The following is a 227,370-nucleotide window of genomic DNA, read 5'->3' as shown; positions in this document are numbered from 1 at the left end:
TCAGCGCGCGGCCCATGTAATCCATCCACACCGGCAGCGCAAGACCGCCGCCCGTTTCCTTGTCGCCGAGGCTGCGCGGATTGTCATAGCCGATCCACGCGATCGCCACGAGCGTGCGCTGATAACCGGCGAACCACGCATCGCGCGAATCGTTCGTCGTGCCCGTCTTGCCGGCCAGATCGCCGCGCTTCAGTTGATTCGTCTTCGCGCCCGTGCCGTGCTGCGCGACGCTCTGCAACAGGCTGTTCATCACGAAAGCGTTGCGCGGCGTGATCGCGAGCGGCGCGCTTTGCTGCGCGACGAGCGGCTGCGGATGCGACACGACGCGCCCGTACGGATCGGTGATATCGGCGATCAGATACGGATTCACACGATATCCACCGTTCGCGAACACCGCGTAACCGGCTGCCATTTGCAGCGGTGTGACGAGGCCGGCGCCGAGCGCCATCGGCAGATAAGCGGGATGACGGTCCGCATCGAAGCCGAAGCGCGTGATGTACTGCTGCGCGTACTTCGTGCCGATATGACTCAGGATGCGGATCGACACCATGTTCTTCGAGCGCTGCAACGCGGAGCGCATGGTCATCGGGCCGTCGAAGCCGCCGCCGTAGTTCTTCGGCTCCCACGCCTGGCCGCCCGTCTCGGCGGCGCTGAAGAAAAGCGGTCCGTCGTTGATGATCGTCGCGGGCGAGAGACCCTTTTCGAGCGATGCCGAATAGATGAACGGCTTGAAGCTCGATCCCGGCTGGCGCCATGCCTGCGTGACGTGATTGAACTTGTTCTTGTTGAAGTCGAAGCCGCCGACGAGCGCACGGATCGCGCCGTCCTGCGGCACCATCGACACGAGCGCGCCTTCGACTTGCGGCAATTGCGTGATGATCCAGTCGCCGTCGTCGTCCTTCATGAGACGCACGATCGCGCCCGGACGAATGCGCGAGTTCGGCTGCGCGCGCGACGAGAGCGCGAACTGCACGAAACGCAGATCGTTGCCGCTGATGGTTGCCGTGTTGCCGTCGATGAAGCTCGCCTTCACTTCCTTCGGACTCGCCGACGTCACGACCGCCGCGACGATCTCGCCGTTGTCGGGATGCTCGGCGAGCGCATCGTCGATGGCCTGCTCGCGGTCATCCGCGTTCGCCGGCAGATCGATGTAACCTTCCGGCCCGCGATAGCCGTGCCGGTGCTCGTAATCCATCAGGCCCTTGCGCACCGCGCGATACGCGGCGTCCTGGTCGGCGGAATCGATCGTCGTCACGACATTCAGGCCGCGCGTGTACGCTTCTTCGCGGTATTGCGCGTACAGCATCTGACGCACCATTTCCGCGACGTACTCGGCGTGCACACTGAATTCGCGGCCCTGTCCCTTCACGACGAGCGGCTGCTGCACGGCCTGCTCGTACTCAGCCTGCGTGATGAAGTTCAGCTCCCGCATGCGTTGCAGGATGTACTCCTGCCGCACCTTCGCGCGCTTCGGATTGACGACCGGGTTGTACGCCGAGGGCGCTTTCGGCAGACCCGCGAGCATCGCCGCCTCGGCGAGCGAGACGTCCTTCAGATCCTTGCCGAAATAGACCCGCGCCGCGCTCGCGAAACCATACGCGCGCTGCCCGAGATAGATCTGATTCATATAGACCTCCAGAATCTGATCCTTCGTCAACGCGCGCTCGATCTTGTACGCGAGCAGCATTTCATAAATCTTGCGCGTGTAGGTCTTCTCGCTCGACAGGAAGAAATTGCGCGCGACCTGCATCGTGATCGTGCTCGCGCCTTGCGACGCGTGGCCGTTGGTCAGGGCGACCGAGCCCGCGCGCAGAATGCCGGTGAGATCGACGCCGCCGTGATCGTAAAAGCGCGCGTCTTCGATGGCGAGCACGGCTTTTTTCAGATGATCGGGCACGTCCTGAATGCGCACGACACTGCGGCGCTCTTCGCCGAATTCGCCGATCAGAAGGTGATCGGCCGTGTAGATGCGCAGCGGCACCTTCGGCTTGTAATCGGTGAGCGCTTCGAGCGACGGCAGGTTCGGCATCGCAACGACGAGCGCGTAGCCGAGCACCAGACCCGCGCAGACGACGAGCGCGAAAACGCTGACGAAAAATCCGAGCATGAGCCTCCCCCACCATGGGCGTTTGGCTTTTTTCGGCTTCTCGGGCGGCGTGGACGGCGGGTTGGACGGGGAAGAGGATTGCATAGCACCACCAAAAACAGTCACGCGATTATAGCTGCCCGGGTTTCGGACTTTTCTTGACGCACACGGCGCACGCTGCCGCCGTGTGCGCCTGCACACGCGTCTGCCGTTGTCTTCAAGATACGCGCGATCCTGCGCGGAAGCATCCCTCCGACGCGAGCGTTGGCCATTCGGCCGAGTGTTCGCCGCGATCGGCGCTCGCGACAATTCTTCCGACATCAAGCGCCCGAACGGTTCGGTGCGCGATCGAATGGAAGGAGCGGTCATGAGCAAGGAAAACATGCTGCGCGGCACGATGCTGACGGTCACGCGGCGCTACGCGGCGGGCATCGACGTGAGCGAGGACGCGGTGCGCCTCGCCATCGTGAGCAGGCGGTTGAGGGCGAATGCGGCGGTGTGTGTCGAGCATCTGGAGTCGGTGGCGCTGCCGTCGGGTGCGGTGGTCGGCGGCGATTTCGTCGATCGCGCGCCTATCGTCGCGGCGTTGCGCGAGGCGTTCGGGCGGCTGCCGGAAAGCGGCGCTTGGCGTGCGCTGCGTTGCGCGATGGGCTTGCCGTCGTCGGCGACGCTTACGACGCAAGTTCCGCTCGCCCGACTCATCGACACCCACGAGCAGCTCGCAGCCCCGATCGGCGGCGATCCGCGCGGCTTGCTCGAGCCGGCCGTACTCGCCGAAGCCGAGCGCGCGGCGGGCATCGAACGCGGCGCGCTGGCGGTCGACTGGTCCGTGCAGACGCGGGAAGACGGCGACGCGCTGGTCGCGATAGCGGCGACGGCGCGGCGACACGTCGAGGCGCGAGTCGAGACCGCGGCGGAGGCGGGCATCGCGCTATCGGCCATCGACAGCGAGCCGGCCGCCGCATTGCGCGCGATGCGCCATGCAGGTTCCGTCGAACTGGACGCCGACGCGCGCTATCTCGTCTGCTGGCTGGAAAGCGGCGGCTTGCACGGCTGGCTCGTCGGCTCGCGCGGCGTCGAAAACGAAGTCCGGTATCCCGCGCCCGAGCATCGGAGCATTTCGGACGCGTTGCACGAACTCGCTGGCGAACACGCGCCGCTCGATTGCATCTACGTCGGCGGGCAGATCGAGTTGATGGCGCACGCGGGCCTTCCGCTTCCCGTGCTCGGCAAGACTTTCGGCTGCGCGGCATTGCCGTTCGAAGCCGCGCCTTATTGCAACGGGGTGGCCGAGATTCAGACGGTGCACAAGCATTCGCCGCGTTTCGCGGTTGCGGTAGGCCTGGCGTTGCGCGAGGTGATGCAATGAACGCTGCCATGCTCGACGGATTCAATCTGTTGCCTTATCGCGCGCGAAAGCGACGCGAGCTACGGCGGCAGCGGCTCGCGCTGATCGGCGCGGTGACGCTCGCGGGCTGCGCGGCCGTTGGCGCCGTCGCTGGCCGCGACTTGTTCGAGCGCGCGCGACTGGATGAACGGCGTGTCGCGCTGGAGACGTCGCTGCGTGCTTCGAGCGCGCAGATCGACGAACACGCACGGCTCGTGCGCGCAGAAAGCGAACGGCGGCGCGCGCGTGAGGCCGCGCAGCCGTTGGCGTTGCCGCGCGAGCGTTTCCTCGCGCTGCTCGAAGCGCTCGCCGACTCGCCTCTTCAACGCGGCGTCGCGCTTCAACGCGTGTCGCAGCGAACGAATGAGGTCGAGCTGGCGGCGCTCGCACCCGATTCGCAGGCAGCGTCGCAATGGCTCAAGCGGCTGGAGCGCCTGCGCGGCGTGCAGGCGGTGGAAGTGATCGAAATGAAACGGCGCGCGAACGGAATTCCGTCGACGCAGCCTGCCAGGCGCGCTGCATCGACGGCCTCCGACGAGCACGCCGCGCGATTCGAGTTCGTCGCGCTGGTGCGCTATGCGCCGGATCATTCGCGCGATGAAACGGCGTCGCGTCAGGCACGTCCGGTTTTGGCGGCAACGCAGGGGGAACGCCCATGAGCACGATTCCGATGGACATCGCCATGAAGACGCGCTCGCGCGGCGCGCTCTCCATCCTGCAACCGCTCGACGACTGGTCGAGGCGACGGACCGCGTGTGTCGCGCTCGCGTTGAGTGTCGTCGTGTTTGCGTTCGGCCTGCGCGCGTGGCGCATGTCGGACGCGAGCCGGCTCGATGAAAGCCGCGTCGCGTTGGCCGCGGCACAAGCGAAGGCGCAGGACGCGGCGCGCATTGCCGACGAACTGTCCGGCTTGCGAGCGCGCGCGTCGTCGGGGCGCCTCGATCCGGAGCACTGGAGCGCCGCCGACGCGTTGCGCGCGGTCGCGGATCTGGCCGCCCAGAGCGGCGTGCGCGTCGCGGACATCGAGCCTGTCGCCGTCAAAGGCGGGGCGCCGAAGCAGCGAGAGCCGTTTCCTGAGCGCGCGCTCAAGCTGCGCGCGGACGGCAGCTTCGCGGAGCTACGGCGCTTTCTCGATGCGCTCGCCGGCCTGCCGCGACTCGTCGTTCCCGAGAACGTGCAGATCAAGCGGCAGGCGAACGCGCTCGCCATCGAAGCGACATTGCGCATCTTCGAAACGTTGCCGGCGGTCGCGCCCGCCGCAGTGTCGCGCGCCAACGCGTTCGTCATCGATCCGTTCGGCAGCGCGGACGCCGCCGCGCAGGGAAGCGACATGCTGCTGGTGGGCACGTTCGTCGCACGGCGTCGCGCGATGGCGCTTTTGCAAAGCGGCCGCGACGTCGACAGCTTCGCGCCGGGGCAGAAAATCGGCGACGAACGGCTCGGGCGCGTCGTGCCGCGCGCAATCGAACTCGCCCGAGAAGACGGCATGTCGCGCAAGCTGACTTTCGCGGAGGATCGCACGTGAGCCGGTTCGCGAAGCTTTCAGGCAGATTCATCGGAATGGCGGCTGCGCTGTCGATGTCTGCGCACACGGCGTTTGCCGCCGATAGCGCCGATGCGATCGTCCCGCCGCTTCCGCCGCTGCCCGCATCGTTCGACGCGCAGGCTGTCGACCCGCCTATCGTCGCGACGTCCGACGCGCAGCCCGCGAAGCCCGCGGCGGAGCAGGCGGAAACGGAGAAGACAGAAACGGCAGAGGCGCTGGAAGGCCCGCCCGTGCCTTTGCCGAAACTCGAGCGTCTGAGCGACGCATCGCAGAGCGACGACGACGGCAAGCCGATCACGCTCGATCTGAAAAACGCCGACTTGAGCGCCGCGCTGCACGCATTCGCGCGCTTCACCGGCCTGAACATCGTCGCGAGCGAAAAGGTGCGCGGACAAGTGTCGATGAATCTCGTCGCCGTGCCGTGGCGGCGCGCGTTCGACACGTTCCTCGAAGTCCACGGACTCGCGATGGAGCGGCACGGCAATGTCATTTGGGTCGCGCCGCTCGCGGAACTGGCGGCGCGCGAGAAGCTGCGGTTCGAGGCCCACGCGCGCGCCGCGGACCTCGAACCGCTCGCGAGCCGTACGTTCGTGCTGCGCTATTCGCGCGCGGAAGAGCTGCGCAAGATGCTGTCCGGCTCGGGCAGCCAGCGCGTGCTGTCGAAGCGCGGTTCCGCCATCTCCGATGCCCGCACGAATCTGCTCTTCATCACCGATCTCGACGCTCGCGTGCGGCAGATCGCCGAACTCGTCGCGCTGATCGACAAGCCGACGCCGCAGGTGATGATCGAGGCGAAGATCGTCGAGGGCGAGGCGGGACTGTCGCGCAATCTCGGCGTCAAGCTGGGCATCGCGGCGCAGAACGATCCGGCGACCGGGTTCGCGGGCGGCGCGGACGGTGTGGTATACGATTTGTCGGCGGGGCCGATCAACGGTTTCGACGCGGCGACGGCCGGGCTCACGTTGTTCGTCGCGCAGGCCACCCGGCTGCTCAACGTGCAACTGAGCGCGCTGGAGGCGCAAGGGCGCGGACAAATCGTTTCGCGGCCGCGCGTCGTGACGGCGGACCGCGTGAAGTCGATCGTCGAGCAGGGCATGGAAGTGCCGTATCAGGCGAAGGTTGGCAATGGCATGTCGGGCGTGCAGTTTCGGCGCGCAACGCTCAAACTGGAGGTTGAGCCGCAGATCACGCCGCATGGCCACGTCATTCTCGATCTCGACATCACGAAAGACAGTGTCGGCGAGCAGACGGCGAACGGGCCGGCAATCCATACCAAGCATATCCAGACGCGCGTGGAAGTGGAAAACGGCGGCACCGTGGCGATCGGCGGCATTTATTCCGATGACGAACACGAAGACACGACCGGCGTGCCGGGACTGTCGAAATTGCCGCTGATCGGCTGGCTGTTTCGCAACGACGCGCGGCGCAGCTCGAAGAGCGAGCTCGTCATTTTGATTATGCCGCATGTGATCGCGTCGAGCGGCTAGGCCCGTCACGAGGGCCGCGAAACTCGACAAAGCGGGCGGTTTGCCCTTAAGCTGCCGCACGAACAAATTGCATCGAACTGGAAGGAAACCGAGTTGCAGGAAGGGCACGCGAACGCGAACATTTTTTTCGTCGGACTCATGGGGGCGGGTAAAACCACCGTGGGACGTGCGGTTGCGCGCCGTCTGCAGCGCTCCTTCATCGATTCGGATCATGAGATCGAGGCGCGCACGGGCGCCCGCATCCCGGTGATCTGGGAACTCGAGGGCGAAGCGGGTTTCCGCCAGCGCGAGGCGAACGTCATCGACGAGCTGTCGCAGCGCGATGGCATCGTGCTCGCGACGGGCGGCGGCGCGGTGCTGCGCCCCGACAATCGCGAACATCTGAAGAATCGCGGCATCGTCATCTATCTGCGCGCCAATCCGCACGATCTCTGGCAGCGTACACGGCGCGACAAGAATCGCCCGCTGCTGCAGACCGAAGATCCGCGCGGCAAGCTCGAAGCGCTCTTTCAGGCGCGCGATCCGCTGTACCACGAATGCGCGCATTTCGTCGTGGAAACCGGACGGCCGACCGTGAACGCGCTCGTCAATATGGTCCTGATGCAACTGGAGGTCGCCGGCGTCGTCAAACCGGCCTGAAGATCACATGTCCGCCATGATTACCGTCAACGTCGAACTGGGCGAGCGCGCCTATCCCATTCATATCGGTGCAGGGCTGATCGGCCGCACCGAGCTCTTTGCTCCGCACATCAAGGGCGCGTCCGTGGCGATCGTCACGAACTCGACCGTCGATCCGCTCTACGGCGAGCAGTTGCGCGCGGCTCTCGCGCCGCTCGGCAAGAAAGTCACGACCGTCGTGCTTCCGGACGGCGAAGCGCACAAGAACTGGGAAACGCTCAACACGATCTTCGACGCGCTCTTGACCGAGCGCGCCGACCGCAAGACGACGCTGATCGCGCTCGGCGGCGGCGTCGTCGGCGACATGACGGGCTTCGCGGCCGCATCGTACATGCGCGGCGTGCCGTTCATCCAGGTGCCGACCACGCTGCTCTCGCAAGTGGATTCGTCGGTGGGCGGCAAGACGGGCATCAATCATCCGCTCGGCAAGAACATGATCGGCGCGTTCTATCAGCCGCAAGCGGTAATCGCGGACATCGGCGCGCTGCACACCTTGCCGGAGCGCGAGCTGGCGGCGGGCATCGCGGAAGTCATCAAGACGGCCGCCATCGCGGACGCCGAATTCTTCGACTGGATCGAAAGCAATATCGACGCGCTGAATCGCCGCGACGACGACGCCCTCGCGCACGCGGTGAAGCGTTCGTGCGAGATCAAGGCGTCGGTGGTGGCATCCGACGAGCGCGAGGGCGGGCAGCGCGCGATTCTCAATTTCGGCCATACGTTCGGTCATGCGATCGAAGCCGGTCTCGGCTACGGCGAATGGCTGCACGGCGAGGCGGTCGGTTGCGGCATGGTGATGGCGGCGGATTTGTCCGTGCGCCTCGGCAGGCTCGACGAAGCCGCGCGCCAGCGTCTCGTGCGCGTGATCGAAGCGGCGAAGCTGCCGGTCACGGCGCCGAAGCTCGGCGACGACCGCTACGTCGATCTGATGAAGGTCGACAAAAAGGCCGAAGCCGGTGAAATCAAATTCATTTTGCTGACCCGCTTCGGCGCGACCGAGATCACGAGCGCGCCAGATCAGGCCGTGCGCGCGACGCTCGCAGCCAGCGTCTGATCCGCGCGAGCGGCGGCCAGAACCATGACGATGCGGAGCAGCCGGTGAGCGAAGAAGAGCATCAAGTTTTGCCGGGCGCGCCGTCGACGCTCGCGCTCGAAGCGCATCTCGCGGCGTACGCCGCGCACGCGTCGCAATCGCGCGGACGGCGTTTCGCCGAAGCGCCCCCGGCGGCGCGCACCGAGTTCCAGCGAGATCGCGACCGCATCGTGCATTCGACCGCGTTTCGGCGGCTCGAATACAAGACCCAGGTCTTCGTCAATCACGAAGGCGACCTGTTTCGCACGCGCCTCACGCACAGCCTCGAAGTCGCGCAGATCGCGCGTTCCGTCGCGCGCAATCTGCGGCTGAACGAGGATCTCGTCGAAGCCATTTCGCTCGCGCACGATCTCGGCCACACGCCGTTCGGTCACGCCGGACAGGACGCGCTGCACGACTGCATGCGCGATCACGGCGGCTTCGAGCACAACCTGCAAAGCCTCGCGGTGGTCGATCAGCTCGAAGAGCACTACGGCGCGTTCAACGGCCTGAACCTGTGCTTCGAGACGCGCGAAGGCATTCTCAAGCATTGCTCGCGCGAGAACGCGCGCAAGCTCGGCGATCTCGGCGAGCGCTTTCTCACGGGCAAGCAGCCTTCCCTCGAAGCGCAGATCGCCAATGTCGCCGATGAAATCGCGTACAACAATCACGATGTCGACGACGGCCTGCGCTCCGGCCTCATCACGCTCGAGCAGCTTTCCGAAGTGAGCCTCTGGCACACGCATTTCGACGCGGCGCGCGCGGAGTATCCGGACATCGAAGGGCGCAGGCTCATTCACGAAACCATCCGCCGCATCATCAATACGCTGATCGTCGATCTGATCGAGGCGACGAGCCGCAATCTCCAACGCGTCGCGCCGCAATCGCTCGACGACGTGCGCAACGCGCCCACGCTCGTCGCGCACAGCGATGAAGTCGCGGCACAGGCGGCGCAACTCAAGCGTTTCCTGTTCAAGAACCTGTACCGGCACTATCGCGTGATGCGTATGGCCAACAAGGCGAAGCGCGTCGTGACGGGCCTTTTCGAAGCCTTCTCCGACGATCCGCGTCTCTTGCCGCCCGCGTATCAGGCGCGCGGACCGGTGACGGAGGAATCAGCGAACGACGCGGCTTCGTCGAGCCACGACAGTTCGCAGGCGCGGCTCATCGCGCATTACATCGCCGGAATGACGGACCGTTACGCATTGAAGGAATATCAACGACTGTTTGTCATCGATAACAATTAACTTATAACGTTTCATACGGAGACTCATCGATGGTCCGCAAGCCCCTGTTTCGCCTGGTCACGACCGCTGCCGCCTTGACGTTCGGCGTCAGCACCGCCGCGCACGCCGCGACGGAAATCCAGTTCTGGCACGCGATGGAAGCCGCGCTCGGCGAGCGCGTGAACGACATCGCCAACGATTTCAACAAGTCTCAGAGCGATTACAAGATCGTCCCGGTGTTCAAGGGCACGTATGACCAGGCGCTCGCAGCGGGCATCGCGGCGTATCGCAGCGGCAATGCGCCCGCGATCCTGCAAGTCTACGAAGTCGGCACCGCGACGATGATGCAGGCGAAAAAGGCCGTCATCCCGGTCTCCGACGTGTTCAAGCAGGCTGGCGTGCCGCTCGACGAAAAGGCGTTCGTGCCGACCATCGCCGGTTACTACAGCGACGCGAAGACCGGCCATCTCATCTCGATGCCGTTCAACAGCTCGACGCCCGTTCTCTACTACAACAAGGACGCGTTCAAGAAGGCCGGCCTCGATCCGAACCAGCCGCCGAAAACCTGGGCCGATGTCGAAGCCGACGCGAAGAAGCTGAAGGCCGCGGGCTATTCGTGCGGATATTCGTCGGGCTGGCAGAGCTGGATTCAGCTTGAGAACTACAGCGCGTGGCACGCCGCGCCGTTCGCGACGAAGAACAACGGCTTCGACGGCCTCGATGCGAAGCTCGAATTCAACAAGCCGCTGCAGGTCGCGCACATCCAGTTCCTGCAAAACATGGCGAAGGAAGGCACGTTCACGTATGTCGGCCGCAAGGACGAGCCGGTGTCGAAGTTCTATAGCGGCGATTGCGGGATCATCACGAATTCGTCGGGTTCGCGCGCGACCATCGCGAAATTCGCGAAGTTCGATTACGGCGTCGGCATGATGCCGTACGACGCGAATGTGAAGGGCGCGCCGCAGAACGCGATCATCGGCGGCGCGAGTCTGTGGGTTCTGGCGGGCAAGGATCCGGCCGTCTATAAGGGCGTCGCCAAGTTCCTCGCGTATCTCGCGACGCCGGAAGTGGCGGCGAAGTGGCATCAGGACACGGGCTATCTGCCGGTCACGCAGGCCGCGTACGAGCTCACGCAAAAGCAGGGCTTCTACGACAAGAATCCCGGCGCGGACATCGCGATCAAGCAGATGCTGAACAAGCCGCCGCTCGCGTACACGAAGGGCCTGCGCCTCGGCAACATGCCTCAGATCCGCACGATCGTCGACGAAGAGCTCGAGCAAGTTTGGGCCGAGAAGAAGACGCCGCAACAGGCGCTGGACGCGTCGGTGCAACGCGGCGACGAACTGCTGCGCCGCTTCGAGAAGGCGGGCAATTAAGGTCACGCGCCCGCGTGTAGAAGCGCGGGCGCTTCCGGGAAATCAAAGCATGGAAAAGCGCTCTCGTTTCGATACGAGCGTCTTGCCGTATCTGCTCGTCGCGCCACAACTCGCGATCACCGCGCTGTTCTTTCTCTGGCCCGCGGGCGAAGCCCTCTGGCAGGCCACGCAAAGCCAGGATGCGTTCGGCACGTCGAGCGAGTTCGTCGGCCTGCAGAACTTCAAACAACTGTTCGCCGATCCGCTCTACCTGTCGTCGTTCAACACGACGATGATCTTCTGCGCGCTCGTCACCGTGTCGGGCCTCGTGATCTCGCTTCTGCTCGCCGCGTGCGCCGATCGCGTGACGCGCGGCGCGAAGGCGTATCAGACGCTGCTCATCTGGCCGTATGCGGTCGCGCCCGCGATCGCCGCCGTGCTGTGGTCGTTCCTGTTCAATCCGAGCATCGGGCTCGTGACGTATGCGCTGGCGAAGCAGGGCGTCATCTGGAATCACGCGTTGAACGGCACGCAGGCCATGTTCCTCGTCGTGCTCGCGTCGGTGTGGAAGCAGGTCAGCTACAACTTCCTGTTCTTCTATGCGGGTCTTCAGGCGATCCCGAAATCGCTGATCGAAGCCGCCGCCATCGACGGGGCCGGTCCCGTGCGCCGCTTCTTCGGCATCGCGCTGCCGCTCCTGTCGCCGACGTCGTTCTTTCTGCTCGTCGTGAATCTCGTCTACGCGTTCTTCGATACGTTCCCCGTCATCGACGCCGCGACCGGCGGCGGTCCCGCGCAATCGACCAAGACGCTCATCTACAAGATCTTCGCGGAAGGCTTCCAGGGACTCGACATCGGCAGTTCGGGCGCGCAGTCGGTCGTGCTGATGGTGATCGTCGTCGTGCTCACCGTGGTCCAGTTCCGCTTCGTCGAACGCAGGGTGCAATACTCATGATCGAAAACCGTCGCGGCTTCGATATCTTCTGTCACGCGGTGCTGTTGCTCGGCGTCGCGCTGATCGTGTTTCCTGTGTACGTCGCGTTCTGCGCGGCCACGATGAATTCGAAGGAAGTGTTCAGCGTGCCGCTCTCGCTCGTGCCGAGCACGCATCTGTTCGAGAACATCGCGTATATCTGGGCGCACGGCAGCGGCAACGCGGCCGCTCCCTTCGGACGCATGCTGGCGAACAGTCTCGTGATGGCGCTGGTCATCTCCATCGGCAAGATCGCGGTGTCGATCGTGTCCGCCTATGCAATCGTCTTCTTCCGCTTTCCGCTGAAGAACCTCGCGTTCTGGCTCATCTTCATCACGCTGATGCTTCCCGTCGAAGTGCGTATCTTCCCGACGGTGCAAGTCGTTTCGTCGATGCATCTGTCGAACACGTATGCGGGATTGACGCTGCCGCTGATCGCCTCCGCAACGGCGACGTTCCTCTTCCGGCAGTTCTTCATGACGCTGCCCGACGAACTGATGGAAGCGGCGCGCATCGACGGCGCGGGGCCGCTGCGTTTCTTCTGGGACGTTGTGCTGCCGCTTTCGAAGACCAACATCGCGGCGCTTTTCGTCATCACGTTCATCTACGGCTGGAATCAATATCTCTGGCCGATTCTCATCACCAACGAAGTGTCGCTGCAGACGGCGGTGGTCGGCATCAAGAGCATGATCGCGTCCGGCGACACAGCGACCGAATGGCACTACGTGATGACCGCGACGCTGCTCGCGATGCTGCCGCCGCTCGCGGTCGTCCTGACGATGCAGCGCTGGTTCGTGCGCGGACTCGTCGATTCCGAGAAATAAAACATGGCTGCATTGAATCTAAAAAGCGTCAAGAAAACATACGACGGCTCGAACTATGTACTGCACGGCATCGACGCCTCGATCGAGGACGGCGAATTCGTCGTGATGGTCGGGCCGTCGGGCTGCGGGAAGTCGACTTTGCTTCGCATGGTCGCGGGGCTCGAAAGCGTGTCCGAAGGCGCGATCGAAATCGGCGGCAAGGTCGTGAACAAGCTGGAGCCGAAGGATCGCGACATCGCGATGGTTTTTCAGAACTACGCACTTTATCCGCACATGAGCGTCGCGCAGAATATGGCGTACGCGCTGAAGATCGGCGGCGCGGACAAGAAGACCATCGAGTCGCGCGTCGCTAATGCCGCGCGTATCCTCGAACTCGAACATCTGCTCGAACGCAAGCCGCGCGAATTGTCGGGTGGTCAGCGGCAGCGCGTTGCAATGGGCCGCGCGATTGTCCGCGAGCCGGCGGTGTTCTTGTTCGACGAACCGTTGTCGAATCTCGACGCCAAGCTGCGCGTGCAGATGCGCCTCGAAATTCAGCGGCTGCACGCGCGTCTCGCGACCACGAGCCTTTACGTTACGCACGATCAGATCGAAGCCATGACGCTCGCGCAGCGCGTCATCGTGATGAACAAGGGTCACGCGGAACAGATCGGCGCGCCGACCGAAGTGTACGAACGCCCGGCAACCGTATTCGTGGCGAGCTTCATCGGATCGCCGGCGATGAATCTGCTCGAAGGACGTCTGTCCGAAGACGGATCGACTTTCGAGATCGCGGGCGGCGGTCCGAAGCTGCCGGTCGCGGGCGCGAATGGCGTGACGAGCGCGATGCACGGGCGCGAGTGGATCGTGGGCATTCGTCCCGAGCACATGACGCCCGGCAACGAGAACGCGCCAAGCGCCACGCTCGATGTGGATTCGGCTGAACTGCTTGGCGCGGACAATCTCGCGCACGGCAAGTGGGGCAAGCACGACGTCGCAGCGCGCTTGCCGCACGAGCATCGCCCGCAGCGTGGGGAGCGGTTGAGCGTATCGTTGCCCGCGCGGCATCTGCATTTTTTCGATCCGGCAACGCGACTGCGCGCGAACTAAAGGAGGCGATGCGATGAGAACCTGGCCTTATCCCGCGATCGTCGCGCATCGCGGCGGCGGCAAACTCGCGCCGGAGAACACGCTCGAAGCAATCGACGTGGGCGCGCGCTTCGGCCACAAGATGATCGAGTTCGACGCGAAGCTTTCTGCTGACGACATCGTCTTCCTGCTGCACGACGACGCGGTCGATCGAACGTCGAACGGACGCGGCGCGGCAAAAGCGATGACCTACGCGCAGTTGCGCGCGCTCGATGCAGGCACCTGGTTCGGCGCCGAATTCGCAAACGCGCGTATGCCGACGCTCGCCCAAGTGCACGAGCGATGCGTGAAGCATGGGCTTGCGGTGAACATCGAGATCAAGCCGAGTCAGGGGCGCGACGTGGAAACAGGCGTGCTCGTCGCGCGTGAGGCGGCGCACTTGTGGGCAGACGCTGAAATCGCGCCGCTGATGTCGTCGTTCTCATATGCGGCGCTGGAAGCCGCACGCGACGTCGCGCCGAATCTTCCGCGAGGGATGCTTTACGAGCGCGTTCCCGTGAACTGGCGCGCGCAAACTTCAGCGTTATCGTGTGTGTCGCTGCACGCGAACCATCGCACGCTCGATGAAGCGCTCGTCGCGCAGATCAAGGATGCCGGCTTGCGCATTCTTGCCTACACGGTGAACGATCCGGCGCGCGCGCGGTTGCTCGCGCAATGGGGCGTCGATGCGATCTGCACGGATCGCATCGACATTATTGGCGCGGATTTTCTGGAGGCGTCGTAGGGTTGAAATGTCAGCGAACGCGAGCGAGCAGCACGCCCGCAACCAGCGCCAGCCCGCCAACCAATGCAATGGTTTGCCAGGGCTTTTCGTGAAGGAAGGCGTCGGCGTCTTCGAACGCTGCGCCCGCGCGCTCGCGAAGCGCCGCGTGCGTATCGTTCAGACGTGCGCGCGCGCTGACGAGCCGGTCGCTGATCTGCGCGCGTAGCGCAGCCGCATCGGCCGACGTGCCTTCGGCCAGGGTGTTTTCGAGTTCGCTGAGAAGGGTGCGCAGTTCGGAGCCGATATCCTCGGCTGCTTCGCGGCCATGCCGTGCCATGCGTCGTGCGCGGCGGCTCGTCGTGGTCCAGGAATCTCCGATGGCGTCTCGCGTATTAGGCAGTGCGTTCATAGATCGCTCCGTCGATGGATGAGTCGTGGATAGCCCGCGCGAGGTGGCGGGGAAACTCATCATGCAGCAAATTCGATGCCGATGCTTCGACGTTGCGCAAAGCTTCGGTAAGCGCGACCGCGAAACACATTCCGCGCGCGATCGCGCGTAAGAACTGCAAGCAAACCGTTTTTACGAAGGTCACATTTACAAGGGCGATGCAAAAAGTAACGCCGGCATATGTGAATCATGCCGGCGTTATCTCTCTTTTTATGGCGCTTATATCGTCGTTACATGCTTGTGAGCAGTCTCACTTCAGAATCGATAGCCCACTCGCAAATATGTGACGATCGGGTTCAGCGTGATTTTCGCCTGCGATTGAACGTTGAGCGTGCCGACAGGCGTTTGAGCCTGCGTGTTCAACTTCGCGGTGGCCTTCAACGGAATGAACGAAACGGAAAATCCGGCGAACCAGTGCTCCGTGAAATTGTAGGTTGCGCCGACATTAAACACGGGCGCCCACGAACTATCCGTGTCGACGGTGGTCGGACCATGCAGGACCGAGCCTTCGAATTGCTGATTCGTGATCTGCGCGTCGGTAAACCAGGTGCGCGTCACGCCAAGACCCACGAACGGACGGAACTTCGCCGTGGGAGCATTGAAGAAGTATTTGAATAGCAGCGTCGGGCTCCACTGCTTCGCGCTGCCGAGCTTTCCGTACTGGGACAAGGTGCCCTTGCCTTCGAGATCGAACGTGGGCGGCACGCCCATTTCGAGTTCGGCGGCAATGTGGTCGGTCGCGAAGTAGCCCAACGTGAAGCCGGCGGTGTCGGCGCTCGAAATGCCTGCGCCTGTGCCGGGAACGTCGATATTGACCGGAGATCCGCCTACACTTGTTTCTTTGAGCGGACCGCTACTGTCTTGCGGGGCGAAGTGAAACCAGCCTGCTGTTGCATAGAAGGATCCAGCAGATTGCGCATGTGCCGCGGTGGACACACACGCTAATGCCGCGATCCCCGTGATGACTTGTTTTATTTTCAATTTGTGCTCCTCCGAAAAAGCACGCTCATTATGAACACAAGATTTCACATTAACCATAGCGGTGCCGTAGAGCATTCTCCCTAGGGCAAAGAGCGGCTTTGGGGTCTGGTTGCACGGCAATTGCATGTGTTCTCTCCACGCTGCCGCAACGGCTCCAAAAGGTCCCCGAACGGGGTAACACAAACGCGACCAACGGAAAATCCAGAATGGCACGGCTTGCACGACTCTACGTTCCCGAACAGCCGCAGCATGTCATCCTGCGTGGTCTCGACCAGCAACCCGCCTTCGTCGACGACCAGGACTACGAGCTCTTCATCGACTGCTTGAGGACTGCTTCACGTGATCATCACCTCTCTATTCACGCCTATGCGCTGATGCCGCAGGCGGTACATCTGCTCGTCACGCCGCGCGACGAATCCAGTCTGCCCAAAGCGATGCAAGCGGTGGGACGTCGTTACGTGGCGCACTTCAATCGCCGATACATGCGACGCGGCACGCTCTGGGAAGGCCGCTATCGCGCGACGGTCATCGAGGGCGAACGATACTTTCTGCTCGCCACGCGCGTCGTAGAAATGGCGCCCGTGCGCGCGCAACTGGTCGCGGCGCCGCAGGACTACAAATGGTCCAGCTTCCGTCATCACATCGGGCTCACGCTCGATAGCCTCATCACCGACCATCCGCTGTTCTGGTCGCTCGGCAATACGCCGTTCGAACGCCAGCACGCCTACAAGGAACTGTGCGAGCAACCGCCCGATGAGCGCGAGGCCAACCGTCTCCTGCAAGCGACACTTAAAGGCTGGGTGCTCGGCAGCGATGCCTATCGGGAATGGGCGTCGCATGCTGCCAACCGCCGGGTGTCGCCGCTGCCGCGCGGACGTCCGCGAAAGATTCGCGAAACTCCACAGACTCAATAACGGCCTTCACGGGCGTTCCTGAAGCAAAAAACGAAACGGCGTCTCGAATTTTCCGAGTCTCGCCGTTTCTTTTTGACTGTCAGTGATGCGGCCCCAATATGTTGGGGCACATTTGCACCATATCGATAATCGGTGTCAGATCATCAAGTTTTATTTGCCATCGCTTTGATTCGTCGCGTATATTTCGATTTCCGGCAATTGCCGCGGTGCAGCGTGCCGCGCACGACCGTGCTTCGTGACACATCAAGTTGAAAGAAACCGTCGCAAGCGACAAGAAAATGGTTCAACGGCCGAGTCGATTCGGCCCCTCACAGTAGAGACGGTGTCCCCATGAACGATCATCAGCAGCCGGCAGCCGGTTCGCTTCCCGCCGCGCAGGGCATGTACGACCCTGCGAACGAACACGACGCGTGCGGCGTCGGTTTCGTCGCCCATATCAAGGGAAAAAAGAGCCACGAGATCATTCAGCAGGGTCTCAAGATTCTTGAGAATCTCGATCACCGCGGCGCGGTCGGCGCCGATCCGCTTATGGGCGACGGCGCCGGCATCCTCATTCAGGTGCCGGACGGCTTCTATCGCGAAGAAATGGCCAAGCAAGGCGTGACCTTGCCGCCTGCTGGCGAATACGGCGTCGGCATGATCTTCCTGCCGAAGGAGCACGCATCGCGTCTCGCGTGCGAGCAGGAACTGGAGCGCACGGTCAAGGCCGAGGGCCAAGTCGTGCTCGGCTGGCGCGACGTGCCGGTCGATTCCACCATGCCGATTTCGCCGACCGTGAAGGCGAGCGAGCCGCTGATCCGCCAGATCTTCATCGGGCGCGGCAAGGACATCGTCGTGACGGACGCGCTCGAGCGCAAGCTGTACATCATCCGCAAGACGGCGAGCCATCGCATCCAGGCGTTGAAGCTCAAGCACGGCAAGGAATACTTCGTGCCGTCGATGTCGTCGCGCACGGTCGTCTACAAGGGTCTGCTGCTGGCCGGCCAGGTCGGCGTGTATTACCGCGATCTGCAGGACGAGCGCGTCGTGTCGGCGCTCGCGCTCGTGCACCAGCGCTTCTCAACGAACACGTTCCCCGCGTGGGAACTCGCGCACCCGTATCGCATGATCGCGCACAACGGTGAAATCAACACCGTGAAGGGCAACGTCAACTGGCTGAACGCGCGCACCGGCGCGATCGCGTCGTACGTGCTCGGCGACGATCTGCCGAAGCTCTGGCCGCTGATCTATCCGGGCCAGTCCGACACGGCTTCGTTCGACAACTGTCTCGAACTGCTCGTGATGGCCGGCTACCCGCTCGTCCACGCAATGATGATGATGATCCCGGAAGCGTGGGAACAGCACACGCTGATGGACGACAACCGCCGCGCGTTCTACGAATACCACGCCGCGATGATGGAACCGTGGGACGGCCCCGCCGCCATCGCGTTCACGGACGGCCGCCAGATCGGCGCGACGTTGGACCGTAACGGCCTGCGTCCGGCGCGCTATCTCGTCACCGACGACGATCTCGTGATCCTCGCGTCGGAATCCGGCGTGCTGCCTATTCCCGAGTCGAAGATCGTCAAGAAGTGGCGTCTGCAGCCGGGCAAGATGTTCCTGATCGACATGGAGCAGGGCCGCATCATCGAGGACAAGGAGCTGAAGGACAACCTGTCCAACGCGAAGCCGTACAAGAGCTGGATCGACGCGGTTCGCATCAAGCTCGACGAGATCGAGCCGAAGGCGGAAGACGTCGAAACGCAGCGCCGCGAAGCCGCCGCACTGCTGGACCGTCAGCAGGCGTTCGGCTACACGCAGGAAGACCTCAAGTTCCTGATGGCGCCGATGGCGCAATCGGGCGAAGAGGCCGTCGGCTCGATGGGCAACGACTCGCCGCTCGCGGTCATGTCCAACAAGAACAAGACGCTCTACAACTACTTCAAGCAGCTGTTCGCGCAGGTGACGAACCCGCCGATCGACCCGATCCGCGAAAACCTCGTCATGTCGCTCAACTCGTTCATCGGCCCGAAACCGAACCTGCTCGACACGACGAACATCAACCCGACGATGCGCCTCGAAGTGTCGCAGCCCGTGCTCGACTTCAAGGACATCGCGAAGATCCGCGCGATCGACAAGTACACCGGCGGCAAATTCAGCTCGTATGAGCTGAACATCTGCTATCCGGCGGCGTGGGGCAAGGAAGGCATCGAGGCGCGTATCGCGTCGCTGTGCGCGGAAGCCGTGGATGCCGTGCGCTCCGGCTACAACATCCTGATCGTGTCCGACCGCAAGATGGACCGCGACAACGTCGCGATCCCGGCGCTGCTCGCCACGTCCGCGATCCACTCGCATCTCGTCGCGCACGGTCTGCGCACGAGCACGGGTCTCGTCGTGGAAACGGGCTCGGCGCGCGAAACGCATCACTTCGCGCTGCTCGCGGGCTACGGCGCGGAAGCCGTTCACCCGTACCTCGCGCTGGAAACGCTCGCCAACATGGCCGAAGGCCTGAAGGGCGATCTGTCGGCGGACAAGGTCATCTACAACTTCACGAAGGCGGTCGGCAAGGGCCTGTTGAAGGTCATGTCGAAGATGGGCATTTCGACGTACATGTCCTACACCGGCGCGCAGATTTTCGAAGGCGTCGGCCTGTCGTCGGAACTCGTCGAGAAGTATTTCAAGGGCACGGCGACGAAGGTCGGCGGCATCGGCATCTTCGAAGTGGCGGAAGAAGCGATTCATCTGCATCGCGAAGCGTTCGGCGACAACCCGGTCCTCGCGAACATGCTCGACGCGGGCGGTGAATATGCGTATCGCGTGCGCGGCGAAGAGCACATGTGGACGCCGGATGCGATCGCCAAGCTGCAGCACTCGGCGCGCAGCAACTCGTATCAGACGTACAAGGAATACGCCCACATCATCAACGACCAGACGAAGCGTCACATGACGTTCCGCGGTCTGTTCGAGTTCAAGGTGTCGCCGTCGAAGGCGATTCCGCTCGATGAAGTCGAATCGGCGAAGGAAATCGTCAAGCGCTTTGCGACGGGCGCGATGTCGCTCGGCTCGATCAGCACGGAAGCGCACGCCACGCTCGCCGTCGCGATGAACCGCATCGGCGGCAAGTCGAACACGGGCGAAGGCGGCGAGGACGAAACGCGTTATCGCAACGAGCTGCGCGGCATTCCGATCAAGAACGGCGACACGCTGCAATCGATCATCGGCAAGGAAGTCGTCACCGACATCCCGCTGAAGGAAGGCGATTCGCTGCGCTCGAAGATCAAGCAGGTCGCGTCGGGACGTTTCGGCGTGACGGCGGAGTATCTGTCGTCGGCGGACCAGATCCAGATCAAGATGGCGCAGGGCGCGAAGCCGGGCGAAGGCGGTCAGCTGCCGGGCCACAAGGTGTCCGAATACATCGGCAAGCTGCGTTATTCGGTGCCGGGCGTCGGCCTCATTTCGCCGCCGCCGCACCACGACATCTATTCGATCGAAGACCTCGCGCAACTCATTCACGATTTGAAGAACGTGAATTCGTCGTCGAGCATTTCGGTGAAGCTGGTGTCGGAAGTCGGTGTCGGCACGGTGGCCGCGGGCGTTGCGAAGGCGAAGGCGGATCACGTCGTGATCGCGGGCCATGACGGTGGCACGGGCGCATCGCCGCTGTCGTCGCTCAAGCACGCTGGCACGCCGTGGGAACTCGGCCTCGCCGAAACGCAGCAGACGCTGGTGCTGAACCGTCTGCGCGGGCGCATTCGCGTGCAGGCCGACGGTCAGATGAAAACCGGCCGCGACGTCGTGATCGGCGCGCTGCTCGGCGCGGACGAATTCGGCTTCGCGACGGCGCCGCTCGTCGTCGAAGGCTGCATCATGATGCGCAAGTGCCATCTGAACACGTGCCCGGTCGGCGTCGCGACGCAGGACCCGGTGCTGCGCGCGAAGTTCTCGGGCCAGCCGGAACACGTCGTCAACTTCTTCTTCTTCGTTGCGGAAGAAGTGCGCGAAATCATGGCGCAGTTCGGTATCCGCAAGTTCGATGACCTGATCGGCCGCGTCGATCTGCTCGACATGAAGAAGGGCATCGAGCACTGGAAGGCTAAGGGCCTCGACTTCTCGCGCATCTTCTATCAGGTGCCGGTGGGCGAAGACGTCGCGCGCAAGCACGTCGACGTGCAGGATCACGGTCTCGACAAGGCGCTCGATCACGTGCTGATCGAGAAGTCGAAGGCGGCGATCGAGAAGGGCGAGCATGTGTCGTTCATCCAGCCGGTGCGCAACGTGAATCGCACGGTCGGCGCGATGCTGTCCGGCCTCATCGCGAAGACGCACGGTCACGACGGCCTGCCCGACGACTCGATTCACATCCAGTTGAAGGGCACGGCGGGCCAGAGCTTTGGCGCGTTCCTCGCGAAGGGCGTGACGCTGGATCTCGTCGGCGACGGCAACGACTACGTCGGCAAGGGCCTGTCGGGCGGGCGCATCATCATTCGCCCGACCAACGACTTCCGCGGCAAGTCCGAGGAAAACATCATCTGCGGCAACACGGTGATGTACGGCGCGATCGAAGGCGAATCGTATTTCCGCGGCGTCGCGGGCGAGCGCTTCTGCGTGCGCAACTCGGGTGCGACGGCGGTCGTCGAAGGCACGGGCGATCACGGCTGCGAATACATGACGGGCGGCACGGTGGTCGTGCTCGGCGAGACGGGCCGCAACTTCGCGGCGGGCATGTCGGGCGGCATCGCGTTCGTGTACGACCCGGAAGGCGCGTTCGCTGGCAAGTGCAACAAGTCGATGGTCGCGCTCGATCCGGTGCTGCAGCAGGCCGAACAGGAGCGCACGGTGGATCGCACGCTGTGGCACGCCGGCAAGACCGACGAAGCGCTGCTCAAGGGGCTGATCGAGCGTCACTTCCAGTTCACCGGCTCGCCGCGCGCGAAGTCGCTGCTGGAAAACTGGGATTCGGCTCGCCGTCAGTTCGTCAAGGTGTTCCCGACCGAGTACCGTCGCGCGCTCACCGAAATGGGCGCGAAGAAGGGCAAGGAAGCGGTCGCGGCTTAAGCCTCGTTCAATCAGACAGACGCGCGCTCCGGGAGCGCGCGATCCTCACCAAATACAGAGAAAGAAATGGGCAAGGCAACCGGTTTTCTCGAGTTCGAACGCCGCCACGAGGCGTACGAAGCTCCGCTTACCCGCGTCAAGCATTACAAGGAATTCGTCGCCGCGCTGACCGATGAAGACGCGAAGGTTCAAGGCGCGCGCTGCATGGACTGCGGCATTCCGTTCTGCAACAACGGCTGCCCGGTCAACAACATCATTCCGGACTTCAACGATCTCGTGTTCCAGCAGGACTGGAAGAGCGCGATCAACGTGCTGCATTCGACCAACAACTTCCCGGAATTCACGGGCCGCATCTGCCCGGCGCCGTGCGAAGCGGCGTGCACATTGGGCATCAACGACGATCCGGTCGGCATCAAGTCGATCGAGCACGCGATCATCGACAAGGCTTTCGCCGAAGGCTGGGTCGTGCCGCAACCGCCGAAGCACAAGACGGGCAAGAAGGTCGCCGTCGTCGGTTCGGGGCCCGCGGGTCTCGCGGCCGCGCAGCAACTCGGACGCGCGGGCCATGAAGTCGTCGTGTTCGAGAAGAACGATCGCATCGGCGGTCTGCTGCGTTACGGCATCCCCGATTTCAAGCTGGAGAAGTGGCTGATCGATCGCCGCATGCGTCAGATGGAGGCGGAAGGCGTGTCGTTCCGCACGAACGTGTTCATCGGCAAGGATGCGCTGCCGGAATACATCGCGAATACGGCGAAGGAAACCATCACGCCCGACGAGCTAAAGGAACAGTTCGACGCGGTCGTGATCGCGGGCGGCTCGGAAACGCCGCGCGATCTGCCGGTGCCGGGGCGCGAGCTCGAAGGCATCTACTACGCGATGGAATTCCTGCCGCAGCAGAACAAGGTCAACGCGGGCGACAAGCTGCCGGATCAACTGCTCGCGAAGGGCAAGCATGTCGTCGTGATCGGCGGCGGCGATACGGGTTCGGATTGCGTGGGCACGTCGAATCGTCATGGCGCGAAGAGCGTGACGCAGTTCGAACTGCTCGCGCAGCCGCCCGAGGAAGAGAACAAGCCGCTCGTGTGGCCGTACTGGCCGATCAAGCTGCGTACGTCGTCGTCGCATGAAGAAGGTTGCGAGCGCGACTGGTCGGTTGCGACGAAGCGCTTCGAAGGCAAGAACGGCAAGGTCGAGAAGCTGATCGCCGTGCGCGTCGAGTGGAAGGGCGGCAAGATGCAGGAAGTGCCGGGTTCCGAGTTCGAGATGAAGGCCGATCTCGTGCTGCTCGCGATGGGCTTCACGCAGCCGGTGTCGCCGGTGCTGGATGCGTTCGGCGTCGAGAAGGATGCGCGCGGCAACGTGCGCGCCGCGACCGAAGGCGACAAGGCGTATTACACGTCGGTCGATAAAGTCTTCACCGCCGGCGATATGCGTCGCGGGCAGTCGCTGGTCGTCTGGGCGATTCGCGAAGGACGTCAGTGCGCACGATCGGTGGATGCGTATCTGATGGGATCGAGCGAGTTGCCGCGGTAAGCGTCGCTCGACGCTTCATGCAAAAAGGCCACGCGATTGCGTGGCCTTTTGCTTTTGAGCGCGGACGGGTCAAACCTCCGCCATCGCCCTCTCGATCTCGATCTTGTAATCATGGAACATCGCGACCGACTCGCGATGCGCCACGCTCACAATCGCCGCCTTCGGAAGCCGCTCGACCAGCATGTTGTAGATATGCAGCTCGTTCTCGGCGTCGAGCGCGCTCGTGGCTTCGTCGAGGAACACGAAGTCCGGCTTGTGCAACAGCACGCGCGCGGCAGCAAGCCGTTGCTGCTCGCCCGGCGACAGACTCCGCGCCCAATGCGCGCTTTCCTCCAGCCGATCCGCATACGCCTCGAGATTGCACAGACGCAGCGCGTCGCGCGACTCTTCATCACTGAACGTTCCGCCCGCCGACGGATACGAAAGCGCCGCGCGCAACGTGCCGATCGGCAGATAACTCATCTGCGGGACGAACATCATCTTCGCGTCGACGGGCGCGTCGATCGTGCCGTCGCCGAACGGCCAAAGACCCGCGAGCGCGCGCATCAACGTGCTCTTGCCCGAGCCCGATGGACCGACGACCAGCCAGCGCGAACCCGGCTCGATCGACACGTTCGCCACGCGCGAAAGCGGCGTGCCGTTGGGCAGCGCGAGCATGAGCCCATTCGTCGTGAGCGACGGCGTGCTCGTGTAGTGCAGGTTGATGCCGCCGCGCTCCGTCGCCGGCGACGTTTCTTCGCGGATATGCGTCGAGCGCATCACGCGCTTGAATTCGCGCAGACGATTCACGGTCGCGCGCCATTCGACCAACGTCGAATAACTGTTGATGAACCACGAAAACGAATCGCTGACCGTGCCGAACGCCGATGAAATCTGCATCAGCACGCCGAACGAAAACGCGCCCGCGAAGTAGCGCGGCGCGGCGACCATGATCGGGAAAATGATCGCGATCTGCCCGTAGAACGACAGCACGAAGGTCATGCGCTTCGTGTACTTCATGATCATCCACCAGTTGTCGCGAATGCGCTGGAAGATGGTCTTTGCGTTCGCCGTTTCGGTCGCGATGCCGTCATAAAACGCAATCTGTTCGGCGTTCTCGCGCACGCGGATCAGGCCGAAACGGAAATCGGCCTCGACCTTCTGCTGCTGATAGTTGATCGACACGAGCGGATGCCCGACCTTCTGGATGATCAGCGAGCCGAGAATCGCGTAGAGCGCGGCGGCCCAGACCATGTAGCCCGGAATCGTGATCGGCGTGCCGCCGAGCGAGAAGGTCAGCGCGCCCGCGATGGTCCAGAGAATCGTGATGAAAGTGACGAGCGTGACGAGCGTCGAAAGCAGATCGAGCGAGAGCGAAAGCGTGGTGGTGGCGAAGGATTGCAGGTCGTCGGAAATACGCTGGTCGGGGTTGTCGGCGAGGCGGTCGCGCTCGATGCGGTAGAACGCCTTGTCACCGAGCCATTGTTCCAGAAAGCGGTTGGTGAGCCATTGACGCCAGCGAAACGCGAGCATCTGCCGCAGATATCGACCGTACACCGCGAGCAGGATGTACGCGAACGCGAGGCCCGTGAAGATCAGCAGCAGATGCGGAAAGTCCTTGACGTTCTTGTTCTGCAGCGCGTTGTAGAAGTCGGCGTTCCAGCTGTTGAGCCGGACGTTGATCCACACAACGGTCATGTTGATCGCGATGATCGCGACGAGAAGGCCCCACGCGAAGCCGCGCTCCTCCGACACCCAGTAGGGCTTGATGAGGCTCCACGCCGAGACTTCGTCGGCCTTCTGCTGCGTGCTTTCGGTATGGGTGTTGGTCATGAGCTTCCTGCTGATGCGCCTCGTGGCGCCCGATTGTTACGTCCGCGGCCGGGCCGCGCGCGGCGTTTTCCGGCTCCGCAGATTGTTCCGGGGTTCGCTTAACGCTCACTTAATTTCGGGCGATCGTCCTGCGAACCATGTTCGCGGCATTGTGCCAGAGTGCCGCCGCGCACGATAAAAGGCGGGGAATCCCGGTTTGCAGCGCCTTCGCCTTTCATGTTTTAATGACCCTCGACGAAACAGGGGTGCTTCGCGTGCATCGGCGGCCGGAACGGTCGGCAGCGCGGCGAGGCTGAGAGAGACCCTTTGCACCCGATCCGGGTAATACCGGCGAGGGAAGTTTCCGGAGACCGCGCGAGCCTCGCGCCATTCCTCCAGTCTCTTCCAGTCCTTTCTTCGCGCCCGGCGCGCTTCATGCGCTGCCGAGCCGGTCTCTCCCGCTGATTTCGTCCTCGTGATGTGGCGCCGCGCCAGCACGATCGGGATCGCGTCTTTCGTCTCCATCGTGCAGCGCAGCGTTACGCGTATGGAGACATCGAATTGATGAACAGAATCGATCAGGGCGCCGCGCGCCGGCCGGATTTCGCCGTCGTCGGCGGCGGGCTCGTCGGACGGCTCGTCGCCTGGCAACTCGCGGGCGCGGGTCACGACGTCGCGCTTTACGAACGCGGCGACGCCGCCGGCACGCAGTCGGCCGCGTGGGTCGCCGCCGCCATGCTCGCGCCGCTCGCGGAAGCGGCGAGCGCGGAGCCGCTCGTCGTCGGGCTGGGGGCGGCATCGCTCGAACGCTGGCCTGAACTCATCGCGCAATTGCCCGAGCCGGTTTTCTTTCAGCGCAACGGCACGCTCGTCGTCTGGCACGGCGCGGATCGCGCCGAAGCGCCGCTCTTCGAACGCCGTCTCAAGGCCAATTCGCCCGCCGATCTGGTCGACGGCGGCTTCGTCAAGCTCGCGGGCGCGCAAGTCGCGCAAGCCGAACCGGCGCTCGGAACGCGCTTCGCGCAGGGCTGGCTGCTGCCGAACGAAGGCCAACTGGACAACCGTCAGGCGCTTGGCGCACTCGCCGCCGGACTTGCCGCGCGCGGCGTGCGTACGCACTGGAACACCGCCGTCGATGCGATGCCCGACGCGCGCTGGATCATCGATTGCCGCGGCCTCGGCGGGAAGCCCGCGTGGCCCGCGCTGCGCGGCATTCGCGGCGAAGTCGCGCGCGTGCACGCGCCGGGCATCGGGCTGACGCGGCCGGTGCGGCTCTTGCATCCGCGCTATCCGCTCTACATCGCGCCGAAGGAGAACGATCTCTACGTGATCGGCGCGACGGAAGTCGAGGGCGAAGACATGTCGCCCGTGAGCGTACGTTCGGCGCTCGAGCTGCTGAGCGCCGCGTTCGCGGTGCATCCGGGTTTCGGCGAGGCGCGCATCCTCGAACTGAACTCGCATTGCCGGCCGACCTTGCCGGATCACCGGCCGGCGATCGTCTGGGACGGGGCGCGGACCTTGCGCGTGAACGGCTTGTACCGGCACGGCTTCATGATCGCGCCCGAAGTCGCGGATGCCGCGTGCCGTCTCGCCGACGCGCTCGCTTCCGGCGATATCGCCGATGCCGAGGCCTTCTCCGATTTCCGCAGCGCCGCGCGCTGGCCCGAACTGCTGCACGGCGAGTTCGCGGTTGCGCCAGCGCTCTAGTCATCAGGAAACAACCATGAACATCCACATCAATCAGCGCGTCTTCGATTTGCCCGACGCCACCACCGTCACCGACGCGCTCGCCGCGTTCGGCGCGAAACCGCCGTTCGCGGTCGCGCTGAACGGCCAGTTCGTCGCGCGCGGCGAACACGCCACGAAAACGCTCGTCGCCGGCGACAAGCTCGACGTCGTGTCGCCCGTCGCGGGCGGCTGAACTCCGAACCGAAGGATCGAACCATGACCATTTCCACCGCCGACGTCCTCACGCTCTACGGCGAGACGTTTCCGAGCCGCGTGCTGCTCGGCACGTCGCGTTATCCGTCGCTGCAATCGCTTTCCGACTCCATCGACGCCGCTCGGCCGGGCATGGTCACGGTCGCGCTGCGCCGTCAGTCGGAGACCGGGGAAGCCGGCTTCTTCGATGTGCTCAAGCGCCACGGCGTCGCGCTTTTGCCGAACACGGCGGGCTGCCAGAGCGTCGACGAGGTGCTCACGACCGCGCACATGGCGCGCGAGGTGTTCGAGACGCCGTGGATCAAACTGGAATTGATCGGCGACGACTACACGCTGCAGCCCGATCCGATCGGCCTCGTCGAAGCGGCGGCCAAGCTGATCCGCGATGGCTTCAAGGTGCTGCCTTACTGCACGGAAGATCTCGTCATCGGCCGGCGTTTGCTCGATGCCGGCTGCGAAGCGCTGATGCCGTGGGGCGCGCCCATCGGCACGGGCAAGGGCGTGACGAATCCATACGGGCTGCGCACCTTGCGCGAGCGTCTGCCGGATGTGCCGCTGATCGTCGATGCCGGTCTCGGCGTGCCGTCGCATGCGTGTCAGGTGATGGAATGGGGCTTCGATGGCGTGCTGCTCAACACGGCCGTCTCGCAGGCAACCTTCCCGCCGCAGATGGCGCGCGCGTTCGCGCTCGGCGTCGAAGCGGGGCGCACCGCGTTCCTCGCGGGCCCCATGGCCGAGCGCGACAGCGCGCAGGCGAGCACGCCGGTCGTCGGCATGCCGTTCTGGCATCAGGACGGAGGCGCGGCATGAGCTTGTTGAATCGTGAAGTGTTCTGGCCGCCGGCGGACGAGCTGACTGAAGTCGCCGAGCGGATTCGCGCGCGTCTCGGCGAATGGCCGGCGGCGGAAACGCGCTGGCGCATCTGCCTGACCGCGCCGGAATCGCCGCAGGCGAGCGACATCATCGTGTTCAACGAGCCGCACGATGTGGCCGCGAACGGCGCCGCGGCAATCCTTGAAGCGCATGGCGATCGCGTCACGCTGCGTCGTGGCGACGAGCGTTTCGCGCTCGAAGGCGAATGGTCGGATGATTGGCTGTCCGCGCTCGCCGCTTTCCTCGACTGCAACTTCGAGCCGCACGACGCGCTGACGCTCGCGCTCGCCTGGCGCGCGGGCGATGAGAACAAGGACGACGCGTGGCCCGTCGAATTCGCGACGTTTCCGCGCGTCGCCGATCTGCCCGCCGCGCCCGAAGGCGGATTCCCGGCGTGCCCCGATCGGCTCGGCCTGTATCCGGTGCTGCCGAGCGCCGACTGGGTCGAGCGCGTGCTCGGTCTCGGCGTCCGCACGACGCAACTGCGCCGCAAAACCGCCGACGCCGCCGACTTGCAGCGCGAAATCTCGCGCTCGGTCGAGGCGGGACGTCGGCATGACGCACAGGTTTTCATCAACGATCATTGGCGCGAGGCGATTGCGGCGGGCGCGTACGGCGTGCACCTCGGACAGGAAGACGTGCAGACGGCCGACCTGAGCGCCATCGCGAAAGCCGGCGTGCGGCTCGGTCTGTCGACGCACGGCTATTACGAGATGTTGCGCGCGCTGCACTTCAAGCCGAGCTACCTTGCGCTCGGCGCCGTCTTCCCGACCACGACGAAAGTCATGCCGACCAAGCCGCAAGGGTTGGCGCGCCTGTCGCGCTACGTGCAACTGCTGTCGGGCCGGGTGCCGCTTGTCGCCATTGGTGGAATCGACGCCAAGGCGATGCCGGGCGTGCTGGAAACCGGCGTGCGCAGCGCGGCGGTCGTGCGCGCGGTCACCGAGGCACCGGACACAGCCGCGGCGGTTTTGTCACTGCAAAAAATGTTCGCAGGTCAACGGTGAAAAGTCCCAAAAGCAAGGGGATACACGCCTAGGCAAAGCACCGATTGCGCGCAGGCCCTATAATTCGGCCTCTTGCGCCAACGGAATCTCTTACCCAGTGCCTGCTTTCTCCGAGACTCTGCTAGAGCTACGCGACGTCGACTTCGGCTACGGCGACCGGCTCGTCCTGTCGAACCTGAACATGCGATTCACGCGTGGGCAGGTGGTCGCGGTCATGGGCGGCTCAGGCTGCGGCAAAACCACGACCTTGCGTCTGGTCGGCGGTCTCGTGAAGGCGAGTCGCGGCAAAGTCATGTTCGACGGACAGGACGTCGGCGCCCAGACGCGCGACGGTCTGTACGCGCTGCGCCGGAAGATGGGCATGCTGTTCCAGTTCGGCGCGTTGTTCACCGACCAGACGGTGTTCGAGAACGTCGCGTTCCCGCTGCGCGAACACACGGACCTTCCAGAAGCGCTGATCCGCGATCTCGTGCTGATGAAGCTGAACGCGGTCGGCCTGCGCGGCGCGCGCGATCTCGCGCCGTCGGAGATTTCGGGCGGCATGGCGCGCCGCGTGGCGCTCGCCCGCGCAATCGCGCTCGATCCCCAGTTGATGATGTACGACGAGCCGTTCGCCGGCCTCGATCCCATTTCGCTCGGCATCACGGCGCAGCTCATCCGCACGATCAACGACGCGCTCGGCGCAACGTCCATTCTCGTTACGCACGACGTACCGGAATCCTTCGCGATCGCGGACTACGTGTATTTCATCGCGAACGGCGGCATTCACGCCGAAGGCACGCCGGCGCAACTGCGCGCATCGCAGGATCCGACCGTGCGCCAGTTCATCGACGGCACGCCCGACGGCCCATTCAAGTTCCACTATGCGAGCACGCCGCTCGCCGCAGATTTCGGCATCGGAGGGCAGGCATGATCAGCGCGCTCGGACGCTGGGTGCTCGACGGTTTCGGCACCGCAGGCTACGCAACGCGCATGTTCCTGCGCCTCGTGGTCGAATTTTTTCCGCTGTTGCGCCGCCCGCGCCTCGTCACGAAACAGATCCACTTCGTCGGCAATTATTCGCTCGTCATCATCGCGGTGTCGGGTTTGTTCGTCGGCTTCGTGCTCGGCTTGCAGGGCTATTACACGCTGAGCCGCTACGGTTCGGAACAGGCGCTCGGGCTTCTGGTGGCGCTTTCGCTCGTGCGCGAGCTCGGGCCGGTCGTCACGGCGCTACTGTTCGCGGGGCGCGCGGGCACGTCGCTGACCGCCGAAATCGGCTTGATGAAAGCCGGCGAGCAACTCACCGCAATGGAAATGATGGCGGTCGATCCGCTCAAGGTGGTCGTCGCGCCGCGCATGTGGGCGGGCATCGTCGCCATGCCGGTGCTGGCGGCCATTTTCAGCGCGGTCGGCATCATCGGCGGCTATGTCGTCGGCGTGATGCTGATCGGCGTCGATCCGGGCGCGTTCTGGTCGCAGATGCAAGGCGGCGTGGACGTGTGGCGCGATGTCGGGAACGGCGTCATCAAGAGCATCGTGTTCGGCTTCGCGGTGACGTTCATCGCGTTGTTCCAGGGCTACGAAGCACGGCCAACGCCCGAAGGCGTGTCGCGCGCGACGACGAAAACCGTCGTATATGCGTCGCTCGCCGTGCTCGGGCTCGATTTCCTGCTCACCGCACTGATGTTCAGCTAATGAACCAAGCGCAGGCGCCGCACGAGGCGCAGGCGTTGTGAAGGGCACAGACCGTCACGCGCCATCTGCGAAAAGATTCTCTTTGGGAAGACGATGAAAAAGACTGCTCTCGACTTTTGGGTCGGCCTCTTCGTGGTGCTCGGTTTCGTGGCGCTGCTCTTTCTCGCGCTGAAGGCGGGCAACATGAGCTCCCTGTCGTTCCAGCAAACCTACGCGGTGAAACTGAAGTTCGACAACATCGGCGGACTGAAGGCGCGCGCGCCCGTGAAGAGCGCGGGCGTGACGGTCGGGCGCGTCGGCAGCATCGGCTTCGATGCGAACACGTATCAGGCCGTGGTCACGATCGATATCGACAAGCAGTATCAGTTTCCGAAGGATTCGTCCGCGAAGATCCTGACTTCCGGCTTGCTCGGCGAGCAATACATCGGCCTCGAGCCGGGCGGCGACGATCAGATGCTCAAGAACGGCGACACCATCACGATGACGCAATCGGCCGTGGTGCTCGAAAACCTGATCGGCCAGTTCCTCTACAACAAGGCGGCGGATTCGGGCGCCTCGAAATCGTCGGGGGCGCCGGCTGTGCCCGAGCCCGCACCCGCGCCGGCTTTCCCGGGCGCGGCGAGCGCGATGGGCGCATCGGGTGCGGCGGGCGCGATGGGCGCATCGGGTGCGGCGGGCGCGGCAGGTGCGAGCGCCGCATCGGGCGCCGCTCAATAAGGAGAAGAACATGCAGGCGATTGGGATGCGGCGCGCAATCATGGTGGCGGGCGTCGTTGCGCTCACCGGTTGCGCGACGGTGACGACGCCGACCAAAGGGGACCCATTCGAGAGCTATAACCGGACGATGTTCACGATCAACGACACTGTTGATCAGTACGCGGTGAAGCCGGTGGCGAAGGGTTACGTGTGGCTCGTACCGGAGCCGGTGCGCAACAGCGTGACCAACTTCTTCTCGAATATCGGCGACGTGTACATCGCCGCGAACAATCTGGCGCAACTGAAAATTGCGGACGGCGTGTCGGACATCATGCGCGTCGCGATCAACACGCTGTTCGGCGTCGGCGGCCTGTTCGACGTCGCGACCATCGCGCGGCTGCCGAAGCATTCCGGCGATTTCGGGCTGACGCTCGGCCACTATGGCGTGCCGTCCGGTCCGTACGTGGTGCTGCCGCTGCTCGGGCCGAGCACGGTGCGAGATTCCGCCGGACTCGTGGTCGACTATTTCGGCAATCCGCTCACCTACGTGAGCCCGGATTCGGTGAGCTGGGCGCTCTATGGCGTGAACCTCGTCAACGTGCGCGCGAATCTTCTGGGGGCGACCGACGTGCTCGCCGATGCCGCGCTCGACAAGTATTCGTTCGTCCGAAACGCATACTTGCAGCGTCGTCAGTATCTGATTTCGGGCGGCGACGGCAGCATGCCGGACTACGGCGAAGCGCCGCTGCCGAATTACGGCGATGAAGGCACGGAAGGCGCATCGGCGACGGCGGCGCCTGCCGCGGCCGCATCGGCGGCTTCGGGTACGGCGGCGGCACCCGCACCGGCGAGCGGTAGCGCCAACACCGTGCCGGGCAACCAGTATGTTCCGCCGCGCGCGCCGCCGGGTTTCCCTTCATTCCGCTTGCGTTGAGCGGCCTGTCGCTAACGCGCGGTAACATATCTAACGATATTTCTTACGCTTTGGATGCCGCGTCGCCTGAACTCGAATCGGGCGGCGCGCTCAAACCGGAGCATCTACTTTTGCAGGGTCCGTGATGAAAAAATTCTTGCTTCTCCCCATCTTCGCGATGTTCGTCGCGTTTTGTGGCACAGCGTCGGCGCAAAGCGTCGATACGAGCTCGCCCGACACGATGATCAAGACGGTCACGCAACAAGTCCTCGACGAAATCAAGTCGGACTCGAAGATCCGCTCGGGCGACATCAACAAGATCACCGAGCTCGTCAATCAAAAGATCCTGCCGTACACGGATTTCACGCGCACGACGCGTCTCGTGATGGGCCGCAACTGGAATTCGGCGACGCCCGAACAGCAGAAGCAGATCGTCGAGCAGTTCAAGATGCTCCTGATCCGCACGTATTCCGGCGCGCTCGCGCAAGTGCGCGACCAGACGGTTCAATACAAGCCGTTCCGCGCCAATCCGGACGACACCGACGTCGTTGTCCGCTCGGTCGTGATGAACAACGGCTCGCCGGTCGAGCTCGACTATCGCCTGTACAAGACGGCGCAAGGCTGGCGCGTGTACGACATCAACGTGCTCGGCGCGTGGCTGATCCAGGCGTATCAGCAGCAATTCAACGAGCAGATCTCGCGCAATGGCGTGAGCGGCTTGCTGCAGTTCCTGACGCAGCGTAACGAGCAACTCGCGAGCGGCAAGGCATCGTGAGCACGCCAGCCACAGGCGGCCGTTTTCAGACGGCCGCGACGCTGACCCACGAGAGCGCGAAGGCCGCGCTCGAAGCGGGTCTGTCGCGCATCGCTGCGGGCGCGACCGAAGTCGATTGCGCGCCGCTCACGCAGTTCGATTCTTCCGCGCTCGCCGTGCTGCTCGCATGGCAGCGCGCAGCCACCGCGCGCGGCGCCGCGCTCGGCGTCGTCAATCTTCCTTCCGGGCTCGTCAGTCTTGCGCGAGCCTATGGCGTCGATACGCTCCTCTCGTTCCGACATTGATCCTGTTCTGACTCCGCGCAGAAGCGGCGGCGCTGCGTCGCCGCAATCAGGATCGCTCCGAAGTCGGCTCCAACGGCTTTGCCCTATAATCAAACGTTTTTTTCGCAGCCGCTCCCGGCCCTTTTTGTCTGAGGAAGGGAACGTCAGGCGAAAGTCCGCACAATCGAGGCGCGGCCGCACGAGGCGCGCGCACTGTCCATGTCAGCCATAGAAATCCGAAACGTCAGGAAGCGCTACAAGGATCTCCAGGCGCTCAAAGGCGTGAGCCTCACGGTGGAAGAGGGCGAGTTCTTCGGCTTGCTCGGCCCCAACGGTGCGGGCAAAACCACGTTGATCAGCATTCTGGCCGGTCTGGCGCGCGCCGATAGCGGCACGATCTCCGTGCGTGGTCACGATGTCGTCAGCGACTTCCGGGCCGCGCGCCGTGCGCTCGGCGTCGTGCCGCAGGAACTGGTGTTCGATCCGTTCTTCACCGTGCGCGAGTCGTTGCGCATCCAGTCGGGCTATTTCGGCTTGCGCAACAACGACGACTGGATCGACGAGGTCATGGCCAATCTCGATCTCACCGAGAAAGCCGACGTCAACACGCGCGCCCTCTCCGGCGGGATGAAGCGCCGCGTGCTCGTGGCGCAGGCGCTCGTGCATCGGCCGCCGGTGATCGTGCTCGACGAGCCCACCGCCGGCGTCGATGTCGAACTGCGTCAGACACTCTGGAAATTCATCTCGCGCCTGAATCGCGAGGGCCACACGATCGTCCTGACGACGCACTATCTCGAAGAAGCCGAGTCGCTGTGTCATCGGCTCGCGATGCTTCGTCGCGGCGAAGTCGTCGCCCTCGAACGCACGAGCACGCTGCTGCAGCGCTTTTCAGGCATGCAACTGTATCTGCGTCTGTCGAACGGCGCGTTGCCGGCGGACTTGCGCGCGCTCGAAGTCGATCCGCACGCGGTGATGGGCGCGCAACATCTGCTGCGTCTCGCGAGCTATGACGACGTCGAGCCGATTCTCGCGAAATGCCGCGCGGCCGGCTGCACGTTCGATGAAATCGAAGTGCGCAAGGCCGATCTGGAAGACGTGTTCGTGCAGGTGATGAACGAGCCCGAAGTGGTCGAGGGACTTTCATGAGCGGCTTCCAGACGTTGTTCTACAAGGAGCTGCTGCGCTTCTGGAAGGTTTCGTTTCAGACGGTCCTCGCGCCGATCGTGACGGCGCTTCTGTACCTGACGATCTTCGGTCATGCGCTTTCCGGCCGCGTCGAGGTGTATCCCGGCGTCGGTTATACGAGTTTTCTCGTGCCCGGCCTCGTGATGATGAGCGTGCTGCAGAACGCGTTCGCGAACAGTTCGTCGTCGCTGATCCAGTCGAAGATCACCGGCAATCTGGTGTTCGTGCTGCTGCCGCCGATCGCGCATTGGGAGATGTTCTTTGCGTATGTGCTGGCGTCGGTCGTGCGCGGCCTGTGCGTCGGCTTCGGCGTGTTCGTCGTGACGATATGGTTCATCCCGATGTCGTTTTCCGCGCCGCTCTACATCATTGCGTTCGCGATCCTCGGTTCGGGCATTCTCGGCACGCTGGGTCTGATCGCGGGCATCTGGGCCGACAAGTTCGACCAGCTGGCCGCTTTCCAGAACTTCCTCATCATGCCGCTCACGTTTCTTTCAGGCGTGTTCTACTCGACACATACGCTGCCGCCCGTGTGGCGCGCGGTGTCGCATCTGAACCCGTTCTTCTACATGATCGACGGCTTTCGCTATGGCTTCTTCGGCCTGTCCGACGTGAATCCGTTGATGAGCCTCGGCATCGTCGGCGGATTTTTGGCCGTGCTGGCGTTGATCGCCGTGCGACTGCTCGCGAGCGGCTACAAGCTGCGTCACTAATTCTCAAGGAGACTTCCACCATGTTGCCGACTCCGGAGCAGGTGAAGGATTACATCGCCAAAGGCCTCGCTTGCCAGCATTTGGAAGTGGAGGGCGACGGCCAGCATTTTTTCGCGACCATCGTGAGCGACGCGTTCGTCGGCAAGCGGCTGATCGCGCGTCATCAACTGGTTTATGCGGCGCTCGGCGAGCGCATGAAACAGGAGATTCATGCACTCAGCATGAAGACCCTGACCCCCGACGAGTGGAAATCGGCCTGAGTCCACCCGGCGAAGCCAAATCAGGTCATACGACTCAACACACGTAACACCGGCATCACCGGAAAGACAAAGGCAGTAAAGAGTGCGATTCATTCAAGACAACGGCGGCGCTGAAAAGGGCACCGCAGGCAGCTCGGTCGAAGGACAAGCCATGGATAAACTGGTCATCACGGGAGGCGCGAAGCTCTCCGGCGAAATCACCGTTTCGGGTGCGAAGAACGCGGCGCTGCCGATTCTTTGCGCAAGCCTTCTCACCGCCGACGACGTCCATCTGTCGAACGTGCCGAATCTTCAGGACGTTCGCACGATGGTCAAGCTGTTGCGCCAGATGGGCGTGCAGTCCGAAGTGTCCGGCGACGGGCGCGTGAACCTCAACGCGTCGAAGGTCGACAAGCTCGTCGCGCCGTACGAAATGGTCAAGACGATGCGCGCGTCGATTCTCGTGCTCGGTCCGCTCGTCGCGCGCTTCGGCGAAGCGAAGGTGTCGCTGCCCGGCGGCTGCGCGATCGGCGCGCGTCCGGTCGATCAGCACATCAAGGGCCTGCAGGCGATGGGCGCCGAGATCAACATCGAGCACGGCTTCATCGAAGCGCGCGCGAAGCGTCTGAAGGGCGCGCGCATCATCACCGACATGATCACCGTCACCGGCACCGAGAACCTGCTGATGGCGGCGGTGCTGGCCGACGGCGAGACGGTCATCGAGAACGCCGCGCGCGAACCCGAAGTGAGCGACCTCGCGCATCTGCTCGTGAAGATGGGCGCGAAGATCGACGGCATCGGCACCGACCGTCTCGTGATTCAGGGCGTCGACAAGCTGCACGGCGCGAAGCACGACGTCGTGCCGGACCGCATTGAAGCGGGCACGTTCCTGTGCGCGGTCGCGGCCGCGGGCGGCGACGTCACGCTGCGTCGCGTGAGCTCGCATCTGCTCGACGCCGTGACGGCGAAGCTGCGCGAAGCCGGCGTGACGATCGAGGAAGGCGACGACTGGATGCGCGTGCGTATGGGCAAGCGCGCCGAAGCGGTGAATATCCGCACGTCCGAATACCCGGCGTTCCCGACCGACATGCAGGCGCAGTTCATGGCGCTCAACACGATCGCGAAGGGCACGTCGCAAGTCGTCGAGACGATCTTCGAGAACCGCTTCATGCACGTTCAGGAGCTGAATCGTCTGGGCGCGAGCATCACCATCGACGGCAACACGGCGCTCATCGCCGGCGTCGAGAAGCTGTCCGGCGCGAAGGTCATGGCGACCGATCTGCGCGCGTCGGCGAGTCTCGTGATCGCGGCGATGTGCGCGGACGGCGAAACGCTGATCGACCGCATCTACCATCTGGATCGCGGCTACGACCGCATGGAATCGAAGCTGACGGCGGTCGGCGCGAACGTGCGCCGCATCAAGGGCAGCGGGAGCGAGCAATGAGTTCGCTGCCGCAGACGTCGTCGTCGGTGCAGCCGAGCGCGCCCCTCACGCTCGCGTTGTCGAAAGGGCGTATCTTCGAGGAGACGCTGCCGCTGCTCGCCGCCGCCGGCGTGCAGGTGGCCGAAGATCCGGAAAGCTCACGCAAACTGATCCTTCCGACGACGAATCCGAATCTGCGCGTGATCATCGTGCGCGCGACCGATGTGCCGACTTACGTCGAGTACGGCGCGGCCGATTTCGGCGTCGCGGGTAAGGACGTGCTGATCGAGCACGGCGGCAGCGGTCTGTATCAGCCGGTCGATCTCGATATCGCGCGCTGCCGTATGTCGGTGGCCGTGAAGAACGGGTTCGACTATGCGAGCGCGGTGCGCCAGGGCGCGCGTCTGAAGGTCGCGACGAAGTACACGGAGACCGCGCGTCAGCATTTCGCGGCGAAGGGCGTGCACGTCGATCTGATCAAGCTGTACGGATCGATGGAACTCGCGCCGCTCGTCGGCCTGGCCGATGCGATCGTCGATCTGGTCAGCTCGGGCGGCACGCTGCGGGCGAACAATCTCGTCGAAGTCGAAGAGATCATGCAGATTTCCTCGCGCCTCGTCGTGAATCAGGCGGCGCTGAAGCTGAAGCGCGCGGCGCTCAAGCCGTTCCTCGACGCGTTCGAGCGCGCGACGGTCAGCAAGGGAAATTAGGCGGGCCGCACGACGCGGCGCGCCAACAGCAAAACGGAAAACCAGCATGTCTATCAAGATTCGCAAACTCGATTCCAGCGCCGACGGTTTCCAGAAGGCGCTGCGTGCGGTCCTCGCGTTCGAAGCGAGCGAGGATGAGGCGATCGAGCGCTCGGTCGCGCAGATTCTCGCGGACGTGAAGGCGCGCGGCGACGAAGCCGTGCTCGAATACACCAACAAGTTCGATCGTCTGAAGGCGAACAGCGTCGCGGCGCTCGAACTACCGCTCTCGGAGATGGAAGCCGCGCTCGAAGGGCTCGAACCGAAGCGCCGCGCGGCGCTCGAAGCGGCGGCGGCGCGCGTGCGCGGCTATCACGAGAAGCAGCGCATCGAATGCGGCAGCCATAGCTGGCACTACACCGAAGCCGACGGCACCGTGCTCGGCCAGAAGGTCACGCCGCTCGATCGCGCGGGCATCTATGTGCCGGGCGGCAAGGCGGCGTATCCGTCGTCCGTGCTGATGAACGCGATTCCGGCGCGCGTGGCGGGCGTGAAGGAAATCGTGATGGTCGTGCCGACGCCCGATGGCGTGAAGAATCCGCTGGTGCTCGCGGCGGCGCTGCTCGGCGGCGTGGATCGCGTGTTCACGATCGGCGGCGCGCAAGCGGTGGCCGCGCTCGCGTACGGCACGCAAAGCGTGCCTGCCGTCGACAAGATTTGCGGTCCGGGTAACGCGTATGTCGCGTCGGCGAAGCGGCGCGTGTTCGGCACGGTCGGCATCGACATGATCGCGGGGCCGTCCGAAATTCTCGTGATCTGCGACGCCACCACCGATCCGCGTTGGGTCGCGATGGACCTCTTCTCGCAGGCCGAGCACGACGAACTCGCGCAATCCATTCTGCTGTGCCCGGACGATGACTTCATCCAGCGCGTGGAAGACGCGATCGTCGAGCTGCTGCCGGCGATGCCGCGTCGCGACGTCATCCAGCGCTCGCTCGAAGATCGCGGCGCGCTCATCAAGGTGAAGGACATGGCCGAGGCGTGCGCGATCGCCAACGATATCGCGCCGGAGCATCTTGAGATTTCCGCGCTCGATCCGCATCAGTGGGCCGCGCAAATTCACAACGCAGGCGCGATGTTCCTCGGCCGCTACACGAGCGAAAGCCTCGGCGATTACTGCGCGGGCCCGAACCACGTATTGCCGACGTCGCGCACCGCGCGCTTCTCGTCGCCGCTCGGCGTCTACGACTTCATGAAGCGTTCGAGCGTGATCGAAGTGAGCGCGGACGGCGCGCAGACGCTCGGCGAAATCGCGGCGGAACTGGCGTACGGCGAAGGCCTGCAGGCGCACGCGAAGAGCGCCGAATACCGGATGAAAAAAGTCGGCTGAAGCGAAAACCGGCCCGAATGAACGAGGCGGCCTGAGAGCCGCCACCCGAACCGGCGAGAGAGACGCCGGGAAAACATGACGACATCACAAGACATCATCCGACCCGACGTCCTCGCGATGACGAGCTATCCCGTGCCCGATGCCACGGGCCTCATCAAGCTCGACGCGATGGAAAATCCCTACACGCTGCCCGCCGACCTCGCCAAAGCATTGGGCGAGCATCTCGCGGGCGTCGCGCTGAACCGTTATCCCGCGCCGCGTCCGGCGGAATTGCTCGCCAAGATCAAGCGCACGATGAACGTGCCCGACGCCTGCGACGTGCTGCTCGGCAACGGTTCGGACGAGCTCATCAGCATGATGTCGGTCGCGTGCTCGAAGCCGGGCGCGAAGGTCGTCGCGCCGGTGCCGGGCTTCGTGATGTACGAAATGTCGGCGAAATTCGCGCATCTCGAGTTCATCGGTGTGCCGCTGAAGGCCGACTTCACGCTCGACGCCGACGCGCTCGTCGCCGCCATCGATGAGCACGCGCCGGCGCTCGTCTATCTGGCGTATCCGAACAACCCGACCGGCACGCTCTACGACGACGCCGACATCGAACGCGTGATCGCCGCGTCGAAGATGAGTCTCGTCGTGATCGACGAGGCGTATCAGCCGTTCGCCGAAAAAAGCTGGATGCCGCGCGCGGCGGAGTTCGACAACGTCGTCGTGATGCGGACTGTCTCGAAGCTCGGGCTCGCGGGCATCCGTCTCGGCTACATGGCCGGCCGGCCCTCGTGGATCACGCAGTTCGACAAAGTGCGCCCGCCGTACAACATCAACGTGCTGACGCAGGCCACGGCCGATTTCCTGCTCGATCACCTCGACGTGCTCGACGCTCAAGCGGCCGAACTGCGCGCGCAACGCACGAAACTCGCACGCGAAGTGGCGGCGCTGCCCGGCATGACGGTATTCCCGAGCGCGGGCAATTTCCTGCTCGTGCGCGTTCCGGACGCCGCCGTTGCTTTCGAAACCCTTCTGACTTCGCGGGTTTTGGTAAAAAACGTGGGTAAAATGCACCCATTGCTGGCTAACTGCGTGCGTTTGACGGTCGGCTCTGCCGAAGAAAACGCGCAAATGGTCGCCGCGCTCAAGAAGCTCCCCACTCTCGATTAAGTCTCAAGGAATCACCATGCGTATTGCGGAAGTCGTTCGCAACACCAGCGAAACGCAGATCCGTGTGAAGCTCGATCTGGACGGCACCGGCAAGCAGAAGCTCGCCACCGGCGTCCCGTTCCTCGATCACATGCTCGACCAGATTGCCCGTCACGGGCTCATCGATCTCGACATCGAAGCGCATGGCGACCTCCATATCGACGATCACCATACGGTAGAAGACACCGGCATCACGCTCGGAATGGCCATCGCGAAGGCCATCGGCGACCGCAAGGGCATTCGCCGTTACGGGCATTCGTACGTACCGCTCGACGAAGCGCTGTCGCGCGTCGTCGTCGATTTTTCGGGGCGTCCGGGGCTCGAGTTCCATGTGCCGTTCACGCGCGCGCGCATCGGCACGTTCGACGTCGATCTGACCATCGAATTCTTCCGCGGATTCGTGAATCACGCCGGCGTGACGCTGCATATCGACAACCTGCGCGGCATCAACGCGCATCATCAGGTCGAAACCGTGTTCAAGGCGTTCGGCCGCGCGCTGCGCATGGCGTGCGAAGTCGACGAGCGCGCGGCGGGGCAGATTCCGTCGACCAAAGGCAGTCTCTAAGCCGACTGACCGGTTCGGCGCGTTGCTGCGCCGGAAAAAAGATGGATTTGTTCAAGTCGTTTATCTCATTGCTCGCGCTGATCAACCCGATCGGCGCGATACCGTTTTTTCTCAGCCTGACCTCGCAGCAATCCGATCTCGAAAGACGCAACACGATTCGCGTCGCTTCGATTTCAGTCTTCTGCGTGATCGCGGTGACGGCGCTGCTCGGCCAGCAGATCATCGCGTTCTTCGGGATTTCGGTCGGGTCGTTCGAAGTGGGCGGCGGCATCATCATGCTGCTCATGGCGATCAGCATGTTGAACGCGCAGGTCGGCAATGCGCGTTCGACGCCGGAAGAACGCATGGAAGCCGAGGAGCGCAATAGCATCGCGGTCGTGCCGCTCGCGATTCCGCTGCTCACCGGTCCCGGCTCGATCAGCACGGTGATCGTCTATGCTGCGAATGCGCAACACTGGTACGACCGCTTCGGGCTCGTCGTGCTGGGCGCGATCATCGCGGGGCTGTGCTTCGGCGCGCTGAATCTCGCCGAGCCCATCGCGCGCGTCGTTGGGCGCACGGGAATCAACATCGGCACGCGTCTCATGGGTTTGATGTTGTCCGCATTGGCGGTGGAGTTCATCGTCGACGGGTTGAAGGCCTTGATGCCATCTTTGAAATGAATACTTCGATTGCGATTGTTGATTACGGAATGGGCAACCTGCGCTCGGTCTACCAGGCGCTGAAGAAGGCTGCACCCGAAGCGAACGTGGCGATCGTCGATCAGCCGCAAGGCATTCACGCGGCGGATCGCGTCGTGCTGCCGGGCCAGGGCGCGATGCGCGACTGCATGGGGCATCTCGCCGAATCCGGTTTGCAGGCTGCGGTGATGCAGGCGGCGCGCGAAAAGCCGATGCTCGGCGTGTGCGTCGGCGAGCAGATGCTTTTCGACTGGAGCGAGGAAGGCGACACGAAGGGCCTCGGTCTTCTGCCCGGCAAGGTCGTGCGCTTCCAGCTCGACGGTCTGCTGCAGGACGACGGCTCGCGCTTCAAGGTGCCGCAAATGGGCTGGAATCGCGTGCGTCAGACACAGGCGCATCCGGTCTGGGACGGCGTCGCGGACGGCGCGTTCTTCTACTTCGTCCACAGCTACTACGTGGTGCCGGACAATCCGGCTCACACATCCGGCGAAACCGTGTACGGCAGCGCGTTCACGTCGGCGGTGGCGCGCGACAATATCTTCGCGACCCAATTCCACCCCGAAAAGAGCGCGGACGCAGGATTGCGTCTCTATCGCAATTTCGTGCACTGGAACCCGTGAAATACCGTGCCCGCTAGCGTTTTCGCCTATTACTACGGGCGCATGACCGTTGCAAGACTTGTACTACACTAGCGAGACGGCCCGCGGCACAGGCACGAAAGACCGCACGCGCGCCGTTTTGATCAACTTCACCCAGAAAATACGCGATACCTATGCTGCTCATTCCGGCCATCGATCTTAAGGACGGTCAGTGCGTGCGCCTCAAGCAGGGCGATATGGACCAGGCGACCATTTTTTCAGAGGATCCGGCGGCCATGGCCCGACATTGGGTCGATCGCGGCGCACGGCGATTGCATCTGGTCGATCTGAACGGCGCGTTCGCCGGCAAGCCCAGAAACGGCGACGCGATCCGCGCGATCCTCGATGAAGTCGGCAGCGAGATTCCCGTGCAGTTGGGCGGCGGCATCCGCGATCTGGAAACCATCGAGCGCTATCTGGACGACGGCCTGTCGTACATCATCATCGGCACGGCGGCGGTGAAGAATCCGGGCTTCCTGCAGGACGCGTGCAGCGCGTTCGGGGGACACATCATCGTCGGGCTGGACGCGAAGGACGGCAAGGTCGCGACGGACGGCTGGAGCAAGCTCACCGGTCACGAGGTCGTCGATCTCGGCCGCAAGTTCGAAGACTACGGCTGCGAATCTATCATCTACACGGACATCGGCCGTGACGGCATGCTTCAGGGCCTCAACCTCGAAGCAACCGTGCGTCTCGCGCGGGCGGTGAAGATTCCAGTGATCGCGAGCGGCGGGCTGTCGAGCATCGCGGACATCGAATCGCTCTGCGAAGTCGAGGACGAGGGCATCGAAGGCGTGATCTGCGGCCGCGCGATCTACTCCGGCGATCTCGATTTCAAGGCCGCCCAGACCCGCGCCGACGCGCTGCGCGAGGCCGACGGCGCCTGATACGCCCGAGCGCGAGCACATCTGAGCAGCACTCCGGGCGGCCGCGGCGCCGCCCTTACTCCGTAAGTGGCAAGAACATGGCTCTCGCAAAACGCATCATTCCCTGTCTCGACGTGACCGCCGGCCGCGTCGTGAAGGGCGTCAATTTCGTCGAACTGCGCGACGCGGGCGATCCCGTCGAAATCGCGCGGCGTTACGACGATCAGGGCGCCGACGAACTCACGTTCCTCGATATCACCGCGACTTCCGATCAACGCGATCTCATTCTGCCGATCATCGAATCGGTGGCGTCGCAGGTGTTCATTCCGCTGACGGTCGGCGGCGGCGTGCGCGCGGTCGAAGACGTGCGGCGTCTGCTCAACGCGGGCGCGGACAAGATCAGCATGAATTCGTCGGCGGTCGCGAATCCGCAACTCGTGCGCGACGCGTCGGACAAGCACGGCTCGCAGTGCATCGTCGTCGCGATCGATGCGAAACGCGTGTCGGCCGAAGGCGAAACGCCGCGCTGGGAAGTCTTCACGCACGGCGGCCGCAAGGCGACGGGCATCGACGCGATCGAATGGGCGCGCAAGATGGCCGAATTCGGCGCGGGCGAAATCCTGCTCACCAGCATGGATCGTGACGGCACCAAAGCCGGCTTCGATCTCGCGTTGACGCGCGCCGTGTCGGACGCGGTGCCGGTGCCGGTGATCGCGTCGGGCGGCGTCGGATCGTTGCAGCATCTGGCGGATGGCATCGTCGAAGGTCACGCGGACGCGGTGCTTGCCGCGAGCATCTTCCACTACGGCGAGCACACCGTCGGCGAAGCGAAGCGCTTCATGGCCGATCACGGCATTTCGGTGAGGACTTGAAACCGTGAGCGATCAGATGATCTGGCTCGACAAAGTCAAGTGGGACGCGAACGGCCTCGTGCCGGTGATCGCGCAGGAAGCATCGACCAACGACGTGCTCATGTTCGCGTGGATGAATCGCGAGGCGCTCGCAAAGACCATCGAACTGAAGCGCGCGGTGTATTTCTCGCGCTCGCGGCAGCGCCTGTGGTTCAAGGGAGAAGAGTCGGGCCACGTTCAGCACGTTCACGACGTGCGCCTCGATTGCGACGAAGACGTCGTGCTGCTCAAGGTCGAGCAGGTTTCGGGCATCGCGTGCCACACCGGCCGCCATTCCTGTTTTTTCCAGAAATTCGAAGGCACGGCGGAGAACGGCGAGTGGGTCGCCGTCGAGCCGGTCCTGAAAGACCCAGAAAGCATCTACAAATGACGCAAGCCAATACGCTGGACACGCTGCTGCGCCTCGCCTCGGTCATCGACAGTCGCAAGGGCGGCGATCCGGAACAATCTTACGTTTCCCGACTCTTTCACAAGGGCGACGATGCGGTCCTGAAGAAGATCGGCGAGGAAGCGACGGAAGTCGTGCTTGCCGCGAAGGACGCCCGTCATGGCGGCGCGCCGAAGGCGCTCGTCGGCGAAGTCGCCGATCTGTGGTTTCATTGTCTCGTCATGCTGTCCCATTTCGATCTGAGCCCCGCCGACGTGGTCGCGGAACTGGAACGTCGCGAAGGTCTGTCGGGAATCGAGGAAAAGGCGCTGCGCAAGTCGCGCGAGCGTGAGCAGAACGGCGGCTGACGAGCGTCTGGCATCAGCGAAGGAGGGCACGAATGAACCGGCAATATGAACCCTATCCGCCGCCCGTCGTTCAGAACGCGAACGATCCCGAACGCCTGCGCAACATGCGCACGTTCACGCATGTTCTGTACGGCTTGTACGCCGTCTATTGGCTGACCGGCGGTCTCACGGGACTGGTCGCGATCATCCTCAACTACATCAAGCGCGGCGATGCGGCGGGCACGCCGTACGAAGATCACTTCACCTGGCAGATCCGCACCTTCTGGTGGGCGGTGCTGGGCCACGTGATCGGTTTCGCGACGATCTGGATCGGCATCGGCTTTCTGATTCTCGGTGCGGTCAGCATCTGGACGCTTTATCGCATCATCAAAGGCTGGCTGTTTCTCTACGAGAACAAGCCGATCGAACCGCGCGCGTGGTTTTGATCACATCCGTCAACGAAATCCGGCAACTCAATGAGTCAAGACAACTGCATTTTCTGCAAGATCGCTTCCGGGCAACTGCCGAGCACGAAGGTCTATGAGGACGATGAGTTCGTCGCCTTCAACGACATCAATCCTGCCGCGCCGGTGCACGTGCTGGTCATTCCGCGCAAACATATTGAAACACTTTCCCACTGCACAGAAAGTGACAGTCCGCTACTTGGTAGAATGGTGAGTCTCGTCGGACGGTTGGCGAAAGATCTGGGTGTCTCCTACACGGGAGGCGACACCGGCTTTCGAACGGTAATCAATACCGGTCCGGGCGGCGGGCAAGAGGTGTATCACATCCACGCGCATTTGCTGGCCGGCGAGCGCCCGTGGCGCCGAATGGGGTAATGCTGCAATCTTTGTTTGCATTCTCCTTTCCAATGAAATATTGGGCGAGCAAAATCGATAGTTGAGCCGAGGCGACGTGCCTCGGCCGGGGCCGCCAGGCCGATCTTCCGTCATCGGTACCCAAATCGGGGCGGAATCACGGAGAGTTTTCATTCATGGGTTCGTTAAGCATTTGGCATTGGTTGATCGTTCTGCTGATCGTAGCGCTCGTGTTCGGCACGAAGAAGCTGCGCAATATCGGCGGCGATCTGGGCGGCGCGGTGAAGGGCTTCAAGGAAGGCATGCGCGAGGGCGACACGCCGGCGAATTCGGCCGATCAGCGCGAACTGCCGCGTAACGGCGCCGTGGACGTCGAGGCGAAAGACAAGTCGCGCTCGGGCGACTATCGCTGATCCGTCTGCCGACGGTAACTCTCCACTTTTCGTTCAATGCTCGATCTCGGTCTGACCAAAATGGCGGTCATCGGCGTCGTGGCGCTGGTGGTCCTCGGGCCGGAGCGCCTGCCCGGCGTCGCACGTACGGCGGGGGCGCTCTTCGGGCGCGCGCAGCGCTATATCAACGACGTCAAATCGGAAGTCGCGCGCGAGATGGAACTCGATGAGCTGAAGAAAATGCGGACCGAGTTCGAAAACGCGGCGTCGAATGTCGAATCGACGATTCACGACACGCTGAAGCGCCACGAATCCGAGCTGAACGATGCCTGGAAAGACGGCACGTCGGTCGCGCCGAGCATCGCTGGCGGCGCTGATTCAGCGGACAGCGCCGCGTCGGACAAGCCCTGGGCCGCTACGTCTTCATCGACGTCGACCCGGCGCAAGAACTGGCGCGTGAAGCAGGCGGCGATTCCCAACTGGTACAAGCGCACGACCTCGCGTCGCACGCGGGTTCAATCGGGCGCGGCGCGCGTCGCTCGCCACACGCCCGCCACCCTGCGCCGGCAGACGAAGTTCTTCTGAGCGTGCCGCGATTCCTTCATCGATGATTTCTACCGAGGGCCGGCGTGAGCGACCCGCAACACACTAAAGAAGAGCCCGTCGAAGAGACGTTCATTTCGCATCTGGTCGAATTGCGCGACCGCATCATCCGCGCGGGCGCATCGGTCATCGTCGTGTTCATCGCGCTTGTGTATTGGGCGCCGGACATCTTCAAGCTGCTGGCGCGTCCGCTGATGCAGAACCTGCCCGCGGACGGCAAGATGATCGTCACGGACGTCACCGGCTCGTTCTTCGTGCCGATGAAAGTCACGATGCTCGTCGCCTTCGTGATCGCGCTGCCCTTCGTGCTGTATCAGGTCTGGGCGTTCGTCGCGCCGGGTTTGTATCAGCATGAAAAGAAGCTCGTCGGGCCGCTCGTTTTCAGCAGCTATACGCTTTTTCTGTGCGGCATGGCGTTCGCGTACTTCGTCGTGTTCCCGACCATCTTCCGCGTGATGGCGCACTACAACGCGCCGCTCGGCGCGGAGATGACCACGGATATCGACAATTACCTGAGCTTCGTGCTGACGATGTTCATCGCGTTCGGCGTGACGTTCGAGGTGCCGATCGTCGTCGTGCTGCTTGCGCGCATGGGCGTCGTCTCGATTCAGAAGCTCAAGCAGATTCGTCCTTACGTGATCGTCGGCGCGTTCATCATTTCCGCGGTCGTCACGCCGCCCGACGTTTTCTCGCAACTCATTCTCGCGATTCCCCTCGTCATTCTTTATGAAGCGGGGATCATCGCGGCGCGGCTCGTCGTCGGCAAGGAACAGGTCAAGAACGAGGAGCCGGCGGCGGAGTAAAGTGCGGCGTATTGTCGCGCCAGAGCGAGTGTTCGAGATAAGAAAAAGGCAGCTTCGAGCGATCGAAGCTGCCTTTTCGTTTTACGGACGTCGCGTTTTACTCGTCGCCCTGATCGCCTTGATCGTCATCCGGCATTTGCGGTGCGCGCGGCGGCGCGGGGCGCTTGCCGATCATCACGTTGAGATCCAGTTCCTTGTTCTTGCGCATCAGATGGACCTTCACCGACGTGCCCGGCTTGATCTGCGCGACGACGTTGAGTAGGCGCGTCGTGTCGGTGATCGTGTCGTCGTTGATCGACACGAGGATATCGCCCGGCTTGATGCCCGCCTTGTCCGCCGGGCCGCCCTGCAGCACGCCCGCGACAATCGCGCCGGACTTCTGATCCAGCCCGAACGATTCGGCGATCTCCGGCGTCACGTCCTGCGGTTCGACGCCGATCCAGCCGCGCGTCACGCTGCCCGTCGTGATGATGCTTTCCAGCACGCTGCGCGCGGTCGACACGGGAATCGCGAAGCCGATGCCGAGCGAGCCGCCGCTGCGCGAATAGATCGCCGTGTTGATGCCCAGCAGGTTGCCGTTCACGTCGACCAGCGCACCGCCCGAATTGCCGGGGTTGATGGCGGCGTCGGTCTGGATGAAGTTCTCGAACGTGTTGATGCCGAGGTGATTGCGCCCGAGCGCGCTGACGATGCCCATCGTGACCGTCTGGCCGACGCCGAACGGATTGCCGATCGCGAGCACGACATCGCCGACGCGCGTCTGATCCATTCGCCCGAGCGTGATGGTCGGCAGGTTGGTCATGTTGATCTTCAGCACGGCGAGGTCGGTTTCCGGATCGACGCCGATCACTTTCGCGCTGGACGTGCGACCATCGGCGAGCGCGACTTCGATTTGATCCGCCCCGTCGACGACATGCTGGTTCGTTAGAATGTAACCTTCCGAGCTGACGATGACACCGGAGCCGAGATTCGACGCGGGCGGCTCGTCGCTCTTGCGCTTGTTCTTGTCGCCGAAGAAGTAGCGGAACAGCGGGTCTTTCGCGCGCGGGTCGGGCGGCAGATTGCCGTCCTTGCTGGAGAACACGTTCACGACGGCCGGCATCGCCTTTTGCGCGCCTTCCGAAAAGGACGACTGAACGGGGCGCGAGCCGATGCTCGGCGCCACTTCCTGCAACGCGACGATCGGCTCGGCAAGCTGCTTGCCGAATTGACCCTGACGTTGAAGCCACTGCGGCTTCAAGGTCGCGATGATGAACATCAGGGCCAAAAGCACGGTGACCGCTTGGGCAAAAAATAGCCAGAAGCGTCTAAGCATTTGAAGGGATAGAGGAATTCATGGATCGGATCGAACTCGAATTGTATCTGAACAATCTGCTGGAAATCGGCCGCTTCAAGGACTATTGCCCGAACGGTCTGCAGGTTGAAGGGGCGCGCCGCGTGCAGAAGATCGCAACCGGCGTGACCGCCTCGCAAGCCTTTCTCGAAGCCGCGCTGGAGTGGGGCGCGGACACGGTGCTCGTGCATCACGGCTACTTCTGGCGCAATGAGGCGCCGCAGATCACCGGGCGCAAGCATCGAAGATTGCGCACGCTGATTGCCAACGACATCAATCTCTTCGCCTATCATCTTCCGCTCGACTCGCATCCGGAACTCGGCAACAACGCGCAGATCGGCGCACGCCTCGGACTGATCGCGGACGCGCGCTTCGCGAATCAGGATCTCGGCTGGATCGCGACGCTCGGCATGCCGCTCCCGCTCGAGCACTTCAGCGCGATGGTCGAGAACGCGCTCGGCAGGAAGCCGCTCGTGTTCGGCGACACAGACAAGGAATTGCGCCGCGTGGCGTGGTGCACGGGCGGCGCACAAGGTTACTTCGAAGAGGCCATCGCGGCGGGCGCGGACGTGTATCTGAGCGGCGAAGTCTCGGAGCAAACCATGCATATCGCGGCGGAATCGGGCGTGGCGTACATCGCGGCCGGGCATCACGCGACGGAGCGCTATGGCGTGCAGGCCGTGGGCGCGCATCTGTCCGAGCAATTCGATATCGAGCATCTTTTTATCGATATCGATAATCCGGTTTAATGACCGATTAAGCTGTGGGCGCGATTATCTGCGCTTGCGGTTGCCTTAAATGAACGCTTCACGATGTTGCGCGAAAAACGTGGGGAAAACCCTGAAGCATCAATCACTTCGAGTGATTTTTGCTAGTCAGCCCTTGTAAATGCCAACTCCATTCGCGCACACTAACGGCGGAACAACTGATGTGACGGTATAAATCCAACTCAGAAGTGGGGCGTGTGATGCGAGACAAGGATGAAAAACGCGTCGACGGCGGCCGCCGTACCTGGCTGATTGCGACGACCGCAGCAGGTGGTTTCGGAGCAGTGGCAACCGTAGTTCCCTTTGTAGGTTCGTTTGCTCCATCGGAGAAGGCCAAGGCGGCGGGCGCGCCTGTCGAGGTCGATATCAGCGGACTGAAGCCGGGCGACATGATGACCGTCGCCTGGCGCGGCAAGCCGGTGTGGATCGTGAATCGCACCGACGAAATGCTGGCCGACGTCAAGAAGGCCGACAACGAAGTAGCCGACCCGAAGTCGAAGATGGAATTCTCGATGCCGTTGCCGGAGTACTGCAACAACGAGTATCGTTCGCGCGCGGATCACAAGAACATTTTCGTGGCGGTTGCCGTGTGCACGCATCTGGGCTGCACGCCGACGCCGCGTTTCACCGAGGGTCCCCAACCCAATCTCCCCGATAACTGGCCGGGCGGCTTCCTTTGCCCGTGCCACGGCTCGACCTATGACATGGCCGGCCGCGTCTTCAAGAACAAGCCCGCGCCGCAGAACCTGGACATTCCACCGTTCATGTTCACTTCCGCGACGCAACTCGTGATCGGCAAGGACGAAAAGGGAGAGGCGTAAATGGCGACCGCAGACAAGGAAGTAGAGACAACGGGCCTGACCGGTTGGATCGATCGCCGGTTTCCGCTGACCTCGACCTGGAAGAAACACGTATCCGAGTATTACGCGCCGAAGAACTTCAACTTCTGGTACTTCTTCGGCTCGCTCGCGTTGCTGGTGCTGGTGAATCAGATCGTCACCGGTATTTTCCTCACGATGAACTACAAGCCCGATGCGACGCTCGCGTTCGCCTCGGTCGAGTACATCATGCGCGAGGTGCCGTGGGGCTGGCTCATTCGCTACATGCATTCGACGGGCGCGTCGATGTTCTTCGTCGTCGTGTATCTGCACATGTTCCGCGGGCTGATGTACGGGTCGTATCGCAAGCCGCGCGAACTCGTGTGGATCTTCGGTTGCGCGATCTTCCTGTGCCTCATGGCCGAAGCGTTCTTCGGCTATCTGCTGCCGTGGGGGCAGATGTCGTTCTGGGGCGCGCAGGTGATCGTCAACCTGTTCTCGGCGATTCCGTTCATCGGTCCGGATCTGTCGCTGTGGATTCGCGGCGATTACGTCGTCTCCGATGTCACGCTGAACCGCTTCTTCGCGTTCCATGTCATCGCGATTCCGCTCGTGCTGATCGGACTCGTGGTCGCGCACCTCGTCGCGCTGCACGAAGTCGGCTCGAACAATCCGGACGGCGTCGAGATCAAGGCGAAGAAGGACGCGAACGGCATTCCGCTCGACGGCATTCCGTTTCATCCGTACTACTCGGTGCACGACTTCATGGGCGTGTGCGTGTTCCTGCTGATCTTCGCGGCGATCATCTTTTTCGCGCCGGAAATGGGCGGCTATTTCCTCGAAGCCAACAACTTCGTGCCGGCCAATCCGTTGCAGACGCCGCCGGAAATCGCGCCGGTGTGGTACTTCACCGCGTTCTACGCGATGCTTCGCGCGACGACCGATCCGTTCAAGATCGTGCTGATGATCGTGATCGCGCTGCTCGGCGTGCTCGCGCTCGTCAAGGCGCGCGGGAAATGGAAGCTCGGCCTGCCGGTGCTCGCTGTGCTCGTGCTGATTTTCATGGCGCTGACGGAGTCGAAGTTCTGGGGCGTCGTCGTGATGGGCACGGCGGTCGTGTCGCTGTTCTTCCTGCCCTGGCTGGACCGCAGTCCGGTGAAGTCGATTCGCTATCGGCCGCTCTTTCACAAGGTCTTCTACGCGATATTCGTGTTCGCGTTCCTGATGCTCGGCTTCCTGGGCACGCGACCGCCATCGCCGGCCGCGACGCTGATCGCGCAGATCTGCGCGCTGATCTACTTCGCGTTCTTCCTCGGCATGCCTTTCTGGACGCCGCGCGGCAAATTCAAGACGCCGCCTGAGCGAGTGCACTACAAACCTCACTGAGCGCACGTCCGGAGACGAATACGATGAAAAAATGGCTCTCTACAATAGCGATGATCGGTGCGGCGATGCTCTCGTTCTGCGCACCGCCGGCGTTCGCGCAGGAAGAAGCGGTGCTCGATCGGGCGCCCGACAGTTCCGACAATCTCGCGTCCTTGCAGCACGGCGCACAAGTTTTTGTAAACTACTGCCTGAATTGCCACAGCGCGACGTTGATGCGGTACAACCGGCTGACCGATATCGGCATCAGCGAGAAGCAGATTCGAGAGAATCTGCTCTTTACGACGGACAAGGTCGGCAACACGATGTCGATCGCGATGCGCCCGGAAGATGCGAAAGCGTGGTTCGGTGCGTCGCCGCCGGATCTGTCCGTCGAAGCGCGGGCGCGCGGCAGGGACTGGCTCTACACGTACCTGCGGAGTTTCTATCACGATCCGACGCGGCCGACCGGCTGGAATAATCGCGTCTACGAAAACGTCGGCATGCCGCACGTGCTTTGGACGCTCCAAGGCGTCCGGGACGCGAAATTCGAGACCGATACGGACGAAAAGACGGGCGAAAAGGTACGAAGATTCGTCGGTTACACTCAGGTTACACCTGGTGCCATGTCGTCCGTGGATTATGATTCAACTGTGGCCGATCTCGTTTCGTACATGTCGTGGATGGCGGAACCCGCGCAGCAGACGCGCAAGCGGCTCGGCGTCTGGGTTTTGCTGTTCCTGGCGTTCTTGAGCTTCCTCGCGTGGCGCCTGAACGCGGCATACTGGAAAGATATCAAATAGCGCGCCTTCGAAGGCGTGGGTCGGCGCGACGGCGTTTTCCGCGAGGAAACGCCGCGGCCGGCCCTTCGAGTTTACTGAAGGAACTTTAAAAACATGATGGTTCTGTATTCCGGCACTACTTGCCCCTTCTCCCAGCGCTGCCGGCTGGTGTTGTTCGAAAAGGGCATGGATTTCGAGATTCGCGACGTTGACCTGTTCAACAAGCCGGAAGACATCGCGGTGATGAACCCTTACGGACAGGTCCCGATCCTCGTCGAGCGCGACCTGATCCTGTACGAGTCGAATATCATTAACGAATATATCGACGAGCGTTTCCCGCATCCGCAACTCATGCCGGCCGATCCGGTGCAGCGCGCCCGCGCACGCCTGTTCCTGCTGAACTTCGAAAAGGAACTGTTCGTTCACGTCGGCACGCTGGAAAACGAAAAGGGCAAGGCCGCCGAGAAGAATCACGAGAAGGCGCGCAGCGCGATCCGCGATCGCCTCACGCAGCTCGCCCCGATCTTCCTGAAGAACAAGTACATGCTGGGAGAGGAGTTCTCGATGCTCGACGTCGCGATTGCGCCGCTGCTGTGGCGTCTGGATCACTACGGCATCGAACTGTCGAAGAACGCAGCACCGTTGATGAAGTACGCCGAGCGGATTTTCAGCCGTCCGGCCTATATTGAAGCGCTGACGCCTTCCGAAAAGGTGATGCGTCGATAGTTTGAGTGCGTTGGGACGCGGCGGCGCGCGTTGCGCGGCCGCATTCCGACAGAGGAAAGTTGATGCAAGAGATTTCCACCAAGCCGTATTTGTTGCGCGCACTGTACGAATGGTGCACGGACAATGGTTTTACGCCTCACATCGCCGTTCGGGTCGATGCGGCTACGCGCGTGCCGCGCCAGTTCGTCCGCAACGACGAGATCGTGTTGAACATCAGTTTCGAGGCGACGAGCCAGTTGCAGATGGGCAACGAGTGGATCGAGTTCAGCGCGCGTTTCTCCGGCAAGTCACACAAGATCGAAGTGCAGGTCGCGAACGTGCTCGCTATCTACGCACGCGAGAACGGACAGGGGATGGCGTTCCCGGTCGAGCAGTCGCATTCCGGCTCGGATTTGACGAGCGCTCCCGTGGGCGCGCGATCGGCCGAGCGCGATACGCGGCAGATCGAGGAACCCGCAGACACCGCGCCGAAAGAGGATGCGCAAACTGCAGCGGATGACGATTCGAAATCGCCTGCGAGGTCTCACCTCAAAGTCGTTAAATGAAGTAGAATTCCGTGCTTCGCCGGCTTAGCTCATCTGGTAGAGCAGTTGATTTGTAATCATCAGGTGGCGGGTTCGAGTCCTGCAGCCGGCACCAAGACTTATGTCGACGGGTCGTGCGATGTCCGCACGACCCGTTTGCTTTGAGTCGGTAAGACGAGTAGGTCGAATCGATAAGAAACGTTTCAAAAACTTGTTGACACGAACCGAAACGTTCTTCATAATCTCGTTTCTCTGCTGCTGATGCAGCGACGCAAGACGGAAGTTGAAGTAAGACTTGTCTTGCGATGTGCTCTTTAAAAACTAACAGCCGATAAGTGTGGGCGCTTGATGGCGAGTGCGGCTGGTTCTCCGGAATCGGTAATAGCAAAAGTATCAAGAGTCTCACACGAAGTATCAGAGGAAGGTTTTTCCATCTTTGGATGGAATAAATCATCGTCAGTACGTTGAGTGAGCGACCTATTCGGAAGAATAGAAAACAGTAACAGGTATTGAACTGAAGAGTTTGATCCTGGCTCAGATTGAACGCTGGCGGCATGCCTTACACATGCAAGTCGAACGGCAGCACGGGGGCAACCCTGGTGGCGAGTGGCGAACGGGTGAGTAATACATCGGAACGTGTCCTGTAGTGGGGGATAGCCCGGCGAAAGCCGGATTAATACCGCATACGACCTAAGGGAGAAAGCGGGGGATCTTCGGACCTCGCGCTATAGGGGCGGCCGATGGCAGATTAGCTAGTTGGTGGGGTAAAGGCCTACCAAGGCGACGATCTGTAGCTGGTCTGAGAGGACGACCAGCCACACTGGGACTGAGACACGGCCCAGACTCCTACGGGAGGCAGCAGTGGGGAATTTTGGACAATGGGGGCAACCCTGATCCAGCAATGCCGCGTGTGTGAAGAAGGCCTTCGGGTTGTAAAGCACTTTTGTCCGGAAAGAAAACTTCGTCCCTAATATGGATGGAGGATGACGGTACCGGAAGAATAAGCACCGGCTAACTACGTGCCAGCAGCCGCGGTAATACGTAGGGTGCGAGCGTTAATCGGAATTACTGGGCGTAAAGCGTGCGCAGGCGGTCTGTTAAGACCGATGTGAAATCCCCGGGCTTAACCTGGGAACTGCATTGGTGACTGGCAGGCTTTGAGTGTGGCAGAGGGAGGTAGAATTCCACGTGTAGCAGTGAAATGCGTAGAGATGTGGAGGAATACCGATGGCGAAGGCAGCCTCCTGGGCCAACACTGACGCTCATGCACGAAAGCGTGGGGAGCAAACAGGATTAGATACCCTGGTAGTCCACGCCCTAAACGATGTCAACTAGTTGTTGGGGATTCATTTCCTTAGTAACGTAGCTAACGCGTGAAGTTGACCGCCTGGGGAGTACGGTCGCAAGATTAAAACTCAAAGGAATTGACGGGGACCCGCACAAGCGGTGGATGATGTGGATTAATTCGATGCAACGCGAAAAACCTTACCTACCCTTGACATGGTCGGAACCCTGCTGAAAGGTGGGGGTGCTCGAAAGAGAACCGGCGCACAGGTGCTGCATGGCTGTCGTCAGCTCGTGTCGTGAGATGTTGGGTTAAGTCCCGCAACGAGCGCAACCCTTGTCCTTAGTTGCTACGCAAGAGCACTCTAAGGAGACTGCCGGTGACAAACCGGAGGAAGGTGGGGATGACGTCAAGTCCTCATGGCCCTTATGGGTAGGGCTTCACACGTCATACAATGGTCGGAACAGAGGGTTGCCAAGCCGCGAGGTGGAGCCAATCCCAGAAAACCGATCGTAGTCCGGATCGCAGTCTGCAACTCGACTGCGTGAAGCTGGAATCGCTAGTAATCGCGGATCAGCATGCCGCGGTGAATACGTTCCCGGGTCTTGTACACACCGCCCGTCACACCATGGGAGTGGGTTTCACCAGAAGTAGGTAGCCTAACCGCAAGGAGGGCGCTTACCACGGTGGGATTCATGACTGGGGTGAAGTCGTAACAAGGTAGCCGTATCGGAAGGTGCGGCTGGATCACCTCCTTTCTCGAGCTTCGCACACGAAGTTAAGCGCTCACGCTTATCGGCTGTTGTTTGAAGACAGGCTTTGGGTCTGTAGCTCAGTCGGTTAGAGCACCGTCTTGATAAGGCGGGGGTCGTTGGTTCGAATCCAACCAGACCCACCACGGTCAAGATGAGTCAGGCAGTCAGTGAGGCTGCAGACGCAAGACGCGGGGGATTAGCTCAGCTGGGAGAGCACCTGCTTTGCAAGCAGGGGGTCGTCGGTTCGATCCCGTCATCCTCCACCAAGTCCTCAATGCGCAGTGTTTCGTGAAGCACTTTGCATTGGCGATTGAAAGCCAGTTGATGTCGCAGGCGAGTGAAGTGAGCTTGTCGGCTAAACGTTCTTTAACAATCTGGAAGAAGTAGTAAAGAGACTATCTAAAAGCACTTAGAGATGGGTGCGAGTCGGGTAGTCAGGGTAGTGATTGTATCAAGTATGAAAAGTGATCTTGACGATGACTTGGAATACGGCACAACGCGAATACTCAGCCTATGGCGAGAGTGGCTCGAGAGAGACACACTTGTTATAGGGTCAAGCGAACAAGTGCATGTGGTGGATGCCTTGGCGATCACAGGCGATGAAGGACGCGGTAGCCTGCGAAAAGTTGTGGGGAGCTGGCAAACGAGCTTTGATCCACAAATGTCCGAATGGGGAAACCCACTCCTAATGGAGTACCCACAACTGAATACATAGGTTGTGTGGAGCGAACGCGGTGAACTGAAACATCTAAGTAACCGCAGGAAAAGAAATCAACCGAGATTCCCAAAGTAGTGGCGAGCGAAATGGGATCAGCCTGTACTCTTTATCTTTGTTGTTAGTCGAACGCTCTGGAAAGTGCGGCCATAGCAGGTGATAGCCCTGTAGACGAAAACAGCGAGGAAGAACTAGGGGTACGACAAGTAGGGCGGGACACGTGAAATCCTGTCTGAAGATGGGGGGACCATCCTCCAAGGCTAAATACTCGTGATCGACCGATAGTGAACCAGTACCGTGAGGGAAAGGCGAAAAGAACCCCGGGAGGGGAGTGAAATAGATCCTGAAACCGCATGCATACAAACAGTCGGAGCCTGGAAACGGGTGACGGCGTACCTTTTGTATAATGGGTCAGCGACTTACGTTCAGTAGCGAGCTTAACTGATTAAGGCAGGCGTAGCGAAAGCGAGTCCGAACAGGGCGATCAGTTGCTGGGCGTAGACCCGAAACCAAGTGATCTATCCATGGCCAGGTTGAAGGTGCGGTAACACGTACTGGAGGACCGAACCCACTAACGTTGAAAAGTTAGGGGATGAGCTGTGGATAGGGGTGAAAGGCTAAACAAACTTGGAAATAGCTGGTTCTCTCCGAAAACTATTTAGGTAGTGCCTCGTGTATCACCTTCGGGGGTAGAGCACTGTCATGGTTGTGGGGTCCATTGCGGATTACTACGCCATAGCAAACTCCGAATACCGAAGAGTGCAATCACGGGAGACAGACATCGGGTGCTAACGTCCGGTGTCAAGAGGGAAACAACCCAGACCGCCAGCTAAGGTCCCAAAGATTGGCTAAGTGGGAAACGAAGTGGGAAGGCTAAAACAGTCAGGAGGTTGGCTTAGAAGCAGCCACCCTTTAAAGAAAGCGTAATAGCTCACTGATCGAGTCGTCCTGCGCGGAAGATGTAACGGGGCTCAAGCCAGTCACCGAAGCTGCGGATGCGTACGCAAGTACGTGTGGTAGGAGAGCGTTCCGTAAGCCTGCGAAGGTGCGTTGAAAAGCGTGCTGGAGGTATCGGAAGTGCGAATGCTGACATGAGTAGCGATAAAGGGGGTGAAAAGCCCCCTCGCCGTAAGCCCAAGGTTTCCTACGCAACGTTCATCGGCGTAGGGTGAGTCGGCCCCTAAGGCGAGGCAGAAATGCGTAGCTGATGGGAAGCAGGTCAATATTCCTGCACCATTGTTAGATGCGATGGGGGGACGGATCGCGGAAGGTTGTCCGGGTGTTGGACGTCCCGGTCGCTGCGTTGGAGAAGGCACTTAGGCAAATCCGGGTGCGTAATTCAAGGGCGTGGCGCGAGCTTCTTCGGAAGCGAAGCAATTGGAAGTGGTTCCAAGAAAAGCCTCTAAGCTTCAGTCTAACGATGACCGTACCGCAAACCGACACAGGTGGGCGAGATGAGTATTCTAAGGCGCTTGAGAGAACTCGGGAGAAGGAACTCGGCAAATTGGTACCGTAACTTCGGGATAAGGTACGCCCTTGTAGCTTGACTGGCCTGCGCCAGGAGGGTGAAAGGGTTGCAATAAACTGGTGGCTGCGACTGTTTAATAAAAACACAGCACTCTGCAAACACGAAAGTGGACGTATAGGGTGTGACGCCTGCCCGGTGCCGGAAGATTAAATGATGGGGTGCAAGCTCTTGATTGAAGTCCCGGTAAACGGCGGCCGTAACTATAACGGTCCTAAGGTAGCGAAATTCCTTGTCGGGTAAGTTCCGACCTGCACGAATGGCGTAACGATGGCCACACTGTCTCCTCCCGAGACTCAGCGAAGTTGAAGTGTTTGTGATGATGCAATCTCCCCGCGGCTAGACGGAAAGACCCCATGAACCTTTACTGTAGCTTTGCATTGGACTTTGAACCGATCTGTGTAGGATAGGTGGGAGGCTATGAAACCGGAACGCCAGTTTCGGTGGAGCCGTCCTTGAAATACCACCCTGGTTTGTTTGAGGTTCTAACCTTGGCCCGTGATCCGGGTCGGGGACAGTGCATGGTAGGCAGTTTGACTGGGGCGGTCTCCTCCCAAAGCGTAACGGAGGAGTACGAAGGTACGCTAGGTACGGTCGGAAATCGTGCTGATAGTGCAATGGCATAAGCGTGCTTAACTGCGAGACCGACAAGTCGAGCAGGTGCGAAAGCAGGTCATAGTGATCCGGTGGTTCTGTATGGAAGGGCCATCGCTCAACGGATAAAAGGTACTCTGGGGATAACAGGCTGATACCGCCCAAGAGTTCATATCGACGGCGGTGTTTGGCACCTCGATGTCGGCTCATCTCATCCTGGGGCTGTAGCCGGTCCCAAGGGTATGGCTGTTCGCCATTTAAAGAGGTACGTGAGCTGGGTTTAAAACGTCGTGAGACAGTTTGGTCCCTATCTGCCGTGGGCGTTGGATATTTGAAGGGGGCTGCTCCTAGTACGAGAGGACCGGAGTGGACGAACCTCTGGTGTACCGGTTGTGACGCCAGTCGCATCGCCGGGTAGCTATGTTCGGAAGAGATAACCGCTGAAAGCATCTAAGCGGGAAACTCGCCTTAAGATGAGATATCCCCGGGGCTTCGAGCCCCTTGAAGGGTCGTTCCAGACCAGGACGTTGATAGGTCAGGTGTGTAAGTGCAGTAATGCATTGAGCTAACTGATACTAATTGCCCGTAAGGCTTGATCCTATAACCAGTGTGTTTCACGTACTGACCTGGCGCCACAGCGCTTGGTCAATACCACCCCTGGTTGAGTATCGTTGTGCGACACTCACTCCCCAAACACTTCTACTTCTTCCCAGATTGGTTGTCGCGCCCACCCAGGCGAGACAACAACAAGTCATGCCTGATGACCATAGCGAGTCGGTCCCACCCCTTCCCATCCCGAACAGGACCGTGAAACGACTCCACGCCGATGATAGTGCGGATACCCGTGTGAAAGTAGGTAATCGTCAGGCTCCTCATGCTACAAACAAAAACCCCACCCCAAAAGGTGGGGTTTTTGCGTTTGAAGCGCGGTATCTGCAAATCCGCGAAGTGCGCGTTGCGCAAGCGCTAGAATCTCTCTACAGCTTTTCAAAAAGTACGGCAGCGCCGTCGATTTCCCCATGCTACGTCTAAGCGAACTCAAGCTCTCGCTCGATCATCCCGAATCGGCTATCGAAACTGCGGTTCTCGCGCGTCTCGCGGAAATCGGCGTTGGCGCGAACGAACTCGTGAGCTTTCACGTATTTCGCCGCGCACACGATGCCCGCAAGCGCGCCGATATCAAGCTCACCTACATCATCGATGTCGAGGTGCGAGACGAAGCGTCGGTGTTGAAGCGACTGGAAGCGCATCCGCATCCGCACTGCGGCGTGACGCCCGACATGGCGTATCGTTTCGTCGCAAAAGCGCCGGCGCAATCGACGATGCTGCGTCCCGTCGTCATCGGCATGGGACCGTGCGGGCTTTTCGCCGGCTTGATCCTCGCGCAGATGGGCTTTCGGCCGATCATTCTCGAACGCGGCAAAGCGGTGCGCGAGCGGACGAAAGACACGTGGGGCCTCTGGCGTCGCAACGAGCTCAATCCGGAATCGAACGTGCAGTTCGGCGAAGGCGGCGCAGGCACGTTCTCGGACGGCAAGCTCTACAGCCAGATCAAAGATCCCAAACATTACGGCCGCAAGGTGCTCGACGAGTTCGTCAAAGCTGGCGCGCCGGAAGACATTCTGTATTTGAGCCGGCCGCACATCGGTACCTTCCGGCTGGTGAGCATGGTCGAGAAGATGCGCGCGCAAATCCATCAGCTTGGCGGGGAAGTGCGATTTCAGCACCGGGTTGAAGACATCGACATCGATAACGGCAAGGTGCGCGGGCTCAAACTTTCGACGGGCGAAACGCTGCGCTGCGATCACGTCGTGCTCGCCGTCGGTCACAGCGCACGCGATACGTTCGAGATGCTGCACGAACGCGGCGTCTACATGGAGGCCAAGCCGTTCTCGCTCGGCTTCCGGATCGAGCATCCGCAAGGCGTGATCGACAGAAGCCGCTTCGGCAAATTCGCCGGCCACGAAAAGCTCGGCGCCGCCGACTACAAAGTGGTCCATCACTGCAGCAATGGACGCGCGGTCTATAGCTTCTGCATGTGCCCGGGCGGCACGGTCGTCGCGGCGACGTCCGAGCCGGGCCGCGTCGTGACGAACGGCATGAGCCAGTATTCGCGCGCCGAGCGTAACGCGAACGCGGGCATCGTCGTCGGCATTACGCCGGATGACTACCCGGGCGGCCCGCTGGCCGGCATCGCGTTTCAGCGCAAGTGGGAAGAGCGCGCGTTCGAACTCGGCGGCGGCGACTACTCCGCGCCGGGGCAACTCGTCGGCGATTTCATCGCGGGGCGCGCATCCACTTCGCTCGGTTCCGTGGCGCCGTCCTACAAGCCGGGCGTAAAGCCGACCGATCTGAGCACCGCGCTGCCCGATTACGTGATCGAAGCGATTCGCGAAGCGTTGCCCGAGCTCGACAAGAAGATCAAGGGATTCGCGATGCACGACGCAGTGTTGACCGGTGTCGAGACGCGCACGTCGTCGCCGATCCGCGTGCGTCGCAAGGACGACTATCAGAGCGTCAATGTGGAGGGGCTTTATCCGGCGGGAGAGGGCGCGGGCTACGCTGGGGGCATCTATTCGGCTGCGATCGACGGCATCGAAGTGGCGGAAGCCGTCGCGTTGCAGATGATGGCGCAACACGCCGAGACGGTCTGATCGTCCGCGCTCCCAACGAGGTCGCGAACATGCCATCCGATGCGCTTCTCATCACCAATCGAGCGGTTGCTGTCGTCTTGCCGAAGCAGCCGTTCGTCGATTGGATCAATCGCGCCGATCCGGCACCAGATCCGCAGCGTCCCGTTCTTTTCGACGAGGCGCGCGACGACCCAAACACGTTCCTGATTCCATGCGGAGGCGACGATGTTATCGAGTCCGCCGAAAAATGGATCAACCGAAACTGGCAGACGATCTTCGACCAGATGCTCGACGACCGGTACACGGACGACGCATTGTGGCCGCAGAAGCGATCGCTCAAACTCTTTCGCGAATGGCGCGAAGTGCGGCTTCACGGCACGGTGTTCGACTGCTCGGACGAGCCAATCCAAATCGACCTCGGACCGGCCTGATCGAAGAAAAACGCGCCGGAACACGGCGCGTTTTTTCACCAAAATAGAAGCCTCAAGTCACCACACCCACCTGCCAAGGCACGAACTCACTCTGCCCATACCCGTGGAGTTCGCTCTTCGACGCCACGCCTGACGCACAGTCGAGCATCATCTGGAAGATTTCGTCGCCGAGTTGTTCGATGGTCGCGGAGCCGTCGATCACGCCGCCGCAATTGATATCCATGTCCTCTTCCTGGCGTTCCCACAGCGCGGTGTTCGTCGCCAGTTTGAGCGACGGCGACGGCGCGCATCCATAAGCCGAACCGCGTCCCGTCGTGAAGCAGATCAGATTTGCGCCCGATGCAACCTGGCCCGTCGCCGACATCGGATCGTAGCCGGGCGAATCCATGAACACGAAGCCTTTCGCGTCGATGCGCTGAGCGTACTCGTACACTTCGACGAGATTCGTTGTCCCGCCTTTCGCGACCGCGCCGAGCGATTTTTCGAGGATCGTCGTCAATCCGCCGACCTTGTTGCCTGCCGACGGATTGTTGTCCATCGCCGCGCCATTGCGCGCGCAGTATTCTTCCCACCACTTGATACGCGTGAGCAGTTTCTCTCCGACCTCGCGGCTCACCGCGCGGCGCGTCAGCAGATGCTCCGCGCCATACACTTCCGGCGTTTCGGAAAGAATCGCCGTGCCGCCATGCGCGACGAGCTTGTCGACCGCCGCGCCCAACGCGGGATTCGCCGAAATGCCCGAATAGCCATCCGACCCGCCGCACTGCAAACCGACGATCAGGTGCGACGCCGGCAGCGGCTCGCGCTGCACGCGATTGGCATCGGCGAGCATTTCCTTCACCAGCGCGATGCCGCGTTCGATCGTCTTGCGCGTGCCGCCGCTATCCTGAATCGTGAAGCTCTTCAGATGCGAACCGTCCTTCAGCCCGCTCGATTCGAGCACACCGGAAATCTGATTGGTCTCGCATCCCAGACCCACGAACAGCACCGAATGAAAATTCGGATGCACCGCGTAACCCGCAAGCGTGCGCCGCAAGATGCCGAGCCCTTCGCCCTGCATGTCGATGCCGCATCCGAGACCGTGCGTCAGCGCGATCACGCCGTCGACGTTCGGGTAATCCGCGAGCGCTTCCGGATGCACGTCGCGCCGGAAATGATCGGCGATCGCGCGGGCGACCGTCGCCGAGCAGTTCACGCTCGTCAGCACGCCGACGAAATTGCGCGTGGCGACGCGGCCGTCCTCGCGGCGGATGCCCATGAAAGTCGCGGGCTTGTCGACGAACGGCGTCGGATGCAGATCGACGCCGAACGCGTGCTCGCGCGCGAAATCGGCCATCGACAGATTGTGCGTGTGGACGTGCTGCCCGCGCGCGATCGCTTCCTTCGCCACGCCGATGATCTGGTTGTAGCGCTTCACGGGCGCGCCCGCCGCGATATCGCGCGTCGCGATCTTGTGGCCCGGCGGAATCAGCCCGGCGACGACGAGATCCTCCGACGCGATCCGCGCGCCGGAGAGCAACTGACGCGTCGCGATCACGACGTCGTCATTGGGATGCAGCCGGATGACCGCATGGTCGGTGGATGTGGTGGACATGGTTTTGTTCTCAGACTCAGACCGTGGAAGGTGCGCGACCGTCGTCGCGCCGGGCTTGCTCTTCTTCGGCGCGATTGAGCGGTTCGATCTTGCCGACAATGAAAAGATAGCTGAACGCGCCGAGGAAGCAGAAGCCGCCCGCGACGCACAGCGGAATCACGAACGAGCCCTTGGTGATCGCGAGCATCACGCCGGTGAACGTGGTGATGACGATGCCTGCCAGATTCGACGCGAAATTCTGGATGCCGCCGATCGACGCGACGTGATCCGGCGTCGGCGCGACGTCGCTCGGGAGCGACCAGATCGATGCAGCGGCGAACGCGAGACTCGCGTAAGCGATGCCGAAGAACGCGAGCATCAGATAAATGTTTTCGACGAACGCGCACAGCGTGATGACGGACGACATCAGCATGCCACCGACCATGCAGGTCTTGCGTGCGGCGGTCAGGCTCCAGCCGCGCTTGAAGAGCGAATCGGAGATGAAGCCGCCGAGCCAGCCGCCGGGAATCGACATCAGCGCGGGAATCGTGCCGAGCGTGCCGAGCGATTTCAGCGAGAAGCCGTGCGCCTGCACGAGATAGCTCGGGAACCAGGTGATGAAGAAGTAGATCACGAAGTTCAGGCAGAAGAAGCCGAGCATCATGCCCCACAGCGTGCGGTACTTGAACAGCGACGCCCACGACACCTTGTTCTTCGGCGCAACCGGCACCGGCGCGACATCGGTTTCGCCGGTGAGATCGCCCTTCGACTTGTTACGGTAGATCAGGAACCAGCCGAGAATCCACACGAAGCCGATCACGCCGGTAATGACGAACGACGCTTCCCAGCCGAACGAGCTGATGATGAACGCGACGACCGGAATGGACAGTGCCGAACCCACGCGCGAGCCCGAATCGAAGATGCTGGTCGCGAATGCGCGCTGCGATTTTGTGAACCATTGCGACACGAGCTTCGCGCACGACGGATACGCGCCCGCTTCGCCGACGCCCAGCATCAGGCGGCAGCCGAACATGCCGACGACGCTCGTCGCAACCGCGGTCAACGCCGTGAACACCGACCACCAGCCCACCGCGAGCGGCAGTGCGATGCGTGCGCCGACGCGATCGACGAACCAGCCGAACGGCATCTGCATGAGCGCGTAGCTCCAGAAGAAGCCGCTCAGGATGAAGCCCATTTCGGCCGGGCCGATATTGAGCGCTTTTTCGATTTGCGGCGCGGCGACCGCAAGGTTTGCACGATCGATGTAATTGATCGCGATTGCCAAAAAGGCCAGAAATATCACTACCCAACGCATTTTGCGCATCGTTTGTCTCCTCAATGGGGCGGCACTTCAATGTGTTCCAGCTCGATCCGCGATGCCGGCGCGGTGAGCCGTGATTGAAAATCGGTCGGGCCGGTCGTCAGGCGGTTTCGAGTGCGTCGCGAAGACGCGTTTGTTCGATGTCGAGCTTCAGTTCGCGCGCCAGATCGATGACGGGCTGAAAGCGTCGAACTTTCTTCTCGTCGTGATTGCGCGCGATGTCAGCGAGCCGATGGACGAGAAACGGGTTCTCGAAGCGGTCGCGCACGCTCGCGAGGTAGTCGGCCGCAACGTCGCCCTTGCCGAGCGCCGCGAATACGGGAAGCACTTCGTCGCGCCACGTCGCTTCAAGCGGCTCGCGATAGGCCGGATCGCGCATCGCGTCGAGTACGGTCATGTCCGGCGAGCCGTCGCGCGTGCGCCAGATCTGCGCGAGCATCGTGTGGCCGAGATTCAGCATCAGAAGCTTGAGGCGTTCGTAGTGCGCGAGATCGTCGGTGACGACGATGTCCTCGTGCTCGCACGGCAATACCATGCCGTCCTGACGCTCGATCGCCCACAGCGCGTACGGCTCCGCGATCGCGCCGACAGGTTGTATCGGCTCCGACACGATGCGGTCCACGAGCGAATTCACCCACACGCAGTCGTTCGTCAGATAAGCGATGAACGCGTCGTCGACGTTCCAGCCGCGCGCCACGCCGATCACCAGATCGCGCAGCGTATCGCCGTTGCGCGAAACGAGTTCGCAGGGCAGAAGCGTGATCGGCGCGCCGCCGGCGCGATGCCGCGCGTGCAGCAGCACCGCGAGCTTTGCCGCGAAGCCGCGCGGCGTGCGCTGGCCGTCGAGCAGATCGGCGGTGTCTTCATCGAAAAGCGCGTACCCTGCGTCGGCGGTGTTCGAGACGATCACTTTCACGTCGCGCTTCACGCGCTCGATCAGCAAGGGCCAGTCTTCGTTCGCGTGCAGCGCTTCGGTGATGGCATCGCATTCGACCGTCATATCGATGGTTTCATCGCGCTGACGGCCACGGATGCGCACCGGATAACGCCCGGCCGAGCGCAAGGCCTCGACACGCGCGCGGCTGTCGGCGCTCGACGTCGTCTGGACGACGGTAATCTTGCCGAGCGCTTTCGCCGGATCGCGGCGCGCTGCAACGGTCACGAAAAAATCGACGTGTGCCTGCAAAAAGCGGCTGGTGCCGAATTGGAGAATCGGATTGCTCATCGTCGCGCGCGCTAGGGAGGAATTTCGTCTGGGAACGGTTCCAGATCGCCGTAAAAAAATTGGCCCACCTGGCCTTACCAGATTGCATACTAGTGTCTTGAAATAGAATTGGTCAAGCCACTTGTAAGCAGTCTGCGGACGGCAAACGCCCGCCCCACGGCGCGTCAACCCTTCCACTGATTACAATCCACGTTTTCCCCGAGACGAAAAGCAGGAGCCAGCTCGTGAGCGTCAAACCAGCCGAAACGCGTCGCCTCTATCTACAGATCGCCGACAAGCTGCGCGGGCTGATCGAACAGCAGGATTTCGCGCCGAACGGCCGCTTGCCGTCCGAGCGCGAACTGGCGCAGACGCTCGGCGTGTCGCGGCCATCGGTGCGCGAGGCGCTTGTCGCGCTGGAACTGGAAGGGCGCGTCGAAATTCGCATGGGCTCGGGCGTGTACATCGTCGCGGCGCCGTCGGCGAAGCCGGCGACGAGCGAAGCGGAACTGGGCGAAAGCCCGATCGAGATCATGAACGCGCGTGGCGTAATCGAGGGCGCGATCACGGCGAGCGTCGCGCCGTTCGCGAAACCGAAAGAGATCAAGGCGTTGCGCGCCGTGTACGAGACGATGGCGCGCGAAGTCGCGAACGGCCAGGTGCCGATGGCGGCCGATCGCGCGTTTCACATCGCGATCGCGCAGATGACCGGCAACGACGTGCTCGTGCGAACGGTCGGCAGTCTGTATGACGAGCGGCATAGTCCGCTGTCATCGACACTGCGTGGGCACTTCGAAGGAGAGGAAACGTGGGCGGCCGCGCTTGGCGAGCATCGCGAGATTCTGGAAGCACTGGAAGCGCGCGACGCCATACAGGCGCAAGCCGCGATGCAGCGGCACATGCGTCAGTCCGCGGCGCGCCTCATGACCAAACGCAAAAGCTGACGCCGGCGCGCGCTCGGAACGCGCACCGGTTTCAGACGCGCGATCGCGTCAGCCCGGATAGGCTTCATCGACCTTCAGACCCGCCAGCTTGAAGATCACGCGCAACGTTTGCGGCGCAATCTCGCGGCGTGACGCGAGCGTCGTCAGGACGAAATCCATCACCTTGGCGTACTTCAGCATGGTCAGGCACGTTTCGATATCGGTGGAGCCGTCGCGCATCGATTCGGCGAGGCGCAACATCTCCACGGAAATCTCTCGTGCCATTTCGAGTTCGAGTTGCTGCTTTTCGCTCCACGCGGGCATCGCGGTCAGTGCCGCGAGCATCTCCTGAAATTGTTTCTCTGCTTTCTTGTCCGGGATCGCATCCATCGCCGTCCTCTCATGTTCATGGCGCCGGCGAGTCGCATTCGCCGCGCTGTGCGTTAGGTGTTACGTAACAAGGTGGGCGCGGGTGACGACGTTCGACGTGTCGAGGCACGGCTTGTTACTGGCTTGTTGCTCCTGCTTGCTGCATCGGTACGCAGCCGCGAGGCCACGCTGTGTCGTCTTTTCCAATGGCCTCATTGTCCGACGATGCACAATCCGTTCCATGCGTTTGCTGCCACGCATTGGCCGATCAGCCGTGGCTGGAACAAGAGCGTCTTCGCGCTTTTGGGTAAACTTCCCCTTTTGAGACGGCAGAACCAGCGGTTAGCGCACATTCGGCGCGAACTGCTCCGCTTTTTTTATTCAACACACCTTCAAGATGACCAGGAAGTCCTCCGCGTCGGCTCCGGGCACACCCGACCCATCCACCAAACACGAGATTCGTCCAGGCCAGTCGATCGAACTGCTGAAGGAACTCCATATCCTCACGCGCGACGGCAAGATGAACCAGGACAGCCGCCGCAAACTGAAGCAGGTCTATCACCTCTATCAGTTCATCGAACCGCTTCTCGCCGAAGTTCACGAGCGCCAAGGGGCCGTATCACTTGTCGATCACGGTGCAGGAAAATCCTATCTTGGGTTTATTCTCTACGATCTCTTCTTCAAGACTCTGCGCGATCGGTCACACATCTTTGGAATCGAGACGCGCGAAGAGCTCGTAAAAAAATCGGAAGAATTGGCTGGCCGACTCGGGTTTACGGGGATGTCATTTTTGAATCTGTCGGTGGCCGAATCAATTGATTCAGATCGTCTACCTGATTCGATCGATATCGTCACCGCGCTTCACGCGTGCAACACCGCCACCGACGACGCCATCCAGTTCGCTCTGCAAAAGAAAGCGAAATACATCGTCGTGGTGCCGTGCTGTCAGGCGGAAGTGGCTTCGGTGCTGCGCAAGAACAAGGGCCACTCGCTTTCGAAGAACGTGCTGACGGAAATGTGGCGGCATCCGCTGCACACGCGCGAATTCGGGAGCCAGATCACGAACGTGCTGCGCTGCCTGCAGCTCGAATCGCACGGTTATCAGGTGAGCGTAACGGAACTCGTCGGCTGGGAACATTCGATGAAGAACGAGCTCATCGTTGCGCAATTCAAGGACCTGCCGCGCGGCCGGCCTGCGCAAAGGCTGTCTGACGTGCTGGAAACGCTCGGGCTGGACGAGTTGCGCGAGCGCTTTTTCGCGCCCGCGCACTGATCAGGACTTCTCTTTCATCCACGCTGCGAAGCCGTCGTGCCCGAGACGGCGCAGCGTTTCGATATTGCGTTCGTAGATGTCGGCCGCATCGGGAAATGCAGCCACCGCGCGATCGATGCTCGCTTCGCGGATCAGATGGAACGTCGGGTACGGCGCGCGATTCGTGTAGTTGTCGATATCGTCGGGCCCGGTGCCTTCGAACCGATAGTCCGGATGAAAACTCGCGATCTGCAATTCGCCCGCGAGTCCCAATTGATCGACGAGGCGCTCGGCGAAGAAGAGCGCGTCGTTATAGTCGGCGAAATCGGCGAACGCGTGCGGCGTGATGAAAAGCGTCGTGTCGATTACTTCCGCGTCGGTGTCGCGCAAGAGGCGAAGTTCATCGGTCAGTTCCACGACGAGGTCGTCCACGCCGCGCGCCTCGCTCACCACATAGCGAATCTGCTCTTTGACATGCACGCTCTTCGCGAACGGGCACAGGTTGAGTCCGATCACCGCGCGGGTGAGCCAGTGTCGGGTCGCCGCGATCACGTCGTCGCGGTTGCTGCTGTCATTCATGAATCTTCCTGTTTGCGATGCCCGGCGCAGGCCGCCGCGATCAGCGTGCGCGCGATGCGCGGCGCGGCGAGCAGCGGGCCCGAACCGGGGCCGTAGGTCTGGCTCGTCGCGTAGATGCCGTCGACGAGCAACGCGAGCGATTCCGCCAGCTCGACGGGATTATCCGCTCCGGCGGCCGCCGAAATTTCGACGAGACGGGTCATCAGGTAACTTTTGTTGCGTTCGACCGATTGGCGCGCGGGATGCGCCGGATCGCCGAATTCGCACGCGATGTTCACGAACGGGCAGCCGCGGTAATCGGGCGACGACGCGCGCTTCACCAGATCTTCGAGCGCCTGGACGAGCTGTTTCGCCGGCTCGCCGGGATGTTTCGCGACGCTCGCCTCGAAGCGCCGCCGGAATCTTTCATCCATGCGCTCCAGATACGCGACGACGAGTTCGTCTTTCGACGCGAATTGCCGATACAGGCTCATTTTATTGACGCCCGCCCGCTCGACGACGGCATCGACGCCGATCGCGCGGATGCCGTCGCGATAGAAAAGCTCCTGCGCCGCGTCGAGCAATTGCTCCTGCGCGGTCGCCGCGTCCGTGCGCGCGTTACGACGGGCGGCGGTTTTCGGCTGATCGGACGTTACTCGGGTCAAGATCGGATCCTCGATGATTTCTGCTGCATGCTTGACATGTTACCGATCGGTAACTAAGCTCGCAACTCTGATGTGACAGAACGGTAACGAAGGTTCTTGCTTGAGATAAAAATCAACCTGACGGAGCAGCGATGAATTGGGTAGCGAGACGGCTGAACGGCCGTATGCATTACGGCTGGGTCGCGGTGGGCGTCGTGTTCCTGGTGTTGCTCGCGGCGGCTGGCACGCGCGCAACGCCGAGCGTCATGATGTTGCCGCTCGAAAAGCAGTTCGGCTGGTCGCGCGGCACGATTTCGCTGGCGATCTCGATCAATCTCGCGCTCTACGGTCTCGCGGGCCCGTTCGCCGCGGCCGCGATGCAGCGTTTCGGCGTGCGCCCGACCGTGCTGGCCGCAATTGCGACGCTTGCCGCCGGCGTCGGCATTTCGTCGATGATGACCGAGCCGTGGCAAATGGTGCTCGTCTGGGGCGTGATGGTCGGCAGCGCGACGGGCGTGGCCGCGCTCACGCTGTCCGCGACGATCGTGAATCGCTGGTTCACGACGCATCGCGGTCTCGCGATGGGCATTCTCACCGCGAGTTCCGCGACCGGCCAGCTCGTGTTCCTGCCGTTCCTCGCTTCGATCTCCGAGCATTACGGCTGGCGTCCGGTGGTGTTCGTCGTCGCGGCGGCGGCGGCGATCGTGTTGCCGCTCGTCGCGTGGCTGCTGCCCGAGCGCCCGGCCGATCTCTCGCTGCGTCCGGTCGGCGAGACCGCCGACTTGCCGCCCGGCGCGCTCCCGCCGCCGAAAAATCCGATCAAGGTCGCGTTCGGCACGCTCGCGATGGCCAGCAAGACGCGCGATTTCTGGCTGCTGTTCTTCAGCTTCTTCGTCTGCGGCGCGAGCACGAACGGTTACGTCGGCACGCATCTGATCGCGATGTGCTCCGACTACGGCATGACGCAAGTGCAGGGCGCGACGCTGCTCGCCGCGATGGGCATTTTCGATCTCTTCGGCACGACGCTCTCCGGCTGGCTTTCCGACCGTTTCAACTCGCGCGTGCTGCTGTTCTGGTACTACGGCCTTCGCGGACTGTCGCTGATCTATCTGCCGTATGCGTTCGGCATCGATTTCTTCGGCCTGCCGCTCTTCGCCGTGTTCTACGGGCTCGACTGGATCGCCACCGTGCCGCCGACCGTGCGCCTCGCCACCGATGTCTACGGCAAGGAATCGGCGCCGATCGTGTTCGGCTGGGTCGTCGCGGGCCATCAGCTCGGCGCGGCGTTCGCGGCGCTCGGCGGCGGCATGCTGCGTTCGAGCCTCGGCAGCTATACCGTCGCCACGATGATCTCCGGCGGCCTGTGCCTCGTCGCCGCCGTGACGGTGCTGCGCATCAATCGCGCGGGCCGGACGATGGGCGTCGCCGCGACCTGACGATCTGCACGCGCGCGCGAGCTTGTTTATCCTTGTCGCGTTGAACGGCGCGCATCTTTGCCGATGCGCGCCGTTTGTCTTTCATCACGCCAACGAGGATCAACATGAGCACGAAACCCGCTCCGACCGATGTCGACATCCACGAACTGATCGCCGGCCGCTGGAGCCCGCGCGCCTTTTCCAATGCGCCGATCGACCGCACGACGTTGCATCGCCTGCTCGAAGCGGCGCGTTGGGCGCCGTCGTCGAACAATTTGCAGCCGTGGCGTTTCATCGCGTTCGATCGTCATCGCGACGAAGCCGCGTTCAAGCGCGCGTTCGATACGCTCGCGCCGTCGAATCAAAAATGGAACGTGAACGTGCCGCTGCTTGTCTGCGTGACGGCCTCGACGCTCACGCCGAAAGGCGACGCGAACCGCACCGCGACTTATGACACCGGCGCGGCCGCGATGGCGCTGGTGCTCCAGGCGCACGCGCTCGGACTCGCGACGCATCAGATGGGCGGCTTCGACCGCGACGCCTTCCGTCAGGCGTTCTCGGTTCCCGCCGATGTCGAGATCATCGCGATGATCGCGATCGGGCATCACGGCGACGCGAGCGAGCTCGACGACGCGCTGCGCGAGCGCGAAGCGGCGCCGCGCGCACGCAAGACGCTGGCTGAAACGGCCTTCGAAGGCGCGTGGGACAAGGCGTTCAAGTAAGCGCGGTCAGTGCTCGTCCGCCGCCGACAGCGGACGAGCGACATCTTCGAGCGATTTGCGCTCCGCCGCGACGCCCCAGATTCCGGCGACGACCGCCGCCGCGATCATCAGCAGCGAGCCGATCAGATAGCCGACGAACACAGGGCCGCGCTCGTGCGTGTCGATCAACTGGCCGAAAAGCGTCGGCCCGATAATGCCGCCGAGCGCCGTGCCGAACGCGTAGAACACGGCGATGGCGAGCGCGCGAATTTCCAGCGGGAACGTCTCGCTCACGGTCAGATACGCGGAACTTGCCGCCGCCGACGCGAAGAAGAAAATCACCATCCACGCGATGGTTTGCGTCGTCACGGTGAGCATGCCGTGCATGAACATCCAGCCGCTCACCGTCAGCAGCACGCCCGAGATCGCATACGTCGACGCGATCATGCGACGCCGTCCGAGCACGTCGAAAAGTCTGCCGAGCAGCACCGGACCGAGAAAATTCCCGGCGGCGAACGGCAGCACGTACCAGCCGATGTGATCGCCCGGCACATGATAGAAATCGGTCAGCACGAGCGCGTAGGTGAAGAAAATCGCGTTGTAGAAGAACGCCTGCGCGGTCATCAGCACCAATCCGACGAGCGAGCGGCTGCGATGCGCCTTGAACAGCGTGTGGACGACTTCGCGGATCGGCGTGCCATCACGCGCGTGCAGACGCAGCGGCTTGACGGGCGTGTCGGGAATCTCGATGCCGTGCTGCCGGAAATGCGCCTCGATTTCCTCGACGACGTGCCTCGCCTCGTCCGCGCGATTGTGCGTGATGAGCCAGCGCGGGCTTTCCGGCACCCACATGCGCATGAAGAGAATCGTGAGCCCGAGCGCCGCGCCGATCAGAAAGCACGCCCGCCAGCCCCAATCGGGCGGAAGCAGCGCGGGATCGAGCAGCACGATCGAGCCCGCCGCGCCGATGCCCGCGCCGACCCAGAACGTGCCGTTGATCGCGAGATCGGTCCAGCCGCGCAGGCGGGCGGGCGTGAATTCCTGAATCGTCGAATTGATTGCCGTGTATTCGCCGCCGATGCCCGCGCCCGTCAGAAAACGGAACAGTACGAACGTCGCGAGATTCCACGAGAACGCGGTCGCGGCGGTCGCGGCCACGTACAGAAAGAGCGTGATGAAGAACAGCTTGCGCCGGCCGAGCCGGTCCGTGAGCCAGCCGAACCCGAGCGCGCCGAGCACCGCGCCCGCGATATACGCGCTGCCCGCGATACCGACATCGGCATTCGAAAACTGCAGCGCCGGGCTCGATTTCAGCGCGCTCGCGACCGCGCCGGCGAGCGTCACTTCGAGGCCGTCGAGCAGCCAGGTGATGCCGAGCGCAAGGACGATCAGCGTGTGAAAGCGTCCCCACGGCAGGCGATCGAGCCGCCCGGGCAGATCGGTTTCGATGATGGCCGGGCGATCGCTGGCTGTATCGCTCAAACGGGTCTCCCGTGGCGTGGCGGTTTCGTTCATGCGTCCGGAGCGTGCTCTCGAAATCAAACAAATTGCCGCGAGGCGAGCAAGTTATATTCCGCTTTTGTCGAATAAACTCAATGGTTTAAAAATATCCGAAATGCGGTTGATGCGCCCGCGCGAACGTGTTAAAAACGCCGTCCATGTTTGAATGCGGCGTCTTTCAGGACGCCGCCGATGCCCATGACTTATTGCGCGATCGATTTCGGCACATCGAATTCAGCGGTGGCTTTGCCCGACGGATTGTCGATCCGGCTGGCGCCCGTCGAAGGCGAAGCGACGACGCTGCCCACCGCGGTTTTCTTCAACACCGACGAGAATAACCAGTCCTACGGCCGCGCGGCGCTCGAAGCGTACATCGACGGCTTCGACGGCCGCCTGATGCGCTCGATGAAGAGCATTCTCGGTTCGCCGCTCGCGGACAACAGCACCGACCTGGGCGACGGCTCGGCGATCAAATACACCGATGTCATCACGCTCTTTCTGCAGCATTTGAAGCAGAAGGCGCAGGCGCTCGCCGCCGAACCGCTCACGCGCGCGGTGCTCGGCCGCCCCGTATTTTTCGTCGACGACGATCCGCGCGCCGACCATCTCGCGCAAAAGCAGCTCGAAGCGTGCGCGCACGCGGTCGGCTTGCGCGAGATCCATTTCCAGTACGAGCCGATCGCGGCGGCCTTCGACTATGAGGCCGGGCTGACGCAGGAAGGCCTCGTCCTGGTCGCCGATATCGGCGGCGGCACGTCGGACTTTTCGCTCGTGCGCGTCGGTCCGGAGCGCGCGCGGCATCTCGAGCGCAAGGGCGATGTGCTCGCGCACCACGGCGTGCACGTCGCCGGCACGGATTTCGACCGGCGCGTGGAACTCGCGACGGTGCTGCGCGAACTCGGCTATCAATCGCTCGATCCGAAAGGGCGCGAAGTGCCGAGCCCCGTGTATTTCGATCTCGCGACCTGGCATCTGATCAACACGGTCTATACGCCGAAGCGCGTGAGCGAATTGCAACTGATGCGCCATCTCTACACCGACGTGCGGCATCACGATCGGCTGATGCGCGTCGTGTATCGCCGGCTCGGGCACGCGCTGACCGCGCACGCCGAGGAAGCGAAGATCGACGTCGCCGCGGGCGGCACGACCGAAATCGACATGGAAGAGGTGGAAGAAGCACTGCGCGTCGGGTTCGACGAGACGCAGCTCATCGCGGCCGGCGCGGACGAAACGCGGCGGATCGTCGAGGCGGCGCACGAGACGCTCAAGCGGGCGGGCGTCGCGCCGGCGGACGTGGGCGCGGTCTATTTCACAGGTGGCACGACGGGCCTGCGATTCCTGTCGGACGCGCTTTCGGCGGCGTTTCCCGGCGCGAAACCGGTATTCGGCGATCGTCTCGCCAGCGTGGCGAAAGGACTCGGAATCTACGCGCAACGCATCTTCGCCTGATGCGGATCACGCAGCCGCGCAGAAAACAAAAAACCCCGCCGAAGCGGGGTTTTTCATACGAATTCTAGCGGGTCTTAGACCGGCTTGATGTTCGCGGCTTGCTTGCCCTTCGGGCCGGTCTTCACTTCGTAGGAAACCTTTTGGTTTTCCTGAAGCGTCTTGAAGCCTTCGATGCGGATTTCCGAGAAGTGCGCGAACAGATCTTCGCCGCCGCCATCCGGAGTGATGAAGCCAAAGCCCTTTGCGTCATTGAACCACTTGACGGTACCGGTTTCCATGTTACTTGTTCCAAAAAAATGATGAATAAGGCCGAAGCCCAGGGGTGCGGAAAATCAAGGAAGGGGCAATGGGACCAACCGGAGTACCGTGATGGCGAACTCGAAAGAACCAATTCACTCGCCACTTGAAATCCTGCAAGAAGCTTTATACGGCGAAACGATTTCGCGGTCAATTAATATCCGACAACTCTGAAGGGATTTTTTTGAGATGCGTAAGCAAATTTTACAGCGCTTGCGCATCCGGTCTCGACTGGCTCAAGGAATCCCCGCTTTGGGGCGAACTTCTCTCCAATATGCACTGCATTCGAAAGGTGCAACCGTTAAACTACGCGCCTTCTTGACGGTTGCACCGATATCGCCGGCTGCCAGACATGGTCGTTGCTAGATCGGGCAACGGCGGCTCCGCGAGCCGTTCTTTCCGGCAGTGCGAGATATTTGGAGGAAAAGTGACAGAGAAGTCGATTAAGCGAAACATCGGTCCGTTGGCGCTGATGCTGACGGGCCTCGGATCCATCATCGGGTCGGGGTGGCTGTTCGGTGCGTGGAAGGCGTCGCAGATCGCCGGACCCGCCGCGGTTTGCGCGTGGATCATCGGTGCGGTGGTCATTCTGGCGATTGCGCTGACCTACGCCGAACTGGGCGCAACCTTTCCCGAATCCGGCGGCATGGTGCGCTACGCGCGCTATTCGCACGGCGCGCTGGTCGGATTCATCAGCGCTTGGGCGAACTGGATCGCGATCGTGTCCGTCATTCCGATCGAAGCGGAAGCGTCCATCCAGTACATGAGCACCTGGCCGTACGAATGGGCGCACGAGCTGTTCGTCGGACATACGCTCACGACTACTGGCCTGCTGTTGTCGGCCGTGCTGGTCGTCATTTACTTCCTGCTGAATTACTGGGGCGTCAAGCTGTTCGCGCGCGCGAACTCGATCATCACGATCTTCAAGTTCCTGGTGCCGGGTTTGACGATCGGCGGCCTCGTCTTCTCGGGCTTCCATTCGGAGAACTTCGGCACGGCGTCGAATTTCGCGCCGTTCGGATGGTCCGCGGTTCTCACCGCCGTGGCGACGAGCGGGATCGTGTTCAGCTTCAACGGCTTTCAGAGCCCGGTGAACCTCGCGGGCGAGGCGCGCCATCCGGCGAAAAGCATCCCGTTCGCCGTGGTCGGTTCGATCCTGATCGCGCTCGTGATCTACGTGCTGCTTCAGATCGCGTACATCGGCGCGGTGAATCCGGCGGATGTGGCGAAGGGCTGGCAGCACTTCAACTTTGCATCGCCGTTCGCGGAACTGGCGATCGCGCTCAACCTGAATTGGCTCGCCATCCTCTTGTATGTCGATGCGTTCGTCAGTCCGAGCGGCACCGGCACGACCTATATGGCCACGACCACGCGCATGATCTACGCGATGGAGCGCAACAACACGATGCCGAAGATGTTCGGCAACGTGCATCCGTTTTACGGCGTACCGCGTCAGGCGATGTGGTTCAACCTGTTCGTGTCGTTCGTGTTCCTGTTCTTCTTCCGCGGCTGGGGCACGCTCGCGGCGGTGATCTCGGTGGCGACGGTCATCTCGTATCTCACCGGCCCGGTCAGCCTGATGGCGTTGCGCCGCGCGGCGCCGGATCTGGATCGCCCGGTCAATATTCCGCTGATGGGCCTGGTCGCGCCGTTCGCATTCGTGTGCGCGTCGCTCGTGCTGTTCTGGGCGAAGTGGCCGCTGACCGGCGAGATCATTCTGCTGATGGTCGTCGCGTTGCCGGTGTACTTCTATTTTCAGAGCAAGGTCGGTTTCGCAGGCTGGGGCCGCGATCTGAAGGCTGCTTGGTGGCTCGTGGCCTATCTGCCGTCGATGGCGGTCATGTCGCTGATCGGCAGCAAGGACTTCGGCGGAAACGGATTGCTGCCGTACGGCTGGGACATGGCGGCGGTCGCCGTGCTCGCGCTGATCTTCTATTACTGGGGCGTGCACACGGGTTATCGCACGACCTATCTCGAAGAACGCGAAAGCACCGACGACATTCTTCACGAAGTCGGCGCGTAAGCGTTTCGCCTTCGCCGAACAAAGCCCGCCTGAGCGATCAGGCGGGCTTTTTTTCGATCAGTCGTCGGTGAAGACGTAGTTGGTCATCGCGAGCGCACGCTGGAATGTGCCGAGCGACTGGATGCCGAGCCGATAATCGTCCGCCGCCGCGCCGAGCGCGCTGAACACCGGCAGCAGATGCTCGTCGGTCGGATGCATCAGCGCGGCGTGCGGCGCGCGTGCGCGATAGTCGAGCAGGGCGTCGATGTCGCGTTCGGCCATGCGGCGCTCGAACCAGTCGGTGAATTCGGCCACGCGCGGATCGGCGTCTTCAGGGCGAGCGCTGAAATCGGCCATGCGCAGATTGTGCGTGATCTGCCCGGAACCGACGATCATCACGCCGTCATCGCGCAACTCGCGCAGCGCCCGGCCGATGCGGAAATGGTGCGCGGCATCGAGATGCGGCTGAATCGATAGCTGCGTGACCGGCACCTCGGCGTCGGGGAACATCAGCAGCATCGGCACCCATGCGCCGTGATCGAGCCCGTGATTCGTCGTCGCGGCAGGAATGCCTTGCGCGCCGAGCAGCGCGGCGGCGCGCTTCGCCAGATCGGGCGCGCCGGGCGCCGGATAGCGCAGTTCGTAGAGCGCGCGCGGGAAGCCGTAGAAGTCGTGGATGGTTTCCGGGCGCTCGGCTGTGCTAGCGACCGGCTGCGCCGTGCCCCAATGCGCGGACAGCATCAAAATGGCGCGGGGGCGCGGCAGCGTCTGACCGAGCGATGCGAATTCGGCGGACGGCATCGACGGGTCGATCGGCAGCGTCGGCGCGCCGTGGGAAATGAAAACGGTGGGAAGTCGGCTCATGGCGGCAAATTCCTAAGCGGTATGCCGTGAATGTAGTACCGCTAGCTTCGTTTATAAACGGTCCGATGGGCAATGAATTGTGTCGCCGGCGTTGTCAATCCGACGCTTCGCCGCGCAGCCCGCGCCACGCGGGTGCAACCGGTTGGGCAAAGCCGAACAGATCGATGACGCGCGCGACGGTGTGATCGACCATTTCGTCGATGCTCGCGGGCTTCTGATAGAACGCCGGCAACGGCGGAAAGATCACACCGCCCATCTCGGTGACGGCCGTCATATTCCGCAGATGCGCGAGGTTGAACGGCGTTTCGCGCACAAGCAGCACCAAACGGCGACGTTCTTTGAGCATGACATCGGCGGCGCGAGTGATGAGATTGTCCGAAAGACCGTGCGCGATGCTCGCGAGCGTTCGCATCGAACAGGGCGCGACGACCATGCCGTCGGTTGCGAACGAACCCGACGCAATGGTCGCGCCGACATCGCGCACGCTGTGGACGACATCGGCGAGCGCGTGGACCGCGGCTTTATCGAGTTCGAGTTCGTGCTGGATATTGAGCCAGCCGGCGCTGGAGACGAGCAGATGCGTCTCGACGCCGGACAGGCGGCGCAGCGTCTCGAGCAGACGCACGCCGTAGATGGCGCCCGTTGCGCCGGTGATCGCGACGATGAGCCGTCGTTTTGCGGCAGCGGGCGCGCTCACTTGCTAAAGACTTAAGCGGCGGCGAAAAGCTGTTGCAGTTCGCCCGATTGATACATCTCCATCATGATGTCCGAGCCGCCGATGAACTCGCCCTTCACGTAGAGCTGCGGAATGGTCGGCCAGTTGGAGAATTCCTTGATGCCCTGGCGGATTTCGTCGTCTTCGAGGACGTTCACGGTCTTGATCTGATCGACGCCGCATGCCTTGAGCACTTGGATTGCGCGGCCGGAGAAGCCGCACATCGGGAATTGCGCCGTGCCCTTCATGAAAAGGACGACCGCGTTCTGATCGACGATTTGTTTGATGCGTTCTTGCGTATCCATGGCGTTCCTGCGCTTGAGATTTCGGTGAGAGTTCTCGAAATGATAGCGGATTTCGATTACACGAGCCGGGCCGTCAGGCCGCGAACCGGCCGCCCGAGCAACGTTCGATGCCCGCGAGATCGCGCATCGAGTGCACGTCGCTGAAACCGCGTGCGGTGAGCAGCGCGCGCACCGATTCCGCCTGGTCGTAGCCGTGCTCGATCCACAGCGCGCCGTCGTGCGCGAGAAGACGCGGCGCGTTATCGACGATCGTGCGGATCGCGGACAAACCGTCGGCGTCGTCGGTGAGCGCGCCGCGCGGCTCGAAGCGCAGATCGCCTTGTTCGAGATGCGGATCGCCGCTGGCGATATACGGCGGATTGCTGACGATCGCCTCGAACCGCAACGACGGATCGATGTTCGCGGTCCAATCGCTTTCGACGAAGGTCACGTTACCGCTCTTCAGCAGGCGCGAAGCGTTGCCGCGCGCGACATCGAGCGCGGCGCGCGACCGGTCGACGGCCCACACGCGCGCATCGGGCCGCGCGTGGGCGATCGAAATCGCGATCGCGCCGGTTCCCGTGCCGAGATCGAGCACGCGCGGGTTCGACGCATCGGCGATGGCTTCGAGCGTGAGTTCCACGAGCAACTCGGTTTCCGGCCGCGGGATCAGCACGTCGGGCGTCACGTCGAATTCGAGGCCGAAGAATTCGCGCTTGCCGATCAACTGCGCGATCGGCTCGCCGTTCGAGCGCCGCGCCGCGAGCGCCTCGAAACGCGCGACCGCGTCTTGCGGTAGCGTCTCGCGATCGCGCGTGATGAGTTCCGTGCGCCGCCAGCCGAGTACGTGCATCAAGAGAATGCGCGCTTCGAGCGGCGGCAGCGCGCACGCGCGCAATAACGCGGCGGCGTCGCTCACTCCGTTTCCCCGAGCGCCGCGAGCTGCTCGGCCTGATGCTCGGACACGAGCGCGCCGATCAGTTCGTCGAGATCGCCGTCCATGATGTACTCGAGCTTGTAGAGCGTGAGGTTGATGCGGTGATCCGTCATGCGCCCTTGCGGGAAGTTGTACGTGCGAATGCGTTCCGAACGGTCGCCCGAGCCGATCAGACTCTTGCGCGTCGCCGCTTCCTTCGCGTGCTGCTCGTGATACTGCTTGTCCTTGATGCGCGCGGCCAGCACCTTCAGCGCGCGATCCTTGTTCTTGTGCTGCGAGCGGTCATCCTGACATTCGACGACGATGCCCGTCGGCAAGTGCGTGACGCGCACCGCCGAATCCGTCTTGTTGATGTGCTGCCCGCCCGCGCCTGACGCGCGGAACGTATCGATGCGCAAATCGGCCGGATTGATGACGACTTCGCTGATCTCATCGGCTTCCGGCATCACCGCGACCGTGCACGCGGACGTATGAATGCGGCCTTGCGTTTCCGTCGCCGGAACCCGCTGCACGCGATGCCCGCCCGATTCGAACTTGAGCCGCGAATACGCGCCCTGTCCGGCGAGCCGCACGATCACTTCCTTATAGCCGCCGAGATCCGAGACGCTTTCTGACATCGTCTCGGCCGTCCAGCGATTGCGTTCCGCATAACGCAGATACATGCGCAGCAGATCGCCCGCGAACAGCGCGGATTCGTCGCCGCCCGTGCCCGCGCGAATTTCGATGAAGATGTTGCGATCGTCGTTCGGATCTTTCGGCAGAAGCATCGTCTGCAGTTCGCCTTCGATCTTCGTCATGCGCTCGCGCGCCTCGCCGATTTCCTCTTCGGCGAAATCGCGCATCGACGGATCGGAAAGCAGTTCCTGCGCGGTCGCTTCGTCGGTCAAAGCCTGTCGCCACAGAGCGTATTGCTCGACGATCGGACTGATTTCCGCGTGCTCGCGCGTGAGTTTCCGGTACTGATCCATGTCGGAAGTCACGTCTTCGCGGCTCAGCAGTTCGTTGAGATCGACCAGCCGCTTTGCAAGCTGGTCGAGCTTGCCTTGCATGCTCGTTTTCATCGGACGGAGATGACGCGGTGAGCGTCAGGAAGAACTGCGATCGGAAAGCCGCCGCGTAAATCGCGGACAGCCTTTGAGAATAGCAAAGAGAAGGCCGCTAACGTTCCGACGAATCGGACGACGAGCCGTGACGGTAGAAGCCGCTCATCAGGTCGATGAGCTGGTTGCGCTCCTCGCTGCTTGCTCGGTTGAGCGCGTGCGTCGGACCGTGAATCAGCTTGTTCGTGAGCGATTGCGAGAGCGCTTCGAGCACGGCGGCGGGGTCGTCGCCGCGCGCGAGCATCTTGCGCGCGCGTTCGAGTTCGGCGCGGCGCAGCGCGTCCGCCTGCGTGTGCATGTGGCGGATGACCGGCACGATGCTGCGCGCATCGAGCCATTGCATGAAATTCGCGACGCGCGTCTCGATGATCGATTCGGCCTGCGCGACCGCCGCCTGACGCGACGCGTTGCCCTCGCGCACGATCGCACCGAGATCGTCGACGGTGTAGAGGAACACGTCGTGCAAATTGCCGACTTCCGGCTCGATATCGCGCGGCACGGCGAGATCGACCATGAAGATCGGGCGATGCCGGCGCGCGCGCACTGCACGCTCGACCGCGCCGAGACCGATGATCGGCAGCGTCGACGCCGTGCACGACACGATGATGTCGAACTCGTGCATGCGCGACGGCAATTCGGAAAGCGGAATCGCGCGGCCGTTGAAGCGGCCGGCGAGCTTCTCGCCGCGCTCCGCCGTGCGGTTGGCGACGACCAGCTCACGCGGATTCTGCGCCGCGAAATGGGTGGCGCAGAGCTCGATCATTTCGCCCGCGCCGATGAACAGCACGCGCTGGCTGGAAATATTCTCGAAGATGCGCTGCGCGAGGCGCACGGCGGCGGCGGCCATCGAGACGGATTGCGCGCCGATTTCGGTCGTCGTGCGAACTTCCTTCGCGACTGCGAACGTGCGCTGGAACAACTGATTGAGATACGTGCCGAGCGCGCCGGCTTCGGACGCGGTGCGCACCGCGTCCTTCATTTGTCCGACGATTTGCGTCTCTCCGAGCACCATCGAGTCCAGCCCCGAAGCGACGCGGAACGCGTGACGCACCGCTTCCGACTGCGGCAGCGCATACACATGCGGCGCGAGCTCGGGAACGGGGATGTTGTGGTACTTCGAGAGCCACTGGATCGCAGCTTCGCGGGCGGCGGAGTCGTCGGTGGCGCAGTAGAGTTCTGTGCGATTGCAGGTCGAGAGAATCGCCGCTTCGGGCGACGCCTTCGCGAGCGGGCCAAGCCAAATGTCCTTCAGCGCGCCCAGCGCGGGCTTCAGCTGTTCGAGCGGAAACGCCACGCGTTCGCGCAGAGCGACAGGCGCAGTGTGGTGGTTGATTCCGATCGTGAGGAGCTGCATTTTTTTGGGCTGATGCTTTGGGCCTAAGCCGATGGCCTTTCAGATAGCCCGATATTATAGCCTTTTGCGTATTTCTTCATTTATAGGTGGCATTTGGGGCGCGACCGCGCCCGAAGTGCCGAAAACGCCCGCGCAGCCGGGCGTCGAGCGGTTTGCCGGAACGAGCGTGTGACAGAAAGCCGCGCCGGTCAGCGGAAATACTTCGCAAGCTCGAGCGCTCGCGCCTCCAGTTCCTCGATCGGCATTTCATCGGTTCGGCGCGCCATTTGCCGGTTTCGCGCGCTATGTTCTTCCTCGCACATCGCGGCGCGTGACGCGGAGTCATGATTCAGATGAAACAGCGAGGAATCCGGTCCGGCAAGTGCATGCCAACGCAGACCGAGCCGCGCGCCGCGGATGAACAGGTCGTCGTCCTCGCCGCCCCAGCCCGTGAACTGCGGATCCACGCCGCCGATACGGATGAATTCCGGGCGTTTAAAAAGGTTGATTGCGCCCGGCGTGTTGGCGTAGAGCACATTGATATCGTCCGGTAAATCGCCTTCCATGAACGGAGCGAATTCGTCGAAGTTTCCCGATTCGATAAACGTTTGGCGTCGATCGCCTGAAACATTCAGCACGCGCGAGAAGGGGCAAAGCACGTCGCTGGCATCGCCGTCCATTAATGCGTCGACGGCCGATTTCATCATGCGTGGATTGGCGATCATATCGGCATCGTGCATGCAGATAATCGGGCTTTTTGCCATTAACGCACCGAGATTGACGAGCCTCGCTTTCGGAAACGGGCCGGTATCGTGCACGAATACGTGCCGGATGCGCGAATCGCCGATCTCGGTCCAACTGAACGTGGGCGCGGCGTCCGCTTCGATCAGCCAGATGTGAAAGTCCGAATAGGTGCGGACAAGGTGGCGCAGAACGCCACGCAGGTTATCGCGCCTTTCCTGACCGGAGCCGCGATACGTGACGATCATTTCGAGACCACGCAGGGAAAGTGGATTGGCTTCAGTCATAGGAAAATGCCGCCTTTTGAAAACGTCAATTCGTCGCGTGAAAATCAGTAACGCGATTAACGAAGTGGCGATAAATGTGAGGTTCGCTTTATAAATGGCAAGAATATATATAAAGCGCAAAGATGAAAGGATTTTATCATTCGACCGAGCGGCGGAGTTTCGGAAAACTCGCATAATCTTCTCAAAAAAAGAAGCGCGCTGTTGGTTCCCTTGGATGCGATTTCGGTACGCGCATTCCGAGCCTTGCGCTCCCCATATCCGGCCCCTAAACTCAAGCGCTACGTCGCGCCGAGGATTGCCCTAAATCATGTACATCCACCGATCTGCTCCGCTTTGCAACGAATCGACACCGATGGAGCATCGCCGCTGATGGGCTGGATCGGACTGATTTTTCTCGGTGCGGTGATCGGCGCGGCGGGCTGGTGGCTGCATCCGCTGCGCCGTGCGGGACGCGTCGCGCGCGGTCCGGCGGGCTACGTCTGGACGGCCATCGCCGCTGGCATACTGGCGACGGTTGTTGCGCGCATGCTCGGCAATATCGTCGATGTATATCACGACGGCGACACGCTCGAATGGCTCGCGTGCGCGGTCTTCGCGCTCTTCGTCGTGACGACGACTGTCGGACTGGCGGCGCGCCGCTGATCTCGATTTTGTGACGCGGGCGGGTGATCCTTGCCGCGCGTCGTGCTCTTCGCGCCCTACGCGGGCTTTCAAGCAGGTGACTTCATGAACGATCGCATTGCAGATTCAGCCATTCCGGAACCCGCCATGTTCGCGAGCCGCATCGAGTCGTTGCGCGGCCAGATGGCGCGCGAAAAGCTCGCCGCCGTGCTGATTCCATCGGCGGATCCGCATCTTTCCGAATATCTGCCGGAACGCTGGCAAGGGCGTCAGTGGCTTTCGGGCTTCACCGGCTCGGTCGGCACGCTCGTGGTGACGGCGGACTTCGCGGGCGTCTGGGTCGACAGCCGCTACTGGACACAAGCCGAGACGCAACTCGCCGGCACCGGCATCGTGCTCATGAAGATGATGGGCGGGCAGCAGACCGCGCCGCACGTCGACTGGCTCGCTGAAAACGTCGCATCGGGCGCGACGGTCGCCGTCGACGGCACCGTGCTCGGCGTCGCGGCGGCGCGTGCACTGTCCGATGCGCTGAGTGCGCGCGGCATCGTATTACGCACCGATGTCGATCTGCTCGATGCCGTGTGGCCCGCGCGCCCCGGCTTGCCGGAGGCGGCCGTCTACGAGCATGCGGCGCCGAATGCGAGCGTCGCTCGCGCGGACAAGCTCGCGCAAGTGCGCGACGCGATGCGTGCCAAAGGCGCGCAATGGCACTTCGTTTCCACACTCGACGATCTCGCGTGGATCTTCAATCTGCGCGGCGGCGACGTGAGCTACAACCCGGTTTTCGTCGCGCACGCGCTGATCGGTCTCGACGACGCGACGATTTTCGTCGCGGACGGCAAGATTCCGGGCGCGCTCGTCGAATCGCTGTCGCGCGACAACGTGCGCGTCGCGCCGTACGCCGCCGCATCGGAATCGCTCGCGTCGCTGCCCGCGGGCGCGACGCTCCTGATCGACCCGCGCCGAATCACGCACGGCTTGCTGGAGAAAGTGCCGTCGGCGGTGAAAATCGTCGAGGCGGTGAATCCGTCGACGTTCGCGAAGTCGCGCAAGACCGCGGCGGAAGCGGAGCATATCCGCGCGACGATGGAGCAGGACGGCGCCGCGCTCGCCGAATTCTTCGCGTGGTTCGAGGAAGCGCTGGGACGCGAGCGCATCACGGAACTGACCATCGACGAGAAGCTGACTGCCGCGCGTGCACGCCGCCCGGGTTTCGTCACGCTGAGCTTCGGCACGATCGCGGGCTTCAACGCGAACGGCGCGATGCCGCATTACCGCGCGACGGAAGCGTCGCATGCGGTCATCGAAGGCAACGGTCTGCTGCTGATCGATTCGGGCGGCCAATATCTGAGCGGCACCACGGACATCACGCGTGTCGTGCCGATCGGCGAGATCACGGCCGAGCACAAGCGCGATTTCACCGTCGTGCTGAAGGGTACGATGGCGCTTTCGCGCGCGCGTTTTCCGCGCGGCATCCGTTCGCCGATGCTCGATTCGATCGCGCGCGCGCCGATCTGGGAAGCGGGCGCGGACTACGGCCACGGCACGGGACACGGCGTCGGCTATTTCCTGAACGTGCACGAAGGCCCGCAAGTAATTTCGCACTACGCGCCCGCCGAACCGTGGACGGCGATGGAAGAGGGCATGATCACGTCGGTCGAGCCAGGCATTTATCGGCCGGGCAAGTGGGGCATCCGCATCGAGAATCTCGTGATGAACCAGGCGGCGGGCAAGACCGAATTCGGCGATTTCCTCGAATTTGAAACGCTGACGCTTTGTCCGATCGACGCGCGCTGCATCGATGTGTCGTTGCTGCGCGAAGACGAACGCGCGTGGCTCAACGCGTATCACGAAACCGTGCGGCGCCGCGTGTCGCCGCATGTGACGGGCAAGGCGCTGGCATGGCTCGAAGAGCGGACCAAGGCGATCTGACCCACGGAGCAGCGAGCAATGACCATCAAGGCAGTCGTATTCGATTTCGGCGGCGTGCTGATCGACTGGAATCGCGAATATCTCTACAAGCATCTGATTCCAGACGACACCGAGCGCCGCTGGTTCCTCGACAACGTCTGCAAGATGGAATGGGTCGTGCAACAGGACGGCGGGCAGACCATCGAGGACGGCACTGCCGAACTGATCGCCGTCTATCCCGAGCACGAAGCGCTGATCCGCGCGTTCTACGCACGCTGGCCGGAAATGGTGTCCGGCGTGCTGGAAGAGGGCGTGGCGCTCGTCGACCGGCTCGAAGCGGCGGGCGTGCCGCTCTTCGGCCTCACGAACTGGTCGGCGGAGACGTTTCCGTATGCGTGGGAACGCTTCGACGTCTTGCGGAAGTTTCGCGAGATCGTCGTGTCAGGGCGCGTGGGCCTCGTGAAGCCTGATCCGCAGATTTTCGGTTTGATGCGCGCGGAGATCGAACGGCATCTGCCGGGCGTTCAGCCGAACGAGCTCGTGTTCATCGACGACAACCCGATGAACGCGCAAGCCGCGACGGCGCTCGGCTGGCACGGCGTTCACTACACCGGCGCGCTGCAAACCGAAACGAAGCTGCGCGCGCTGAATCTGCCGATCTGAAAGTAAAGCGAGAAGGCGACGCGCTATTGCCCGAGCAGGTTCTTCAGCGCGTTGCCGATTCCCCGAACCGTATCGCCCGCGCCGCGCGCGACGCCTTCAGCGCTGACGCCCAGCGCCTTCGCGAATCCCGCCGCGAGCTTCTTCGACAGACTCTCGCTCAGCGAAAATTTCGGATCGCGCAGATCGCCTTCGAGCGTGAAGTCGAGCTTGATCTGTTCCTTGCGGTCTTTGAGCGCGGCGATCGCGGCTTTCGTCGGAATCGAGAGAAAGGTGTCGAGCGCGTTGCCGGTATCGCTGATCTGCAGATGATTCAGCGTCAACGTGCCGGGCGCGTGAATGCGGTAATTCTTCACGGTTGCATCGATCGTCATGTCGATGGTGCCGCCTGTCACCGCCGCCTTTGCGCCGGCCTTCTTCAGCAGATACGGATCGAGCGTCGCGACATCGACGTTGCGCAGCGTCGCGCGCGTCTGCGAATCCTTGTTGGCGATGATCATCCAGCCGCCCCACGTGACGTTGCCCGTGTGCGACGGACCTTTGATGGAACCGGTCATCGAAAGCTCGGTGCGCTCGGTGAGCGCGGGCAGATGCAGATGATCGACAGTGGCGCGCGCATCGCCGATCAGCACGCGATACGGCGGGTTCGGCACGGAGCCGTCGAAGAACTCCATCGAGCCGCGCTCGAACGACACGCGATCGATGATTTTTTCTTCTTGCGCGTGCTCCTGACGTTCCTTGCTGTCGGGCCGGGCGTCGGCTTCGCGCGCGGTTTCCTTGAGGCCGGGCAGGATGCGTACGCGGCCATCGGCGGAGCGGACGATCGACAGATAGTAGTTGTCGACGCTCACGCTGCGCAGATGAATCGGCCTCGAGATGAGCGATTGCATGTCGACGTCGAGCACGATGCGCTCCGCGCGCATCGCGTCGCCGGCTGGCCAGTCTTTCGGGCCGCGCAGCCGCACGCGCGAGAGCGTGACGTGCCCGAAGCCGACGTCGATCTCTTCCACCGAACCGTTCGGGCCGAGCGTCTCGAGGATCCGCTCTTTCATCTGATGGACGACGAAAAACCAGCCGCCGATCACCACGACGACGAGCGCCACGACGATTCCGATTGCCCAAAGCGCTCCCCGCCGCGCGCTCGATCCCGCCATCTGCGTGTGTCTCCGTGTCGGCTTGCTGGAAAGCGTCGCTCGAAAAAGTAAGTGGCGACTGCGCCCTACACAGTCGCCACTTTTACGCCTGATGTCGGTGCGCGCCCCCGCATAGGCTCTTTCATCAGACGTTAGCGCGTGATCGGCTTGTAGCGCAGACGCTTTGGCTTCGCGGCTTCCTCGCCGAGACGCTTGCGCTTGTCAGCCTCGTATTCCTGATAGTTGCCGTCGAAGAATTCGACGTGCGAATCGCCCTCGAACGCGAGGATGTGCGTCGCGATGCGGTCGAGGAACCAGCGGTCGTGCGAAATCACCATCACGGAGCCGGCGAATTCGAGCAGCGCGTCTTCGAGCGCGCGCAGCGTTTCGACGTCGAGGTCGTTCGACGGTTCGTCGAGCAGCAGCACGTTGCCGCCCGCGATGAGCGTCTTCGCCAGATGCAGACGTCCGCGCTCGCCGCCGGACAGATTGCCGACGAGTTTCTGCTGATCGCTGCCCTTGAAGTTGAAGCGGCCGATATACGCGCGCGACGGCGTTTCGTATTTGCCGACCGTGAGGACGTCGGCGCCGCCGGAGATTTCCTCGAAGACGGTCTTGTCGGCGGCGAGCGCATCGCGGCTCTGATCGACGTACGCGAGCTTGACCGTCGGTCCCTTGACGATTTCGCCCGAATCCGGCTGCTCCTTGCCGGTCAGCATGCGGAAGAGCGTGGACTTACCCGCGCCGTTCGGCCCGATGATGCCGACGATCGCGCCCGCCGGAATCTTCATGTTCAGGTTGTCGATGAGCAGGCGGTCGCCATACGCCTTGCTGACGTTCTTGAACTCGATGACTTCATTGCCGAGGCGATCGCCGACCGGAATGAAGATTTCCTGCGTTTCGTTGCGCTTCTGGTATTCCTGGCTGTTGAGTTCCTCGAATCGCGCGATACGCGCCTTCGATTTCGCCTGACGTCCCTTCGGATTCTGTCGCACCCATTCGAGTTCTTTCTTGATCGCCTTCTGACGCGCGGATTCGCTCGCCTCTTCCTGCTTCAGGCGGTCTTCCTTCTGATCGAGCCAGCTCGAATAGTTGCCCTTCCACGGAATGCCGTGTCCGCGGTCGAGTTCGAGAATCCATTCGGCGGCGTTATCGAGGAAGTAGCGATCGTGCGTCACCGCGACGACGGTGCCCGGATAGCGCGTCAGAAACTGTTCGAGCCATTCGACGGATTCGGCGTCGAGGTGGTTGGTCGGTTCGTCGAGGAGCAGCATGTCGGGCTTTTGCAGCAGCAGCTTGCACAGCGCGACGCGACGCTTTTCGCCGCCCGACAGATGTTCGATTTTCGCGTCCCACGCGGGCAGGCGCAGCGCGTCGGCGGCGACTTCGAGTTGCTGCTCGGGGCTGCCGCCATCGCTCGTCGAGAGGATGGCTTCGTACTTCGCCTGTTCGGCGGCGAGGGCGTCGAAATCGGCGTCGGGTTCGGCGTAGGCGGCGTAGATTTCGTCGAGCTTCTTTTGCGCCAGGAAGACATCGCCGAGACCTTCTTCGACGGCTTCACGCACGGTCTGCTGCGGATCGAGCTGCGGCTCCTGCGGCAGATAGCCGATGTTCAGATTGGGCATCGGCGTGGCTTCGCCTTCGATGTCCTTGTCGACGCCCGCCATGATGCGGATGAGCGTCGATTTGCCGGAACCGTTCAGGCCGAGCAGACCGATTTTGGCGCCGGGGAAGAACGAAAGGGAGATGTCTTTCAGGATCTGACGCTTCGGCGGGACGATCTTGCCGACGCGGTTCATGGTGAAGACGTATTGGGCCATATTGTCCTAGCTGGATGGATGAATGCGGGGCGCCCGGTTCGGCGCGCGAGGATGTTCGGTGGCGCGGATTCGCGCGTTCCCGCCGTGGCGTTTCGCGCAGGCGGGATTAGGTGGCATTGTACTTCGCGGTGGAGGCGGTCATTGCCAGGCGGCTACGCCCCCGTGCCGCGAGCATGTGCCGCTGTGATGCTGGCTGAAGCTGTAGGAGCCGTCGCGGCATTGCGCGGTCGCGCCCGCGGGGACAGCGCCGGAGCGCGTGCGCGCGGGCGAGTGGACGACGTCGCCGTCGCGGTTGACGTAATGACCGTGGTTGTCGAGATCGGACTCGTCGGGCTGCGGTTGATACTGGTACGGGTTGCCGCGATAGGCGAAGGCGTCGGACGTTGCGAGCAAGCTCGCCGCGATCAGCGTGAAAGCTGTGAATGCGCGCAGTGCGTGTCTCTGCATCTTGTGGTTATGTCTCGTTGTTTTTGTCGATCGCAGCGTTGCTGCGTTGTCTCGTCCGCGCAAGAAAAAAGCGGAGTGTCCATGAAAAGACACTCCGCTTCGCGAGGCAAGCCGCTTTGACGTTTCTTTACGTCGCGCGTCAGACGTTAAACAAGAAATTCATGACATCCCCGTCGTGCACGACATACTCCTTCCCTTCGGCGCGCATCTTCCCGGCTTCCTTCGCCCCTTGCTCGCCCTTATAAGCGATGTAGTCATCGAACGAGATGGTCTGCGCGCGAATGAACCCGCGCTCGAAATCCGTGTGAATGGCACCCGCCGCCTGGGGCGCCGTATCGCCGATATGAATCGTCCACGCGCGCACTTCCTTCACGCCCGCCGTGAAGTACGTCTGCAGGCCGAGCAGCTTGAAACCCGCGCGAATCACGCGATTCAAGCCCGGCTCGTCCATGCCCATGTCGGCGAGGAATTCGAGCTTGTCCGCATCGTCGAGATCGGCGATTTCCGCTTCGATCGCCGCGCACACCGCGACCACCGGCGCGTTTTCCGCTTCCGCATGCTTGCGCACCGCGTCGAGATGCGGGTTGTTCTCGAAGCCGTCGTCCTTCACGTTCGCGACGTACATCGTCGGCTTGGACGTGATCAGGCAGAACGGCTTGATGAGCAGCAGTTCTTCTTCCGTCAGCGAAAGGCCGCGCACCGGCTTCGCCTGATCGAGCTGCGCGCGCACTTTTTCCAGCACGGCGACGAGCTTGATCGCTTCCTTGTCGTTGCCCGACTTCGCCGCCTTCGAATAGCGCGCCTGCGCTTTTTCGACCGTCGCCAGGTCAGCGAGCGCGAGTTCCGTGTTGATAACTTCGATATCCGCGATCGGATCGATCTGGCCCGCGACGTGGATCACGTTCTCGTCCTCGAAGCAGCGCACGACGTGCGTGATCGCGTCGGTTTCGCGGATGTTCGCGAGGAACTGATTGCCGAGGCCTTCGCCTTTCGACGCACCGGCGACGAGCCCCGCGATATCGACGAATTCGACGACCGCCGGCAGGATGCGCTCGGGCTTCACGATTTCGGCGAGCGCGGTGAGGCGCGCGTCCGGCACTTCGACGACGCCGACGTTCGGCTCGATCGTGCAGAACGGATAGTTTTCGGCGGCAATGCCCGCCTTGGTCAACGCATTGAAAAGAGTGGACTTGCCGACATTAGGCAAGCCGACGATGCCGCATTGGAGGCTCATGGAATCCTTCGAACTGGTAAGACGGCGCGGGCCGCGCGGGTTTCGTCAAAAATGGTGCGCAATGAGCGGGCGAGAACCGCCCGCCACGCTACGGCCGCGTGCGGCGGCCAGGCAAACCGCTATTGTACCGCCGCACCGTCGCGGGCAAGCGCCGCCGCCGGCTCGCAAACCCGTTCGAACCCCACGGCTATAATGCCCGGATGACTCCGCATCCACTGAAATTTCACGCTATCGTCGTCGGCGGCGGGCTCGTCGGCAAGACGGCGGCGCTCGCGCTCGCGCAATCCGGGCTGCGCACCGCGCTCGTCGCGTCGCGCGCGGCTGGCCTGCCGCCGGGCGCGGCGTTCGATTCGCGCATCTACGCGCTGTCGTCGAGCTCGCAGGCGCTGCTGGAGCGTCTGCGCGTCTGGCAGGCGCTCGATCGTTCGCGGCTCGGTCCCGTCTTCGACATGCGCGTGTTCGGCGATGCCCACGCGGAATTGCACTTCTCGGCGTTTCAGGCGTCGGTGCCGCAGCTCGCGTGGATCGTGGAATCGTCGCTGATCGAGCAATCGCTCGATGCCGCGTTGCGCTTTTCGCCGAGTCTTTCGTGGTTCGAATCGCGCGCGCAGGGCATGACGGTCGAAGCCGACGCCGCGCACATTGCGCTCGCGAGCGGCGAAATGCTGGAGACGGATCTGATCGTCGGCGCGGACGGCGCGCATTCGTGGGTGCGCGCGCAAATGGGCGCGAAGATGAATCGGCGCGATTATCGGCAGACGGGCGTCGTCGCCAATTTCAAGGCCGAAAAGCCGCACGGCGAAACGGCGTACCAATGGTTCCGCGATACCGAAATCATCGCGCTCTTGCCGCTGCCGGGCGATCACGTTTCGCTCGTGTGGTCCGCGCGCACCGAACACGCCGACGAACTGCTCGCGCTCGATCCGGCGCAACTCGCCGCGCAAGTCGAAACGGCAACGCAAAACCAGCTCGGCACGCTCGATTGCGTGACGCCGGCGCAAGGCTTTCCGCTCGGGCTGCAAACCGTCGACAAACTCGTCGCGCCGCGTGTTGCGCTCGTCGGCGATGCCGCGCATCTGATTCATCCGCTCGCGGGGCAGGGCATGAACCTCGGCCTGCGCGACGTCGCCGCGCTCGCGGACGTCATCGCGAACAAGGAGTCGTTCCGCGATCTCGGCGATCCGATCCTCCTTCGCCGATACGAACGCGCGCGCCGTGAAGACATCCAGAAGCTCATGTTCGCGACCGACGGCCTGCAGCGGCTTTTCGCCGTGCCGGGTACGCTCGCGCGCGCGGTCCGCAACACCGGCATGGCGTTCGTCGGCGCGCAGCCGCTCATCAAGCGCTGGCTCGTCTCGGCGGCGCTCGGCTGAAACAATCTCACTTTCTCGGGCGCGATGCCGCACGACTCACAGGAAACCGCATGAAAACCACCCTCAGACTGGCCCTGGCGACGGCCGCGGCGCTCGCCGTGACGCTCGGCGTCGGCTGTTCGGCGCAGGCCGATCAGACCACCGACAAGCTCAAGTCGGCGCTCGAATCGCGCATGGGCGACGCGACCATCAAGAGCATCGAAAAGACGCCGATTCCCGGTCTCTACGAGGTGAATCTCGGCTCGCAGATCGTGTATAGCGACGCGAGCGGCAATTACGTGCTGATCGGCGATCTCGTCGATACACGGAACAGCAAGAACCTCACCGAGGCGCGGCTTGCCGAAACCAACAAGATCGACTTCGCGAAGCTGCCGTTCGAGAACGCGGTGAAGGTCGTGAAGGGCAACGGCAGCCGCAAGATCGCGGTCTTTTCCGATCCGAACTGCCCGTACTGCAAGCAACTCGAATCGACGCTGAAGTCGATCGACAACGTGACGGTCTACACCTTCCTGTATCCGGTGCTCTCGCCCGATTCGACGGCCAAGTCGAAGTCGATCTGGTGCGCGCAGGATCGCGGTGTGTCGTGGGAAAGCTGGATGCTCGATCACAAGGCGCCGACCGCGTCGGGATCGTGCGATACGACCGCCATCGACAAGAATCTAAAGCTCGGCCGCGCGATGAACGTCACCGGCACGCCGACCGTATTCCTCGCCGATGGCCGGCGTCTGCCAGGCGCCGTGCCCGCCGACCGGCTCGAAAAGGAACTGTCCGCCGTGCGCTGAGCGCGGTCCGAAACGAAGAAGGGAGGCGCGTCATGCGCCTCCTGTGTTTTTACGGCCTTGCTTTTCCGAAAGCGCAGCGTAAACAAGCAAGGCGCCGGGCGCGGTTCGTTCAAGATCGACGCGCCCAGAACAAGAACAAAGGACATCGAGATGACTACGCTTTTGCAAACGGTGCAGCCCGTCCGCTACCGCATCGTTCCGAAAAATCCCGCCGCGCATCTCTTCGAAGTGACGCTGACCGTAGCCGTTCCCGATCCGGCCGGCCAGCGCTTCATGCTGCCGGTCTGGATTCCGGGCAGCTACATGATCCGCGAATTCGCACGCAACATCGTGACGCTGCAGGCGTTCAACGCGGCGGGCCGCAAGATCGCCATCGAAAAGATCGACAAGCACGCGTGGCAAGCCGCGCCGACCGACGGCCCGATCACGCTGCGCTACGAGGTCTACGCGTGGGACATGTCGGTGCGCGCCGCGCATCTCGACGACACCGTCGGCTTCTTCAACGGCACGAGCACGTTCCTCGCGGTGGAAGGGCAGTCGGGCGCGCCGTGCGTCGTCGATATCGAACCGCCGCAGGGCGGCGCGTATCGCAACTGGCGCGTCGCGACGGCGCTTTCAGAAGCGCGCGGCACGAAGCGCTACGGTTTCGGCGCCTATGAAGCGGCGAATTACGACGAACTCGTCGACCATCCGGTCACGCTCGGTGAGTTCGCGCTCGGCAGTTTCAGCGCGCACGGCGTGAAGCACGACATCGTGATTTCGGGGCGCGTCGTCAATCTCGATATGAACCGGCTCGCCGCCGACCTGAAGCGCGTCTGCGAAGCGCAGATCGCGCTCTTTGAGCCGCGCACGAAGAAAGCGCCGATGGATCGCTACGTGTTCATGACCGTCGCCGTCAGCGATGGTTACGGCGGGCTGGAGCATCGCGCATCGACGGCGCTCATCTGCAATCGCACGGATCTGCCGGTGCAGGGCCGCCCGGAAACGACCGAGGGTTATCGCACGTATCTCGGCCTGTGCAGCCACGAGTATTTCCATACGTGGAACGTGAAGCGGATCAAGCCGGCGACGTTCGCGCCGTACGATCTGTCGCAGGAAAATTACACGACGCTCTTGTGGCTCTTCGAAGGCTTCACGTCGTACTACGACGATCTGATGCTCGTGCGCAGCGGCCTGATTTCCGCCGGCGATTATTTCAGTCTGCTCGGCAAGACGATCGGCGGCGTGCTGCGCGGCTCCGGGCGGTTCAAGCAATCGGTCGCGCAAAGCTCGTTCGACGCCTGGGTGAAGTACTACCGCGCCGACGAAAACGCGTCGAACGCGATCGTCAGCTATTACCAGAAAGGCTCGCTCGTCGCGCTGGCGTTCGATCTGTCGATTCGCGCGCAGACCGACAACCGCAAATCGCTCGACGACGTGATGCGTCTGCTTTGGCAGCGCTACGGCCGCGAGTTTTACAACGGCAAGGGGCGCGGCATTGCGGAGGAAGACATCGAGGCGCTTTTCGCCGATGCGACCGGCGCTGACCTGCGCTCGCTGTTCCGCGACGGCGTGCGCGGCACGCGCGATCTGCCGCTCGATGCGCTTTTCGAGCCCTTCGGCATCGCGCTCGCCCCCGATCTGCCGGGCAACGGCGCGGCGGTCAAGCCGTCGCTCGGCGCGCGCGTGCGTGGCGGCGCGGATTGCACGCTGGCCGTCGTCCACGAAGGCAGCGCGGCGCAGAAGGCGGGATTGTCGGCGGGCGATGTGCTCGTCGCGATCGACGGACTGCGCGTCAACGGCTCGAATCTCGATGCGCTGCTGTCGCGTTATCTGCCGGGCGCGAAAGTGGAGGTGCACGCGTTCCGTCGCGACGAGTTGCGCCGCACCGAGGTCAAGCTGGACGGACCGGAAGTCGCGCGTTACGTGCTGACGGCCATCGACGGTCGGGGTCCGTCGAAACAATGGCGCGAGCGCTGGCTGAAAGGCTGATTGCCGGAATATGTGGCGGATTGTTCTATCGGTGCAACGATCCGTCACGATCTGACGGCTTTTTCCCGAAGGTCGAAATGAGAAGAATGCTTCCTAACGGGACGCCGAGTGCGCCCGAACCTCTCAGAGACAGGAAGCCATCATGACGACGATTCTCCAGATCAACTCCGCCGCCCGTTCGCAAGGCGCTCAATCGACGCTGCTCGCCGACGAACTGACCGCGAAACTGCAACAAAGCAATCCGGGCGCGAAGGTGGTCGTGCGCAATCTGCTGGGCGACGCGCTGCCGCATCTCGACGACGCCACGCTCGGCGCGTTCTTCACGCCCGCCGATCAGCGCACCGCCGAGCAAGCCGCGATCAACGCCAAGAGCGAAGCGCTGATCGCCGAGCTGCAAGCCGCGGATATCGTCGTAATCGCAGCGCCGCTGTACAACTTCGGCATCTCGTCGCAACTGAAGACGTATTTCGACTGGATCGCGCGTGCGGGCATCACGTTCAGCTACACCGCGAATGGTCCGGAAGGTCTCGTGAAGGGCAAGAAGGTGTACGTGGTGTCGGCGCGCGGCGGCAAGTACGCAGGCACGCCGAACGATTCGCAGACGCCGTTCCTCAAGACGTTCCTCGGCTTCCTCGGCATGACGGACGTGAACTTCATCTACGCCGAAGGCCTGAACATGGGACCGGAAGCGGCTGGCGCGGCACTCGCGTCGGCGCGTGAGGCGATCGCAGCGGTTTAAGCGCTTTCGTATCGAAGAAAAACCCCGCGTGGCGGGGTTTTTTGCGTTTCAGGCGAGCAATTCAGGCTCGGCGGGCAGACGCCAGTCGATCGGCGCGCGTCCGTGCTTCGTCAGATATTCGTTCGCGAGCGCGAAGTGCCCGCAGCCGAAGAATCCGCGGTACGCCGACAACGGCGACGGATGCGCCGCCTCCAGCACGCAATGCGCCTTCTGCGTGTCGTCGATCAGCTTGCGCTTCGCCTGCGCGTGTGCGCCCCACAGCATGAACACGAGGCCATCGTGACGCTGCGCCATTTCGTGGATCAGCGTGTCGGTGCATTGTTCCCAGCCGCGTTTCGCGTGGCTTCCGGCTTTATCGCGCTCGACCGTCAGCGACGTGTTCAGCAGCAGCACGCCTTGTTTGGCCCACGAATCGAGGCAACCGTGCGCGGGCGCGGGAAATCCGAGACTCGCGTGAATCTCCTTGAAGATGTTGCGCAAGGACGGCGGCGGGCGCACGGGTGCGGGCACCGAAAACGCGAGGCCGTGCGCTTGCGGCGCGCCTTTGTCCTCGCCGTGATACGGGTCTTGTCCGAGGATGACGACCTTCACGTCGGCAGGACTCGTGAGGCGCAGCGCGCGAAAGACATCGGCGGGATAGACGGTCTTGCCGGCGGCGCGCTCGGCATCGACGAACGCGCACAACGCCGCGTAATGCTTGCTGTCGATGAACGGCTTCAGATGGCGGCGCCAGTCGGCGGGCAGCGCGTCGAACTGACTTTCGAGCGTCGTGGAGTTCGACGACGCGTTCGCGGCTTCGTTATCCGCGAAAAGGGAAGGCTGCTGATTCATGCGTTGCGGTTCTTGCCTTCGGGCGGCTCGCGCAGCAGATAGCCGCGCTGCGCCTTGCTGAGGTCTTCGGGAACGATCTCGGGAAACGCGCCGCGCAATTCCGCCGCGAGCATCGAAAGCGCGCTTTCCTCGCCGGATTTCAGTTCCAGCTCCAGCTCGCTGATATCCGCGCGACGCGTCGTGCCGTCGACGTCCGCCGTGATTTCGCCGCGATCCAGCGCGACTTCGATATGCGAACCCTCGCGCTCGATGTCCCAGACGATGCGCCTGAAATTGGTCTTGAACAGCGCGATCAGGTCCGGCGCGGCGCGTTGCAGCGCTTCGCGCGCGGCGTCGTTGTCGCAGGCGGCGATGAGCGCATCGATTTCGAGCGCTTCGCCTTGCACCGGCAACTCCCACTCGTGCCGGTTGCTCAGGCCAGCCACCGATTTGCCGAGCGTCTTGAACGTCTGCAGCCATTGCTCCGGCGTGCGGCGCAGGCGCAGCGCGGATTTCGCCTTCGCGAGCGCGCAGTCCGGCGTGTCGAAGTAGACGTTGGCAAGCTCGATCGGCTTGCCCGCGCCGGTGCGTTCGTCGAAGAAGCGCGCCACGTCGTCGTGTTGCGACGGCGCGAGCGCGAGTTTCAATTCCCGTTCGATGCCCATGCGGTTCCCGTCGATGAGATTTAGAAGAACATGCGCGCGAGTTCGGCGCCCGGATCGTCGGCGCGCATGAACGCTTCGCCGACGAGGAACGTATGCACGCGCATCGCGCGCAGCCGGTCGACATCGACGCGCGACAGAACGCCGGATTCCGTTACCACGATGCGGTCATCGGGAATCTGCTCCAGCAAGCCGATGGTCGTTTCGATCGTCGTTTCGAACGTGCGCAGATTGCGATTGTTGATGCCGATGAGCGGCGTCTTCAGCGTGAGCGCGTCGCGCAGTTCGTCGGCGTCGTGGACTTCGACCAGCACCGCGAGCCCGAGCGAGTGCGCGTAGGCTTCGAGATCCTGCATCTGCGAGAGTTCGAGCGCGGCGGCGATCAGCAGAATGCAGTCCGCGCCCATCGCGCGGGCTTCGATGATCTGATACGGATCGATGATGAAGTCCTTGCGCAGCACCGGCAGACTGCACGCCGCGCGCGCTTCCTCCAGATACGCGACGCTACCCTTGAAGAACTGCACGTCGGTGAGCACGGAAAGGCATGCGGCGCCGCCTTTTTCGTACGAGCGCGCGATGTCGGCGGGTACGAAATCCTCTCGCAGCACGCCCTTCGACGGGCTCGCCTTCTTCACTTCCGCGATCACCGCCGCCTGATTCGCCGCATGCTTCGCGCGCAATGCGCCGACGAAATCGCGCAGGTCGCGCGAACTGGCTTCGAGTTTCAGCTCTTCGAGCGGCGCGCTTTGTTCGGCAGCGCGGACTTCCTCGCGCTTGACCGCGATGATGCGATCCAGAATGTCACTCATGTCGGCTTCCGTTCGGGTTCCGTTATTTCTTTGCGAATTGCTGCGTGAACTTCACGAGCGTCTCGACCTTCTCGCGCGCCGCGCCGCTCTCGATCGCTTCGCGCGCGGCGGCCATGCCGGCTTCGATCGAATCGACGACATCCGCGGCATAAAGCGCGGTTCCCGCATTCAATGTGACGATCTCGCGCGCGACGCCTGCCTTGTTGTTCAGCGCGCCGAGCAGCATTGCCTTCGATTCCTGCGCGTCCTGCACCTTCAGCGAACGATTCGACACCATCTGCAGGCCGAAATCCTCCGGATGAATCTCGTACTCGGTGACTTCGCCGTTTTTCAGCTCGCCGACTTTCGTCGCGGCGCCGAGCGACACCTCGTCCATGCCGTCCTTGCCGTACACGACGAGAACGTGTTTCGCGCCGAGACGCTGCATCACGCGCACCTGAATACCGACGAGGTCTTCGTGAAACACGCCCTGAAGCTGATTCGGCGCGCCGGCCGGATTCGTCAGCGGCCCGAGAATATTGAAGATGGTCCGCACGCCGAGTTCGCGGCGCACGGGCGCGATGTTCTTCATCGCCGGATGATGATTCGGCGCGAACATGAAGCCCATGCCGGTTTCAGCAATGGAAGCGGCCACTTGTTCCGGTGTCAGATCGATGTTCACGCCGAGGGCTTCGAGCACGTCCGCGCTGCCGGATTTGCTCGACACGCCGCGGTTGCCGTGCTTCGCGACCTTCGCGCCCGACGCGGCCGCGACGAACATCGATGCCGTGGAGATATTGAACGTGTGCGAGCCGTCGCCGCCCGTGCCGACGATATCGACGAAATTCGAGTTGTCCGCCACTTCGACGTGATTCGCAAATTCGCGCATGACGGTCGCGGCAGCGGCGATTTCGCCGATGGTTTCCTTCTTCACGCGCAAGCCGGTGATGATCGCGGCGGCCATGACGGGCGACATCTCGCCGCGCATGATCTGGCGCATCAGATGCAGCATTTCGTCGTGAAAGATTTCCCGATGTTCGATCGTGCGCTGCAGCGCTTCCTGTGCGGTGATGGTCATGTCGTCAGGCTCGCTTTCCGGTCGAAGAGTTTTTCACGAAGTTTTCGAGCAGCGCGTGGCCGTGCTCGGAAAGAATCGATTCCGGATGGAACTGCACGCCTTCCACTTCCAGCTCACGGTGACGAACACCCATGATTTCACCGTCGGGCGTCCACGCGGACACTTCCAGACAGTCGGGCAAAGACTCGCGCTCAATAGCGAGCGAGTGATAGCGCGTCACGTTGAAGTGTTTGGGAAGATCGGCGAACACGCCTTTACAGTCGGTTTCGATCTGGCTCACCTTGCCGTGCATGATCGTCTGTGCGCGCACGACGCGTCCGCCGAACGCCTCGCCGATTGCCTGATGGCCGAGGCACACGCCGAGAATCGGCAGCTTGCCGGAAAACTCACGCAACACGTCGAGCGTGATGCCCGCGTGTTGCGGATTGCTCGGTCCCGGCGAAAGACAGATGCGCTCGGGGTTGAGCTTCGCGATTTCGTCGAGCGTGATTTCGTCGTTGCGATACGTGAGCACGTCCTCGCCGAGTTCGCCGAAGTACTGGACCAGGTTGTAGGTGAAGGAATCGTAGTTGTCGATCATCAGCAGCATGGTCTTGTCTCCTCAGAAGTCGCTGTCGAGGCCGTCTTGCACTTGCTCGGCGGCGCGCAGCACGGCGCGCGCCTTGTTCTCCGTTTCCTGCCATTCGGATTCGGGCACCGAATCGGCGACGACGCCCGCTGCCGCCTGAACATAGAGATTGCCCTTGTGGATGAGACCGGTGCGGATCGCGATGGCCAGATCCATTTCGCCGCTGAAGGACAGATACCCGACAGCGCCGCCGTACAAGCCGCGCTTGATCGGCTCGAGTTCGTCGATGAGTTCCATTGCGCGAACCTTCGGCGCGCCGGACAGCGTGCCGGCAGGGAAGGTGGCGCGTAGCACGTCGAAATTGCTCATGCCTTCCTTGAGCTTGCCTTCGACCGAGCTCACGATGTGCTGGACGTGCGAGTATTTTTCGATGACCAGTTTGTCCGTCACGGTGACCGACCCGGTCTGCGCGATGCGGCCGACGTCGTTGCGCGCGAGGTCGATCAGCATGACGTGCTCGGCGACTTCCTTCGGATCGTTAAGCAGTTCGGTGGCGAGTTCGGCGTCGCGTTCGGGCGTGTTGCCGCGCGGGCGCGTGCCTGCGAGCGGACGAATCGTCACAATGCGATCGTCGGCGCGCTTTTCCTGACGCACGAGAATTTCCGGCGATGCACCGACCACGTGCACTTCGCCGCCGAAGTTGTAGTAGTACATATACGGCGACGGATTCAGCGAACGCAGCGCGCGATACAGCGAAAGCGGATTGTCGCGGAACGGCTTGATGAGCCGCTGGCCGACTTGCACTTGCATCAGTTCGCCGGCCGCGATGTATTCCTTCGCGCGGCGCACGGCGTTCAGATAATCGTCCTTCTTGAATTCGCGGAACGTTTCCGTACGCACGCTCGCGGATGTCACCGGCGGTTGAACCGTCACGCGCAAACGCGCCTTCAGTTCGCGCAGCCGATGCTTCGCCTTGGCATACGCTTCCGGCTTGGTCGGATCGGCGTAGACGATGAGATAAAGCTTGCCCGCGAGGTTGTCGATGACCGCGACTTCTTCGGTCAGCAGCAACTGGATGTCGGGAAGATCGAGATCGTCGGGCGGCGCACTGTGCGCGAGCTTCTTCTCGATGTAGCGCACCGCGTCGTAACCGAAGTAGCCCGCGAGACCGCCGCAAAAGCGCGGCAAGCCGGGCCGCGTCGCGACCTTGAAGCGCTTTTGATATTGCTCGATGAACGTGAGCGGATCGCCTTCATCCGTTTCGACGACGTTGCCATCGGTCACGACTTGCGTCTTGCCGTTTCGCACGCTCACGGTCGTGCGGGCCGGCAGACCGATGAACGAGTAGCGCCCGAAACGCTCGCCGCCCACGACGGACTCCAGCAGGAACGAGTTCGCGCCGTTGCGCTCCGTCTGCGCGAGCTTGAGATAGAGCGAGAGCGGCGTTTCGAGGTCGGCGAGGGCTTCGGCGATGAGCGGAATGCGATTGAAGCCTTCGTTCGCCAGCGATTGGAATTCGAGTTCGGTCATGTTGCGATCCTTGAGCGATGCGCGCTTTCTGGGTGGCGCGGTATCGGGGAGTGCAGGGCGCTGCGGTCGGTCGAATCTCGTGATGATCGCATACGACGGCCCCGCCGCTTCGATTTGCGGAAGCGGACAGGACGACTCGCGGCACTACACGACGCGTGCGTGAGCGAGGTTCGATATACGACGATTCAACGGAAACGGCGCGGGTATGCGCAGCGAAACAAAAAACGGATGCTGAAGCGCGATCACGCATGACGGCTTCAGCGCACCTCGGGCGAGGTTAGCGCGACCAGCGACGCCAGGGCCAGGCTCCCCGGTCGATGCTGCTCAGACTCCGTTTTCTGTTGAGAAACATGAATGGATGGACTTATTCAGTCAGTGTGGTGTCCGGCGGCGCCAAGGTGGCCGCAATCGCCGATGCTGCGGTGCGCAGCGAGGAAACTATACCATCGGATTTCACCGACTGTACAGGCTTCCCATGGTTGTAACCGTACGGAACGGTCAAGGTCGCGAGGCCGGCCGCGCGGCCCGCGAGCGCGTCGTTTTCCGAATCGCCGACCGCCACGGTCTCGCGCGGCAGGACGTCCAGTCGTTCGCATGCGGTGAGCATCGGGAGCGGATCGGGTTTCTTCGCGGGCAGCGAGTCGCCGCCGAGAATCACCTTGAAGAAATCCGCAATGCCGAAGTGCGCAAGCAACTCCACGGCGAAGCGATGCGGCTTGTTGGTCACGCATGCGAGCGCGACGCCGCTTTCACGCATCGCTTCGAGGCCTTCCCTCACTTCGGGGAATAGCGTCGAGTGCTTGCCGTTGACCTTCGCGTATTCGCTTTGATAGATCGCGAGCGCGTCGTCGAACTGCGCGACCGCTTGCGACGGCGACAGCCGCACGGCGAGCACGCTGCGGATCAGATTCTCCGAACCCTTGCCGACATAGCCCGTGACTTCATCGCGCGTGACCGGCTGTTCGATGGCGATGCGCGCGAGCATTGCATTCAGTGCCGCGACGAAGTCGTCGGCGGTGTCGACCATGGTGCCGTCGAGGTCGATGATCGCCGCGCGGATCGGACGATTCACGAAGGGCGATTGCGCCGCTGCGATCTCACTCATGCTTTCGCTCCAGATTCCACCTTCGCCAGTTCGGCGCGCATTGCGTCGATGACCGCCTTGTAGTCGGGCTTGCCGAAAATGGCCGATCCCGCGACGAACGAATCCGCGCCTGCCGCCGCGATTTCCGCGATGTTGTCGACCTTCACGCCGCCATCGACTTCCAGATGGATTTCGCGCCCCGTGCGATCCCGATACGCATCGATGCGCGCGCGTGCCTCGCGCACCTTGTTGAGCGCCTCGGGAATGAATGACTGCCCGCCGAAACCCGGATTCACCGACATGATGAGCACGAGATCGACCTTGTCCATTACGTGATCGAGGTAGATCAGCGGCGTGGCGGGATTGAAAACGAGGCCCGCCTTGCAGCCGTGATCGCGGATCAGCGACAGCGTGCGGTCGATGTGATCCGAACCTTCCGGATGAAAACTGATCACATTGGCGCCGGCCTTCGCGAAATCGGGCACGATGCGGTCGACCGGGCGCACCATCAGATGCACGTCGATGGGCACGTCCACGTGCGGGCGGATAGCCTCGCACACCATCGGACCGATCGTCAGGTTCGGCACGTAGTGGTTGTCCATGACGTCGAAGTGGATCCAGTCGGCGCCGGCGGCGACGACGTTGCGGACTTCCTCGCCGAGGCGGGAAAAGTCGGCGGACAGGATGCTGGGAGCGATGTGGAATTGCGCCATGGACGTATGCGGGTAGCGACCTAAAGCCGTGATTTTAACCCGCGTTTTCCGCGGAGTCCCTCGTCCGAATGGCCAACGGATGGCGCGCGGATGTGGCGGCGGGACGCCAATCGTGTTGCGGGCGCCGCGCGCATCAAGCAGAATGCCAGACCAATGGCCGCGCGCCGGCGCGCCCGTGTCTGGCGGCCAAGCGGCCGATCGAATTGGAATTGGAACAACGATGAGCCAGTACGAATTCAGCGTTTCCGTGGAGACGCGGTATTTGCCGGACCAATCAGACCCGGATAGCAGGCAGTACGCATTTGCCTACACGCTGACGATCCGCAATACCGGCCAGGTGGCGGCGCAGTTGATCTCGCGGCACTGGATCATCACCGACAGCAACGATCACGTTCAGGAAGTGAAGGGGCTGGGCGTCGTCGGGCATCAGCCGCTGTTGCCGCCGGGCGAGCAGTTCGAATACACGAGCTGGGCGGTGATCGCGACGCCGGTCGGCACGATGCGCGGCGAGTATTTCTGCGTGGCGGAAGACGGCGAGCGCTTCGAAGCGCCCGTAGCGGAATTTGCGTTGCATATGCCGCGCACGCTCCACTGAGCGAAACAGCGGCAGGCGGCGCGAATCAGCGCCGTTTCGCGGGATCGTTCGAGCGGTTCTGGCTCTTCTTCTTGCCCGATGCCGTCCATACGACGATGAAGATCAGCAAGGCGAGCGCCACGAGCGACTCGAGCGCAAAAATAAGCATTGGATATTCGTCGAACAGATCAGACATGGCGGTTCCCATCAAGAACGAGCATTGTATGCGCTTCGTGCGGCCGGCCGCACGAGCAGCGGCCTGGGCCGCATCGATTGCAACCGCTGTCCTGCTCGCCTCGTGCGGCGGCGGCAATTACGTGAAGCCGGGGCCTGCGACGGCGACCGGCACGCCGATCATCACCGGACAGCGCGCCGCTTCGCGCCTGACTGCGGTGAGCTGGCAGCAGGTGCCGGGCTGGCAGGACGATTCGCTGATCGGCGCGACCGCCGCGCTGCGCCAGAACTGCAACCGGCTCTCGCGACAGGCCAACTGGCAGAAGGCGTGCGCGGCGGCCGAGCGGCTGGACGACCTCGACATGTCGGCGGCGCGCAGCTTCTTCGAAGCCTATTTCACGCCATTTCAGCTCGCCAACACCGACGGCACGCTCGACGGTCTCGTGACCGGCTACTACGAGCCGCTTCTGCGCGGGTCGCGCACGCGTCACGGGATTTATCAGTATGCGTTGTACCGGTGGCCGTATCGATACAAGCCCGGTTCGGCGCTTCCCGCGCGCGCGCAGCTCGAACGTTCGGGCGCGTTGAACGGCAACGAACTCGTGTGGGTCGACGATCCGATCGAAGCGTTCTTTCTGCAGGTGCAGGGTTCGGGGCGCGTCGTCATGGAAGACGGCAGCGTGATGCGCGTCGGCTTCGGCGGCACCAACAACCAGCCGTATCGCTCGATCGGCAAGGAATTGCTCGATCGCGGCGAACTCACGCCCGCACAGGCGACGATGCAAGGCATCAAAGCATGGGCGAAGGCGAATCCGGCGCGCGTCGACGCACTGCTCGACGTGAACCCGCGCTTCGTCTTTTTCCGCGAGATGCCCGCTAACGAAACGATGTCCGCAAGTCTCGGCGACGGTCCCGTCGGCGCGCTCGGCGTGCCGTTGACGCCGGAGCGTTCGATTGCCGTCGATCCGTCGGCGATTCCGCTCGGCACGCCCGTTTTCCTGCAGACCACGCGTCCGCTCAGCAATCAGCCGATGAATCGCCTCGTTTTCGCGCAGGACACCGGTTCGGCGATCAAAGGCGGTGTGCGCGCGGACTATTTCTGGGGACTGGGGGACGATGCCGGCGATCTCGCCGGGCGCATGAAGCAGGGCGGCAGGATGTGGCTGTTGCTGCCCAATTCCTGATATCGCTGGTTTCCCGGCAGCTTCACAAAAAGCTCGCGGCCATCATGGCTCGCGAGCTTTTTGCTTCACGACGCGACGTTGCGCCGGTCGATCACGCGCCGCGCCTTGCCGACGGATCGTTCGATGCCGTTCACCGCGAGCACGTTCACCACGGCGCTCACACCGATCAGCGCCTTGATGTCGTAGGCGAGCGCGGACTTCGCGTTTTCGAGCGCGGTCACATCCGGCGCCGATTCGGGGCAAGGCTCGACATTCAGCGTGAGTACGTCGAGCGGGCCTTCCTTGGTGAGCACGATCTGATAGTGCGGCGCGAGTACCGGGCGCTTGAGCAGCAACTCCTCGATCTGCGTCGGGAAAACATTGACGCCGCGCACGATCATCATGTCGTCGGAGCGGCCGGTGATCTTCTCCATGCGTCGCATCGTGCGAGCGGTGCCGGGCAGAAGGCGCGTCAGATCGCGCGTGCGATAGCGGATGATCGGCAGCGCTTCCTTCGTGAGCGACGTGAACACGAGTTCCCCGAATTCGCCGTCGGGCAGCACCTCGCCGGTTTCCGGATCGATGATCTCGGGATAGAAGTGATCTTCCCAGATCGTCGGGCCGTCCTTGGTTTCCGCGCATTCCGATGCCACGCCCGGCCCCATTACTTCCGAGAGTCCGTAGATGTCGACGGCGTCGATGCCCATGCGCGTTTCGATCGCGCGGCGCATGTCGTTCGTCCACGGCTCCGCGCCGAAAATGCCGATGCGCAGCGAGCAACTTGCCGGATCGATGCCCTGGCGCTCCAGTTCATCGGCGATCGACAGCATGTAGCTCGGCGTGACCATGATGATGTCCGGCCGAAAATCCTGGATCAGTTGCACCTGCTTCTCCGTCTGGCCGCCGCCGAACGGAATGACGGTGAGTCCCGCGCGCTCGGCGCCGTAGTGCGCGCCGAGTCCGCCGGTGAAGAGGCCGTAGCCGTAACTCACGTGCACCTTGTCGCCACGACGTGCGCCGGCCGCCCGAATGGAGCGTGCGACGAGGTTCGCCCAGTTGTCCAGATCCTGCGCCGTGTAGCCGACGACAGTCGGCTTGCCCGTCGTCCCCGATGACGCGTGGATGCGCGAGACCCGCTCCTGCGGAACCGCGAACATGCCAAACGGATAGTTGTCGCGCAGATCCTTCTTGGTCGTAAACGGAAAACGGCCAAGATCCGAGAGCGACGTGACGTCATCCGGATGAACGCCTGCTTCGTCAAACTTGCGCCGATAAACCGGCGAGTTCTCGTAAGCATGCTTGAGCGTCCATTTGAGACGCTCGAGCTGCAGCGCCGCGAGTTCGTCGCGGCTCGCCTTCTCGATCGGGTCGAGCGGCAGCGATGTGGTCATTGCTGTCTCCTTGATGCTGACTACGCGGCGCGGCTTTTAGATGCCGCGTCCGTTATATGAACGAGTCCGTCACACGGGAATTACGTTGCCTCTTATCTGAGCCGACTTGCCGCGGAACATCGCGACCGGCTCGCCTTCGCGATTCGTCACGCGGATATCGTAGATACCCGTGCGCCCGCTCAGCGTTTGCTCGATCGCTTCGGCAGTCAGGCGATCGCCGCCCTGCACGGGCCGCAAAAACTCGATCGAGCAGCCCGCCGCGACCGTGCTGATGTTGTACGAGTTGCAGGCGAACGCGAACGCGGAGTCCGCCAGCGTGAACATCAGGCCGCCGTGGCAAATCGCATGGCCGTTCAGAAAGTCGGGGCGCACGTCCATTTGCAGACGCGCATAGCCGGGCCGGACTTCGATCAGCTCGATGCCGAGCGCGCGCGAGCATGCGTCCGCTTCGTACATGGCTTTCGCCGTGGCTTCCGCGAGTTGTTGTGGCGTCACAGATATCTCCAGTTCGATTCGGTTCTCACAGACCTTCGAAGCGCGGTGCGCGCTTCTCCTTGAACGCGGCGACGCCTTCGATGTAATCCGGCGACGCACCGAGCTCGCGCTGAAGATCCCGTTCGAGATCGAGCTGCTGGTCGAAAGTCCTGTTCGCGCTCGCGCGGATCGCTTTCTTGATCGCGACGACCGCGCGCGCCGGCTGCTGCGCGAGTTGGGCGGCCAGTTGCGCGGCCGCTTGCTGCAGCTCGGCATCGTCGACGACGCGCCACACGATGCCCCACGCCTCCGCCTTCTCGGCGCTGAGTTTTTCGCCCGTCAGCGCGAGCCCGAGCGCACGCGCCTCACCGACGCGGCGCGACAGCAGCCATGTGCCGCCCGAATCGGGCACGAGGCCGATCTTCACGAATGCCTGAATGAAGCTGGCCGAGCGCGCCGCGACGACGAAGTCGCACGCCATCGCGAGATTCGCGCCGGCTCCAGCGGCCGTGCCGTTCACTGCCGCGATGACCGGCATCGGCAAAGCCTGAAGCCTGCGCACGAGCGGATTGAAGTGCTCGTCGATGAGATCGCCCAGATCCGACATCGAGCCAGGCGTGAAATCCAGATCCGCGAGATCCTGTCCCGCGCAGAAGCCGCGACCCGCGCCGGTGATGACGAGCGCGCGCGCATTGCCCGCTTCTATTTCAGTGAGCGCCTGGTTCAACTCGCGATGCATCTCGCGCGTGAAGCTGTTCAGTTTGTCGGGGCGATTGAGCGTCAACGTCGCGACGCGCGTCTCGACATCGACGTGAAAGAACACGGACTTCTCTGTCATTACATTTCCTCTCTCGACGAATCCGGCTGCGGCGGCGCGTGCTCGCCGCCATTCCTTGCATCCGATACTAGCCGCGCGACCGCGAGCTTTCCATTAGGCCGAATGGCATAAGCCGTTTGCACGGCGATCCGGCCTTTGGATCGTTTGTGTCGATTGGCTTATGCCGTCTGGCCAGCTTCCGCCGACGCGGCCTTTGGTGCAACATGGACGCGGCTTTGCACTACTCGGAAGCGATTTGCGACGAAAGCTGCATCCGAAAGCGCTGCGTTGGCCGCGGGGTTCGCGCCCGTGCCGTGGAAGTCGGAGAACGCCGCGGTCTGATTGACGAAGACGCCGCCGGTGAGGTTGATCGAGAGCGCGACACCGCCTTCAATGGCTGCTTCGTGCGCGGCTTCGATCACCTTGTCGTCGGTGCTGTAGACCGAGAACGTCAAGGCGCCGTGCGTGCGCGCGATCGACCCGGCGAGTTCGAGCGATTGCGCGGTCGAGTCGGTCGCGACGACGAACGAAATCGGGCCGAACCATTCCTTGGTGAATTTCGCTTCGTCGGTGCGCGCGTCGAGCTTGAGCATGAGGGGTGTGTGAACGCGGGCTTCAGGAAACGCAGGGTGCGTGAGAGATTGGCTGTCGAGCAGCATGTCGCCGAGCTTGCGCGCTTCGGTGACGCGTTCCACGACGCCATCGTTCTGAATCGCTCCCGTGAGCTCGACGGCGCGGGCCGGATCGGATGCGAGTTTTTCGACGGCGCCCGCGAGCGCTTTCGCGACGTCATCGAAGCTCAGTTGGCCTTCGGCGGTGCGGATGCCATTGCGCGGCACGTAGATGTTCTGCGGCGCGGTGCACATCTGACCGGAATAGAGGGCGAGTGAGAAGGCGATGTTGCGCGCGGCGGACTTCATGTCGTCCACGGAATCGATGACGATCTGATTCACGCCCGCCTTCTCGGTGTAGACCTGCGCCTGATGCGCGTTGCGCTCGAGCCAGGTGCCGTTTTGCGTGCTTCCCGTGAAATCGATGAGCTTGATTTCGGGACGCAAGGCGAGTTCCTGGACCAACGCGCCGTCGTTGGGTTCGGTGGCCAACAGCGTGACGACGTTCGGATCGAAGCCGGCCTCACGAAGCACTTCACGCGCGATTCGCACGGTGATCGCGAGCGGCAGGATCGCGCCGGGGTGCGGCTTGACGATGACGGCGTTGCCGGTTGCGAGATCGGCGAACATGCCGGGATAGCCGTTCCAGGTCGGAAACGTGCAGCAGCCGAGCACAAGCCCCGTGCCGCGCGGGACGATGGAGAAGCGCTTTTGCATCGCGAGCGGCGGATTTTTGCCTTGCGGCTTTTCCCAGTGCGCTTCGGCGGGGATGCGACGTAGCTGGTCCCACGCATAGACGACGGCTTCCAGCGCCCGGTCTTGCGCGTGCGGGCCACCGGCCTGGAATGCCATCATGAATGCCTGGCCGGTCGTGTGCATCACGCCGTACGCGATCTCGAAGCTGGCGCGGTTCAGGCGCGACAGGATTTCGAGGCTCACGCCCACCCAAGCCTGCGGGCCGGCGGCGCGCCAGGCGGACTGCGCCTTGGCCGCGGCTTGAGTCAGCGCGTCGGGATCGGCCTTCGGATAGCGGACGTCCAGCGCGATGCCGAACGGCGAACGCTCCTTCCCGACCGTTTCGCCTGTCGAAGGCTGATCGAGTTCGAAAGTCTTGCCGAGATGAGCTTTGAATGCTGCCTCTCCATCGGCGCTGGCCGTTTCCCCGTACACTTTGGGGCTCGGCATTTCGGCGAACGGGCTCCAGTAGCCGCGCGTTTCGATGGCTGCGAGCGCTTTGTCGAGCGTCGCTTCGTGCTTCGTGAATAGCGGATGTGTCATGGTCGCGAGAAGAGAAGAACGAGGGAAAGGTGCCAGGCCGAATAATTAACCGACCGGTTGGTTGGTGATGGTAGCATTATCGAGATGCAGTGACGAATGACTTTTCATTAGGGCTTACCTGAGGATCGCAAGGAGGAGCGAATGGCTTACGAGAATCTGCTGGTCGAGACGCGTGGTCGGGTCGGACTGATTACGCTGAATCGTCCGAAAGCGCTGAACGCGCTGAATGACGCGCTGATGGACGAACTTGGCGTCGCGCTCAAGGCATTCGACGCCGATGGAGACATCGGCGCAATCGTGCTGACCGGCAGCGAAAAGGCGTTCGCGGCGGGTGCGGACATCGGCATGATGGCCGGCTACTCCTATATGGATGTCTACAAGGGCGACTACATCACGCGTAACTGGGAAACGATCCGCACGATTCGCAAGCCGATCATTGCCGCGGTCGCGGGTTTTGCGCTCGGCGGAGGTTGCGAACTCGCGATGATGTGCGACATCGTCATCGCCGCCGACACGGCCAAGTTCGGTCAGCCCGAGATCAAGCTCGGCGTGATTCCGGGAGCGGGCGGCACGCAGCGCTTGCCGCGCGCTGTATCGAAAGCCAAGGCGATGGATATGTGCCTGACTGCGCGCATGATGGATGCGAGCGAGGCCGAACGGGCGGGGCTGGTGTCGCGCATCGTCGGGGCGGATCGCCTTCTGGACGAGGCCGTCGAAGCGGCGACGATCATCGCCGGCTTCTCGCTGCCCGCCGTGATGATGGCCAAGGAGGCTGTTAATCGCGCTTACGAGACAACGCTCGCAGAAGGTGTTCATTTCGAGAGGCGTCTGTTCCATTCTCTGTTCGCGACGGAGGATCAGAAGGAAGGCATGGCGGCGTTTGTTGAAAAGCGTAAGCCGGTTTTCAAGCATCGGTGACCTTCATGTGAGAAAGCGCTTGCGCTCCTCGATTCCGCTCACTAGAATTCTGTTCCTTCGCGATTCGATGAACGCGAAGGAAGCGGGATAGGGCGGTATCGGCGGTGTGCTCGGGGGTAGGTTGTAGAAGGCTCCGGGCGCGGATCGGCAAGAAAAAGAAACTTCGAATTCTTGTTGACACGAACCGAAGCGTTCTTCATAATCTCGTTTCTCTGCTGCTGATGCAGCGACGCAAGACGGAAGTTGAAGTAAGGCTTGTCTTGCGATGTGCTCTTTAAAAACTAACAGCCGATAAGTGTGGGCGCTTGATGGCGAGTGCGGCTGGTTCTTCGGAATCGGCGATAGCAAAAGTATCAAGAGTCTCACACGAAGTATCAGAGGAAGGTTTGTTCATCTTTGGATGGAATAAATCATCGTCAGAACGTTGAGTGAGCGACCTATTCGGAAGAATAGAAAACAGTAACAGGTATTGAACTGAAGAGTTTGATCCTGGCTCAGATTGAACGCTGGCGGCATGCCTTACACATGCAAGTCGAACGGCAGCACGGGGGCAACCCTGGTGGCGAGTGGCGAACGGGTGAGTAATACATCGGAACGTGTCCTGTAGTGGGGGATAGCCCGGCGAAAGCCGGATTAATACCGCATACGACCTAAGGGAGAAAGCGGGGGATCTTCGGACCTCGCGCTATAGGGGCGGCCGATGGCAGATTAGCTAGTTGGTGGGGTAAAGGCCTACCAAGGCGACGATCTGTAGCTGGTCTGAGAGGACGACCAGCCACACTGGGACTGAGACACGGCCCAGACTCCTACGGGAGGCAGCAGTGGGGAATTTTGGACAATGGGGGCAACCCTGATCCAGCAATGCCGCGTGTGTGAAGAAGGCCTTCGGGTTGTAAAGCACTTTTGTCCGGAAAGAAAACTTCGTCCCTAATATGGATGGAGGATGACGGTACCGGAAGAATAAGCACCGGCTAACTACGTGCCAGCAGCCGCGGTAATACGTAGGGTGCGAGCGTTAATCGGAATTACTGGGCGTAAAGCGTGCGCAGGCGGTCTGTTAAGACCGATGTGAAATCCCCGGGCTTAACCTGGGAACTGCATTGGTGACTGGCAGGCTTTGAGTGTGGCAGAGGGAGGTAGAATTCCACGTGTAGCAGTGAAATGCGTAGAGATGTGGAGGAATACCGATGGCGAAGGCAGCCTCCTGGGCCAACACTGACGCTCATGCACGAAAGCGTGGGGAGCAAACAGGATTAGATACCCTGGTAGTCCACGCCCTAAACGATGTCAACTAGTTGTTGGGGATTCATTTCCTTAGTAACGTAGCTAACGCGTGAAGTTGACCGCCTGGGGAGTACGGTCGCAAGATTAAAACTCAAAGGAATTGACGGGGACCCGCACAAGCGGTGGATGATGTGGATTAATTCGATGCAACGCGAAAAACCTTACCTACCCTTGACATGGTCGGAACCCTGCTGAAAGGTGGGGGTGCTCGAAAGAGAACCGGCGCACAGGTGCTGCATGGCTGTCGTCAGCTCGTGTCGTGAGATGTTGGGTTAAGTCCCGCAACGAGCGCAACCCTTGTCCTTAGTTGCTACGCAAGAGCACTCTAAGGAGACTGCCGGTGACAAACCGGAGGAAGGTGGGGATGACGTCAAGTCCTCATGGCCCTTATGGGTAGGGCTTCACACGTCATACAATGGTCGGAACAGAGGGTTGCCAAGCCGCGAGGTGGAGCCAATCCCAGAAAACCGATCGTAGTCCGGATCGCAGTCTGCAACTCGACTGCGTGAAGCTGGAATCGCTAGTAATCGCGGATCAGCATGCCGCGGTGAATACGTTCCCGGGTCTTGTACACACCGCCCGTCACACCATGGGAGTGGGTTTCACCAGAAGTAGGTAGCCTAACCGCAAGGAGGGCGCTTACCACGGTGGGATTCATGACTGGGGTGAAGTCGTAACAAGGTAGCCGTATCGGAAGGTGCGGCTGGATCACCTCCTTTCTCGAGCTTCGCACACGAAGTTAAGCGCTCACGCTTATCGGCTGTTGTTTGAAGACAGGCTTTGGGTCTGTAGCTCAGTCGGTTAGAGCACCGTCTTGATAAGGCGGGGGTCGTTGGTTCGAATCCAACCAGACCCACCACGGTCAAGATGAGTCAGGCAGTCAGTGAGGCTGCAGACGCAAGACGCGGGGGATTAGCTCAGCTGGGAGAGCACCTGCTTTGCAAGCAGGGGGTCGTCGGTTCGATCCCGTCATCCTCCACCAAGTCCTCAATGCGCAGTGTTTCGTGAAGCACTTTGCATTGGCGATTGAAAGCCAGTTGATGTCGCAGGCGAGTGAAGTGAGCTTGTCGGCTAAACGTTCTTTAACAATCTGGAAGAAGTAGTAAAGAGACTATCTAAAAGCACTTAGAGATGGGTGCGAGTCGGGTAGTCAGGGTAGTGATTGTATCAAGTATGAAAAGTGATCTTAACGATGACTTGGAATACGGCACAACGCGAATACTCAGCCTATGGCAAGGGTGGCTCGAGAGAGACACACTTGTTATAGGGTCAAGCGAACAAGTGCATGTGGTGGATGCCTTGGCGATCACAGGCGATGAAGGACGCGGTAGCCTGCGAAAAGTTGTGGGGAGCTGGCAAACGAGCTTTGATCCACAAATGTCCGAATGGGGAAACCCACTCCTAATGGAGTACCCACAACTGAATACATAGGTTGTGTGGAGCGAACGCGGTGAACTGAAACATCTAAGTAACCGCAGGAAAAGAAATCAACCGAGATTCCCAAAGTAGTGGCGAGCGAAATGGGATCAGCCTGTACTCTTTATCTTTGTTGTTAGTCGAACGCTCTGGAAAGTGCGGCCATAGCAGGTGATAGCCCTGTAGACGAAAACAGCGAGGAAGAACTAGGGGTACGACAAGTAGGGCGGGACACGTGAAATCCTGTCTGAAGATGGGGGGACCATCCTCCAAGGCTAAATACTCGTGATCGACCGATAGTGAACCAGTACCGTGAGGGAAAGGCGAAAAGAACCCCGGGAGGGGAGTGAAATAGATCCTGAAACCGCATGCATACAAACAGTCGGAGCCTGGAAACGGGTGACGGCGTACCTTTTGTATAATGGGTCAGCGACTTACGTTCAGTAGCGAGCTTAACTGATTAAGGCAGGCGTAGCGAAAGCGAGTCCGAACAGGGCGATCAGTTGCTGGGCGTAGACCCGAAACCAAGTGATCTATCCATGGCCAGGTTGAAGGTGCGGTAACACGTACTGGAGGACCGAACCCACTAACGTTGAAAAGTTAGGGGATGAGCTGTGGATAGGGGTGAAAGGCTAAACAAACTTGGAAATAGCTGGTTCTCTCCGAAAACTATTTAGGTAGTGCCTCGTGTATCACCTTCGGGGGTAGAGCACTGTCATGGTTGTGGGGTCCATTGCGGATTACTACGCCATAGCAAACTCCGAATACCGAAGAGTGCAATCACGGGAGACAGACATCGGGTGCTAACGTCCGGTGTCAAGAGGGAAACAACCCAGACCGCCAGCTAAGGTCCCAAAGATTGGCTAAGTGGGAAACGAAGTGGGAAGGCTAAAACAGTCAGGAGGTTGGCTTAGAAGCAGCCACCCTTTAAAGAAAGCGTAATAGCTCACTGATCGAGTCGTCCTGCGCGGAAGATGTAACGGGGCTCAAGCCAGTCACCGAAGCTGCGGATGCGTACGCAAGTACGTGTGGTAGGAGAGCGTTCCGTAAGCCTGCGAAGGTGCGTTGAAAAGCGTGCTGGAGGTATCGGAAGTGCGAATGCTGACATGAGTAGCGATAAAGGGGGTGAAAAGCCCCCTCGCCGTAAGCCCAAGGTTTCCTACGCAACGTTCATCGGCGTAGGGTGAGTCGGCCCCTAAGGCGAGGCAGAAATGCGTAGCTGATGGGAAGCAGGTCAATATTCCTGCACCATTGTTAGATGCGATGGGGGGACGGATCGCGGAAGGTTGTCCGGGTGTTGGACGTCCCGGTCGCTGCGTTGGAGAAGGCACTTAGGCAAATCCGGGTGCGTAATTCAAGGGCGTGGCGCGAGCTTCTTCGGAAGCGAAGCAATTGGAAGTGGTTCCAAGAAAAGCCTCTAAGCTTCAGTCTAACGATGACCGTACCGCAAACCGACACAGGTGGGCGAGATGAGTATTCTAAGGCGCTTGAGAGAACTCGGGAGAAGGAACTCGGCAAATTGGTACCGTAACTTCGGGATAAGGTACGCCCTTGTAGCTTGACTGGCCTGCGCCAGGAGGGTGAAAGGGTTGCAATAAACTGGTGGCTGCGACTGTTTAATAAAAACACAGCACTCTGCAAACACGAAAGTGGACGTATAGGGTGTGACGCCTGCCCGGTGCCGGAAGATTAAATGATGGGGTGCAAGCTCTTGATTGAAGTCCCGGTAAACGGCGGCCGTAACTATAACGGTCCTAAGGTAGCGAAATTCCTTGTCGGGTAAGTTCCGACCTGCACGAATGGCGTAACGATGGCCACACTGTCTCCTCCCGAGACTCAGCGAAGTTGAAGTGTTTGTGATGATGCAATCTCCCCGCGGCTAGACGGAAAGACCCCATGAACCTTTACTGTAGCTTTGCATTGGACTTTGAACCGATCTGTGTAGGATAGGTGGGAGGCTATGAAACCGGAACGCCAGTTTCGGTGGAGCCGTCCTTGAAATACCACCCTGGTTTGTTTGAGGTTCTAACCTTGGCCCGTGATCCGGGTCGGGGACAGTGCATGGTAGGCAGTTTGACTGGGGCGGTCTCCTCCCAAAGCGTAACGGAGGAGTACGAAGGTACGCTAGGTACGGTCGGAAATCGTGCTGATAGTGCAATGGCATAAGCGTGCTTAACTGCGAGACCGACAAGTCGAGCAGGTGCGAAAGCAGGTCATAGTGATCCGGTGGTTCTGTATGGAAGGGCCATCGCTCAACGGATAAAAGGTACTCTGGGGATAACAGGCTGATACCGCCCAAGAGTTCATATCGACGGCGGTGTTTGGCACCTCGATGTCGGCTCATCTCATCCTGGGGCTGTAGCCGGTCCCAAGGGTATGGCTGTTCGCCATTTAAAGAGGTACGTGAGCTGGGTTTAAAACGTCGTGAGACAGTTTGGTCCCTATCTGCCGTGGGCGTTGGATATTTGAAGGGGGCTGCTCCTAGTACGAGAGGACCGGAGTGGACGAACCTCTGGTGTACCGGTTGTGACGCCAGTCGCATCGCCGGGTAGCTATGTTCGGAAGAGATAACCGCTGAAAGCATCTAAGCGGGAAACTCGCCTTAAGATGAGATATCCCCGGGGCTTCGAGCCCCTTGAAGGGTCGTTCCAGACCAGGACGTTGATAGGTCAGGTGTGTAAGTGCAGTAATGCATTGAGCTAACTGATACTAATTGCCCGTAAGGCTTGATCCTATAACCAGTGTGTTTTACGTACTGACCTGGCGCCACAGCGCTTGGTCAATACCACCCCTGGTTGAGTAGCGTTGTGCGACACTCACTCCCCAAACACTTCTACTTCTTCCCAGATTGGTTGTCGCGCCCACCCAGGCGAGACAACAACAAGTCATGCCTGATGACCATAGCGAGTCGGTCCCACCCCTTCCCATCCCGAACAGGACCGTGAAACGACTCCACGCCGATGATAGTGCGGATACCCGTGTGAAAGTAGGTAATCGTCAGGCTCCTCATGCTTCAAACAAAAACCCCACCCCAAAAAGGTGGGGTTTTTGCGTTGGGGCGTGAAAATCTAAATCGCAATTAAGCCAGCAGAGGCGTAACGGCGACCATCAACGGGCGAGGAATTTCTCCGCCAGTCTTACCCAGTACGACGATCCGATCGATAACAAATCATCATTAAAGTCGTAGCTGGCGTTGTGCAACATGCACGGCCCCGCGCCGTGTCCTTGCTCCCGGTGCCCGCCGTCGCCGTTACCTAGAAACGCATAACATCCGGACTTTTCGAGAAGCATGAACGAAAAGTCCTCGGCGCCCATCGTCGGCTCGACGGCGCTATCGACCTTATCCTTGCCCACCACTTCTGCCATAACTTCCGCCGCGAATCTTGCCTCTTCAGGCGAATTGATCGTCGGCGGATAGTTTCTGTGGAAATGAATTTCCACCTCGCAGTCGTAGGCCGCTGCGGTTGCATCGGCGATTTTGCGCATGCGCGCCTCGATTAGATCGAGCGTCTCCACCGTAAAAGTACGCACAGTTCCTCCGAGCCAAGCCTGATCGGGCACCACATTGGCAGCCTGGCCAGCGTGAATCTGGGTAATCGAAAGCACGGCCGTATCGATCGGCTTCTTGCTTCGCGTGATGATGCTCTGAAGCCCGTTCGCGATCTGAACCGCCGTAAAAACGGGATCGCGCCCGTTATGTGGCAAGGCCGCGTGCGAACCGGTTCCTCGAATGGCGATGCGAAACTCGTTGCTCGAAGCCATGATCGGCCCTTCGACGACACCGAAATGCCCCGCCGGAATGCCAGGCCAGTTGTGAATGCCGAACACCGCATCGACCGGAAACCGCTTGAAAAGACCATCTTCGATCATGGCCTTCGCGCCCGCGCCGCCTTCCTCAGCCGGTTGGAAGATGAAGACGACCGTCCCATCGAATTTGCCGTGCTTGGCCAGATATTTCGCCGCGCCGAGCAGCATCGCCGTATGACCATCGTGGCCGCAGGCATGCATACGGCCGTCGTTCGTCGATCGATGTCCGAAAGTGTTCAATTCCTGAATGGGCAGCGCGTCCATATCCGCGCGCAGCCCGATCGAGGCGCTGCCGGCGCCGCGCTTCAACACGCCGACGACGCCTGTCTTGCCCAATCCCCGATGCACTTGGATTCCCCAACTTTCGAGGCTCTCGGCAACCAGTTTTGCGGTGCCAACCTCTTCATAGCGCAATTCGGGATGGGCATGGATCGTTCGTCGGAGCGTCTTGATCTCGTCGTGCGATGCTTCGATTTCTGGGATCAGATTCATTTGAACTGCTCTCACGTTTGAATTCGGATTGCGCGTATTGACCGCGCCTGCTCGTTCCATTCTACGCCGCCGCTATTTGCGCCATCGGACGGTCGATCGCATAGCGGCCGTAATAGAATTCCGTCATCTGCCGCTTTTACTTCGATTTACGGACTTTCCGATGAACGCTCCAGCCGAGTTTGCCCGAGCCGTGTGCCCGCACGATTGCCCCGATACTTGCGCGATGCGCGTAACGGTCAAAGATGGAAAAGCGGTCAAAGTCAGCGGCGAACCTGATCATCCACCGACGCAAGGTGTGTTGTGCACAAAGGTCACGCGCTATGCCGAGCGTACGCATCACAAGGATCGTCTTCTGACTCCGTTGCGTCGAATCGGCAAAAAGGGCGAGGGTAGATTTGAGCCGATCGGCTGGGACGAAGCGTTGCAACTCGCCGCCGAACGCCTGCAGCCTATCGCCCGGCGCACGCCTGAAGCCATCGTTCCGTACAGTTACGCGGGCACGATGGGCCTGGTGCAAGGCGAAAGCGTCGCTGCCCGATTCTTCAACGTGCTTGGCGCATCGCGACTCGAACGCACGATTTGTGCGGCCGCGGGCGCCGCCGGCCTGCGCTACACGTACGGCGCGAGCCTCGGAATGCATTCCGAGTATTACGAAGAGAGCGAACTCATTCTGATCTGGGGCGCGAATCCGATCGCGTCGAGCCTGCACTTCTGGACGCGCGCGCAGGAGGCAAAGCGTCGTGGCGCGAAGCTGATAGCGATCGATCCGTACAAGTCGCTCACGGCGGAAAAGTGCCATCAGCACATCGCGTTGCGCCCGGGCACCGACGCCGCGCTCGCGCTCGGCATGATCGACGTGTTGATCCGCGAGAATTTCATCGATCACGAGTATGTGAGCGCGCATACCGTCGGCTTCGATGAACTTGCGGCGCGCGCGGCGCAGTATCCGGCTTCGCGCGTGGCGCAGATCTGCGGCATCGACGAAAAGGTCGTTATCGAACTCGCCCGTGCTTTCGGATCGACGAAGAAGGCCGCAATTCGCCTCAATTACGGCATGCAGCGCGTGCGCGGTGGCGGCAATGCCGTGCGGGCGATCGCTTGCTTGCCGTCGTTGACTGGCGCGTGGCGCGAGCGCGCCGGAGGCCTGCTGCTTTCGTCGTCCGGCTGGGCGCCGATCGACGGCAGCGCGCTCGAGCGTCCCGATTTGCTGCCGGGCTGGCCCTCGAAGCTTCCGCGCGCGATCAACATGAACGCGATCGGCGACGCGTTGCTGCATCCGGGCGACGAAGCATTCGGGCCGAAGATCGAAGCGCTGATCGTCTACAACTCGAATCCCGTTGCGGTCGCGCCCGATTCGGCGAAAGTCGAGGCGGGCTTCGCGCGCGAGGATCTGTTCACGATCGTGCTCGAACACTTCCAGACAGATACCGCCGATTACGCGGACCTCGTCTTTCCCGCGACGACGCAGCTCGAGCATCTCGACGTCCACAAGTCCTACGGGCACACGCACGTAATGGCGAATCTGCCGGCGATTCCACCCGTCGGCGAAGCGCGCCCGAACACTGAAATATTCCGCGGACTCGCACGCGCCCTGGGCCTTACCGAGCCGGCGCTTTTCGAGACCGACGAGCAGATCGCATCGAAGGCATTCCGCTGGAACGACCCGACGCTCGAAGGTCAGAGCTGGGACACGTTGAAGGCGTCCGGCTGGCTGAAGCTCGGAATCGCGGAAGCGCCGCTGGCCGAAGGCGGGTTCCGCACCCCGTCGGGAAAATGCGAGTTCTACAGCGAGCGCCTGAAACGCGAAGGTCTCGATCCGTTGCCCGATTACCTGCCGCCGTACGAATCTGCGGACGGATCGCCGGATCTGGCGGCCCGCTATCCGCTCGCGATGATTTCGCCGCCCGCGCGCAACTTCCTGAACAGCAGTTTCGTGAACATCGAAAGTCTGCGGGCGGCGGAGCGCGAACCGCATCTCGATATTCACCCCGCCGACGCGCAAGCGCGCGCCATCGCCGATGGCGCAGTCGTGCGCATCTTCAACGATCGCGGTTCGATGCAGGCCCGCGCGCGCGTGACGGAACGCGCGCGCGAAGGCGTCGTCGTCGGCTTGTCGATCTGGTGGAAGAAGTTGTCTCCCGATGGCCGCAACGCCAATCAGGTGACGAGTCAGGCGCTGACCGACCTCGGGGGCTCGGCGACGTTTTACGACTGCCTGGTGGAAGTGGAGCCAATGCATTGACAAGCTTCGGAGCGGCGGACTCGGACGGGTTTGGTGGAAGGCGTCTAACCCGATTGTCGGAGACCGGCCGAAAAGCTAGGATCTCGTTTCCGCACGATCATTCTAAAATCATATAAAGGAGACGCCGTATGGAGAAACTCTGGCTGAAGTCTTACCCGGCCGGCGTGCCTGCGGAGATCGATCCATCCGCGTATCGGTCCGTTTCGGAGCTGCTCGAGGACAGCTTTCGCGCGAATCGCGATCGCCGCGCGTTCGTGTGCATGGGCCAGGCGATCACGTACGCCGAACTCGACGCGATGTCGAGAAAGCTGGCCGCGTGGTTCCAGAAGCGAGGAATGAAGCCGGGCGCGCGCGTCGCGCTGATGATGCCGAACGTGCTGCAGTATCCGATCGCGATCGCGGCGGTATTGCGCGCGGGTTACATTGTCGTCAACGTGAATCCGCTTTACACGCCGCGCGAACTCGAGCATCAGCTCAAGGACAGCGGCGCGGAAGCAATCGTCATTTTGGAGAATTTCGCCGGCACGTTGCAGGCGGTCGTCAAGAACACGGCGATCAAACATATCGTCGTCGCGGCGATGGGCGATCTCATGGGTTTGAAAGGGGTGCTCGTCAACTTCGTCGTGCGCAGCGTGAAGAAGATGGTGCCAGAGTGGAAACTGCCTGGCAGCGTCCGATTCAATGACGCGCTGAGCGAAGGCGGCCGCGGCACGCTCCAGCCGGTCACCCAAAGTCCCGATGACGTCGCGTTCCTGCAGTACACCGGCGGCACGACGGGCGTCGCGAAAGGCGCGACGCTCACGCATCGCAATCTGATCGCGAACACGCTGCAGTCAGAAGTGTGGCTCGACCCGGCCCGCAAGCGCCGTCCCGACATCGATCAGTTCGTTTGCGTGGTCGCGCTGCCGCTTTATCACATCTTCGCGCTGACGGTCTGCGGCATGCTCACGATCCGTACCGGCGGCCTTGGCGTGCTGATACCGAACCCGCGAGATATCGCCGGAACCATCAAGGAACTGAAGGGCGTTCCCATCAACACATTCCCGGCCGTCAACACGCTCTACAACGCGTTGTTGAATCATCCAGACTTCAACAAGCTCGATTTCTCGAAGCTCATCGCTGCGAACGGCGGCGGGATGGCCGTGCAGGAAGCCGTCGCGAAGCGCTGGTTCGCGGCGACCGGCGTGCCGATCGTCGAGGGTTACGGCTTGTCCGAAACCTCGCCGTGCGTGACCTGCAATCCGGTGACGGCGACCGAATACACGGGCACGATCGGCTTGCCGCTTCCGTCCACGGAAATCTCCATCCGCGACGACGACAACAACGAAGTGCCGCTCGGCCAGCCCGGCGAGATCTGCATTCGCGGCCCGCAGGTGATGGCGGGCTACTGGAATCGTCCCGACGAAACCGCGAAGGTGATGACCCCCGACGGCTTCTTCCGCTCAGGCGACGTCGGCGTGCTCGATGAGCGCGGCTACGTGAAGATTGTCGATCGCAAGAAGGACATGATTCTCGTCTCCGGCTTCAACGTGTATCCGAACGAGATTGAAGATGTTGTCGCGATGCTGCCCGGCGTGTTCGAAGTTGCCGCGGTGGGCGTGAAGGATCAGGCGTCGGGCGAAGCGGTGAAGCTCTTCATCGTGCGCAAGGATGCGAGCCTGACGGAAGCGGATGTCATCGCGTACTGCAGGGAACGGCTGACCGGCTACAAGCGTCCGCGCACGATCGAGTTCCGCAACGAGTTGCCGAAGAGCAATGTCGGCAAGATCTTGCGGCGCGAATTGCGCGACGGCCGCGCGTAGCGGCTGCATCGTCCAAAGCGAAAAGCCTTCGTGTCGCGAGATGCGAAGGCTTTTTTGTTGCCCGCAGCGGAACGAAAAAAAGGCGCCCGAAGGCGCCTTTCAGTGCGTACTGCTTTGTTACGACCTTATTAGAACTTGTGGCGGATACCGACAACAGCGGCAACCTGGTTCGACGTCGACGACGCCGACAGGCCGTTGATGTTCGCAACCGCAGGGCGGTTCAACGAATCCGTGCCGCTTGCGTGCTGGTAGATACCGTCGATGTACACGTCCGTGCGCTTCGACAGGAAGTAGTCCGCGCCGAGCATGCCTTGGTGGTACTTGGCATCGGCCAGGCCGTAACCCTTCGTGTAGTCATATGCCACGCCCAGCAGCAGGGCCGGGGTCAGCTGATACTTGAAGTTGATTTCGGCGTTATGGAACTTGCCCGAGCCGCCCGTGTAGCCAGCCGGGTTCAGGCCAGCGCCTGCTTCGTTGTTGACGTCCTTGAACTGCGTGTTGCTATACGTCGCGCCGATGGTCGCTGCGCCGAACGTGTAAGCACCGCCAGCCGAGATGACTTGCTGCGTCTTGGCCGATGCGAAGCCCGAGTACACGCGGCTCGACATGTTCGAAGCCGTAGGCGTCGTGGCAGCGTTGCGGCTCGTGGCGTTGTTGCCGAAGAACGAGTAGTTCGGGTCCTTGACGTTCAAGTAGCCCGCGCCCAATTGCAGCGGACCCTGCGAGTAGCCGAGACCAACCGACCAGATCTGGTTGCGGTTGAACTGGCCAGCTTGGCCGCCGAGGCTGTACAGGCCGCCGAACGTGAAGCCGGCGTAGTTCGCGCTCGTGTACTTGATCGCGTTGTTCACGCGATTCGAGTTGTTCATGTTGTCCAGGTCGCCCGGGTGCGCGCCGAAGTACGACGCCCACTGGCTACCGACTTCGAATGCGCCGGTGTAGTCAACCACGGAGTCGTACTGGCGACCCAGCGTGACCGTACCGAATTGCGTCGAGCCCAGACCGACATAAGCCTGGCGGCCGAACAGGTCGCCGCCTTGGCCCAGCTGGCCGTTGAACACGTTGAAGCCGCCTTCCAACACGAAGATGGCCTTCAGACCGCCACCGAGGTCTTCCGTGCCGCGCAGGCCCCAACGGCTACCTTGCAGGTTGCCGCTGTTCATGGAGTACAGCTTTTGGCCGTTGCTGTTGTTGTTGTACGCGAAGCCAGCGTCGATGATGCCGTACAGCGTCACACTGCTCTGCGCATGTGCGGCGCCTGCGAATGCGCCCAGTGCGGCGAGAGCGAGAAGCGACTTTTTCATTGATTGAATCTCCAAGGAGTGTTTGCGACTTTTGGCAAGGTCACTGTTCTTAGCGCCAGTGTGTTGACGGTCCCTGCCTGCTTCTTAACGAAGGTGACACGTAATGTAACAAAGAGGCTTTAACGGACAAAGGAAAAGGGGCTGGTCCGCCGGACTCATGTGACGTTTACGCAACAGGCGCTAAAATGTTGGTTTTGCAGGATATTTGCGACCCGTGTTTGCCCTAATTACCAAAACAGGTGCTTCATAAGGGGCGATCGGCGGTCGACGGTGTCAGGTTGGTGCCATATTCGCGATCAGACTTCGAGCCTGTAATCCGGAGAAATCGCACATGCTCCGTGGCCGCTGAACGCGGTATCCGGCAAGCCCGCGCCCCTTCGGCGCCAGTCGATGTGCGCTAAAATTCGCGTTTTCCGCGAGCGTCCGCTCCGTCTGCGGACCATGAAGAGAGAGGTGACACCATGACGCTCGATGAAGTCATCAGCGAATTCGATCGAGGCTTGCGGTCCATGACGGGCGTGAGCCGCATGTCGCGTCCGATTCCTGAATCGACGATGTCGCCTCTGGACGCGACCGGCGATGTCCTCTCGGAACAATCGCAACTCACCGAAGAAGAACGCGCCCATTCGGCCGGACTGATGCGCGTGAATCACGTTGGCGAAGTCTGCGCGCAAGCGCTTTATCAGGCGCAGAAGCTCGCCACAAGCTCGCCCGAGCTCAAGGCCAGTTTCGAGCGAGCGGCGCGTGAAGAGGAAGACCATCTCGCGTGGACATCGACGCGGCTGAAAGATCTGGAATCGCGGCCGAGCCTGCTGAACCCGTTGTGGTACGCGGGTGCGCTGGCGATCGGTTTCGTCGCGGGGCGCTTCGGCGATCGCGCGAGTCTCGGCTTCATGGCCGAAACCGAGCGTCAGGTCGAGCAGCATCTCGATGGCCACATGAAGACCTTGCCCGTCAACGATCACGCATCCCGCGCGATCGTCGAGCAAATGCGTCTCGATGAAAGCGCGCACGCCGCAGCAGCCATCGGCGCTGGTGGGAGCGAGGTTCCGTTTCCGGTGCGCGCGTTGATGCGCGCAGCTTCCAAAGTCATGACGCGCACGGCCTATTACATATAGTGTGACAAATCCTCGTTCGCTCGCTTGCCGGGTCGAGCGAGGCATTCGCCGCCGAAACTCATCATCGAATCAAAAAACGGCTGTAAGAACCGTTACATTTCCCTCATTTCGCCTGCTCTTTTCACGTACTACCTTCACATCCCGCACTAGCTCTCTAATTCATAACGGTTTTCTCTTTTGCCGTTACTTCAAGCTCCTGCGCTAAGTCCTTGTTCTAGCAAATAAAAAGCACTCGAAAAAAAGGTGCGCGTCTTGACCGAGGAAATGCGTTCCTCTAAAGTGGGAGACAGTGTGAGAAAGTGGTCTTTTGTGTGATTCACAACCCATTTTCGAGCAAAACTGGAGAGGGACGGGCGTCGTGGTGGGCGTCCGAAAACGGGGAGAAGGGCGAGTGTTCCAAGGGGCGTCGGCGCTGACGCTCGATGCGAAAGGGCGGATGTCGGTTCCGTCGCGCTATCGGGAAGCGCTGCAAGGGCAGGCAGAAGGCCGGGTGACGCTCACGAAGAGCCCGGATGGATGCCTGTTGCTCTTTCCCCGCCCGGAGTGGGAAGTCTTCCGCGCCAAGGTCGCCGCGCTTCCGATGGAAGCCATGTGGTGGCGGCGCATCTTTCTCGGTAATGCAATGGATGTCGAACTCGACGGCAACGGGCGCGTGCTGGTCTCGCCCGAGCTGCGCGCTGCCGCGTCGCTGGAAAAAGAAGTGACGCTGCTCGGCATGGGCGCGCACTTCGAGTTGTGGGACTCGCAGACTTACGCGGCGAAGGAAGCCGCGGCCATGGCGCAGGGCATGCCCGACGCGCTGAAAAATTTCACTTTCTGACGCGGCGCTGAACAACATGGCTCCTGCGATGGGAAATGAACTGCAGCATCGCACGGTGCTGCTGAAGGAAGCGGTAGACGGGCTGCTCACGCGCGCGGACGGCATCTATATAGATGGCACTTTCGGGCGCGGCGGTCATAGCCGGGCGATTTTGCAGCGACTGGGTGACGCGGGGCGGCTGATCGCCTTCGACAAGGATCCTCTCGCGATCGCCACGGCGCAACAGATTCAGGATTCGCGCTTTTCGATCGTGCACGACAGCTTCGCGGCGTTGCGCGACGCGGCGAGCGAGCGCGGAGTAGGGCGGGTGTCGGGCGTGTTGCTGGACCTTGGCGTGTCGTCGCCGCAGGTGGACGACCCGGAGCGCGGCTTCAGCTTCCGCGCAGAAGGTCCGCTCGACATGAGGATGGACCCGACTCGGGGCGAGTCGGCGGCAGAGTGGCTCGCGCGTGCCACGGTGCAGGAAATCACGGAGGTCATCAGAGATTATGGGGAAGAACGGTTTGCTTTTCAGATTGCAAAGGCGCTTGTTGCTCGCCGGGCAGAGTCCGACCGTCTTGGGCCTCTCGACAGCACGCGCGAGCTTGCCGAAATCGTGGGTCACGTCGTCAAAACCCGTGAAAAGGGCAAGGACCCGGCAACTCGCACCTTTCAGGCTATACGGATTCACGTCAATCAAGAGCTTGCGGAGCTGCAGGTAGTACTCGAATCGGCATTGGCATTGTTGGAGCAAGGGGGGCGGCTGGTCGTGATCAGCTTTCATTCACTCGAAGACCGGATCGTCAAGCGGTTCATGCAGGCGCACGCGAGCGCGCCGGCGGTGGACCGTCGTTTGCCGATCCGCGCGGTCGATCTTCCCAGCCCGCCGCTGCGCGTGGTCGGCCGCGTGTTTCCGAGTGATGCCGAAGTCGCCGATAACCCGCGCGCCCGTTCCGCGGTGATGCGTATCGCCGAGCGGATCGCGCCATGAATCGCCTCAATATCTTCCTGCTCATCATCGTGCTCGGGTGCGCGCTGTCGGTCGTCAGCTCCACCAATCAGCAGCGGGAGATTTTCATCGACTTGCAAAGGGCGCAATCGCAAGAGCGTCAACTGCAACAGGATTACGCGCAGTTGCAGTACCAGCAGAGCGCGTTGTCGAAGACATCGCGCATCGAGCAGTTGGCCACCAACTCACTGAAAATGCAGCCCGTGACGACCGGCCGAACGCAATATCTCACCTACGACACGGCCGCCAACAAGGCCGCCGACGCACCCATGCCGCCGCCGCTGCCGGCGTCGGCGCCGCCTGCACGCGGAGCCAAGCGATGAAAAAGTCCGCGAAGCAGAAAGACATCGCTCACACGCCGAATCCGCTTCTCGCCGTGCGCCTGCCCATGTGGCGCTCGAAGCTCGTCGTGTTCCTGCTATTCATGGCGTTCGTCGCGCTGGCCGGGCGCGCGTTCTGGATTCAAGGCCCGGGCAACGCGTTCTTCAAGAAACAGGGCGAAAGCCGCTATCAGCGCACGCTCGAAATGCCTGCGACGCGCGGGCAGATTCGCGACCGTAACGGCCTCGTGCTCGCAACGAGTTTGCCGGTGAAGGCCATCTGGGCGATTCCCGAAGCCGTGCCGAACGATCTCGGCGCGGACAAATTCGCGCAATTGTCCAAACTTCTCGAAATGCCGGAAAAAGAGCTTCGCGCGAAGCTCTCGATGGACAAGACCTTCGTCTATGTGAAGCGCCAGGTGCCGCTCGAAGTCGCGCAGAAGGTCGCCGCGCTCGACATTCCCGGCATCTATTCGCGCGGCGAATACAAGCGCTTCTATCCGGAAGGCGAAATCACCGCGCACCTGATCGGCTTTACTAACATTGAAGACAAGGGACAGGAAGGCGTCGAACTCGGCGACCAGAACGTCCTCGCCGGCACGCCGGGCATGCGCCGCGTCATCAAGGACCGCATGGGCCATATCGTCGAGGACGTCGACGAGCAAGTCGTGCCGCACAACGGCGCGGACGTCGAACTTTCGATCGACAGCAAGATTCAGTACATCGCGTACACGAACCTGAAGGCCGCCGTCGAGAAGACGAAGGCGAAGGCCGGCGCGGCAATGGTCATCGACGTGAAGACGGGCGAAGTGCTCGCGCTCGTCAACTATCCCACGTACAACCCGAACGATCGTTCGCGGATGACCGGCGAGCAGTTGCGCAACCGCATTCTCACGGACACCTTCGAGCCGGGCTCGATCATGAAGCCGTTCACCGTTTCGCTCGCGCTCGATCTGCATCGGGTGACGCCGAATACGCTCGTCGAAACGGGCGGCGGCGTGTTCGTGCTCGACGGCGCCCGCATTACGGACGATTCTGGCTTCGGCACGCTCACCGTCGGCGGCGTGATTCAGAAGTCGAGCAATATCGGCGCGACCAAAATTGCGATGCAATTGCGTCCCGAGGAAATGTGGAACATGTACACGAGCATCGGGCTCGGTCAGGCGCCGAAAGTCGGTTTTCCGGGCGCCGTGACCGGGCGTCTGCGCCCGTGGAAGAGCTGGCGACGCATCGAGCAGGCGACGATGTCGTACGGCTACGGCCTGTCCGTGTCGCTGTTCCAGCTCGGGCGCGCGTACACGGCGATCGCGAACGACGGCAAGATCCTGCCGGTCTCGATTTTCCGCACGGCGGGCGATCAGCCGCCGCTCGGTCAGCAAGTGTTTTCGCCGACTACCGCGCGCGAAGTGCGTGCGATGCTCGAAACCGTCGTGTCGAAGGGCGGCACGTCGCCGGATGCGGCGGTGGCCGGCTATCGCGTCGGCGGCAAATCGGGCACGGCGTACAAGCATGCGGGCCACGGCTACGACCATTCGAAGTACCGGGCATCGTTCGTCGGCATGGCGCCGATGCCGAATCCGCGCATCGTCGTGGCCGTATCGGTGGATGAACCGACGGTCGGCAGCCACTTCGGCGGTCAGGTGTCGGGTCCGGTGTTCTCGGGCATCGTCGGCGATACCTTGCGCGCGCTGAACGTGCCGCCCGATATGCCAGTGAAGCAAATGGTCGTGACGGACGATTCGAACTCCGCCACGCAAGCGGCCGCCAAGCAGCCGGCGAATACGAACAACGCGAATACCGCGAAGAAATTCGCGGTGTCGAGCAATACGAAGACGCACCCGGGAGTCGTGCGATGAGCGCGCAAACCCGACAGAGCAAGATGCAAAAGGACGTATCACAAGCCGTTCAATGGCTGCGCGCCCACGCGCAGCCCGAGGCGCAATTGCACGCCGACACGCGCTCGCTCAAAAGCGGCGACGTGTTTCTAGCCTATGCGGTCGACGGCGCGGACAACCGTCCGTATCTCGACGCCGCGCTCGCCGCAGGCGCGGCTGCGGCGCTCTATCAGCCGGAGAATTTCGCGGGCAAGCCGGACGCGTCGAAGACGCTCGCCGTGAAGGCGCTGAACGAACTCGCGGGCCCGATCGCATCCGCGTGGTACGGCGAGCCGACCGCGTCGATGCTTACCGTCGGCGTGACGGGCACGAACGGCAAGACTTCGTGCAGCCAATGGATCGCGACTGCGCTCTCCGCGCTCGGCCGTCCGTGCGCGATCGTCGGCACGCTCGGCATCGGCATGCCGGGCAAACTGGTGCATAGCGGCTTCACCACGCCCGACGCGCCGCAGCTTCAGCGCAATCTTGCGCAATTGAAAGCTCAGGGCGCGGAAGGCGTCGCGATGGAAGTGTCGTCGCATGCGCTGCATCAGGGGCGCGTGAACGGCGTCGATTTCGATATCGCCATCTTCACGAATCTCACGCAGGATCATCTCGACTACCACGGCACGTTCGAGGCGTACGAAGCGGCAAAGGCGCGTCTTTTCGCGTGGCCGTCGCTGAAGACGGCAATCGTCAATCGCGACGATGCGGCCGGTCAGCGTCTGATCGAATCGCTGCGCGGCAAGGTGCGGACGATTGCCTACGGCGTCGAGATGCCCGCCGATGCCGCGCCGAGCGCCGACGCGTTCCTGCTCGCAACGCAAGTCCGCGCGACTGCGACCGGCACTGCGTTTCATCTGTCGTCGGACTGGGGCGAAGCCGATGTCGAAGTCGGCACGCTCGGCACGTTCAACGTGAGCAATCTGCTTTCCGTGCTCGGCGTGCTGCTCGAAGTGGGCGTGCCGTTCGATGCCGCCATCGCGCGCATCGAAAAGCTCGAATCGGTCAACGGCCGCATGGAGCGTCTCGGCGGACGCATTCAGAGCGACGAGCCGCTCGTCGTGATCGACTACGCGCACACGCCCGACGCGCTCGACAAGACCCTCACCGCGCTGCGCCCGATCGCCGAGGCGCGCGGCGGCGAGCTCGTCTGCATGTTCGGCTGCGGCGGCGACCGCGACGCCACCAAGCGTCCGCTGATGGGCGAAATCGCCGAACGCCTCGCGGATCAGGTCGTCATCACGAGCGACAACCCGCGCAGCGAAGATCCCGTCGCGATCATCGATCAAATCGCCGCCGGCATGAGCGAAGCCGCGAAGGCGCGCCGCGTCGAAGACCGCGCGAGCGCGATTCTGCAAGCAATACGAAGTGCGGCGCGCGAGGACGTCGTCGTGCTCGCCGGAAAAGGGCACGAAGCCACGCAGGAAATCATGGGCAAGAAGCGCGCGTTCTCGGATCAGGATCACGCGCGTCTCGCTCTGGCCGCACGCGCCACACAACAACGCGGAGGCGGCGAATGACGATGTTCACTTTGCGCGAAGCCGCCGCGATGATTCCCGGCGCCGTCCTTAAGGGCGATGCGGGTATCGCCATCGCGCGCGTCGTCACGGACAGCCGCGGCGTGCAGGCCGGCGATCTGTTCGTCGCGGTGAAGGGCGATCGCTTCGATGCGCATGATTTCCTCGATCAGGTGGCGAAGAGCGGCGCGGCTGCTGCGCTCGTGTCACGCGACCCGAGCAACTCCGGTGCCTGGCCACTTCCGGTCATCAAGGTAAAGGACACGCGCGCGGCGCTCGGTGCGTTGGCGCACGGCTGGCGCAAGCGCTTCACGATGCCGCTCGTCGCGGTCACGGGCAGCAACGGCAAGACGACGGTCAAGGAGATGATCGCGTCGATCTTCGCGGCTGCGGTCGGCGAGGAAGCGCGCCTCGCGACCGCGGGCAACTTCAATAACGACATCGGCTTGCCGCTCACGCTGTTTCGCCTGAAGGCGTCGCACAAGCTCGCGGTCGTCGAACTGGGCATGAATCATCCGGGCGAAACCGAAGTGCTCGGCAAGATCGCCGCGCCGGATGTCGCCGTCGTCAACAACGCGCAGCGCGAGCATCAGGAATTCATGGCGACGGTCGAAGCGGTCGCGCTCGAGCACGCATCGGTCATTCATGCGCTAGGCGATACCGGCACGGCCGTGTTTCCCGCCGACGACCAGTACGCCGTCTTCTGGCGCACGGCCGCGACCGGCAACGCGATCATCGATTTCGCGCTGACCGCCGATGCATCGCAGGCCGCCGTCACCGGTACGCTCGAAGGCACGACGGTCCACATGCAAACGCCGCAGGGCGCGGTCGACATCGCGCTGAACGTGCTCGGCGAACACAACGCGCGCAACGCAATGGCGGCGACCGCGGCAGCGCTTGCCGCAGGCGTTTCGCTCGACGTCATCAAGCGCGGTCTCGAAGCGTTCCAGCCGGTTAAAGGCCGCTTGCAGGTGAAGCGCGCGATGCTCGGCGCGCTCGCCGGCGCGACCGTCATCGACGACACGTACAACTCGAATCCCGATTCGATGCGCGCCGCGATCGACGTGCTCGCATCGCAGGCAACGCCCCGCGTGCTCGTGATGGGCGACATGGGCGAAGTCGGCGAGGAAGGTCCGGCGTTTCATCGCGAAGTCGGCGCGTATGCGGCGGAGTGCGGCATCGATGCGCTCTTCGCGCTCGGCGCCGCGAGCGTCGATTCGGTGAACGCATTCAACGCGGCCGCATCGAAGCAAACCGCGCAGCATTTCGCCGATGTCCGCGAACTGCTCACCGCGCTCGAACAGGCAGGCTACGGCAACAAGGCCACGTATCTCGCCAAAGGCTCGCGCTTCATGAAGATGGAGCGCGTGGTGGATGCCTTGACGAGTCCACAACAACCCGCAGCGGGCCATGCGCCCGCTGCACATTGATTCACTGAAGAGAAGGACCAGCATGCTACTCGCACTCGCGCAATGGCTTCAGAATGACGCCAGCTTCATGCGCGTGTTCACCTACATCACGTTCCGCGCGGTGGGCGCCACGGCAACGGCGCTTCTGATCGGTCTCGTCTGCGGCCCGTGGGTCATCCGCAAGCTGACCTTGCTCAAGGTCGGCCAGGCCGTGCGCAAGGACGGCCCGCAGACGCATCTCGTGAAGTCCGGCACGCCGACGATGGGCGGCGTGCTGATCCTCATCGGCATTGCCATTTCCACGTTGCTGTGGGCCGATCTCACGAACCGTTTCGTGTGGATCGTGATGCTCGTCACGTTCGGCTATGGCGTGATCGGCTGGGTGGACGACTATCGGAAGGTCGTGCACAAGGATCCGCGCGGCATGTCGTCGCGCGAGAAGTATTTCTGGCAATCGGTGATCGGCCTGTTCGCGGCGGTGTATCTCGCGTTTTCCGTGTCCGAAGCGAACAACGCGCGCGTGTTCGATCTCTTCATGGCGTGGGTGCGCAGCGGCCTCTCGATGGGCCTGCCCGCGCGCGCCGACCTGATGCTGCCGTTCCTCAAATCGATCACGTATCCGCTCGGCGTGTGGGGCTTCATCGCGATGACCTACTTCGTCATCGTCGGGTCGAGCAACGCCGTGAATCTCACCGACGGCCTCGACGGCCTCGTCATCATGCCGGTCGTGCTGGTCGGCGCGTCGCTCGGCGCGTTCGCGTATGTGATGGGCTCGTCGGTCTATTCGAAGTACCTGCTGTTCCCGCACATTCCCGGAGCGGGCGAGCTTTTGATCTTTTGTTCCGCAATGGGTGGCGCCGGTCTCGCGTTTCTCTGGTACAACACGCACCCCGCGCAGGTCTTCATGGGCGATGTCGGCGCGCTCGCGCTCGGCGGCGCGCTCGGCACGATCGCGGTGATCGTTCGTCAGGAAGTCGTGCTGTTCATCATGGGCGGCGTGTTCGTCGCGGAAACGCTTTCCGTGATGCTGCAGGTCTTCTGGTTCAAGTTCACGAAGCGCCGTTATGGCGAAGGCCGCCGTTTCTTCAAGATGGCGCCGCTGCATCACCATTACGAGCTGTCCGGCTGGACCGAGACGCAAGTCGTGGTGCGCTTCTGGATCATCACGTTGATGTTGTGCCTGTTCGGTCTGTCGACGTTGAAGTTGCGTTGATTCATTCAAGTTTCGGTAAAAGGTAAAGCGATGTTTGGCGAGAAGTTTATCGGTCGGCAAAGTCCGATGGTGCTCGTGCTTGGGCTGGGTGAATCCGGTCTGGCGATGGCGCGCTGGTGCGCCAGGCACGGTTGCCGCCTGCGGATCGCCGACACGCGCGAAGCGCCGCCGAATCTCTCCGAACTCGCGATCCACAAGATCGATGCGGATTTCGTCGGCGGCGCGTTCACGCCCGCGTTGCTCGATGGCGGCATCGAACTCGTCGCGATCAGCCCGGGGCTGTCGCCGCTCGCGGATGACCTCGCGCCGCTGATCGCTGCAGCGAAAGAACGCGGCATTTCCGTCTGGGGCGAACTCGAACTGTTCGCGCAGGCGCTCGCCGGACTCGGCGCGAACGGCTATGCGCCTAAAGTCATCGCAATCACGGGCACGAACGGCAAGACCACCACGACCGCGCTCACCGGCCTCTTGTGCGAGCGCGCGGGCAAGTCGGTCGCGGTCGCGGGCAACATCAGCCCGGCGATGCTCGACAAGCTGACCGAAGCCATCGACCAGACCGCGCTGCCCGATGTCTGGGTGCTCGAACTGTCGAGTTTCCAGCTCGAAACCGCGCATACGTTCGCACCGGATGCCGCCGCGGTGCTGAACATCACGCAGGATCATCTCGACTGGCACGGCGGCCTCGACGCCTACGCCGCCGCGAAAGGGCGCATCTTCGGCCCGGCCACGACGCGCGTGCTGAACCGCGACGACAGCCGCGTCATGAAGCTCGCGGCGAACGTCGCGCAACATCGCGTCGTGACGTTCGGACTGAACGAGCCGCTGAATGTCGGCGACTACGGTTTGCTGCGCGATAACGGCATGCAGTGGCTCGTCGTTGGCATCGATCAGGACGCGTCGGAAGAGACTGCGACTTCGCGTCGCCGCAAGAAGGACGAGGCCGAGCCGAACCTCGTTTCCAAGCGTCTGATGCCCGTCGACGCGCTGCGCATCCGCGGTCTGCACAACGCGGCGAACGCGCTCGCAGCGCTGGCGCTGGCTCGCGCGATCGATCTGCCGCTGGCGGCGCTTTTGCACGGCTTGCGCGAGTATCGCGGCGAGCCGCATCGCGTCGAAGTGATCGCGCAGATCGACGGCGTCGATTATGTCGATGACAGCAAAGGCACGAACGTCGGCGCGACGGTCGCCGCGCTCGACGGCCTCGCGCAACGCGTCGTGCTGATCGCCGGCGGCGACGGCAAGGGCCAGGACTTTTCGCCGCTCGAAGCGCCGGTCGCACGCTGGGCGCGCGCCGTGATGCTGATCGGCCGCGACGCGGCACGCATCCGCGAAACGCTGGCATCGACGAATGTCGAATTGCAGGATCACGCGACGCTCGAGGAAGCGACGAACGCCGCCGCGAAAATCGCGGAAGCCGGCGACGCCGTGCTGCTTTCGCCCGCGTGCGCGAGCCTCGACATGTTCAAGAACTACGCACATCGCGCCGACGTGTTTCGCGGCGCGGTCGAAGATATCGCCGCCGCGCGGGGAGTGATGCTATGAGCTGGTCGGAACGCTTCGGATCGAAACTCACCGGACAGCGCAACGCCATGCCCGGCGACTCGCTCGCGGGCCGCTCGAATTCGGGCACGCGCGGCGGCATTTCGAGCGCGGTCAACGGCGTGCGCCCGGCGCGCTCGCGCATGCTCGACTACGACTATTCGCTGTTGTGGGTGATGATCTCGCTGCTCGGCCTGGGCATCGTGATGGTGTACTCGGCGTCGATCGCGATGCCGGATTCGCCCAAGTACGCGAGCTATCGCGACTATCACTTCCTCGTGCGTCACCTCGTTTCGATCACGACGGCGCTCGTCGGCGCGACCATCGCGTTCAAGATTCCGATCAAGACGTGGGAAAAGTACGCGCCGAAGCTTTTTCTCGTCGCGCTGGCGATGCTCATCATCGTGCTGATTCCGCACGTCGGCAAAGGCGTGAACGGCGCGCGCCGCTGGATTCCGCTCGGCATCACGAACATGCAGCCGTCGGAGATCATGAAGCTCGCGGTGACGATCTACGCCGCGAACTACACCGTGCGCAAGCAGGAATTCATGCACAGCTTCGGCAAGGGCTTTCTGCCGATGGCGGTCGCGGTCGGCGCGGTCGGTGCGCTCTTGCTGCTCGAGCCCGACATGGGCGCGTTCATGGTGATCGCCGCGATCGCGATGGGCGTGCTGTTTCTCGGCGGCGTCAACGGCAAGCTGTTCGGCGGCCTCGTGCTGACGGCGGTGGGCACGTTCACGATGCTCGTGTGGCTGTCGCCGTGGCGTCGCGAGCGGATCTTCGCTTACCTCGATCCGTGGGACGACCGTTACGCGCAAGGCAAGGCGTATCAATTGACGCACTCGCTGATTGCGTTCGGGCGCGGCGAGTGGTTCGGCGTCGGCTTGGGCGGCAGCGTCGAGAAGCTGAACTATCTGCCGGAAGCGCATACCGACTTCATTCTCGCGGTGATCGGCGAGGAGCTCGGTTTCGTCGGCGTCATCTGCGTGATCCTGCTGTTCTACTGGATCGTGCGCCGCGCGTTCGAGATCGGCCGTCAGGCGCTTGCGCTCGATCGCACGTTCGCCGGTCTGATGGCGAAGGGCGTCGGCATCTGGTTCGGCGCGCAGACGTTCATCAACATGGGCGTGAATCTCGGTCTTCTGCCGACCAAGGGTCTCACGCTGCCGCTCGTCTCCTACGGCGGCTCGGGCATTTTGCTGAACTGCGTCGCGCTGGCGGTGTTGCTGCGCGTCGATTACGAAAATCGCGTCTTGATGCGCGGAGGAAAAGTATGACCGCGCAACGCGACCGCACCTTGATGGTGATGGCGGGCGGCACCGGGGGCCACGTGTTCCCGGGGCTCGCGGTCGCGCACTGGATGCAGGCGCACGGTTGGCGCGTCGTGTGGCTCGGCAATGCGAGCGGCATGGAAGCGACGCTCGTGCCGAAGCACGGCATTCCGATGGAATACGTGCGCTTCGGCGGCGTGCGCGGCAAGGGCATCAAGACCAAGCTGATGTTGCCGGTGAATCTGCTGCGCGCATGTTCGCAAAGCCTCGCCGCGCTGCGCCGCGTGAAGCCGGACGTCGTGCTCGGCATGGGCGGCTATATCACGTTTCCGGCGGGCATCATGACGAAGCTCGCGGGCTGCCCGCTCGTGCTGCACGAACAGAACTCCATCGCGGGGCTCGCGAACAAGGTGCTCGCGCATCTCGCAAAGCGCGTGCTCGTCGCGTTTCCCAATGCTCTGCCGAATGCAGAATGGACCGGTAATCCGATCCGTGCGGAACTAACGAGCGCATTGCCACCCAAAGAACGCTACGCCGCGCGTTCGGGACGCCTGAACGTGCTCGTCGTCGGAGGCAGTCTCGGCGCTGCCGCGCTCAACGAAACCGTGCCCAAGGCGCTCGCGATGCTCGCATCGGAAGAGCGCCCGCGCATCGTGCATCAGGCGGGCGCGAAGCATATCGAAGCACTGGAAGCGAACTACGCGGCTGCGGGTCTCACGCGCGGTGAAGACCTGCAACTCGTGCCGTTCATCGAAGACATGGCGAGCGCGTATGCATCGGCGGATCTCGTCATCTGCCGGTCGGGCGCGATGACCGTCTCGGAAATCGCCGCGGTCGGCGTGGCGGCGCTCTTCGTGCCGTTCCCGTTCGCCGTCGACGATCACCAGACGACCAACGGCGCGTTCCTCGCGAAGAACGGCGCGGCTGAACTGATACAACAACGCGATCTGTCGGCGCAAAAGCTCGCCGACTGGTTACGCGTACAGACGCGCGACACGCTCGCGGCTATGGCCGAGCGCTCGCGCGCGCTGGCGAAACCGGACGCGACCGAAAAAGTCGCGAGCATTTGCGCCGACGTGGCCGGCGCGCGTTTCGACGCGCAAGCTCGGGAGGCACACTAAATGAAGCACATCGTCAAACATATACATTTCGTCGGGATCGGCGGCGCGGGCATGAGCGGGATCGCCGAAGTGCTGCTCAATCTCGGCTATCACGTGAGCGGATCCGATCTTTCGAACGGCGCGGTCACCGAGCGTCTGCGTGCGCTTGGCGCGCGCGTCGAGATCGGTCATCACGAGCAGAACATCGAAGGCGCGAATGCGGTGGTCGTTTCGACGGCCGTGCGTCCCGACAATCCAGAAGTGCTCGCGGCGCGGCATCGCCGCGTGCCGATCGTGCCGCGGGCCGTGATGCTCGCGGAACTCATGCGCCTGAAGCAGGGCATCGCCATCGCTGGCACGCACGGCAAAACGACGACGACTTCGCTCGTCGCGAGCGTGCTGGCGGCGGGCGGGCTCGATCCGACCTTCGTCATCGGCGGGCGGCTGAACAGCGCGGGCGCGAACGCGCGTCTCGGCACGGGCGATTTCATCGTCGCTGAAGCCGATGAGTCGGACGCTTCGTTCCTGAATCTTTTCCCGGTGATCGAAGTCATCACGAACATCGACGCCGATCACATGGACACCTACGGCCACGACTTCGCGCGGCTCAAGCAGGCGTTCATCGAGTTCACGCATCGGCTGCCGTTCTACGGCATTGCCGTGCTATGTGTCGACGATCCGAACGTCCGCGAAATCCTGCCGTTCGTGTCGAAGCCGATCATCCGCTACGGTCTCGGCGCGGAAGCGCAAGTGCGCGCGGTGAACGTCGAGGCGCGCGACGGCCGCATGCATTTCACGACGCTGCGTGAAGACGCGCCGTCGCTCGACATCGTGCTGAATCTGCCGGGCACGCATAACGTGCAGAACGCGCTCGCGGCAATCGCGATCGCGACTGAACTCGAAGTCGCGGATGCCGATATCCAGCGTGCGCTCGCTGAATTCAACGGCGTAGGCCGTCGCTTCCAGCGTTACGGCGAAGTGAGCGCGGCGAGCGGCGAAGGCGCGTACACGCTCATCGACGACTACGGTCATCACCCGGTCGAAATGGCCGCGACGATCGCGGCGGCGCGCGGCGCGTTTCCGGGGCGGCGTCTCGTGCTCGCGTTCCAGCCGCATCGCTATACGCGCACGCGCGACTGTTTCGAGGATTTCGTGAAAGTGCTGTCGACGGTCGACGCCCTCGTGCTCACCGATGTCTACGCCGCCGGCGAAGCGCCCATCGTGGCCGCCGACGGCCGCGCGCTCGCGCGTGCGATCCGCGTCGCGGGCAAGGTGGAGCCGGTGTTCGTCGAGACGATCGACGAAGTGCCCGACGCGGTGACGACCATCGCGCGCAACGGCGACGTGGTGATCGCCATGGGCGCGGGTTCCATCGGCGGAGTGTGCGGCAAGCTGGCTAACCCCCAGCCTCAGTAAGAGCAAGACCATGAGCAATCAAGTGAATCAAATCGATCCGAAAGTCTTCGGCAAAGTCGCGGTGCTGCTCGGTGGCAATTCCGCCGAACGCGAGGTCTCGCTCAATTCCGGGCGCCTCGTGCTCGAAGGCTTGCGCGAGGCGGGCATCGACGCGCACGCGTTCGATCCGGCGCGGCATCCGCTTTCGGATCTGAAGGCGCAAGGCTTCGTGCGCGCGTTCATCGCGCTGCATGGCGGTTACGGCGAGAACGGGCAACTGCAGGGCGCGCTCGATTTCTACGGCATCCGCTATACGGGCAGCGGCGTGCTCGGCTCGGCGCTCGGCATGGACAAGCTGCGCACGAAGCTCGTGTGGCAGCAGACCGGCATTCCCACGCCGCCGTTCGAAACCGTCTTTCGCGGCGAAGACTACGCGGCGCGCGCGCAGGACATCATCGCGAAGCTCGGGCTGCCGCTCTTCGTCAAGCCGGCGAGCGAAGGATCGAGCGTCGCGGTCATCAAGGTGAAGAGCGCGGAGACGCTCGTGCCCGCGCTCGAAGAAGCGGTGAATTACGACAAGATCGTGATCGTCGAGAAGAGCATCGAGGGCGGCGGCGAATTTACGTGCTGCATCGCGGGCGATCTCGACTTGCCGGTCATCAAGATCGTGCCGGCGGGCGAGTTCTACGACTATCACGCGAAGTACGTCGCGGACGACACGCAATACCTGATTCCGTGCGGCCTGACCGAAGCCGAAGAAACGCGCATGAAGCAGCTGACGAAGCGCGCCTTCGAGATTCTCGGCTGCACCGACTGGGGTCGCGCGGACTTCATGCTCGACTCGGACGGCAACCCGTATTTCCTCGAGGTGAACACGGCGCCCGGCATGACCGATCACTCTCTGCCGCCGAAAGCCGCGCGCGCGGTCGGCATCAGCTACAAGGATCTCGTCGTGAAAGTGCTGTCGCTCACGCTGAAGAACTAGGTCGATCACACACAGGACACGAACAAGCGAAACCATGTGGAACAACGTTCGCCAACTCAACCTCGCCGCCAACGGGCTGCACGTCGTGCTCGTGCTGCTGCTTCTCGGCGCCGCGGGGTACTGGGCGATCCAGCGTCCCGAGTTTCGCCTGCGCGAGATTCAGATCGACGGGGATACGGCGCACATCAGCTCGCCGGTCGTGCGGGCAAGCGTGATCGGTCATCTGAAGGGCAACTACTTCACGGTCGATCTCGATGCGGCGCGCGCCGCGTTCGAGCAGGTGCCGTGGGTGCGCCACGCGAGCGTGCGCCGCGTATGGCCGAACGCGCTCGCGGTGACGCTCGAGGAATACAAGCCGCTCGGCACGTGGGGGAACGATCAACTGGTGAGCGTGGACGGCGATCTCTTCACCGCGAATCAGGGCGAACTCGACGACGATCTGCCCGCGTTCGACGGCCCCGAGGGCACGGCGAAGGAAGTGGTCGCGCGGTATCACGATTTCGAGAAGTGGTTCGCGCCGCTCGACGCGAAGCCGGAAGAAGTCACGCTGTCGCCGCGCTTCGCGTGGACGGTCAAGCTGTCGAACGGCACGCAGGTCGAACTCGGACGCGAGCGTAATCAGGACACGCTGAACGACCGTTGCAAGCGTTTCGTCGCGTCGTGGCCGTCCGTCACGGGACGCTGGGGGAAGGACATCGAATATGCGGATTTGCGGTACCCGAACGGCTTTGCCATACGAGCCGCGAACATGCGCTTCATCAACGACACCGACAAGGCCAAGAAGTAAGCAGACATCACAGGCATGAGCACGCTATGAGCAAAGACTACAAAGACCTGCTGGTTTCCCTCGACATCGGAACGTCGAAGGTGGTCGCGATCGTCGCCGAATTGAAGGGCGAAGGCCACTACGAGGTAATCGGACTCGGTCAGAGCGACTCGAAGGGGTTGAAGAAGGGCGTCGTGGTCAATATCGAGGCCACGGTGCAATCCATCCAGCGCGCGCTCGAAGAAGCCGAACTGATGGCGGATTGCAAGATCACAAACGTATTCACCGGGATCGCGGGCAGCCATATCCGCAGCTTCAATTCGAGCGGGATGGTCGCGATCAAGGACAAGGAGGTCACGCAGGCGGATGTCGCGCGCGTGATCGAAACGGCCAAGGCGATCAACATCCCGACCGATCAGCAGGTGCTGCATATCCTCACCCAGGAATTCATCATCGACGGGCAAGAGGATGTGCGCGAGCCGATCGGCATGAGCGGCATCCGCCTCGAAGTGAAGGTGCACATCGTGACGGGCGCGGTGAGCGCGGCGCAGAACATCGTGAAGTGCGTGCGCCGCTGCGGCCTCGAAGTGAACGACCTCATTCTGCAGCCGCTCGCGTCGTCGCTTGCGGTGCTGACCGAGGACGAGAAGGAACTGGGCGTGGTGCTCGTCGATATCGGCGGCGGCACGACGGACATCGCCATCTTCAGCGAAGGCGCGATCCGACATACGGCGGTGATTCCCATCGCGGGCGATCAGATCACGAGCGACGTCGCGATGGCGCTGCGCACGCCGACGCCGGATGCGGAAGACATCAAGGTGAGCTACGGCATCGCGAAGCAGGCGCTCGCTGATCCGGACGAAATGATCGAAGTGCCGGGGTTGGGCGAGCGCGGTCCGCGCACGCTGTCGCGGCAGGCGCTGGCGGCGGTCGTGGAGCCGCGCGTCGAAGAGCTGTTCTCGCTGGTGCAGCAGGTCGTGCGCGAGTCGGGCTATGAAGAACTGCTGTCGAGCGGCGTCGTGCTGACCGGCGGCGCGGCGATGATGCCCGGCATGGTCGAGCTCGGCGAAGACATCTTCCTGAAACCGGTGCGCATCGGCGTGCCGGAATACGCGGGCGGCCTTGCCGATGTCGTGCGCAATCCGCGCTATTCGACGGCAATGGGCCTGCTCGCCGAAGGACGCTCGCAACGCATGCGCGGCCGCAAGGTCGCGGTACAGAACGGTTCGATGGGACAAGTCTTCTCGCGGATGAAAGACTGGTTCCTCGGGAATTTCTAAGCAATACGCAACACGCAACAAAAAGAATTTCGCGCCGGTACCGGCGGCTGGTGCGCGACAAGGGGTTGCCCGATCTCTCGTCGAATAACGCCGATCTTCATTCTTGACGGAGGCAACATGGATTTCGAAATGCTGGAAACGGAAACCAACGGAACGATCATCAAGGTCGTGGGCGTTGGTGGTGCTGGCGGCAACGCGGTTCAGCACATGATCAACCGCGGCGTGCAGGGCGTCGACTTCATCGTGATGAACACCGACGCGCAAGCGCTCGCCCGTTCGCGCGCGCCGGCGGTTCTGCAACTGGGCATGACCGGTCTCGGCGCTGGCGCGAAGCCGGAGAAGGGCAAGGAAGCGGCGGAAGACGCGCGCGAGCGTATCGCCGACGCACTGCGCGGCGCGCACATGGTGTTCATCACCGCGGGCATGGGCGGCGGCACGGGCACGGGCGCGGCGCCGGTGGTCGCGCAGATCGCCAAGGAAATGGGCATTCTCACCGTTGGCGTCGTGAGCAAGCCGTTCGAGTTCGAAGGCGGCCGCCGCATGCGCGTCGCGGAAGCGGGCTCGCAGCAACTGGAGGATCACGTCGACTCGCTGATCGTCGTGCTGAACGACAAGCTGTTCGAGGTGATGGGCGATGACGCCGAGATGGACAAGTGCTTCCAGTGCGCGGACGACGTGCTGAACAACGCTGTCGCCGGTATCGCTGAAATCATCAACGTCGATGGCCTCGTGAACGTCGACTTCGAAGACGTGAAGACGGTGATGGGCGAGCAGGGCAAGGCGATGATGGGCACGGCGACGGTTGCCGGCGTCGATCGCGCGCGTCTCGCCGCGGAACAGGCGGTCGCGAGTCCGCTGCTGGAAGGCGTGGATCTGTCGGGTGCGCGCGGCGTGCTGGTGAATATCACGTCGAGCCGTTCGCTGCGTCTGTCGGAAACGCGTGAAGTGATGAACACCATCAAGTCCTACGCAGCCGACGATGCAACGGTCATCTTCGGCGCCGTGTACGACGACGCGATGGGCGACGCGCTGCGCGTGACGGTGGTGGCGACGGGCCTGGGCCGCGCGGCGAAGAAGCAGCAGCAAGCGCCGATGACCCTCCTGCGCACGGGCACCGACAATCAGCCGGTCGCACACGCGCATCACGCCGCCGCGCACAATTCGTACGGTACGCAGCACGGTCAGAGCACGACGGATTACGGTCAGCTCGACACGCCGGCAGTGTGGCGCTCGACGCGTGAAACGGCGGCTTCGCACGTGCAGGCGCTGCAGGAAAAAGGCGTCGATACTTACGACATTCCGGCGTTCCTGCGCAAGCAGGCGGACTGAGCGAAGCGCACGTTATTTGCTGCTGAGTTCGTGACGAAGCGGCACACCGCGTGCACGCGCTGAACGTCCGGCGCGCACGACGCAGGCTTCGCGTGGGGCGACTGTCCAAGGCCGCGTCCTGATGCAAAATGGACGCCGGGCCGTGGCCAGCCGACCTCCACGAATCTGCCCCTGACGTCGAGGAAGGCAGAGTGAAGCCGAAATCGCTGCGCAGACTTTCGGCGCGGTTGCGGGACGATGCGATCGCGAGGATGTCCGCGAGCACTGATGAGGGAAGGACCGAGCATGATCAAAGTGGGTGAAACGTTGCCCGACGTGCGTCTCTTCGAGTTCATCGACGAGGCCACCGAGGGCTGTGCCGTGGGACCGAATGCGTTCCCGGTGCGCGAGCGGAGCGCAGGCAAGCGCGTGGTGATCTTCGGATTGCCGGGCGCGTTCACGCCGACGTGCTCCGCCAGACACGTGCCCGGCTATGTCGAAGCGGCGGCGGATTTGTCCGCGGCAGGCATCGACGAAGTCTGGTGCGTTTCCGTCAACGACGCGTTCGTCATGAACGCGTGGGGACGCGATCTTCAAACCGCGGGCAAGGTGAAGATGATTGCGGACGGCAGTGCGCGTTTCACTCAGGCACTCGGACTGGATCAGGATTTGTCCGAGCGTGGCATGGGAATCCGTTCCCAGCGCTACGCGATGGTGGTCGACGACGGCGTGGTCAAGACGCTGAATGTCGAAGCGCCCGGCAAGTTCGAAGTCAGCGACGCTCGCAGTATCCTGGCGACGTTGCGCTGAGTGCAGCGGCGCGCCGCGTTGCCCGCGCGCAACGCTTGAAGCGCCCTCGCATTGAGCTGCAATTTGGGGCCGATGACCGGAAATGCCTCCATTCCGGCCATCGGCCCGTTCTACTTCACAAATCCTTCGCCTTGGCGTAACACAGGGAAACAGTTGATACCACCTGGATCAGGACGGCATGCGGCGAATGGAGTATAATTCGACCTATTAGAATTTAACGCACGATTAATTTCCTTTATAGGATCTTGAATCGGAAAGAACATCATGTTGAAGCAGCGAACAATCAAGACCGTCGTCAAAACCGTGGGGATCGGGCTCCATTCCGGCCGCAAGGTCGACCTGACCCTGCGCCCAGCGCCGATCGGGACGGGCATCGTCTTTTCGCGTATCGACCTGCCCGAGCCGGTCGATATTCCCGCGTCCGCGATGGCGATTGGCGACACGCGTCTCGCTTCCGTGCTGCAGAAGGACGGCGCGCGCGTCTCGACCATCGAGCATTTGATGTCGGCGTGCGCGGGCCTCGGCATCGACAATCTGTATGTCGATGTGACCGCCGAGGAAATCCCGATCATGGACGGCAGCGCGGCATCGTTCGTGTTTCTGATTCAATCGGCGGGTATCGAAGAGCAGAACGCGCCGAAGCAATTCATCAAGGTGACGAAGCCCATCGAAGTACGCGACGGCGACAAATTCGCGCGCCTGGAACCGTATTTCGGCTTCAAGCTGAGCTTCACGATCGATTTCCGCCATCCGGCCGTCGACAAGACCGGTCAGGCGCTCGAAGTGGATTTCGCGACCACGTCGTATGTGCGTGAAATCGCGCGCGCCCGCACGTTCGGCTTCGCGCATGAAGTGGAGATGATGCGCGAACTGGGGCTCGCGCGCGGCGGCAGCATGGACAACGCGATCGTGCTCGACGAGTACCGCATCCTCAACAATGACGGCCTGCGTTACGACGACGAATTCGTGAAGCACAAGATGCTCGACGCGATCGGCGACCTGTACGTGGTCGGCCGTCCGTTGCTGGCGTCGTACAAGGCGTACAAGGGCGGTCACGCGATGAACAACATGCTGCTGCGTGAGTTGCTCGCGAACGAAGACGCTTATGAAATCGTCACATTTGAAGATACGAAAACCGCACCGCGCGGTTTCGGTTTCGACACGCAGACGGCGTTTGCTTAACTGAAAGCCTCAACGGATGAACAAGAATGAGCGGCCGGGCGCCGCTCATTTTTTTTGTCCGCGCGCCTGATGCCGCGCCGCCATCCGCGCGAGCGCTTCCTGTAGAGGCGACGGCTCGAGCGAGGCCGCCAGATCATGCAGCGCCGATGCGCCCGCCGCCGACATGCGCGCCTGCTTCGGCGGCGCGGATTCTTTCATCGGCTGCGGACGGACGCGGATTTTCAGCGCGTTGACGGCCCAGCCGCGTTGTTGCAGGTCGGAAAGCAGACGCGGCTCGATATGCCGCAGCCGCGCCGCCAGCGCGTTGTGCGCGGCGAAAAGCGCGAGGACTCCGTCCTTGATGAAACCCGGTTCCACGTTCGACGCCAGATAATCCGGCAAAAGCGAGCTCAGATCGCGCTGCAGCGCCGCCACTTGCTCGACGCCCGCGCGCAACGCGCGGAACGCATCGGTGCGATCGAGGACGTCGGCGACGGCTTGCGGCCGCCGCGGATCGAAACCCGATCTTGAATTCGTAGAAAAGCGGCTCATTTTTGTATAGGCGCAGGCCCGACGGAACGGTTCGATTGTACGCGAGGCGGCCCGTTGCTTCGGGCGGGGAAACGAGTTTCGCCCGAGCTTTCAGCGGGTTGACTGTCGCGTTCCGTCTACGCACGCGCGGGCACGCCGACGCAAGGTCTGCCAAACTCACATGCTAAAATTCCCGATTCGAATTTCACCTTATGGACTTAAGTCGCCGAGGTTCTCCGAGCCCGGACGCAGCTTTGTGCTGTGGCCGTCCGAAGCCGCGACGCAGACACTGATCCGATGACGACCGGTTTCCTTCAGAAGATTTTTGGCAGCCGCAATCAGCGGCTGGTCAAGCAGTATCAAAAGACCGTTGCGGCAATCAATGCCCTCGAGCCGACCGTCGAGAAGTATTCGGACGACCAGCTGCGCGCCAAGACCGATGAGTTCCGCCAGCGCGTCGCGGGCGGCGAATCGCTCGACGTGATCCTGCCCGAGGCGTTCGCGGTCTGCCGCGAGGCGAGCAAGCGCGTCCTGAAGATGCGCCACTTCGACGTGCAGCTCATCGGCGGCATGGTCCTGCATTACGGCAAGATTGCGGAAATGCGTACCGGCGAGGGCAAGACGCTCGTCGCGACGCTCGCCGCGTATTTGAATGCGCTGTCGGGCCGCGGCGTGCACGTCGTGACGGTGAACGACTACCTCGCCCAGCGCGATGCCGAATGGATGGCGCGCCTCTACAACTTCCTCGGTCTGTCGTGCGGCGTGAATCTGTCGCAGATGGAACACTCGCAGAAGCAGGAAGCGTACGCGGCGGACATCACGTACGGCACGAACAACGAGTTCGGTTTCGATTATCTGCGCGACAACATGGTCTACGAGACCAACGCGCGCGTGCAGCGGCCACTCAATTTCGCGATCGTCGACGAAGTGGACTCGATCCTCATCGACGAGGCACGCACGCCGCTCATCATCTCCGGTCAGGCTGAAGATCACACCGATCTCTACGTGCGCATGAACGCGCTGCCGCCGCTGCTCGAGCAGCAGATCGGCGAAGAAAAGGCCGACGGCACCGGCGTCGAAAAGCCGGGCGATTACACGCTCGATGAAAAAGCGCGTCAGGTGTTCCTGACCGAATCGGGCCACGAGAAGGCCGAGCGCCTGCTCGCCGAGTGGGGTTTGATCGGCGAAGGCGAGAGTCTCTACGCGCCGCAGAACATCACGCTGATGCACCACATCTATGCCGCGTTGCGCGCGCATACGCTTTTCCTGCGCGATCAGCACTACGTGGTGCAGAACGGCGAAGTCGTGATCGTCGACGAATTCACCGGCCGCATGATGACCGGCCGCCGCTGGTCGGACGGTCTGCATCAGGCGGTCGAAGCGAAGGAACACGTCCAGATTCAGGCCGAGAACCAGACGCTCGCGTCCATCACGCTGCAGAACTATTTCCGCATGTACTCGAAGCTGTCCGGCATGACCGGCACGGCGGACACGGAAGCCTACGAATTCAACGAAATCTACGGCCTCGAAACGGTCGTGATTCCGACCAACCGTCCGCCGAAGCGCGTCGACAAGCAGGATCAGATCTACAAGACGTCGAAAGAGCGTTACGACGCGGTGATTCGCGACATCCGCGATTGCGTCGAGCGCGGTCAGCCGACGCTCGTCGGCACGACGTCGATCGAAGCGTCCGAATTGCTGTCGCACCTGCTCACGCAGGCGGGCGTGAAGCACGAAGTGCTCAACGCCAAGCAGCACGCGCGCGAAGCGGCGATCGTCGCGGAAGCGGGCCGTCCGGCCGCCGTCACGATCGCGACGAACATGGCCGGCCGCGGCACGGACATCGTGCTTGGCGGCAACGTCGAGAAGCAGGCGTCGTTCATCGAAGCGGATCTCTCGATCCCCGAGAACGAGAAAGCCGCGCGCATCCAGAAGCTGCACGACGAATGGCAGGCGCTGCACGATCACGTGAAGGCGGCGGGCGGTCTGCATATCATCGGCACCGAGCGTCACGAGTCGCGCCGTATCGACAACCAGCTGCGCGGCCGCGCGGGCCGTCAGGGCGATCCGGGTTCGTCGCGCTTCTATCTGTCGCTGGACGATCCGCTTCTGCGCATTTTCGCGGGCGACCGCGTGCGCGCGATCATGGATCGCCTGAAGATGCCGGAAGGCGAGCCGATCGAAGCAGGCATGGTCACGCGTTCGATCGAAGGCGCGCAGCGCAAGGTCGAAGCGCGCAACTTCGACATCCGCAAGCAACTGCTCGAATACGACGACGTCGCGAACGATCAGCGCAAGGTCATCTATCAGCAGCGTAACGAACTGCTCGAAGCGAACGACGTGCAGGAAACCATCGCGGCGATGCGTCAAAGCGTGATCGGCGACGTCGTGCGAACCTTCGTGCCGGCGGGCAGCATCGAAGAGCAGTGGGAAGCGCCGGAGCTGGAAGAAGTGCTGCGCAACGACTGGTCGCTCGATCTCGCGGTTCAGGAGATGATCAACGAGTCGAATTCGATCGACGCGGAAGAAATTTGCGAAGCCGTGCTCGCCGCCGCCGACGAAGCGTACGAAGCGAAGGTCGCGATGGTCGGCCGCGAATCGTTCAGCGCGTTCGAGCGCTCGATCATGCTGCAGACGCTCGATAGCCGCTGGCGCGAGCATCTCGCCGCGCTCGATCACTTGCGGCAGGGCATCCATCTGCGCGGCTATGCGCAGAAGAACCCGAAGCAGGAATACAAGCGCGAGGCGTTCGAACTGTTCGCCGCGATGCTCGACGCCGTGAAGCAGGAAGTCACGCGCGTCGTGATGAACGTGCAGATCCAGTCGCCGGAGCAGCTCGAAGAAGCCGCCGAGCAGTACGAAGAGAAAGGCAGCCATCTGGAAAACGTGTCGTTCACGCACGCGGATTTCAACGCGCCGGCCGCCGAGCCGACGCCCGCCGCGGCGGCGGCGAGCGCCACCGCGCAGATGGTCAGCCAGGCGATGGCCGCCGGCGACGACATCAGCGTGGCGACGCGTCCTTCGGACGACGTGCCGAAGGTCGGCCGCAACGATCCGTGCCCGTGCGGCAGCGGCAAGAAGTACAAGAACTGTCACGGCAAGCTGGTGTAATCGGCTCGTGACCTGACGAACAAGCGACGCAGCGATGCGTCGTTTGTCTTTGCAGCATCCATCATTCACGGCGCCGGTTCGAATCCGCTGGCCGGCGTCAGTCTTTCATCATGTGCCGGTTCGATGAGCCGGCATTCGCCACTTTCAGCGAGACGCGAACATGGCCGTCAACTTCCCCTCGATCGATCCCGCAGCGCTTCATCCCGTCCCCGGCGTCACGCTCGGTTACGCGGAGGCGAACATTCGCAAGCCCAATCGCAAGGACGTGCTCGTCATTCGCGTCGATGAAGGCGCGAGCGTCGCGGGCGTTTTCACGCAGAATCGCTTCTGCGCCGCGCCGGTTACGGTCTGCCGTGAGCATCTCGCGGCGGCGGGCCAAGGCGGCAAGGGCATTCGTGCGCTCGTCGTGAATACGGGCAACGCGAACGCGGGCACCGGCGAGCCGGGCATGGCGCACGCGCGCGAAACCTGCGCGGAGCTCGCGCGTCTCGCCAATCTCGATGCGCAGCAAATCCTGCCGTTCTCGACCGGGGTGATTCTGGAGCCGCTGCCGATCGATCGCCTGAAGGCCGGTCTGCCCGCCGCGCTCGCGAATCAACAAGCCGCGCACTGGTTCGACGCCGCGCAAGCGATCATGACGACCGACACGCTGCCGAAGGCGGCGTCGCGCCAGGTAACGATCGACGGTCACGTCGTCACGCTGTCGGGCATCAGCAAGGGCGCGGGCATGATCCGCCCGAACATGGCGACGATGCTCGGCTTCCTCGCATTCGATGCGAACGTCGCGCAGCCGGTCCTCGATCAGCTCGTGAAGCACGTCGCGAATCGTTCGTTCAACTGCATCACGATAGACGGCGATACGTCCACCAACGATTCGTTCATCCTGATCGCGTCGGGGAAGTCGTCGCTGCCCCCGATCACATCGACGGATTCGCCCGCGTACGCCGCATTGCGCGACGCCGTGACCGAAGTGGCGCAGGAACTCGCGCAACTCATCGTGCGCGACGGCGAAGGCGCGACCAAGTTCATGACGATCACGGTGGAGGGCGGCCAGGACGCGGCGGAGTGCCGTCAGATTGCCTACGCGATCGGCCATTCGCCGCTCGTTAAGACCGCGTTCTACGCGTCCGATCCGAACCTCGGCCGCATTCTCGCTGCGATCGGTTATGCGGGCGTAACGGATCTCGATGTCGGCAAGATCGATCTTTATCTCGATGACGTGCTGGTCGCGAAAGCCGGCGGGCGCAATCCCGCGTACAAGGAAGAAGACGGCCAGCGCGTGATGAAGAAGAGCGAGATCCTGATTCGCGTCGTGCTCGGGCGCGGCGACGCGCAAGCGACCGTCTGGACCTGCGACCTTTCGCATGATTACGTGAGCATCAACGCCGACTATCGCTCCTGAACGCGGACAACTCGATGGATAAACTCGAACAATTTCTCACGCGCGCCGAAGCGGTGCTGGCGCGCATCGAAGGCATGTTGCCGCCCGCCGCGCCCGATATCGACTGGGAATCCGCGGTGGCGTTTCGCTGGCGCAAGCGTCAGGGACGCGGCTTCCTGCAACCCGTTTCCGCCATCTCGCAGATCTCGCTCGACGACCTTCAGAACATCGATCGTCAGAAATCGCTCATTCGGCAGAACACGCAACAGTTCGTGAACAAGCTGCCCGCGAACAACGTTCTGCTGACGGGCGCGCGCGGCACGGGCAAGTCGTCGCTGATCAAGGCGTGTCTGAACGCGTATGCGAAGGACGGCTTGCGCCTGATCGAAGTCGACAAGGACGATCTGCATGATCTCGGCGATATTGTCGATCTGATCTCCACGCGGCCCGAGCGTTTCATCGTCTTCTGCGACGATCTCTCGTTCGAGGAAGGCGAGTCGGGCTACAAGGCGCTGAAGGTCGCGCTCGACGGCTCCGTCGCCGCGCAATCGGACAACGTGCTCATCTACGCGACGTCGAACCGCCGCCATCTGTTGCCCGAATACATGAGCGACAACGAGACGTACAAGCACACGTCCGACGGCGAGATTCATCCCGGCGAAGTGGTCGAAGAAAAGATTTCGCTTTCCGAGCGCTTCGGCCTTTGGGTCAGCTTCTATCCGTTCAAGCAGGACGACTATCTGTCGATCGTCGGACACTGGCTGAAGCACTTCGGCTGCGCCGACGCCGAAGTCGAAAGCGCACGCGGCGATGCGCTCGTGTGGGCGCTCGAACGCGGATCGCGCTCGGGCCGCGTGGCGTGGCAATTCGCGCGCGACTGGTCGGGACGCAAGCAATGACCGATGCGAAGCCGGACATCGCGCCCGATGGCCGCAAGGTGACCGAAGTGGCCGTCGGCGTGATGGTGCAGCACGACGGGCGCTATCTGCTTGCGCAGCGGCCCGCGGGCAAACCGTATGAAGGTTACTGGGAGTTTCCCGGTGGCAAACTGGAGCCGGGCGAGAGCATCGAGGCGGCGCTCGGTCGCGAACTGCACGAGGAACTCGGCATCGATGTCACCGCGTGCCAGCTCTGGCGCACGCTGGAGCATGATTATCCTCATGCGTACGTGCGGCTTTTCTTCTGCAAAGTGACGGAGTGGAACGGTTCGCCGGTTGGCCGCGAAGGTCAGGCGATCGCCTGGCAGACGCTTCCCGTCGAGGTCGCGCCGCTCCTGCCGGCAGCCATTCCGATTCTGGAATGGCTCGAAGAGGAAGAGCGCGAATAACGGCGCTCAGTTGAGTCCGCCGCGATTGTCTTCGTCCGGCGGCGTTTCCTGCGAATTACCCGCGATCTTGTACTTCTCGGCCGCCCACGCGCCGAGATCGATCTGCTTGCAGCGCTCGGAACAGAACGGGCGAAAGCGGTTTTCGGGAACCCAGCGGACATCCTTGCCGCAGGTCGGACATTTGACGACAGTGGTCATGACGAATACGAATTGAGCCGGTTACGGACGATATTTGACCACATGAGGCCAAACCGTTCCGATTCAAAGGCTGCAAAGCGTCAGATGAAACGGCACGTCGACATCGACGGCGCGCGGTTTCAGATCGCCGTCCTGCACCGTGAAGCGCACCCACAGCATGTACTTGTTCGCGCTTGCTTCCGGAATCACGCGCGTGTCCGGTGAGACGCGCACTTGCATCAGCTGATACGTGCGGCCGGACAACATCTGCTGGTAGCTGCCCTGCATCGCCATGACTTTCGATGCCTGACCCGACTCACGCGCGAGCCGCAATACGATGGCCGCCGCGTCGCGCAACGCGAGCATGGGCATGACCCACTTCGCGATGTCCTGGCGGCGCTCCTCGACCGGCAACTGCTGCCAGGCGTAATACGACGGCAAATCGAACTTGCACGTTCCGCCGGGAATGATCGTGCGGCTGCGGATGCTCGCGAGCCATTCGTTGTCGGCGAGATGTTGGCCGGTCTTGCCGTGCATTTCGGTGAGGCCGGCGAGCGTCTGCTCGATTTCGCCGAGCACGGCTTCGAGCGCTTCCTGTTCGATGCCCGGATTGCCGCGAAACGGCGCGAGCGTTTGCCGCTGCCGTTCCAGTTCCTTCATGAGGTCGGCTTTGAGGTCCGTGCGGCCAGCGACTTCCGCGATCTCGAAGAGCGTCGTGAGTGCAACGTGATGTTCTCGCGCGTCTTCCTGAGTCAGAAAGAACGTGAAGCGCTCGAACAGGTCTTCGAGGCGCAGCAGCGTCCGGATTCGCTCGTTGAAGGGATACTCGTAAAGGATCAAGCGCGCTCGCCTCGGCGTGGGTCGGTTGCTTCCATGAGCGGAAGTGAGCACATTCTAATGCCGCATCCTCACCCTAGCAAATCGGGCCATATTCGGGCGCCGAATGGCTCGTTTCGGCGGAAAACGGGGAACTTTTCGACGATTTCGCTAACTCAGGCGATCGCCGTCGCGTCATGCGGACGCAAGCGAAAGATAACGGCCGTGCAGTGTTTCGACTTGCTGCGCGAGCGTGTCGAGCGTGGCGGTTTCATCGTTGAGCACGATGTCGTCGGCAGCCGCGAGACGCGCTTCGCGAGACGCCTGCTTCGCGATGATCGCGAGTACCTGTTCGCGCGTGAAGCCGTTGCGCCGCATGACGCGAGCGATCTGCGTCTCGAGGGGGCAATCCACCACGAGCACGCGCGACACGCGGCTCGCCCATTCACCGGACTCGACGAGCAAGGGCACCACGACGATGTGATACGCGCCCTGCGCCGCGAACCGCTGGCGTTCCGCCTCGGCGCGAATCAGCGGATGCACGATGCCTTCGAGGCGCGCCTTCGCGGTGTCGTCGGCGAAGACGAGCGCGCGCATCTTCGCGCGATCGAGCGAGCCGTCCGCCGCGATGAATCCGTCGCCGAATTCGCTCGCGATGAGCGGCATCGCGACGCCGCCCGGCGCCGTGATTCGATGCGCGATCAGGTCCGTGTCGATCAGCGGCACGCCGCGCGCTGCGAAGAGATCAGCGACCGTGCTCTTGCCGCTGCCGATGCCGCCGGTAAGACCAATGCTGAACATCCGTTGCTCCGTTCGGTTCGATCAACCTAACAATGCATAAAGCGGCGTGCCGATGAAAAGCGTGATCGCGCCGCCCGCCGCGAGAAACGGTCCGAACGGCAACGGCTCTTCGAAACGCATGCGCTTGCGCCACGTCGCCACGATGCCGAACGCGGCGCCCGCGACGGCCGCGATCAGAAGCACTTGCGCGAGCGCCGACCATCCGAGCCACGCGCCGATCGCGGCGAGCAGCTTGAAGTCGCCGTAGCCCATGCCTTCCACGCCGCGCACGAGCTTGAAGAGCCAGTACACGCACCACAGGAACAGATAGCCTGCGACTGCGCCCGTCACGGCGTCGTGCAGCGTCGCGAATCCGCCTTCGCCGAAATTGACGAGAAGCCCGGCCCAAAGCAAGGGCAGCGTCAGTACATCGGGAAGATAGCGTGTGTCGTAGTCGATGAGCCCTGCCGTCAGCAAGGCCGCGCATAGACCGAACGCGGCCAGCGCGGGCCACGTGGGACCGAACGCGTAAAGCGATAGCGCCGCCAGCGCGCCGGTCGCGAGTTCGGTCAGCGGATAGCGCGGGCTCACGCGTGCGCCGCATGCCGAGCAACGTCCGCGCAGGGCCAGATAGCTGATGACGGGAATGTTTTCCCACGCGCGCAGCACGTGCTTGCAATGCGGACACGCGCTGCGCGGCACGGCGAGATTGAAGCGCTCGGGATAGGGATCGGCGGCGGCGAATTTGGTGGCATCGGACGCCTCGGGAATGGCAGCGTCGACTTCCGCGCGCCACGCGCGTTCGAGCATGACGGGCAGACGATGCACGACGACAGTAAGAAAACTGCCGATCACGAGGCCGAACACGATGGCGAACCCGTACTGCACGGCCACGGGCAGCGCCGCGAACGCCGCCAGATAGCGGCTCGCGAAATGCGCGGCGGTCGGATCGAACGAAGGCTGCATGATGGACGAACGGTTGCTTTGGCCCGCGATGCTACACCACGTTGCCGAGCTGAATGACAGGAAGATACATCGCGATGACAAGGCCGCCCACGAGCGCGCCCAGCACCGCGATGACGATCGGCTCGCAAAGACTCGCGAAGCCGCCGATGCGCTCGTCCACCTGACGGTCGGCGAGCGTGGCTAGATCGAGAAGCATCGCATCGAGCGCGCCTGATTCTTCGGCGACCGCGATCGGCTGCACGACGTCCTGCGGAAAGCATCCGACGGCGCGCATTGCGGCCGCGAGACGCTCGCCGTTGTGCAGGCGCGCGGCGATGTCGACGGTGGCGCGGTCGAACACGCGGTTTCCTGTGGCATGCGTGAGTGAGTTGAACGCATCCGACAGCGGCGTGCCCGCCGAGAGCAGCGTGCCGAGCGCGCGGCTCCATCGCGCGACCGCGAGCGAGCGCAGCAGCTTGCCTGCAAGCGGCAGGCGCAGCGCGGCGTGATCGGCGGCGGCGCGTGCATCGGGCGAACGCTTCATCCAATTCCATCCGATGAATACCGCAGATGCGGCTGCAATCCCGAACGGCACGCCGACATTCGCGACGCCGTCCGAAAGCGCGAGCACGAAACGCGTCGGCGCGGGCAGCGCGGCGCCGAAGCCGTCGAAGATCGTCTTGAAGGTCGGCACGACGCCGATCAGCAATCCCGCCGTAATCGCGAGCGAAAGCAGCAGCACCATCACGGGATAGGTGAGCGCGGCGCGCAATCTGGCCCGTTGCGACGCCGCCCGCTCGCGGTCGTCGGCGAGGCGGGCGAGCACCGTCGGCAACGCACCCGCGACTTCACCGACCGAAACCAGCTGGCAGTACAGCGTGCCGAACGCAGCCGGATGCCGTGCCAGCGCGCCCGAGAATGGCACGCCGCGCGTGATATCGCGGGCCAGCGCGCGCACGATGCGCGGCATTCCGCTGGCGGACGCGCTGCCGGCGAGCAATTCGAGCGCGCCGACGAGCGGCAGTCCCGCGCGCAGCAGGCCGGCGAGCTGTCGCGTGAAGACGGTCACGTCGGCGGTCCGCGCTTTGGGCGGCGGCGCGGCGCCGAGCGTTTCGAGCAAGGTGACGATCACGCCTTCGCGCCGCAGCGACGCGCGGGCCGCGAGTGCGTCGGCGGCGATGATCTTTCCCCGCATCGGCTGGCCTTCGCTGTCCATGCCGCGCCACGCGAAGCGCAGTTCGAGCGCGTCGTTCATCATTCGATCTCCGTCGCGTCGACTGCTTCGGCGACGCTCGTTACGCCTTCGCGCACGCGCGCGAACGCCGCATCGCGCAACGCGGGCATGCCTTGCGCCTGCGCCGCGCGCGCGATCGCATGCGTCGCGGCGCGCGAGACGATCAACTCGCGCAGTTCATCCGATACCGGCATCACCTGGTGCACGCCGACGCGCCCGCGATAACCGACGCCATGACACGCAGGACAGCCGCGCGGCTCGAACGGATGAAACCCGTCCGCGAGCGCCAACGCCGACGGCGCGCGGCAGAACTCGCACAGCTTGCGCACGAGCCGTTGCGCGGTGACGAGCTTGAGCGCCGACGCGAGGTTGTAAGGCGCGACGCCGATATCGATGAGACGCGCGATCGCGGCGGGCGCATCGTTCGTGTGCAAGGTCGAGAGCACGAGATGGCCCGTTTGCGCAGCCTTCACCGCGACGTCCGCCGTTTCCGCGTCGCGTATTTCGCCGACCATGATGACATCCGGATCCTGACGCATGAACGCGCGCAGCGCCACGGCGAAGGTCAGTCCCGCCTTTTCGCGCACGCTCACCTGATTGATGCCCGCAAGTTGAATTTCGACAGGATCCTCGACCGAGCACACGTTGCGGGCTTCCGCGTTGAGCATCTGGAGGAAGCAGTAGAGCGATACGGTCTTGCCGCTGCCGGTCGGGCCGGTCACGAGGACGAGACCGTGCGGCGCGCGAATCGCCGATTCGACCGCGCGGCCTTGCGCGTCGTCGAGACCGAGCGAGGCGAGCGAAAGGTCGGGCGGCAGCGCTTCGAGCCGCCGCAGCACGAGTTTTTCGCCAAAGAGCGTCGGCAGCGAATTGACGCGATAGTCGCCGATCCGCCCGCCCGGCAGATTCAGGCGCAGCCGGCCGTCCTGCGGCACGCGCCGCTCGGCGATGTCCATTCGCGCCAGCACCTTGATCCGCGTGACGAACGCATCGCGCAAATGGGGCGGCGGGCGCTTCAATACGTGCAACGCGCCATCGACGCGCAGCCGGATGCGCCATGCGTGCTCGGACGGTTCGACATGGATATCGGACGCGCCGCGCTCGGCGGCTTCGCGCAAGGTGTCGGTGAGCAGCGAGACGGCGGGCGTCTCGTGGTCGGATGGCGTTTCGCGGAAGGAAGGGGAAATCATGGCGTCGGCGGTCGAGTCGAGATGATCCGATGATCCCGTCCTCGGCCGTCGGCGCACAGTCGTCCGAATGGCTAACGCAGCGCGTGTCGCGTGCCTTCGGGCGGGCGGAAAATCTTGACGGTTCGGATCGCCTGATCGTCGCTGCGCATCACTTCGAAGGTCACGCCCGCGATCTGCACCGAAACGTCGCCGTCGGGGATGTCTTCGAGCGTTTCGAGGATCAGGCCGTTGAGCGTTTTCGGGCCGTCCGTCGGCAGCGACAGATGCAGCCAGCGGTTCAGTTCGCGCAACGGCATGCTGCCCGCCACGATGCACTCGCCGCTCTCGTCCCAGCCGCCGCGCGAGCCGGCGCCGCGCGGAATCGTCGTCGTGAATTCGCCGATCAGCTCTTCGATGATGTCCTCCGGCGTGACGAGGCCCTGCAATTCGCCGTACTCGTCGACCACGATCGCGATACGGTGGCCGCTTTCCTGGAAGTACTGCAATTGCTGGAAGACAGGCGTGCCCGCGGGCACGAAATACGGTTCGGTGAGCAGTTCGCGCAGCGTGTCGCGCTCGAGTTCCTGGTTGTGCAGCGCCGAGAGCGTCTTGCGCACGTGCAGAATGCCGAGCACGCGATCGATGTCGCCCTGAAAGACGACCAGCTTGTTGTGGTAGCACGTCTCGAGCTGGTGCAGGATCTGTTCGAAGGGCGCGTCGAAGTCGAGCGCTTCGATGCGCCGGCGCGGGATCATCACGTCATCGACGGTGATGTTCTCCAGATCGAACAGATTGAGCAGGATGCTGCGGTGCTTGGTCGGCATGAAGCTGCCCGTCTCCAGCACGATGGTGCGCAACTCTTCGGGCGAGATCCGCTGATCGCGCTTGCCCTTCGTGTTGATGTGCAGTGCGGCGAGAATCGCGTTGGCGAACAGATTGACGAACCAGATGAGCGGCCGCGCGACGCGCATGAGCGGCGCGAGCACGAGGCTCGCCGGCAGCGCCACTTTCTCGGGATACGTCGCGCCGACGATCTTCGGCGCGATTTCCGCGAACACGATGATCAGGAATGCAATGACGCCCGTCGTGATCGACAGGACGAGGTTGTTATGGCCGAAGGTGCGCAGCGCGATGGATGTCGTGAGCACCGGGATGATCGTGTTGATCAGGTTGTTGCCGATCAGGATGACCGAGAGAAGCTGATCGGTCTTCGCGAGCAGGCCTTGCGTCGTGCGGGCGCGTAGCGATCCTTGGCTCGCCAGATATTTCAGGCGATGGCGATTGAGCGCCATCATCGACGTTTCGGAGATCGAGAAGAAGCCGGAAAGGAAGAGAAGCAGAAAAATGGCGCAAATTTGCGCCCATAAGGGAAGGTTGTCCACGCGGTGATCGAGTAGGGGCGGAGATGGGAGGCAATATAGCAGACGGGCCGGCAAGCTCGCCCTCGGCCTTTCGGCCAGCGTACGCGGTTTTGCCGCCGGAAATAAAAAACCCGCATGGCGAACCATGCGGGTTTTTGCAATTCTGGTCGGGGTGAGAGGATTCGAACCTCCGGCCTCTACGTCCCGAACGTAGCGCTCTACCAGGCTAAGCTACACCCCGAATTTGACCAACTTGGACTCTTACGCTGCTTCAGTCTCGTTCAAGACTGCCGTGACGTCGAGTAAGAACATAATTCTAGCAGGCTATCTTTGTAGATGGAAGAGGGAAATGAAGAAATCGCATTTGCCGCTGCCTGAGCTTCCTTGCGCGCGCATTCCAGCGTGTGATCGAGCGCGCCGGACGTCGTGATTGCGTGGAAGATCGTGTCGAAGCGATCCGTGCCGCCTTGCTCGATCGCCTCGCGTGCGAGGGCCGCCTGGTCCGGCGTGCCGTGCTCCATCAAATAAATGAGCGGCAGGGTGGGCTTGCCTTCGCGCAGGTCGTCGCCGGCGTTCTTGCCCATCGATTCGGGCGTGCCGGTGTAGTCGAGCCAGTCGTCCATGATCTGGAACGCCGTGCCGATGCGCCGGCCGAACTCCGCCGCCGCCGCTTCGGTCCGCGCATCCGCACCCGAAAGCACCGCGCCGAGCTGCGCCGCCGCTTCGAACAGCTTCGCCGTCTTGTAGCGGATCACCTGCATGTAGCGTGCTTCGTCCACGTCCGGATCGTGCATGTTGAGCAGTTGCAGCACTTCGCCTTCGGAAATGATGTTGGTCGCGACGGACAGGATTTCCATCACGCGCATCTTGCCGACGCTCACCATCATCTCGAACGAGCGCGAATACAGGAAGTCGCCGACCAGCACGCTTGCCGCATTGCCAAACAGCGCGTTCGCGGTCTTGCGGCCGCGGCGCAAATCCGATTCGTCGACGACGTCGTCGTGCAGCAGCGTCGCCGTGTGGATGAACTCAACCACCGCCGCCAATTCGTGACGATGCCCGGTCGTGTCGCCCAGCGCGCCCGAGACGAGGAGCAGCAGCGCCGGCCGCAGCCGCTTGCCGCCCGCGCCGATGATGTACTCCGAAATCTGGTTGATCAGCATCACTTCTGATGCCAGGCGCTGCCGGATGACGCGATTGACCTGCTGCATGTCCTCGGCGATCGGGGCGAGCAGCGCGGCGGCGTTGGGAGAGGAAGTGGCGGTGGACGACATGATCGGCAAAAAGGGTAATCCGGCGGATTATAAGGCGAATCCGACAGACGCCGGGTGGTCCGGTGTTCCGACTCGCGCAATGTCGGCGAATTTCGGCTGCGATTCGCTTCGTTTTCGCCGAGGTTCGGAGCCGGATCGCGCGTTGCGCCGCCCGCGCGGGCATCGTCACGGCGCTTTGACGTTGAGCGTAACTCTATGTATAATCGCGTGTTTTCCCCGCGTGGTGCGTGGAAAAAGAATTCTGAGTGAGGTTCTCAATGTACGCGGTCATAAAAACCGGCGGCAAGCAGTACAAAGTTGCCGTTGGCGAAAAACTTAAAGTAGAACAGATACCGGCAGACATTGACGCTGAAATCACGCTCGACCAGGTTCTCGCAGTAGGCGAAGGCGAATCGATTCAGTTCGGTACGCCGCTGGTCAGTGGGGCTTCCGTCAAGGCTACCGTCGTGTCCCAAGGTCGTCACAAGAAAGTGACCATCTTCAAGATGCGCCGCCGGAAGCACTACCAAAAGCACGCTGGCCATCGCCAGAACTACACCGAACTGCGCATCGACGCGATCAACGCGTAAGCGCATCGGTTAAGGAGCTAAGCAAATGGCACACAAAAAAGCAGGCGGGTCTTCCCGCAACGGCCGCGACTCCGAGAGCAAACGCCTCGGCGTGAAGGTGTACGGCGGCCAGGCAATCAACGCAGGCGGCATCATCGTTCGCCAGCGCGGCACGCGCATGCACCCGGGTGAGAATGTCGGCATCGGCAAGGATCACACGCTGTTCGCGCTGGCCGACGGTCACGTCAAGTTCGTGACCAAGGGCGCTGCGAAGAAGCACACGGTCGTCGTCGTCCCGGCAGCGTAAGTTTTACGCACGGGCTTCAGGACCGAAGAAATGGCCCCGCGAAGTTCGCGGGGCCATTTTTATTTGGTGCGGTCAAAAATTGGTTATGAGTGACCGGCCAGGTCGGTCACGGCAGAATAGAGCGAATACACGGGACGGAGCAACGCATGAAGTTCATTGACGAAGCGAGGATCGAAGTCATCGCCGGCGACGGAGGAGATGGCAGCGCGTCGATGCGCCGCGAAAAGTTCGTCCCGTTCGGCGGACCGGACGGCGGCGACGGCGGGCGCGGCGGCAGCGTCTACGCGGTCGGCGACCGCAACATCAACACGCTGATCGACTACCGGTTCTCCAAGAAGCATCAGGCGCGCAACGGCGAAAACGGCCGCGGCGCGGATTGCTACGGCAAGGGCGGCGACGACATCACGCTGCGCATGCCGGTCGGCACGATCATTTCGGATCAGGAAACGGGCGAGATCATCGCCGATCTGACCGAGCACAATCAGCAGGTCTTGATCGCGAAGGGCGGTGCGGGCGGCCTCGGCAACCTGCATTTCAAGTCGAGCACGAACCGCGCGCCGCGTCAGAAAACCGACGGCAAGCCGGGCGAGCGCCGCATGCTCAAACTCGAGCTGAAAGTGCTCGCGGATGTCGGTCTGCTCGGCATGCCGAACGCGGGCAAGTCCACTTTCATCTCGTCGGTGTCGAACGCGCGGCCGAAGATCGCGGATTATCCGTTCACGACGCTCGCGCCGAATCTCGGCGTAGTGCGCGTCGGGCCGAGCAAGAGCTTCGTGATCGCGGACATTCCGGGTCTCATCGAAGGCGCGGCGGAAGGCGCGGGCCTCGGGCATCGTTTCCTGCGGCACTTGCAGCGCACGGGCGTGCTGCTGCATCTCGTCGACATGGCCCCGTTCGATGAAAACGTCGATCCGGTCGCGGAAGCGAAGGCGATCGTCAACGAACTGCGCAAGTACGACGAGCAGCTTTACGAGAAGCCGCGCTGGCTCGTGCTGAACAAGCTCGACATGGTGCCGGAAGACGAACGCGAGGCGCGCATCGCCGATTTCGTCGAGCGCTTCGAATGGGACGGTCCGGTCTACGAGATTTCGGCGTTGACCGGTCAGGGCTGCGAGGCGCTCACCTACGCGATCTACGATTACATCTCGCAGCATTCGGACGCATCGCGCGCGGCTGAAGCGGAAGATCTGGCCGCCGACGTGCGCTTCCGCGACGACGAAACGAAGGAATAAAGCAACCACGAGGAGAAAGCGCACGATGCGTTCGGTCATCGCCGCTGCGAAGCGAATCGTAGTGAAAGTAGGGTCGAGCCTCGTCACCAATGACGGTCGCGGGCTCGATCATGCGGCAATCTCGCGCTGGGCGTCGCAGATCGCGGCGCTGCGCGAACAGGGCAAGGAAGTCGTGCTCGTGAGTTCGGGCGCGATCGCGGAAGGCATTCACCGGCTCGGCTGGACAAAGCGACCGCGCGAAATCGACGAATTGCAGGCGGCGGCCGCGGTCGGCCAGATGGGTCTCGCGCAAGTCTACGAAAGCAGCTTCGGCGCGCACGGCATCCGCACCGCGCAGATTCTGCTCACGCACGCCGATCTCGCCGATCGCGAACGCTATCTGAACGCGCGCTCGACGCTGCTCACGCTGCTGCGCCTGGGCGCCGTGCCGATCATCAACGAGAACGACACCGTCATCACCGACGAAATCAAGTTCGGCGACAACGACACGCTCGGCGCGCTCGTCGCGAATCTGATCGAAGGCGATGCGCTCGTCATTCTCACCGATCAGCGTGGCCTCTTCACCGCCGATCCGCGCAAGGACCCGAACGCGACGCTCGTCGAGCAAGCCGACGCCGGCACGCCCGAACTCGAGCAGATGGCGGGCGGCGCGGGTTCGAGCCTAGGACGCGGCGGCATGCTGACCAAGATTCTCGCTGCGAAGCGTGCCGCGCACAGCGGCGCGAACACGGTCATCGCGAGCGGCCGCGAAGCCGATGTGCTCACGCGCCTCGCATCGGGCGAGATGATCGGCACGCAACTCATCGCGCGCACCGCACGCATGGCGGCGCGCAAGCAGTGGATGGCGGATCACTTGCAGGTGCGCGGGCATGTCGTCATCGACAAGGGCGCGGTCAACAAGCTCACCGCCGACGGCAAGAGCCTTTTGCCCATCGGCGTCATCGACGTGAAAGGCGCCTTCGATCGCGGCGAAGTAATCGCGTGCGTCGACGATCAAGGGCAGGAAGTCGCGCGCGGCATCACGAACTACAGCAGTTCGGAGGCGCGGCTGATTCATCGCCGGCCGAGCGGCGAGATCGAATCGGTGCTCGGCTACATGCTGGAGCCGGAACTGATCCATCGCGACAATCTCGTGCTCGTCTGAAACGAAAACGCCCGCTGAATCAGCGGGCGTTTTCACATCGTCACGCCGACGCGCGGCGCAATCAGCGCAGATTGATCACGCTTTGCGTGCGCTTGTATTCCATGTTGTTGACGATCTGTTTCGCGGTGCCGACGGGCAGCTTGCTCGTGCAGAAATAATCCTGATAGAGCGCCGCCTGATACGCGTTCAGCTCGCCGTTTTCGATGCGCTTGAAGTCGAATGCGGAACCTTGATCCCAGCCGTTCTGATCGTCGTTGATGCTCGCGTAGCGACGCCATTCGTAGGTGTCGCAACGAATGCCTTCATAGTTGACGTTGCGCGCGCCCGCCGGACTCGTCGCGACGATCACGTAACGAATGACGCCATCCTTGCCGACCGTGAGCGTGGTCTTGTCGACGGCGAACGTGAGCGGCGTGTTCTGCGACACGTTGAACGCGACCAGATTCGATGCCTGCGGCAGCGGTGGCATCGTGTCGATTTTTTCTTCGGTCCAGTTCGGCTTGCGGTCGAGCAGATAGGTGAACACGCCGTCGTCCTGCGTGGACGGCGCCTTGTTGCTGGAACAGCCGGCGAGCACGGCGAGCGCTGCCGCGGATGCCGCGATTACCGCGAGTGAGGCATTCACTTTCAATTGGGTCTTCCCGGAAACATGCGCGCGGGCTTCATGCGCCCGCCCGGCGGAACAAAGCGAGATGGCACGGCGAGAAGTTCGCCGTGCCATCGATCGCAATCGAGTTGAGTGTCAAAGTGCTCGAAGCGTTGCAGTGCCCGGATTCACGATGAGCGCTGCACGATCACATGCACTTCTTCGCTGACCGTGCATTCTGCCTGAACTGCCGCGCCGGAGGCAGTAACGGCAGGAGCTTCGATCGTCATCGTCTGGACGACGCGTGGATAGCGCGGTCCGTGATGCGCGGCTCGCTCGCCGCGCTCACCGCGGGAGTTGGTACGCCGCAGAAAGCGGGACAGCTCGGATAGAGCCATTTGATAAACGTCGCGCTTGAACTCGATGACCGCATCCAGCGGTACCCAATACTCGTTCCAGCGCCAGGCATCGAATTCCGGATGGTCCGTCGCGCGCAGGCAGATGTCGCAATCGCGGCCCACCATGCGCAGCAGAAACCAGATCTGTTTCTGACCGCGATAATGTCCGCGCACCTCGCGCTTGATGAACTTGTCCGGCACCTCATAACGCAGCCAGTCGCGCGTGCGACCCACAACTTTTACATGCTCCGGTAGCAGGCCGGTTTCTTCGTGTAACTCCCGATACATCGCTTGCACAGGGGTCTCACCGTATTTGATGCCCCCTTGCGGAAACTGCCAGGAATGTTCACGCAGCCGCTTGCCCCAAAACACTTCGTTGCGCGCGTTCAAGAGGATGATGCCGACGTTCGGGCGAAAGCCTTCACGATCCAGCATACAGCCACCTTCAAATCCTTTAAAATTGCTTTGATTATAAACAGTTATTGGCCTCGACGCACTGGCACGAACCCCAATTCGGGGCATCCGTGTGAATGTCTTTGCCAGAGCATCCGGCAGGCGGCAAAATCTTCTTTTCTCGCCGGTCGTTCCGTCGTTCACCTTGATCCGCCTGCTTCGGCGCTGTCCGCTCCGAAGCGCGCCGCATTTGGAAAATTTGAATGAAAGCATCCCGTTTCTTCATCGGCACCCTGAAGGAAGCTCCCGCCGACGCCGAGATCGTCAGCCACAAGCTGATGATGCGTGCAGGCATGATCCGCCGCGTCGCGGGCGGCATCTACGATTACATGCCGATCGGTCTGCGCTCGGTGCGCAAGGTCGAGGCCATCGTGCGTGAAGAGATGAACCGCGCGGGCGCGCTCGAATTGCTGATGCCCGCCGTGCAGCCCGCCGAACTGTGGCAGGAGTCGGGCCGCTGGGAGCAATACGGCCCGGAACTGCTGCGTTTCAAGGATCGCCACGAGCGCGATTTCGTCATGGGCCCGACGCACGAGGAAGTCGTGACGGACATCGCGCGCCGCGAGATCAAGAGCTATCGCCAGTTGCCGGTGAACTTCTATCAGATTCAAACGAAGTTCCGCGACGAAATCCGCCCGCGCTTCGGCGTGATGCGCGGCCGCGAATTCATCATGAAGGACGCCTATTCCTTCGATAAAGACCTCGACGGCCTCGCAGAGTCGTATCGCAAGATGTACGAAGCCTACGTGCGCATCTTCACGCGCATCGGGCTGGAGTTCCGCGCGGTCGCGGCGGACAACGGTTCGATCGGCGGCAGCGGTTCGCATGAATTCCACGTGATCGCCGATACGGGCGAGGATGACATCGCGTATTGCCCGAGCTCGGACTTCGCGGCGAACGTCGAAGCCGCCGATGCGCTGCCGCTCATCGCGCAACGCGCCGCGCCGACCGAAGAACTGAAGAAGACGCCCACGCCCGGCGCCGCGAAGTGCGAGGCGGTCGCGCAGCTTCTGAACATTCCGCTGGAACGCACGATCAAGTCGATCGTTCTCGCGACCGACAACGAAGGCGCCGAACCGACCATCTGGTTGCTGATGCTGCGCGGCGATCACTCGCTCAACGACATCAAGACGGGCAAGCTGCCGGGCCTGAAGGGTTATCGCTTCGCGACGGAAGCCGAGATCGTCGAATGGTTCGGCACGCCGCCGGGCTACCTCGGTCCGCTCAACACGAAGAAGCCGGTGCGCGTGATCGCGGACCGCACGGTCGCGAACATGAGCGACTTCGTCGTCGGCACGAACGAGGTCGATTACCACACGACCGGCGTGAACTGGGGCCGCGATCTGCCCGAGCCGGAAGTCGCGGACATTCGCAATGTCGTCGCGGGCGATCCGTCGCCGGACGGCAAGGGCACGCTCGAAATCTGCCGCGGCATCGAAGTGGGTCACGTGTTCCAGCTCGGCACGAAGTATTCCGATTCGATGGGCGCGACCTTCCTCGACGAAAACGGCAAGCCCGCGCCGATGCAGATGGGCTGCTACGGCATCGGCGTGACGCGCGTGCTGGGCGCGGCAATCGAACAGAATTTCGACGACAAGGGCATTATCTGGCCGGAAGCCATTGCGCCGTTCGAAGTCGTGATCTGCCCGATGGGCTACGACCGCAGCGACGCCGTGCGCGAGCAGGCCGACAAGCTGTACGCGACGCTGCAGCAGGCCGGCATCGACGTGATTCTCGACGATCGCGGCGAGCGTCCGGGTGTGATGTTCGCGGACTGGGAATTGATCGGCGTGCCGCATCGCATCGTGATCGGCGATCGCGGGCTGAAGGAAGGCAAGCTGGAATATCAGGGCCGCCGCGACGCGGAAGCCACGCTGCTGCCGGTCGATGAAGCCGCCGATGTCGTCGTCGGGAAAGTGCGGGCCGCGCTCGCGAAGTAATGCAGTACAACTTCCTGTCGGCGACGATCCTGCTGCTGCTGATCACCGATCCGCTCGGCAATATCCCGATCTTCATCAACGCGCTGCGCGGCGTCGCCAAAGAGCGGCGCCGCGTTGTCGTGCTGCGCGAAGTGGCGATCGCGTTCGTCATTCTGCTGGTGTTCATGCTGGCGGGCGATCGCTTCCTGCGCGCGATGAACCTCACCGATGTCTCGTTGCGCATCGCGGGCGGCATCGTGCTGTTTCTGATCGCGCTGCGCATGATCTTTCCGCATCCGGACGGCGCGATGGGCGGCGATTCGCGCGGCGGCGAGCCGCTGATCGTGCCGCTCGCGATTCCGGCGCTGGCGGGGCCATCGGCGCTCGCGACCGTGATGCTGCTGACGTCGCAGGCGCCCGGCAAAATGTTCGAATGGATCGGCGCGCTCACGGTGACGATGATCGTCTGCGCGATCGTGCTGATTCTCGCCGAGAAGATTCAGCAATGGCTCGGCGAGCGCGTGGTGACGGCTTTCGAGCGTTTGATGGGGCTTGTCCTTGTCGCGATTTCCGTCGAGATGATGCTCACGGGCATACGCACTTTCGTGCATCAGCTATGAAAAAAGCGGCCCGCGGGCCGCTTTTCTTTTGGATACGGGCGGGGATCACGCCCCTTCCGTCAACGCCCGGATCGTCGGCAGATTACGCCAGTAACCCTTCGCGTCCATCCCGCAGCCGAACACGTAACGATCCGGCACTTCGAATCCGCAAAAATCCGGACGCAGCGGCTTCGCCTTCGGGATGATCTTCTCGCACAGCACCGCGGACAGAAACGTCTTCGCGCCCATCGCCATGATGCGATCGCGGATCGCGGCCATCGTTTCGCCTTCGTCGAGAATATCGTCGAGCACGAGCACCACGCGATCCTTCACCGATTCCGCCGGCGCGACGCGCCACTGCATCTCGCTGCCGCCCTTGATGGCGTTGCGATAGCGCGTCAGGTGGATGTAATCGAACTCGAGCGGGAAGTCGAGATGCGGCAGCAGCATGCCGGTGAACACGGCCGCGCCCCCCATGACCGAGAGCACGAGCGGGAAGTCGTCTTTCGTCGCAGCCTTGATGGCCGTGGCCATCTTGCCGATCGATGCGTTGACTTCGTCAGCCGTCACGATCTCTTCTGAGTGGCTGAAAATATGGAGGGCTTCTTCGCGATTCATAAGGGGAAGCGGGAAAGGCTGACTTCTAAGTGTGGAAAAAAACGGCGGCGTGCGCCATATGATAAACCCGCGTTTCTTTCGAGTCGGACGCCCGAAGAGAACGCGGGTTCAATAAACGTGCGGGTCAGCGCATGCCGGGCAGCATGCCCTTCATGCCGCGCATCATCTTTTGCAGGTTGCCGCCTTTCAGCTTCTTCATCATGCCGCGCATCTGCTCGTACTGGTTGAGCATGCGGTTCACCTCCTGAACGTGCACGCCCGCGCCCGCGGCGATACGGCGTTTGCGCGCCGCCTTGATGAGCTCCGGCTTCGCGCGTTCCTGCAGCGTCATCGAATTGATGATGCCTTCCATGCGGCGCATCTGCTTTTCCGCGTTGTTCATGTCCGCGCCTTGCGCGGCCTGCTGAAACTGCGCGGGCAGCTTGTCCATGAGCGATGAGAGGCCGCCCATCTTCTTCATTTGCGAGAGCTGCGCCTTGAAGTCGTTCAGATCGAAGTCGCCGCCTTTCTTGACCTTGTCGGCGAGCTTCTGCGCGGCCTGGCTGTCGACGCCGCGTTGCGCTTCCTCGACGAGCGCGAGAATGTCGCCCATGCCGAGAATCCGGTTCGCCATGCGATCCGGATGGAAGACTTCGAGGCCGTCGAGCTTTTCCGCGACGCCGACGAACTTGATCGGCTTGCCGGTGACGTTGCGCACCGAAAGCGCCGCGCCGCCGCGCGAATCGCCGTCGAGCTTGGTGAGCACGACGCCGGTGAGCGGCAGCGCGTCGTTGAACGCCTTCGCGGTGTTGACCGCGTCCTGCCCCAACATGGCGTCGACGACGAAGAGCGTTTCAGCGGGCTTGAGCAGCGCGTGCAGCTCGCTGATTTCCTTCATCATCGCTTCGTCGATACCGAGACGGCCGGCCGTATCGACGATCACCACGTCGTGATAGTGCCGCTTCGCCCAGTCGATCGCCGCGCGCGCGATATCCGCGGGCTTCTGATTCGCTTCCGACGGGAAGAAGTCGGCGCCGACCTGTTCCGTCACCGTCTGCAACTGACGGATAGCGGCGGGGCGATACACGTCGACGGAAACGGTGAGGACCTTCTTCTTGCTCTTTTCGCGCAGCAGCTTGGCGAGCTTGCCGGTCGTGGTGGTTTTGCCCGCGCCCTGCAGACCGGCCATCAGGATCACGGCGGGCGGCGCGACCGCCAGATTCAGCTCGGCTGCCTTGCCTTCGTAATCGCCGCCGATCACGGCCGTCAGTTCCTTCTGGACGACGCCGACGAGCGCCTGACCCGGCGACAGGCTCGACAGCACTTCCTCGCCGAGCGCCTTTTCCTTCACCTTCGCGATGAACTCGCGCACGACCGGCAGCGCGACGTCGGCCTCGAGCAGCGCGAGACGCACTTCCCGCAACATCTCTTGCGTGTTGGCCTCGGTGAGCCGGGCTTCGCCGCGCAGCGTCTTGACGACGCGGGCCATCCGTTGAGTCAGGTTATCGAGCATGGGAAACGGTAGTGAATGCGGCCCTTTTTCAGCGCAAAACGACGTAATCGCCCCGCGTTGCCGCAAGGGAGAAAACGTCGTGATTCAAGGGCCTAGTGTAAACTTCGAACATGGATATTGTACTGTATGCCCTCACTGCGCTTCTCTATGGCGGACTCGCCGTAGCGGGCTGGCGCGCGCATCGCCACACGGCCGTGGAGCCGGCGCTGGCCGGCGTGCCTCCGGGCATCGCATCGCCGGCGGCGGCCAAAAAATCGCCGGACATGGGCGGATTGGGCCGCGCTCTATTATTAGTAGCGTTGCTCGTGCACGGCCTCCTGCTGCACACGACCATCTTTCCCAAGAACGCGATGATCTTCGGCTTCGCGTTCGCGCTCTCCGCGATGTTCTGGCTCGGCGCGGGCATCTACTGGATCGAGAGCTTCTTCTTTCCGCTCGACGGCCTGCGCCTGCTCGTATTGCCGCTCGCGTGCATCGCGTCGCTGTTGCCGCTCGTCTTCGGCGGCGTGCGCGTGCTGTCGTATTCCGCCGCGCCGATGTTCAAGCTGCATTTCCTGATCGCGAACATCGCGTACGGACTCTTCGCGATCGCCGCGCTGCACGCCGTGCTCATGCTGATGCTCGAACGCCGCCTGCAGCGCATGCGCGGCCTCGCGACGCGTCATACCGGCAATGGCTGGCTCGCGAGTTGGCTCGACACGCTGCCGCCGCTTCTGACGCTTGAAAAGCTGCTGTTCCGCCTGATCGCGGCGGGCTTCGTGCTGCTCACGCTCACGCTCGTGTCGGGCATCGCGTTCAACGAGCAACTGGTCGATCGCGCGCTGCGCTTCGATCACAAGACCGTGTTCGCGTTCGTCTCCTGGCTGATGTTCGGCGCATTGCTCACCGCGCGCCGCCTCTCCGGATGGCGCGGACGCGCCGCGTTGCGCTGGGTGCTGGCGTCGTTCGCCGCGCTGCTGCTCGCGTACGTCGGCAGCCGCTTCGTGTTCGAAGTGCTGCTGCATCGCGCGGTCGTCTGAGCGTCTGAATCTATCGGCATTGAATCGATGCGAAATTTCTTCTTTCTGATCGTCCTCTTTTTCCTGTGCCAGTGGCTTCTGAAGAAGCTGCGCCGCGCGAACGAGCGCGCGCAGCAGGGCGACGCGCCAGCCGGCGGCGCGACCGCGGGCGGAGCGCATGACGCACGCCGCGCCCGCAGTGGCAACGGTCATGGCAACGGCGCGGCCGCGAGCGCGCCGCAACTCGCCGATCCGCTCATCCGTTGCGCGCAGTGCGGCGTGCACACGCCGCGCAGCGAATCGATCATCGTCGCGGGCGAGCGCTTCTGCTGCAGCGATCACGCGCGCCATTACGCGGCCCGTCCGACCGGACGCGACGCACGATGAACACCAACGTCGTCAGACAGCGCGATCCGCATATCGACGCGCAAGGCTGGTTCACGCACGCGACGCGCCTGCCGTCGCCGAACTTCGAGGCGCGTCCGGGCGACGCGGTGCCGACGCTCATCGTCGTGCACAACATCAGCCTGCCGCCCGACGATTTCACGACGAACGCCATCGCCGATTTCTTCCTCAACAAGCTCGATCACGACGCGCATCCGTACTTCGATCATCTGCGCGGCATGCGCGTGTCGGCGCACTTCGTGATCCGTCGCGGCGGCGCGATCGAGCAGTTCGTCTCCTGCGACGAACGCGCGTGGCACGCGGGCGTCTCGTCGTTCTGCGGGCGCGAGCGCTGTAACGACTTTTCGATCGGCATCGAGCTCGAAGGCAGCGATCGCGTGCCCTTCGAAGACGCGCAGTACGACGCGCTCGCCGCGCTCGTGCGAGTCGTGGTGAAGCGCTATCCGATCGATGCAGTCGCGGGTCACTCCGACATCGCGCCCGGCCGCAAGACCGATCCGGGCCCGCATTTCGAGTGGTCGCGTCTGCGTCACGGCAGCGCGCTGCCGCCGTCGTTCTTTCCGTTTCAATCCAACATCTGAGCGCTGCGTAAGGTCTTTCTCGTTGCGGCGCAGCAGCGTCGCGCGCGAGGCCTTGTCGCGCTTTGCGATAGCAAAAGTCAACCCCGCTACCGCAGACTCAGGGCAAATAAAACTTTTTGAGACTGCGATGTTGTCCACTATACTTGGTGCCGACAGACGTACTTTGCACTAGATCTTGTGTTGTTGACGCGGCGCCCGCTCCAGTGAGCCGGCGCCGTCGGCTTTCCGGCGTAGAAGAAGTTTGGCTGGCCCGGGGCGATGCGCGAGACGGTTTCTCTTTGCGAGGAGAGAGGCGTCGGGCGCGTCGGGCGCCAGCGAGCAGCACCGTGAAGAAGGCATGCAAGCAAGCGCGAATTGCGTCGACCGACACCGCGCGCCAACGCGGGCACCGCATGAGACGCCAATGACAATGCGGGCCGTAAGCGCCGCGATTCGTGTTTTCAGCCTGCTGCATTCACAGCCCGGCTTGACCGCCAAAACACCGCGCGACTTTCACGACGAGTTCGTCACGCGCGCGGCATAAGTGATAAATCCGCGGACCATCCGCACCAATCGAACACCAGGAGTTTTGCACATGCAAACCACCGAAAACGCCACGACTTCATTCGAAGGCGCATCCGCACAGCCGATGAGCGGTGCGCAGGGCGTGGGCGCTCAGGCGCTCGCGCCGAACACGACGTTTGCCGACTACAAGGTCATCCGTCGCAACGGAAGCGTGGTGTCGTTCGAGCCGACGAAAATCGCGATCGCCGTGACGAAGGCATTCATCGCGGTGAACGGCGGTCAGGGCGCAGCTTCGGCGCGTGTGCGCGAGCAAGTCGAGCAACTGACGCAAGCCGTCGTGCGCGCGCTCGTGCGCAGCCGTCCGCACGGCGGGACTTTCCACATCGAAGACATTCAGGATCAGGTCGAGCTCGCGCTGATGCGCGGCGGCGAGCACAACGTCGCGCGCGCGTACGTGCTGTATCGCGAGAAGCGCACGCAGCAGCGTTCGCAAGAGCGCTCGGCCGCGCAAAACGCGCAGTCGCACGAAGGCGCGATCAACGTGACGGACAACGGCGTCACGCGTCCGCTCGATCTCGAAGCGCTGAAGGCGCTGATCGTCTCCGCGTGCGCGAATCTGGGCGATGCGGTGTCCGCCGAGCCGATCGTCGCGGAGACGGTGAAGAACCTGTACGACGGCGTGCCGATGTCGCAGGTCTACGATTCGGCCATTCTCGCCGCGCGCACGATGATCGAGAAGGATCCGGCGTACAGCCAGGTCACGGCGCGCATCCTGCTGCACACGATCCGCCGCGAAATTCTCGAAGAGGAAGTGACGCAAGCCGAAATGGGCGAGCGTTACGCCGAATACTTCCCGCAGTTCATCAAGCGCGGCGTCGAAGCCGGCCTGCTGGATGACAAGCTGCAACAGTTCGACCTCAAGCGCCTCGGCGCCGCGCTCGATCAGAATCGCGATCTGCAGTTCGGCTATCTCGGCCTGCAGACGCTGTACGACCGCTACTTCCTGCACGTCGACGGCACGCGCATCGAGTTGCCGCAGGCATTCTTCATGCGCGTGGCGATGGGCCTGTCGCTGAACGAGATCGACCGTGAAGCGCGCGCGATCGAGTTCTACAACGTGCTGTCGTCGTTCGACTTCATGTCGTCGACGCCGACGCTCTTCAATTCGGGCACGCATCGCTCGCAATTGTCGTCGTGCTATCTGACGACGGTCGCCGACGATCTCGACGGCATCTACGAAGCGCTGAAGGAAAACGCGCTGCTCTCGAAGTTCGCGGGCGGCCTCGGCAACGACTGGACGCGCGTGCGTGCGCTCGGCTCGCACATCAAGGGCACGAACGGCAAGTCGCAGGGCGTCGTGCCGTTCCTGAAGGTCGTGAACGACACGGCCGTCGCGGTGAACCAGGGCGGCAAGCGCAAGGGCGCGGTGTGCGCGTACCTGGAATCGTGGCACCTCGACATCGAGGAATTCCTCGAGCTGCGCAAGAACACCGGCGATGACCGTCGCCGCACGCACGACATGAACACGGCGAACTGGATTCCCGATCTGTTCATGAAGCGCGTCGTCGAAGGCGGCGACTGGACGCTGTTCTCGCCGTCGACCTGCCCGGACCTGCACGATCTGTTCGGCGCCGACTTCGAAAAGGCGTACGTCGCTTACGAAGAGAAAGCCGCGCGCGGCGAAATCAAGCTGTTCAAGAAGCTGCCGGCGGCGCAACTGTGGCGCAAGATGCTTGGCATGCTGTTCGAGACGGGCCATCCGTGGATCACGTTCAAGGATCCGTGCAATGTGCGTTCGCCGCAGCAGCACGTCGGCGTCGTGCACTCGTCGAACCTGTGCACCGAAATCACGCTGAACACGAGCGAGACGGAAATCGCCGTCTGCAATCTGGGCTCGGTGAACCTCGTCGCGCACATGGTGAAGCAGGCCGATGGCAGCTACGCGCTGGATCACGCGAAGCTCAAGCGCACGATCAGCGTCGCGATGCGCATGCTCGACAACGTCATCGACATCAACTACTACGCGGTGCCGAAGGCGCGCAACTCGAACCTGAAGCATCGTCCGGTCGGCATGGGCATCATGGGCTTCCAGGACTGCCTGCATCTGCTGCGCACGCCTTATGCGTCGGGCGAGGCGGTCGAGTTCGCGGATCGTTCGATGGAAGCCGTCTGCTACTACGCGTACTACGCGTCGACGGAACTCGCGGAAGAGCGCGGTCGTTACGCGACGTATCGCGGCTCGCTGTGGGATCGCGGCATTCTTCCGCAGGATTCGCTGAAGCTCCTGGCCGAGGCGCGCGGCGGTTATGTCGAAGTGGATACGTCGGAGACGATGGACTGGGCGCAACTGCGCTCGCGCATCTCGACGTACGGCATGCGCAACTCGAACTGCGTGGCGATCGCGCCGACGGCGACGATTTCGAACATCATCGGCGTGTCGGCGTGTATCGAGCCGACGTTCCAGAACCTGTATGTGAAGTCGAATCTGTCGGGCGAATTCACGGTGGTCAACGACTACCTCGTGCGTGATCTGAAGGCGCGCGGCCTGTGGGACGAAGTGATGGTGTCCGATCTGAAGTATTTCGACGGCACGCTTTCGCGCATCGACCGCATTCCGGCCGATCTGCGCGCGATCTACGCGACCGCGTTCGAAGTCGACCCGAAGTGGCTCGTGGAAGCGGCGTCGCGCCGTCAGAAGTGGATTGATCAGGCGCAGTCGCTGAACATCTACATGGCGGGCGCGTCGGGCAAGAAGCTCGACGAGGTCTACAAGCTCGCTTGGATTCGCGGTCTCAAGACGACGTACTACCTCCGCACGATGGCGGCGACGCACGTCGAGAAGTCGACCGTGGCGCACGGTGCGTTGAATGCGGTGCCTTCTTCTTCCGGTGACGGTGGGGCGGGTGCGGCTGGCGGGTTTGGTGGCGGTGCGGCGTCGGCTGCCGGGAATGGTGGCTTCAATGCTGCTGCCGCGAGCGCGCCGGCGGTGGAGGCGGCTCAGGAAGCCGATGGTCCCGTCTGTATGATGCGCCCCGGCGATCCGGGCTTCGATGAGTGTGAGGCTTGTCAGTAAGGTTTTGAGCTGAGAGTCGGTCTCTGCGGACCGGTGCTGGGTGCTTCCTGCTTATGGAAGCGGTCGGTGCCGGTCCGTTTTTGCTTTTTGCTTTTTGCTTTGCGTTTTGGTTTCGGTTTCGCTGGATCCCGTTTTCGTGTCGGTCTATTAGCGTTGCCCCTGTGCGGGGCGGCACTCACTTTCTTTGCTGCTGCAAAGAAAGTAAGCAAAGAAAGCAGCTTTTCAGGCCCGCGGTCACACGCAATTTGGGTAGTTCTCTCGTCGCAGATGGCACTCGCCTAAAGAGTGCCCTCATCACAATAACGGGGCTTGGCTCGCGCACGGTCCGCCGCCCGAAAACGTTGAGCGCGCTGGTTCAGCACGAAAGAGCTTCGGCACAGCGCTACGCGCTGCCGCCGGGTATGCGAGGGAAACCAACGTGCGGCGGTTGCAGTGAGATGGAGGCGTTAGTGAAGAAGCGCATGCTTCCCCGATTGGCCGGTCGGCCGCGAAGCGGGCCGGAGCCATTTCGTGCTGAACCGGTTTGTTGTGTGGCGAGTGATGGCAGACCGTGCGCGAGCCAAGCCCGATGGGGCCTATGAGGGCACTCTTTAGGCAGCCCACGATGGACGAGAGGACTACCCAAATTGCGTGTGACCGCGGGCGTGTCAGTAGCTGCTTTCTTTGCTTACTTTCTTTGCAGCAGCAAAGAAAGTGACTGCCGCCCCGCACAGGGGCAGTGCTAATAGACCGACACGATCACGGGATCCGGCGAAACACCGAGCCGACACGATCACGGGATCCGGCGAAACACCGAGCCGACACGATCACGGGATCCGGCGAAACACCGAGCCGACACGATCACGGGATCCGGCGAAACAAAACGCAAAACAGCGAACTCACCCCCGCGTACCGCGAGAAATCTCCGTCCCAGCATCATGCGAAAGCCGCGCCGTAATCGGCATCGAAAGAAAAGAGAACAGCCCGACGACGACAAACGCCGGCCAGAAATCCGACCATTGCACACTCGCATGACCGTTCAGATATTGCGAGAGCTCGAGCGTGATCCCCGCGATCGTCACGCCGAGCCCGAGCGAAACCTGCTGCACGAAGCTAGCAAGACTCGTCGCGCGGCCCACATCGCGTGTTTCGATCTCAGCGTAAGCAAGCGAGTTGAGGCTCGTGAACTGCAACGCAGGGAAGAAGCCGCCGAGCAGCACGACGGCCCAGATCACCCAGGCCGGCGTGCCGGGAAAGAACGCGCCGCACGCCGCGATCGCGATACCCGACAACGCCGCGTTGTAGAACAGCGTCTGACGGAAGCCGAAGCGATGCAGCACGCGCGATGCGAACGAGCGCATGAACATGCCGCCGAAAGCCGACGCGCACGTGATCGCGCCGGACTTGAACGCGCTCATGCCGAGACCCTCTTGCAGCGCGAGCGGCAGAAGAAAGGGCACGGCGCCAAGCCCGATGCGAAACATCGAACCGCCGAGCACGCTCGCCTGAAACGTCGACACGCGGAAAAAGCGCAGATCGAGCAGCGGCTTCTCCACACGTCGCGCGTGGACGCAGTACAGCACGACCATCAGCGCGCCGGCGACGCACATCGCAAAGGCGACGCGCTGCGGAATCAGTTCGCCGCCGACGAGCGAGAGCCCGAGCAACAGCAGCACGCCCGCGCTCGCGGAGAGAAAGAAACCGAACCAGTCGAGACGGCCCGGATGTTCCTCGTGCGAGTTGGCGATGTGGCGGTTGGTCAGCCAGATGCCCGCGATGCCGATCGGGATGTTGATGAAAAAGATCAGGCGCCAGTGCAGATACGTCGTAATGAAGCCGCCGAGCAACGGCCCGACCGCTGGTCCAAGCATTGCGGGCACCGAGAGGTAGTTCATCGCGCGTATGAACTCGGAGCGGCGCACCGAGCGAAAGATGATGATGCGGCCGACAGGCACCATCATCGCGCCGCCGACGCCCTGGATGAAGCGCGCGACGGTGAAGGGGCCAAGCGATGTGGAAGCCGCGCACAACAGCGAGCCGACGACGAACACGCCGATGGCCGTGCGGAACACGGCGCGTGCGCCGAAGCGGTCGGCGACCCATCCGCAGATCGGTATGAAGACGCCGAGTCCGAGCACGTAGCTCGTGACCGCAACCTTCAGCGTCACGGGATCGCGTCCAAACGCGCGCGCCATTTCAGGAATCGCGGTAACGATGACGTTGGCGTCGACGCTTTCCATGAACATCGCGCACGCGACGATGAGAGGGGCAATGAAAGCTTTGACGGCCAGCGGCATGTTGATTCGCGATCGACTCTCGGCGGCAAGAGCGGCGATTATGGCACCGATATGCAGCAATCGCTGAAGGATCGAAGCGCGCTGCGTGGTGCGATGAACATTGAACGAGGAGTGAAGAAGCGATGGACCCGCAAGACCTGCAGCGTCTCGTCACGCAGACGATGCCCTATGGCAAATACAAGGACAGGCTCATCGCCGATCTGCCCGGTCACTATCTCGCGTGGTTCGCGCGTGAGGGTTTTCCACAAGGCAAACTCGGCAGCCTGCTCGCGTTGATGCACGAGATCGATCACAACAATCTGCGCTCGCTGCTCGATCCGTTGCGCGGCCGATGAGCCTTGCGCAGCGCGGTTTCGCGTGAGACGGATCGTCGCGTAAACACGCTATAGATTGTGTTGGCGAGATTTGCAAGCACAAGATATTGTGGAAATACGAGACGTCAAATGCTAAACTTCGGCAACGAATTCGACGCGCGCAGCAGGCATCGACGCTCCATCGAAGTGCTTGCGTCAGCGTGTATCGAGCGATGCGAAGTGCGTGCGGTCACACACATCGAAGCTCATCGAAGAGGAGCGCATGAAGGTCGCGCGTTCATCGATTCGCGACGCATGTTTTGCATCGCATCGCGGGTCGACGAGAGACTTCGATCGATGATCGCAACGCGTCACGCTTCGATGCGTTCGCACTTGGCAACACAGCATCGAGCAGACCTTCGCAATGAAGCGCGCGTGCTTCGCATCGCACAAGCAGCGTCGTCCGCAGAGCCTTGCGCGACAAGGCTTGCAGAGCAGCGATGAAGTCACGCGAAAGCACGGTGCGATGTCACGGAAGTCACTCGATCAGGACCGCTTCACACTCGATTCAAGAGATGTCGCATCGAGCTTCACACACACGGCTTCGAGCCGAGTGTTGTATGCAGGTAGCAACGTCGAATCTAAATCGCATGAAAACGAGAATTTTCATGAGCAAACTCTTTTATCGCTCATGAAAAGATGGTACAAACCGATCTAAATTGATGGTGAGAATTTATGCTCAACTGGGATGACGAGACCACTGCCGTAGCTCCCTCGAGCGCTCCGCAACCGAACCCGTTGCGTAACGCTCAAGGCACGACTTTCGGTACGCAGGCAGCGCAAGCTGCAACTCATCAAGCTGCCCATCAGATTGCTCAGGCGAACAACATCTTTTCCGATGGCTTCGTTCCGCCCGCAGCCGCAACGCCTTCCGCCAGCGCGATCGCCGCGCAAAGCGAAGCGCGCGTCAATGTCGCCGACAAGCGCATCATCAACGGCAAGACCGACGTCAATCAGCTCGTCCCGTTCAAGTACAAGTGGGCGTGGGAGAAGTACCTCGCCGGTTGCGCGAACCACTGGATGCCGCAGGAAGTGAACATGTCGCGCGACATCGCCCTGTGGAAAGACCCGAACGGTCTCTCGGACGACGAGCGCCGCATCGTCAAGCGCAACCTCGGCTTCTTCGTCACGGCGGACTCGCTCGCCGCGAACAACATCGTGCTCGGCACGTACCGTCACATCACCGCTCCGGAGTGCCGCCAGTTCCTGCTGCGCCAGGCGTTCGAAGAGGCGATCCACACGCACGCGTACCAGTACATCGTCGAATCGCTGGGTCTCGATGAAAGCGAGATCTTCAACGCGTATCACGAGGTCAAGTCGATCCGTGACAAGGACGAGTTTCTGATTCCGTTCATCAACACGCTGACCGACCCGGCCTTCACGACCGGCACGCTCGAAGCGGACCAGAAATTGCTGAAGTCGTTGATCGTGTTTGCCTGCATCATGGAAGGCCTGTTCTTCTATGTCGGCTTCACGCAGATTCTGGCGCTGGGTCGCCAGAACAAGATGACGGGCGCGGCGGAACAGTATCAATACATCCTCCGCGATGAATCGATGCACTGCAATTTCGGCATCGACCTCATCAACCAGATCAAGCTGGAAGAGCCGCAACTGTGGACCGCCGACTTCAAGGCAGAGATCCGCGAGCTCTTCAAGCAGGCTGTCGATCTTGAATATCGCTACGCTGAAGACACCATGCCGCGCGGGGTTCTCGGCCTGAACGCGTCGATGTTCAAGAGCTACTTGCGGTTCATCTGCAACCGGCGTTGCCAGCAGATCGGACTGGACCCGCTCTTCCCGAACGAGGAAAACCCGTTCCCGTGGATGAGCGAAATGATCGACTTGAAGAAGGAACGCAACTTCTTCGAGACACGCGTGATTGAGTATCAAACCGGCGGCGCGCTCACCTGGGAATAATAAAAATCCAGGACGTGTTGCAGACGAAATCGATGGGACGGACGGGCAGCAGCGTGTCGCTCACGCGCGCCCGGCCGACAAGGTTTAGGAGAACGGTCGCCTGATGCAAAGTGCGCCTACTGACTTGGCGGGCCGTGTGGCCCGAATAGAAGACAGGCGTTTTGCGCTCCCTGAAAAGGGATGGGCAAACTTCCCCCCGGAAAATGCCAGCGGCATGCTCGCTGGCTCGATCAAGCGATGGCCGGCGCCGCGAAGAAGCGGTGCTGACTCAATTTGGCGCGCGGTGCCTCGGGGCACGGCGCGCCTTGCCGTATTCATTAGCGTAAGCAGGTGGGATCAGCGTACGCCGATGAATAATCCGCTTCGTAGCGTGCGTTATAGAGAAGGCGACACGTGGGAAGCGGGTTTTGACGAAGGGTGTTGTTTGAACTGACTCTCATCTGAAAACCTGAAGGAGAAAAACCATGGCAGTTGCCAAGAAAAAACCCGCCGCAAAGAAGGCTGCAGCGAAGAAAGTCACCGCCAAGAAGGCCGCTCCGGCGAAGAAGGTTGCGGCCAAGAAGGTCGCTGTGAAGAAGGTTGCAGCGAAGAAAGTAGCGGCGAAGAAGGTCGCAGCGAAGAAGGTCGCGGCGAAGAAGGTCGCGGCGAAGAAGGCACCCGCGAAGAAGGCCGCAGCGAAGAAAGTCGCGACCAAGAAAGTAGCGGCGAAGAAGGTTGCTGCAAAGAAGGTCGCGGCGAAGAAGGCTCCCGCGAAGAAGGCCGCAGCGAAGAAAGTCGCGACCAAGAAAGTAGCGACGAAGAAGGCCGCAGCCAAGAAGGCGCCTGCGAAGAAGGCCGCTGCGAAGAAGACCGCGGCGAAGAAGGCGCCGGCGAAGAAGGCCGCTGCGAAAAAGGCTCCCGCGAAAAAGGCTGCTGCGAAGACCGCAGCCGCTGCGCCTGCGCCTGCTGCTGCGCCCGCACCCGCTGCGAAGAAGGCCCCCGCGAAAAAGGCTCCGGCCAAGAAGGCCGCTGCTGCGAAGAAGACTACGGCTGCCGCTCCTGCCACGACGGCAACGACCGTCTCGGCGCCTGCTCCGGCCGCTCCGGCTGCTGCGGTCAAGACGGCGTTGAACCCGGCAGCGGCATGGCCGTTCCCGACGGGCAGCCGTCCGTAAGCTCTCGCAGTACGCAGCACCCAGGCACAGTGCGCTGTGCCCTTAGTCCGGGTATGCCTACCCGGCCTGAACCCGTCGTCGGGGAAACCTGGCGGCGGGTTTTTCGCTTCGGCCAACGAATTTCATCGCTTGCTCGGGGCGTCGAAAAAGAAAAAGCGCATGCATCTTTCGATACATGCGCATTCTTAGAATGACGCGGCGCTATTTGTCCGCTGAATGCCCTCGTCAGTGAGTGACGCGCGTGACGCCGCCGCTCGACAACAGACGCACTCGCTCGCCCGCCTGAAACACTTCGCCGTTCGCGGTCTGCGTGATCGCGCGCAGGTCGCCGTTATCGAGGCGCACGGTGATCTCGAGACCGTTCTTCATCGCGACGCTATTCTCGACCGCGTTGCCCGCGACGGCGCCAGCCAGCCCGCCGATGATGCCCGCGATGATCGAACCGTTGCCGCCGCCGATCGCACTCGCCGCCGCGACGCCGCCGAGCGCGCCGCCGCCGATCGTGCCGAGGCCCGTAGGCTGGCCGTTGTTCGAGCTGATCTTCACGCCGCGCACGCTTTCGACGGTCGCCATGCGCACCGTTTCCTCACGCTGCGCCTGCGACGCCGTGTAGACGTCCGACGAACTGCTGTTGTAGGCGCAGCCCGTCAGCGCCACCGAGCCGACGAGCGCCATGGCCAGCGCGATACGACTTACCGTTTTCATTCCTTCACTCCAATCATTCAGAACAGGCTGCTTCCGAAGGCCTGCTTGAAACGCTCTTCGATTTCGGCGCGCGTCGGCGCGTAGGTTTGCGGCCCCTGATGTTCGATTTTCAGCGAACCCATCAGACTCGCGAGACGACCCGTTTTCTCCCAGCCAAGCTTGTTTTCGATGCCGTACAGGAGCCCGCCGCGGAATGCGTCGCCGCAACCGGTCGGGTCGACCACCTGACGCGCCGCGACGACCGGAATCTCGGCCACGCCATCTTCATGATAGATCTGCGCGCCGTGTTCGCCACGCGTGACGACGAGGGCATCGACCCGGCTCTTGATGTCTTCGATCGACCAGCCGGTCTTGTTGCTCAGCAGCTTGGCTTCGTAATCGTTGACCGCCACGTAGGTGGCGAGTTCAATCATGCGACAAAGTTCCACGCCGTCCAGAATCGGCAATCCCTGGCCCGGGTCGAACACGAACGGCACGCCCGCGCGCGCCAGCCCTTCGGCGTGCTCGCGCATGCCTTGAGCGCCGTCCGGTGCGACGATGCCGAGCGAGATGCCCTGCGCTTCGTCGGCGCGGTTCAGATGCGATTCCATCATCGCGCCGGGGTGGAACGCGGTGATCTGGTTGTTCGCGAGATCGGTCGTGATGAAGCATTGCGCCGAGTGCTGATCGGCCAGCACGCGCACGTATTCCTTCGACAAACCGAGCGCGTCGAGCCGGTCGATGTAGAGCTGCGCATCCGCCGCGCCGAGCGTCGCCATGATCTTCGGATCGCCGCCGAGCAGCTTCAGCGCATACGCGATGTTGCCCGCGCAGCCGCCGAAGTTGCGCCGCATCGTCGGCACCAGGAAGCTGATGTTCAGCATGTGCACCTGATCCGGCAGGATGTGGTCGCCGAAGCGCCCCTGGAAAGTCATGATGTTGTCGTAGGCGAGCGAGCCGCAAATGAGCGTAGCCAAGGCGAACGTCCTTTATAGATAGGGGCCGAGGAGAGAAATCCGCATACGGCGCGCGGCGAGCGCTTCACCGTGCCTCGTATGCGCGGACCGCTCCGGTCGGAAGCGGTCCGGCGAGACGATTTACTTCAGCGCGGCGAGCGCTGCATCGTAGTTCGGCTCATTCTTGATCTCGGGCACGAGCTCCGAATGAAGCACCTTGTTGTTCTCGTCGAGCACGACCACGGCGCGCGCCGTCAGACCCTTGAGCGGGCCGCTCGTCACGTCGACGCCGTAAGCCTGCGCGAATTCGTGGCCGCGGAACGTCGATGCCGTCACGACATTGGCGATACCTTCGGTCGTGCAGAAGCGCTTCGCGGCGAACGGCAGATCGCCCGAAACCACGACCACGACCGTGTTGTTCAGGCCGGCGGCCGCTTCATTGAATTTGCGCGTCGAGGTGGCGCAGGTCGGCGTGTCGAGACTCGGCACGATGTTCAGCACCTTGCGCTTGCCCGCGAAGTTCGCGAGCTTGACGTCGCCGAGATCGGCGCCGACGAGCGTGAATTCGGATGCCTGCTGGCCCGGGCCCGGGAACGTGCCGCTGACGTCGATAGGGTTGCCGCCGAGGGTAACTTGACTCATGTTGCGCTCCAGAGAATTGTCAGATGCTGACGGGAAAATCGCGCGTGCAGGCGCCGCGAGGAGCATGACGCGCGTCGTGTGGAACCGGGGCAGGCGGCGTTCGCGCGCCTGCCCGACATCACGGGTAAAAGACCTGAACCCGGTAATTGGCGGCAACCGCGTCGCCCGTATCCAGCCGGACGATCACCGGTTGCGCGCTTTGCGGCGCGAGGCCGACGGCGAATATCGTACCCGGTCGCGCGTAATCCTGCGGCCAGAGCACGCGCCGGATCGCGACGTTGTTCTTGTCGTCGAGCAGCGTGAGTTCGAGCGCCGGATACGCCAGCGCGACGTCCATCCGGTTGCGCAGCGACAATTTCAGTTCGAGCTTGTGCGGGCCGTCCACCTGGCGCAGCCCGGAACTCTCGATCTGCAATCCGTCGATGTCGCGCGGCGGCGAGATCGTGCAGCCGATCTGATCGCAGACGTTCGAATAGAGCGCGTGCGAGCCGGGCACGTAGACCATCAACGTTTCGCGTTGCCACCATGCGAGCTGCACGAGCAACAGCAACGCCAGCAGCACGGCGACGATGACGCCCACGACACGTCCCGCCTTCCCGGCTCCGCCGCGGCCACGCACCGGCGCGCGCGTTTCCCGCGACTCGCGAATCACGGGAAACGCCTCGTTCGCGCTGACGCGCCGAGCAGGAGCGGGCTGCTTCTTGGCGCCGAAACCGGGCTCCGCGTCGTCGCGCCATGCGGGTACGGCCGGTTCCGCGGCGGCGCGCGCGGGCGGCGCGTCCGGCTGATGAACCGGACCGATGAACGGCTCGGCGCGATCGTCGACAGCATTGGCGAGCGGCGCGACGGGCGGTTCGCCGAGCGGCGTATCGTCGGCTTGCTCGGAGTTCGCGGCATCGGGATGCGGCACGCCGACGCGAATGTACTGCTTCAGGCGGGCGGGTTCCGAAGGCAACGCGGACGGCTCGTTCGCGGCATCGGCTTGATCGGGTTCGCTGCGCGGCGACGCGGCGCGTGTCTGGCTCGACGCGCTCGACGCTGCAGGAGCGTTCGCATAGACGGTGCCTTCGCTGTCGGCATCGGGATGCTTGATGGAACTCGGCGCGCCGAGATCGAGGTTGCGCGGCGCGAACGGGCGCGGCTTGAGCGGCGCATCGGGCGGCGCGGTCACATGCGCGGGTGCATCGGCGGCGGCAGCGTGGCCTGCGCCCGAGCTTGTTGCCGGACCGACGGCGGCATCATCGTCGATGATCGCGGCATGCTGAGCGACGCCTGCCGCGGCCGGCTCGTCCGGAAGCTCGAAGCGATGATGTGCGGCATCGAAAACTTCCTGACAGTGTCCGCAGCGCACGCGGCCGTCATGCGGCGCGAGCAGATGCGGGTCCAGCTTGAATACGGTTTCGCAGTGGGGGCAGCGGGTTGCCAGCGCCATATAAGAAGTGCCGTTGGCCTGACGGCCTGATCGTGGAGGATGGCGCTATTCTAAAGGCTTTCGCGCCGCGTTCCCGCGAGGCATACCCAGCCTTCGTGCTCGCGCCAAACGCCGATGTCGATCCACTTCGCATAGACCGCCGCGACCTCGTCGGCCTGGCGCGCGAGCACGCCCGACAGCGCGATTCTGCCGCCCGGCTTTACCTTCGCGGCGAGCATCGACGCCATCAGCTTGAGCGGATTCGAGAGGATGTTCGCGACGACGATATCGAACTCGCCGGCGGGGCACGCATCGGGCAGGCCGTAGATCACGTCCGCGCGATTGCGCTCGCTGTTCTGACGCGCCGACTCGACCGCTTGCGGATCGATGTCGATGCCGACGACCGGATCGGCGCCGCACTTCTTCGCGAGAATCGCGAGGATGCCGGAGCCGCAGCCGTAATCGAGCAGCGATTGTCCCGGCTTCACCGACTGCTCCAGCCATTCCATGCAAAGCCGCGTGGTCGGATGGCTGCCGGTGCCGAACGCGAGGCCCGGATCGAGTTCGAGCACGAGCGCGTTCGGATCGGGCGCGTCGTGCCACGAAGGCACGACCCAGATGCGCTCGCCGATGGCGATCGGATCGAATTGCGCCTGCGTGAGACGCACCCAGTCCTGCTCCTCGACCTCGCGCACCGTGAACTGCGGGGTTGCCGCGAGGCCGATCTCGTTCGCGGCCGCGGCGAGCAGCACGTCGGGATCTGCGTCCTCGGCGAGCAGCGCGACGACGCGCGAACGGTTCCACGCACGCTTTTCAGGCACGAGACCCGGCTCGCCGAAGAGCGGCTGTTCGTCGGGCGTGTCGGCGTCGGCGTCTTCGACTGACACCGACAGCGCGCCGACTTCAAGCAGCGCATCCGACAGCGCTTCCGCGTGCTCGCGATCCAGCTCGGCGATCAGTTCCCGGTAACTCATGCTATCTCTCTGAATAAGGCGTGCTTCAGGACTCTTCGGCGACGGCGGCCTGGCGCGCGGCCAGCTTGTTCTCGAGATAGTGAATGCTCGTGCCGCCTTCGACGAACTTCGCGTCGATCATCATCTCGCGATGCAGGGGGATGTTCGTCGAAATGCCTTCGACGACCATTTCCGACAGCGCGATACGCATGCGGTTGATCGCCTGCTCGCGCGTCGCGCCGAACGCGATCAGCTTGCCGATCATCGAATCGTAGTTCGGCGGAACGAAGTAGTTCGCATACGCGTGGGAATCGACGCGAATGCCCGGGCCGCCCGGCGTATGCCACGACGTGATGCGTCCCGGCGACGGCGTGAACTTGAACGGATCTTCCGCGTTGATGCGGCACTCGATCGCGTGGCCGCGGAACTGGATGTCCTTCTGGCGGATCGAGAGCTTTTCGCCCGCGGCGATGCGGATCTGCTCCTGCACGATATCGACGCCCGTGATGAGTTCCGTCACCGGATGCTCGACCTGCACGCGCGTGTTCATTTCGATGAAGTAGAACTCGCCGTTCTCGTACAGGAACTCGAACGTGCCCGCGCCGAGATAGCCCATCTTCTTGCACGCGTCGGCGCAACGGTCGCCGATGCGCTCGATCAGCCGCCGCGCAATGCCCGGCGCCGGCGCTTCCTCGATCACCTTCTGGTGACGGCGCTGCATCGAGCAGTCGCGCTCGCCGAGCCAGATCGCGTTACGGAACGAGTCCGACAACACCTGAATCTCGATGTGGCGCGGGTTCTCGAGAAACTTCTCCATGTACACCTGCGGGTTGCCGAAGGCGCGGCCCGCTTCTTCGCGCGTCATGTTGACGGCGTTCACGAGCGCCGCTTCGGTGTGCACCACGCGCATGCCGCGCCCGCCGCCGCCGCCCGCCGCCTTGATGATGACGGGGTAGCCGATTGCGCGCGCAATCTTCACGATCTCGCGCGGATCGTCCGGCAATGCGCCTTCGGAGCCCGGCACGCACGGCACGCCGGTCTTGATCATCGTCTGCTTGGCGGTGACCTTGTCGCCCATCAGGCGGATGGTCTCGGGACGCGGCCCGATGAACGTGAAGCCCGATTGCTCGACGCGCTCGGCGAAGTCGGCGTTTTCGGAGAGAAAGCCGTAGCCGGGATGGATGGCTTCGGCGTCGGTGACTTCGGCCGCGCTGATGAGCGCCGGCATGTTCAGGTACGAGAGATTCGAAGGCGCCGGTCCGATGCATACGGCTTCGTCGGCCAGCTTGACGTACTTCGCTTCCTTGTCGGCTTCGGAATAGACGACGACTGTCTTGACGCCCAGCTCGCGGCACGCGCGCTGGATGCGAAGCGCGATTTCGCCGCGGTTCGCAATGAGAATTTTTTCAAACATAGTGGGTCGGCTCATCAACGGGCTCGCGCGAGCGGCCCTCGGGGATCCAATCGGCGGCGCGCTTCTCGACGAATCGATGCCGCACGAAGCGCGCCGGCGCGGCGGGGCCGGGCTGCGGCTGCGAGGCGCATCCGCGGCACGGCCCGGTGCGCCTTTAGTCGCCGATCACGAAGAGCGGCTGGCCGTACTCGACCGCCTGGCCGTTCTCGACGAGGATTTCCTTCACGACGCCGGCCTTGTCCGCTTCGATTTCGTTCAAGAGCTTCATCGCTTCGATGATGCACAGCGTCTGGCCTTCCTTCACCGTATCGCCGACCTGGATGAACGGATCCGCGCCCGGCGACGGCGCACGGTAGAACGAACCGACCATCGGCGAGGTCACGATGTGACCTTGCGGCGCGGCGGCCGCGGGCGCAGCGGCTGCCGGCGCGCCGGCTTCGCCTGCACCGCCGAATTGCGGCGCGGCCGGCGACTGCACTTGCGGTGCGTACTGCTGCGGCGCCTGCATGTAGACCGGCGCGGCGTTCTTGACGATGCGAACCTTGCCTTCGCCTTCCGTCACTTCCAGCTCCGAGATGCCGGATTCCGAGACGAGGTCGATCAGCGTTTTCAGTTTACGAAGGTCCATCGAAAAATCCCCTTTCAATACTTGGAGACCGGGACTGCCCGGCACTTGACTTGATTTGTGGGTGTTCTGACTGCTCAGCCGCGAGTCGGCGCGGCCAGCCGTCCCACGCGCGCGCTCGCGAAAGCGCCCCCGCAAACGACGGCTGCAGAATCGGTCGGCACGCCGGTAGCGTTCATGTCGAACGTATCGGCGTGGTCGCTTCGAAGCGCGCGCCCGAACAGCACGCGGATGACGGCTGCGGATGCTCCACGCCTTCCGACCGCCGTTTTGCGGAGGTCGGACTTGACGGCGAGGGGGCCACATGGCACCGGCAGAGTTGTCATAGTCGCTTCGGGTTGTGCGGAATTCGGCGCACTTTAGCGCCGTTTAGAGAATTTTGTCTAGTTTTACTGTGCAGTCCGGCTCGCAACCATGGGACAAATTACCGCCGCGTATTGGGAGTCGCGTCGAATTTCCAGCAAGATCGGCGTACTGCGTGCTAACTCGCAGCTTACTCGACGCAAGCCACGGCGTACGCGCAGCCAATTTTTACAGGCTGTCGAGCGTATGTTTCAGCTCGGCCGGGTCGACTTCGCCCAGTTTCGTGGAGCGGATTTTCCCATTCGCGTCGATCACGACGGTAAATGGCAGGCCGCCCGCATTATTGCCGAAGCTACGCGCAAGATCCGCGCCGCCGAAGCCGGTGACGTAGACGGGATAGGCGACCGGCACTTTCTTAAGAAAATCGTTGACGTTCTTCTCGCTATCGACGCCGAGTCCGATGAACGTGATGCCTTTCTTTTCGTAATCGCGCTGCATCGCGGAGAGCGTTGGCATTTCCTTCACGCACGGTCCGCACCACGACGCCCAGAAGTTCACGACGACCGGCTTGCCCTTGAACGCCGCGAGCGGTTGCAACGTGCCGGAAGCGCCCGGCGGCGTCGCCTTCCACAGTTGATCGACGGCGTTGCCGCTCGGCTGCGTCGCGGCCACGGTATCGCCGCCGGTGAACAGATGGCCCGCGTAGAAGCCGCCGACGGTCGCGGCGACAGCGACCACGAGGGCCGCCAGAATGCGTGTGCTTTTCATGAGCGTAGAGAAGATAGATCAGCCGCTGATCTCGAGCGGCGGGACATCGGGGTGATCGAGCAGCGTGCGTACGGCCGCCGCGTTCGCGCGGGCGAGGCGTCCGCGGTTGTCCGCGCGCACCGCGCCGCGCAGATCGTCGGGACCGTAGAGCGCGATATGCACGCCGACCGGCTCCTCGTCGCGTGCGCGATGCAGAAAGCTCAGCGTCTCGACATAGCCGCGCCCGGCGAAGTGCCGCGTCTCCGACACGTCGTATTGCACGTTCGCGTTCAGCAGATAAATCGCGACTTCCTTGGGATTGTCGCAGAAGCATTGCAGATGAATATCGGAGTGCTCGCCTGCGGTGCCGTTGAGCACCGCGCCCGTCAGATATGGATCGAAGGGTGTCAGGCGCTCCATCCAGTCGAGCGCGACTTCGCGCATCCGGCGCAGCACGGCTGGCTGGCTGTCGCTCTGGAAAATCGCCTGATACTCGCGGATTTCCTCTTCGATCTGGTCGTTATCGGGCAGGAACTCGCCGCCGATCTTCGCCTCGCCGACGACCTGCCGCGCAGCCTTGCGCTTGGCGGTGGAGTAGTCGAGGCCGTCTTCGGCGATCATCCTCGCGGCAGCGATCGCGATTTCCTCGCGCACGCGCTGCGGATCGAAATGTGATTTGCGAACCATGCCGGAATGATACTAGATAAGCTCGAGCGGCCCTTTTGCGGGCCAAGGGCGGCAGGCTTGCGCCGGGGGAAAAGCGCTTAGCCTGCTCGGTTACAATATGCGCCTTCAGGCGCCTTTCTGCACGGGTTTGCCCTCAGGTTCACCGGTACGGCGCCGTTCCTGTTTTCGCATCTCAATCGCCCGCGCGGCGCGACACGGTTTATGCACATCCACATCCTCGGCATCTGCGGCACCTTCATGGGCGGACTTGCCGTTCTGGCGCGCGAGGCGGGCCACAAGGTCACCGGCTGCGACGCCGGCGTCTACCCGCCGATGAGCACGCAACTCGAAGCCCAGGGCATCGAACTGATCGAAGGTTACGGCATCGAGCAGCTCGCGCTCGAGCCGGATCTCTTCGTCATCGGCAACGTGGTGACGCGCGGCAATCCGCTGATGGAAGCCATCCTCGATCGCGGCCTGCCATACACATCCGGCCCGCAGTGGCTCGGCGAGCATGTGCTGAACGGCAAATGGGTGCTCGCGGTGGCGGGCACGCACGGCAAGACCACGACGAGCTCGATGCTCGCATGGCTGCTCGAAGACGCGGGCATGAATCCCGGCTTTCTGATCGGCGGCGTGCCGTTGAACTTCGGCATTTCCGCGCGCCTGACCGATTCGAGCTTTTTCGTCATCGAAGCCGACGAGTACGACACGGCATTCTTCGACAAGCGGTCGAAGTTCGTGCATTACCGTCCGCGCACGGCCGTGCTCAATAATCTCGAATTCGATCACGCCGATATCTTCCCCGATCTCGCGGCCATCGAAACGCAATTCCACCACCTTGTGCGCACGGTGCCGGGCGTCGGGCGCATCGTCACGAACGGGCGCGAGGCGGCGCTGGAACGGGTGCTCACGCGCGGCTGCTGGTCGGGCGTCGAACGCTTCGGCGTCGAAGGCGGATGGCAGGCGCTGCCCGTCGAACAAGGCGCCGCCGTCGACGAGCAGTTCGCCGTGTATTGGGAAGGCGAGCGCCAGGGCGTCGTCGACTGGCAGGTGCAGGGCGAGCACAATCGGATGAACGCGCTCGCTGCGATCGCGGCCGCGCGCTCGGTCGGCGTGCCGGCGGCGCAATCGGCGAAATCGCTCGCGAGTTTTCGCAACGTCAAGCGGCGCATGGAAGTGAAGGGCAGCGTCGACGGCGTCACCGTCTACGACGACTTCGCGCATCATCCGACCGCAATCGAGACGACCGTCGCGGGCCTGCGCACGCGCATCGGCAATTCGGATACGTCGCGCATCCTCGCCGTGCTGGAACCGCGCTCGAACACGATGAAGCTCGGCACGATGAAAGCGCAATTGCCGGCGAGTCTCGCGGGCGCGGATCTCATCTTCGGCTACGGCGCGCGCGAAGGCCGCGACAAGCTCGGCTGGAATCTCGCAGAAGCGCTCTCCCCGCTCGGCGACAAGGCGCGGGCATTCGACGAAATCGAACCTCTGGTGAAGGCGGTCGCGGCCGCCGCGCGCCCCGGCGACCACGTACTCGTGATGAGCAACGGCGGCTTCGGCGGCGTCCATCAGAAACTGCTCGACGCGCTTTCGGCGCGTGGCGCAGGAGGACATTCGTGATTCTCTATCTGCACGGCTTTCGCTCGTCTCCCCAATCCTTCAAGGCGCGCGTGATGCACGCGCGGCTCGCGGAACTCGGGAGGCTCGGCGAATGGCAGTGCCCGTCGCTGCCGGTATCGCCGTGCGATGCCGTCGCGCTGGCCGAATCGCTCGCGGCGGGCGAGAAAGCGGGCGATGTGACCGTCGTCGGCAGTTCGCTCGGCGGCTATTACGCGACGTATCTCGCGGAGAAACACGGCTGGCGCGCCGTGCTGCTCAATCCGGCGGTCGTGCCGGATCGCGATCTGAGCCATTTTCTCGGCGAGCAGCCGTTGTGGCACGGCGGCGGAACGATCACCGTGCTGCCGCGCCATCTCGACGAGTTGCGCGCGCTCAAGGTCGAATCGATCACGCGGCCCGAGCGCTACTATCTGATCGCGGCGACGGGCGACGAAGTGCTCGATTACCGCACGATGCTCGACCACTATCCCGGCGTGCGAACCACGCTGATTCAGGGCAGCGATCACGCGATCAGCGACTTCCCGGCTTATCTCGCCGATGTCATCGCGTTCTGCGACCAGGCGCCGCCACCCGTGCGCGCGACCGCAGCCGCTTGAGCCCATTCATTCGCCGGCGCGCGGCAAGCGCGGCCCGGTCCACCGTTTTACGAGAGTATTGAGTGAACGTTTTCTTCGAGGAATCGGGTAGTTTCAAGGCCGGATCGGTGTTGTCGAAACAGGGCGACGCGTTCCAGGTCGAATTGCCGGGCGGCCGGCGCGCGAAAGTGCGCGCGAAAGACGTGCTGATCGAGTTCGAGAAGCCCGCAGCCGGCGATCTGATGCAGGAAGCCGACGCCATCGCGCAGGAGATCGATCTCGACTTCCTGTGGGAATGCGCGCCCGACGAGGAATTTCCGTTCGCCGCGCTCGGCGCGGATTACTTCGGCGACAAGTTCGGACCCGCCGAACGCGCGGCGCTCGTCCTGCGCATGCACGGCGCGCCGGTTTACTTCCGGCGCAAAGGGCGCGGCCAGTATCAGCGCGCGCCGCAGGAACAATTGCAGATGGCGCTCGCGTCGCTCGAACGCAAGCGTCAGCAGGCGCTCGTGCAGCAGGGCTGGGAAGAGGAACTGAAGGCGGGCAAGCTGCCCGATGCGCTGAAGGGCAAGGCGATCGGCCTGCTCACGAAGCCGGACAAGAATTCGATCGAGTACAAGGCGCTCGAAGCGGCGGCGGCGGCGCGCGGCATCTCGCAGGCGCGGCTGATGCTCGAATGCGGCGGCATCGCGTCGCCCCGACAGTTGCACGAGGCGAAGTTCCTGTCGGAGTTCTTCCCGCACGGCATCGGCTTTCCGTCGGTGCAGCCGGGACCGCTGCCCGAGGATTTGCCGGAAGCGCACGTCGAAGCGTTCTCCATCGACGACGTCACCACCACCGAAATCGACGATGCCTTCTCCGTCGAGCATCTTTCGGATGGCCGCGTGCGCGTGGGCATCCACATCGCGGCGCCGGCGCTCGGCATTACGCGTGGCGACACGATCGACGCCATCGCGCGCGGTCGTCTCTCCACGGTCTACATGCCCGGCGACAAGATCACGATGCTGCCCGACAACGTCGTCGACGTGTTCACGCTCGGCGAGGGCGGGCTGCGCCCGGCGCTGTCGCTGTACATCATCGTGAATCGCGAGACGCAGGATATCGTCGCCACTGAAACGCGCGCCGAACGCGTGTTCGTGAAGAGCAACCTGCGCCACAACCATCTCGACGAGTTCGTCACCGAGGAAACGCTCGCGGCCGGCACGGGCGACTATCCGCACAAGGAAGACATCGCGGTGCTGTGGCCGCTTGCGCAGGCGCTCTTCGAAAAGCGTCAGCAGGCGCGCGCGACTTACGGCCTCAAGCGCGAAGTGCAGCGCAACAACGACTTCAACTTTTATGTCGATGGCGAGCACATCACGATCACGCCGCGCCGTCGCGGTTCGCCGCTCGATCTGATCGTCGCGGAACTGGCGATTCTCGCGAATTCGTCGTGGGGCGCGTTCCTCAACGATCACGGCGTGCCGGGCATCTATCGTTCGCAGCGCGGCTTCGGCGGTCCGGGACCGAAACGCACGCGCATGCAGACGACGCCCGCGCCGCACGAAGGCCTGGGCGTCGCGCAATATGCGTGGAGCACGTCGCCGCTGCGCCGTTATGTCGACCTCGTCAATCAATGGCAGTTGCTCGCGTGCGTGCAGCATGGCGTGACGGCCAAGCTCGCCGCGCCGTTCAAGCCGAAGGACGCGGACCTTTTCGCCGTCGTGCAGGGTTTCGACGACACGTACACCGCGTATGCCGATCACCAGCGCCGCATGGAGTATTTCTGGTGCCTGCGCTGGCTCAAGCAGGAGAACAGGAAGCACGTTCCCGCTTCGGTCATCAAGGACGATCTCGTGCGGCTCGAAGAGATTCCGCTGATCCTGCACGTGCCCGGCCTCGGCGTGCATGCGCGCGGCACGCGTGTGATGCTCGAAGTCGTATCGATCGACGAGCTGACGGTCGAAGCATCGTGCCGTCTGCTGCACGTGATCGACGCGCCGTCCGCGAGCGCGCCGGTCGAGGAAGAAGAGGCGGAAGAAGAGATCATCGAGACGAGCGATCTTTCTGCCGAAAGCGAAGCCGAAGCGCAGGCGGAAGCGTCGGTGGAGCAGCCACAACCGGAAACGCCCGACAACGCGCAGGAACCGACGCCATGAAACACCAATACGCGGTGATCGGCAATCCGATCGAGCACAGCAAATCGCCGTGGATTCACGCGCAGTTCGCCGCGCAGACCGGCGAGCCGATCGAATACGGCCGCATTCTCGGGCCGCTCGATGGCTTCACCCGTGAAGTGAAGGCGTTCATCGCGTCGGGCGGACGCGGCATGAACGTCACCGTGCCGTTCAAGCTCGAAGCGCACGCGCTCGCCGATTCGCTGTCGCCGCGCGCGGCAGCGGCGGGCGCGGTGAACACGCTCGCCTTCGGGCCGGATGGCGTGCGCGGCGACAACACCGATGGCGTCGGCCTCGTGCGCGACATCGAAGTGAATCTCGGCGTGAGTCTGAAAGGCGCGCGCATTCTGCTGCTCGGCGCGGGCGGCGCGGCGCGCGGCGTCGTGCTGCCGATCTTCGATCGCGCGCCGGCGGCGCTCACCATCGTCAACCGCACGGCGGCGAAGGCGCATCAGCTCGTCGATCAGTTCGCGCAGAACGCGTCCGAGTGCGGCGTGCGTTTCTCGGGCGGCGGCGCCGACAGCGCGGAAGCCGGGCAGTACGACGTGATCGTCAACGCGACCGCGGGCAGCCTCGACGCCGCCTTGCCCGATTGCGACGACGGCGCGTTCGGCGCGGGCACGCTCGCCTACGACATGATGTACGGCGCGCAGCCGACCGTCTTCATGCAACACGCGTCGAAGCTCGGTGCGCGCGCATCGGACGGTCTCGGCATGCTGGTCGAGCAGGCCGCCGAATCGTTTTTCATCTGGCGCGGCGTGCGCCCGGATGGCGGCGCGGTGCTGCGCGATCTGCGCGCCGCGCTGGCCGCGAAAGCCTGACATGACCACCGCGCCAGTCGGCAGCCAGGGCAGCCGCTCGCCGCGCGTGCGCAAAGCGGTGCGGCTCGGCCCGGCGCGCTGGATCGCGTACGGCGTATCGGTGCTCAGCATCGCGTTCATCGCGACGCAAATGTGGTTCTTCGCGCAGATCGGCATCTGGACGGTCGTCAATCCCGGTCCGACGGCCTTCATGCGCGCCGACGCGTGGACGCTCGCGAAGACGCATCCGGGCATTTCGCTGCAACGCACCTGGGTGCCGTACGAGCAGATTTCGCGCAATCTGAAGCGCGCGATCATCGCTTCGGAAGACGCGAATTTCGTCAATAACAACGGCTACGAAACCGACGCCATTCTTCAAGCGTGGGAGAAGAACAAGGCGCGCGGAAAAATCGTCGCGGGCGGCTCGACCATTTCTCAGCAGCTCGCGCGCAACCTGTTTCTGTCGCGCGAAAAGAGCTATGTGCGCAAGGCGCAGGAGCTCGTCATCACCTGGATGCTCGAGTTCTGGATGGACAAGGAACGCATCTTCGAGATCTACCTGAATTCGGTCGAGTGGGGCAACGGCGTGTACGGCGCGGAAGCGGCGGCGCGGTATTACTACAAGACATCGGCGGCGAAACTGACGGCCTGGCAGAGCGCGCGGCTTGCGGTGATGCTGCCGCGCCCTAAGTATTTCGACGACCATCGCAATGCGCCGTATTTGTCGCAGCGCGCGGGCGTCATCGCACGGCGGATGGGGGCGGCGGAACTGCCGCAGTGAAATTAGCTGGCCGCGATAAACAATGCAAAGCCCTGATAATTCAGGGCTTTTTTGTTTTCCAGAAGCTTTCGGCTGCAAGCTTCTCTCCCATTATGTGAGCACGACGATCACATATTGAATAAATCGAAGAGCCGGAACTACAATCCGGCCAAAGCCTGAAACGGCACACGCGGGCGACGACCGGAGCGACTTCCGGCGCGCACGACCAGAACAATGGAGACACGTCATGCATTCGATCGCACGCTCGCGCTCGCGGGCCTCCTTGCACGATTCGTACGCTCATTCCATCGGGGACGCGCCCGCGTGCGTCATCCTGCGCGCATCGTGATCGACGAGGGATTCGCGCCATGACCAAATTCCAGCCCCCTGAAACCGACATCGCCGAGGCGGGCGCAGCGCGCGCCAAGTCCAACGGCGCGAGCGGGACGAAGCACACACCCGATCCCGACGCCATCGCGCTGCCGAGCGCGCTCGTCGACATCACGCCGCAGCAGGCGGGCACGCAGACGCTGTTGCGCGGCCTCGCGATTCTCGAAGCCGCCGCGAACGGCGCGCGCGACCTGCGCGCGTTCGGCGCGGCGCTCGGCACGACGCGCAGCACGACGCATCGGCTCGTGAGCTCGCTCGTGCAAGCGCGCTATCTGCGTCAGGTGCAGGGCGGCTATCTGCTCGGGCCGAAGCTCATCGAACTCGGCACGATCGCGCTCGAACAGATGCCGCTCACGACCGTCGCGCGCCCGCATCTGCAGGCGCTCGCCGAGCATACGCACGACACGATCCATCTCGGCGTGCGCGACGGCGACGACGTACTTTACATCGACAAGATTCCGGGCACGCGCGGCCTGGAGATGCGTTCGCGCGTCGGGCACCGGATGCCGCTCGCGTCGACGGGCATCGGCAAGGCGATGATGCTCGACCTCGAAGCGAACGCGTGGAAGAAGCTGCTGGAAGCGTCGCATCGCGTGCTCGCGAGGATGAGCTTCAAGCCCGACAACCGCCCCGACTTCGACACCTTCCAGCAGCGCATGACGCGCTATGCGCAAGGCGGCTTCACGTTCGATCTCGAAGAGAACGAGGCGTCGATCCGCTGCGTCGCCGCGCCGGTGCGCGATGCGTCGGGCGCGATCGTCGCGGCCTTGTCGGTGGCGAGCACCATTCCCTACATGCCGCACGAGCGCATGGAGGAACTGATTCCGGTCGTGCAGCGCGAAGCGCACGCGATCTCCGAGGAACTTGGCTGGCGCGCGCCGCAGGCCGCCCGCAGGATCAAGCGATGACCGCATCCGTTTCCACGCCCGCGCTCATCGCGCTCGACTGGGGCACGACTTCGCTGCGCGCCTATCTGCTTGGCGCCGACGGTCTCGCCCTCGATACGCGCGCATCGTCGGCGGGCATCATGAATCTGCCGGCGGGCGGGTTCGATCAGGCGTTCGAGCAAACCTGCGGCGCGTGGCTCGACGCGCACGCGCACTTGCCGGTGATCGCGGCGGGCATGGTCGGCAGCGCGCAGGGCTGGGTCGAAGCGCCGTACGTCGAAACGCCGGCGAATGCCGATGCGCTCGTCGCGGGCATCGTCGATGTGAAGACGGCGCGCGGCGTCGTGCTGCATGTCGTGCCGGGCGTGCTGGAGCGCGGCGTGTTGCCCAACGTGATGCGCGGCGAGGAAACGCAGATTTTCGGCGCGCTGGCGAGCGAGCCGGCGCTCGGAAACGTGGGCGGCGCGCTGATCGGACTGCCGGGCACGCACGCGAAGTGGGCGTTCGTCGCCGATGAGCGCATCGAGCGTTTCTACACCTTCATGACGGGCGAGACCTTCAGCGCGCTGCGCGATCACACGATCCTCGGCCGCACGATGCATCCCACCGCGACGCACGACGAACAGGCGTTCCTGCGCGGCGTCGAGACGGCGCGCGATGCCGGTCATCCCGGCGTGCTCGCGACGATCTTCAGCACGCGCACGCTCGGCCTCACGGGCCAACTGAGCGCGGAGCAGCAATCGGATTATTTGTCGGGCCTGTTGATCGGCCATGAATTGCGCGGGCTGAACGAAGTGCTTGCGCGCGAACAATCCGCGCTCGCGGGAAAGCCCCTGCGCCTGATCGGCAACGATGCGCTTTGCAATCGCTATCGCGCCGCGCTCGCGCGTTTCGGATGCCACGATGCCGCCACGGTCGCGCACGCCACCGAGCACGGCCTTTATGGAATCGCCGCGCTGGCCGGGCTGGTCGCGGCCAGGCGCGCGGCCTGAAAAGGAGAGAACACGATGCAGCCTCCCATCAATCTGCCCGCGCCCTACGGCATGCACGCCGGTCTCGCAAAGGCGTTCGCCGCGTGCCCGCTGATCGCGATACTGCGCGGCGTCACGCCCGCCGAAGCCGCCGATCACGGCCGCGCGCTCTATGAAGCGGGCTTTCGCATCGTCGAAGTGCCGCTGAATTCGCCGCAGCCGTTCGACAGCATCGCGGCGATCCGTCAGACGCTGCCCGCCGATGCGATCGTCGGTGCGGGAACGGTGCTGCATCCGAGTTACGTCGATAGCGTGAAGGCCGCGGGCGGCGAGCTCATCGTGATGCCGCACAGCGACGCCGATGTCGTGCGCGCCGCGAAGGCGCAGGGTCTCGCGTGCGCGCCGGGCGTCGCGACGCCGAACGAGGCGTTTCTCGCGCTGAAGAACGGCGCGGACGTGCTGAAGATGTTTCCCGCCGAGCAGCTCGGCCCAACGGTGACGAAGGCATGGCGCGCGGTGATCGCGAAGGACGTGCCGCTCGTGCCGGTCGGCGGTATTGCGCCGGACAACATGGAGCCGTTCTTGAGCGCAGGCGCGAACGGCTTCGGCCTCGGCTCGGCGCTCTACAAGCCGGGCCAGAGCGCGGACGTCACGGCGCGGCACGCGAAGGCGTTCATTGACGGACTGGCCGTTGCACGAGGCGCAGCCAAATGAGCCGCCTCGCCGGCAAGGTCGCGATGGTCACGGGCGCGGGACGCGGCATCGGCGCGGCGATCGCGCTGGCGTTCGCGCGCGAGGGCGCACGCGTCGCGCTCGCGGAACTCGACATCGGCACGGCCCGCGAAACCGCCAAGCGCATCGGGGAAGAAACCGGCGCGAACGTCATCGCGGTCGAAACGGACGTGACGCAAAGCGCATCGGTGAAGGAAGCCGTCGCGCAGACCGAAGCCGCGCTCGGCCCGCTCGACGTGCTCGTGAACAACGCCGGCATCAACGTGTTCTGCGATCCGCTCACGATGACCGACGACGACTGGCGCCGCTGCTTCGCCGTCGATCTCGACGGCGTGTGGAACGGCTGCCGCGCGGTGCTGCCGGGCATGGTCGAGCGCGGGCGCGGCAGCATCGTGAACATCGCGTCGACGCACAGCTTCAAGATCATTCCGGGCTGCTTTCCGTATCCGGTGGCAAAGCACGGTGTGATCGGCCTCACGCGCGCGCTCGGCATCGAGTACGCGCCGAACAACGTGCGCGTGAATGCGATCGCGCCGGGTTACATCGAAACGCAACTGACGCTCGACTGGTGGAATTCGCAGGCTGATCCGAAGGCCGCGCGTCAGGCGACGCTCGATCTTCAGCCGATGAAGCGTATCGGCGAGCCGCGGGAAGTCGCGATGACGGCGGTGTTCCTCGCATCGGACGAGGCGCCGTTCATCAACGCGAGCTGTATCACCGTGGACGGCGGGCGAAGCGCGCTGTACCACGACTAAAGCAAACGAGATCACGAAGGAATGACGCACTGGCCGCTGTGCGGACATCAATCAACAAGAAAGCGGCCACACACTTCGTAGCGCCCGCGCGCGGGCATTTTTCGACATCGGAAAAAGTCGGGAGACAAAAAATGAAACGCAGACTGTTCCTCACGCTGATCGCCGCTGCCACGGCAACGAGCGCGTCCATGATCGCGGCGCCGGTCGCGCAGGCCGCCGACGAGGTCAAGATCGGCTTCCTCGTGAAGCAGCCGGAAGAGCCGTGGTTCCAGGACGAATGGAAGTTCGCCGAAATCGCCGCCAAGGAAAAGGGCTTCACGCTCGTGAAGATCGGCGCGCCGTCGGGTGAAAAGGTGATGAGCGCGATCGACAACCTCGCCGCGCAGAAGGCGCAGGGCTTCATCATCTGTACGCCGGACGTGAAGCTCGGGCCGGGCATCGTCGCGAAGGCGAAGGCCGACAAGCTCAAGATGATGACGGTCGATGACCGCCTCGTCGACGGTTCGGGCAAGCCGATCGAATCCGTGCCGCACATGGGCATTTCCGCATACAACATCGGCAAGCAGGTGGGCGACGGCATCGCCGCCGAGATCAAGAAGCGCGGCTGGGACATGAAGGATGTCGGCGCGATCGACGTGACTTACGAGCAATTGCCGACCGCGCATGACCGCACGGCCGGCGCGACCGATGCGCTCGTCGCCGCCGGTTTCCCGAAGGCGAACATCGTCGCCGCGCCGCAGGCGAAGACCGACACCGAGAACGCGTTCAACGCCGCGAACATCGCGCTGACGAAGAATCCGCAATACAAGCACTGGGTCGCCTACGGCCTGAACGACGAAGCCGTCCTCGGCGCGGTGCGCGCAGCGGAAGGCCGCGGCTTCAAGGCGGACAACATGATCGGCATCGGTATCGGCGGATCGGACTCGGCGTTGAACGAGTTCAAGAAACCGAATCCAACGGGCTTCTACGGCACCGTCATCATCAGCCCGAAGCGCCACGGCGAAGAGACGTCCGAGCTGATGTACGCGTGGATCAAGGACGGCAAGGCGCCGCCGCCGCTCACGCTCACGACCGGCATGCTGGCTACGCGTGAAAACGTGGCATCGGTGCGCCAGCAGATGGGACTGGCATCGAACTAAGTCTTTCGTGAGGGAAGCGGGCCGCACGTGCGGTCCGCTCGAGAATAGGAGGCGATGTGTCAGCGACGCTGCGTTTTGACAATATCGGCAAGGTGTTTCCAGGCGTGCGCGCGCTCGACGGCGTGTCGTTCGACGTCAACGCCGGCGAAGTTCACGGTTTGATGGGCGAGAACGGCGCGGGCAAATCGACCTTGCTCAAGATTCTCGGCGGCGAGTATCAGCCCGATTCGGGGCGCGTGCTCATCGACGACAAGGAAGTGCATTTCGCGAGCGCGGCGGCATCGATTGCCGCGGGCATCGCGGTGATTCATCAGGAATTGCAGTACGTGCCGGATCTGACCGTGTCCGAGAATCTGCTGCTCGGCGCATTGCCGAACCGGCTCGGCTGGGTCGACAAGCGCGCGGCCAAGGCGCACGTACGCGAGCGGCTTGCGGCGATGGGCGTCGATCTCGATCCGAATGCGAAGCTGCGCAAGCTGTCGATCGCGCAGCGGCAGATGGTCGAAATCTGCAAGGCGCTGCTGCGCAACGCGCGCGTGATCGCGCTCGACGAACCGACGAGTTCGCTGTCGCATCGCGAGACGGAAGTGCTCTTCAAGCTCGTGCGCGATCTGCAGGCGGATAATCGTGCGCTGATCTACATCTCGCATCGCATGGACGAGATTTACGAACTGTGCAACGCGTGCACGATTTTCCGCGACGGGCGCAAGATCGCGTCGCATCTTTCGCTCGCGGATGTGCCGCGCGAAACGCTCGTGCAGGAAATGGTCGGGCGCGAGATCAGCGACATCTACAACTATCGCGCGCGTCCTTTGGGCGACGTGCGCTTCTCCGTGAAGAACGTGGAGGGCGATGCATTGAGCGCGCCCGTGAGCTTCGAGGTGAAGCGCGGGGAGATCGTGGGCTTCTTCGGGCTCGTCGGCGCGGGACGCAGCGAGCTGATGCATCTCGTCTACGGCGCGGACAAGAAGAAGGGCGGCGACATAACGCTCGACGGCAAGCCGATCAAGGTTCGCAGCACCGGCGAGGCGATTCGTCACGGCATCGTGCTGTGTCCGGAGGATCGGAAGGAAGAAGGCATCGTCGCGATGGCGACGGTCGCGGAGAACATCAATATTTCGTGCCGGCGACACTATCTGCGCGGCGGACTGTTTCTGGATCGCAAGAAGGAGGCGCAGACGGCCGAGCGCTTCATCCAATTGCTGAAGATCAAGACGCCGAGCCGGAAGCAGCGCATCCGTTTTCTTTCGGGCGGCAATCAGCAGAAGGCGATTCTGTCGCGCTGGCTCGCGGAGCCGGACCTGAAGGTCGTGATTCTCGACGAACCGACGCGCGGCATCGACGTCGGCGCGAAGCATGAGATCTACAACGTGATCTATCAGCTTGCCGAGCGCGGCTGCGCGATCGTGATGATTTCGTCGGAATTGCCGGAAGTGCTGGGCGTGTCGGACCGGATCGTCGTGATGCGGCAGGGGCGTATCGCGGGCGAACTGGCGCGCGAGAAGGCGAGCGAACAAACAGTGTTGAGCCTTGCGCTGCCGCAGGCGGAAACGGTCGCGCAGGCGGCGTAAAGACGAGAGGAGCGAATCATGGAAGCAAGAGAAAACATCGTGGGGCAGGCGACGGAAAGCGTCGCGAACGCGCTGATCCCGCAAAAGAACGACAAGCAGAAGTGGTGGCAGCAGATCACGGAGTACAGCCTGATCGTGATCTTCATCGTGATGTTCGTGACGATGTCGCTGACCGTCGATCACTTCTTCTCGATCGAGAACATGCTCGGCCTCGCGCTGTCGATCTCGCAGATCGGCATGGTCGCGTGCACGATGATGTTCTGCCTCGCGTCGCGCGATTTCGACTTGTCGGTGGGCTCGACGATCGCCTTCGCCGGTGTTCTGTGCGCGATGGTTCTGAATGCGACGGACAACACCTTCATCGCGATCATCGCGGCGGTGGCTGCGGGTGCGGTGATCGGGTTTGTGAACGGCGCGGTGATCGCTTATCTGCGAATCAATGCGCTGATTACGACCTTGGCGACGATGGAAATCGTGCGCGGGCTCGGGTTCATCGTATCGCACGGACAGGCGGTGGGTGTGTCGTCGGATACGTTCATCGCGCTCGGCAGTCTGTCGATGATCGGGATTTCCCTGCCTATCTGGGTCACGCTTGCGTGCTTCATCGTTTTTGGCGTATTGCTCAATCAGACGGTGTATGGACGTAATACATTGGCTATCGGCGGTAATCCCGAGGCTTCGCGGCTCGCGGGGATCAATGTCGAGCGCACGCGTGTGTGGATCTTTTTGATTCAGGGCGCTGTGACCGCGCTGGCTGGGGTCATTCTCGCTTCGCGCATCACGTCGGGGCAGCCGAATGCCGCTCAAGGCTTCGAGCTCAATGTCATTTCTGCCTGTGTCCTTGGCGGTGTTTCTCTGCTGGGCGGTAGGGCGACGATTTCCGGTGTCGTGATTGGCGTGCTCATCATGGGCACTGTCGAGAACGTCATGAACCTTTTGAATATCGACGCGTTTTATCAGTACCTCGTGAGAGGGGCTATCCTGCTTGCTGCCGTTCTGCTCGATCAGTTGAAGAATCGCGGGTCGCGGGATTGATGTTTTTGCGGTTGATGTCGTTGTTGATGTTTTGCCGTTGATGTCGCTGGATCCCGCTTTCGTGTCGGTCTATCAGCGTTGCCCCTGTGCGGGGCGGCAGTGCTAATAGACCACTAAGAAACGGGATCCGGCAAAAGGCGCAAAGCTAACGAGCGCGACAAGCGCAGCAAGGAGAGACAAAACCCAATGGCAACGATCGAAAAGAACCTCGCAAGATACCCCAGCCTCCAAGGCAAAACAGTGCTGATAACCGGAGGCGCAACAGGCATCGGCGAAGGCTTCGTCGAACACTTCTTCGATCAGGGCGTGAAAGTCGCCTTCTTCGACATCGACACCGACGCTGGCGAAGCGCTCGCCGACCGCCTCGGCGCAGCCCTGCAAGAAGGCCAGACCCGCCCGATGTTCCTCAACGTCGACCTGACCGACATCGACGCACTCCGCAAAGGCATCGCCGATGTAAGAGCCGCCCTCGGGCCCATCAACGTGCTTGTCAACAACGCTGCCAACGACAAACGCCACGCAATCGAAGACGTCACGCCCGAGTCGTACGATGCAGGCATCGCGGTCAACATCCGCCATCAATTCTTCGCGGCGCAGGCCGTCATCGACGACATGAAGCGCGCGGGCGGCGGCTCGATCATCAATCTCGGCTCGATCAGCTGGATGCTCAAGCAAGGTAACTTCCCCGTCTACACGACGTCGAAATCGGCAGTGCAAGGCATGACGCGCGGCCTCGCGCGCGATCTCGGCAAATTCGGCATCCGCGTGAATACGCTCGTGCCGGGCTGGGTGATGACCGAGAAGCAAAAGCGTCTGTGGCTCGACGAGGCCGGCAAGGAAGCAATCAAGCAAGGCCAGTGCATCGACGGAGAACTGCTGCCCGCACACCTCGCGCGCGCGGCGCTCTTTCTAGCATCGGACGACAGCAAAATGATCACGGCGCAGGACATGATCGTTGACGGAGGATGGGCCTGATGAATCCGATGCGAGCGCAACTTCTCATCGACAGCCAGTGTTCGCTCGGCGAAGGCGCGACGTGGTGCGCCGCGAGCGGCCGCTTCTGGTGGACCGATATCGAAGGCAAGAAGCTGTGGCGCTACGATCCGCGCGACGGCGCGAGCGAATCGTTCGACATGCCCGAGCGGCTTGCGTGCTTCACGCCGTGCGCCGATGCGCGTTTCCTGCTGCTCGGCCTCGCATCGCGGCTCGCGTTCCATGAAATCGCGACGGGCAAGATCGAAACCATCATGGAAGTCGAAGCCGATCTGCCGACGCGCCTGAACGACGGCCGTTGCGACCGCGAAGGGCGATTCGTGTTCGGCACGAAACACGACGTGGACGATGCGCAACCGGTCGGCGCGTTTTATCGGCTGAATGCGGATCTGTCGCTGGAAAAGCTGCCGCTAGGGAATTGCGCGATCTCGAATAGCATCGGCTTCTCGCCCGATGGGGCGACGATGTACTACTGCGATTCGCCCACGCGTCAGATTCGCGTATGCGACTATCCGACCTTCGACAACGACCGCGTGTTCATCGAGCTGACGGATGCGACCGGCGTGCCCGACGGCTCGATCGTCGATGCGGACGGCGGCTTGTGGAACGCGCAGTGGGGCGGGGCGCGCGTCGTGCGCTACGAAAGCGACGGCCGCGAGACGGCGCGCATCGACGTGCCGAGCGCGCAGCCGAGTTGCGCCGCGTTCGGCGGCGCGGACTTCGGCACGCTGTATGTGACGACGGCGCGCATCGGCCTCGGCGAAACAGACGCGCACGCAGGCGGCGTGTTCGTCGCGACGCCCGGTGCGCGCGGCATCGCGGAAGCCGTATTTGCGGGCAAGGCGTAACCAGAACACGAGGCGGCGCGCGATCGACGCGCCGCCCGACCCATCCCGGCAACGCCGGGTTCTTCGCCTCTCGATGGAGCACGAGTCATGGCTGTCGCGCGAACAGAGCAAAGACCGAATTCTGCATCGATGTCCAAGGAACAGGCGAACGCCCGCCGTGCGCGGCTCGCCGCCGCCACCGAACCGCCGATCCGTCCCGGCCCGAGCACCGCGGTCGTCGCGATGGGCGGCGCCGATGTCGACGGCTGCGTCACGCTCGCCAACGCGCATTTGCGGCTCGAGCTTGCGCCGTCGCTCGGCGGCGGCATCACGCGCTTCGACTGGCGGCACGAAGGCTCGCTCGTGCCGATCTTCCGGCCGTGCGTCGCGCCGGGACCGGACACCGATCCGAATCAGCTCGCGTGCTATCCGCTTTTGCCGTATTCGAACCGCATCGGCAACGGACACTTTCAGTTTTCCGGACGCTCGATCGAGGTGCCGTGCAATCGCCCGGGCGAACCGCTGCCGCTGCACGGCGATGGCTGGCTCGGCGCGTGGGAAGTCGCGGATCAGGATTCCGCGCGCGTGCGTGTCACGCTCGATCGCAGCGGCGGCATGCCTTACGCGTTTCGCGCCGCGCAGACTTACACGCTCGACGAAGCGACGCTCGCCGTGACGCTCGATGTCGAAAATACCGGCGACGAAGCGCTGCCGTTCGGCCTCGGGCTGCATCCGTTCCTGATGCGCGAGGCGGACACGGAGTTGTCGGCGGCGGCGGGCGGCGTGTGGCTGTGCGGCGACGACTGGCTGCCTGTGCGGCATGTTCCGACGCCGCCCGCGTGGCAATTCGGCGTTGCGTATCCGATGCCATCGGAAATGGTCAACAACGCGTTCACCGGATGGAGCGGGCGCACGAGCGTGCTGTGGCCGAAGCGCCGCCTGTCGCTAACGATCGCCGCCGACACCGACTACTACGTCCTTTACGCGCCGCCCGGCGAAAGCTTTTTCTGCTTCGAGCCGGTCGATCATCCGATCAACGCGGTGAATCTGCCCGGCGGCGGGGAAGCGAACGGCATGACCGTGCTCAAACCGGGCGAACGCTTGTCGCGGGAATTCCGCTTCACCGTCGAGCGCACCGGGGAAGCGACGCGGCGCGGAAGGCCGCGCACGCGGGCAGGCGCGAAGGCGCGGGCACGGGACGCGGCGCGCTAAGCCGCGCCGGAAGACGCGACGGAAGATGACGCTACGCACGTTAAAATGCGTGGCATCGACGTTTTCAACATCTTCCCGCCATGTCCTTCATCGAATCGCTCAATGCCGCGTGGTCGCGGACTCAATCGCTTCTGTGCGTCGGCCTCGACCCGGAGCCGGCGAAGTTTCCCGGCGCACTCAACGGCCGCGCCGACGCGATCTTCGAGTTCTGCAAGACCATCGTCGATGCAACCGCGCCGTATGCATCGTCGTTCAAGCCGCAGATCGCGTACTTCGCGGCGCATCGCGCGGAAGATCAGCTCGAAGCGTTGATCGCGCATATCCACGAGAAGCACGCCGGCATTCCGGTGATTCTTGATGCGAAGCGCGGCGATATCGGCAGCACGGCCGAGCAGTACGCGAAGGAAGCGTTCGAGCGCTATCGGGCCGACGCCGTCACCGTGAATCCGTACATGGGCTTCGATTCGATCGAGCCGTATCTCGCGCATGAGGGCAAAGGCGTGATCGTGCTGTGCCGCACGTCGAACGCGGGCGGCTCCGATCTGCAATTTCTCACGACCGATGGCAAGCCGCTGTATCAGGTCGTCGCCAGGCTCGCGGCGGAAAAGTGGAATGACAAGGGCCAGTTGGGCCTCGTCGTCGGTGCGACGTTTCCGAAGGAAATCGAAACGGTACGCGGGATCGTCGGCGACATGCCGCTTCTGATTCCGGGCATCGGCGCCCAAGGCGGCGATGTCGAAGCAACCGTGCGGGCGGGCCGCACCGCGAACGGCACGGGCATGTTGATCAATTCGTCGCGCGCGATCATCTACGCCGGCAAGGGCGATCATTACGCGCAAGCCGCGGCCGAAGCCGCGAAGAAGACGCGCGATACGATCAATCAGTATCGGTGAGCGCGCGCTTCAACTATCGGCAATAGGCGCGAACAGCGCCTCGATGTCTTCGGCGGAGAACTTCTCCACCGCGCGCGCATCTTCGGACAGAATGCCCGCCGCGAGCGCTGCCTTTCGCTCCTGCATCTCCAGAATCTTTTCTTCGATGCTCCCGGCCGCGACGAGCTTGTACACGAATACCGGCTTTTCCTGGCCGATGCGGTGCGCGCGATCCGTCGCCTGATTCTCGGCCGCCGGATTCCACCACGGATCGTAATGAATGACGGTATCGGCCGCCGTCAGGTTCAGGCCGACGCCGCCCGCCTTCAGGCTGATCAGGAAGACCGGCGCTTCGCCCGCCTGGAAGCGCTGCACCGGCGTCTTGCGGTCGGCGGTGTCGCCCGTCAGCGTGACGTACGCGAGACCGGCCTCGTCGAGCGCGGCGGCGATGATCGCGAGCATGCCCGTGAACTGCGAGAAAACGAGCACGCGCCGGCCCTCCTCGATGAGCGCCGGAAGCATCTCGAGCAACAGCGCGAGCTTGGCCGATCCCGCGGTTTTCGGCGCGCCCGGTAGCTTGACGAGCGACGGATCGCAGCACACTTGCCGCAGTTTCAGCAACGCGTCGAGCATCACGATATGGCTGCGTGCGAACCCCTGCTTCGAGATAGCGTCGCGCACCTTCTTCTGCATCGCGGCACGCACGGTTTCATAGAGATCACGCTGTGCGTCTTCGAGTTCGACGCTGCGCACGATCATTGTCTTCGGCGGCAATTCCGTCGCGACTTCATCTTTGCGGCGGCGAAGCATGAACGGGCGAATCCGGCGCGCGAGCAGATCGCGGCGCATCGCGTCGTTCTGCTTTTCGATAGGTTTGCGCCAGCGAGAGGCGAACTCCTTTTTCGAGCCGAGAAAGCCGGGCAGCAGGAAATCGAACTGCGACCAAAGTTCGCCCAGATGATTCTCCAGCGGCGTCCCCGTGAGACAGAGCCGATGCCGCGCGCCCAACGTGCGAACCACGCCCGCCGCCTTGCTCGAGGCGTTCTTCACGTAATGCGCTTCGTCGAGTATCAACAGGTGATAGTCGTGCTGCGACAGCGCTTCGTGATCGCGCCAGACGAGCGCATACGTCGTCACGACGAGGTCGTGCTGCGCAATTTCCGTGAAGCGTTCGTGACGCAACGCGCCATGCAGATCGAGCACTTTCAGCGAGGGCGCGAAGCGGCGCGCTTCGTCGATCCAGTTGTTGACGAGCGTGGTCGGCACGACGATCAGCGCCGGGCTCGTGAGCCGGCCCGCCTCCTTCTCGACGAGTATGTGCGCGAGCGTCTGTATGGTCTTGCCGAGCCCCATGTCGTCGGCGAGCACGCCGGCGATATCGTGTTCGCGCAGGAATTGCATCCAGTCGACGCCCTCGCGCTGATAGTCACGCAGCGTCGCTTGAAGCCCGCGTGGGGCGTCGATGCGGCGCGTTCCCGCGACGTTGCGTAGCCGTTTCGCAAGTTCGATGACCGACGCGTCGCCATCGAATTGCCAGCGAAGCGTTTCGTCGGCGGCGGCGAGACGGCCGGCTTCAAGCGCCTGCAGCCGCAGTGACGCGTCGGCTTTCGGCTCGGCGCGGTCGAACAGGTCGATGAGCGCGCGCACGAGCGGCTTGATCCGCGCGGCGCGCAGCGCGAAGCGCCTGCCTTCGTGCGTGCGGAATTCGACGGCGTGCGCATCGTCGATGGCGTCGATCGCGCCGTTCAACCAGCGGCGATCCCGGGCGAAAAGTTCGGCGAGCAACGGTTCGAGGCGCACGCGCTCCGTCTCGACGAGGATGCCCAACTCGAGATCGAACCAGCCGTTTTCGGCGGCGCGCGCGGTCGCGTCGATTTGCTCGACCTCGACGACATCGAAGCGCGAATTGGGCGTGATCTCGATGCGCCAGCCGGCGTCGCGCAAAGCGGGAATGTCGTCGCTGACGAACGCCGGCCACGCGTCGCGCGCCGGCATGATGAAGCCGCCCGCATACGGTGAGTCGGCGCGGCTGACAGGCGCGCCGGAGACCGACTTCATCCCGCGTCCGAGCAGGCGTCCGGCGCATGCATCTTCGATATCGATCCGGCGCGCGATACGGACGAGCTCGCCGTCCGCGAGGCGCAAAAGAGCGTCGGGACTGTTCGCCGCGATCGTCACGCCGCCGTAGTCGAAATCGAGCAACGCGATGTCCAGTTCGGTCGCGGGCATATCCAGCCTGGCGGGTGCATCGAGCAACAGCGTATCGAGCGTGAGGACGGGCGCCGGCGTCGCGTCGATCGTGCGTATTCCGGTCTCGCCGTCGGAGGGCGGCGCGGGCAGATCGGGCGCGAATTCGGCGAGCGCGTTACGCACGGCGGCCGCTTCGTCGAGCGTGAGCACCGGCATCGACAGATAATCGGCGAGCAGTTCGTTCGAAATCGGTACGTCGATGGATCCGGTTTCGTTCGTAACGATGTCGATGTACAACGGCGGCTCGGTCGGCAATGTGACGTTCGATTCCGGCGACGTTTCGAGCGAGGCGAAGATCATGTCGTCGCCGTGCGGAATCCATTCGATGTTTCCGCTGCGCATCGCGCCTTCGCGCAACGGCTGTGCGAGTCGCGGATCCCGGATGTCCGGTTCGAAGTAGAGGCGGCCCGTCGCGAGCATCATCTGCCAGACGATCGCGCCGCGCTTGCCCTTGAGCGCGTAGTAGCCGCTTGAACCTCCGCGCTCGTTCCGGAGCGCACGGACGATGGGTTCATCTGCCGGCGTCACGAATTTCGGCGGATTGTTCCACTGGGCGTAATTTGGATACCACGCTTCGGTCGCGCGAATGTCGCCGTTGGTGCCGAGCCGCGCCTTCAGCATTGCGATCTCGAAAGGCAGCGCCCCGTACATGGACGGAACGAGCACATAGAGAATTTGGTAGTTTGCGCCTGTCGTGCGCCGGACCGCTGTCGCGCGTGCCCGACGCGTCGCCTCGACCTTCGCCCGAAAGCTGGAAAGCCACTGCTCGACCTCGAAACTCACGCCCGTTTGATCGGCTGCTTGCGTGCGATCCAGATAGGCGAGCAGCGTCGCCGCGACATGCTTGCATTCGTAACCGACGGGACAAGAGCAATAGCCGCGCGGCCGTTCTTCGCGGAAGGAAATCTCGACCGAGTACGGCTGTAGCTGCGTGCCGGGCACGCGCGCGCGCAGGATTTCGCCCGTCCAGCCGAGATCGCGCACCGCATTAACGTAGTCGAGCGCCTTGCCGAAGGTCTTCTGACCCATCCAGCGGGCCACCTGATCCTTGCTGAACGTGATGGAATCGGCCGGATTGTCGATGCGCTTGTTCATGCGATAGACGCTCGCTCAGCGCTCGCTCTGATCCATGAACTCCAGCAGCCTGCGCAAGGCATGCGCGGCGGCCTGCGTTCTGACCTGTTCGCGATCGCCCTTGAAATGCTGGGTCTCGATCTGCGTATTCAGACGATTGCTCCATCCGAAGCACACGGTTCCAACCGGCTTCGCCTCGCTGCCGCCCGCCGGTCCCGCCACGCCCGTAATCGATACCGAGACCTGCGCGCGGCTGTTGCGCAGCGCGCCTTCGGCCATGGCCTTCGCGACCGGCTCGCTGACCGCGCCGTGCTGTTCGATCAGCGTCGCGGGCACGCCGATCATCTCGATCTTCGCGAGATTCGAATACGTGACGAAGCCGCGCTCGAACCACGCGCTGCTGCCGGAAATATCGGTGATGGCGGTCGCGACCATGCCGCCCGTGCACGACTCAGCGGTGGCGAGCATCAGCCGTTCGGCGTGCAGCTTGTTGCCGACGCGAATCGCAAGTTGGTGAACGACGGTGTCGGTTGGCATGGCGGTGGTCCCGATGGATGGAAAAAATCAGACGGTCATGCGCCAGAGCGCGATCACGAGCAGCGTGAAGAACGCCGCGACGAGATCATCGAACATGATGCCGAAACCGCCTTTCAACCGGCGATCGAAATACCGGATGGGCGGCGGCTTCACCATGTCGAAGAAGCGGAACACGACGAACGCCCACAATTGTCCGGTGAAGGTCGCGGGCGTGACGAGCAGCAGCACGAGCCAGAACGCGACGATCTCGTCCCACACGACCGGCGACGGATCGTCGGTGCCCATTTTCTTGGCCGTGAAGCCGGTGAACCAGCATCCCGCAATGAAGCCGGCGACGATCAGCGCGCCCCATTCCGCGACCGTCAGATGCGGATTGAACACGACGAACGACACCCACGCGAATAATGTGCCGACCGTGCCCGGCACGATGGGAGACAGTCCGCTGCCGAAGCCGAGCGAAAGAATATGAAGCGGATGGTCGAGCATGAAGCGAGCGCTCGCCTTGCGCGGCTTGCTGCGCGGCGCGGCCGGGTCGCCCGCTAGCGTGGGGTCAGTCTGCATGGAAATGATCGAAGCCTTGCAACGTCAGGGAGAGCGGGGCGCCCGACGCATCGCGCCAGGCGATTGCGGGCGCACCGGATGACTCGATTGTACCGATGCGCGTCAGCGGCACTTTCACGTCCGTCGCGATCTTGGCGAGCGCGTCGCGGGCATCGATGGGCGCGGTGAAGCAGAGCTCGTAATCGTCGCCGCCCGCGAGCGTGCATTGACGGCGCGCGGTTTCGGGCAGCACGCGCACGGCGTCGGAGCACGGCACGGCATCGACATCGACGACCGCGCGCACGCGCGAGCGCTTCAGGATGTGCATGAGATCGCCCGCGAGGCCATCGGAGATATCGAGCGCCGCGTGCGCCACGCCGCGCAACGCCATGCCCAACGCGACGCGCGGTTCCGGGCGCTCCAGCGCGCGCCGCCAGGCGGAAGCTTCCGGCGCGGACCACTCGCCGCGAATCGCGCCGAGGCCCGCGCGCGCGTCGCCCAAGGTGCCGGATACGTAGATGTCGTCGCCGGGACGCGCCGCATCGCGACGCAATGCCGCACCCTGCGGCACGTCGCCGAACACCGTTATGCAGATGTTGAGCGGCCCGCTCGTCGTATCGCCGCCGACGAGCGCGCAATCGTGACTTTCCGCGAGCGCGAAGAGACCGTTGCTGAACGCTTCGAGCCACGTTTCGTCGGCGCGCGGCAACGCGAGCGCGAGCGTGAACGCGTGCGGCTTCGCGCCCATCGCGGCGAGATCGGACAGGTTCACCGCGAGCGCCTTGTGACCGAGCGCGTACGGATCGACATCGGGAAAGAAGTGGCGTCCTTCGACCAGCATGTCCGTCGAAATGGCGAGCTGATGGCCGACCGGCGGCGCGATAAGCGCGCAGTCGTCGCCGATGCCGAGCGGCTTCGCGGCCTCCTCGTCATGACGCGGGGAAGGCGCCGTCGCGCGGCGTGCAAAGAAACGGTCGATCAGTGAAAACTCGGAGAGCATGCGTCGGCGCTTGAGGTTGATTGTTGCAATGCACGATGAAAAACAGAGCGCGCCGAAACCGGCGCCGCATCTCGAAAACACTCGGCCGATGCCCGCGAAGGCTTGCCGGACGGACCGACCAGACGTTTTCCAGTCATGGCACTTGTAGCCGAAATGCATGGAGCGCGGTCCGAAACCGCGACTGATTGGCGCTACAATGCGTTCGAACTTCCATTCTAATTCCCGCACTGCTAGCCCGCCTTATGACGACTGACGCCAATACCAAGTTGCGCGAAGCTGCGCTCGACTATCACGAATTTCCGGTTCCCGGGAAGATCGCGATCGCCCCCACCAAGCAGATGATCAACCAGCGCGACCTCGCACTGGCTTACTCGCCGGGCGTCGCGTTCGCGTGTGAAGCGATCGTCGAAGATCCGCTGAACGCGGCGCGCTTCACCGCGCGCAGCAATCTCGTCGGCGTCGTCAGCAATGGCACTGCCGTGCTGGGCCTCGGCAACATCGGGCCGCTCGCATCGAAGCCGGTGATGGAAGGCAAGGCCGTGCTCTTCAAGAAGTTCGCCGGCATCGACGTGTTCGATATCGAGCTGAACGAAAGCGATCCGCACAAGCTCGTCGACGTGATCGCCGCCCTCGAGCCGACTTTCGGCGGCATCAATCTGGAAGACATCAAAGCGCCGGACTGCTTCATCGTCGAACGCGAATGCCGCAAGCGCATGAAGATTCCCGTTTTCCACGACGATCAGCACGGCACGGCTATCGTCGTCGCGGCGGCGATCACGAACGGTCTGAAGGTCGTCGGCAAGAACATCGGCGAAGTGAAGCTCGTCGCGTCGGGCGCGGGCGCGGCGGCGCTGGCGTGCCTGAATCTGCTCGTCGATCTCGGCATGAAGCGCGAGAACATTTTCGTGACGGATCTGGCCGGCGTCGTCTACAAGGGCCGCACAGAGCTGATGGACCCGGACAAGGAGCTCTTCGCGCGCGAAACGAGCGCGCGCACGCTCGCCGAAGTGATCGAAGGCGCGGACGTGTTCCTCGGGCTTTCCGCTGGCGGCGTGCTCAAGCAGGACATGGTCAAGCAGATGGCCTCGAAGCCGCTGATTCTGGCGCTCGCGAATCCGACGCCGGAAATCCTGCCGGAACTCGCGCTGGAAGTGCGCCCGGACGCCGTGCTCGCCACCGGCCGCACGGATTATCCGAATCAGGTCAACAACGTTCTGTGCTTCCCGTTCATCTTCCGCGGCGCGCTCGATGTCGGCGCGACCGTCATCACGAAGGAAATGGAAATCGCTGCGGTGAACGCGATCGCGGAGTTGGCGCGCCAGGAGCAGAGCGATATCGTCGCGACGGCTTACGGCATTCAGGATTTGTCGTTCGGCCCGGAATATCTGATTCCGAAGCCTTTCGATCCGCGTCTCATCGTGAAGATCGCGCCAGCAGTCGCGAAGGCGGCGATGGACAGCGGCGTGGCGACACGTCCGATCGAGGACATGGAAGCGTACGAGCAGCATCTGCAGCAGTTCGTCTATCACAGCGGCACGACGATGAAGCCCGTGTTCCAGCTCGCGCGCAGCGTCGAGCCGGAGAAGAAGCGCATCGTGTTCGCGGAGGGCGAGGAAGAGCGCGTGCTGCGCGCGGTGCAGATCGCCGTCGATGAAAAGATCGCGAAGCCGATTCTCATCGGCCGTCCGGCGGTCATCCAGCAACGCATCCAGAAATTCGGCCTGCGTCTCGCGCCGGGCGTCGATTTCTCCGTCGTCGATACGGACCACGACGAGCGTTATCGCGATTTCTGGCAGACGTACGCGAAGATGATGGCGCGCAAAGGCATCAGCCAGCAGATGGCGAAGCTCGAAATGCGCCGCCGCACGACGCTGATCGGCGCGATGCTCGTGCAGAAGGGCGAAGCCGACGGCATGATCTGCGGCACGGTGAGCACGACGCATCGTCATCTGCACTTCATCGATCAAGTGATCGGCAAGAAGGAAGGCGCGAACGTATACGCGGCAATGAACGCGCTCGTGCTGCCGGGGCGTCAGATTTTCATCGTCGATACACACGTGAACGTCGATCCGACGCCCGAGCAGCTCGCCGAAATCACGATGCTCGCGGCGGAAGAAGTGAAGCGTTTCGGCATCGTGCCGAAGATCGCGCTCTTGTCGCATTCGAACTTCGGTACGAGCAACGCGCCGACCGCGCAGAAGATGCGCGACGTGCTCGCGATCCTTAAGGAACGCGCGCCCGATCTCGACGTGGATGGCGAAATGCACGGCGACGTGGCGCTCGATGCGCGTCTGCGCAAGGAAGTGCTGCCCGAATCGACGCTCGAAGGCGACGCGAACCTGCTGATTCTGCCGAACATCGACGCGGCGAACATCTCGTACAACCTGCTGAAGACGGCGGCGGGAAGCGGCATCGCGATCGGGCCGATCCTGCTCGGCGCGGCGAAGCCGGTTCACGTGCTGACGTCGTCGGCGACGGTGCGGCGAATCGTCAACATGACGGCATTGCTGGTGGCGGATGCGTCGGCGGCGCGCTGATCGCGGCTTGCTTTGACCAAGAACGCGGCGGGCTTTTCCCGCCGCTTTTTTTGCGCGAAAAAAAGCGTGCCGTGGGCACACGGCACGCCGCGAAAATAAAGCGAAGGAGCTCTGCTCTACACGCAACAAGCGGATCGAACGGTAAGCGCGATGCCGCAAAGCTGGCGACGAGTGAGGCGGCTCGTCCGACGCTTTAGATCCCACGGGCCATTATTATCCTGAGTGGGATAACGGTGTGCCAGATTTTGGCTGATTCCCCGGACGATTGCATCTTCAGAATTTGCGCCCTCGGTCCGAACAGCGAAAAAATTTCCGATTTTCGGGCGAACGTTGCTTCGCCCTGTCATTAGCGATACCCTTACATCTTTCATGGTCGTGAATTCTGGTGTAACGCGAGGACAACCGTTTGGTGACACGCGCGAGGGCTCTTTCGTTTTTCGTCGCCTTGAGCGTCCTTTTGGGCGCGTGCGGCAAGGGTGAACCTCGAAGCGGCGTTCAGGAAACGGTTGCTTCGGCGAGTCCGGCGCCCGTCTCGCCGGCCGAACCGGTCCGTGAAGCGCAGGTGCGGCAACCGCAAGCGACCGGCGAGCAGGAGCGCGACGGGCTGGCCACCGTCTACATTGCGCAGTTGCCCAAGCAGGCGGTCGCAACCTTGCGGCTGATCGAAGCGGGCGGCCCTTTCCCTTTCGAGAAGGACGGCGTCGTGTTCGGCAATCGCGAGCGTTTGCTTCCGCGGCATCCACGCGGCTACTACCACGAATACACCGTTCTCACGCCTCGCGCGCGGGATCGCGGCGCGCGCCGGATCGTGTGTGGCGGTCCGAAGAAGAAGCTCGACGATTGCTACTACACGGACGACCACTACGCCAGTTTCAAACGCATTGCGGATCAACTACGGGATTAACGGCATGAGCGACAACATCTACGCGCACGACCACAGCGTCGCGGGTGATCTTTTCGCCACCGGCGATGGCAACCTGTTCCAGCGAGTATTGCGGCTACGCATGACAGAACACGACAACAGACCCGACGACGAGACCATGCCCGAGGAGCTCCATCCGCAAGAGGATTCGGAATCGCTGTTCGCAACCGTGCGGCCGAACATCGTGCAGTCGATCCGCGCGTTCCGGGTGCAGGATCTCGCGGACGAAGCGAGCCGCCTCGGCCAGCATTTCCTGTACGCGTATCTCGGCCATGCGCAGAGCAAACAGGAAGTGCTCGAGACAATCGCTCTTTCGTTTCTCTTTCCCAAACACTTCGGCAAGAACTACGACGCGCTTTACGATTCGCTCACCGATCTCGTTCACAAGGCGGGCTCGCAACCGGGTTTCGTGATCGTGCTGGAACAACTGCCAATCGCGCAGAAGTTCGACAAGGAAGGCCGCGAAGTGCTGCTGGACGTATTCCGCGACGCGGCGGAATTCTGGGCGGAAAGGAAAGTGGCTTTCCGCGTGTTCTATTCGTTCGTCTGAGCGTTCGAACCAAGGCCGGTGCTAAGCCTGGAAAAATAGCCCGATGGGTTTCCATCGGGCCATTTTTTTACCAGCCGCCCCAGCGCGCGGCCAGCGCCGCCAACACCGCGATGCCCGCCGTCTCCGTGCGCAGCACGCGCGGGCCGAGCCCGAGCGTGGAAAAACCCGCATCGACGATCGCGGTTTCTTCCGCGGGCGAAAAACCCGCTTCCGGCCCGATCAGCAAAGTGACGGGACTCGCCGGCGGATCGACGGGCAATGACGCAAAGCTGACTTCGGCGCGCGGCGAGAGAAGGAGGCGCAGTTCGCCGTTGATGGCGGCGGGCAAGTCGGCGAGCCAGGCGCCGAGATCGCGCGGCGGCGCAACCTCGGGCACGCGATTGCGCCCGCATTGCTCGCACGCCGCGCGCGTGAGCGCCTGCCAGTGCGCCTGACGACGCAATGCGCGCTCGCCGGCGAGACGCACGACGCCGCGCTCGGCCGTGATCGGCGCAATGCTCGAGACGCCGAGTTCCACCGCCTTCTCGATGAGCCAGTCCATCTTGTCGCTGCCCGCGACGCCTTGTGCGAGCGTCACGCGATACGGCGGCTCGGCTTCGCGATCGCTGTGTTCGTCGATGCGCGCGGTCGCCGCACGTTTGGCGATCTCGACGAGCTCGCCGCGATATTCGCCGCCGCGGCCATCGAAGAGTGTGATTGCATCGCCCGTTTGCAGACGCAGGACGTGCACATGACGCACGACGTCATCCGGAAGGGCGAAGGTTTGGCCTGCGCAGAGCGGGCCGTCGACATGAAAACGTGGCATGAATAATTGATCGCGGACTCGGCCGTCCGCAGATAGTGAGAATGCCTGCGCGCTCAGCGCAGATGCCGCGCGATCGCCCAGCGATAGCCGTCCGGATCTTCGATCTGCGCGAAGCGGTCGCCCCAGAACTGGTCCTGCGGCTCGATGAGCGCCTTCGCGCCGACTGCGAGCGCCTGATGGAACGTGGCGTCGACGTCATCGACGTATAAATAGAAGGACTGCGGCGCCATTTGCCCCGCGCTCTTCGGCGTGCGCGCCTGCGAACCGTACGCGCCTTCGGGCGCGAACATCACGATCAACTGCCCGCGATACGTCATCTCGACATGGATGACCGTGCCGTCGTCGTTGACGCTGTCGCGCACCGCGAAGCCTAGCGCTTTTTCATAAAACGCAATGCTCACGCGTGCGTCGCGCACGGTGAGATACGGAGTCAGCCAGGGCACGTCGGCGGGGCGAGGGTCGGTCATCGAAAGCACTCCTTGAAGCCTTGCTGCTGCACATTGGGAAACATTTTGCCATGAAGCCGTACGATCAATGGAGCGGCGAGGAACCTGCGCGATACGCCGCGCGCCGGACGGATTTCGCCAGATGAACGTCCGTTGACCGCGCGCGTTACCGTGTAAGGTCACGGATTGTCATGCTGCCGTGACAGTGTGGCGACGCGTGAAGTGCACGGAGCATGCCCGCGCCCGGGACGTCCGGACGCACCGGATTTGCGCCCTTACAGACGCGTGTCAATCGGACCGGTCTGTTAGAATGATGGGCTTCCGATCCTCGTCGTTTCTCGTCGTTTCCAAGTCGTTCCGGTCCTGAAAACGTGGTGTGTGCGGGTCCGGCCCGAGTGAGAAGTACTGCAAGAGAAGCACCGCGGATCATTTCAGCACCTGCCCAGACTCGACATGACGATCCCGACCTCCAGCCAGACCGCCCTCATGGCCAACGCAATCCGCGCGCTCGCCATGGACGCCGTTCAACAAGCCAACTCCGGCCATCCCGGCATGCCGATGGGCATGGCGGAAATCGGCGTCGCGCTGTGGTCGCGCCATCTGAAGCACAATCCCGCGAATCCGCACTGGTTCGATCGCGACCGTTTCGTGTTGTCGAACGGTCACGGCTCGATGCTGCTGTATTCGCTGCTGCACCTCACCGGCTACGACCTGCCGATGAGCGAGCTCAAGAACTTCCGTCAACTGCATTCGAAGACGCCGGGCCATCCGGAATACGGCATCACGGCCGGCGTCGAGACGACCACGGGCCCGCTCGGCCAAGGCGTCGGGAATGCGGTCGGCATGGCGCTCGCCGAGGCGTTGCTCGCCGCCGAGTTCAACAAGGCTGACGCGAAGATCGTCGATCACTACACGTACGTGTTCCTTGGCGACGGCTGCCTGATGGAAGGCATTTCGCACGAAGCCTGCTCGCTCGCGGGCACGCTCAAGCTCAACAAGCTGATCGCGCTGTACGACGACAACGGCATTTCCATCGACGGCCACGTCGAGCACTGGTTCCACGACGACACGCCGAAGCGCTTCGAAGCCTACGGCTGGAACGTGATCCGCGCCGTGGACGGCCACAACGTCGATGCAGTCGATGCCGCTATCGCCGCCGCGAAGAAGTCGGACAAGCCGACGCTGATTTGCTGCCGCACGGTCATCGGGAAGGGCGCCCCGACGAAGGCGGGCGGTCACGACGCGCACGGCGCGCCGCTCGGCGACAAGGAAATCGCGGCGACGCGCGCGGCGATCGGCTGGAACTACGGTGCGTTCGAAATTCCGCAGGAAGTGTATGCGGCGTGGGACGCGAAGGAACAAGGCACGCACGCCGAAGCGGAATGGAACAAGGCGTTCGACGCCTATCGCGCGAAGTACGCGTCGGAAGCGAGCGAATTCACGCGCCGCATGAGTGGCGAGCTGCCGCCGAACTGGGCCGAAGCTGCCGCGAAGATCATCGAGGACGCGAATCAGAAGGCCGAAACTATCGCGACGCGCAAGGCCTCGCAGAACGCCATCGAAGGGCTGGCCGCGGCACTGCCGGAACTGCTCGGCGGCTCGGCCGACCTGACCGGCTCGAACCTCACCAACTGGAAGGCTTCCAAAGCCGTTCGCGCCGCAGGCGACGCTGAAAACGCGAATCCGGAACACGCGGGCATCCAGTGGGGCAATCACATCAACTACGGCGTGCGCGAGTTCGGCATGTCGGCTGCGATCAACGGCATCGCGCTGCATGGCGGCTATCGTCCGTTCGGCGGCACGTTCCTGACGTTCTCGGACTACAGCCGCAACGCGCTGCGCGTCGCCGCGCTGATGAAGTCGCGCTCGATCTTTGTGTTCACGCACGATTCCATCGGTCTCGGCGAAGACGGTCCGACGCACCAGTCGATCGAACATGTGTCGAGCCTGCGCCTGATCCCGAATCTGCAGACGTGGCGTCCGGCCGATACGGTGGAAACGGCGGTCGCGTGGACGCATTCGATCGCGCACAACGGCCCGTCGACGCTGATTTTCAGCCGCCAGAACCTGCAATTCTCGCCGCGCAACGACATTCAGATCGCCAACATCGCGAAGGGCGGCTACGTACTGCGCGACTGGAACGACGATATCCCCGCGCGCAAGATCATCCTCATCGCGACCGGCTCGGAAGTGCAGCTCGCGATGCAAGCCGTCGAGGCGCTGGCGAAGGAAGGCATCGGCGCGCGCGTCGTGTCGATGCCGTGCACGAACGTCTTCGACAAGCAGGACGCCGAGTATCGTGAGCGCGTGCTGCCGAAGGGCGTGGCGCGCGTGGCGATCGAAGCGGGCGTGACGGATTTCTGGCGCAAGTACGTGGGCCTCGAAGGCGGCGTGGTCGGCATCGACACGTTCGGCGAGTCGGCTCCGGCGGGCGCGCTGTTCAAGCATTTCGGCTTCACGGTGGAGCATGTTGTCGCGACGGCGAAGGCCGTCCTCGCCGCGCAGTAAAATTCGCGGTCAGCGAAGCAGGTTTTTTTAAGCCAAGGAGATAGACCATGACGATTCGCGTTGCAATCAACGGCTATGGCCGTATCGGCCGCAACACGCTGCGCGCCCTCTATGAAAACGGCAAGAAGCACGACATCGAGATCGTCGCCATCAACGACCTCGGCGATGCCAAGACCAACGCGCACCTGACGCAGTACGACACGGCGCACGGCAAGTTCCCGGGCGAAGTGTCGGTCGACGGCGATTACCTCGTCGTCAACGGCGACAAGATCCGCGTTCTGGCGAACCGCAACCCGGCCGAACTGCCGTGGGGCGAGCTGAAGGTCGACGTGGTGATGGAGTGCACCGGCTTCTTCACGACGAAGGAAAAGGCGAGCGCGCACATCAAGGGCGGCGCGAAGAAGGTCATCATCTCGGCGCCGGGCGGCAAGGACGTCGACGCGACCATTGTGTACGGCGTGAATCACAACGTGCTGAAGGCGTCGGACACGGTCATCTCGAACGCATCGTGCACGACGAACTGCCTCGCGCCGCTCGTGAAGCCGTTGAACGACAAGATCGGCCTGGTGAACGGTCTGATGACCACGATCCACGCGTACACGAACGACCAAGTTCTGACGGACGTGTATCACGAAGACCTGCGCCGCGCGCGCTCGGCCACGCACAGCCAGATCCCGACGAAGACGGGCGCTGCTTCGGCCGTCGGCCTCGTGCTGCCCGAGCTGAACGGCAAGCTGGATGGCTACGCGATCCGCGTCCCGACGATCAACGTGTCGGTCGTCGATCTGTCGTTCATCGCCGCGCGCGATACGACGGTCGAAGAGATCAACAAGATCATGAAGGAAGCGTCGGAAGGCGAACTGAAGGGCGTGCTCGGCTACAACGATGCGCCGCTGGTCTCGATCGACTACAACCACAACCCGGCTTCGTCGACGTTCGATTCGACGCTCACGAAGGTGTCGGGCCGTCTCGTGAAGGTGTCGAGCTGGTACGACAACGAATGGGGCTTCTCGAACCGCATGCTGGATACGGCGGTCGCCCTCGCGAACGCGAAGTAAGTTTCAGCCTGCTGAAACGACAAAGCCGCTCTTCGGAGCGGCTTTTTTTTCGCCTCAAGCTTTGCTCGGAACGGGAAAATGCACGCCCGCGCGCTGCGCCGCATTGACGATGTGACCTTCGATCGCGCGGCCGGCCATCTCGCCGTCGCGCGCCTTCAAAGCCTCGATGATGACCGCGTGTTCGTGATACGTCGACAACACCAGTTCGCGCCGATAGAACGGCAGCCGCTGGCTCTCCTTCATGATGTCGGCGCTGCCGCGCAGGATCGATTCGATCGCCGCATTGCCCGCGAGACTCACGATACGCATGTGAAACGCGAAGTCGAGTTGCGCAGCTTCCTCCAGCGCCGATTCCGTCAACGCGACGTGCAGCGAGTCGAGATTGTTGTCGAGCCAGTCGATGTCCGCGTCGCCGATCGAATGCGCCGCGAGCCGCGCGACGAATCCCTCCAGCGCGAAGCGCATCTGATAGGTGTCGGGCAGCGAGGCCTGATCCGCGAAGCGCCACGGATGTGCGTTGCTTGCCTGCGCACTGCTGACATACACGCCTTTGCCGGGCCGGATATGCAGCATGCCGAGCGCTTCGAGCGTCGAGAGCGCCTCGCGTAGCGACGCCCGGCTGATCGCCAATTCTTCCGATAGCTGCCGCTGCGCCGGAAGCAGACTGCCGACCGGATACATGCTCGATTCGATGCGCTCGCGAATGGTCGCGATGGCGGCGTCGGTCACGGTATGCGGGACGTTTTTCATAGGAAGAAAACTGAATTGGCCGGTCTGACCGCCATTGTATGCGCGTGCCGTGCGCGCGTGTGAACGACCGTGTCGCGGCCATTTCCATACCCGGCCGGAACAGGGTAAACCGCTACCAATGCTTCCTTGACGGCTCTATATCGGCTTTCTAATATTCCCCATCACAGCACTGGTCCGACCAGTCGGAACAGTTGCTCTGGTCCCGAGACATTACACGAGGAGACGGTCGTGTCGAGATTTCTGAATTCGCTGTTCGGCAGGGTGATGATCGCGCTGGTCATCGGCGTGGTGGTCGGCGCGCTGTTTCCGCATTTCGGCCAGTCGTTGCGGCCTTTGGGCGACGGTTTCCTGAAGCTCATCAAGATGGTGATCGGGCCGATCGTGTTCTGCGTCGTCGTGAGCGGCATGGCGAGCGCGGGCGATCTGAAGAAAGTGGGACGCGTCGGGCTGAAGGCGGTCGTCTACTTCGAGATCATGACAACGCTCGCACTTGTCATCGGCGCGCTGCTCGCATGGTTCACGCGGCCGGGCGTCGGCATGAACATCGATCTGCATTCGCTCAATGCCGCGTCGCTCGCGACCTACACGGAGCACGCAAAAAGCCTGAAGGACACCGCGGGCTTCCTGTTGAAGATCATCCCCGACACCGCGATCGACGCTTTCGCCAAAGGCGACATCCTGCAAGTGCTCGTGTTCGCGATCCTGTTCGGCTCGGCGCTCTCGATGCTCGGCGAAAAGGCACAGCGCGTGACGGTTTTCATCGACGAGCTGTCGCATGTGTTTTTCCGCATCATGGCGTTCATCATCAAGCTCGCGCCGCTCGGCGTGCTCGGCGCGATCGCCTTCACGACCGGCCAGTACGGCGTCGCGTCGCTCAAGCAGCTCGGCCTGCTCGTGATTGTGTTCTACGCGAGCTGCTTCCTGTTCGTGTTCGTCGTGCTGGGTATCGTGATGCGCCTCGCGGGCTTCTCGATCTTCAAGCTCGTGCGCTATCTGCGCGAGGAATTGTCGATCGTGCTCGGCACCGCGTCGTCGGATGCGGTGCTGCCGCAGATCATGCGCAAGCTCGAATGGATGGGCGTGAAGGATTCGACCGTCGGTCTCGTGATTCCGACCGGCTACTCGTTCAACCTCGACGGCTTCTCGATCTATCTCACGCTCGCGGTGATCTTCATCGCGCAGGCGACCAACACGCCGCTGTCGATGCATGACCTGATCGTCGTCGTGCTCGTGTCGCTGGTGACGTCGAAGGGCGCGCACGGCATTCCCGGCTCCGCCATCGTGATTCTTGCCGCGACGCTCTCCGCCATTCCCGCCATTCCCGTGCTCGGCCTCGTGCTGATCCTGCCGGTCGACTGGTTCGTCGGCATCGCGCGCGCGGTGACGAATCTGATCGGCAACTGCGTGGCGACGGTGGTCGTCGGCGTCTGGGAGAACGACATCGACCGGGCGCGCGCCCAACGCGTGCTCGATCAGGACGCCGAGTATCGCTTCGTGCCCGCCGCGCCGCAATCGGAGCAAGGCGCGCACGGCAACGAACACGCGCACGCGATCTGACTCGACGCAACCCGGGCATTGAAATGAACGACTGTCGCGACACGCACCTCGCGGAATCGCGCATCTTCGGAGGAATCGAATGAAAACATTGACGCTCGAACCGCTCACGCGCGAAGCCTTCGCCCCGTTCGGCGATGTCATCGAACTCGAAGGCGCGCGTCATTTCCCGATCAACGCGGGCACGACGGAGCGCTTTCACGATCTCGCGAACGTGGAAGTCGGCTTCGAAAGCGGAGGGCGGCCGCTTATCAACGTGTTTCGCGGCCAGCCGCGCCCGCAGCCGGTCGTGGTTTCGATGATGGAGCGCCATCCGCTCGGCAGTCAGGCTTTCGTGCCGCTCGCGGACGTGCGCTATCTCGTGGTCGTCGCGCCTGCGGGCGAGTTCGATGCGGCTGGTCTGCGGGCCTTTTACGCCCGCGGCTGGCAGGGCGTGAACTATGCGCGCGGCGTGTGGCATCACCCGCTGATCGTGCTCGACGAGCCGGGCGATTTCATCGTCGTCGATCGCGGCGGCGACTTGCCGAATTGCGACGAAATCGACCTGCCCGAACGTTACGCGCTGATCGAAGCGGCCGCGCGCGCAGCTTGATACAACATGCGGTAATCGAAATGCAATTGCGAATCGATCGCATGCGCATAACATGAAACGTACGGGCGAAACGAAACCGCCGTCCATCGCGAGATGAACGGCGGTTTTTTCATCCGCGCGCCCAAGAGCGGCGCGCGAAGCTCAATGCTTGCGGTGCGGGCAGTTTTCCTTCGTGCATGCGCCGTACAGCGCGAGCGCATGCTCGTGGAGCTTGAAACCGCGTTCCTTCGCGATCGATTGCTGACGGCGTTCGATCTCCGCATCGAAAAACTCTTCGACGCGGCCGCAGTCGATGCACACGAGGTGATCGTGGTGCGATCCCTCGTTGAGCTCGAAGACGGCCTTGCCCGATTCGAAATTGCTTCGCGACAGCAGGCCGGCTTGCTCGAACTGCGTGAGCACGCGATAAACCGTCGCAAGACCGATATCGAGCTCTTCGTTGAGCAGGCTTCGATACACGTCTTCAGCGGTCAGATGGCGCACCGGACTGTGCTGGAAAATTTCGAGAATCTTGAGGCGGGGCAGGGTCGCCTTGAGCCCGATATTCTTGAGATCGGCGGGATTGGTCATGGCTAGGCATCCCTAGAGTACAATTCAAGGTTCTCATAGTAATGCGTTTTGCCAAATCCTGACATCCCAAGCGGCGTCAAGGCGTCAAGGTGAATTAGCTGAATGAGGGCCGAAATGAGTGCGGCCTTGAAGCGCCTCGCGTGAAAGGTGAAATGTTTTCCAAATATTTATCGAATTGCAGGGAGAGCCGTCGCATGCGGGGAACCGTAATAGCAGCAACCTTGGCCGCATTGCTCGCCGGCTGCTCGACGTACGACAGCGTCACGCAGAAGATCGCGCAAAGCATCACGCCGTACCGGATCACGGTTGTGCAAGGCAATTTCGTTTCGGCGGAAGCCGCGGCGCAGATGCAGGTCGGCATGTCGCGTGATCAGGTGAAGCAACTCCTCGGCACGCCGCTTCTGACGGACATGTTCCACGCCGATCGCTGGGACTACGTGTTCTATTTCAAGCGTGGGTCGACATCCGTCGTTCAGCAGCGTGACTTCGTCGTCAACTTCGCGAGCGATCGCGTCGTGAGCTGGTCGGGCGGCGAGAATCTGCCGTCGAACCTCGAGCTGCTCGCCGAAATCGACGGCGACAAGGGCGTCAAGGTCGCGAAGCCTGCGACGCCGGCGGCGGCATCCGCGCCGGTGGCGTCGACCGCGGCGGTGACAGCGCCGGTCGGCGAGCCGTCGACGCAACCGAATACGGCAGCGGCATTTGCCGGCGATGCGAACCAGGAAGCCGCGCAGGCCGCGAACCGCGCAACGGCGCAAGTCGAAATGCCGACGGGGCGTCAGCGCTCCTCGGCGTTCAGCAGCGCGCCGACGAGCTCGGGCGGCGCGCCGGGTTCCACCAACAGTTCCGGCAGCAACTCGCAGATTCAGCTGCAGCGCCGCCCGCAGACGATCAACATTCCGGACAGCAGCGCGGTCGGTCCGGCGGGTTCGTCGCCGGCTCCGGCCAACGCAAGCGGCCAGGCGCAGTTCTATCTGCCGCAGCAAAGCCAGTAAGCAGTTCAGCCGCTCGAGGACGAAGCCGCGCCATGCGTCGACGCGGCGCCGCTTCATCCGCACAGCCCATTCGCATCATCCGTCGCGCGCGCCGCGCGCGATTCAACACGAGACTGCCATGAAGATCGCCATTGCCGGCGCGTCGGGCCGCATGGGCCGGATGCTGATCGAAACCGTCCTCAACGAGCCCGAAGCGCAACTCGCCGGCGCCCTCGACCGCCCCGGCGCGCCGCAGCTCGGACAGGACGCGGGCGCGTTCCTCGGCAAGACCACGGGCGTGTTGCTGACGGACGACATCGAGTGCGTGTTCGCCGACGCCGACGCCCTCATCGACTTCACGCGTCCCGAAGGCACGATGGCGCATCTGGAAGCGGCGCTGCGGCACAACGTGAAGATGATCGTCGGCACGACCGGCTTTTCGGACGAGCAAAAGGCGCAACTGAAGCAGGCGGGCGAGAAGATCGGCGTCGTGTTCGCGCCGAACATGAGCGTCGGCGTGAACGTCACGTTGAAGCTGCTCGAATTCGCCGCGAAGCATTTCGCGACCGGCTACGACATCGAGATCATCGAGGCGCACCATCGTCATAAGGTGGATGCGCCGTCGGGCACCGCGCTCGGCATGGGCGAAGTGATCGCCAAGGCGCTCGGCCGCGATCTGAAGGACTGCGCCGTGTACGCGCGCGAAGGCGTGACCGGCGAGCGCGATCCGTCGACGATCGGCTTTTCCGCGATTCGCGGCGGCGATATCGTCGGCGATCACACGGTGCTCTTCGCGGGCATCGGCGAGCGCATCGAGATCACGCACAAGTCGGCGAGCCGTCTGTCGTACGCGCAGGGCGCGCTGCGCGCCGCGCGTTTCCTCGAAGGGCACGACAAGGGCTTCTTCGACATGCAGGACGTACTCGGCCTGCGCTGATTTTTTTTATGGCAGCAACGGGCGTCATTCATTACCTTCAATCCGGCGATGCCGTGACGCACGCGGTCGCGGGTCTGCTGCTCGCCATGTCGCTCGCGAGCTGGTGTTTCCTGCTCGTGAAGGCGTGGATTCTGGCGCGCGCCAAGTGGCAAGGTCCACGCGCATTGCAGCGTTTCTGGCAGGCGCCGAGTTTGAAGGATGGCATCGGCGCATTGCAGCGCGCGGATCGCGAGCGTGTGTTTCTGCCACTCGCTGAAGCCGCGTGGCGCGCATCGGAAGCTGAAATGCCCGGCGCGATGCTCGCCCGCGTCGAGCGCAGCGAGCGCGTGTTGCGCGCGCTGCGTCATGCGTTGCTGCGTTCGCAACGAAGGCTCGAATTCGGTCAGGTTCTGCTCGCATCGGTGGGGAGCACGGCGCCTTTCGTCGGCTTGCTCGGCACCGTCTGGGGCATTTATCACGCGCTGTCGAACATCGCGTCGAGTGGTCAGGCGATGATAGAAAACGTCGCCGGGCCGGTCGGCGAGGCGCTCATCATGACGGCGTTCGGTCTCGTCGTCGCGATTCCCGCCGTGCTCGCGTACAACATTCTCGGGCGCTACGTGCGGCAGATTTCCGAGGAACTCGACGGATTCGCGCACGATCTGCATGCGTTCGTATGCGGTCCGGCCGAATAGGAGCGCGGCGATGGCCTTCGGCGGACTCGACAAGAAGACAAACGGTGCGCCGATGGCGGACATCAACATGACGCCGCTCATCGACGTCATGCTCGTGCTGCTCGTCATCTTCATCATCACCGCGCCGCTTTTCACGCACGCGATCTGGCTCGATTTGCCGAAAGTCTCGTCGCAGCCCGCGCGCGAGACGCCGCAAACCGTCACGCTGTCCATCGACGACGCCGGCAAGCTCTTCTGGAACGACACGCCCGTCACTTTCGATCAGATGCGCGCGCGTTTCGCCGACGCGGGCAAGCGCGCGCAGAAGCCGGAACTGCATCTGCGGGCGTCGAGCGCGACGCGCTACGACGTCATCGCGCAGGTAATGGGCGCGGCGCAGCAGGCCGGTCTGGAGCGCATCGGCTTCGTCACGCAGCCCGCGAAACCGCAGCAGCCAGCGCGCGCGCAATAAGCGCGCGAACCGGCGCGCATCGAACGGTATAATCGCGGTTTCCCCGTTCGGCGGGCCTTGGCCCGAGCCAGCAGGCCCGAATTCCGACGCCGCGCCGTGTCAGCAATGCCGCAGCGCCCGGACTCGTTGCCCGAATCGATAGCGGCGAGTCCCAAAGTCCGTTCCCAGCATTTGCCGAAAGCCAAACCACACCATGCACGATAAATACGCACCCGCCGACGTCGAATCCGCCGCGCAGAGCAACTGGCGCGCGAACGACGTCTACCGGACGACCGAGACGTCGGCCAAGCCCAAGTTCTATTGCGTCTCGATGCTGCCGTATCCGTCGGGCAAGCTGCACATGGGTCACGTGCGCAACTACACCATCAACGACGTGATGTACCGTTACTTGCGCATGAACGGCCACAACACGCTGATGCCGATGGGCTGGGACGCGTTCGGCATGCCCGCCGAAAACGCGGCGATGGCGAACAACGTGCCGCCGGCGAAGTGGACGTACGAGAACATCGCGTACATGAAGAAGCAGATGCAGTCGATGGGCCTCGCCATCGACTGGTCGCGCGAAGTCGCCACCTGCTCGCCGGATTACTACAAGTGGAACCAGTGGCTGTTCCTGAAGATGCTGGAAAAGGGCATCGCGTACAAGAAGACGGGCACGGTCAACTGGGATCCGGTCGATCAGACCGTGCTCGCCAACGAGCAGGTCATCGACGGGCGCGGCTGGCGCTCGGGCGCGCTCGTCGAAAAGCGCGAAATCCCGATGTACTACCTGCGCATCACCGATTACGCGGATCAACTGCTCGACGATCTCGACGGCCTCGGCTGGCCCGAGCGCGTCAAGATCATGCAGCAGAACTGGATCGGCAAGAGCTTCGGCGTGAACTTCGGCTTCCCGTATGAAATCGACGGCGAAGCGAAACTGTTGCGCGTATTCACCACGCGCGCCGACACGATCATGGGCGTCACGTTCGCGGCGGTCGCGGCGGAGCATCCGCTCGCCACGCGCCTCGCGCGCGACAACGCCGATCTCCAGGCGTTCATCGACGAATGCAAGCGCGGTGGCGTGGCCGAAGCCGATGTCGCGACGATGGAAAAGAAGGGCGTGCCGACCGGCTTCTTCGTCACGCATCCGCTGACGGGCGCACAAGTCGAAGTGTGGATCGGCAATTACGTGCTGATGTCCTACGGCGAAGGCGCGGTGATGGGCGTGCCGGCGCACGACGAGCGCGATTTCGCGTTCGCGAAGAAGTACAAGCTGCCGATCAAACAGGTGATCGATGTCGAGGGCAAGACGTACTCGACCGACGCCTGGCAAGAATGGTACGGCGACAAGACCGCGGGCAGGCTCATCAACAGCGGCAAGTACGACGGCCTGACGACGGAAGAAGCCATCGACGCGATCGCCGCCGATCTGAAGGCGAAGAACCTCGGCGACAAGCAGGTCACCTGGCGTTTGCGCGACTGGGGCATCTCGCGCCAGCGCTACTGGGGCACGCCGATTCCGATCATCCATTGCCCGTCGTGCGGCGACGTGCCGGTGCCGGAGAAAGATCTGCCGGTCGTGCTGCCGGAAGACCTCGTGCCGGACGGCTCGGGCAACCCGCTCGCGAAGTCGGAAGCGTTCGTGAACTGCACGTGCCCGAAGTGCGGCGCGGCGGCGAAGCGCGAAACCGACACGATGGACACCTTCGTCGATTCGTCCTGGTACTTCTCGCGCTACACCGCGCCGGACGCGCCGACGATGGTCGACGAGCGCACCGATTACTGGATGCCGATGGATCAGTACATCGGCGGCATCGAGCACGCGATTCTGCACCTCTTGTACTCGCGCTTCTGGACCAAGGTCATGCGCGACATGGGCCTCATCAAGTTCAGCGAGCCCGCGAAGAATCTGCTCACGCAGGGCATGGTGCTGAACGAAACGTTCTATCGCGAGGACGCGAGCGGCAAGAAGACTTGGTACAACCCGCTCGAAGTCACGGTCACCCACGATGAAAAGGGCCGCCCGACGGGCGCGACGCTGAACGCGGACGGCCAGCCGGTCGTGCTCGGCGGCGTCGAGAAGATGTCGAAGTCGAAGAACAACGGCGTCGATCCGCAAACGCTGATCGATCAGTACGGCGCCGACACGGCCCGCCTTTTCGTGATGTTCGCCGCACCGCCCGAGCAGTCGCTCGAATGGTCGGGCGCGGGCGTCGAAGGCGCGAGCCGCTTCCTGCGCCGCGTGTGGCACTTCGCGCATGACAACGCCGATGCGCTGCGTCAGCACGCGAAGCTCGACGCATCGAAACTCGGCGACGCCGAGAAGACCTTGCGCCGCGAAATCTATACCGTGCTGAAGCAGGCCGATTTCGACTACGGCCGTCTGCAGTACAACACGGTCGTGTCCGCCGCCATGAAGATGCTCAACGCGGTCGAAGGCGCGAAGAACGTCGGCGCCGGCGTGCTGAACGAAACCTTCGGCGTGCTGTTGCGCGTGCTGTATCCGGTCGTGCCGCACATCACGTTCCAGTTGTGGTCGGAACTCGGCTACGAGAAGGAATTCGGCCCGCTCCTCGATGCGCCCTGGCCGAAGGTCGACGAAGCCGCGCTCGAGCAGTCGGAAATCGAGCTGGTGCTGCAGGTCAACGGCAAGGTACGCGGCGCGCTGACGGTCGCGAAGGAAGCATCGCGCGAAGACATCGAAAAGGCCGCGATCGCGCACGAAATGTTCGAGAAGTTCGCCGAAGGCCGCACACCGAAGAAGGTGATCGTGGTGCCGGGGCGCCTCGTCAACGTGGTCGTCTGATGCGCACAACCAAGGGAGTGGATGTGACCGGCAAAGTCAGCGCGAGCAGGCGCTCGTTTCTCTCGTTTGTCCCGCTCCTCGGCGGCG

General features: G+C 62.8%; 204 protein-coding genes, 6 tRNA genes, 6 rRNA genes and 1 riboswitch (1 of these 217 only partly in view). Of the genes, 146 read left to right on the top strand and 70 right to left on the bottom strand.

All coding sequences use genetic code 11. From position 1 onward, the window contains the following. A protein-coding gene (locus LDZ23_RS12690) for a penicillin-binding protein 1A (protein ID WP_033536970.1) crosses the window boundary here: on the bottom strand, positions 1-2,191 show its 5' portion. Its footprint begins 218 nt before the window's first position; the window shows 2,191 of its 2,409 coding nt (coding positions 1-2,191); it begins with the start codon at positions 2,189-2,191; its stop codon lies off the left edge, out of view. 262 nt (positions 2,192-2,453) lie between these two features. Here LDZ23_RS12690 and pilM point away from each other — a divergent pair, with 262 nt between their 5' ends. The 12 genes from pilM (at position 2,454) to ugpQ (ending at position 14,486) form a co-directional block, all read left to right on the top strand. Next, positions 2,454-3,455 (top strand): type IV pilus biogenesis protein PilM, encoded by a 1,002-nt coding sequence (gene pilM / locus LDZ23_RS12685; RefSeq protein WP_033536974.1) that lies wholly within the window; start codon positions 2,454-2,456, stop codon positions 3,453-3,455. Next, the gene (locus tag LDZ23_RS12680; protein ID WP_033536969.1) at positions 3,452-4,132 is read left to right on the top strand and encodes a PilN family protein; all 681 of its coding nucleotides are present in this window, start codon (positions 3,452-3,454) and stop codon (positions 4,130-4,132) included. Before pilM ends, LDZ23_RS12680 begins: the two co-directional genes overlap by 4 nt. After that, complete coding sequence (gene pilO / locus LDZ23_RS12675) at positions 4,129-4,998, top strand: type IV pilus inner membrane component PilO (protein WP_008344077.1); 870 nt, start codon at positions 4,129-4,131, stop codon at positions 4,996-4,998. The genes LDZ23_RS12680 and pilO overlap by 4 nt, the downstream gene beginning before the upstream one ends. A gap of 53 nt (positions 4,999-5,051) precedes the next feature. Beyond that, positions 5,052-6,506, top strand: coding sequence for a type IV pilus secretin PilQ (locus LDZ23_RS12670; RefSeq protein ID WP_326929450.1), 1,455 nt, complete (start codon positions 5,052-5,054; stop codon positions 6,504-6,506). Between the two features lie 93 nt (positions 6,507-6,599). Then, complete coding sequence (locus LDZ23_RS12665) at positions 6,600-7,145, top strand: shikimate kinase (RefSeq protein WP_008344080.1); 546 nt, start codon at positions 6,600-6,602, stop codon at positions 7,143-7,145. 16 nt (positions 7,146-7,161) lie between these two features. Next, a complete protein-coding gene (aroB, locus tag LDZ23_RS12660; RefSeq protein ID WP_034473117.1) occupies positions 7,162-8,238 on the top strand; it encodes a 3-dehydroquinate synthase in 1,077 nt (358 codons plus the stop codon). A 44-nt stretch (positions 8,239-8,282) separates the two neighbouring features. After that, entirely contained in the window at positions 8,283-9,503 is a 1,221-nt protein-coding gene (locus tag LDZ23_RS12655) for a deoxyguanosinetriphosphate triphosphohydrolase (RefSeq protein WP_034473118.1), read from the top strand. 29 nt (positions 9,504-9,532) lie between these two features. Beyond that, complete coding sequence (ugpB, locus tag LDZ23_RS12650) at positions 9,533-10,858, top strand: sn-glycerol-3-phosphate ABC transporter substrate-binding protein UgpB (RefSeq protein WP_034473119.1); 1,326 nt, start codon at positions 9,533-9,535, stop codon at positions 10,856-10,858. A gap of 49 nt (positions 10,859-10,907) precedes the next feature. Then, positions 10,908-11,792, top strand: coding sequence for a sn-glycerol-3-phosphate ABC transporter permease UgpA (ugpA, locus tag LDZ23_RS12645; protein WP_008344088.1), 885 nt, complete (start codon positions 10,908-10,910; stop codon positions 11,790-11,792). After that, complete coding sequence (gene ugpE / locus LDZ23_RS12640; protein ID WP_008344090.1) at positions 11,789-12,634, top strand: sn-glycerol-3-phosphate ABC transporter permease UgpE; 846 nt, start codon at positions 11,789-11,791, stop codon at positions 12,632-12,634. Before ugpA ends, ugpE begins: the two co-directional genes overlap by 4 nt. Before the next feature lie 3 nt (positions 12,635-12,637). Beyond that, positions 12,638-13,723, top strand: coding sequence for a sn-glycerol-3-phosphate import ATP-binding protein UgpC (locus LDZ23_RS12635; protein WP_244807668.1), 1,086 nt, complete (start codon positions 12,638-12,640; stop codon positions 13,721-13,723). A 13-nt stretch (positions 13,724-13,736) separates the two neighbouring features. Next, positions 13,737-14,486, top strand: coding sequence for a glycerophosphodiester phosphodiesterase (gene ugpQ, locus LDZ23_RS12630; RefSeq protein WP_244807667.1), 750 nt, complete (start codon positions 13,737-13,739; stop codon positions 14,484-14,486). Positions 14,487-14,496: 10 nt separating this feature from the next. On the opposite strand, the gene LDZ23_RS12625 is transcribed toward ugpQ, so the two are convergent. Both LDZ23_RS12625 and LDZ23_RS12620 read right to left on the bottom strand, forming a co-directional pair. Continuing rightward, the gene (locus tag LDZ23_RS12625) at positions 14,497-14,874 is read right to left on the bottom strand and encodes an ElaB/YgaM/YqjD family protein (protein ID WP_033536968.1); all 378 of its coding nucleotides are present in this window, start codon (positions 14,872-14,874) and stop codon (positions 14,497-14,499) included. Between the two features lie 294 nt (positions 14,875-15,168). Further along, positions 15,169-15,894: an OmpW/AlkL family protein gene (locus tag LDZ23_RS12620; protein ID WP_034473121.1), complete on the bottom strand. Its 726-nt coding sequence runs from the start codon at positions 15,892-15,894 to the stop codon at positions 15,169-15,171. 206 nt (positions 15,895-16,100) lie between these two features. On the opposite strand from LDZ23_RS12620, the gene LDZ23_RS12615 reads away from it, so the two are divergent. The 3 genes from LDZ23_RS12615 (at position 16,101) to LDZ23_RS12605 (ending at position 23,375) form a co-directional block, all read left to right on the top strand. Further along, positions 16,101-16,808 (top strand): transposase, encoded by a 708-nt coding sequence (locus LDZ23_RS12615; protein WP_008344100.1) that lies wholly within the window; start codon positions 16,101-16,103, stop codon positions 16,806-16,808. Between the two features lie 330 nt (positions 16,809-17,138). Then, positions 17,139-21,842, top strand: a complete 4,704-nt coding sequence (locus LDZ23_RS12610; RefSeq protein ID WP_008344102.1) for a glutamate synthase-related protein — start codon at positions 17,139-17,141, stop codon at positions 21,840-21,842. Positions 21,843-21,908: 66 nt separating this feature from the next. Next, positions 21,909-23,375, top strand: a complete 1,467-nt coding sequence (locus LDZ23_RS12605; protein ID WP_008344103.1) for a glutamate synthase subunit beta — start codon at positions 21,909-21,911, stop codon at positions 23,373-23,375. Positions 23,376-23,444: 69 nt separating this feature from the next. On the opposite strand, the gene LDZ23_RS12600 is transcribed toward LDZ23_RS12605, so the two are convergent. Continuing rightward, positions 23,445-25,187, bottom strand: coding sequence for an ABC transporter ATP-binding protein/permease (locus LDZ23_RS12600; RefSeq protein ID WP_008344104.1), 1,743 nt, complete (start codon positions 25,185-25,187; stop codon positions 23,445-23,447). A 231-nt stretch (positions 25,188-25,418) separates the two neighbouring features. Beyond that, positions 25,419-25,543: riboswitch (TPP riboswitch) on the top strand. Positions 25,544-25,730: 187 nt separating this feature from the next. Here LDZ23_RS12600 and LDZ23_RS12595 point away from each other — a divergent pair. The 29 genes from LDZ23_RS12595 (at position 25,731) to tatC (ending at position 47,131) form a co-directional block, all read left to right on the top strand. Then, entirely contained in the window at positions 25,731-26,873 is a 1,143-nt protein-coding gene (locus LDZ23_RS12595) for an FAD-dependent oxidoreductase (RefSeq protein ID WP_244807666.1), read from the top strand. Between the two features lie 16 nt (positions 26,874-26,889). After that, a complete protein-coding gene (gene thiS, locus LDZ23_RS12590; protein ID WP_175983054.1) occupies positions 26,890-27,087 on the top strand; it encodes a sulfur carrier protein ThiS in 198 nt (65 codons plus the stop codon). Positions 27,088-27,110: 23 nt separating this feature from the next. Continuing rightward, complete coding sequence (locus LDZ23_RS12585) at positions 27,111-27,917, top strand: thiazole synthase (protein WP_008344109.1); 807 nt, start codon at positions 27,111-27,113, stop codon at positions 27,915-27,917. Further along, positions 27,914-28,987 carry a thiamine phosphate synthase gene (thiE, locus tag LDZ23_RS12580; protein ID WP_244807665.1) on the top strand — a complete coding sequence of 358 codons (1,074 nt, stop codon included), beginning with the start codon at positions 27,914-27,916 and terminating at the stop codon, positions 28,985-28,987. Before LDZ23_RS12585 ends, thiE begins: the two co-directional genes overlap by 4 nt. Positions 28,988-29,084: 97 nt before the next feature. Next, on the top strand, positions 29,085-29,900 hold the full coding sequence (locus LDZ23_RS12575) for an ABC transporter ATP-binding protein (protein ID WP_008344112.1): 816 nt from the start codon (positions 29,085-29,087) through the stop codon (positions 29,898-29,900). Further along, positions 29,897-30,664: a lipid asymmetry maintenance ABC transporter permease subunit MlaE gene (gene mlaE / locus LDZ23_RS12570; protein ID WP_008344114.1), complete on the top strand. Its 768-nt coding sequence runs from the start codon at positions 29,897-29,899 to the stop codon at positions 30,662-30,664. The genes LDZ23_RS12575 and mlaE overlap by 4 nt, the downstream gene beginning before the upstream one ends. Positions 30,665-30,757: 93 nt before the next feature. Beyond that, a complete protein-coding gene (gene mlaD, locus LDZ23_RS12565; RefSeq protein ID WP_244807664.1) occupies positions 30,758-31,381 on the top strand; it encodes an outer membrane lipid asymmetry maintenance protein MlaD in 624 nt (207 codons plus the stop codon). 10 nt (positions 31,382-31,391) lie between these two features. After that, complete coding sequence (locus LDZ23_RS12560) at positions 31,392-32,294, top strand: MlaA family lipoprotein (protein WP_008344117.1); 903 nt, start codon at positions 31,392-31,394, stop codon at positions 32,292-32,294. 124 nt (positions 32,295-32,418) lie between these two features. Continuing rightward, positions 32,419-33,048, top strand: coding sequence for an MlaC/ttg2D family ABC transporter substrate-binding protein (locus LDZ23_RS12555; RefSeq protein ID WP_008344118.1), 630 nt, complete (start codon positions 32,419-32,421; stop codon positions 33,046-33,048). Further along, positions 33,045-33,332, top strand: a complete 288-nt coding sequence (locus tag LDZ23_RS12550) for an STAS domain-containing protein (RefSeq protein WP_081851876.1) — start codon at positions 33,045-33,047, stop codon at positions 33,330-33,332. Before LDZ23_RS12555 ends, LDZ23_RS12550 begins: the two co-directional genes overlap by 4 nt. A 198-nt stretch (positions 33,333-33,530) precedes the next feature. After that, positions 33,531-34,457, top strand: coding sequence for an ABC transporter ATP-binding protein (locus tag LDZ23_RS12545; protein WP_008344124.1), 927 nt, complete (start codon positions 33,531-33,533; stop codon positions 34,455-34,457). Beyond that, complete coding sequence (locus LDZ23_RS12540) at positions 34,454-35,209, top strand: ABC transporter permease (RefSeq protein WP_008344126.1); 756 nt, start codon at positions 34,454-34,456, stop codon at positions 35,207-35,209. Before LDZ23_RS12545 ends, LDZ23_RS12540 begins: the two co-directional genes overlap by 4 nt. A 20-nt stretch (positions 35,210-35,229) precedes the next feature. Further along, positions 35,230-35,469 (top strand): BolA family protein, encoded by a 240-nt coding sequence (locus LDZ23_RS12535; RefSeq protein ID WP_008344127.1) that lies wholly within the window; start codon positions 35,230-35,232, stop codon positions 35,467-35,469. A 151-nt stretch (positions 35,470-35,620) separates the two neighbouring features. Continuing rightward, positions 35,621-36,892: a UDP-N-acetylglucosamine 1-carboxyvinyltransferase gene (murA, locus tag LDZ23_RS12530; protein WP_008344128.1), complete on the top strand. Its 1,272-nt coding sequence runs from the start codon at positions 35,621-35,623 to the stop codon at positions 36,890-36,892. Beyond that, a complete protein-coding gene (gene hisG, locus LDZ23_RS12525) occupies positions 36,889-37,581 on the top strand; it encodes an ATP phosphoribosyltransferase (protein ID WP_008344130.1) in 693 nt (230 codons plus the stop codon). The genes murA and hisG overlap by 4 nt, the downstream gene beginning before the upstream one ends. A 46-nt stretch (positions 37,582-37,627) precedes the next feature. Then, positions 37,628-38,950 (top strand): histidinol dehydrogenase, encoded by a 1,323-nt coding sequence (hisD, locus tag LDZ23_RS12520; protein WP_244807663.1) that lies wholly within the window; start codon positions 37,628-37,630, stop codon positions 38,948-38,950. Between the two features lie 75 nt (positions 38,951-39,025). Next, positions 39,026-40,102, top strand: a complete 1,077-nt coding sequence (gene hisC, locus LDZ23_RS12515) for a histidinol-phosphate transaminase (RefSeq protein ID WP_244807662.1) — start codon at positions 39,026-39,028, stop codon at positions 40,100-40,102. Between the two features lie 16 nt (positions 40,103-40,118). Continuing rightward, a complete protein-coding gene (gene hisB, locus LDZ23_RS12510) occupies positions 40,119-40,706 on the top strand; it encodes an imidazoleglycerol-phosphate dehydratase HisB (protein ID WP_244807661.1) in 588 nt (195 codons plus the stop codon). Positions 40,707-40,747: 41 nt separating this feature from the next. After that, complete coding sequence (locus tag LDZ23_RS12505; protein ID WP_008344137.1) at positions 40,748-41,368, top strand: YchE family NAAT transporter; 621 nt, start codon at positions 40,748-40,750, stop codon at positions 41,366-41,368. After that, on the top strand, positions 41,365-42,006 hold the full coding sequence (hisH, locus tag LDZ23_RS12500; RefSeq protein ID WP_244807660.1) for an imidazole glycerol phosphate synthase subunit HisH: 642 nt from the start codon (positions 41,365-41,367) through the stop codon (positions 42,004-42,006). The genes LDZ23_RS12505 and hisH overlap by 4 nt, the downstream gene beginning before the upstream one ends. A gap of 152 nt (positions 42,007-42,158) precedes the next feature. Beyond that, positions 42,159-42,911, top strand: a complete 753-nt coding sequence (hisA, locus tag LDZ23_RS12495) for a 1-(5-phosphoribosyl)-5-[(5-phosphoribosylamino)methylideneamino]imidazole-4-carboxamide isomerase (protein WP_008344140.1) — start codon at positions 42,159-42,161, stop codon at positions 42,909-42,911. Between the two features lie 77 nt (positions 42,912-42,988). Then, positions 42,989-43,762 carry an imidazole glycerol phosphate synthase subunit HisF gene (gene hisF / locus LDZ23_RS12490; RefSeq protein WP_008344141.1) on the top strand — a complete coding sequence of 258 codons (774 nt, stop codon included), beginning with the start codon at positions 42,989-42,991 and terminating at the stop codon, positions 43,760-43,762. Positions 43,763-43,778: 16 nt separating this feature from the next. Then, positions 43,779-44,171, top strand: a complete 393-nt coding sequence (hisI, locus tag LDZ23_RS12485) for a phosphoribosyl-AMP cyclohydrolase (protein ID WP_174447750.1) — start codon at positions 43,779-43,781, stop codon at positions 44,169-44,171. Beyond that, on the top strand, positions 44,168-44,536 hold the full coding sequence (locus tag LDZ23_RS12480; protein WP_008344143.1) for a phosphoribosyl-ATP diphosphatase: 369 nt from the start codon (positions 44,168-44,170) through the stop codon (positions 44,534-44,536). Before hisI ends, LDZ23_RS12480 begins: the two co-directional genes overlap by 4 nt. A gap of 32 nt (positions 44,537-44,568) precedes the next feature. Beyond that, positions 44,569-44,961 carry a DUF4870 family protein gene (locus LDZ23_RS12475; protein ID WP_008344144.1) on the top strand — a complete coding sequence of 131 codons (393 nt, stop codon included), beginning with the start codon at positions 44,569-44,571 and terminating at the stop codon, positions 44,959-44,961. 30 nt (positions 44,962-44,991) lie between these two features. Next, positions 44,992-45,354: a histidine triad nucleotide-binding protein gene (locus LDZ23_RS12470; RefSeq protein WP_008344145.1), complete on the top strand. Its 363-nt coding sequence runs from the start codon at positions 44,992-44,994 to the stop codon at positions 45,352-45,354. A gap of 155 nt (positions 45,355-45,509) precedes the next feature. After that, positions 45,510-45,746 carry a Sec-independent protein translocase subunit TatA gene (tatA, locus tag LDZ23_RS12465; RefSeq protein ID WP_008344146.1) on the top strand — a complete coding sequence of 79 codons (237 nt, stop codon included), beginning with the start codon at positions 45,510-45,512 and terminating at the stop codon, positions 45,744-45,746. Positions 45,747-45,782: 36 nt separating this feature from the next. Further along, positions 45,783-46,310, top strand: a complete 528-nt coding sequence (gene tatB / locus LDZ23_RS12460; RefSeq protein WP_008344147.1) for a Sec-independent protein translocase protein TatB — start codon at positions 45,783-45,785, stop codon at positions 46,308-46,310. Positions 46,311-46,354: 44 nt separating this feature from the next. Next, complete coding sequence (gene tatC / locus LDZ23_RS12455) at positions 46,355-47,131, top strand: twin-arginine translocase subunit TatC (RefSeq protein ID WP_008344148.1); 777 nt, start codon at positions 46,355-46,357, stop codon at positions 47,129-47,131. 97 nt (positions 47,132-47,228) lie between these two features. On the opposite strand, the gene LDZ23_RS12450 is transcribed toward tatC, so the two are convergent. Beyond that, entirely contained in the window at positions 47,229-48,446 is a 1,218-nt protein-coding gene (locus LDZ23_RS12450; RefSeq protein ID WP_008344149.1) for a S1C family serine protease, read from the bottom strand. Between the two features lie 20 nt (positions 48,447-48,466). Between LDZ23_RS12450 and LDZ23_RS12445 the strand changes: the two genes are divergently transcribed. From LDZ23_RS12445 to LDZ23_RS12380, 14 genes are all read left to right on the top strand, one after another. After that, positions 48,467-49,213, top strand: a complete 747-nt coding sequence (locus LDZ23_RS12445) for a Nif3-like dinuclear metal center hexameric protein (RefSeq protein ID WP_008344150.1) — start codon at positions 48,467-48,469, stop codon at positions 49,211-49,213. Between the two features lie 218 nt (positions 49,214-49,431). After that, positions 49,432-50,052, top strand: a complete 621-nt coding sequence (gene petA, locus LDZ23_RS12440) for a ubiquinol-cytochrome c reductase iron-sulfur subunit (protein ID WP_008344151.1) — start codon at positions 49,432-49,434, stop codon at positions 50,050-50,052. Further along, positions 50,053-51,435, top strand: coding sequence for a cytochrome b (locus LDZ23_RS12435; RefSeq protein ID WP_175983058.1), 1,383 nt, complete (start codon positions 50,053-50,055; stop codon positions 51,433-51,435). 23 nt (positions 51,436-51,458) lie between these two features. Further along, positions 51,459-52,214, top strand: coding sequence for a cytochrome c1 (locus tag LDZ23_RS12430; RefSeq protein ID WP_008344153.1), 756 nt, complete (start codon positions 51,459-51,461; stop codon positions 52,212-52,214). 93 nt (positions 52,215-52,307) lie between these two features. Then, positions 52,308-52,919: a glutathione S-transferase N-terminal domain-containing protein gene (locus LDZ23_RS12425; protein ID WP_008344155.1), complete on the top strand. Its 612-nt coding sequence runs from the start codon at positions 52,308-52,310 to the stop codon at positions 52,917-52,919. 62 nt (positions 52,920-52,981) lie between these two features. Continuing rightward, positions 52,982-53,464: a ClpXP protease specificity-enhancing factor gene (locus LDZ23_RS12420; protein ID WP_008344157.1), complete on the top strand. Its 483-nt coding sequence runs from the start codon at positions 52,982-52,984 to the stop codon at positions 53,462-53,464. 18 nt (positions 53,465-53,482) lie between these two features. Next, positions 53,483-53,558, top strand: a tRNA-Thr gene (locus LDZ23_RS12415). A 396-nt stretch (positions 53,559-53,954) separates the two neighbouring features. Then, a 16S ribosomal RNA gene (locus LDZ23_RS12410) occupies positions 53,955-55,486 on the top strand. Positions 55,487-55,549: 63 nt separating this feature from the next. Further along, positions 55,550-55,626 (top strand) — tRNA-Ile (locus LDZ23_RS12405). 47 nt (positions 55,627-55,673) lie between these two features. Next, positions 55,674-55,749 (top strand) — tRNA-Ala (locus tag LDZ23_RS12400). A 285-nt stretch (positions 55,750-56,034) separates the two neighbouring features. Further along, a 23S ribosomal RNA gene (locus tag LDZ23_RS12395) occupies positions 56,035-58,917 on the top strand. A 156-nt stretch (positions 58,918-59,073) separates the two neighbouring features. After that, positions 59,074-59,186 (top strand): 5S ribosomal RNA (rrf, locus tag LDZ23_RS12390). The 16S, 23S and 5S rRNA genes sit together here with 3 tRNA genes alongside, the layout of an rRNA operon. 150 nt (positions 59,187-59,336) lie before the next feature. Then, the gene (locus tag LDZ23_RS12385) at positions 59,337-60,971 is read left to right on the top strand and encodes an NAD(P)/FAD-dependent oxidoreductase (protein ID WP_244807659.1); all 1,635 of its coding nucleotides are present in this window, start codon (positions 59,337-59,339) and stop codon (positions 60,969-60,971) included. Positions 60,972-61,048: 77 nt separating this feature from the next. Further along, complete coding sequence (locus LDZ23_RS12380; protein ID WP_244807658.1) at positions 61,049-61,381, top strand: hypothetical protein; 333 nt, start codon at positions 61,049-61,051, stop codon at positions 61,379-61,381. Positions 61,382-61,433: 52 nt separating this feature from the next. Here LDZ23_RS12380 and LDZ23_RS12375 read toward each other — a convergent pair whose 3' ends face one another. The 3 genes from LDZ23_RS12375 to LDZ23_RS12365 form a co-directional block, all read right to left on the bottom strand. Next, positions 61,434-62,975 carry a D-arabinonate dehydratase gene (locus LDZ23_RS12375; protein WP_175983098.1) on the bottom strand — a complete coding sequence of 514 codons (1,542 nt, stop codon included), beginning with the start codon at positions 62,973-62,975 and terminating at the stop codon, positions 61,434-61,436. Between the two features lie 16 nt (positions 62,976-62,991). After that, complete coding sequence (locus tag LDZ23_RS12370) at positions 62,992-64,278, bottom strand: MFS transporter (protein WP_008344369.1); 1,287 nt, start codon at positions 64,276-64,278, stop codon at positions 62,992-62,994. Positions 64,279-64,375: 97 nt separating this feature from the next. Beyond that, a complete protein-coding gene (locus tag LDZ23_RS12365) occupies positions 64,376-65,500 on the bottom strand; it encodes a mannitol dehydrogenase family protein (protein WP_034473910.1) in 1,125 nt (374 codons plus the stop codon). Between the two features lie 224 nt (positions 65,501-65,724). Here LDZ23_RS12365 and LDZ23_RS12360 point away from each other — a divergent pair, with 224 nt between their 5' ends. Continuing rightward, on the top strand, positions 65,725-66,423 hold the full coding sequence (locus LDZ23_RS12360; RefSeq protein ID WP_280519291.1) for a FadR/GntR family transcriptional regulator: 699 nt from the start codon (positions 65,725-65,727) through the stop codon (positions 66,421-66,423). Between the two features lie 48 nt (positions 66,424-66,471). Here LDZ23_RS12360 and LDZ23_RS12355 read toward each other — a convergent pair whose 3' ends face one another. Further along, the gene (locus tag LDZ23_RS12355; RefSeq protein ID WP_008344375.1) at positions 66,472-66,792 is read right to left on the bottom strand and encodes a hypothetical protein; all 321 of its coding nucleotides are present in this window, start codon (positions 66,790-66,792) and stop codon (positions 66,472-66,474) included. A 376-nt stretch (positions 66,793-67,168) separates the two neighbouring features. On the opposite strand from LDZ23_RS12355, the gene LDZ23_RS12350 reads away from it, so the two are divergent. Beyond that, positions 67,169-68,044 (top strand): class I SAM-dependent methyltransferase, encoded by an 876-nt coding sequence (locus LDZ23_RS12350; protein WP_008344377.1) that lies wholly within the window; start codon positions 67,169-67,171, stop codon positions 68,042-68,044. Here LDZ23_RS12350 and LDZ23_RS12345 read toward each other — a convergent pair whose 3' ends face one another. Both LDZ23_RS12345 and LDZ23_RS12340 read right to left on the bottom strand, forming a co-directional pair. Continuing rightward, positions 68,045-68,602, bottom strand: a complete 558-nt coding sequence (locus tag LDZ23_RS12345) for a DUF1415 domain-containing protein (RefSeq protein WP_008344378.1) — start codon at positions 68,600-68,602, stop codon at positions 68,045-68,047. After that, a complete protein-coding gene (locus LDZ23_RS12340; protein ID WP_175983101.1) occupies positions 68,599-69,246 on the bottom strand; it encodes a TetR/AcrR family transcriptional regulator in 648 nt (215 codons plus the stop codon). Before LDZ23_RS12340 ends, LDZ23_RS12345 begins: the two co-directional genes overlap by 4 nt. A 131-nt stretch (positions 69,247-69,377) precedes the next feature. Between LDZ23_RS12340 and LDZ23_RS12335 the strand changes: the two genes are divergently transcribed. Together LDZ23_RS12335 and LDZ23_RS12330 are read left to right on the top strand one after the other, a co-directional pair. Next, complete coding sequence (locus LDZ23_RS12335; RefSeq protein ID WP_033536108.1) at positions 69,378-70,661, top strand: MFS transporter; 1,284 nt, start codon at positions 69,378-69,380, stop codon at positions 70,659-70,661. Between the two features lie 104 nt (positions 70,662-70,765). Continuing rightward, positions 70,766-71,362: a nitroreductase family protein gene (locus LDZ23_RS12330; RefSeq protein WP_175983102.1), complete on the top strand. Its 597-nt coding sequence runs from the start codon at positions 70,766-70,768 to the stop codon at positions 71,360-71,362. A gap of 6 nt (positions 71,363-71,368) precedes the next feature. On the opposite strand, the gene LDZ23_RS12325 is transcribed toward LDZ23_RS12330, so the two are convergent. Continuing rightward, on the bottom strand, positions 71,369-72,856 hold the full coding sequence (locus LDZ23_RS12325; protein ID WP_175983103.1) for an MFS transporter: 1,488 nt from the start codon (positions 72,854-72,856) through the stop codon (positions 71,369-71,371). A 183-nt stretch (positions 72,857-73,039) separates the two neighbouring features. Between LDZ23_RS12325 and LDZ23_RS12320 the strand changes: the two genes are divergently transcribed. After that, on the top strand, positions 73,040-74,290 hold the full coding sequence (locus tag LDZ23_RS12320) for an Hsp70 family protein (protein WP_034473913.1): 1,251 nt from the start codon (positions 73,040-73,042) through the stop codon (positions 74,288-74,290). 74 nt (positions 74,291-74,364) lie between these two features. Here the strand turns inward: LDZ23_RS12320 and LDZ23_RS12315 are convergent, their stop codons facing one another. After that, positions 74,365-74,568 carry a cold-shock protein gene (locus tag LDZ23_RS12315; RefSeq protein ID WP_007000074.1) on the bottom strand — a complete coding sequence of 68 codons (204 nt, stop codon included), beginning with the start codon at positions 74,566-74,568 and terminating at the stop codon, positions 74,365-74,367. Between the two features lie 491 nt (positions 74,569-75,059). Between LDZ23_RS12315 and LDZ23_RS12310 the strand changes: the two genes are divergently transcribed. Next, on the top strand, positions 75,060-76,610 hold the full coding sequence (locus tag LDZ23_RS12310; RefSeq protein WP_244808141.1) for an APC family permease: 1,551 nt from the start codon (positions 75,060-75,062) through the stop codon (positions 76,608-76,610). A 57-nt stretch (positions 76,611-76,667) separates the two neighbouring features. On the opposite strand, the gene LDZ23_RS12305 is transcribed toward LDZ23_RS12310, so the two are convergent. From LDZ23_RS12305 to LDZ23_RS12275, 7 genes are all read right to left on the bottom strand, one after another. After that, positions 76,668-77,453 carry a DODA-type extradiol aromatic ring-opening family dioxygenase gene (locus LDZ23_RS12305; RefSeq protein ID WP_239295462.1) on the bottom strand — a complete coding sequence of 262 codons (786 nt, stop codon included), beginning with the start codon at positions 77,451-77,453 and terminating at the stop codon, positions 76,668-76,670. Between the two features lie 94 nt (positions 77,454-77,547). Next, positions 77,548-78,150 (bottom strand): UbiX family flavin prenyltransferase, encoded by a 603-nt coding sequence (locus LDZ23_RS12300; protein WP_008344390.1) that lies wholly within the window; start codon positions 78,148-78,150, stop codon positions 77,548-77,550. Positions 78,151-78,161: 11 nt separating this feature from the next. Further along, positions 78,162-78,473 (bottom strand): Grx4 family monothiol glutaredoxin, encoded by a 312-nt coding sequence (gene grxD / locus LDZ23_RS12295; RefSeq protein ID WP_034473919.1) that lies wholly within the window; start codon positions 78,471-78,473, stop codon positions 78,162-78,164. Positions 78,474-78,546: 73 nt separating this feature from the next. Continuing rightward, positions 78,547-79,371, bottom strand: coding sequence for a peptide chain release factor N(5)-glutamine methyltransferase (gene prmC, locus LDZ23_RS12290; protein ID WP_239295460.1), 825 nt, complete (start codon positions 79,369-79,371; stop codon positions 78,547-78,549). Next, complete coding sequence (gene prfA / locus LDZ23_RS12285) at positions 79,368-80,450, bottom strand: peptide chain release factor 1 (protein ID WP_034473922.1); 1,083 nt, start codon at positions 80,448-80,450, stop codon at positions 79,368-79,370. Before prfA ends, prmC begins: the two co-directional genes overlap by 4 nt. A gap of 97 nt (positions 80,451-80,547) precedes the next feature. Continuing rightward, entirely contained in the window at positions 80,548-81,843 is a 1,296-nt protein-coding gene (hemA, locus tag LDZ23_RS12280; protein ID WP_008344394.1) for a glutamyl-tRNA reductase, read from the bottom strand. A gap of 188 nt (positions 81,844-82,031) precedes the next feature. After that, the gene (locus tag LDZ23_RS12275) at positions 82,032-83,024 is read right to left on the bottom strand and encodes a glycosyltransferase family 2 protein (protein WP_244807657.1); all 993 of its coding nucleotides are present in this window, start codon (positions 83,022-83,024) and stop codon (positions 82,032-82,034) included. 195 nt (positions 83,025-83,219) lie between these two features. Here LDZ23_RS12275 and LDZ23_RS12270 point away from each other — a divergent pair, with 195 nt between their 5' ends. The 3 genes from LDZ23_RS12270 (at position 83,220) to LDZ23_RS12260 (ending at position 86,048) form a co-directional block, all read left to right on the top strand. Next, the gene (locus LDZ23_RS12270) at positions 83,220-83,492 is read left to right on the top strand and encodes a hypothetical protein (RefSeq protein ID WP_034473925.1); all 273 of its coding nucleotides are present in this window, start codon (positions 83,220-83,222) and stop codon (positions 83,490-83,492) included. Positions 83,493-83,618: 126 nt separating this feature from the next. Further along, the gene (locus tag LDZ23_RS12265) at positions 83,619-85,406 is read left to right on the top strand and encodes an aminopeptidase P family protein (RefSeq protein WP_425129930.1); all 1,788 of its coding nucleotides are present in this window, start codon (positions 83,619-83,621) and stop codon (positions 85,404-85,406) included. An 18-nt stretch (positions 85,407-85,424) separates the two neighbouring features. Next, on the top strand, positions 85,425-86,048 hold the full coding sequence (locus LDZ23_RS12260) for an HAD family hydrolase (RefSeq protein WP_175983109.1): 624 nt from the start codon (positions 85,425-85,427) through the stop codon (positions 86,046-86,048). 23 nt (positions 86,049-86,071) lie between these two features. Here LDZ23_RS12260 and LDZ23_RS12255 read toward each other — a convergent pair whose 3' ends face one another. The 4 genes from LDZ23_RS12255 to ychF form a co-directional block, all read right to left on the bottom strand. Then, positions 86,072-87,199 carry a DUF748 domain-containing protein gene (locus tag LDZ23_RS12255; RefSeq protein WP_034473928.1) on the bottom strand — a complete coding sequence of 376 codons (1,128 nt, stop codon included), beginning with the start codon at positions 87,197-87,199 and terminating at the stop codon, positions 86,072-86,074. 131 nt (positions 87,200-87,330) lie between these two features. Next, a complete protein-coding gene (gene ettA, locus LDZ23_RS12250; RefSeq protein ID WP_008344405.1) occupies positions 87,331-88,998 on the bottom strand; it encodes an energy-dependent translational throttle protein EttA in 1,668 nt (555 codons plus the stop codon). Positions 88,999-89,136: 138 nt separating this feature from the next. Beyond that, positions 89,137-89,445, bottom strand: a complete 309-nt coding sequence (locus LDZ23_RS12245; RefSeq protein WP_034473930.1) for a DUF3761 domain-containing protein — start codon at positions 89,443-89,445, stop codon at positions 89,137-89,139. Positions 89,446-89,584: 139 nt separating this feature from the next. Then, the gene (gene ychF, locus LDZ23_RS12240; RefSeq protein WP_034473932.1) at positions 89,585-90,679 is read right to left on the bottom strand and encodes a redox-regulated ATPase YchF; all 1,095 of its coding nucleotides are present in this window, start codon (positions 90,677-90,679) and stop codon (positions 89,585-89,587) included. Between the two features lie 200 nt (positions 90,680-90,879). Here ychF and LDZ23_RS12235 point away from each other — a divergent pair, with 200 nt between their 5' ends. The 4 genes from LDZ23_RS12235 to LDZ23_RS12220 all read left to right on the top strand — a co-directional run bounded on the left by LDZ23_RS12235 (position 90,880) and on the right by LDZ23_RS12220 (position 95,544). Beyond that, positions 90,880-92,052: a UbiH/UbiF family hydroxylase gene (locus tag LDZ23_RS12235; protein ID WP_034473934.1), complete on the top strand. Its 1,173-nt coding sequence runs from the start codon at positions 90,880-90,882 to the stop codon at positions 92,050-92,052. A gap of 50 nt (positions 92,053-92,102) precedes the next feature. Beyond that, the gene (locus LDZ23_RS12230; RefSeq protein ID WP_244807656.1) at positions 92,103-92,834 is read left to right on the top strand and encodes a DsbC family protein; all 732 of its coding nucleotides are present in this window, start codon (positions 92,103-92,105) and stop codon (positions 92,832-92,834) included. A 171-nt stretch (positions 92,835-93,005) separates the two neighbouring features. After that, entirely contained in the window at positions 93,006-94,805 is a 1,800-nt protein-coding gene (locus LDZ23_RS12225; RefSeq protein WP_244808140.1) for a M61 family metallopeptidase, read from the top strand. 142 nt (positions 94,806-94,947) lie between these two features. Next, positions 94,948-95,544 (top strand): FMN-dependent NADH-azoreductase, encoded by a 597-nt coding sequence (locus tag LDZ23_RS12220; RefSeq protein ID WP_008344416.1) that lies wholly within the window; start codon positions 94,948-94,950, stop codon positions 95,542-95,544. Positions 95,545-95,592: 48 nt separating this feature from the next. Here the strand turns inward: LDZ23_RS12220 and LDZ23_RS12215 are convergent, their stop codons facing one another. Genes LDZ23_RS12215 through trpE form a run of 6 tightly spaced genes read right to left on the bottom strand, consistent with a single transcriptional unit; the run spans position 95,593 to position 100,980 of the window. Next, the gene (locus tag LDZ23_RS12215) at positions 95,593-96,375 is read right to left on the bottom strand and encodes a uracil-DNA glycosylase (RefSeq protein WP_008344418.1); all 783 of its coding nucleotides are present in this window, start codon (positions 96,373-96,375) and stop codon (positions 95,593-95,595) included. After that, entirely contained in the window at positions 96,372-97,019 is a 648-nt protein-coding gene (locus LDZ23_RS12210; protein ID WP_244807655.1) for a CYTH domain-containing protein, read from the bottom strand. The genes LDZ23_RS12215 and LDZ23_RS12210 overlap by 4 nt, the downstream gene beginning before the upstream one ends. Positions 97,020-97,039: 20 nt before the next feature. Further along, positions 97,040-97,825, bottom strand: coding sequence for an indole-3-glycerol phosphate synthase TrpC (gene trpC, locus LDZ23_RS12205; protein ID WP_008344421.1), 786 nt, complete (start codon positions 97,823-97,825; stop codon positions 97,040-97,042). Positions 97,826-97,847: 22 nt separating this feature from the next. Then, positions 97,848-98,882, bottom strand: coding sequence for an anthranilate phosphoribosyltransferase (gene trpD, locus LDZ23_RS12200; RefSeq protein WP_008344422.1), 1,035 nt, complete (start codon positions 98,880-98,882; stop codon positions 97,848-97,850). A gap of 4 nt (positions 98,883-98,886) precedes the next feature. After that, positions 98,887-99,471: an aminodeoxychorismate/anthranilate synthase component II gene (locus LDZ23_RS12195; RefSeq protein ID WP_034473938.1), complete on the bottom strand. Its 585-nt coding sequence runs from the start codon at positions 99,469-99,471 to the stop codon at positions 98,887-98,889. Positions 99,472-99,483: 12 nt separating this feature from the next. Further along, a complete protein-coding gene (trpE, locus tag LDZ23_RS12190; protein ID WP_008344426.1) occupies positions 99,484-100,980 on the bottom strand; it encodes an anthranilate synthase component I in 1,497 nt (498 codons plus the stop codon). On the opposite strand from trpE, the gene LDZ23_RS12185 reads away from it, so the two are divergent. After that, on the top strand, positions 100,979-101,143 hold the full coding sequence (locus tag LDZ23_RS12185; protein WP_160172923.1) for a hypothetical protein: 165 nt from the start codon (positions 100,979-100,981) through the stop codon (positions 101,141-101,143). The genes trpE and LDZ23_RS12185 overlap by 2 nt on opposite strands. A 201-nt stretch (positions 101,144-101,344) precedes the next feature. Here LDZ23_RS12185 and LDZ23_RS12180 read toward each other — a convergent pair whose 3' ends face one another. Both LDZ23_RS12180 and rpe read right to left on the bottom strand, forming a co-directional pair. Further along, on the bottom strand, positions 101,345-102,085 hold the full coding sequence (locus tag LDZ23_RS12180) for a phosphoglycolate phosphatase (protein ID WP_008344428.1): 741 nt from the start codon (positions 102,083-102,085) through the stop codon (positions 101,345-101,347). After that, positions 102,082-102,777, bottom strand: a complete 696-nt coding sequence (rpe, locus tag LDZ23_RS12175) for a ribulose-phosphate 3-epimerase (protein WP_008344430.1) — start codon at positions 102,775-102,777, stop codon at positions 102,082-102,084. Before rpe ends, LDZ23_RS12180 begins: the two co-directional genes overlap by 4 nt. A gap of 220 nt (positions 102,778-102,997) precedes the next feature. Here rpe and apaG point away from each other — a divergent pair, with 220 nt between their 5' ends. Together apaG and mltA are read left to right on the top strand one after the other, a co-directional pair. After that, entirely contained in the window at positions 102,998-103,372 is a 375-nt protein-coding gene (gene apaG, locus LDZ23_RS12170; RefSeq protein ID WP_008344432.1) for a Co2+/Mg2+ efflux facilitator ApaG/CorD, read from the top strand. Positions 103,373-103,467: 95 nt separating this feature from the next. Continuing rightward, positions 103,468-104,709, top strand: coding sequence for a murein transglycosylase A (gene mltA / locus LDZ23_RS12165; protein ID WP_174447762.1), 1,242 nt, complete (start codon positions 103,468-103,470; stop codon positions 104,707-104,709). Between the two features lie 65 nt (positions 104,710-104,774). Here mltA and paaK read toward each other — a convergent pair whose 3' ends face one another. The 4 genes from paaK to paaN all read right to left on the bottom strand — a co-directional run bounded on the left by paaK (position 104,775) and on the right by paaN (position 109,259). Continuing rightward, positions 104,775-106,079, bottom strand: coding sequence for a phenylacetate--CoA ligase PaaK (paaK, locus tag LDZ23_RS12160; RefSeq protein WP_008344438.1), 1,305 nt, complete (start codon positions 106,077-106,079; stop codon positions 104,775-104,777). A gap of 69 nt (positions 106,080-106,148) precedes the next feature. Further along, a complete protein-coding gene (paaI, locus tag LDZ23_RS12155) occupies positions 106,149-106,535 on the bottom strand; it encodes a hydroxyphenylacetyl-CoA thioesterase PaaI (RefSeq protein ID WP_235366211.1) in 387 nt (128 codons plus the stop codon). A 64-nt stretch (positions 106,536-106,599) separates the two neighbouring features. Next, positions 106,600-107,391, bottom strand: coding sequence for a 2-(1,2-epoxy-1,2-dihydrophenyl)acetyl-CoA isomerase PaaG (paaG, locus tag LDZ23_RS12150; RefSeq protein WP_008344440.1), 792 nt, complete (start codon positions 107,389-107,391; stop codon positions 106,600-106,602). Between the two features lie 158 nt (positions 107,392-107,549). Then, positions 107,550-109,259 (bottom strand): phenylacetic acid degradation protein PaaN, encoded by a 1,710-nt coding sequence (paaN, locus tag LDZ23_RS12145; protein WP_034473944.1) that lies wholly within the window; start codon positions 109,257-109,259, stop codon positions 107,550-107,552. 141 nt (positions 109,260-109,400) lie between these two features. Between paaN and LDZ23_RS12140 the strand changes: the two genes are divergently transcribed. The 6 genes from LDZ23_RS12140 (at position 109,401) to rrf (LDZ23_RS12115) (ending at position 115,880) form a co-directional block, all read left to right on the top strand. Continuing rightward, positions 109,401-110,177, top strand: coding sequence for an enoyl-CoA hydratase (locus tag LDZ23_RS12140; RefSeq protein ID WP_008344444.1), 777 nt, complete (start codon positions 109,401-109,403; stop codon positions 110,175-110,177). 471 nt (positions 110,178-110,648) lie between these two features. After that, a 16S ribosomal RNA gene (locus LDZ23_RS12135) occupies positions 110,649-112,180 on the top strand. Between the two features lie 63 nt (positions 112,181-112,243). Continuing rightward, positions 112,244-112,320 (top strand) — tRNA-Ile (locus LDZ23_RS12130). A gap of 47 nt (positions 112,321-112,367) precedes the next feature. After that, positions 112,368-112,443 (top strand) — tRNA-Ala (locus LDZ23_RS12125). A gap of 285 nt (positions 112,444-112,728) precedes the next feature. Continuing rightward, positions 112,729-115,611, top strand: a 23S ribosomal RNA gene (locus tag LDZ23_RS12120). A 156-nt stretch (positions 115,612-115,767) separates the two neighbouring features. Beyond that, a 5S ribosomal RNA gene (gene rrf, locus LDZ23_RS12115) occupies positions 115,768-115,880 on the top strand. 105 nt (positions 115,881-115,985) lie between these two features. Here rrf (LDZ23_RS12115) and LDZ23_RS12110 read toward each other — a convergent pair. After that, positions 115,986-117,176 carry a M20 aminoacylase family protein gene (locus LDZ23_RS12110; RefSeq protein ID WP_244807654.1) on the bottom strand — a complete coding sequence of 397 codons (1,191 nt, stop codon included), beginning with the start codon at positions 117,174-117,176 and terminating at the stop codon, positions 115,986-115,988. Positions 117,177-117,336: 160 nt separating this feature from the next. Between LDZ23_RS12110 and LDZ23_RS12105 the strand changes: the two genes are divergently transcribed. Next, positions 117,337-119,418: a molybdopterin-containing oxidoreductase family protein gene (locus LDZ23_RS12105; protein ID WP_244807653.1), complete on the top strand. Its 2,082-nt coding sequence runs from the start codon at positions 117,337-117,339 to the stop codon at positions 119,416-119,418. Positions 119,419-119,546: 128 nt separating this feature from the next. Next, positions 119,547-121,220: a long-chain fatty acid--CoA ligase gene (locus LDZ23_RS12100; protein WP_244807652.1), complete on the top strand. Its 1,674-nt coding sequence runs from the start codon at positions 119,547-119,549 to the stop codon at positions 121,218-121,220. 128 nt (positions 121,221-121,348) lie between these two features. Here the strand turns inward: LDZ23_RS12100 and LDZ23_RS12095 are convergent, their stop codons facing one another. Continuing rightward, on the bottom strand, positions 121,349-122,524 hold the full coding sequence (locus LDZ23_RS12095) for a porin (RefSeq protein ID WP_008343007.1): 1,176 nt from the start codon (positions 122,522-122,524) through the stop codon (positions 121,349-121,351). A gap of 461 nt (positions 122,525-122,985) precedes the next feature. On the opposite strand from LDZ23_RS12095, the gene coq7 reads away from it, so the two are divergent. From coq7 to lpxC, 18 genes are all read left to right on the top strand, one after another. After that, positions 122,986-123,642, top strand: a complete 657-nt coding sequence (coq7, locus tag LDZ23_RS12090) for a 2-polyprenyl-3-methyl-6-methoxy-1,4-benzoquinone monooxygenase (protein ID WP_034471434.1) — start codon at positions 122,986-122,988, stop codon at positions 123,640-123,642. Between the two features lie 391 nt (positions 123,643-124,033). Next, a complete protein-coding gene (mraZ, locus tag LDZ23_RS12085) occupies positions 124,034-124,462 on the top strand; it encodes a division/cell wall cluster transcriptional repressor MraZ (RefSeq protein WP_008343002.1) in 429 nt (142 codons plus the stop codon). 28 nt (positions 124,463-124,490) lie between these two features. Next, positions 124,491-125,432 carry a 16S rRNA (cytosine(1402)-N(4))-methyltransferase RsmH gene (gene rsmH, locus LDZ23_RS12080; RefSeq protein ID WP_008343001.1) on the top strand — a complete coding sequence of 314 codons (942 nt, stop codon included), beginning with the start codon at positions 124,491-124,493 and terminating at the stop codon, positions 125,430-125,432. After that, positions 125,429-125,773 carry a cell division protein FtsL gene (gene ftsL / locus LDZ23_RS12075; RefSeq protein ID WP_008342999.1) on the top strand — a complete coding sequence of 115 codons (345 nt, stop codon included), beginning with the start codon at positions 125,429-125,431 and terminating at the stop codon, positions 125,771-125,773. Before rsmH ends, ftsL begins: the two co-directional genes overlap by 4 nt. Next, positions 125,770-127,626 carry a peptidoglycan D,D-transpeptidase FtsI family protein gene (locus LDZ23_RS12070; RefSeq protein WP_008342998.1) on the top strand — a complete coding sequence of 619 codons (1,857 nt, stop codon included), beginning with the start codon at positions 125,770-125,772 and terminating at the stop codon, positions 127,624-127,626. Before ftsL ends, LDZ23_RS12070 begins: the two co-directional genes overlap by 4 nt. Beyond that, positions 127,623-129,167, top strand: coding sequence for a UDP-N-acetylmuramoyl-L-alanyl-D-glutamate--2,6-diaminopimelate ligase (locus LDZ23_RS12065; RefSeq protein ID WP_244807651.1), 1,545 nt, complete (start codon positions 127,623-127,625; stop codon positions 129,165-129,167). The genes LDZ23_RS12070 and LDZ23_RS12065 overlap by 4 nt, the downstream gene beginning before the upstream one ends. Beyond that, positions 129,164-130,594: a UDP-N-acetylmuramoyl-tripeptide--D-alanyl-D-alanine ligase gene (locus LDZ23_RS12060; protein ID WP_244807650.1), complete on the top strand. Its 1,431-nt coding sequence runs from the start codon at positions 129,164-129,166 to the stop codon at positions 130,592-130,594. Before LDZ23_RS12065 ends, LDZ23_RS12060 begins: the two co-directional genes overlap by 4 nt. A 22-nt stretch (positions 130,595-130,616) precedes the next feature. Further along, positions 130,617-131,786, top strand: a complete 1,170-nt coding sequence (gene mraY / locus LDZ23_RS12055; RefSeq protein ID WP_008342993.1) for a phospho-N-acetylmuramoyl-pentapeptide-transferase — start codon at positions 130,617-130,619, stop codon at positions 131,784-131,786. A gap of 30 nt (positions 131,787-131,816) precedes the next feature. Continuing rightward, positions 131,817-133,328, top strand: a complete 1,512-nt coding sequence (murD, locus tag LDZ23_RS12050; RefSeq protein WP_034471444.1) for a UDP-N-acetylmuramoyl-L-alanine--D-glutamate ligase — start codon at positions 131,817-131,819, stop codon at positions 133,326-133,328. After that, positions 133,325-134,602: a putative lipid II flippase FtsW gene (gene ftsW, locus LDZ23_RS12045; RefSeq protein WP_008342990.1), complete on the top strand. Its 1,278-nt coding sequence runs from the start codon at positions 133,325-133,327 to the stop codon at positions 134,600-134,602. Before murD ends, ftsW begins: the two co-directional genes overlap by 4 nt. Beyond that, positions 134,599-135,717, top strand: a complete 1,119-nt coding sequence (gene murG, locus LDZ23_RS12040) for an undecaprenyldiphospho-muramoylpentapeptide beta-N-acetylglucosaminyltransferase (protein WP_175982743.1) — start codon at positions 134,599-134,601, stop codon at positions 135,715-135,717. The genes ftsW and murG overlap by 4 nt, the downstream gene beginning before the upstream one ends. Next, a complete protein-coding gene (gene murC / locus LDZ23_RS12035; RefSeq protein ID WP_034471448.1) occupies positions 135,718-137,112 on the top strand; it encodes a UDP-N-acetylmuramate--L-alanine ligase in 1,395 nt (464 codons plus the stop codon). Positions 137,113-137,134: 22 nt separating this feature from the next. Further along, positions 137,135-138,076, top strand: a complete 942-nt coding sequence (locus tag LDZ23_RS12030) for a D-alanine--D-alanine ligase (RefSeq protein WP_008342984.1) — start codon at positions 137,135-137,137, stop codon at positions 138,074-138,076. Between the two features lie 34 nt (positions 138,077-138,110). Beyond that, the gene (locus LDZ23_RS12025; RefSeq protein WP_008342982.1) at positions 138,111-138,863 is read left to right on the top strand and encodes a cell division protein FtsQ/DivIB; all 753 of its coding nucleotides are present in this window, start codon (positions 138,111-138,113) and stop codon (positions 138,861-138,863) included. Between the two features lie 26 nt (positions 138,864-138,889). Next, positions 138,890-140,122 (top strand): cell division protein FtsA, encoded by a 1,233-nt coding sequence (ftsA, locus tag LDZ23_RS12020; protein WP_008342980.1) that lies wholly within the window; start codon positions 138,890-138,892, stop codon positions 140,120-140,122. A 117-nt stretch (positions 140,123-140,239) separates the two neighbouring features. Further along, the gene (gene ftsZ / locus LDZ23_RS12015; protein WP_008342979.1) at positions 140,240-141,451 is read left to right on the top strand and encodes a cell division protein FtsZ; all 1,212 of its coding nucleotides are present in this window, start codon (positions 140,240-140,242) and stop codon (positions 141,449-141,451) included. A gap of 285 nt (positions 141,452-141,736) precedes the next feature. After that, a complete protein-coding gene (locus LDZ23_RS12010; protein ID WP_175982744.1) occupies positions 141,737-142,240 on the top strand; it encodes a peroxiredoxin in 504 nt (167 codons plus the stop codon). Between the two features lie 264 nt (positions 142,241-142,504). Further along, on the top strand, positions 142,505-143,422 hold the full coding sequence (gene lpxC, locus LDZ23_RS12005; protein ID WP_008342975.1) for a UDP-3-O-acyl-N-acetylglucosamine deacetylase: 918 nt from the start codon (positions 142,505-142,507) through the stop codon (positions 143,420-143,422). Positions 143,423-143,467: 45 nt separating this feature from the next. Here lpxC and LDZ23_RS12000 read toward each other — a convergent pair whose 3' ends face one another. Next, the gene (locus tag LDZ23_RS12000; RefSeq protein ID WP_008342974.1) at positions 143,468-143,953 is read right to left on the bottom strand and encodes a DciA family protein; all 486 of its coding nucleotides are present in this window, start codon (positions 143,951-143,953) and stop codon (positions 143,468-143,470) included. Positions 143,954-144,229: 276 nt separating this feature from the next. Between LDZ23_RS12000 and secA the strand changes: the two genes are divergently transcribed. From secA to LDZ23_RS11975, 4 genes are all read left to right on the top strand, one after another. Continuing rightward, positions 144,230-147,043, top strand: coding sequence for a preprotein translocase subunit SecA (gene secA, locus LDZ23_RS11995; protein ID WP_034471684.1), 2,814 nt, complete (start codon positions 144,230-144,232; stop codon positions 147,041-147,043). Positions 147,044-147,203: 160 nt separating this feature from the next. Next, the gene (argJ, locus tag LDZ23_RS11985; RefSeq protein ID WP_239295170.1) at positions 147,204-148,445 is read left to right on the top strand and encodes a bifunctional glutamate N-acetyltransferase/amino-acid acetyltransferase ArgJ; all 1,242 of its coding nucleotides are present in this window, start codon (positions 147,204-147,206) and stop codon (positions 148,443-148,445) included. Between the two features lie 14 nt (positions 148,446-148,459). Further along, a complete protein-coding gene (locus tag LDZ23_RS11980) occupies positions 148,460-149,323 on the top strand; it encodes an ATP-binding protein (protein ID WP_239295169.1) in 864 nt (287 codons plus the stop codon). Further along, positions 149,320-149,751 (top strand): NUDIX domain-containing protein, encoded by a 432-nt coding sequence (locus tag LDZ23_RS11975; RefSeq protein ID WP_008342968.1) that lies wholly within the window; start codon positions 149,320-149,322, stop codon positions 149,749-149,751. Before LDZ23_RS11980 ends, LDZ23_RS11975 begins: the two co-directional genes overlap by 4 nt. A gap of 6 nt (positions 149,752-149,757) precedes the next feature. Here LDZ23_RS11975 and yacG read toward each other — a convergent pair whose 3' ends face one another. From yacG to LDZ23_RS11930, 9 genes are all read right to left on the bottom strand, one after another. Then, a complete protein-coding gene (yacG, locus tag LDZ23_RS11970) occupies positions 149,758-149,949 on the bottom strand; it encodes a DNA gyrase inhibitor YacG (RefSeq protein WP_008342966.1) in 192 nt (63 codons plus the stop codon). Between the two features lie 63 nt (positions 149,950-150,012). Continuing rightward, on the bottom strand, positions 150,013-150,768 hold the full coding sequence (gene zapD, locus LDZ23_RS11965) for a cell division protein ZapD (RefSeq protein WP_008342965.1): 756 nt from the start codon (positions 150,766-150,768) through the stop codon (positions 150,013-150,015). Between the two features lie 171 nt (positions 150,769-150,939). After that, positions 150,940-151,545 carry a dephospho-CoA kinase gene (gene coaE, locus LDZ23_RS11960; RefSeq protein WP_244807649.1) on the bottom strand — a complete coding sequence of 202 codons (606 nt, stop codon included), beginning with the start codon at positions 151,543-151,545 and terminating at the stop codon, positions 150,940-150,942. A gap of 21 nt (positions 151,546-151,566) precedes the next feature. Continuing rightward, positions 151,567-152,490: a prepilin peptidase gene (locus tag LDZ23_RS11955; RefSeq protein ID WP_175982749.1), complete on the bottom strand. Its 924-nt coding sequence runs from the start codon at positions 152,488-152,490 to the stop codon at positions 151,567-151,569. 31 nt (positions 152,491-152,521) lie between these two features. Continuing rightward, positions 152,522-153,727 carry a type II secretion system F family protein gene (locus tag LDZ23_RS11950; protein ID WP_244807648.1) on the bottom strand — a complete coding sequence of 402 codons (1,206 nt, stop codon included), beginning with the start codon at positions 153,725-153,727 and terminating at the stop codon, positions 152,522-152,524. After that, positions 153,724-154,893, bottom strand: a complete 1,170-nt coding sequence (locus LDZ23_RS11945) for a GspE/PulE family protein (protein ID WP_244807647.1) — start codon at positions 154,891-154,893, stop codon at positions 153,724-153,726. Before LDZ23_RS11945 ends, LDZ23_RS11950 begins: the two co-directional genes overlap by 4 nt. A gap of 71 nt (positions 154,894-154,964) precedes the next feature. Then, positions 154,965-156,254, bottom strand: a complete 1,290-nt coding sequence (locus tag LDZ23_RS11940; RefSeq protein WP_034471461.1) for an HlyC/CorC family transporter — start codon at positions 156,252-156,254, stop codon at positions 154,965-154,967. Positions 156,255-156,397: 143 nt separating this feature from the next. Further along, positions 156,398-156,474: transfer RNA gene (locus LDZ23_RS11935), tRNA-Pro, on the bottom strand. Between the two features lie 40 nt (positions 156,475-156,514). After that, positions 156,515-157,507, bottom strand: a complete 993-nt coding sequence (locus LDZ23_RS11930; protein WP_008342955.1) for a polyprenyl synthetase family protein — start codon at positions 157,505-157,507, stop codon at positions 156,515-156,517. A 257-nt stretch (positions 157,508-157,764) separates the two neighbouring features. Between LDZ23_RS11930 and rplU the strand changes: the two genes are divergently transcribed. From rplU to proB, 4 genes are all read left to right on the top strand, one after another. Next, entirely contained in the window at positions 157,765-158,076 is a 312-nt protein-coding gene (gene rplU / locus LDZ23_RS11925; RefSeq protein ID WP_008342953.1) for a 50S ribosomal protein L21, read from the top strand. Positions 158,077-158,101: 25 nt separating this feature from the next. Further along, the gene (gene rpmA / locus LDZ23_RS11920; protein ID WP_008342952.1) at positions 158,102-158,362 is read left to right on the top strand and encodes a 50S ribosomal protein L27; all 261 of its coding nucleotides are present in this window, start codon (positions 158,102-158,104) and stop codon (positions 158,360-158,362) included. Positions 158,363-158,508: 146 nt separating this feature from the next. After that, positions 158,509-159,594: an Obg family GTPase CgtA gene (gene cgtA / locus LDZ23_RS11915; RefSeq protein WP_008342949.1), complete on the top strand. Its 1,086-nt coding sequence runs from the start codon at positions 158,509-158,511 to the stop codon at positions 159,592-159,594. Positions 159,595-159,619: 25 nt separating this feature from the next. Further along, positions 159,620-160,738: a glutamate 5-kinase gene (proB, locus tag LDZ23_RS11910; protein WP_008342948.1), complete on the top strand. Its 1,119-nt coding sequence runs from the start codon at positions 159,620-159,622 to the stop codon at positions 160,736-160,738. Between the two features lie 61 nt (positions 160,739-160,799). Here proB and LDZ23_RS11905 read toward each other — a convergent pair whose 3' ends face one another. After that, a complete protein-coding gene (locus LDZ23_RS11905; RefSeq protein WP_033537265.1) occupies positions 160,800-161,363 on the bottom strand; it encodes a CNP1-like family protein in 564 nt (187 codons plus the stop codon). A 149-nt stretch (positions 161,364-161,512) separates the two neighbouring features. Then, positions 161,513-162,157: an RNA pyrophosphohydrolase gene (locus tag LDZ23_RS11900; RefSeq protein ID WP_008342943.1), complete on the bottom strand. Its 645-nt coding sequence runs from the start codon at positions 162,155-162,157 to the stop codon at positions 161,513-161,515. Between the two features lie 221 nt (positions 162,158-162,378). Between LDZ23_RS11900 and LDZ23_RS11895 the strand changes: the two genes are divergently transcribed. Both LDZ23_RS11895 and LDZ23_RS11890 read left to right on the top strand, forming a co-directional pair. After that, positions 162,379-164,115: a proline--tRNA ligase gene (locus LDZ23_RS11895; protein ID WP_008342941.1), complete on the top strand. Its 1,737-nt coding sequence runs from the start codon at positions 162,379-162,381 to the stop codon at positions 164,113-164,115. Next, complete coding sequence (locus tag LDZ23_RS11890; RefSeq protein WP_008342940.1) at positions 164,115-164,714, top strand: MarC family protein; 600 nt, start codon at positions 164,115-164,117, stop codon at positions 164,712-164,714. Before LDZ23_RS11895 ends, LDZ23_RS11890 begins: the two co-directional genes overlap by 1 nt. 45 nt (positions 164,715-164,759) lie before the next feature. On the opposite strand, the gene LDZ23_RS11885 is transcribed toward LDZ23_RS11890, so the two are convergent. Together LDZ23_RS11885 and ffh are read right to left on the bottom strand one after the other, a co-directional pair. Next, positions 164,760-165,311 carry a hypoxanthine-guanine phosphoribosyltransferase gene (locus LDZ23_RS11885; protein WP_008342939.1) on the bottom strand — a complete coding sequence of 184 codons (552 nt, stop codon included), beginning with the start codon at positions 165,309-165,311 and terminating at the stop codon, positions 164,760-164,762. A 124-nt stretch (positions 165,312-165,435) separates the two neighbouring features. After that, positions 165,436-166,803, bottom strand: coding sequence for a signal recognition particle protein (gene ffh / locus LDZ23_RS11880; protein WP_008342937.1), 1,368 nt, complete (start codon positions 166,801-166,803; stop codon positions 165,436-165,438). Between the two features lie 110 nt (positions 166,804-166,913). Between ffh and LDZ23_RS11875 the strand changes: the two genes are divergently transcribed. The 4 genes from LDZ23_RS11875 to LDZ23_RS11860 all read left to right on the top strand — a co-directional run bounded on the left by LDZ23_RS11875 (position 166,914) and on the right by LDZ23_RS11860 (position 172,364). Then, on the top strand, positions 166,914-167,822 hold the full coding sequence (locus tag LDZ23_RS11875; protein WP_244807646.1) for a cytochrome C assembly family protein: 909 nt from the start codon (positions 166,914-166,916) through the stop codon (positions 167,820-167,822). Positions 167,823-167,849: 27 nt separating this feature from the next. Continuing rightward, positions 167,850-168,188, top strand: a complete 339-nt coding sequence (locus tag LDZ23_RS11870; RefSeq protein WP_034471463.1) for a PP0621 family protein — start codon at positions 167,850-167,852, stop codon at positions 168,186-168,188. Continuing rightward, entirely contained in the window at positions 168,185-168,787 is a 603-nt protein-coding gene (gene ampD, locus LDZ23_RS11865) for a 1,6-anhydro-N-acetylmuramyl-L-alanine amidase AmpD (protein ID WP_051996471.1), read from the top strand. The genes LDZ23_RS11870 and ampD overlap by 4 nt, the downstream gene beginning before the upstream one ends. 574 nt (positions 168,788-169,361) lie before the next feature. Continuing rightward, positions 169,362-172,364, top strand: a complete 3,003-nt coding sequence (locus LDZ23_RS11860) for a ribonucleoside-diphosphate reductase subunit alpha (RefSeq protein ID WP_008342928.1) — start codon at positions 169,362-169,364, stop codon at positions 172,362-172,364. Positions 172,365-173,242: 878 nt separating this feature from the next. Here LDZ23_RS11860 and LDZ23_RS11855 read toward each other — a convergent pair. After that, positions 173,243-174,640: an MFS transporter gene (locus LDZ23_RS11855; RefSeq protein ID WP_244807645.1), complete on the bottom strand. Its 1,398-nt coding sequence runs from the start codon at positions 174,638-174,640 to the stop codon at positions 173,243-173,245. A 122-nt stretch (positions 174,641-174,762) separates the two neighbouring features. Between LDZ23_RS11855 and LDZ23_RS11850 the strand changes: the two genes are divergently transcribed. The 4 genes from LDZ23_RS11850 to LDZ23_RS11835 all read left to right on the top strand — a co-directional run bounded on the left by LDZ23_RS11850 (position 174,763) and on the right by LDZ23_RS11835 (position 178,064). Further along, entirely contained in the window at positions 174,763-174,975 is a 213-nt protein-coding gene (locus LDZ23_RS11850) for a DUF3820 family protein (RefSeq protein WP_008342924.1), read from the top strand. Positions 174,976-175,668: 693 nt separating this feature from the next. Continuing rightward, positions 175,669-176,910, top strand: coding sequence for a ribonucleotide-diphosphate reductase subunit beta (locus tag LDZ23_RS11845; protein WP_034471473.1), 1,242 nt, complete (start codon positions 175,669-175,671; stop codon positions 176,908-176,910). A gap of 103 nt (positions 176,911-177,013) precedes the next feature. Further along, a complete protein-coding gene (locus tag LDZ23_RS11840) occupies positions 177,014-177,343 on the top strand; it encodes a hypothetical protein (RefSeq protein WP_239295166.1) in 330 nt (109 codons plus the stop codon). A gap of 31 nt (positions 177,344-177,374) precedes the next feature. Further along, complete coding sequence (locus LDZ23_RS11835; RefSeq protein ID WP_244807644.1) at positions 177,375-178,064, top strand: histone H1-like DNA-binding protein; 690 nt, start codon at positions 177,375-177,377, stop codon at positions 178,062-178,064. A 225-nt stretch (positions 178,065-178,289) separates the two neighbouring features. On the opposite strand, the gene LDZ23_RS11830 is transcribed toward LDZ23_RS11835, so the two are convergent. The 9 genes from LDZ23_RS11830 to LDZ23_RS11790 all read right to left on the bottom strand — a co-directional run bounded on the left by LDZ23_RS11830 (position 178,290) and on the right by LDZ23_RS11790 (position 186,486). Then, positions 178,290-178,769, bottom strand: a complete 480-nt coding sequence (locus LDZ23_RS11830) for an outer membrane lipoprotein (protein ID WP_008342914.1) — start codon at positions 178,767-178,769, stop codon at positions 178,290-178,292. Positions 178,770-178,786: 17 nt separating this feature from the next. Next, positions 178,787-179,725: a carbohydrate kinase family protein gene (locus LDZ23_RS11825; RefSeq protein WP_008342912.1), complete on the bottom strand. Its 939-nt coding sequence runs from the start codon at positions 179,723-179,725 to the stop codon at positions 178,787-178,789. A 120-nt stretch (positions 179,726-179,845) separates the two neighbouring features. Continuing rightward, positions 179,846-180,346: a thiol peroxidase gene (tpx, locus tag LDZ23_RS11820; RefSeq protein WP_008342910.1), complete on the bottom strand. Its 501-nt coding sequence runs from the start codon at positions 180,344-180,346 to the stop codon at positions 179,846-179,848. 118 nt (positions 180,347-180,464) lie between these two features. Continuing rightward, the gene (locus tag LDZ23_RS11815; protein ID WP_244807643.1) at positions 180,465-181,778 is read right to left on the bottom strand and encodes a zinc-ribbon and DUF3426 domain-containing protein; all 1,314 of its coding nucleotides are present in this window, start codon (positions 181,776-181,778) and stop codon (positions 180,465-180,467) included. A 50-nt stretch (positions 181,779-181,828) separates the two neighbouring features. Then, positions 181,829-182,731, bottom strand: coding sequence for a 50S ribosomal protein L11 methyltransferase (prmA, locus tag LDZ23_RS11810; protein ID WP_008342906.1), 903 nt, complete (start codon positions 182,729-182,731; stop codon positions 181,829-181,831). Positions 182,732-182,756: 25 nt separating this feature from the next. Beyond that, complete coding sequence (gene accC / locus LDZ23_RS11805; RefSeq protein WP_008342904.1) at positions 182,757-184,124, bottom strand: acetyl-CoA carboxylase biotin carboxylase subunit; 1,368 nt, start codon at positions 184,122-184,124, stop codon at positions 182,757-182,759. A 154-nt stretch (positions 184,125-184,278) separates the two neighbouring features. Beyond that, on the bottom strand, positions 184,279-184,752 hold the full coding sequence (gene accB / locus LDZ23_RS11800; protein ID WP_008342903.1) for an acetyl-CoA carboxylase biotin carboxyl carrier protein: 474 nt from the start codon (positions 184,750-184,752) through the stop codon (positions 184,279-184,281). 528 nt (positions 184,753-185,280) lie between these two features. Then, positions 185,281-185,820: a TlpA family protein disulfide reductase gene (locus LDZ23_RS11795; RefSeq protein ID WP_244807642.1), complete on the bottom strand. Its 540-nt coding sequence runs from the start codon at positions 185,818-185,820 to the stop codon at positions 185,281-185,283. An 18-nt stretch (positions 185,821-185,838) separates the two neighbouring features. Continuing rightward, positions 185,839-186,486 (bottom strand): hypothetical protein, encoded by a 648-nt coding sequence (locus tag LDZ23_RS11790; RefSeq protein ID WP_008342899.1) that lies wholly within the window; start codon positions 186,484-186,486, stop codon positions 185,839-185,841. Positions 186,487-186,687: 201 nt separating this feature from the next. Between LDZ23_RS11790 and mpl the strand changes: the two genes are divergently transcribed. From mpl to pyrF, 16 genes are all read left to right on the top strand, one after another. Continuing rightward, positions 186,688-188,091, top strand: coding sequence for a UDP-N-acetylmuramate:L-alanyl-gamma-D-glutamyl-meso-diaminopimelate ligase (gene mpl, locus LDZ23_RS11785; RefSeq protein ID WP_244807641.1), 1,404 nt, complete (start codon positions 186,688-186,690; stop codon positions 188,089-188,091). After that, on the top strand, positions 188,088-188,687 hold the full coding sequence (locus LDZ23_RS11780) for a YqiA/YcfP family alpha/beta fold hydrolase (protein ID WP_008342897.1): 600 nt from the start codon (positions 188,088-188,090) through the stop codon (positions 188,685-188,687). Before mpl ends, LDZ23_RS11780 begins: the two co-directional genes overlap by 4 nt. A 62-nt stretch (positions 188,688-188,749) precedes the next feature. Further along, complete coding sequence (locus tag LDZ23_RS11775) at positions 188,750-190,804, top strand: ribonuclease catalytic domain-containing protein (protein ID WP_033536347.1); 2,055 nt, start codon at positions 188,750-188,752, stop codon at positions 190,802-190,804. Further along, positions 190,801-191,643 (top strand): shikimate dehydrogenase, encoded by an 843-nt coding sequence (gene aroE / locus LDZ23_RS11770; protein ID WP_244807640.1) that lies wholly within the window; start codon positions 190,801-190,803, stop codon positions 191,641-191,643. The genes LDZ23_RS11775 and aroE overlap by 4 nt, the downstream gene beginning before the upstream one ends. Position 191,644: 1 nt before the next feature. Further along, positions 191,645-192,403, top strand: coding sequence for a monofunctional biosynthetic peptidoglycan transglycosylase (gene mtgA / locus LDZ23_RS11765; protein ID WP_244807639.1), 759 nt, complete (start codon positions 191,645-191,647; stop codon positions 192,401-192,403). 347 nt (positions 192,404-192,750) lie between these two features. Then, the gene (locus LDZ23_RS11760) at positions 192,751-193,680 is read left to right on the top strand and encodes an IclR family transcriptional regulator (RefSeq protein WP_244807638.1); all 930 of its coding nucleotides are present in this window, start codon (positions 192,751-192,753) and stop codon (positions 193,678-193,680) included. Beyond that, positions 193,677-194,651 (top strand): 2-dehydro-3-deoxygalactonokinase, encoded by a 975-nt coding sequence (locus LDZ23_RS11755; protein WP_244807637.1) that lies wholly within the window; start codon positions 193,677-193,679, stop codon positions 194,649-194,651. Before LDZ23_RS11760 ends, LDZ23_RS11755 begins: the two co-directional genes overlap by 4 nt. Positions 194,652-194,666: 15 nt before the next feature. After that, on the top strand, positions 194,667-195,344 hold the full coding sequence (locus LDZ23_RS11750) for a 2-dehydro-3-deoxy-6-phosphogalactonate aldolase (protein WP_008342891.1): 678 nt from the start codon (positions 194,667-194,669) through the stop codon (positions 195,342-195,344). Further along, entirely contained in the window at positions 195,341-196,117 is a 777-nt protein-coding gene (locus LDZ23_RS11745) for an SDR family oxidoreductase (RefSeq protein WP_244807636.1), read from the top strand. Before LDZ23_RS11750 ends, LDZ23_RS11745 begins: the two co-directional genes overlap by 4 nt. Before the next feature lie 131 nt (positions 196,118-196,248). After that, a complete protein-coding gene (locus LDZ23_RS11740; protein ID WP_008342889.1) occupies positions 196,249-197,256 on the top strand; it encodes an arabinose ABC transporter substrate-binding protein in 1,008 nt (335 codons plus the stop codon). A 56-nt stretch (positions 197,257-197,312) separates the two neighbouring features. Beyond that, a complete protein-coding gene (araG, locus tag LDZ23_RS11735; protein ID WP_244807635.1) occupies positions 197,313-198,827 on the top strand; it encodes an L-arabinose ABC transporter ATP-binding protein AraG in 1,515 nt (504 codons plus the stop codon). Positions 198,828-198,845: 18 nt separating this feature from the next. Next, on the top strand, positions 198,846-199,862 hold the full coding sequence (gene araH, locus LDZ23_RS11730) for an L-arabinose ABC transporter permease AraH (protein WP_175982767.1): 1,017 nt from the start codon (positions 198,846-198,848) through the stop codon (positions 199,860-199,862). Positions 199,863-200,048: 186 nt separating this feature from the next. Next, positions 200,049-200,837 (top strand): SDR family NAD(P)-dependent oxidoreductase, encoded by a 789-nt coding sequence (locus tag LDZ23_RS11725; RefSeq protein ID WP_244807634.1) that lies wholly within the window; start codon positions 200,049-200,051, stop codon positions 200,835-200,837. Next, positions 200,828-201,703 (top strand): SMP-30/gluconolactonase/LRE family protein, encoded by an 876-nt coding sequence (locus tag LDZ23_RS11720; protein ID WP_244807633.1) that lies wholly within the window; start codon positions 200,828-200,830, stop codon positions 201,701-201,703. Before LDZ23_RS11725 ends, LDZ23_RS11720 begins: the two co-directional genes overlap by 10 nt. 87 nt (positions 201,704-201,790) lie before the next feature. Then, complete coding sequence (locus LDZ23_RS11715) at positions 201,791-202,894, top strand: aldose 1-epimerase (RefSeq protein ID WP_425306887.1); 1,104 nt, start codon at positions 201,791-201,793, stop codon at positions 202,892-202,894. 80 nt (positions 202,895-202,974) lie between these two features. Then, positions 202,975-203,787: an orotidine-5'-phosphate decarboxylase gene (pyrF, locus tag LDZ23_RS11710; protein WP_008342883.1), complete on the top strand. Its 813-nt coding sequence runs from the start codon at positions 202,975-202,977 to the stop codon at positions 203,785-203,787. A gap of 9 nt (positions 203,788-203,796) precedes the next feature. Here pyrF and LDZ23_RS11705 read toward each other — a convergent pair whose 3' ends face one another. From LDZ23_RS11705 to thiL, 4 genes are read right to left on the bottom strand one after another with little or no spacing between them, the layout of a single operon-like run. Next, complete coding sequence (locus tag LDZ23_RS11705; RefSeq protein WP_244807631.1) at positions 203,797-207,111, bottom strand: DEAD/DEAH box helicase; 3,315 nt, start codon at positions 207,109-207,111, stop codon at positions 203,797-203,799. 15 nt (positions 207,112-207,126) lie between these two features. Beyond that, positions 207,127-207,627 (bottom strand): CinA family protein, encoded by a 501-nt coding sequence (locus LDZ23_RS11700; RefSeq protein ID WP_008342881.1) that lies wholly within the window; start codon positions 207,625-207,627, stop codon positions 207,127-207,129. Positions 207,628-207,654: 27 nt separating this feature from the next. Beyond that, the gene (locus LDZ23_RS11695) at positions 207,655-208,188 is read right to left on the bottom strand and encodes a phosphatidylglycerophosphatase A family protein (RefSeq protein ID WP_244807630.1); all 534 of its coding nucleotides are present in this window, start codon (positions 208,186-208,188) and stop codon (positions 207,655-207,657) included. Beyond that, positions 208,178-209,167, bottom strand: coding sequence for a thiamine-phosphate kinase (gene thiL, locus LDZ23_RS11690; protein WP_244807629.1), 990 nt, complete (start codon positions 209,165-209,167; stop codon positions 208,178-208,180). The genes LDZ23_RS11695 and thiL overlap by 11 nt, the downstream gene beginning before the upstream one ends. 242 nt (positions 209,168-209,409) lie before the next feature. Between thiL and LDZ23_RS11685 the strand changes: the two genes are divergently transcribed. The 3 genes from LDZ23_RS11685 (at position 209,410) to LDZ23_RS11675 (ending at position 213,176) form a co-directional block, all read left to right on the top strand. Next, positions 209,410-211,704 carry an NADP-dependent malic enzyme gene (locus LDZ23_RS11685; protein ID WP_244807628.1) on the top strand — a complete coding sequence of 765 codons (2,295 nt, stop codon included), beginning with the start codon at positions 209,410-209,412 and terminating at the stop codon, positions 211,702-211,704. Positions 211,705-212,113: 409 nt separating this feature from the next. Next, entirely contained in the window at positions 212,114-212,608 is a 495-nt protein-coding gene (locus LDZ23_RS11680; protein ID WP_244807627.1) for a guanyl-specific ribonuclease, read from the top strand. Between the two features lie 4 nt (positions 212,609-212,612). Next, positions 212,613-213,176 (top strand): barstar family protein, encoded by a 564-nt coding sequence (locus LDZ23_RS11675; protein WP_244807626.1) that lies wholly within the window; start codon positions 212,613-212,615, stop codon positions 213,174-213,176. Between the two features lie 67 nt (positions 213,177-213,243). Here LDZ23_RS11675 and LDZ23_RS11670 read toward each other — a convergent pair whose 3' ends face one another. Further along, on the bottom strand, positions 213,244-213,981 hold the full coding sequence (locus LDZ23_RS11670; RefSeq protein ID WP_244807625.1) for a 16S rRNA (uracil(1498)-N(3))-methyltransferase: 738 nt from the start codon (positions 213,979-213,981) through the stop codon (positions 213,244-213,246). Between the two features lie 53 nt (positions 213,982-214,034). After that, entirely contained in the window at positions 214,035-214,448 is a 414-nt protein-coding gene (locus LDZ23_RS11665) for a VOC family protein (RefSeq protein WP_008342874.1), read from the bottom strand. 432 nt (positions 214,449-214,880) lie between these two features. On the opposite strand from LDZ23_RS11665, the gene tkt reads away from it, so the two are divergent. Together tkt and gap are read left to right on the top strand one after the other, a co-directional pair. Further along, entirely contained in the window at positions 214,881-216,935 is a 2,055-nt protein-coding gene (tkt, locus tag LDZ23_RS11660) for a transketolase (protein ID WP_244807624.1), read from the top strand. A 47-nt stretch (positions 216,936-216,982) separates the two neighbouring features. Continuing rightward, a complete protein-coding gene (gene gap, locus LDZ23_RS11655) occupies positions 216,983-217,993 on the top strand; it encodes a type I glyceraldehyde-3-phosphate dehydrogenase (RefSeq protein WP_008342872.1) in 1,011 nt (336 codons plus the stop codon). A 54-nt stretch (positions 217,994-218,047) separates the two neighbouring features. Here gap and LDZ23_RS11650 read toward each other — a convergent pair whose 3' ends face one another. Next, positions 218,048-218,743 (bottom strand): FadR/GntR family transcriptional regulator, encoded by a 696-nt coding sequence (locus tag LDZ23_RS11650; RefSeq protein WP_244807623.1) that lies wholly within the window; start codon positions 218,741-218,743, stop codon positions 218,048-218,050. Between the two features lie 228 nt (positions 218,744-218,971). On the opposite strand from LDZ23_RS11650, the gene LDZ23_RS11645 reads away from it, so the two are divergent. Next, positions 218,972-220,300, top strand: a complete 1,329-nt coding sequence (locus tag LDZ23_RS11645; RefSeq protein ID WP_239295146.1) for a C4-dicarboxylate transporter DctA — start codon at positions 218,972-218,974, stop codon at positions 220,298-220,300. Positions 220,301-220,379: 79 nt separating this feature from the next. Next, positions 220,380-220,889: an ureidoglycolate lyase gene (locus LDZ23_RS11640; RefSeq protein WP_008342867.1), complete on the top strand. Its 510-nt coding sequence runs from the start codon at positions 220,380-220,382 to the stop codon at positions 220,887-220,889. Positions 220,890-221,030: 141 nt separating this feature from the next. Here the strand turns inward: LDZ23_RS11640 and fur are convergent, their stop codons facing one another. After that, on the bottom strand, positions 221,031-221,459 hold the full coding sequence (gene fur / locus LDZ23_RS11635; protein WP_008342866.1) for a ferric iron uptake transcriptional regulator: 429 nt from the start codon (positions 221,457-221,459) through the stop codon (positions 221,031-221,033). 194 nt (positions 221,460-221,653) lie between these two features. Here fur and LDZ23_RS11630 point away from each other — a divergent pair, with 194 nt between their 5' ends. From LDZ23_RS11630 to leuS, 5 genes are all read left to right on the top strand, one after another. Then, positions 221,654-222,454, top strand: a complete 801-nt coding sequence (locus LDZ23_RS11630; protein ID WP_033537302.1) for an outer membrane protein assembly factor BamE — start codon at positions 221,654-221,656, stop codon at positions 222,452-222,454. A 118-nt stretch (positions 222,455-222,572) separates the two neighbouring features. Continuing rightward, a complete protein-coding gene (gene dapB / locus LDZ23_RS11625; protein WP_244807622.1) occupies positions 222,573-223,370 on the top strand; it encodes a 4-hydroxy-tetrahydrodipicolinate reductase in 798 nt (265 codons plus the stop codon). 8 nt (positions 223,371-223,378) lie between these two features. Next, entirely contained in the window at positions 223,379-224,044 is a 666-nt protein-coding gene (locus tag LDZ23_RS11620) for a MotA/TolQ/ExbB proton channel family protein (RefSeq protein ID WP_239295143.1), read from the top strand. A 10-nt stretch (positions 224,045-224,054) separates the two neighbouring features. Next, on the top strand, positions 224,055-224,495 hold the full coding sequence (locus tag LDZ23_RS11615) for an ExbD/TolR family protein (protein WP_244807621.1): 441 nt from the start codon (positions 224,055-224,057) through the stop codon (positions 224,493-224,495). Between the two features lie 193 nt (positions 224,496-224,688). Then, the gene (gene leuS / locus LDZ23_RS11610; protein WP_239295141.1) at positions 224,689-227,283 is read left to right on the top strand and encodes a leucine--tRNA ligase; all 2,595 of its coding nucleotides are present in this window, start codon (positions 224,689-224,691) and stop codon (positions 227,281-227,283) included. The last annotated feature ends 87 nt before the right edge of the window (positions 227,284-227,370 follow it).

Origin of the sequence: Caballeronia zhejiangensis, from assembly GCF_022879815.1 — a bacterium.
Classification (GTDB): Bacteria; Pseudomonadota; Gammaproteobacteria; order Burkholderiales; family Burkholderiaceae; genus Caballeronia; species Caballeronia zhejiangensis.
The sequence above is the reverse complement of the archived record's forward strand: the minus strand, read 5'-3'. Positions and strand labels throughout refer to the sequence as shown.

What these genes read in the sequence shown, in the direction of transcription:
- LDZ23_RS11745 (WP_244807636.1), top strand. Translation starts at nt 195,341, where the DNA reads ATGAGCCGCCTCGCCGGCAAGGTCGCGATGGTCACGGGCGCGGGACGC.
- hisF (WP_008344141.1), top strand. Translation starts at nt 42,989, where the DNA reads ATGGCTCTCGCAAAACGCATCATTCCCTGTCTCGACGTGACCGCCGGC.
- LDZ23_RS11890 (WP_008342940.1), top strand. Translation starts at nt 164,115, where the DNA reads ATGCAGTACAACTTCCTGTCGGCGACGATCCTGCTGCTGCTGATCACC.
- mraY (WP_008342993.1), top strand. Translation starts at nt 130,617, where the DNA reads ATGCTACTCGCACTCGCGCAATGGCTTCAGAATGACGCCAGCTTCATG.
- paaN (WP_034473944.1), bottom strand. Translation starts at nt 109,259, where the DNA reads ATGACACATCCGCTATTCACGAAGCACGAAGCGACGCTCGACAAAGCG.
- LDZ23_RS12470 (WP_008344145.1), top strand. Translation starts at nt 44,992, where the DNA reads ATGAGTCAAGACAACTGCATTTTCTGCAAGATCGCTTCCGGGCAACTG.
- thiL (WP_244807629.1), bottom strand. Translation starts at nt 209,167, where the DNA reads ATGCTCTCCGAGTTTTCACTGATCGACCGTTTCTTTGCACGCCGCGCG.
- murA (WP_008344128.1), top strand. Translation starts at nt 35,621, where the DNA reads ATGGATAAACTGGTCATCACGGGAGGCGCGAAGCTCTCCGGCGAAATC.
- LDZ23_RS12445 (WP_008344150.1), top strand. Translation starts at nt 48,467, where the DNA reads ATGGATCGGATCGAACTCGAATTGTATCTGAACAATCTGCTGGAAATC.
- LDZ23_RS11790 (WP_008342899.1), bottom strand. Translation starts at nt 186,486, where the DNA reads ATGGTTCGCAAATCACATTTCGATCCGCAGCGCGTGCGCGAGGAAATC.
- hemA (WP_008344394.1), bottom strand. Translation starts at nt 81,843, where the DNA reads ATGCAGCTCCTCACGATCGGAATCAACCACCACACTGCGCCTGTCGCT.
- ftsA (WP_008342980.1), top strand. Translation starts at nt 138,890, where the DNA reads ATGAGCAAAGACTACAAAGACCTGCTGGTTTCCCTCGACATCGGAACG.
- thiS (WP_175983054.1), top strand. Translation starts at nt 26,890, where the DNA reads ATGAACATCCACATCAATCAGCGCGTCTTCGATTTGCCCGACGCCACC.
- LDZ23_RS12345 (WP_008344378.1), bottom strand. Translation starts at nt 68,602, where the DNA reads ATGAATGACAGCAGCAACCGCGACGACGTGATCGCGGCGACCCGACAC.
- LDZ23_RS11850 (WP_008342924.1), top strand. Translation starts at nt 174,763, where the DNA reads ATGGACCCGCAAGACCTGCAGCGTCTCGTCACGCAGACGATGCCCTAT.
- ychF (WP_034473932.1), bottom strand. Translation starts at nt 90,679, where the DNA reads ATGAGCCTCCAATGCGGCATCGTCGGCTTGCCTAATGTCGGCAAGTCC.
- LDZ23_RS11835 (WP_244807644.1), top strand. Translation starts at nt 177,375, where the DNA reads ATGGCAGTTGCCAAGAAAAAACCCGCCGCAAAGAAGGCTGCAGCGAAG.
- trpC (WP_008344421.1), bottom strand. Translation starts at nt 97,825, where the DNA reads ATGAGTGACATTCTGGATCGCATCATCGCGGTCAAGCGCGAGGAAGTC.
- murG (WP_175982743.1), top strand. Translation starts at nt 134,599, where the DNA reads ATGACCGCGCAACGCGACCGCACCTTGATGGTGATGGCGGGCGGCACC.
- LDZ23_RS12065 (WP_244807651.1), top strand. Translation starts at nt 127,623, where the DNA reads ATGAGCGCGCAAACCCGACAGAGCAAGATGCAAAAGGACGTATCACAA.
- pilO (WP_008344077.1), top strand. Translation starts at nt 4,129, where the DNA reads ATGAGCACGATTCCGATGGACATCGCCATGAAGACGCGCTCGCGCGGC.
- mtgA (WP_244807639.1), top strand. Translation starts at nt 191,645, where the DNA reads ATGACCACCGCGCCAGTCGGCAGCCAGGGCAGCCGCTCGCCGCGCGTG.
- dapB (WP_244807622.1), top strand. Translation starts at nt 222,573, where the DNA reads ATGAAGATCGCCATTGCCGGCGCGTCGGGCCGCATGGGCCGGATGCTG.
- murD (WP_034471444.1), top strand. Translation starts at nt 131,817, where the DNA reads ATGTTTGGCGAGAAGTTTATCGGTCGGCAAAGTCCGATGGTGCTCGTG.
- LDZ23_RS12430 (WP_008344153.1), top strand. Translation starts at nt 51,459, where the DNA reads ATGAAAAAATGGCTCTCTACAATAGCGATGATCGGTGCGGCGATGCTC.
- LDZ23_RS12615 (WP_008344100.1), top strand. Translation starts at nt 16,101, where the DNA reads ATGGCACGGCTTGCACGACTCTACGTTCCCGAACAGCCGCAGCATGTC.
- LDZ23_RS12350 (WP_008344377.1), top strand. Translation starts at nt 67,169, where the DNA reads ATGACCAGGAAGTCCTCCGCGTCGGCTCCGGGCACACCCGACCCATCC.
- prmA (WP_008342906.1), bottom strand. Translation starts at nt 182,731, where the DNA reads ATGAGTTACCGGGAACTGATCGCCGAGCTGGATCGCGAGCACGCGGAA.
- coq7 (WP_034471434.1), top strand. Translation starts at nt 122,986, where the DNA reads ATGACGCTCGATGAAGTCATCAGCGAATTCGATCGAGGCTTGCGGTCC.
- LDZ23_RS11695 (WP_244807630.1), bottom strand. Translation starts at nt 208,188, where the DNA reads ATGCAGACTGACCCCACGCTAGCGGGCGACCCGGCCGCGCCGCGCAGC.
- ugpQ (WP_244807667.1), top strand. Translation starts at nt 13,737, where the DNA reads ATGAGAACCTGGCCTTATCCCGCGATCGTCGCGCATCGCGGCGGCGGC.
- LDZ23_RS12540 (WP_008344126.1), top strand. Translation starts at nt 34,454, where the DNA reads ATGAGCGGCTTCCAGACGTTGTTCTACAAGGAGCTGCTGCGCTTCTGG.
- hisC (WP_244807662.1), top strand. Translation starts at nt 39,026, where the DNA reads ATGACGACATCACAAGACATCATCCGACCCGACGTCCTCGCGATGACG.
- gap (WP_008342872.1), top strand. Translation starts at nt 216,983, where the DNA reads ATGACGATTCGCGTTGCAATCAACGGCTATGGCCGTATCGGCCGCAAC.
- ftsZ (WP_008342979.1), top strand. Translation starts at nt 140,240, where the DNA reads ATGGATTTCGAAATGCTGGAAACGGAAACCAACGGAACGATCATCAAG.
- proB (WP_008342948.1), top strand. Translation starts at nt 159,620, where the DNA reads ATGCGTTCGGTCATCGCCGCTGCGAAGCGAATCGTAGTGAAAGTAGGG.
- LDZ23_RS12555 (WP_008344118.1), top strand. Translation starts at nt 32,419, where the DNA reads ATGAAAAAATTCTTGCTTCTCCCCATCTTCGCGATGTTCGTCGCGTTT.
- LDZ23_RS11860 (WP_008342928.1), top strand. Translation starts at nt 169,362, where the DNA reads ATGCAAACCACCGAAAACGCCACGACTTCATTCGAAGGCGCATCCGCA.
- LDZ23_RS11930 (WP_008342955.1), bottom strand. Translation starts at nt 157,507, where the DNA reads ATGTCGTCCACCGCCACTTCCTCTCCCAACGCCGCCGCGCTGCTCGCC.
- lpxC (WP_008342975.1), top strand. Translation starts at nt 142,505, where the DNA reads ATGTTGAAGCAGCGAACAATCAAGACCGTCGTCAAAACCGTGGGGATC.
- LDZ23_RS12245 (WP_034473930.1), bottom strand. Translation starts at nt 89,445, where the DNA reads ATGCAGAGACACGCACTGCGCGCATTCACAGCTTTCACGCTGATCGCG.
- LDZ23_RS12480 (WP_008344143.1), top strand. Translation starts at nt 44,168, where the DNA reads ATGACGCAAGCCAATACGCTGGACACGCTGCTGCGCCTCGCCTCGGTC.
- mlaE (WP_008344114.1), top strand. Translation starts at nt 29,897, where the DNA reads ATGATCAGCGCGCTCGGACGCTGGGTGCTCGACGGTTTCGGCACCGCA.
- pyrF (WP_008342883.1), top strand. Translation starts at nt 202,975, where the DNA reads ATGTCCTTCATCGAATCGCTCAATGCCGCGTGGTCGCGGACTCAATCG.
- grxD (WP_034473919.1), bottom strand. Translation starts at nt 78,473, where the DNA reads ATGGATACGCAAGAACGCATCAAACAAATCGTCGATCAGAACGCGGTC.
- hisH (WP_244807660.1), top strand. Translation starts at nt 41,365, where the DNA reads ATGAATACTTCGATTGCGATTGTTGATTACGGAATGGGCAACCTGCGC.
- hisA (WP_008344140.1), top strand. Translation starts at nt 42,159, where the DNA reads ATGCTGCTCATTCCGGCCATCGATCTTAAGGACGGTCAGTGCGTGCGC.
- hisD (WP_244807663.1), top strand. Translation starts at nt 37,628, where the DNA reads ATGTCTATCAAGATTCGCAAACTCGATTCCAGCGCCGACGGTTTCCAG.
- trpD (WP_008344422.1), bottom strand. Translation starts at nt 98,882, where the DNA reads ATGACCATCACCGCACAGGAAGCGCTGCAGCGCACGATCGAACATCGG.
- LDZ23_RS12110 (WP_244807654.1), bottom strand. Translation starts at nt 117,176, where the DNA reads ATGAATCTGATCCCAGAAATCGAAGCATCGCACGACGAGATCAAGACG.
- LDZ23_RS12000 (WP_008342974.1), bottom strand. Translation starts at nt 143,953, where the DNA reads ATGAGCCGCTTTTCTACGAATTCAAGATCGGGTTTCGATCCGCGGCGG.
- LDZ23_RS11955 (WP_175982749.1), bottom strand. Translation starts at nt 152,490, where the DNA reads ATGCAGCCTTCGTTCGATCCGACCGCCGCGCATTTCGCGAGCCGCTAT.
- mpl (WP_244807641.1), top strand. Translation starts at nt 186,688, where the DNA reads ATGCACATCCACATCCTCGGCATCTGCGGCACCTTCATGGGCGGACTT.
- ftsL (WP_008342999.1), top strand. Translation starts at nt 125,429, where the DNA reads ATGAATCGCCTCAATATCTTCCTGCTCATCATCGTGCTCGGGTGCGCG.
- LDZ23_RS11980 (WP_239295169.1), top strand. Translation starts at nt 148,460, where the DNA reads ATGGATAAACTCGAACAATTTCTCACGCGCGCCGAAGCGGTGCTGGCG.
- ffh (WP_008342937.1), bottom strand. Translation starts at nt 166,803, where the DNA reads ATGCTCGATAACCTGACTCAACGGATGGCCCGCGTCGTCAAGACGCTG.
- ampD (WP_051996471.1), top strand. Translation starts at nt 168,185, where the DNA reads ATGAACACCAACGTCGTCAGACAGCGCGATCCGCATATCGACGCGCAA.
- coaE (WP_244807649.1), bottom strand. Translation starts at nt 151,545, where the DNA reads ATGTTCAGCATTGGTCTTACCGGCGGCATCGGCAGCGGCAAGAGCACG.
- LDZ23_RS11875 (WP_244807646.1), top strand. Translation starts at nt 166,914, where the DNA reads ATGGATATTGTACTGTATGCCCTCACTGCGCTTCTCTATGGCGGACTC.
- LDZ23_RS12275 (WP_244807657.1), bottom strand. Translation starts at nt 83,024, where the DNA reads ATGCGAGTTTTCCGAAACTCCGCCGCTCGGTCGAATGATAAAATCCTT.
- tkt (WP_244807624.1), top strand. Translation starts at nt 214,881, where the DNA reads ATGACGATCCCGACCTCCAGCCAGACCGCCCTCATGGCCAACGCAATC.
- LDZ23_RS12195 (WP_034473938.1), bottom strand. Translation starts at nt 99,471, where the DNA reads ATGCTGCTGATGATCGACAACTACGATTCCTTCACCTACAACCTGGTC.
- LDZ23_RS12320 (WP_034473913.1), top strand. Translation starts at nt 73,040, where the DNA reads ATGACTTATTGCGCGATCGATTTCGGCACATCGAATTCAGCGGTGGCT.
- apaG (WP_008344432.1), top strand. Translation starts at nt 102,998, where the DNA reads ATGAGCCAGTACGAATTCAGCGTTTCCGTGGAGACGCGGTATTTGCCG.
- LDZ23_RS11705 (WP_244807631.1), bottom strand. Translation starts at nt 207,111, where the DNA reads ATGAACAAGCGCATCGACAATCCGGCCGATTCCATCACGTTCAGCAAG.
- LDZ23_RS11615 (WP_244807621.1), top strand. Translation starts at nt 224,055, where the DNA reads ATGGCCTTCGGCGGACTCGACAAGAAGACAAACGGTGCGCCGATGGCG.
- LDZ23_RS11620 (WP_239295143.1), top strand. Translation starts at nt 223,379, where the DNA reads ATGGCAGCAACGGGCGTCATTCATTACCTTCAATCCGGCGATGCCGTG.
- LDZ23_RS11670 (WP_244807625.1), bottom strand. Translation starts at nt 213,981, where the DNA reads ATGCCACGTTTTCATGTCGACGGCCCGCTCTGCGCAGGCCAAACCTTC.
- LDZ23_RS11700 (WP_008342881.1), bottom strand. Translation starts at nt 207,627, where the DNA reads ATGCCAACCGACACCGTCGTTCACCAACTTGCGATTCGCGTCGGCAAC.
- LDZ23_RS12605 (WP_008344103.1), top strand. Translation starts at nt 21,909, where the DNA reads ATGGGCAAGGCAACCGGTTTTCTCGAGTTCGAACGCCGCCACGAGGCG.
- ettA (WP_008344405.1), bottom strand. Translation starts at nt 88,998, where the DNA reads ATGGCCCAATACGTCTTCACCATGAACCGCGTCGGCAAGATCGTCCCG.
- leuS (WP_239295141.1), top strand. Translation starts at nt 224,689, where the DNA reads ATGCACGATAAATACGCACCCGCCGACGTCGAATCCGCCGCGCAGAGC.
- LDZ23_RS11900 (WP_008342943.1), bottom strand. Translation starts at nt 162,157, where the DNA reads ATGCTGGATCGTGAAGGCTTTCGCCCGAACGTCGGCATCATCCTCTTG.
- LDZ23_RS12435 (WP_175983058.1), top strand. Translation starts at nt 50,053, where the DNA reads ATGGCGACCGCAGACAAGGAAGTAGAGACAACGGGCCTGACCGGTTGG.
- LDZ23_RS12310 (WP_244808141.1), top strand. Translation starts at nt 75,060, where the DNA reads ATGCTGACGGGCCTCGGATCCATCATCGGGTCGGGGTGGCTGTTCGGT.
- LDZ23_RS11975 (WP_008342968.1), top strand. Translation starts at nt 149,320, where the DNA reads ATGACCGATGCGAAGCCGGACATCGCGCCCGATGGCCGCAAGGTGACC.
- LDZ23_RS11885 (WP_008342939.1), bottom strand. Translation starts at nt 165,311, where the DNA reads ATGAATCGCGAAGAAGCCCTCCATATTTTCAGCCACTCAGAAGAGATC.
- hisG (WP_008344130.1), top strand. Translation starts at nt 36,889, where the DNA reads ATGAGTTCGCTGCCGCAGACGTCGTCGTCGGTGCAGCCGAGCGCGCCC.
- LDZ23_RS11720 (WP_244807633.1), top strand. Translation starts at nt 200,828, where the DNA reads ATGGGCCTGATGAATCCGATGCGAGCGCAACTTCTCATCGACAGCCAG.
- LDZ23_RS12560 (WP_008344117.1), top strand. Translation starts at nt 31,392, where the DNA reads ATGCAGGCGATTGGGATGCGGCGCGCAATCATGGTGGCGGGCGTCGTT.
- LDZ23_RS12105 (WP_244807653.1), top strand. Translation starts at nt 117,337, where the DNA reads ATGAACGCTCCAGCCGAGTTTGCCCGAGCCGTGTGCCCGCACGATTGC.
- LDZ23_RS12100 (WP_244807652.1), top strand. Translation starts at nt 119,547, where the DNA reads ATGGAGAAACTCTGGCTGAAGTCTTACCCGGCCGGCGTGCCTGCGGAG.
- petA (WP_008344151.1), top strand. Translation starts at nt 49,432, where the DNA reads ATGCGAGACAAGGATGAAAAACGCGTCGACGGCGGCCGCCGTACCTGG.
- LDZ23_RS12180 (WP_008344428.1), bottom strand. Translation starts at nt 102,085, where the DNA reads ATGAGTGAGATCGCAGCGGCGCAATCGCCCTTCGTGAATCGTCCGATC.
- mlaD (WP_244807664.1), top strand. Translation starts at nt 30,758, where the DNA reads ATGAAAAAGACTGCTCTCGACTTTTGGGTCGGCCTCTTCGTGGTGCTC.
- tatA (WP_008344146.1), top strand. Translation starts at nt 45,510, where the DNA reads ATGGGTTCGTTAAGCATTTGGCATTGGTTGATCGTTCTGCTGATCGTA.
- LDZ23_RS12230 (WP_244807656.1), top strand. Translation starts at nt 92,103, where the DNA reads ATGAAAACCACCCTCAGACTGGCCCTGGCGACGGCCGCGGCGCTCGCC.
- rplU (WP_008342953.1), top strand. Translation starts at nt 157,765, where the DNA reads ATGTACGCGGTCATAAAAACCGGCGGCAAGCAGTACAAAGTTGCCGTT.
- LDZ23_RS11840 (WP_239295166.1), top strand. Translation starts at nt 177,014, where the DNA reads ATGCAAAGTGCGCCTACTGACTTGGCGGGCCGTGTGGCCCGAATAGAA.
- LDZ23_RS12385 (WP_244807659.1), top strand. Translation starts at nt 59,337, where the DNA reads ATGCTACGTCTAAGCGAACTCAAGCTCTCGCTCGATCATCCCGAATCG.
- pilM (WP_033536974.1), top strand. Translation starts at nt 2,454, where the DNA reads ATGAGCAAGGAAAACATGCTGCGCGGCACGATGCTGACGGTCACGCGG.
- LDZ23_RS12535 (WP_008344127.1), top strand. Translation starts at nt 35,230, where the DNA reads ATGTTGCCGACTCCGGAGCAGGTGAAGGATTACATCGCCAAAGGCCTC.
- tatB (WP_008344147.1), top strand. Translation starts at nt 45,783, where the DNA reads ATGCTCGATCTCGGTCTGACCAAAATGGCGGTCATCGGCGTCGTGGCG.
- paaI (WP_235366211.1), bottom strand. Translation starts at nt 106,535, where the DNA reads ATGTACGAAGCGGACGCATGCTCGCGCGCGCTCGGCATCGAGCTGATC.
- accB (WP_008342903.1), bottom strand. Translation starts at nt 184,752, where the DNA reads ATGGACCTTCGTAAACTGAAAACGCTGATCGACCTCGTCTCGGAATCC.
- LDZ23_RS12545 (WP_008344124.1), top strand. Translation starts at nt 33,531, where the DNA reads ATGTCAGCCATAGAAATCCGAAACGTCAGGAAGCGCTACAAGGATCTC.
- LDZ23_RS12365 (WP_034473910.1), bottom strand. Translation starts at nt 65,500, where the DNA reads ATGAGCAATCCGATTCTCCAATTCGGCACCAGCCGCTTTTTGCAGGCA.
- LDZ23_RS12600 (WP_008344104.1), bottom strand. Translation starts at nt 25,187, where the DNA reads ATGACCAACACCCATACCGAAAGCACGCAGCAGAAGGCCGACGAAGTC.
- LDZ23_RS12355 (WP_008344375.1), bottom strand. Translation starts at nt 66,792, where the DNA reads ATGGATGCGATCCCGGACAAGAAAGCAGAGAAACAATTTCAGGAGATG.
- LDZ23_RS12185 (WP_160172923.1), top strand. Translation starts at nt 100,979, where the DNA reads ATGTTGCGATCCTTGAGCGATGCGCGCTTTCTGGGTGGCGCGGTATCG.
- argJ (WP_239295170.1), top strand. Translation starts at nt 147,204, where the DNA reads ATGGCCGTCAACTTCCCCTCGATCGATCCCGCAGCGCTTCATCCCGTC.
- LDZ23_RS12140 (WP_008344444.1), top strand. Translation starts at nt 109,401, where the DNA reads ATGGCTTACGAGAATCTGCTGGTCGAGACGCGTGGTCGGGTCGGACTG.
- araH (WP_175982767.1), top strand. Translation starts at nt 198,846, where the DNA reads ATGGAAGCAAGAGAAAACATCGTGGGGCAGGCGACGGAAAGCGTCGCG.
- LDZ23_RS12095 (WP_008343007.1), bottom strand. Translation starts at nt 122,524, where the DNA reads ATGAAAAAGTCGCTTCTCGCTCTCGCCGCACTGGGCGCATTCGCAGGC.
- ftsW (WP_008342990.1), top strand. Translation starts at nt 133,325, where the DNA reads ATGAGCTGGTCGGAACGCTTCGGATCGAAACTCACCGGACAGCGCAAC.
- LDZ23_RS12330 (WP_175983102.1), top strand. Translation starts at nt 70,766, where the DNA reads ATGAGCACGAAACCCGCTCCGACCGATGTCGACATCCACGAACTGATC.
- accC (WP_008342904.1), bottom strand. Translation starts at nt 184,124, where the DNA reads ATGTTTGAAAAAATTCTCATTGCGAACCGCGGCGAAATCGCGCTTCGC.
- ugpE (WP_008344090.1), top strand. Translation starts at nt 11,789, where the DNA reads ATGATCGAAAACCGTCGCGGCTTCGATATCTTCTGTCACGCGGTGCTG.
- aroB (WP_034473117.1), top strand. Translation starts at nt 7,162, where the DNA reads ATGATTACCGTCAACGTCGAACTGGGCGAGCGCGCCTATCCCATTCAT.
- LDZ23_RS12060 (WP_244807650.1), top strand. Translation starts at nt 129,164, where the DNA reads ATGACGATGTTCACTTTGCGCGAAGCCGCCGCGATGATTCCCGGCGCC.
- prfA (WP_034473922.1), bottom strand. Translation starts at nt 80,450, where the DNA reads ATGAAAACGAGCATGCAAGGCAAGCTCGACCAGCTTGCAAAGCGGCTG.
- LDZ23_RS12375 (WP_175983098.1), bottom strand. Translation starts at nt 62,975, where the DNA reads ATGTCCACCACATCCACCGACCATGCGGTCATCCGGCTGCATCCCAAT.
- LDZ23_RS11665 (WP_008342874.1), bottom strand. Translation starts at nt 214,448, where the DNA reads ATGACCGACCCTCGCCCCGCCGACGTGCCCTGGCTGACTCCGTATCTC.
- secA (WP_034471684.1), top strand. Translation starts at nt 144,230, where the DNA reads ATGACGACCGGTTTCCTTCAGAAGATTTTTGGCAGCCGCAATCAGCGG.
- LDZ23_RS11755 (WP_244807637.1), top strand. Translation starts at nt 193,677, where the DNA reads ATGACCGCATCCGTTTCCACGCCCGCGCTCATCGCGCTCGACTGGGGC.
- LDZ23_RS11725 (WP_244807634.1), top strand. Translation starts at nt 200,049, where the DNA reads ATGGCAACGATCGAAAAGAACCTCGCAAGATACCCCAGCCTCCAAGGC.
- LDZ23_RS12215 (WP_008344418.1), bottom strand. Translation starts at nt 96,375, where the DNA reads ATGAATCAGCAGCCTTCCCTTTTCGCGGATAACGAAGCCGCGAACGCG.
- LDZ23_RS12315 (WP_007000074.1), bottom strand. Translation starts at nt 74,568, where the DNA reads ATGGAAACCGGTACCGTCAAGTGGTTCAATGACGCAAAGGGCTTTGGC.
- LDZ23_RS11895 (WP_008342941.1), top strand. Translation starts at nt 162,379, where the DNA reads ATGAAAGCATCCCGTTTCTTCATCGGCACCCTGAAGGAAGCTCCCGCC.
- rsmH (WP_008343001.1), top strand. Translation starts at nt 124,491, where the DNA reads ATGGGAAATGAACTGCAGCATCGCACGGTGCTGCTGAAGGAAGCGGTA.
- LDZ23_RS11950 (WP_244807648.1), bottom strand. Translation starts at nt 153,727, where the DNA reads ATGATGAACGACGCGCTCGAACTGCGCTTCGCGTGGCGCGGCATGGAC.
- LDZ23_RS12305 (WP_239295462.1), bottom strand. Translation starts at nt 77,453, where the DNA reads ATGAGCCGACTTCCCACCGTTTTCATTTCCCACGGCGCGCCGACGCTG.
- LDZ23_RS12625 (WP_033536968.1), bottom strand. Translation starts at nt 14,874, where the DNA reads ATGAACGCACTGCCTAATACGCGAGACGCCATCGGAGATTCCTGGACC.
- fur (WP_008342866.1), bottom strand. Translation starts at nt 221,459, where the DNA reads ATGACCAATCCCGCCGATCTCAAGAATATCGGGCTCAAGGCGACCCTG.
- LDZ23_RS11750 (WP_008342891.1), top strand. Translation starts at nt 194,667, where the DNA reads ATGCAGCCTCCCATCAATCTGCCCGCGCCCTACGGCATGCACGCCGGT.
- LDZ23_RS11795 (WP_244807642.1), bottom strand. Translation starts at nt 185,820, where the DNA reads ATGAAAAGCACACGCATTCTGGCGGCCCTCGTGGTCGCTGTCGCCGCG.
- tpx (WP_008342910.1), bottom strand. Translation starts at nt 180,346, where the DNA reads ATGAGTCAAGTTACCCTCGGCGGCAACCCTATCGACGTCAGCGGCACG.
- ugpA (WP_008344088.1), top strand. Translation starts at nt 10,908, where the DNA reads ATGGAAAAGCGCTCTCGTTTCGATACGAGCGTCTTGCCGTATCTGCTC.
- LDZ23_RS11830 (WP_008342914.1), bottom strand. Translation starts at nt 178,769, where the DNA reads ATGAAAACGGTAAGTCGTATCGCGCTGGCCATGGCGCTCGTCGGCTCG.
- LDZ23_RS12220 (WP_008344416.1), top strand. Translation starts at nt 94,948, where the DNA reads ATGACGACGATTCTCCAGATCAACTCCGCCGCCCGTTCGCAAGGCGCT.
- LDZ23_RS11855 (WP_244807645.1), bottom strand. Translation starts at nt 174,640, where the DNA reads ATGCCGCTGGCCGTCAAAGCTTTCATTGCCCCTCTCATCGTCGCGTGC.
- LDZ23_RS12425 (WP_008344155.1), top strand. Translation starts at nt 52,308, where the DNA reads ATGATGGTTCTGTATTCCGGCACTACTTGCCCCTTCTCCCAGCGCTGC.
- LDZ23_RS11870 (WP_034471463.1), top strand. Translation starts at nt 167,850, where the DNA reads ATGCGAAATTTCTTCTTTCTGATCGTCCTCTTTTTCCTGTGCCAGTGG.
- LDZ23_RS12450 (WP_008344149.1), bottom strand. Translation starts at nt 48,446, where the DNA reads ATGCTTAGACGCTTCTGGCTATTTTTTGCCCAAGCGGTCACCGTGCTT.
- LDZ23_RS12680 (WP_033536969.1), top strand. Translation starts at nt 3,452, where the DNA reads ATGAACGCTGCCATGCTCGACGGATTCAATCTGTTGCCTTATCGCGCG.
- LDZ23_RS12595 (WP_244807666.1), top strand. Translation starts at nt 25,731, where the DNA reads ATGAACAGAATCGATCAGGGCGCCGCGCGCCGGCCGGATTTCGCCGTC.
- paaK (WP_008344438.1), bottom strand. Translation starts at nt 106,079, where the DNA reads ATGACCACATCGCTGCCGCTCGACCCGATCGAGAAGGCGAGCCGCGAC.
- LDZ23_RS11945 (WP_244807647.1), bottom strand. Translation starts at nt 154,893, where the DNA reads ATGATTTCCCCTTCCTTCCGCGAAACGCCATCCGACCACGAGACGCCC.
- LDZ23_RS12420 (WP_008344157.1), top strand. Translation starts at nt 52,982, where the DNA reads ATGCAAGAGATTTCCACCAAGCCGTATTTGTTGCGCGCACTGTACGAA.
- hisB (WP_244807661.1), top strand. Translation starts at nt 40,119, where the DNA reads ATGCGTATTGCGGAAGTCGTTCGCAACACCAGCGAAACGCAGATCCGT.
- LDZ23_RS12010 (WP_175982744.1), top strand. Translation starts at nt 141,737, where the DNA reads ATGATCAAAGTGGGTGAAACGTTGCCCGACGTGCGTCTCTTCGAGTTC.
- LDZ23_RS11675 (WP_244807626.1), top strand. Translation starts at nt 212,613, where the DNA reads ATGAGCGACAACATCTACGCGCACGACCACAGCGTCGCGGGTGATCTT.
- LDZ23_RS12370 (WP_008344369.1), bottom strand. Translation starts at nt 64,278, where the DNA reads ATGCGCAAAATGCGTTGGGTAGTGATATTTCTGGCCTTTTTGGCAATC.
- hisI (WP_174447750.1), top strand. Translation starts at nt 43,779, where the DNA reads ATGATCTGGCTCGACAAAGTCAAGTGGGACGCGAACGGCCTCGTGCCG.
- LDZ23_RS12335 (WP_033536108.1), top strand. Translation starts at nt 69,378, where the DNA reads ATGAATTGGGTAGCGAGACGGCTGAACGGCCGTATGCATTACGGCTGG.
- thiE (WP_244807665.1), top strand. Translation starts at nt 27,914, where the DNA reads ATGAGCTTGTTGAATCGTGAAGTGTTCTGGCCGCCGGCGGACGAGCTG.
- LDZ23_RS11650 (WP_244807623.1), bottom strand. Translation starts at nt 218,743, where the DNA reads ATGAAAAACGTCCCGCATACCGTGACCGACGCCGCCATCGCGACCATT.
- LDZ23_RS12025 (WP_008342982.1), top strand. Translation starts at nt 138,111, where the DNA reads ATGTGGAACAACGTTCGCCAACTCAACCTCGCCGCCAACGGGCTGCAC.
- LDZ23_RS11815 (WP_244807643.1), bottom strand. Translation starts at nt 181,778, where the DNA reads ATGGCGCTGGCAACCCGCTGCCCCCACTGCGAAACCGTATTCAAGCTG.
- LDZ23_RS11845 (WP_034471473.1), top strand. Translation starts at nt 175,669, where the DNA reads ATGCTCAACTGGGATGACGAGACCACTGCCGTAGCTCCCTCGAGCGCT.
- LDZ23_RS12475 (WP_008344144.1), top strand. Translation starts at nt 44,569, where the DNA reads ATGAACCGGCAATATGAACCCTATCCGCCGCCCGTCGTTCAGAACGCG.
- yacG (WP_008342966.1), bottom strand. Translation starts at nt 149,949, where the DNA reads ATGACCACTGTCGTCAAATGTCCGACCTGCGGCAAGGATGTCCGCTGG.
- LDZ23_RS12265 (WP_425129930.1), top strand. Translation starts at nt 83,619, where the DNA reads ATGTTCGCGAGCCGCATCGAGTCGTTGCGCGGCCAGATGGCGCGCGAA.
- LDZ23_RS12260 (WP_175983109.1), top strand. Translation starts at nt 85,425, where the DNA reads ATGACCATCAAGGCAGTCGTATTCGATTTCGGCGGCGTGCTGATCGAC.
- LDZ23_RS12235 (WP_034473934.1), top strand. Translation starts at nt 90,880, where the DNA reads ATGACTCCGCATCCACTGAAATTTCACGCTATCGTCGTCGGCGGCGGG.
- LDZ23_RS12070 (WP_008342998.1), top strand. Translation starts at nt 125,770, where the DNA reads ATGAAAAAGTCCGCGAAGCAGAAAGACATCGCTCACACGCCGAATCCG.
- rpe (WP_008344430.1), bottom strand. Translation starts at nt 102,777, where the DNA reads ATGGCGCAATTCCACATCGCTCCCAGCATCCTGTCCGCCGACTTTTCC.
- LDZ23_RS11640 (WP_008342867.1), top strand. Translation starts at nt 220,380, where the DNA reads ATGAAAACATTGACGCTCGAACCGCTCACGCGCGAAGCCTTCGCCCCG.
- cgtA (WP_008342949.1), top strand. Translation starts at nt 158,509, where the DNA reads ATGAAGTTCATTGACGAAGCGAGGATCGAAGTCATCGCCGGCGACGGA.
- murC (WP_034471448.1), top strand. Translation starts at nt 135,718, where the DNA reads ATGAAGCACATCGTCAAACATATACATTTCGTCGGGATCGGCGGCGCG.
- trpE (WP_008344426.1), bottom strand. Translation starts at nt 100,980, where the DNA reads ATGACCGAACTCGAATTCCAATCGCTGGCGAACGAAGGCTTCAATCGC.
- aroE (WP_244807640.1), top strand. Translation starts at nt 190,801, where the DNA reads ATGAAACACCAATACGCGGTGATCGGCAATCCGATCGAGCACAGCAAA.
- LDZ23_RS11760 (WP_244807638.1), top strand. Translation starts at nt 192,751, where the DNA reads ATGACCAAATTCCAGCCCCCTGAAACCGACATCGCCGAGGCGGGCGCA.
- LDZ23_RS12635 (WP_244807668.1), top strand. Translation starts at nt 12,638, where the DNA reads ATGGCTGCATTGAATCTAAAAAGCGTCAAGAAAACATACGACGGCTCG.
- LDZ23_RS11715 (WP_425306887.1), top strand. Translation starts at nt 201,791, where the DNA reads ATGGCTGTCGCGCGAACAGAGCAAAGACCGAATTCTGCATCGATGTCC.
- LDZ23_RS12270 (WP_034473925.1), top strand. Translation starts at nt 83,220, where the DNA reads ATGGGCTGGATCGGACTGATTTTTCTCGGTGCGGTGATCGGCGCGGCG.
- paaG (WP_008344440.1), bottom strand. Translation starts at nt 107,391, where the DNA reads ATGACAGAGAAGTCCGTGTTCTTTCACGTCGATGTCGAGACGCGCGTC.
- LDZ23_RS12610 (WP_008344102.1), top strand. Translation starts at nt 17,139, where the DNA reads ATGAACGATCATCAGCAGCCGGCAGCCGGTTCGCTTCCCGCCGCGCAG.
- LDZ23_RS12255 (WP_034473928.1), bottom strand. Translation starts at nt 87,199, where the DNA reads ATGGCGGGATCGAGCGCGCGGCGGGGAGCGCTTTGGGCAATCGGAATC.
- LDZ23_RS12505 (WP_008344137.1), top strand. Translation starts at nt 40,748, where the DNA reads ATGGATTTGTTCAAGTCGTTTATCTCATTGCTCGCGCTGATCAACCCG.
- LDZ23_RS12670 (WP_326929450.1), top strand. Translation starts at nt 5,052, where the DNA reads ATGTCTGCGCACACGGCGTTTGCCGCCGATAGCGCCGATGCGATCGTC.
- mltA (WP_174447762.1), top strand. Translation starts at nt 103,468, where the DNA reads ATGAAGATCAGCAAGGCGAGCGCCACGAGCGACTCGAGCGCAAAAATA.
- LDZ23_RS11685 (WP_244807628.1), top strand. Translation starts at nt 209,410, where the DNA reads ATGACGACTGACGCCAATACCAAGTTGCGCGAAGCTGCGCTCGACTAT.
- LDZ23_RS12210 (WP_244807655.1), bottom strand. Translation starts at nt 97,019, where the DNA reads ATGGGCATCGAACGGGAATTGAAACTCGCGCTCGCGCCGTCGCAACAC.
- LDZ23_RS11740 (WP_008342889.1), top strand. Translation starts at nt 196,249, where the DNA reads ATGAAACGCAGACTGTTCCTCACGCTGATCGCCGCTGCCACGGCAACG.
- ugpB (WP_034473119.1), top strand. Translation starts at nt 9,533, where the DNA reads ATGGTCCGCAAGCCCCTGTTTCGCCTGGTCACGACCGCTGCCGCCTTG.
- rpmA (WP_008342952.1), top strand. Translation starts at nt 158,102, where the DNA reads ATGGCACACAAAAAAGCAGGCGGGTCTTCCCGCAACGGCCGCGACTCC.
- LDZ23_RS11630 (WP_033537302.1), top strand. Translation starts at nt 221,654, where the DNA reads ATGCGGGGAACCGTAATAGCAGCAACCTTGGCCGCATTGCTCGCCGGC.
- LDZ23_RS12585 (WP_008344109.1), top strand. Translation starts at nt 27,111, where the DNA reads ATGACCATTTCCACCGCCGACGTCCTCACGCTCTACGGCGAGACGTTT.
- LDZ23_RS12325 (WP_175983103.1), bottom strand. Translation starts at nt 72,856, where the DNA reads ATGAACGAAACCGCCACGCCACGGGAGACCCGTTTGAGCGATACAGCC.